Origin of the sequence: Kosakonia sp. N21, from assembly GCF_050587465.1 — a bacterium.
Lineage (GTDB): Bacteria > Pseudomonadota > Gammaproteobacteria > Enterobacterales > Enterobacteriaceae.
On the sequence record NZ_JBOBHR010000001.1, the window covers coordinates 573,473 to 804,158 of the forward strand.

207 protein-coding genes, 5 tRNA genes, 2 pseudogenes, 1 riboswitch and 1 other annotated feature (1 of these 216 only partly in view) are annotated in these 230,686 nt (G+C 52.7%); of the genes and pseudogenes, 122 read left to right on the forward strand and 92 right to left on the reverse strand.

Annotation, left to right across the window (positions count from 1 at the left end):
• From wcaA to ACQ3G7_RS02720, 34 genes are all read left to right on the forward strand, one after another.
• Nucleotides 1-23, forward strand: the 3' portion of a protein-coding gene (gene wcaA / locus ACQ3G7_RS02555) for a colanic acid biosynthesis glycosyltransferase WcaA (RefSeq protein ID WP_263100183.1). Its footprint begins 823 nt before the window's first position; 23 of the gene's 846 nt are visible here — the last part of the coding sequence; the start codon falls outside the window, past its left edge; its stop codon occupies nt 21-23.
• The gene (gene wcaB / locus ACQ3G7_RS02560) at nt 23-514 is read left to right on the forward strand and encodes a colanic acid biosynthesis acetyltransferase WcaB (protein ID WP_263100184.1); all 492 of its coding nucleotides are present in this window, start codon (nt 23-25) and stop codon (nt 512-514) included. Before wcaA ends, wcaB begins: the two co-directional genes overlap by 1 nt.
• On the forward strand, nt 511-1,728 hold the full coding sequence (gene wcaC, locus ACQ3G7_RS02565) for a colanic acid biosynthesis glycosyltransferase WcaC (RefSeq protein ID WP_430888717.1): 1,218 nt from the start codon (nt 511-513) through the stop codon (nt 1,726-1,728). Before wcaB ends, wcaC begins: the two co-directional genes overlap by 4 nt.
• Nucleotides 1,703-2,923 (forward strand): colanic acid polymerase WcaD, encoded by a 1,221-nt coding sequence (gene wcaD / locus ACQ3G7_RS02570; protein WP_430888718.1) that lies wholly within the window; start codon nt 1,703-1,705, stop codon nt 2,921-2,923. The genes wcaC and wcaD overlap by 26 nt, the downstream gene beginning before the upstream one ends.
• A 13-nt stretch (nt 2,924-2,936) precedes the next feature.
• Nucleotides 2,937-3,683 carry a colanic acid biosynthesis glycosyltransferase WcaE gene (wcaE, locus tag ACQ3G7_RS02575; RefSeq protein WP_263100868.1) on the forward strand — a complete coding sequence of 249 codons (747 nt, stop codon included), beginning with the start codon at nt 2,937-2,939 and terminating at the stop codon, nt 3,681-3,683.
• Nucleotides 3,684-3,705: 22 nt separating this feature from the next.
• Entirely contained in the window at nt 3,706-4,260 is a 555-nt protein-coding gene (wcaF, locus tag ACQ3G7_RS02580) for a colanic acid biosynthesis acetyltransferase WcaF (protein ID WP_263100186.1), read from the forward strand.
• Between the two features lie 25 nt (nt 4,261-4,285).
• Entirely contained in the window at nt 4,286-5,407 is a 1,122-nt protein-coding gene (gene gmd / locus ACQ3G7_RS02585; protein ID WP_263100187.1) for a GDP-mannose 4,6-dehydratase, read from the forward strand.
• Nucleotides 5,408-5,409: 2 nt separating this feature from the next.
• A complete protein-coding gene (gene fcl / locus ACQ3G7_RS02590; protein WP_263100188.1) occupies nt 5,410-6,375 on the forward strand; it encodes a GDP-L-fucose synthase in 966 nt (321 codons plus the stop codon).
• A gap of 2 nt (nt 6,376-6,377) precedes the next feature.
• Entirely contained in the window at nt 6,378-6,851 is a 474-nt protein-coding gene (locus ACQ3G7_RS02595; protein ID WP_263100189.1) for a GDP-mannose mannosyl hydrolase, read from the forward strand.
• Nucleotides 6,848-8,146 (forward strand): colanic acid biosynthesis fucosyltransferase WcaI, encoded by a 1,299-nt coding sequence (gene wcaI, locus ACQ3G7_RS02600; protein ID WP_430888719.1) that lies wholly within the window; start codon nt 6,848-6,850, stop codon nt 8,144-8,146. The genes ACQ3G7_RS02595 and wcaI overlap by 4 nt, the downstream gene beginning before the upstream one ends.
• Entirely contained in the window at nt 8,143-9,579 is a 1,437-nt protein-coding gene (gene cpsB / locus ACQ3G7_RS02605) for a mannose-1-phosphate guanyltransferase (RefSeq protein WP_430888720.1), read from the forward strand. The genes wcaI and cpsB overlap by 4 nt, the downstream gene beginning before the upstream one ends.
• A 110-nt stretch (nt 9,580-9,689) precedes the next feature.
• Nucleotides 9,690-11,060, forward strand: coding sequence for a colanic acid biosynthesis phosphomannomutase CpsG (cpsG, locus tag ACQ3G7_RS02610; protein ID WP_430888895.1), 1,371 nt, complete (start codon nt 9,690-9,692; stop codon nt 11,058-11,060).
• A gap of 58 nt (nt 11,061-11,118) precedes the next feature.
• A complete protein-coding gene (wcaJ, locus tag ACQ3G7_RS02615) occupies nt 11,119-12,513 on the forward strand; it encodes an undecaprenyl-phosphate glucose phosphotransferase (RefSeq protein ID WP_430888721.1) in 1,395 nt (464 codons plus the stop codon).
• Between the two features lie 9 nt (nt 12,514-12,522).
• Nucleotides 12,523-14,001: a colanic acid undecaprenyl disphosphate flippase WzxC gene (gene wzxC / locus ACQ3G7_RS02620; RefSeq protein ID WP_263100193.1), complete on the forward strand. Its 1,479-nt coding sequence runs from the start codon at nt 12,523-12,525 to the stop codon at nt 13,999-14,001.
• A 32-nt stretch (nt 14,002-14,033) separates the two neighbouring features.
• Nucleotides 14,034-15,314, forward strand: coding sequence for a colanic acid biosynthesis pyruvyl transferase WcaK (wcaK, locus tag ACQ3G7_RS02625; RefSeq protein ID WP_263100194.1), 1,281 nt, complete (start codon nt 14,034-14,036; stop codon nt 15,312-15,314).
• The gene (gene wcaL / locus ACQ3G7_RS02630; protein WP_430888722.1) at nt 15,311-16,531 is read left to right on the forward strand and encodes a colanic acid biosynthesis glycosyltransferase WcaL; all 1,221 of its coding nucleotides are present in this window, start codon (nt 15,311-15,313) and stop codon (nt 16,529-16,531) included. Before wcaK ends, wcaL begins: the two co-directional genes overlap by 4 nt.
• Before the next feature lie 11 nt (nt 16,532-16,542).
• Nucleotides 16,543-17,958, forward strand: a complete 1,416-nt coding sequence (wcaM, locus tag ACQ3G7_RS02635) for a colanic acid biosynthesis protein WcaM (protein ID WP_263100196.1) — start codon at nt 16,543-16,545, stop codon at nt 17,956-17,958.
• 180 nt (nt 17,959-18,138) lie between these two features.
• Nucleotides 18,139-19,032, forward strand: coding sequence for a GalU regulator GalF (gene galF / locus ACQ3G7_RS02640; protein WP_263100197.1), 894 nt, complete (start codon nt 18,139-18,141; stop codon nt 19,030-19,032).
• 410 nt (nt 19,033-19,442) lie between these two features.
• On the forward strand, nt 19,443-20,531 hold the full coding sequence (rfbB, locus tag ACQ3G7_RS02645) for a dTDP-glucose 4,6-dehydratase (RefSeq protein WP_430888723.1): 1,089 nt from the start codon (nt 19,443-19,445) through the stop codon (nt 20,529-20,531).
• A 14-nt stretch (nt 20,532-20,545) separates the two neighbouring features.
• A complete protein-coding gene (gene rfbA, locus ACQ3G7_RS02650; protein ID WP_263100870.1) occupies nt 20,546-21,415 on the forward strand; it encodes a glucose-1-phosphate thymidylyltransferase RfbA in 870 nt (289 codons plus the stop codon).
• 11 nt (nt 21,416-21,426) lie between these two features.
• Nucleotides 21,427-22,299 (forward strand): dTDP-4-dehydrorhamnose reductase, encoded by an 873-nt coding sequence (rfbD, locus tag ACQ3G7_RS02655; protein ID WP_263100200.1) that lies wholly within the window; start codon nt 21,427-21,429, stop codon nt 22,297-22,299.
• A gap of 3 nt (nt 22,300-22,302) precedes the next feature.
• Nucleotides 22,303-22,851 carry a dTDP-4-dehydrorhamnose 3,5-epimerase gene (gene rfbC, locus ACQ3G7_RS02660; RefSeq protein WP_263100201.1) on the forward strand — a complete coding sequence of 183 codons (549 nt, stop codon included), beginning with the start codon at nt 22,303-22,305 and terminating at the stop codon, nt 22,849-22,851.
• 65 nt (nt 22,852-22,916) lie between these two features.
• The gene (locus ACQ3G7_RS02665) at nt 22,917-23,666 is read left to right on the forward strand and encodes an ABC transporter permease (protein ID WP_263100202.1); all 750 of its coding nucleotides are present in this window, start codon (nt 22,917-22,919) and stop codon (nt 23,664-23,666) included.
• Entirely contained in the window at nt 23,656-24,870 is a 1,215-nt protein-coding gene (locus ACQ3G7_RS02670; RefSeq protein ID WP_430888724.1) for an ABC transporter ATP-binding protein, read from the forward strand. The genes ACQ3G7_RS02665 and ACQ3G7_RS02670 overlap by 11 nt, the downstream gene beginning before the upstream one ends.
• Before the next feature lie 11 nt (nt 24,871-24,881).
• On the forward strand, nt 24,882-27,965 hold the full coding sequence (locus ACQ3G7_RS02675; protein WP_430888725.1) for a glycosyltransferase: 3,084 nt from the start codon (nt 24,882-24,884) through the stop codon (nt 27,963-27,965).
• Nucleotides 27,962-29,230: a rhamnosyltransferase WsaF family glycosyltransferase gene (locus ACQ3G7_RS02680; RefSeq protein WP_430888726.1), complete on the forward strand. Its 1,269-nt coding sequence runs from the start codon at nt 27,962-27,964 to the stop codon at nt 29,228-29,230. The genes ACQ3G7_RS02675 and ACQ3G7_RS02680 overlap by 4 nt, the downstream gene beginning before the upstream one ends.
• The gene (locus ACQ3G7_RS02685; RefSeq protein ID WP_430888727.1) at nt 29,231-30,049 is read left to right on the forward strand and encodes a glycosyltransferase family 2 protein; all 819 of its coding nucleotides are present in this window, start codon (nt 29,231-29,233) and stop codon (nt 30,047-30,049) included.
• Nucleotides 30,042-30,776 (forward strand): NTP transferase domain-containing protein, encoded by a 735-nt coding sequence (locus ACQ3G7_RS02690; protein WP_430888728.1) that lies wholly within the window; start codon nt 30,042-30,044, stop codon nt 30,774-30,776. Before ACQ3G7_RS02685 ends, ACQ3G7_RS02690 begins: the two co-directional genes overlap by 8 nt.
• A gap of 14 nt (nt 30,777-30,790) precedes the next feature.
• Nucleotides 30,791-32,692 carry a lysylphosphatidylglycerol synthase transmembrane domain-containing protein gene (locus ACQ3G7_RS02695; RefSeq protein WP_430888729.1) on the forward strand — a complete coding sequence of 634 codons (1,902 nt, stop codon included), beginning with the start codon at nt 30,791-30,793 and terminating at the stop codon, nt 32,690-32,692.
• Nucleotides 32,689-33,249, forward strand: coding sequence for an HAD family hydrolase (locus tag ACQ3G7_RS02700; RefSeq protein WP_430888730.1), 561 nt, complete (start codon nt 32,689-32,691; stop codon nt 33,247-33,249). The genes ACQ3G7_RS02695 and ACQ3G7_RS02700 overlap by 4 nt, the downstream gene beginning before the upstream one ends.
• Nucleotides 33,239-33,643, forward strand: coding sequence for a GtrA family protein (locus tag ACQ3G7_RS02705; RefSeq protein ID WP_430888731.1), 405 nt, complete (start codon nt 33,239-33,241; stop codon nt 33,641-33,643). Before ACQ3G7_RS02700 ends, ACQ3G7_RS02705 begins: the two co-directional genes overlap by 11 nt.
• Complete coding sequence (locus ACQ3G7_RS02710; RefSeq protein ID WP_430888732.1) at nt 33,643-35,472, forward strand: hypothetical protein; 1,830 nt, start codon at nt 33,643-33,645, stop codon at nt 35,470-35,472. Before ACQ3G7_RS02705 ends, ACQ3G7_RS02710 begins: the two co-directional genes overlap by 1 nt.
• Before the next feature lie 11 nt (nt 35,473-35,483).
• Complete coding sequence (locus ACQ3G7_RS02715) at nt 35,484-36,371, forward strand: glycosyltransferase family 2 protein (protein ID WP_430888733.1); 888 nt, start codon at nt 35,484-35,486, stop codon at nt 36,369-36,371.
• The gene (locus ACQ3G7_RS02720; protein WP_430888734.1) at nt 36,334-37,512 is read left to right on the forward strand and encodes a glycosyltransferase family 4 protein; all 1,179 of its coding nucleotides are present in this window, start codon (nt 36,334-36,336) and stop codon (nt 37,510-37,512) included. Before ACQ3G7_RS02715 ends, ACQ3G7_RS02720 begins: the two co-directional genes overlap by 38 nt.
• A gap of 40 nt (nt 37,513-37,552) precedes the next feature.
• Here ACQ3G7_RS02720 and ACQ3G7_RS02725 read toward each other — a convergent pair whose 3' ends face one another.
• Nucleotides 37,553-39,529, reverse strand: a complete 1,977-nt coding sequence (locus tag ACQ3G7_RS02725) for an acyltransferase family protein (RefSeq protein ID WP_430888735.1) — start codon at nt 39,527-39,529, stop codon at nt 37,553-37,555.
• A gap of 186 nt (nt 39,530-39,715) precedes the next feature.
• Between ACQ3G7_RS02725 and gnd the strand changes: the two genes are divergently transcribed.
• The gene (gnd, locus tag ACQ3G7_RS02730) at nt 39,716-41,122 is read left to right on the forward strand and encodes an NADP-dependent phosphogluconate dehydrogenase (protein WP_430888736.1); all 1,407 of its coding nucleotides are present in this window, start codon (nt 39,716-39,718) and stop codon (nt 41,120-41,122) included.
• Between the two features lie 265 nt (nt 41,123-41,387).
• Nucleotides 41,388-42,554 carry a UDP-glucose 6-dehydrogenase gene (gene ugd, locus ACQ3G7_RS02735; protein ID WP_430888737.1) on the forward strand — a complete coding sequence of 389 codons (1,167 nt, stop codon included), beginning with the start codon at nt 41,388-41,390 and terminating at the stop codon, nt 42,552-42,554.
• 30 nt (nt 42,555-42,584) lie between these two features.
• On the opposite strand, the gene ACQ3G7_RS02740 is transcribed toward ugd, so the two are convergent.
• The 10 genes from ACQ3G7_RS02740 to hisL form a co-directional block, all read right to left on the reverse strand.
• The gene (locus ACQ3G7_RS02740) at nt 42,585-43,589 is read right to left on the reverse strand and encodes an NAD-dependent epimerase (RefSeq protein ID WP_430888738.1); all 1,005 of its coding nucleotides are present in this window, start codon (nt 43,587-43,589) and stop codon (nt 42,585-42,587) included.
• A gap of 134 nt (nt 43,590-43,723) precedes the next feature.
• Nucleotides 43,724-44,335, reverse strand: a complete 612-nt coding sequence (hisIE, locus tag ACQ3G7_RS02745) for a bifunctional phosphoribosyl-AMP cyclohydrolase/phosphoribosyl-ATP diphosphatase HisIE (protein ID WP_430888739.1) — start codon at nt 44,333-44,335, stop codon at nt 43,724-43,726.
• Nucleotides 44,329-45,105, reverse strand: a complete 777-nt coding sequence (gene hisF / locus ACQ3G7_RS02750; protein WP_134317933.1) for an imidazole glycerol phosphate synthase subunit HisF — start codon at nt 45,103-45,105, stop codon at nt 44,329-44,331. Before hisF ends, hisIE begins: the two co-directional genes overlap by 7 nt.
• A complete protein-coding gene (gene hisA / locus ACQ3G7_RS02755) occupies nt 45,087-45,824 on the reverse strand; it encodes a 1-(5-phosphoribosyl)-5-[(5-phosphoribosylamino)methylideneamino]imidazole-4-carboxamide isomerase (RefSeq protein WP_430888740.1) in 738 nt (245 codons plus the stop codon). Before hisA ends, hisF begins: the two co-directional genes overlap by 19 nt.
• Nucleotides 45,824-46,414 (reverse strand): imidazole glycerol phosphate synthase subunit HisH, encoded by a 591-nt coding sequence (gene hisH / locus ACQ3G7_RS02760; protein WP_430888741.1) that lies wholly within the window; start codon nt 46,412-46,414, stop codon nt 45,824-45,826. The genes hisA and hisH overlap by 1 nt, the downstream gene beginning before the upstream one ends.
• A complete protein-coding gene (gene hisB / locus ACQ3G7_RS02765) occupies nt 46,414-47,481 on the reverse strand; it encodes a bifunctional histidinol-phosphatase/imidazoleglycerol-phosphate dehydratase HisB (protein WP_430888742.1) in 1,068 nt (355 codons plus the stop codon). Before hisB ends, hisH begins: the two co-directional genes overlap by 1 nt.
• Entirely contained in the window at nt 47,478-48,539 is a 1,062-nt protein-coding gene (gene hisC / locus ACQ3G7_RS02770) for a histidinol-phosphate transaminase (protein ID WP_430888743.1), read from the reverse strand. The genes hisB and hisC overlap by 4 nt, the downstream gene beginning before the upstream one ends.
• Nucleotides 48,536-49,840, reverse strand: coding sequence for a histidinol dehydrogenase (gene hisD, locus ACQ3G7_RS02775; RefSeq protein ID WP_430888744.1), 1,305 nt, complete (start codon nt 49,838-49,840; stop codon nt 48,536-48,538). Before hisD ends, hisC begins: the two co-directional genes overlap by 4 nt.
• Nucleotides 49,841-49,844: 4 nt before the next feature.
• Nucleotides 49,845-50,744 (reverse strand): ATP phosphoribosyltransferase, encoded by a 900-nt coding sequence (gene hisG / locus ACQ3G7_RS02780; RefSeq protein ID WP_263100227.1) that lies wholly within the window; start codon nt 50,742-50,744, stop codon nt 49,845-49,847.
• A 34-nt stretch (nt 50,745-50,778) separates the two neighbouring features.
• Nucleotides 50,779-50,901 (reverse strand) — a sequence feature (His leader region).
• Nucleotides 50,877-50,927, reverse strand: coding sequence for a his operon leader peptide (hisL, locus tag ACQ3G7_RS02785; protein WP_001364200.1), 51 nt, complete (start codon nt 50,925-50,927; stop codon nt 50,877-50,879). Its footprint overlaps the feature before it by 25 nt.
• A 174-nt stretch (nt 50,928-51,101) precedes the next feature.
• Here hisL and ACQ3G7_RS02790 point away from each other — a divergent pair, with 174 nt between their 5' ends.
• Together ACQ3G7_RS02790 and ACQ3G7_RS02795 are read left to right on the forward strand one after the other, a co-directional pair.
• Nucleotides 51,102-51,935, forward strand: coding sequence for an SDR family oxidoreductase (locus ACQ3G7_RS02790; protein WP_430888745.1), 834 nt, complete (start codon nt 51,102-51,104; stop codon nt 51,933-51,935).
• Nucleotides 51,936-52,263: 328 nt separating this feature from the next.
• Nucleotides 52,264-53,625: an APC family permease gene (locus ACQ3G7_RS02795; RefSeq protein WP_263100229.1), complete on the forward strand. Its 1,362-nt coding sequence runs from the start codon at nt 52,264-52,266 to the stop codon at nt 53,623-53,625.
• Between the two features lie 75 nt (nt 53,626-53,700).
• Here the strand turns inward: ACQ3G7_RS02795 and sbcB are convergent, their stop codons facing one another.
• Nucleotides 53,701-55,125: an exodeoxyribonuclease I gene (gene sbcB / locus ACQ3G7_RS02800; RefSeq protein WP_430888746.1), complete on the reverse strand. Its 1,425-nt coding sequence runs from the start codon at nt 55,123-55,125 to the stop codon at nt 53,701-53,703.
• A 210-nt stretch (nt 55,126-55,335) separates the two neighbouring features.
• Here sbcB and dacD point away from each other — a divergent pair, with 210 nt between their 5' ends.
• The 4 genes from dacD to ACQ3G7_RS02820 all read left to right on the forward strand — a co-directional run bounded on the left by dacD (nt 55,336) and on the right by ACQ3G7_RS02820 (nt 58,778).
• The gene (gene dacD / locus ACQ3G7_RS02805; protein WP_430888747.1) at nt 55,336-56,496 is read left to right on the forward strand and encodes a serine-type D-Ala-D-Ala carboxypeptidase DacD; all 1,161 of its coding nucleotides are present in this window, start codon (nt 55,336-55,338) and stop codon (nt 56,494-56,496) included.
• 120 nt (nt 56,497-56,616) lie between these two features.
• Complete coding sequence (sbmC, locus tag ACQ3G7_RS02810) at nt 56,617-57,090, forward strand: DNA gyrase inhibitor SbmC (RefSeq protein WP_430888748.1); 474 nt, start codon at nt 56,617-56,619, stop codon at nt 57,088-57,090.
• Between the two features lie 127 nt (nt 57,091-57,217).
• Nucleotides 57,218-58,276, forward strand: coding sequence for an FUSC family protein (locus ACQ3G7_RS02815; RefSeq protein WP_263100234.1), 1,059 nt, complete (start codon nt 57,218-57,220; stop codon nt 58,274-58,276).
• A 166-nt stretch (nt 58,277-58,442) separates the two neighbouring features.
• Nucleotides 58,443-58,778, forward strand: a complete 336-nt coding sequence (locus ACQ3G7_RS02820) for a DUF496 family protein (RefSeq protein WP_263100235.1) — start codon at nt 58,443-58,445, stop codon at nt 58,776-58,778.
• 5 nt (nt 58,779-58,783) lie between these two features.
• Here ACQ3G7_RS02820 and ACQ3G7_RS02825 read toward each other — a convergent pair whose 3' ends face one another.
• From ACQ3G7_RS02825 to pduA, 22 genes are read right to left on the reverse strand one after another with little or no spacing between them, the layout of a single operon-like run.
• On the reverse strand, nt 58,784-59,674 hold the full coding sequence (locus ACQ3G7_RS02825; RefSeq protein ID WP_430888749.1) for an L-threonine kinase: 891 nt from the start codon (nt 59,672-59,674) through the stop codon (nt 58,784-58,786).
• A 35-nt stretch (nt 59,675-59,709) separates the two neighbouring features.
• Nucleotides 59,710-60,453 carry a uroporphyrinogen-III C-methyltransferase gene (cobA, locus tag ACQ3G7_RS02830; protein ID WP_263100237.1) on the reverse strand — a complete coding sequence of 248 codons (744 nt, stop codon included), beginning with the start codon at nt 60,451-60,453 and terminating at the stop codon, nt 59,710-59,712.
• Nucleotides 60,450-61,658, reverse strand: coding sequence for an acetate/propionate family kinase (locus ACQ3G7_RS02835; RefSeq protein ID WP_430888750.1), 1,209 nt, complete (start codon nt 61,656-61,658; stop codon nt 60,450-60,452). Before ACQ3G7_RS02835 ends, cobA begins: the two co-directional genes overlap by 4 nt.
• Nucleotides 61,643-62,095, reverse strand: coding sequence for a propanediol utilization protein PduV (pduV, locus tag ACQ3G7_RS02840; RefSeq protein WP_430888751.1), 453 nt, complete (start codon nt 62,093-62,095; stop codon nt 61,643-61,645). The genes ACQ3G7_RS02835 and pduV overlap by 16 nt, the downstream gene beginning before the upstream one ends.
• Nucleotides 62,096-62,099: 4 nt before the next feature.
• A complete protein-coding gene (gene pduU, locus ACQ3G7_RS02845) occupies nt 62,100-62,450 on the reverse strand; it encodes a propanediol utilization microcompartment protein PduU (RefSeq protein ID WP_430888752.1) in 351 nt (116 codons plus the stop codon).
• Nucleotides 62,450-63,004 carry a propanediol utilization microcompartment protein PduT gene (gene pduT / locus ACQ3G7_RS02850; RefSeq protein WP_430888753.1) on the reverse strand — a complete coding sequence of 185 codons (555 nt, stop codon included), beginning with the start codon at nt 63,002-63,004 and terminating at the stop codon, nt 62,450-62,452. Before pduT ends, pduU begins: the two co-directional genes overlap by 1 nt.
• Nucleotides 63,005-63,006: 2 nt before the next feature.
• On the reverse strand, nt 63,007-64,338 hold the full coding sequence (locus ACQ3G7_RS02855) for a 4Fe-4S dicluster domain-containing protein (RefSeq protein WP_430888896.1): 1,332 nt from the start codon (nt 64,336-64,338) through the stop codon (nt 63,007-63,009).
• Nucleotides 64,339-64,373: 35 nt separating this feature from the next.
• Nucleotides 64,374-65,486, reverse strand: a complete 1,113-nt coding sequence (locus tag ACQ3G7_RS02860) for a 1-propanol dehydrogenase PduQ (RefSeq protein ID WP_430888897.1) — start codon at nt 65,484-65,486, stop codon at nt 64,374-64,376.
• 11 nt (nt 65,487-65,497) lie between these two features.
• Nucleotides 65,498-66,886: a CoA-acylating propionaldehyde dehydrogenase PduP gene (gene pduP, locus ACQ3G7_RS02865; protein ID WP_430888754.1), complete on the reverse strand. Its 1,389-nt coding sequence runs from the start codon at nt 66,884-66,886 to the stop codon at nt 65,498-65,500.
• The gene (gene pduO / locus ACQ3G7_RS02870) at nt 66,883-67,887 is read right to left on the reverse strand and encodes a two-domain cob(I)yrinic acid a,c-diamide adenosyltransferase PduO (protein ID WP_430888755.1); all 1,005 of its coding nucleotides are present in this window, start codon (nt 67,885-67,887) and stop codon (nt 66,883-66,885) included. The genes pduP and pduO overlap by 4 nt, the downstream gene beginning before the upstream one ends.
• A gap of 9 nt (nt 67,888-67,896) precedes the next feature.
• On the reverse strand, nt 67,897-68,172 hold the full coding sequence (locus ACQ3G7_RS02875) for a EutN/CcmL family microcompartment protein (RefSeq protein WP_263100244.1): 276 nt from the start codon (nt 68,170-68,172) through the stop codon (nt 67,897-67,899).
• 3 nt (nt 68,173-68,175) lie between these two features.
• Nucleotides 68,176-68,667, reverse strand: coding sequence for a microcompartment protein PduM (pduM, locus tag ACQ3G7_RS02880; RefSeq protein WP_430888756.1), 492 nt, complete (start codon nt 68,665-68,667; stop codon nt 68,176-68,178).
• A complete protein-coding gene (locus tag ACQ3G7_RS02885) occupies nt 68,664-69,296 on the reverse strand; it encodes a phosphate propanoyltransferase (protein WP_430888757.1) in 633 nt (210 codons plus the stop codon). Before ACQ3G7_RS02885 ends, pduM begins: the two co-directional genes overlap by 4 nt.
• A gap of 2 nt (nt 69,297-69,298) precedes the next feature.
• Entirely contained in the window at nt 69,299-69,754 is a 456-nt protein-coding gene (locus ACQ3G7_RS02890; protein ID WP_430888758.1) for a BMC domain-containing protein, read from the reverse strand.
• 19 nt (nt 69,755-69,773) lie between these two features.
• Nucleotides 69,774-70,049, reverse strand: coding sequence for a propanediol utilization microcompartment protein PduJ (gene pduJ, locus ACQ3G7_RS02895; RefSeq protein WP_041851911.1), 276 nt, complete (start codon nt 70,047-70,049; stop codon nt 69,774-69,776).
• A gap of 31 nt (nt 70,050-70,080) precedes the next feature.
• Nucleotides 70,081-70,419 (reverse strand): glycerol dehydratase reactivase beta/small subunit family protein, encoded by a 339-nt coding sequence (locus tag ACQ3G7_RS02900; RefSeq protein WP_430888759.1) that lies wholly within the window; start codon nt 70,417-70,419, stop codon nt 70,081-70,083.
• Complete coding sequence (locus tag ACQ3G7_RS02905; RefSeq protein WP_263100250.1) at nt 70,409-72,241, reverse strand: diol dehydratase reactivase subunit alpha; 1,833 nt, start codon at nt 72,239-72,241, stop codon at nt 70,409-70,411. The genes ACQ3G7_RS02900 and ACQ3G7_RS02905 overlap by 11 nt, the downstream gene beginning before the upstream one ends.
• Nucleotides 72,242-72,256: 15 nt before the next feature.
• The gene (gene pduE / locus ACQ3G7_RS02910) at nt 72,257-72,781 is read right to left on the reverse strand and encodes a propanediol dehydratase small subunit PduE (protein ID WP_430888760.1); all 525 of its coding nucleotides are present in this window, start codon (nt 72,779-72,781) and stop codon (nt 72,257-72,259) included.
• Between the two features lie 12 nt (nt 72,782-72,793).
• Nucleotides 72,794-73,465 carry a propanediol/glycerol family dehydratase medium subunit gene (locus ACQ3G7_RS02915; RefSeq protein ID WP_430888761.1) on the reverse strand — a complete coding sequence of 224 codons (672 nt, stop codon included), beginning with the start codon at nt 73,463-73,465 and terminating at the stop codon, nt 72,794-72,796.
• A gap of 10 nt (nt 73,466-73,475) precedes the next feature.
• Complete coding sequence (gene pduC, locus ACQ3G7_RS02920; protein ID WP_263100253.1) at nt 73,476-75,140, reverse strand: propanediol dehydratase large subunit PduC; 1,665 nt, start codon at nt 75,138-75,140, stop codon at nt 73,476-73,478.
• 18 nt (nt 75,141-75,158) lie between these two features.
• Nucleotides 75,159-75,965 carry a propanediol utilization microcompartment protein PduB gene (pduB, locus tag ACQ3G7_RS02925; RefSeq protein ID WP_263100254.1) on the reverse strand — a complete coding sequence of 269 codons (807 nt, stop codon included), beginning with the start codon at nt 75,963-75,965 and terminating at the stop codon, nt 75,159-75,161.
• Complete coding sequence (pduA, locus tag ACQ3G7_RS02930; RefSeq protein ID WP_430888762.1) at nt 75,962-76,246, reverse strand: propanediol utilization microcompartment protein PduA; 285 nt, start codon at nt 76,244-76,246, stop codon at nt 75,962-75,964. The genes pduB and pduA overlap by 4 nt, the downstream gene beginning before the upstream one ends.
• Before the next feature lie 526 nt (nt 76,247-76,772).
• Between pduA and pduF the strand changes: the two genes are divergently transcribed.
• The 22 genes from pduF (at nt 76,773) to cobT (ending at nt 95,628) form a co-directional block, all read left to right on the forward strand.
• The gene (gene pduF, locus ACQ3G7_RS02935) at nt 76,773-77,573 is read left to right on the forward strand and encodes a propanediol diffusion facilitator PduF (protein WP_430888763.1); all 801 of its coding nucleotides are present in this window, start codon (nt 76,773-76,775) and stop codon (nt 77,571-77,573) included.
• A gap of 182 nt (nt 77,574-77,755) precedes the next feature.
• Nucleotides 77,756-78,664, forward strand: a complete 909-nt coding sequence (gene pocR, locus ACQ3G7_RS02940; protein ID WP_263100258.1) for a transcriptional regulator PocR — start codon at nt 77,756-77,758, stop codon at nt 78,662-78,664.
• 206 nt (nt 78,665-78,870) lie between these two features.
• Nucleotides 78,871-79,050, forward strand: a riboswitch (cobalamin riboswitch).
• Nucleotides 79,051-79,151: 101 nt separating this feature from the next.
• Nucleotides 79,152-80,531 carry a cobyrinic acid a,c-diamide synthase CobB gene (locus ACQ3G7_RS02945; protein WP_430888764.1) on the forward strand — a complete coding sequence of 460 codons (1,380 nt, stop codon included), beginning with the start codon at nt 79,152-79,154 and terminating at the stop codon, nt 80,529-80,531.
• Entirely contained in the window at nt 80,528-81,484 is a 957-nt protein-coding gene (gene cbiB, locus ACQ3G7_RS02950; protein WP_430888765.1) for an adenosylcobinamide-phosphate synthase CbiB, read from the forward strand. Before ACQ3G7_RS02945 ends, cbiB begins: the two co-directional genes overlap by 4 nt.
• A gap of 11 nt (nt 81,485-81,495) precedes the next feature.
• Nucleotides 81,496-82,128 carry a cobalt-precorrin-8 methylmutase gene (locus ACQ3G7_RS02955; protein WP_430888898.1) on the forward strand — a complete coding sequence of 211 codons (633 nt, stop codon included), beginning with the start codon at nt 81,496-81,498 and terminating at the stop codon, nt 82,126-82,128.
• The gene (gene cbiD / locus ACQ3G7_RS02960) at nt 82,125-83,264 is read left to right on the forward strand and encodes a cobalt-precorrin-5B (C(1))-methyltransferase CbiD (protein WP_430888766.1); all 1,140 of its coding nucleotides are present in this window, start codon (nt 82,125-82,127) and stop codon (nt 83,262-83,264) included. The genes ACQ3G7_RS02955 and cbiD overlap by 4 nt, the downstream gene beginning before the upstream one ends.
• Entirely contained in the window at nt 83,258-83,863 is a 606-nt protein-coding gene (gene cbiE, locus ACQ3G7_RS02965; RefSeq protein WP_430888767.1) for a precorrin-6y C5,15-methyltransferase (decarboxylating) subunit CbiE, read from the forward strand. Before cbiD ends, cbiE begins: the two co-directional genes overlap by 7 nt.
• Nucleotides 83,853-84,422 carry a decarboxylating cobalt-precorrin-6B (C(15))-methyltransferase gene (locus ACQ3G7_RS02970; RefSeq protein WP_430888768.1) on the forward strand — a complete coding sequence of 190 codons (570 nt, stop codon included), beginning with the start codon at nt 83,853-83,855 and terminating at the stop codon, nt 84,420-84,422. Before cbiE ends, ACQ3G7_RS02970 begins: the two co-directional genes overlap by 11 nt.
• Complete coding sequence (locus ACQ3G7_RS02975; protein WP_430888769.1) at nt 84,415-85,188, forward strand: cobalt-precorrin-4 methyltransferase; 774 nt, start codon at nt 84,415-84,417, stop codon at nt 85,186-85,188. Before ACQ3G7_RS02970 ends, ACQ3G7_RS02975 begins: the two co-directional genes overlap by 8 nt.
• A complete protein-coding gene (gene cbiG, locus ACQ3G7_RS02980; protein WP_430888770.1) occupies nt 85,169-86,224 on the forward strand; it encodes a cobalt-precorrin 5A hydrolase in 1,056 nt (351 codons plus the stop codon). Before ACQ3G7_RS02975 ends, cbiG begins: the two co-directional genes overlap by 20 nt.
• Nucleotides 86,224-86,949, forward strand: coding sequence for a precorrin-3B C(17)-methyltransferase (locus tag ACQ3G7_RS02985; RefSeq protein WP_263100267.1), 726 nt, complete (start codon nt 86,224-86,226; stop codon nt 86,947-86,949). Before cbiG ends, ACQ3G7_RS02985 begins: the two co-directional genes overlap by 1 nt.
• Entirely contained in the window at nt 86,946-87,731 is a 786-nt protein-coding gene (locus ACQ3G7_RS02990; RefSeq protein ID WP_430888771.1) for a cobalt-precorrin-6A reductase, read from the forward strand. Before ACQ3G7_RS02985 ends, ACQ3G7_RS02990 begins: the two co-directional genes overlap by 4 nt.
• Before the next feature lie 10 nt (nt 87,732-87,741).
• Nucleotides 87,742-88,536 carry a sirohydrochlorin cobaltochelatase gene (gene cbiK, locus ACQ3G7_RS02995; protein ID WP_430888772.1) on the forward strand — a complete coding sequence of 265 codons (795 nt, stop codon included), beginning with the start codon at nt 87,742-87,744 and terminating at the stop codon, nt 88,534-88,536.
• On the forward strand, nt 88,533-89,243 hold the full coding sequence (locus tag ACQ3G7_RS03000; RefSeq protein ID WP_430888773.1) for a cobalt-factor II C(20)-methyltransferase: 711 nt from the start codon (nt 88,533-88,535) through the stop codon (nt 89,241-89,243). The genes cbiK and ACQ3G7_RS03000 overlap by 4 nt, the downstream gene beginning before the upstream one ends.
• Nucleotides 89,240-89,974 (forward strand): cobalt ECF transporter S component CbiM, encoded by a 735-nt coding sequence (gene cbiM, locus ACQ3G7_RS03005; protein ID WP_430888774.1) that lies wholly within the window; start codon nt 89,240-89,242, stop codon nt 89,972-89,974. Before ACQ3G7_RS03000 ends, cbiM begins: the two co-directional genes overlap by 4 nt.
• A 1-nt stretch (nt 89,975) precedes the next feature.
• Nucleotides 89,976-90,257, forward strand: coding sequence for an energy-coupling factor ABC transporter substrate-binding protein (locus tag ACQ3G7_RS03010; protein WP_263100272.1), 282 nt, complete (start codon nt 89,976-89,978; stop codon nt 90,255-90,257).
• Nucleotides 90,241-90,921, forward strand: a complete 681-nt coding sequence (locus ACQ3G7_RS03015) for an energy-coupling factor ABC transporter transmembrane protein (protein ID WP_430888899.1) — start codon at nt 90,241-90,243, stop codon at nt 90,919-90,921. The genes ACQ3G7_RS03010 and ACQ3G7_RS03015 overlap by 17 nt, the downstream gene beginning before the upstream one ends.
• A 9-nt stretch (nt 90,922-90,930) precedes the next feature.
• On the forward strand, nt 90,931-91,746 hold the full coding sequence (locus ACQ3G7_RS03020; RefSeq protein WP_430888775.1) for an energy-coupling factor ABC transporter ATP-binding protein: 816 nt from the start codon (nt 90,931-90,933) through the stop codon (nt 91,744-91,746).
• A complete protein-coding gene (locus ACQ3G7_RS03025; RefSeq protein ID WP_430888776.1) occupies nt 91,743-93,266 on the forward strand; it encodes a cobyric acid synthase in 1,524 nt (507 codons plus the stop codon). Before ACQ3G7_RS03020 ends, ACQ3G7_RS03025 begins: the two co-directional genes overlap by 4 nt.
• The gene (gene cobU / locus ACQ3G7_RS03030) at nt 93,260-93,805 is read left to right on the forward strand and encodes a bifunctional adenosylcobinamide kinase/adenosylcobinamide-phosphate guanylyltransferase (RefSeq protein WP_430888777.1); all 546 of its coding nucleotides are present in this window, start codon (nt 93,260-93,262) and stop codon (nt 93,803-93,805) included. Before ACQ3G7_RS03025 ends, cobU begins: the two co-directional genes overlap by 7 nt.
• The gene (gene cobS, locus ACQ3G7_RS03035) at nt 93,802-94,542 is read left to right on the forward strand and encodes an adenosylcobinamide-GDP ribazoletransferase (protein WP_430888778.1); all 741 of its coding nucleotides are present in this window, start codon (nt 93,802-93,804) and stop codon (nt 94,540-94,542) included. The genes cobU and cobS overlap by 4 nt, the downstream gene beginning before the upstream one ends.
• Before the next feature lie 27 nt (nt 94,543-94,569).
• Nucleotides 94,570-95,628 carry a nicotinate-nucleotide--dimethylbenzimidazole phosphoribosyltransferase gene (gene cobT / locus ACQ3G7_RS03040; RefSeq protein WP_430888779.1) on the forward strand — a complete coding sequence of 353 codons (1,059 nt, stop codon included), beginning with the start codon at nt 94,570-94,572 and terminating at the stop codon, nt 95,626-95,628.
• 3 nt (nt 95,629-95,631) lie between these two features.
• Here the strand turns inward: cobT and ACQ3G7_RS03045 are convergent, their stop codons facing one another.
• The gene (locus ACQ3G7_RS03045) at nt 95,632-95,943 is read right to left on the reverse strand and encodes an ArsR/SmtB family transcription factor (RefSeq protein WP_263100278.1); all 312 of its coding nucleotides are present in this window, start codon (nt 95,941-95,943) and stop codon (nt 95,632-95,634) included.
• A gap of 238 nt (nt 95,944-96,181) precedes the next feature.
• On the opposite strand from ACQ3G7_RS03045, the gene fusA reads away from it, so the two are divergent.
• The 4 genes from fusA (at nt 96,182) to ldtA (ending at nt 100,202) form a co-directional block, all read left to right on the forward strand.
• Nucleotides 96,182-98,284, forward strand: coding sequence for an elongation factor G (fusA, locus tag ACQ3G7_RS03050; RefSeq protein ID WP_430888780.1), 2,103 nt, complete (start codon nt 96,182-96,184; stop codon nt 98,282-98,284).
• A gap of 219 nt (nt 98,285-98,503) precedes the next feature.
• The gene (locus ACQ3G7_RS03055; RefSeq protein ID WP_430888781.1) at nt 98,504-98,857 is read left to right on the forward strand and encodes a type II toxin-antitoxin system RelE/ParE family toxin; all 354 of its coding nucleotides are present in this window, start codon (nt 98,504-98,506) and stop codon (nt 98,855-98,857) included.
• 4 nt (nt 98,858-98,861) lie between these two features.
• Nucleotides 98,862-99,164, forward strand: a complete 303-nt coding sequence (gene proR, locus ACQ3G7_RS03060) for a transcriptional regulator ProR (RefSeq protein ID WP_430888782.1) — start codon at nt 98,862-98,864, stop codon at nt 99,162-99,164.
• A gap of 84 nt (nt 99,165-99,248) precedes the next feature.
• The gene (ldtA, locus tag ACQ3G7_RS03065) at nt 99,249-100,202 is read left to right on the forward strand and encodes a L,D-transpeptidase (RefSeq protein WP_430888783.1); all 954 of its coding nucleotides are present in this window, start codon (nt 99,249-99,251) and stop codon (nt 100,200-100,202) included.
• A gap of 58 nt (nt 100,203-100,260) precedes the next feature.
• On the opposite strand, the gene ACQ3G7_RS03070 is transcribed toward ldtA, so the two are convergent.
• Both ACQ3G7_RS03070 and ACQ3G7_RS03075 read right to left on the reverse strand, forming a co-directional pair.
• Complete coding sequence (locus ACQ3G7_RS03070; protein ID WP_430888784.1) at nt 100,261-100,572, reverse strand: hypothetical protein; 312 nt, start codon at nt 100,570-100,572, stop codon at nt 100,261-100,263.
• Nucleotides 100,573-100,611: 39 nt separating this feature from the next.
• Nucleotides 100,612-101,067, reverse strand: a complete 456-nt coding sequence (locus ACQ3G7_RS03075; protein ID WP_430888785.1) for a hypothetical protein — start codon at nt 101,065-101,067, stop codon at nt 100,612-100,614.
• Nucleotides 101,068-101,517: 450 nt separating this feature from the next.
• Here ACQ3G7_RS03075 and ACQ3G7_RS03080 point away from each other — a divergent pair, with 450 nt between their 5' ends.
• Nucleotides 101,518-102,948: an efflux transporter outer membrane subunit gene (locus ACQ3G7_RS03080; RefSeq protein WP_430888786.1), complete on the forward strand. Its 1,431-nt coding sequence runs from the start codon at nt 101,518-101,520 to the stop codon at nt 102,946-102,948.
• Nucleotides 102,949-103,346: 398 nt separating this feature from the next.
• The gene (locus ACQ3G7_RS03085; RefSeq protein WP_430888787.1) at nt 103,347-103,844 is read left to right on the forward strand and encodes a DUF1003 domain-containing protein; all 498 of its coding nucleotides are present in this window, start codon (nt 103,347-103,349) and stop codon (nt 103,842-103,844) included.
• 420 nt (nt 103,845-104,264) lie between these two features.
• Here the strand turns inward: ACQ3G7_RS03085 and eruA are convergent, their stop codons facing one another.
• Complete coding sequence (gene eruA / locus ACQ3G7_RS03090) at nt 104,265-108,293, reverse strand: NACHT domain-containing antiphage protein EruA (protein ID WP_430888788.1); 4,029 nt, start codon at nt 108,291-108,293, stop codon at nt 104,265-104,267.
• A gap of 326 nt (nt 108,294-108,619) precedes the next feature.
• Nucleotides 108,620-109,102 carry a glutathione peroxidase gene (locus ACQ3G7_RS03095; RefSeq protein WP_430888789.1) on the reverse strand — a complete coding sequence of 161 codons (483 nt, stop codon included), beginning with the start codon at nt 109,100-109,102 and terminating at the stop codon, nt 108,620-108,622.
• A gap of 251 nt (nt 109,103-109,353) precedes the next feature.
• On the opposite strand from ACQ3G7_RS03095, the gene ACQ3G7_RS03100 reads away from it, so the two are divergent.
• Both ACQ3G7_RS03100 and ACQ3G7_RS03105 read left to right on the forward strand, forming a co-directional pair.
• A complete protein-coding gene (locus ACQ3G7_RS03100; protein WP_430888790.1) occupies nt 109,354-110,379 on the forward strand; it encodes an LLM class flavin-dependent oxidoreductase in 1,026 nt (341 codons plus the stop codon).
• A 422-nt stretch (nt 110,380-110,801) separates the two neighbouring features.
• Nucleotides 110,802-112,442, forward strand: a complete 1,641-nt coding sequence (locus ACQ3G7_RS03105; protein ID WP_430888791.1) for a carbohydrate porin — start codon at nt 110,802-110,804, stop codon at nt 112,440-112,442.
• 82 nt (nt 112,443-112,524) lie between these two features.
• Here ACQ3G7_RS03105 and ACQ3G7_RS03110 read toward each other — a convergent pair whose 3' ends face one another.
• A complete protein-coding gene (locus tag ACQ3G7_RS03110; protein WP_430888792.1) occupies nt 112,525-113,436 on the reverse strand; it encodes a LysR family transcriptional regulator in 912 nt (303 codons plus the stop codon).
• 101 nt (nt 113,437-113,537) lie between these two features.
• Between ACQ3G7_RS03110 and ACQ3G7_RS03115 the strand changes: the two genes are divergently transcribed.
• Together ACQ3G7_RS03115 and ACQ3G7_RS03120 are read left to right on the forward strand one after the other, a co-directional pair.
• Nucleotides 113,538-114,659 carry an alkene reductase gene (locus ACQ3G7_RS03115; protein WP_430888793.1) on the forward strand — a complete coding sequence of 374 codons (1,122 nt, stop codon included), beginning with the start codon at nt 113,538-113,540 and terminating at the stop codon, nt 114,657-114,659.
• Between the two features lie 42 nt (nt 114,660-114,701).
• On the forward strand, nt 114,702-115,202 hold the full coding sequence (locus tag ACQ3G7_RS03120) for an ester cyclase (RefSeq protein ID WP_430888900.1): 501 nt from the start codon (nt 114,702-114,704) through the stop codon (nt 115,200-115,202).
• A 160-nt stretch (nt 115,203-115,362) separates the two neighbouring features.
• On the opposite strand, the gene cfa is transcribed toward ACQ3G7_RS03120, so the two are convergent.
• On the reverse strand, nt 115,363-116,511 hold the full coding sequence (cfa, locus tag ACQ3G7_RS03125) for a cyclopropane fatty acyl phospholipid synthase (RefSeq protein ID WP_430888794.1): 1,149 nt from the start codon (nt 116,509-116,511) through the stop codon (nt 115,363-115,365).
• A gap of 291 nt (nt 116,512-116,802) precedes the next feature.
• Between cfa and ACQ3G7_RS03130 the strand changes: the two genes are divergently transcribed.
• Complete coding sequence (locus ACQ3G7_RS03130; protein WP_263100297.1) at nt 116,803-117,537, forward strand: helix-turn-helix domain-containing protein; 735 nt, start codon at nt 116,803-116,805, stop codon at nt 117,535-117,537.
• Here the strand turns inward: ACQ3G7_RS03130 and ACQ3G7_RS03135 are convergent.
• Nucleotides 117,531-118,076: a GNAT family N-acetyltransferase gene (locus tag ACQ3G7_RS03135; protein ID WP_430888795.1), complete on the reverse strand. Its 546-nt coding sequence runs from the start codon at nt 118,074-118,076 to the stop codon at nt 117,531-117,533. The two genes, ACQ3G7_RS03130 and ACQ3G7_RS03135, sit on opposite strands and share 7 nt — an antisense overlap.
• An 18-nt stretch (nt 118,077-118,094) precedes the next feature.
• A complete protein-coding gene (locus ACQ3G7_RS03140; protein WP_430888796.1) occupies nt 118,095-118,736 on the reverse strand; it encodes a DsbA family protein in 642 nt (213 codons plus the stop codon).
• Nucleotides 118,737-119,105: 369 nt separating this feature from the next.
• On the opposite strand from ACQ3G7_RS03140, the gene ACQ3G7_RS03145 reads away from it, so the two are divergent.
• Both ACQ3G7_RS03145 and ACQ3G7_RS03150 read left to right on the forward strand, forming a co-directional pair.
• Nucleotides 119,106-119,588 (forward strand): cold-shock protein, encoded by a 483-nt coding sequence (locus tag ACQ3G7_RS03145; protein ID WP_263100299.1) that lies wholly within the window; start codon nt 119,106-119,108, stop codon nt 119,586-119,588.
• 34 nt (nt 119,589-119,622) lie between these two features.
• The gene (locus ACQ3G7_RS03150; RefSeq protein WP_430888797.1) at nt 119,623-120,162 is read left to right on the forward strand and encodes a DUF2058 domain-containing protein; all 540 of its coding nucleotides are present in this window, start codon (nt 119,623-119,625) and stop codon (nt 120,160-120,162) included.
• 23 nt (nt 120,163-120,185) lie between these two features.
• Here ACQ3G7_RS03150 and ACQ3G7_RS03155 read toward each other — a convergent pair whose 3' ends face one another.
• The gene (locus ACQ3G7_RS03155) at nt 120,186-120,884 is read right to left on the reverse strand and encodes an RluA family pseudouridine synthase (RefSeq protein ID WP_430888798.1); all 699 of its coding nucleotides are present in this window, start codon (nt 120,882-120,884) and stop codon (nt 120,186-120,188) included.
• A gap of 180 nt (nt 120,885-121,064) precedes the next feature.
• Between ACQ3G7_RS03155 and ACQ3G7_RS03160 the strand changes: the two genes are divergently transcribed.
• The 3 genes from ACQ3G7_RS03160 (at nt 121,065) to ACQ3G7_RS03170 (ending at nt 123,848) form a co-directional block, all read left to right on the forward strand.
• Complete coding sequence (locus ACQ3G7_RS03160) at nt 121,065-121,310, forward strand: YmjA family protein (protein ID WP_430888799.1); 246 nt, start codon at nt 121,065-121,067, stop codon at nt 121,308-121,310.
• Nucleotides 121,311-121,730: 420 nt separating this feature from the next.
• Nucleotides 121,731-122,006, forward strand: a complete 276-nt coding sequence (locus ACQ3G7_RS03165; protein WP_430888800.1) for a flagellar transcriptional regulator FlhD — start codon at nt 121,731-121,733, stop codon at nt 122,004-122,006.
• Nucleotides 122,007-122,309: 303 nt separating this feature from the next.
• Nucleotides 122,310-123,848, forward strand: a complete 1,539-nt coding sequence (locus ACQ3G7_RS03170; protein WP_430888801.1) for a methyl-accepting chemotaxis protein — start codon at nt 122,310-122,312, stop codon at nt 123,846-123,848.
• A gap of 250 nt (nt 123,849-124,098) precedes the next feature.
• On the opposite strand, the gene ACQ3G7_RS03175 is transcribed toward ACQ3G7_RS03170, so the two are convergent.
• Nucleotides 124,099-124,776, reverse strand: a complete 678-nt coding sequence (locus ACQ3G7_RS03175) for a hypothetical protein (protein ID WP_430888802.1) — start codon at nt 124,774-124,776, stop codon at nt 124,099-124,101.
• A gap of 65 nt (nt 124,777-124,841) precedes the next feature.
• The gene (locus tag ACQ3G7_RS03180; protein WP_430888803.1) at nt 124,842-125,732 is read right to left on the reverse strand and encodes a DMT family transporter; all 891 of its coding nucleotides are present in this window, start codon (nt 125,730-125,732) and stop codon (nt 124,842-124,844) included.
• A gap of 151 nt (nt 125,733-125,883) precedes the next feature.
• Here ACQ3G7_RS03180 and ACQ3G7_RS03185 point away from each other — a divergent pair, with 151 nt between their 5' ends.
• Entirely contained in the window at nt 125,884-126,594 is a 711-nt protein-coding gene (locus ACQ3G7_RS03185) for an AraC family transcriptional regulator (protein WP_430888804.1), read from the forward strand.
• Nucleotides 126,595-126,738: 144 nt separating this feature from the next.
• On the opposite strand, the gene ACQ3G7_RS03190 is transcribed toward ACQ3G7_RS03185, so the two are convergent.
• A complete protein-coding gene (locus tag ACQ3G7_RS03190; RefSeq protein ID WP_430888805.1) occupies nt 126,739-127,263 on the reverse strand; it encodes a lipocalin family protein in 525 nt (174 codons plus the stop codon).
• Between the two features lie 117 nt (nt 127,264-127,380).
• On the opposite strand from ACQ3G7_RS03190, the gene ACQ3G7_RS03195 reads away from it, so the two are divergent.
• Nucleotides 127,381-128,109: a MerR family transcriptional regulator gene (locus ACQ3G7_RS03195; RefSeq protein WP_430888806.1), complete on the forward strand. Its 729-nt coding sequence runs from the start codon at nt 127,381-127,383 to the stop codon at nt 128,107-128,109.
• Between the two features lie 271 nt (nt 128,110-128,380).
• Nucleotides 128,381-129,340 carry a YbgA family protein gene (locus ACQ3G7_RS03200; protein WP_430888807.1) on the forward strand — a complete coding sequence of 320 codons (960 nt, stop codon included), beginning with the start codon at nt 128,381-128,383 and terminating at the stop codon, nt 129,338-129,340.
• 110 nt (nt 129,341-129,450) lie between these two features.
• On the opposite strand, the gene ACQ3G7_RS03205 is transcribed toward ACQ3G7_RS03200, so the two are convergent.
• The 3 genes from ACQ3G7_RS03205 to ACQ3G7_RS03215 form a co-directional block, all read right to left on the reverse strand.
• Nucleotides 129,451-129,975: a DUF6622 family protein gene (locus ACQ3G7_RS03205; protein WP_430888808.1), complete on the reverse strand. Its 525-nt coding sequence runs from the start codon at nt 129,973-129,975 to the stop codon at nt 129,451-129,453.
• A 98-nt stretch (nt 129,976-130,073) separates the two neighbouring features.
• Nucleotides 130,074-130,568, reverse strand: a complete 495-nt coding sequence (locus ACQ3G7_RS03210) for a helix-turn-helix domain-containing protein (protein ID WP_430888809.1) — start codon at nt 130,566-130,568, stop codon at nt 130,074-130,076.
• A 422-nt stretch (nt 130,569-130,990) separates the two neighbouring features.
• Nucleotides 130,991-132,397 (reverse strand): YncE family protein, encoded by a 1,407-nt coding sequence (locus tag ACQ3G7_RS03215; RefSeq protein ID WP_430888810.1) that lies wholly within the window; start codon nt 132,395-132,397, stop codon nt 130,991-130,993.
• A 386-nt stretch (nt 132,398-132,783) separates the two neighbouring features.
• Between ACQ3G7_RS03215 and ACQ3G7_RS03220 the strand changes: the two genes are divergently transcribed.
• The 3 genes from ACQ3G7_RS03220 to ACQ3G7_RS03230 all read left to right on the forward strand — a co-directional run bounded on the left by ACQ3G7_RS03220 (nt 132,784) and on the right by ACQ3G7_RS03230 (nt 136,669).
• A complete protein-coding gene (locus tag ACQ3G7_RS03220; protein WP_430888811.1) occupies nt 132,784-133,326 on the forward strand; it encodes a hypothetical protein in 543 nt (180 codons plus the stop codon).
• 12 nt (nt 133,327-133,338) lie between these two features.
• Nucleotides 133,339-133,590, forward strand: coding sequence for a hypothetical protein (locus ACQ3G7_RS03225; protein WP_430888812.1), 252 nt, complete (start codon nt 133,339-133,341; stop codon nt 133,588-133,590).
• A gap of 928 nt (nt 133,591-134,518) precedes the next feature.
• The gene (locus ACQ3G7_RS03230; RefSeq protein ID WP_430888813.1) at nt 134,519-136,669 is read left to right on the forward strand and encodes a hypothetical protein; all 2,151 of its coding nucleotides are present in this window, start codon (nt 134,519-134,521) and stop codon (nt 136,667-136,669) included.
• A gap of 219 nt (nt 136,670-136,888) precedes the next feature.
• On the opposite strand, the gene ACQ3G7_RS03235 is transcribed toward ACQ3G7_RS03230, so the two are convergent.
• The 3 genes from ACQ3G7_RS03235 to ACQ3G7_RS03245 all read right to left on the reverse strand — a co-directional run bounded on the left by ACQ3G7_RS03235 (nt 136,889) and on the right by ACQ3G7_RS03245 (nt 139,831).
• Complete coding sequence (locus tag ACQ3G7_RS03235; protein WP_430888814.1) at nt 136,889-137,851, reverse strand: hypothetical protein; 963 nt, start codon at nt 137,849-137,851, stop codon at nt 136,889-136,891.
• Nucleotides 137,852-138,030: 179 nt separating this feature from the next.
• On the reverse strand, nt 138,031-138,849 hold the full coding sequence (locus tag ACQ3G7_RS03240) for an HAD family hydrolase (protein ID WP_430888815.1): 819 nt from the start codon (nt 138,847-138,849) through the stop codon (nt 138,031-138,033).
• 412 nt (nt 138,850-139,261) lie between these two features.
• Nucleotides 139,262-139,831: a hypothetical protein gene (locus tag ACQ3G7_RS03245; RefSeq protein WP_263100315.1), complete on the reverse strand. Its 570-nt coding sequence runs from the start codon at nt 139,829-139,831 to the stop codon at nt 139,262-139,264.
• A gap of 665 nt (nt 139,832-140,496) precedes the next feature.
• Between ACQ3G7_RS03245 and ACQ3G7_RS03250 the strand changes: the two genes are divergently transcribed.
• Nucleotides 140,497-141,000, forward strand: a complete 504-nt coding sequence (locus tag ACQ3G7_RS03250; protein ID WP_430888816.1) for a hypothetical protein — start codon at nt 140,497-140,499, stop codon at nt 140,998-141,000.
• A 244-nt stretch (nt 141,001-141,244) separates the two neighbouring features.
• Here the strand turns inward: ACQ3G7_RS03250 and ACQ3G7_RS03255 are convergent, their stop codons facing one another.
• Both ACQ3G7_RS03255 and ACQ3G7_RS03260 read right to left on the reverse strand, forming a co-directional pair.
• Nucleotides 141,245-141,574: a gamma-glutamylcyclotransferase family protein gene (locus ACQ3G7_RS03255; RefSeq protein WP_430888817.1), complete on the reverse strand. Its 330-nt coding sequence runs from the start codon at nt 141,572-141,574 to the stop codon at nt 141,245-141,247.
• Nucleotides 141,575-141,721: 147 nt separating this feature from the next.
• Nucleotides 141,722-141,797 (reverse strand) — tRNA-Asn (locus ACQ3G7_RS03260).
• Nucleotides 141,798-141,803: 6 nt separating this feature from the next.
• On the opposite strand from ACQ3G7_RS03260, the gene ACQ3G7_RS03265 reads away from it, so the two are divergent.
• The 3 genes from ACQ3G7_RS03265 (at nt 141,804) to ACQ3G7_RS03275 (ending at nt 143,605) form a co-directional block, all read left to right on the forward strand.
• Nucleotides 141,804-141,962, forward strand: coding sequence for a DUF5951 family protein (locus ACQ3G7_RS03265; RefSeq protein WP_411554187.1), 159 nt, complete (start codon nt 141,804-141,806; stop codon nt 141,960-141,962).
• 11 nt (nt 141,963-141,973) lie between these two features.
• Nucleotides 141,974-143,449 (forward strand): EmmdR/YeeO family multidrug/toxin efflux MATE transporter, encoded by a 1,476-nt coding sequence (locus tag ACQ3G7_RS03270; RefSeq protein WP_430888818.1) that lies wholly within the window; start codon nt 141,974-141,976, stop codon nt 143,447-143,449.
• An 80-nt stretch (nt 143,450-143,529) separates the two neighbouring features.
• Nucleotides 143,530-143,605: transfer RNA gene (locus ACQ3G7_RS03275), tRNA-Asn, on the forward strand.
• A 61-nt stretch (nt 143,606-143,666) separates the two neighbouring features.
• Here the strand turns inward: ACQ3G7_RS03275 and ACQ3G7_RS03280 are convergent.
• From ACQ3G7_RS03280 to ACQ3G7_RS03305, 6 genes are all read right to left on the reverse strand, one after another.
• Nucleotides 143,667-145,010: a purine-cytosine permease family protein gene (locus ACQ3G7_RS03280; RefSeq protein WP_430888819.1), complete on the reverse strand. Its 1,344-nt coding sequence runs from the start codon at nt 145,008-145,010 to the stop codon at nt 143,667-143,669.
• 63 nt (nt 145,011-145,073) lie between these two features.
• Complete coding sequence (locus ACQ3G7_RS03285; protein WP_430888820.1) at nt 145,074-146,054, reverse strand: 5-oxoprolinase subunit C family protein; 981 nt, start codon at nt 146,052-146,054, stop codon at nt 145,074-145,076.
• The gene (locus ACQ3G7_RS03290) at nt 146,035-146,925 is read right to left on the reverse strand and encodes a 5-oxoprolinase subunit B family protein (protein WP_430888821.1); all 891 of its coding nucleotides are present in this window, start codon (nt 146,923-146,925) and stop codon (nt 146,035-146,037) included. Before ACQ3G7_RS03290 ends, ACQ3G7_RS03285 begins: the two co-directional genes overlap by 20 nt.
• On the reverse strand, nt 146,915-148,309 hold the full coding sequence (locus tag ACQ3G7_RS03295) for an acetyl-CoA carboxylase biotin carboxylase subunit (protein ID WP_430888822.1): 1,395 nt from the start codon (nt 148,307-148,309) through the stop codon (nt 146,915-146,917). Before ACQ3G7_RS03295 ends, ACQ3G7_RS03290 begins: the two co-directional genes overlap by 11 nt.
• A gap of 16 nt (nt 148,310-148,325) precedes the next feature.
• A complete protein-coding gene (locus ACQ3G7_RS03300) occupies nt 148,326-148,577 on the reverse strand; it encodes an acetyl-CoA carboxylase (protein ID WP_430888823.1) in 252 nt (83 codons plus the stop codon).
• 26 nt (nt 148,578-148,603) lie between these two features.
• The gene (locus tag ACQ3G7_RS03305; protein WP_430888824.1) at nt 148,604-149,374 is read right to left on the reverse strand and encodes a 5-oxoprolinase subunit PxpA; all 771 of its coding nucleotides are present in this window, start codon (nt 149,372-149,374) and stop codon (nt 148,604-148,606) included.
• Between the two features lie 149 nt (nt 149,375-149,523).
• Between ACQ3G7_RS03305 and ACQ3G7_RS03310 the strand changes: the two genes are divergently transcribed.
• Both ACQ3G7_RS03310 and shiA read left to right on the forward strand, forming a co-directional pair.
• Entirely contained in the window at nt 149,524-150,441 is a 918-nt protein-coding gene (locus ACQ3G7_RS03310; RefSeq protein WP_430888825.1) for a LysR family transcriptional regulator, read from the forward strand.
• A gap of 229 nt (nt 150,442-150,670) precedes the next feature.
• Nucleotides 150,671-151,990 carry a shikimate transporter gene (gene shiA / locus ACQ3G7_RS03315; protein WP_430888826.1) on the forward strand — a complete coding sequence of 440 codons (1,320 nt, stop codon included), beginning with the start codon at nt 150,671-150,673 and terminating at the stop codon, nt 151,988-151,990.
• 67 nt (nt 151,991-152,057) lie between these two features.
• Here shiA and fadK read toward each other — a convergent pair whose 3' ends face one another.
• The 5 genes from fadK to ACQ3G7_RS03340 form a co-directional block, all read right to left on the reverse strand.
• Nucleotides 152,058-153,725, reverse strand: a complete 1,668-nt coding sequence (gene fadK, locus ACQ3G7_RS03320; RefSeq protein ID WP_430888827.1) for a medium-chain fatty-acid--CoA ligase — start codon at nt 153,723-153,725, stop codon at nt 152,058-152,060.
• A gap of 93 nt (nt 153,726-153,818) precedes the next feature.
• Nucleotides 153,819-154,112, reverse strand: coding sequence for a ferredoxin family protein (locus ACQ3G7_RS03325; RefSeq protein ID WP_430888828.1), 294 nt, complete (start codon nt 154,110-154,112; stop codon nt 153,819-153,821).
• Nucleotides 154,109-155,398, reverse strand: a complete 1,290-nt coding sequence (locus ACQ3G7_RS03330) for an FAD-dependent oxidoreductase (protein ID WP_430888829.1) — start codon at nt 155,396-155,398, stop codon at nt 154,109-154,111. Before ACQ3G7_RS03330 ends, ACQ3G7_RS03325 begins: the two co-directional genes overlap by 4 nt.
• 56 nt (nt 155,399-155,454) lie before the next feature.
• Nucleotides 155,455-156,402, reverse strand: a complete 948-nt coding sequence (locus ACQ3G7_RS03335) for an electron transfer flavoprotein subunit alpha (protein WP_263100332.1) — start codon at nt 156,400-156,402, stop codon at nt 155,455-155,457.
• A 20-nt stretch (nt 156,403-156,422) separates the two neighbouring features.
• Entirely contained in the window at nt 156,423-157,187 is a 765-nt protein-coding gene (locus ACQ3G7_RS03340; protein WP_430888830.1) for an electron transfer flavoprotein, read from the reverse strand.
• Nucleotides 157,188-157,514: 327 nt separating this feature from the next.
• Between ACQ3G7_RS03340 and ACQ3G7_RS03345 the strand changes: the two genes are divergently transcribed.
• Nucleotides 157,515-158,426, forward strand: a complete 912-nt coding sequence (locus tag ACQ3G7_RS03345; RefSeq protein ID WP_430888901.1) for an AraC family transcriptional regulator — start codon at nt 157,515-157,517, stop codon at nt 158,424-158,426.
• A 47-nt stretch (nt 158,427-158,473) separates the two neighbouring features.
• Here the strand turns inward: ACQ3G7_RS03345 and ACQ3G7_RS03350 are convergent, their stop codons facing one another.
• The 7 genes from ACQ3G7_RS03350 to ACQ3G7_RS03380 form a co-directional block, all read right to left on the reverse strand.
• Nucleotides 158,474-159,622 carry an acyl-CoA dehydrogenase gene (locus ACQ3G7_RS03350; protein WP_263100334.1) on the reverse strand — a complete coding sequence of 383 codons (1,149 nt, stop codon included), beginning with the start codon at nt 159,620-159,622 and terminating at the stop codon, nt 158,474-158,476.
• A gap of 13 nt (nt 159,623-159,635) precedes the next feature.
• Nucleotides 159,636-161,231, reverse strand: coding sequence for an acyl CoA:acetate/3-ketoacid CoA transferase (locus ACQ3G7_RS03355; RefSeq protein ID WP_430888831.1), 1,596 nt, complete (start codon nt 161,229-161,231; stop codon nt 159,636-159,638).
• A 158-nt stretch (nt 161,232-161,389) separates the two neighbouring features.
• Complete coding sequence (gene aroD, locus ACQ3G7_RS03360; RefSeq protein WP_430888832.1) at nt 161,390-162,148, reverse strand: type I 3-dehydroquinate dehydratase; 759 nt, start codon at nt 162,146-162,148, stop codon at nt 161,390-161,392.
• A gap of 26 nt (nt 162,149-162,174) precedes the next feature.
• On the reverse strand, nt 162,175-163,041 hold the full coding sequence (gene ydiB, locus ACQ3G7_RS03365) for a quinate/shikimate dehydrogenase (protein WP_430888902.1): 867 nt from the start codon (nt 163,039-163,041) through the stop codon (nt 162,175-162,177).
• A 38-nt stretch (nt 163,042-163,079) separates the two neighbouring features.
• Nucleotides 163,080-164,315 carry an MFS transporter gene (locus tag ACQ3G7_RS03370; protein WP_263100337.1) on the reverse strand — a complete coding sequence of 412 codons (1,236 nt, stop codon included), beginning with the start codon at nt 164,313-164,315 and terminating at the stop codon, nt 163,080-163,082.
• Nucleotides 164,316-164,580: 265 nt separating this feature from the next.
• Nucleotides 164,581-165,801 carry an MFS transporter gene (locus tag ACQ3G7_RS03375; protein ID WP_430888833.1) on the reverse strand — a complete coding sequence of 407 codons (1,221 nt, stop codon included), beginning with the start codon at nt 165,799-165,801 and terminating at the stop codon, nt 164,581-164,583.
• A 60-nt stretch (nt 165,802-165,861) separates the two neighbouring features.
• Entirely contained in the window at nt 165,862-166,218 is a 357-nt protein-coding gene (locus ACQ3G7_RS03380) for a YdiL family protein (protein WP_263100880.1), read from the reverse strand.
• 266 nt (nt 166,219-166,484) lie between these two features.
• On the opposite strand from ACQ3G7_RS03380, the gene ACQ3G7_RS03385 reads away from it, so the two are divergent.
• Nucleotides 166,485-167,102, forward strand: a complete 618-nt coding sequence (locus tag ACQ3G7_RS03385; protein WP_430888834.1) for a hypothetical protein — start codon at nt 166,485-166,487, stop codon at nt 167,100-167,102.
• 44 nt (nt 167,103-167,146) lie between these two features.
• On the opposite strand, the gene ACQ3G7_RS03390 is transcribed toward ACQ3G7_RS03385, so the two are convergent.
• The 5 genes and pseudogenes from ACQ3G7_RS03390 to ACQ3G7_RS03410 all read right to left on the reverse strand — a co-directional run bounded on the left by ACQ3G7_RS03390 (nt 167,147) and on the right by ACQ3G7_RS03410 (nt 172,560).
• On the reverse strand, nt 167,147-168,925 hold the full coding sequence (locus ACQ3G7_RS03390) for an aminopeptidase P family protein (protein WP_430888835.1): 1,779 nt from the start codon (nt 168,923-168,925) through the stop codon (nt 167,147-167,149).
• A gap of 17 nt (nt 168,926-168,942) precedes the next feature.
• Entirely contained in the window at nt 168,943-170,397 is a 1,455-nt protein-coding gene (locus ACQ3G7_RS03395) for an AMP nucleosidase (protein WP_263100343.1), read from the reverse strand.
• A gap of 137 nt (nt 170,398-170,534) precedes the next feature.
• A complete protein-coding gene (acuI, locus tag ACQ3G7_RS03400) occupies nt 170,535-171,512 on the reverse strand; it encodes an acrylyl-CoA reductase (NADPH) (protein ID WP_430888836.1) in 978 nt (325 codons plus the stop codon).
• A pseudogene (gene acuR / locus ACQ3G7_RS03405) lies at nt 171,509-172,220 on the reverse strand (acrylate utilization transcriptional regulator AcuR). The gene acuI and the pseudogene acuR overlap by 4 nt, the downstream one beginning before the upstream one ends.
• 151 nt (nt 172,221-172,371) lie before the next feature.
• On the reverse strand, nt 172,372-172,560 hold the full coding sequence (locus ACQ3G7_RS03410) for a YjfB family protein (RefSeq protein ID WP_263100346.1): 189 nt from the start codon (nt 172,558-172,560) through the stop codon (nt 172,372-172,374).
• Between the two features lie 515 nt (nt 172,561-173,075).
• On the opposite strand from ACQ3G7_RS03410, the gene ACQ3G7_RS03415 reads away from it, so the two are divergent.
• From ACQ3G7_RS03415 to ACQ3G7_RS03445, 7 genes are all read left to right on the forward strand, one after another.
• Nucleotides 173,076-174,629 (forward strand): L-lactate permease, encoded by a 1,554-nt coding sequence (locus tag ACQ3G7_RS03415; protein ID WP_430888837.1) that lies wholly within the window; start codon nt 173,076-173,078, stop codon nt 174,627-174,629.
• A 55-nt stretch (nt 174,630-174,684) separates the two neighbouring features.
• Nucleotides 174,685-175,404, forward strand: coding sequence for a (Fe-S)-binding protein (locus tag ACQ3G7_RS03420; protein WP_263100348.1), 720 nt, complete (start codon nt 174,685-174,687; stop codon nt 175,402-175,404).
• Between the two features lie 10 nt (nt 175,405-175,414).
• The gene (locus ACQ3G7_RS03425; protein ID WP_430888838.1) at nt 175,415-176,836 is read left to right on the forward strand and encodes a LutB/LldF family L-lactate oxidation iron-sulfur protein; all 1,422 of its coding nucleotides are present in this window, start codon (nt 175,415-175,417) and stop codon (nt 176,834-176,836) included.
• Nucleotides 176,836-177,531, forward strand: coding sequence for a LutC/YkgG family protein (locus ACQ3G7_RS03430; protein WP_430888839.1), 696 nt, complete (start codon nt 176,836-176,838; stop codon nt 177,529-177,531). The genes ACQ3G7_RS03425 and ACQ3G7_RS03430 overlap by 1 nt, the downstream gene beginning before the upstream one ends.
• A gap of 140 nt (nt 177,532-177,671) precedes the next feature.
• Entirely contained in the window at nt 177,672-178,217 is a 546-nt protein-coding gene (locus ACQ3G7_RS03435; RefSeq protein WP_430888840.1) for a chorismate mutase, read from the forward strand.
• 136 nt (nt 178,218-178,353) lie between these two features.
• Complete coding sequence (locus ACQ3G7_RS03440; protein WP_430888841.1) at nt 178,354-179,367, forward strand: AraC family transcriptional regulator; 1,014 nt, start codon at nt 178,354-178,356, stop codon at nt 179,365-179,367.
• A 151-nt stretch (nt 179,368-179,518) separates the two neighbouring features.
• Entirely contained in the window at nt 179,519-180,358 is an 840-nt protein-coding gene (locus tag ACQ3G7_RS03445; protein ID WP_430888842.1) for an oxidoreductase, read from the forward strand.
• Between the two features lie 752 nt (nt 180,359-181,110).
• Here ACQ3G7_RS03445 and ACQ3G7_RS03450 read toward each other — a convergent pair.
• Nucleotides 181,111-181,737: a TetR/AcrR family transcriptional regulator gene (locus tag ACQ3G7_RS03450; protein ID WP_430888843.1), complete on the reverse strand. Its 627-nt coding sequence runs from the start codon at nt 181,735-181,737 to the stop codon at nt 181,111-181,113.
• A gap of 55 nt (nt 181,738-181,792) precedes the next feature.
• Here ACQ3G7_RS03450 and ACQ3G7_RS03455 point away from each other — a divergent pair, with 55 nt between their 5' ends.
• The 6 genes from ACQ3G7_RS03455 (at nt 181,793) to ACQ3G7_RS03480 (ending at nt 189,917) form a co-directional block, all read left to right on the forward strand.
• Nucleotides 181,793-182,950, forward strand: a complete 1,158-nt coding sequence (locus ACQ3G7_RS03455; protein ID WP_430888844.1) for an efflux RND transporter periplasmic adaptor subunit — start codon at nt 181,793-181,795, stop codon at nt 182,948-182,950.
• Between the two features lie 9 nt (nt 182,951-182,959).
• Complete coding sequence (locus ACQ3G7_RS03460) at nt 182,960-186,094, forward strand: efflux RND transporter permease subunit (protein ID WP_430888845.1); 3,135 nt, start codon at nt 182,960-182,962, stop codon at nt 186,092-186,094.
• A gap of 105 nt (nt 186,095-186,199) precedes the next feature.
• A complete protein-coding gene (locus tag ACQ3G7_RS03465; RefSeq protein WP_430888846.1) occupies nt 186,200-186,829 on the forward strand; it encodes a TetR family transcriptional regulator in 630 nt (209 codons plus the stop codon).
• Nucleotides 186,822-187,721: a helix-turn-helix domain-containing protein gene (locus tag ACQ3G7_RS03470; protein ID WP_430888847.1), complete on the forward strand. Its 900-nt coding sequence runs from the start codon at nt 186,822-186,824 to the stop codon at nt 187,719-187,721. The genes ACQ3G7_RS03465 and ACQ3G7_RS03470 overlap by 8 nt, the downstream gene beginning before the upstream one ends.
• Nucleotides 187,722-187,828: 107 nt before the next feature.
• Nucleotides 187,829-189,223 (forward strand): efflux transporter outer membrane subunit, encoded by a 1,395-nt coding sequence (locus ACQ3G7_RS03475; protein WP_430888848.1) that lies wholly within the window; start codon nt 187,829-187,831, stop codon nt 189,221-189,223.
• A 73-nt stretch (nt 189,224-189,296) separates the two neighbouring features.
• The gene (locus ACQ3G7_RS03480) at nt 189,297-189,917 is read left to right on the forward strand and encodes a TetR/AcrR family transcriptional regulator (RefSeq protein WP_430888849.1); all 621 of its coding nucleotides are present in this window, start codon (nt 189,297-189,299) and stop codon (nt 189,915-189,917) included.
• A 398-nt stretch (nt 189,918-190,315) separates the two neighbouring features.
• Here the strand turns inward: ACQ3G7_RS03480 and ACQ3G7_RS03485 are convergent, their stop codons facing one another.
• The 5 genes from ACQ3G7_RS03485 to iolD form a co-directional block, all read right to left on the reverse strand.
• The gene (locus tag ACQ3G7_RS03485; RefSeq protein WP_430888850.1) at nt 190,316-191,821 is read right to left on the reverse strand and encodes a sugar porter family MFS transporter; all 1,506 of its coding nucleotides are present in this window, start codon (nt 191,819-191,821) and stop codon (nt 190,316-190,318) included.
• Nucleotides 191,822-192,269: 448 nt separating this feature from the next.
• A complete protein-coding gene (gene iolE, locus ACQ3G7_RS03490) occupies nt 192,270-193,169 on the reverse strand; it encodes a myo-inosose-2 dehydratase (RefSeq protein WP_430888851.1) in 900 nt (299 codons plus the stop codon).
• 32 nt (nt 193,170-193,201) lie between these two features.
• Nucleotides 193,202-194,086, reverse strand: coding sequence for a sugar phosphate isomerase/epimerase family protein (locus ACQ3G7_RS03495; protein ID WP_430888852.1), 885 nt, complete (start codon nt 194,084-194,086; stop codon nt 193,202-193,204).
• 38 nt (nt 194,087-194,124) lie between these two features.
• The gene (gene iolG, locus ACQ3G7_RS03500) at nt 194,125-195,138 is read right to left on the reverse strand and encodes a bifunctional inositol 2-dehydrogenase/D-chiro-inositol 1-dehydrogenase (RefSeq protein WP_430888853.1); all 1,014 of its coding nucleotides are present in this window, start codon (nt 195,136-195,138) and stop codon (nt 194,125-194,127) included.
• A gap of 57 nt (nt 195,139-195,195) precedes the next feature.
• The gene (gene iolD / locus ACQ3G7_RS03505) at nt 195,196-197,136 is read right to left on the reverse strand and encodes a 3D-(3,5/4)-trihydroxycyclohexane-1,2-dione acylhydrolase (decyclizing) (protein ID WP_430888854.1); all 1,941 of its coding nucleotides are present in this window, start codon (nt 197,134-197,136) and stop codon (nt 195,196-195,198) included.
• Nucleotides 197,137-197,627: 491 nt separating this feature from the next.
• Between iolD and ACQ3G7_RS03510 the strand changes: the two genes are divergently transcribed.
• Both ACQ3G7_RS03510 and ACQ3G7_RS03515 read left to right on the forward strand, forming a co-directional pair.
• The gene (locus ACQ3G7_RS03510) at nt 197,628-199,541 is read left to right on the forward strand and encodes a bifunctional 5-dehydro-2-deoxygluconokinase/5-dehydro-2-deoxyphosphogluconate aldolase (protein ID WP_430888903.1); all 1,914 of its coding nucleotides are present in this window, start codon (nt 197,628-197,630) and stop codon (nt 199,539-199,541) included.
• A 145-nt stretch (nt 199,542-199,686) separates the two neighbouring features.
• The gene (locus ACQ3G7_RS03515; protein WP_430888855.1) at nt 199,687-200,529 is read left to right on the forward strand and encodes a MurR/RpiR family transcriptional regulator; all 843 of its coding nucleotides are present in this window, start codon (nt 199,687-199,689) and stop codon (nt 200,527-200,529) included.
• A 53-nt stretch (nt 200,530-200,582) separates the two neighbouring features.
• Here ACQ3G7_RS03515 and iolB read toward each other — a convergent pair whose 3' ends face one another.
• Entirely contained in the window at nt 200,583-201,392 is an 810-nt protein-coding gene (gene iolB / locus ACQ3G7_RS03520; RefSeq protein ID WP_430888856.1) for a 5-deoxy-glucuronate isomerase, read from the reverse strand.
• A 20-nt stretch (nt 201,393-201,412) separates the two neighbouring features.
• Entirely contained in the window at nt 201,413-202,918 is a 1,506-nt protein-coding gene (locus ACQ3G7_RS03525) for a CoA-acylating methylmalonate-semialdehyde dehydrogenase (protein ID WP_430888857.1), read from the reverse strand.
• A 359-nt stretch (nt 202,919-203,277) separates the two neighbouring features.
• On the opposite strand from ACQ3G7_RS03525, the gene ACQ3G7_RS03530 reads away from it, so the two are divergent.
• Nucleotides 203,278-204,099 (forward strand): TIM barrel protein, encoded by an 822-nt coding sequence (locus ACQ3G7_RS03530; protein ID WP_430888858.1) that lies wholly within the window; start codon nt 203,278-203,280, stop codon nt 204,097-204,099.
• Between the two features lie 76 nt (nt 204,100-204,175).
• Here ACQ3G7_RS03530 and ACQ3G7_RS03535 read toward each other — a convergent pair.
• Both ACQ3G7_RS03535 and ACQ3G7_RS03540 read right to left on the reverse strand, forming a co-directional pair.
• A pseudogene (locus ACQ3G7_RS03535) lies at nt 204,176-204,475 on the reverse strand (Arm DNA-binding domain-containing protein); the annotation flags it as partial.
• A 196-nt stretch (nt 204,476-204,671) separates the two neighbouring features.
• Nucleotides 204,672-204,747: transfer RNA gene (locus tag ACQ3G7_RS03540), tRNA-Asn, on the reverse strand.
• 331 nt (nt 204,748-205,078) lie between these two features.
• Here ACQ3G7_RS03540 and nac point away from each other — a divergent pair.
• On the forward strand, nt 205,079-205,996 hold the full coding sequence (gene nac / locus ACQ3G7_RS03545; protein ID WP_263100355.1) for a nitrogen assimilation transcriptional regulator NAC: 918 nt from the start codon (nt 205,079-205,081) through the stop codon (nt 205,994-205,996).
• 101 nt (nt 205,997-206,097) lie between these two features.
• A complete protein-coding gene (gene cbl / locus ACQ3G7_RS03550; protein ID WP_263100356.1) occupies nt 206,098-207,048 on the forward strand; it encodes an HTH-type transcriptional regulator Cbl in 951 nt (316 codons plus the stop codon).
• A gap of 44 nt (nt 207,049-207,092) precedes the next feature.
• Here cbl and ACQ3G7_RS03555 read toward each other — a convergent pair.
• Together ACQ3G7_RS03555 and mtfA are read right to left on the reverse strand one after the other, a co-directional pair.
• A tRNA-Asn gene (locus tag ACQ3G7_RS03555) sits at nt 207,093-207,168 on the reverse strand.
• A 100-nt stretch (nt 207,169-207,268) separates the two neighbouring features.
• Nucleotides 207,269-208,063, reverse strand: coding sequence for a DgsA anti-repressor MtfA (gene mtfA, locus ACQ3G7_RS03560; protein WP_430888859.1), 795 nt, complete (start codon nt 208,061-208,063; stop codon nt 207,269-207,271).
• 93 nt (nt 208,064-208,156) lie between these two features.
• Between mtfA and ACQ3G7_RS03565 the strand changes: the two genes are divergently transcribed.
• The 7 genes from ACQ3G7_RS03565 (at nt 208,157) to ACQ3G7_RS03595 (ending at nt 225,665) form a co-directional block, all read left to right on the forward strand.
• Nucleotides 208,157-208,246 (forward strand) — tRNA-Ser (locus ACQ3G7_RS03565).
• 774 nt (nt 208,247-209,020) lie between these two features.
• A complete protein-coding gene (locus ACQ3G7_RS03570; RefSeq protein WP_430888860.1) occupies nt 209,021-211,111 on the forward strand; it encodes an ATP-binding protein in 2,091 nt (696 codons plus the stop codon).
• Between the two features lie 27 nt (nt 211,112-211,138).
• Nucleotides 211,139-211,789: a Pvc16 family protein gene (locus ACQ3G7_RS03575; RefSeq protein WP_430888861.1), complete on the forward strand. Its 651-nt coding sequence runs from the start codon at nt 211,139-211,141 to the stop codon at nt 211,787-211,789.
• A gap of 800 nt (nt 211,790-212,589) precedes the next feature.
• Nucleotides 212,590-217,683 (forward strand): hypothetical protein, encoded by a 5,094-nt coding sequence (locus ACQ3G7_RS03580; protein ID WP_430888862.1) that lies wholly within the window; start codon nt 212,590-212,592, stop codon nt 217,681-217,683.
• A 99-nt stretch (nt 217,684-217,782) separates the two neighbouring features.
• The gene (locus ACQ3G7_RS03585; protein ID WP_430888863.1) at nt 217,783-224,085 is read left to right on the forward strand and encodes a hypothetical protein; all 6,303 of its coding nucleotides are present in this window, start codon (nt 217,783-217,785) and stop codon (nt 224,083-224,085) included.
• A 386-nt stretch (nt 224,086-224,471) separates the two neighbouring features.
• Nucleotides 224,472-225,170: a phosphohydrolase gene (locus tag ACQ3G7_RS03590; RefSeq protein WP_430888864.1), complete on the forward strand. Its 699-nt coding sequence runs from the start codon at nt 224,472-224,474 to the stop codon at nt 225,168-225,170.
• A 12-nt stretch (nt 225,171-225,182) separates the two neighbouring features.
• A complete protein-coding gene (locus tag ACQ3G7_RS03595; RefSeq protein ID WP_430888865.1) occupies nt 225,183-225,665 on the forward strand; it encodes a very short patch repair endonuclease in 483 nt (160 codons plus the stop codon).
• A 31-nt stretch (nt 225,666-225,696) separates the two neighbouring features.
• Here the strand turns inward: ACQ3G7_RS03595 and yedA are convergent, their stop codons facing one another.
• Entirely contained in the window at nt 225,697-226,608 is a 912-nt protein-coding gene (yedA, locus tag ACQ3G7_RS03600; protein WP_263100363.1) for a drug/metabolite exporter YedA, read from the reverse strand.
• A 198-nt stretch (nt 226,609-226,806) separates the two neighbouring features.
• On the opposite strand from yedA, the gene ACQ3G7_RS03605 reads away from it, so the two are divergent.
• The 3 genes from ACQ3G7_RS03605 (at nt 226,807) to dgcQ (ending at nt 229,799) form a co-directional block, all read left to right on the forward strand.
• Nucleotides 226,807-227,718 (forward strand): DUF808 family protein, encoded by a 912-nt coding sequence (locus ACQ3G7_RS03605; RefSeq protein ID WP_430888866.1) that lies wholly within the window; start codon nt 226,807-226,809, stop codon nt 227,716-227,718.
• 79 nt (nt 227,719-227,797) lie between these two features.
• Nucleotides 227,798-227,980, forward strand: coding sequence for a YodC family protein (locus tag ACQ3G7_RS03610; RefSeq protein ID WP_061494276.1), 183 nt, complete (start codon nt 227,798-227,800; stop codon nt 227,978-227,980).
• Between the two features lie 109 nt (nt 227,981-228,089).
• Nucleotides 228,090-229,799 (forward strand): cellulose biosynthesis regulator diguanylate cyclase DgcQ, encoded by a 1,710-nt coding sequence (gene dgcQ, locus ACQ3G7_RS03615; RefSeq protein ID WP_430888867.1) that lies wholly within the window; start codon nt 228,090-228,092, stop codon nt 229,797-229,799.
• Here the strand turns inward: dgcQ and ACQ3G7_RS03620 are convergent.
• A complete protein-coding gene (locus tag ACQ3G7_RS03620) occupies nt 229,757-230,593 on the reverse strand; it encodes a mannosyl-3-phosphoglycerate phosphatase-related protein (RefSeq protein WP_430888868.1) in 837 nt (278 codons plus the stop codon). The genes dgcQ and ACQ3G7_RS03620 overlap by 43 nt on opposite strands.
• Nucleotides 230,594-230,686: the final 93 nt, after the last annotated feature.

Consider the following 230,686-nt stretch of genomic DNA (forward strand, 5'->3'; position numbering starts at 1 on the left):
CTGACGGGCTGCGGGGGAAATAATGCGACTGGAAGACTTTCGCGCTAATCACTGGAGCTTACGTCCATGCTGCATGGTTGCGGCTTATCGCATCGCCCACTTTTGCTCCGTCTGGCGCAAAAAGCATGTCATTAACAACCTGTGGGCCGCCCCGGTGTTGCTGCTGTACCGCTTTGTCACCGAATGCCTGTTCGGCTACGAGATACAGGCCGCAGCCACCATCGGCCGCCGTTTCACCATTCATCATGGCTACGCGGTGGTGATCAATAAAAACACCATCGCCGGTGACGATTTCACGATTCGCCACGGTGTCACCATCGGTAATCGCGGCGCAGAGAGTCTGGCCTGCCCGGTGATTGGCAACGGCGTTGAACTGGGCGCAAACGTGGTGATCATCGGCGACATTACCATTGGCAACCATGTCACCATCGGCGCGGGTAGCGTGGTGCTCGACAGCGTACCGGACAATGCGTTGGTGGTGGGTGAGAAGGCGCGTGTGAAGGTAATTAAATGAATATTTTACAGTTTAACGTGCGCCTCGCTGAAGGCGGCGCTGCCGGTGTGGCGCTGGATCTGCACCAGCGCGCACTGCGTAAAGGCATGCAGTCTCGCTTTATTTATGGCTATGGCAAAGGCGGCAAAAAAAGCGTCAGCCACGACGACTATCAGCAGGTGTATAAACAGACGCCGCGTCTGACATCGATCGCTAACCTGGCGTTATTCCGTCTGTTTAATCGTGATGTTTTCGGCAATCTGAATAATCTCTACCGCACGGTGACCCGCAGTGAAGGGCCGGTGGTGCTCCATTTTCATGTGATGCACAGCTACTGGCTGAATCTGGAAGAGGTCGTGACCTTTTGTCAGAAGGTGAAAGCCCACAAACCGGACGTCACCTTTGTCTGGACGTTGCACGATCACTGGAGCGTCACCGGGCGCTGCGCCTTTACCGATGGCTGCGAAGGCTGGAAAGATCAGTGCAAAAAATGCCCAAGCCTGGCCAATTATCCGCCAGTCAAAGTGGACCGTGCGCATCAGCTGGTGTCGGGTAAGCGTCAGCTTTTCAACGACATGCTGGCGCTGGGCTGCCAGTTTATTTCCCCCAGCCAGCATGTGGCGGATGCCTTTAATAGCCTCTACGGCGCGGGACGTTGCCGCATTATCAATAACGGGATTGATGTCGCGACCGAGGCGATTTTGTCGGAGCTGTCGCCGGTGACTGTCACGCAGGGGAAACCGAAAATCGCCGTTGTGGCCCATGATTTGCGGTATGACGGCAAAACCAACCAGCAACTGGTGCGCGACATCATGGCGCTGGACGCCCGCGTGGAGCTGCACACGTTCGGCAAGTTTTCGCCGTTTGAGGCGTCAAATGTGGTTAACCACGGTTTTTTGACGGATAAACGCAAACTGATGAGTGAACTCAATCAGATGGATGCGTTGCTGTTCACATCACGGGTGGATAACTATCCGCTGATTCTGTGTGAAGCGCTCTCTATCGGCGTACCGGTGATTGCCACCCACAGCGATGCTGCTCGCGAAGTGTTGCAGAAATCGGGCGGTCAGACGTTCAGCGAAGACGCGGTGCTGCCGCTGGTGCAGTGCCATAAAGCAGAGATTGCGCAGGCCGTGTTTGGCGAAAGCCTGGAGACGTTCCGCGCACGTAGCCGTCAGGCATACAGTGGACAACAGATGCTGGAGGAGTATGTCTCATTCTATCAAGGTCTGTAGTTACCTCCTGCTACCGCTGATTTACCTGCTGGTCAACGTCAAGATCGTCTCCCTGGGGGAGAGCTTTCCGGTGACCATCGTGACGTTTCTGCCGGTACTGCTGTTGCTCTACGTTGAGCGCATCAACCTGAAAAAGTTGATGATTGCGTTAAGCATCGGTGCGGCATTAACGCTCTTTAACTACGTCTTCGGCAAGTCGCTGGATGCCAGCAAATACGTGACTTCAACGATGCTGTTTGTCTACATCGTGATCATTATCGGTATGGTGTGGAGCATCCGCTTCAAAACCGTTTCACCGCATAACTACCGCAAGATTTTGCGCTTTTTCTATGCGGTGGTGGCGCTGGTGGTGATGCTGGCGGCGCTGGAAATGGCGCAGATTATCCTGACCGGCGGCAGCAGTCTGATGGAGGTGATTTCGAAATACCTCATCTACAGCAACAGTTACGTGCTGAATTTTATCAAATTTGGCGGTAAGCGAACCACGGCGCTATATTTCGAGCCTGCGTTCTTCGCTCTGGCATTAATCTCAATTTGGCTCAGCATCAAACAGTTCGGTATCAAAACTCCGAAGACCGATGCTATGATTTTGGCAGGGATAGTACTTTCGGGATCGTTCTCAGGGGTAATGACATTTATCATGTTTTACCTGCTGGAATGGGCTTTCCAGTATTTGAACAAAGAAGCGATCCGAAAAAAGTTACCGTTGGCAATTATTTCATTGGCAGTCTTTATCGTCGGGATTGTGTTTGCTTTTCCATATATCGCGACGCGTGTCGGTGATTTAGGAACGGAAGGCTCTTCATCTTATTACCGCATTATCGGTCCGCTTGTGATGGTAGGATATTCGCTGACCAATATCGACGGGGTAGTAAGATTCGGCTCACTTTATGAATATGTCGCATCATTCGGAATCTTTAACGGTGCAGACGTCGGGAAAACAATAGACAATGGGTTGTATCTGCTGATCATTTATTTTTCATGGTTCGCAGTAATACTAACCGGGTGGTACCTGTTTAAAGTTGGGAAAATGATGATCAGCGCCTTCGGCAATAATCAGAATTTTCGTGTACAGCTTTACCTGTTTACACCGATATCGTTGTTTTTTACGGGGTCAATTTTTAGCCCGGAATATGCGTTTTTAATTGTTTGTCCGTTTATTCTGCGTAAAGCGCTGAATATAGTGAAAACATAAAGAGGTGGGTCAAATGCTGCTAACTGTTATTACTGTTGCATTTCGCAATCATGAAGGTGTGGTGAAGACCTGGCAGTCTCTGGCCCATCTGGCGAAAGCGCAGGATATCGAGTTCGAATGGATTGTCGTTGATGGCGGCTCGCAGGATGGCACTGCGGAATTTCTGAAAAATCTCAACGGTCAGTACAACTTACGTTACATTAGCGAGCGTGACAAAGGCATTTACGATGCGATGAACAAAGGCATCGATATGGCCACGGGCCGCTTTGCGTTATTCCTTAATTCCGGCGATATCTTCCATGAAGAAATTGTGGATGTTGTTCGCCAGCTGGATGAGGAAACAGACCATGCGATGTATATTGGCGATGCGATGCTGGATTTCGGCGATGGCACCAAAATACGTCGTAGCGCAAAACATGGCTGGTATATTTACCACAGTTTGCCAGCCAGCCATCAGGCGATATTTTTCCCGGTAAATGGTCTGAAAACATACCCCTACGATCTGCAATTTAAAGTCTCTTCCGATTACGCATTAGCAGCCAGAATGTTTAAAGCGGGTTTTCCGTTTAAGCGTTTGAAAGGTCTGGTGTCTGAATTTTCAATGGGCGGCGTATCCACATCGAATAACCTTGAATTATGTCAGGATGCTCGCAAGGTTCAGCGCACAATATTGCGAGTGCCGGGTTTTTGGGCGCAATTGTCATATATGTTGCGCTTGCGAACAACCGGCAAAGCAAAGGCCTTATATAACAAAGCATAGCGCTCAAATATAAGGAAAACAGATGCAGGATTTACAAGGATTCTCCGTGCCAAAAGGCTTTCGGGGCGGCAATGCTATTAAGGTTCAACTGTGGTGGGCTGTTCAGGCGACATTATTCGCGTGGTCCCCGCAGGTGCTGTATCGCTGGCGTGCCTTCTTATTGCGTCTGTTTGGCGCAAAGGTAGGAAAAGGGGTAGTTATTCGCCCTTCGGTCAGGATCACCTACCCATGGAAATTAACGTTAGGCGATTACAGCTGGGTAGGAGATGACGCAGTGTTATACACGCTGGGTGATATTTCTATCGGCGCAAATTCCGTTGTTTCACAGAAATGTTATTTGTGCACCGGCAGTCACGATTATACGAGCGCGCATTTTGACATTAACGCGACGCCTATCGTGATTGGTGAAAAGTGCTGGCTGGCGACGGATGTGTTTGTCGCGCCTGGCGTCACCATCGGCGACGGAACGGTGGTCGGTGCGCGCAGCAGTGTTTTTAAATCGCTACCGGCAAATGTGATTTGCCGTGGCAATCCCGCAGTGGTGACGCGCGAACGCGTTGAAAAGGTAACTCCCTAACAGGGAACATTGAGGAAAATAAATTATGTCTAAAGTCGCTCTCATCACCGGCGTAACCGGGCAAGATGGTTCTTATCTGGCGGAACTGCTTCTGGAAAAGGGCTATGAAGTCCACGGCATTAAGCGTCGCGCCTCCTCATTCAATACCGAACGTGTGGATCACATCTACCAGGATCCGCATACCTGCAATCCGAAGTTCCACCTGCATTACGGTGATCTGACCGATACGTCAAACCTGACCCGTATCCTGCAAGAGGTTCAGCCGGATGAAGTGTACAACCTGGGGGCGATGAGCCACGTGGCGGTATCCTTTGAATCTCCGGAATACACCGCCGATGTGGATGCAATGGGTACGCTGCGTCTGCTGGAAGCCATTCGCTTCCTGGGCCTTGAGAAGAAAACCCGTTTCTACCAGGCCTCCACCTCTGAGCTGTATGGTCTGGTGCAGGAAATCCCGCAGAAAGAAACCACGCCGTTCTACCCGCGTTCTCCGTATGCGGTGGCCAAACTGTACGCCTACTGGATCACCGTTAACTACCGTGAATCTTATGGCATGTACGCCTGTAACGGCATTCTGTTTAACCACGAGTCTCCGCGCCGTGGTGAAACCTTCGTGACCCGCAAAATCACCCGCGCTATCGCTAACATCGCACAGGGCCTCGAATCCTGCCTGTATCTCGGCAACATGGACTCGCTGCGTGACTGGGGCCATGCGAAAGACTACGTGAAAATGCAGTGGATGATGCTGCAACAGGACAAACCGGAAGATTTCGTGATTGCTACCGGCGTGCAGTACTCCGTACGTCAGTTCGTGGAAATGGCGGCTGCGCAACTGGGTATCAAACTGCGTTTTGAAGGCACCGGCGTGGAAGAGAAAGGCATTGTGGTGTCGGTGACGGGTCATGATGCACCGGGCGTGAAACCGGGTGATGTGATCATTGCCGTTGACCCACGCTACTTCCGTCCTGCTGAAGTGGAAACCCTGCTGGGTGATCCGACCAAAGCGCATGAACGTCTGGGCTGGAAACCGGAAACAACTCTGCAAGAAATGGTCTCCGAGATGGTCGCAAAAGATCTGGAAGCAGCGAAAAAACACTCACTGCTTAAGGCCCACGGTTACGAGGTTGCCATCGCGCTGGAGTCCTGAGCATGACGAAACAACGTATTTTTGTGGCTGGCCATCGCGGGATGGTGGGGTCAGCCATCGTTCGGCAGCTTGAACAGCGTGCGGATGTTGAACTGGTCCTGCGTTCCCGCGAGGAGCTGAACCTGTTGGATTCCGCCGCCGTGCATGCGTTTTTCGCAAATGAACGCATTGATCAGGTGTACCTGGCGGCAGCGAAGGTGGGCGGTATTGTGGCGAACAATACCTACCCGGCGGACTTCATCTACGAAAATATGATGATTGAGAGCAACATCATTCATGCGGCACACCTGCATGACGTGAACAAACTGTTGTTCCTCGGTTCGTCCTGTATCTACCCGAAACTGGCGCATCAACCGATGGCGGAGAGCGAGCTGCTGCAAGGCACGCTGGAGCCGACCAATGAACCGTATGCGATTGCCAAGATTGCCGGCATCAAGCTGTGCGAATCCTACAACCGTCAATATGGCCGTGACTATCGCTCAGTGATGCCGACCAACCTGTACGGGCCGCACGATAACTTCCACCCGAGCAACTCGCACGTGATCCCTGCGCTGCTGCGACGCTTCCATGAAGCAACGCAAGAGAACGCGCCGGATGTGGTGGTGTGGGGCAGCGGTACGCCAATGCGCGAATTCCTGCATGTGGACGACATGGCCGCGGCCAGCATTCACGTTCAGGAACTGGCGAGAGAAGTGTGGCTGGAAAATACCGAACCGATGCTGTCGCACATTAACGTCGGCACCGGGGTGGATTGCACGATCCGCGAACTGGCGCAAACCATGGCCAACGTGGTGGGCTACAAAGGTCGCGTGGTGTTTGACGCCACGAAACCGGATGGTACGCCGCGTAAGTTGCTGGATGTGACACGCCTGCACCAGCTTGGCTGGTATCACGAGATCTCACTGGAAGCCGGCCTTGCCAGCACCTACCAGTGGTTCCTTGAAAACCAGCACCGGTTCCGGGGGTAGGCATGTTTTTGAGTCATGAAGATTTTGCCACGGTGGTGCGTTCCACCCCGCTGATTTCCATCGATTTGATCGTGGAGAATTCACGCGGCGAGTTTTTACTCGGTAAACGCACTAACCGTCCGGCCCAGGGATACTGGTTTGTGCCGGGCGGACGCGTGCAAAAGGATGAACCGCTGGCGGTGGCTTTCGAGCGCCTGACCCAGGCGGAACTGGGGCTGCGCCTGCCGATGTCGGCAGGTGAGTTCTACGGCGTCTGGCAGCACTTCTATGACGATAACTTCTCCGGTAGTGCGTTTTCCACCCACTACATTGTGCTCGGTTTCCGTTTACGTGTGGACGAGGAGACGCTCGCGCTGCCGACGGACCAGCACAATGATTATCGCTGGGGGACGCCGGAGTCGCTGATTGCCGATCCGCTGGTGCACGACAACAGCCGCGCTTATTTCCTCGATGCGCAGGGAGTTCCGGGCTTATGAAAATCCTGGTCTATGGCATCAACTATTCGCCGGAGCTGACCGGGATCGGTAAGTACACCGGCGAAATGGTGGAATGGATGGCCCGTCAGGGCCATGACGTGCGCGTGATCACCGCACCTCCGTACTATCCGGAGTGGAAAGTCGGCGAGCACTACAGCGCATGGCGCTGGCGAAAAGAGCAGGGGGCCGCCACGGTGTGGCGTTGCCCGCTGTATGTCCCCCGCCAGCCCTCGACCTTAAAGCGGTTGCTGCACCTGGGCAGCTTTGCCCTGAGCAGTTTCTTCCCGCTGATGGCGCAACGTAGCTGGAAACCGGATCGCATTATTGGCGTGGTGCCCACGCTGTTTTGCACACCGGGCATGCGCCTGCTGGCGAAGCTGTCGGGCGCACGCACGCTGTTGCATATTCAGGATTATGAAGTTGACGCGATGCTCGGCTTAGGCATGGCGGGCAAAGGCAAGAGCGGTCGCGTCGCGCGTCTGGCAACGGCTTTTGAACGTAGCGGCCTGCATAACGTCGATAACGTCTCCACCATCTCCCGCTCAATGATGAACAAAGCACGGGAGAAAGGAGTGGCAGCGGACAAGATCATTTTCTTCCCGAACTGGTCCGAAGTGGCGCGTTTTCGCGATGTCGACGCAGAAAGCATCGCGCAGTTACGCCGCCACCTCGGTCTGCCGGATGACAAAAAAATCATTCTTTATTCCGGCAACATCGGTGAGAAGCAGGGGCTGGAAAACGTAATTGAAGCCGCTGCGCGCCTGCAAAGTCATCCGTGGTTGTTTGTCATTGTCGGGCAGGGCGGCGGTAAAGCACGACTGGAAAAAATGGTCAGCGAACGCGGTCTGGACAACGTGAAATTTTTCCCGTTACAGCCGTACGACGCGCTGCCCGCGCTGTTAAGCCTGGGCGATTGCCATCTGGTTATCCAGAAACGCGGCGCGGCGGATGCGGTACTGCCGTCGAAGTTAACCAACATTCTGGCCGTGGGCGGCAATGCGGTGATCACCGCAGAAGAGAGTACCGAACTTGGCCAGTTATGCCTGGCGCGGCCTGGTATTGCGGTCTGCGTGGAGCCGGAATCGGTGGATGCGCTGGCCTGGGGCATTGAACGCGCGTTAGCGCTGCCCAAAAACAACACGGTGGCACGTGAATATGCCGAACGCACGCTCGAGAAAGAGAACGTGTTACGCCAATTTATTGCTGATATCAGCCCGGAAAATTCCGCTCAGCCTGAGCATGCGCACACGCAGCACGGCAGCCTGAATTTCGACGGCAATGGGGATAAATCATGAGTCAAACGCAACTGTATCCGGTAGTGATGGCCGGAGGCTCCGGTAGCCGTCTGTGGCCATTGTCCCGCGTGCTTTACCCTAAACAATTCCTGTGCCTGAAGGGCGATCTTACGATGCTGCAAACCACCGTCAGTCGTCTGAACGGGGTGGATTGCGAAAGCCCGGTGGTGATTTGTAATGAACAGCACCGTTTTATCGTTGCCGAGCAACTGCGCCAGCTGCATAAGCTGACCGAAAACATCATCCTGGAACCGGCGGGGCGCAACACGGCGCCGGCTATCGCTCTCGCGGCGCTGGCGGTTAAGCGTCATAACCCGGATGCCGACCCGTTAATGCTGGTGCTGGCTGCTGACCACGTTATTCAGAACGAAGACGCTTTCCGGACATCCGTTCGCAACGCGATTCCCTATGCAGAAAGCGGCAAACTGGTGACCTTCGGGATTGTGCCTGATATGCCGGAAACCGGTTATGGCTATATCCGCCGTGGCGAGGTCTGCGAAGGCAAAGTGGATGCGGTTGCCTTCAACGTGGCGCAGTTCGTGGAAAAACCGAACCTGGAAACCGCGCAGGGCTATGTGGCCACTGGTGAATATTACTGGAATAGCGGCATGTTCCTGTTCCGCGCCGGTCGGTTCCTGGAAGAGTTGAAAAAATACCGTCCGGACATTCTTTCCGCATGCGAAAAGGCGATGGAAGCCGCCGACCCGGATATGGACTTTATCCGTGTCGATGAAGAGGCGTTTCTTGCCTGCCCGGAAGAGTCGATTGACTACGCGGTGATGGAGAGAACCGCCGATGCGGTTGTGGTGCCGATGGACGCAGGCTGGAGTGACGTGGGCTCCTGGTCTTCGCTGTGGGAAATCAGCCAGCATACGCCGGAGGGAAACGTCCACCACGGCGACGTTATCAGCCATGACACCGAGAATAGCTATGTCTATGCGGAGTCCGGACTGGTGACGACCGTCGGCGTAAAAGATTTGGTGGTGGTGCAGACCAAAGACGCGGTGCTGATTGCTGACCGCAATCATGTGCAGGATGTGAAAAAAGTGGTGGAAAAAATCAAAGCAGATGGACGCCACGAACACCATATCCACCGCGAAGTCTATCGCCCGTGGGGGAAATACGACTCTATCGATTCCGGCGATCGCTACCAGGTTAAACGAATTACCGTCAAACCTGGCGAGGGCCTGTCCGTACAGATGCACCATCACCGCGCAGAACACTGGGTGGTTGTGGCAGGTACGGCGAAAGTCACCATTGATGATGATGTCAAATTATTAGGCGAGAACGAGTCGATTTACATCCCGCTCGGCGCGCGCCATTGCCTGGAAAACCCGGGAAAAATTCCGCTCGATCTGATTGAGGTGCGCTCCGGTTCGTACCTTGAAGAGGATGACATTGTGCGATTCAAGGATCGCTACGGGCGTATTTAATGTCCGTTGCCGGATAACGAAGCCGTTATCCGGACTGAAGCTTTTTATTAATCAATTATATATGGCCATTTTGCGGTCAAGGCTGACTGTTGCCTGAAGAAGAGGTAATGATGGAAAAATTAACCTGTTTTAAAGCTTACGATATCCGTGGAAAGCTGGGCGAAGAACTGAATGAAGAGATTGCATGGCGTATTGGCCGCGCCTACGGTGAATACCTGAAGCCGCAGACCATTGTGCTGGGCGGTGATGTGCGCCAGACCAGCGAGGCGTTGAAAATGGCGCTGGCGAAAGGTCTGCAGGACGCCGGAGTAAACGTACTGGATATCGGACTTTCCGGTACCGAAGAGATCTATTTCGCGACCTTCCATCTTGGCGTGGATGGCGGCATTGAAGTGACGGCCAGCCATAATCCGATGGATTACAACGGTATGAAGCTGGTGCGTAAGGGTGCGCGTCCGATCAGCGGCGACACCGGCCTGCGCGATGTGCAGCGCCTGGCGGAAGCCAATGATTTCCCTCCGGTCAACCCGGACAAACGCGGCAGCTATAAACACATCAACCTGCGTAATGCCTACATCGACCATCTGCTGGGGTATATCGATACCAACAACCTGAAACCGCTGAAACTGGTGATTAACTCCGGTAATGGCGCGGCAGGCCCGGTGATCGACGCCATTGAGGCACGCTTTAAGGCGCTCAACGTGCCGGTAACCTTTGTCAAAGTGCATAACGAACCGGATGGCACCTTCCCGCACGGTATTCCTAACCCGCTGCTGCCGGAGTGCCGCGCCGATACCCGCAATGCGGTGATTGAGCACAACGCGGATATGGGTATCGCGTTTGATGGCGATTTCGACCGCTGCTTCCTGTTCGACGGTGAAGGGCAGTTTATTGAGGGCTACTACATTGTTGGCCTGCTGGCGGAAGCGTTCCTCGAAAAACACCCGGGGGCGAAGATCATTCATGACCCGCGTCTCTCCTGGAATACCGTCGACGTTGTCAGCCGCGCGGGCGGCACGCCGGTGATGTCGAAAACCGGCCACGCGTTTATTAAAGAGCGCATGCGCGAAGAAGACGCCATTTACGGCGGCGAGATGAGCGCGCACCACTATTTCCGCGACTTTGCCTATTGCGACAGCGGCATGATCCCATGGCTGCTGGTGACGGAACTGCTGTGTCTGAAAGGCAAAACGCTGGCGGAACTGGTCAGTGACCGCATGGTGGCGTTCCCGGCAAGCGGCGAAATCAACAGCAAACTGGCCGATCCGGCAACGGCGATCGCCCGTGTCGAGCAACACTTCACGGCCGGGGCGCAGGAGATCGATCGCACGGACGGCATCAGCATCGCGTTCCCGGACTGGCGCTTTAACCTGCGCTCATCCAATACGGAACCGGTTGTGCGCCTCAACGTGGAGTCCCGCCAGGATGTGCCGCTGATGGAAGCGCGAACGCAGGAAATTCTGGCGCTGTTGAATCAGTAAATATCAGGCGTTCCTCTCCCCTTGGTCGGGGAGAGTGAACATACAGGCAGGTACAACGATGACGAATCTAAAAAAGCGCGACCGGGCCAAAACGAATGCATCGTTAATCTCTATCGTGCAGCGCTTCTCCGACATTACCATTATGTTCGGCGGACTTTGGGTAGTGTGCAAAGTGAATGCGCTGCCGTTTTTCTATATGCATCTCATGATGGCTCTGATTACCCTGGTCGTCTTCCAGATGATTGGCGGAATGACGGATTTTTATCGCTCCTGGCGGGGCGTCAAAATCATGACCGAACTGACGTTGTTACTGCAGAACTGGACGCTGAGCCTGATTTTCAGCGCGGGGCTGCTGGCGTTCAGCAATGATTTTGATAATACCTTCAAAATTTACCTCTCCTGGTACCTGTTAACCAGCATGGGGTTAATGATGAGCCGTGCGGTGATCCGCTTTGGCGCGGGCTGGCTGCGTAACCTGGGTTATAACACCCGCCGCGTCGCGGTGGCGGGGGATATGCCGATGGGGCAGGAGCTGCTGGAGGGGTTTCGTAACGAGCCGTGGCTGGGTTTTGATGTGGTCGGTGTTTACCACGATCCGCAACCGGGCTGCATTACCACCGGCTGGGCAGGTAACCTCGATCAACTGGTTGATGATGCCAAGTCCGGCAAAATCCATAACGTCTACATTGCGATGTCGATGAACGATGCCGCCTGTATTAAGAATCTGGTGCGCCAGCTGGCGGATACAACCTGTTCCGTCATCCTGATCCCGGATGTCTTTACCTTCAATATCCTGCATTCCCGGGTTGAAGAGGTCAACGGTGTTCCGGTGGTGCCGCTGTATGACACACCGCTGTCCGGCGTTAACCGCATCCTGAAACGCATTGAAGATATTGTGCTCTCCTCTTTGATTCTGCTGCTGATTTCCCCGGTGCTGTTGGGCATTTCTGTTGCTGTCAAACTCAGCTCTCCGGGACCGATTATCTTTCGCCAGACGCGCTACGGCATGGATGGTAAACCCATCAAGGTGTGGAAATTCCGCTCCATGAAGGTGATGGAGAACGACAAAGTCGTGACCCAGGCAACGCAGAATGATCCGCGTGTGACCCGCGTCGGCAGTTTCCTGCGCCGGACTTCGCTGGATGAATTGCCGCAGTTTATCAATGTGCTGACGGGCGGTATGTCCATTGTCGGGCCTCGCCCGCACGCGGTTGCGCATAACGAGCAATACCGTTCGTTAATTGAAGGCTACATGCTGCGTCATAAAGTGAAACCGGGGATCACCGGCTGGGCGCAGATTAATGGCTGGCGCGGTGAGACGGACACGCTGGAAAAAATGGAAAAACGTATTGAATTCGACCTGGAGTACATTCGCGAATGGAGCTTGTGGTTCGATATCAAAATCGTTTTTCTGACCATCTTTAAAGGCTTTGTGAACAAAGCGGCGTATTAAGGAAAGGTCATGAGCCTGAGAGAAAAAACCATCAGCGGCGCAAAGTGGTCCGCCATGGCCACGCTGACCATCATTGGTCTGGGGCTGGTGCAGATGACGGTGCTGGCGCGCATCATCGATAACCACCAGTTTGGTCTGCTGACGATCTCGCTGGTGATTATCGCGCTGGCGGATACGCTGTCCGATTTTGGCATTGCGAACTCCATTATTCAGCGTAAAGAGATAAGTCATCTTGAGCTGACCACGCTTTACTGGCTGAACGTTGGGCTAGGGATTGTGGTGTGTGTGGCGGTCTTCTCCCTGAGCGGCGTGATTGCGGATGTGCTGAATAACCCGGACCTGGCGCCGCTTATCCGGACGCTGTCGCTGGCTTTTGTGGTGATCCCGCATGGCCAGCAGTTCCGTGCATTGATGCAAAAGGAGCTGGAGTTCAACAAAATTGGCGCGATCGAAACGCTGTCCGTGCTGGCGGGTTTTAGCTTTACGGTGATCAGCGCCTTTTTCTGGCCGCTCGCCATGACGGCGATCCTCGGGTATCTGGTCAACAGCGCCGTGCGTACGCTGCTGTTTGGCTATTTTGGCCGTAAGATCTACCGCCCGGGGCTGCATTTTTCACTGGCGTCGGTGAGTTCCAACCTGCGCTTTGGTGCCTGGTTGACCGCCGACAGCATCATCAATTACGTCAACACCAACCTCTCAACGCTGGTTCTGGCGCGTATCCTTGGCGCCAGCGTCGCCGGGGGATACAACCTGGCGTACAACGTGGCCGTGGTCCCGCCGATGAAGCTCAACCCGATCATTACCCGCGTGTTGTTCCCGGCATTTGCCAAAATTCAGGACGATACCGAAAAGCTGCGCCTGAACTTCTACAAGCTGCTGTCGGTGGTGGGGATCATCAACTTTCCCGTCCTGCTCGGACTGATGGTGGTGTCAAATAACTTCGTGCCGCTGGTCTTCGGTGACAAATGGAGCAGCATTATTCCCATTCTGCAACTGTTGTGCATCGTCGGTTTGCTACGCGCGGTAGGAAACCCGATCGGTTCGCTGTTAATGGCGAAAGCGCGGGTGGATATCAGCTTTAAATTCAACGTCTTCAAAACGTTTCTTTTTATTCCCGCCATTATTATCGGCGGGCACACGGGCGGCGCGCTGGGCGTCACCCTCGGCTTCCTGCTGGTACAAATCATTAATACCGTGCTGAGCTATTTCGTGATGATCAAACCGGTGCTCGGCTCCAGCTACCGCCAGTACATTTTGAGCCTGTGGCTGCCGTTCTACCTCTCATTGCCGACGCTGGTGGTGAGCTACGGTCTGGGGCTGGCGCTGAACGGTCATCTGCCGCTTGCCGCCATGCTGGCCATTCAGGTGGCGGCGGGCGTGGTGGCGTTCATGCTGATGCTGGTGGTGTCGCGCAATGCGCTGGTGGTGGAGATGAAGCGCCAGTTTTGCCGTAACGAGAAATTAAAAACGCTGCTCCGCGCAGGCTAAGAAACGTTATTGAACCCCTTTAAGAGGTCGCTATGAAATTATTGATCCTTGGCAATCATACCTGCGGTAACCGTGGTGACAGCGCAATATTACGCGGATTGCTGGATGCTATTGCCCTGATTGAGCCTGATGCAGACGTGGATGTGATGAGCCGCTATCCGGTGAGCTCGTCCTGGTTGTTAAATCGCCCGGTGATGGGCGACCCGCTGTACAGCCAAATGAAAGAACACAACAATGCCGCCGGATTGATGGGGCGGGTCAAGAAAGTCCTGCGTCGCCGTTATCAGCACCAGGTGCTGCTTTCCCGGGTGACCGATACCGGCAAACTGCGCAATATTGCCATTGCGCAGGGGTTTACCGATTTTGTGCGCCTGCTTTCCGGTTATGACGCCATTATTCAGGTCGGCGGTTCCTTCTTTGTTGATCTGTATGGCGTACCGCAGTTTGAACATGCGCTCTGCACGTTTATGGCGAAAAAGCCGCTATATATGATCGGCCACAGTGTTGGGCCGTTCCAGAACGAGCCGTTCAACCAACTGGCCAATTATGTCTTCGGCCATTGCCAGGCGCTGATCCTGCGCGAAACCGTTAGCCTTAATTTGATGAAGCAAAGCAACATCACCACCGACAAAGTGGAGCAGGGCGTGGATACCGCCTGGCTGGTGGAGCATCACCAGGCCGATTTTGTGGCCAGTTATGCGGTGCAGCACTGGCTGGATCTGGCGGCGAAAGAGAAGACGGTGGCGATCACGCTGCGTGAACTGGCACCATTCGACAAGCGTCTGAACACCACTCAACAGGCCTATGAGCAGGCTTTTGCCGGCGTCGTCAACCGCATTATTGATGCGGGCTATCAGGTGATTGCGCTGTCGACCTGCACCGGTATTGATAGTTACAACAAAGATGACCGCATGGTGGCGCTCAATTTACGTCAGTATGTCAGCGACCCGTCGCGCTACCACGTGGTGATGGACGAACTGAACGATCTGGAAATGGGCAAAATCCTCGGCGCCTGCGATTTAACCGTCGGGACGCGTCTGCACTCCGCCATTATTTCGATGAACTTCGGCACACCGGCGATCGCCATCAACTACGAACACAAATCCGCCGGGATTATGCAGCAGTTGGGAATGCCGGAGATGGCGGTGGATATCCGTCATCTGCTTGATGGTTCTCTGGCGGCGATGGCGGCGGATACCCTCGGGCAACTGCCTGCCATTAACGCGCGACTGTCGGTCGCCGTAGCCGCGGAACGGGAGCAGGGAATGAACATGGTGAAATCGGTGCTGGATCGCGTGCAGGGGGAGAAATGAAAGTCAGCTTCTTTTTGCTGAAGTTTCCTTTAGCGTCTGAAACGTTTGTTCTTAACCAGATTGTCGCCTTTATTAACATGGGTTTTGAGGTGGAGATTGTCGCCCTGCATAAGGGCGATATGAATAACACCCACGCAGCGTATACGGAGTATAAGCTGGCCGAAAAAACGCACTGGTTGCTGGCGGAGCCGGAAGGGAAACTGGCGAAACTGAGTTACCGCATGCAGGCAATCACACGGGGTTGCTTGAAGCCGTCGACGTGGAAAGCGCTGAATATGTCGCGCTATGGCGATGAAGCGCGCAACCTGATCCTCTCGGCTATCTGTGCGCTTGCGCCTCGCGCCTTTACTGCCGATGTGTTTATCGCCCATTTTGGCCCGGCTGGCGTGACGGCGGCGAAACTGCGTGAGCTTGGGGTGCTGAAGGGCAAAATTGCCACAGTTTTCCATGGTATTGATGTCTCACACCGCGACGTGCTGAACCACTATACGCCAGAGTATCAGCGGTTATTCCAGCGCGGCGACCTGATGTTGCCGATCAGTGATTTATGGGCGGGCCGGTTGAAAAATATGGGCTGCCCGGAGCAGAAAATCGCCGTCTCGCGTATGGGCGTCGACATGACGCGCTTTAGCCTGCGACCGGTCAAAACGCCGGGAAGCCCGTTGCAAATTATCTCTGTCGCCCGCCTGACCGAGAAGAAAGGGCTGCATGTGGCGATTGAAGCCTGCCGTCTGCTGAAAGCGCGCGGCGTGGCGTTCAAGTATCGCATTCTCGGTATCGGTCCATGGGAACGGCGCTTGCGCACCCTGATTGAACAGTTCCAGTTAGAAGACGTGATCGAGATGCCGGGCTTTAAACCGAGCCATGAAGTCAAAGCGTTACTGGATGAAGCAGATGTGTTTCTGCTGCCGTCCATTACCGGCGCGGATGGTGATATGGAAGGGATCCCTGTCGCGCTAATGGAGGCGATGGCGGTGGGGATCCCGGTGGTCTCGACGGTGCACAGCGGTATTCCGGAGCTGATTGACGCTGGCGCGTCCGGCTGGCTGGTGCCGGAAAAGGATGCTGAAGCGCTGGCGCAGCGTTTAGCCGCTTTCGGTACCATGCAGGATAGCGATCTCACCCCGGTGGTGACCCGGGCACGCGCAAAAGTCGAAGCTGACTTCAACCAAAAAATCATCAACCAGCAACTGGCAAGTCTGTTGCAAACGCTTTAAACAGAGGTTTTATGACCGCCTGCAAATCATCTACATCCTTCACCCGACGCTCCTTTCTCGCCGCCAGTTCAGCACTGGCGGCATTACCCCTCCTGCATACCCGAGCCGCGCGTGCCATTGGCGGCAATGGCACTGTCGATATTCGTCAATATAACCATAATGATTGGCCTGCGGCGCTTAACGATGCCTTTGCCGCCGGGCAAACGGTTGAAATCCCAGCAGGGCTGGTGTGTGACAATATCAATACCGGGATTTTCATTCCGCCGGGCAAAACGTTGCTGGTGCGTGGTGCGCTGAAAGGCAATGGTCGTGGGCGTTTGGTGCTGCAGGATGGCAGCCGTGTTATCGGCGAGGACGGCGGAAGTTTTTACAATATCACGCTGGATGTGCGCGGTTCCGATTGCGAGATCAAAGGGCTGGCGATGAGCGGCTATGGGCCGGTGATGCAGATCTATATTGGCGGCAAAGAGAAGCGGGTGATGCGTAATTTGCTGATTGATCACATCACGGTGACAAAAGCCAATTACGGCATTCTGCGCCAGGGCTACCATAACCAGTTTGACGGGGTGCGCATCACCAATGGTCGCTTCAGTGAGTTGCAGGGTGACGCCATCGAGTGGAATGTCGCCATCAACGATCGCAACATCCTGATTTCCGACCATGTGATTGAGAATATCGACTGTACCAACGGCAAGATCAACTGGGGCATTGGCATTGGTCTGGCGGGCAGTACTTACGACAACGCCTATCCGGAGGATCAGGCGGTGAAAAACTTTGTCGTCGCCAATATCACCGGCAGCAACTGCCGCCAACTGGTGCATGTGGAGAACGGCAAGCACTTCATTATTCGTAACGTGAAAGCGCGTAACATCACGCCGGATTTCAGTAAAAAGGCGGGGCTTGATAACGCCACGGTGGCGATTTATGGCTGCGACAACTTTGTGATTGATAACGTCAGTATGGACAATAGCGCCGGTATGTTGATTGGCTATGGCGTGATCAAGGGGAACTACCTCTCCATTCCGCAGAATTTTAAGCTAAACGATATTCGCCAGGATAACACCAGCAGTAAATACAAGCTGCGCGGTATCCAGATTTCCTCCGGCAATGCCACCTCGTTTGTGGCGATTACTAACGTGAAAATGCAGCAAGCCACGCTGGAACTGCATAACCAGCCGCAGCATCTTTTCTTACGCAATATCAACGTTATGCAGCAGGCATCGGTGGGCCCGGCGTTGAAACTAAACTTTGATTTACGCAAAGATGTGCGGGGGCGTTTTATGGCAAAACAGGATACGTTGCTGTCCCTGGCGAACGTGCATGCGGTTAATGAGAACGGGCAAAGTTCAGTGGACATCGACCGCGTCGATCAGCACGTGGTGAATACCGATAATCTGAATTTCCGCTTGCCTGCGAAAAAGTCGTAATGGCCGCAAGCAAGGCTTTTACGATAAATCCTGGTGCTTTGCTTCAGGGTTAGGATTACATCTACTGCTTGCTCGTGATATTCGGCGTAACATCTTTCACTGTCGCACGCTGCGAACCCACTGGCTAAAGCAGGGTAAAAGTTTATAATTCATCCCATTATTTATAGGTGGAAGAAATCAATGGTTAATTTGAAAGCAGTTATTCCGGTAGCAGGTCTGGGAATGCATATGCTCCCCGCGACAAAAGCGATTCCTAAAGAGATGCTGCCGATCGTCGACAAGCCGATGATTCAATACATCGTCGACGAAGTTGTTGCTGCAGGGATCAAAGAAATCGTTCTGGTGACTCACTCGTCAAAAAACGCCGTTGAGAACCACTTCGACACCTCTTATGAGCTTGAAGCGCTGCTCGAACAGCGTGTTAAGCGTCAATTGCTGGCAGAAGTTCAGTCCATCTGCCCGCCAGGCGTGACCATTATGAACGTGCGTCAGGCGCAGCCGCTGGGCCTGGGACACTCTATTCTGTGCGCGCGTCCGATCGTGGGTGATAATCCGTTCATTGTTGTGCTGCCGGATATTGTGCTGGATACCGCGACTGCCGACCCGCTGCGCTATAACCTTGCCGCTATGGTGGCGCGTTTTGCTGAGACCGGCCGTAGCCAGGTGCTGGCGAAGCGTATGAAAGGCGATCTTTCTGAGTATTCCGTTATTCAGACCAAAGAGCCGCTGGACAGCGAAGGTAAAGTGAGCCGCATCGTGCAGTTTATTGAAAAACCGGATCAGCCGCAGACGCTGGATTCTGACCTGATGGCGGTGGGTCGCTATGTGCTTTCTGCGGACATCTGGCATGAGCTGGAAAAAACCGAGCCGGGCGCCTGGGGACGTATTCAGCTGACGGATGCTATCGCTGAACTGGCGAACAAACAGTCGGTTGATGCGATGCTGATGACTGGTGACAGCTATGATTGCGGTAAAAAAATGGGTTACATGCAGGCGTTTGTAAACTACGGGTTGCGTAACCTGAAAGAAGGGCAGAAATTCCGCGACAGCATTAAGAAATTGCTGGTGCAGTAATCAATCGTAAAACGCGTATTTAGAATAGCGAACGCAAGGGCAGTGAAGAGTGGCGATAAGACGATTACGTCTTCAGCATATTCTTACTGCCCTTTTATTTTCGTTATTAAAATCAATCACTAAAAAAGGTAGTGATTGATATACAACGCTAAGATGTCGATGAGATTTTTCCTTGTTTCCAGCGCTGTTTAAGCGGAGAATACGCGTTTAGCATTTTGTGCCGGGCGGTGAGCAAAATTAAGTCGCCGATGGGCGTTGGTGCAACTTTAAATTGTCGAGTCGTACACACAGTATACTGGTAGCTGTAGAGCCAGGGGCGGTAGCGTATCTGAAATTTGGTTGCGAGTGACAGGCCTGGGTTCCTGGTTTTTTTAAGTCAAAACATTGAAAAGCAAGAGCGGATAATTCTCGTGAAAATACTGGTCACTGGTGGTGCAGGTTTTATTGGTTCAGCGGTAGTTCGTCACATTATTAATAACACTCAGGATGCAGTGGTTAATGTTGATAAATTAACCTATGCCGGCAACCTTGAGTCACTGACGGAAATTGAAAATAATGCGCGCTACGTTTTCGAACGCGCTGATATTTGTGATGGCGAGGCGATGGCGCGCATTTTTGCTGAGCATCAGCCGGATGCGGTGATGCACCTTGCCGCTGAAAGTCATGTTGATCGCTCTATCACAGGCCCTGCCGCTTTTATCGAAACAAACATCATTGGCACCTATGTGTTGCTGGAAACGGCGCGCAAGTACTGGTCGCAACTGGATGAACCACGTAAATCCCTGTTCCGCTTTCACCATATCTCTACCGATGAAGTGTATGGCGATTTGCCACATCCTGACGAGGTTCCGGCTGGCGCTGAGTTGCCACTGTTTACAGAGAAAACGCCTTACTCGCCGAGCAGCCCTTATTCGTCCTCTAAAGCATCCAGCGATCACCTGGTGCGTGCATGGCGTCGCACCTATGGGTTGCCTACGTTGGTAACCAACTGCTCGAATAACTACGGTCCTTATCATTTCCCTGAGAAATTGATCCCGCTGATCATCCTCAGTGCACTGGCTGGCAAGCCACTGCCGGTGTACGGCAACGGTGAACAGATCCGCGACTGGCTGTTCGTAGAGGATCACGCACGTGCGCTGTATAAAGTTGTCACCGAAGGCGTGGTCGGCGAGACCTACAACATTGGCGGTCATAATGAGCGCAAAAACATCGATGTGGTCAAAACGATTTGCGCCATCCTTGATGAGGTGATCACTGATAAACCTGAGGGGATTAGTCACTTTGCTGATTTGATCACCTATGTTGCCGATCGTCCGGGGCATGACCTGCGCTATGCTATTGACGCCAGCAAAATCAAAGATGAGTTGGGTTGGGTTCCGCAGGAAACTTTCGAATCCGGCATCCGCAAAACCGTTCACTGGTACTTGCATAACCAGGGCTGGTGGCAGCGTGTTATGGATGGCTCCTACGCAGGCGAACGTCTGGGACTGGCGGATTAATTAAGGAATAGATGATGAAAGGTATTGTTCTTGCTGGTGGTTCCGGAACCCGTCTTTATCCGATCACATTGGGTGTCTCGAAGCAATTGTTACCCATTTATGATAAGCCGATGATTTATTACCCGTTGTCGACTTTGATGCTTGCAGGTATCCGCGATATTTTGGTGATCACTACCCCTGAAGACAACGCTTCATTTGTACGTATGCTCGGTGATGGTAGTCATTTGGGCATTCATATTGAATATGCTATTCAGCCCAGCCCTGATGGGCTTGCGCAGGCATTTATCATCGGTGAGAAATTCATCGGTGATGATTCATGCTGTTTGGTGCTTGGCGACAATATTTTCTATGGGCAGTCATTCAGTAATACATTGAAAAAAATCGTTTCCCGCCAGAGTGGCGCAACGGTTTTCGGCTACCAGGTGAAAGATCCAGAACGTTTTGGTGTTGTTGAATTTGATAGCAACCACAAAGTGGTATCGATTGAAGAAAAACCCACTCATCCCAAATCCAATTATGCGGTGACAGGTTTGTACTTCTATGATCAGCGCGTCGTTGAATTTGCCCGGAAAGTGAAACCTTCGCACCGTGGAGAGCTGGAGATCACCTCCATTAACCAGATGTACCTTGATGAAGGTTTGCTCAATGTTGAACTCTTGGGCCGTGGTTTTGCCTGGCTGGATACCGGTACTCACGCAAGCCTGCATCAGGCATCGTCTTTTGTTCAGACCATTGAAGATGTACAAGGGCTGAAAGTTGCCTGTCTGGAAGAGATTGCCTGGCGCAATGATTGGCTCACCCGCGAGGATGTCATCAGACTGGCTAAGCCAATGATGAAAAATGATTACGGGCAATATCTGATGACACTTGTTGGTGAAAAGTAAGAGGCAAAAAAATGCGCGTATTGGTTATTGGTTGTAATGGACAGGTAGGTAGCTGCCTCGTCGCGCAACTAACAGGTAAAGCAGAGATTTTAGCCGTGGATCGTAATCAACTTGATATTACCGATGCCGCGCAGGTGGATGCTCAGGTTACCGCATTTAAACCTGACTATATACTGAATGCTGCAGCGCATACTGCGGTTGATAAGGCCGAAGATGACGTTGAGGCATCCTATCAGATCAATGCCGATGGGCCGAAATATCTGGCTATTGCGGCAGATAAAATAGGTGCTGTGCTGGTCCATATCTCAACTGACTATGTCTTTGATGGTGAAAGCGAAGGCGAATACACGGAAGATATGAAGACAGGGCCGCAAGGCGTGTACGGGCAAAGTAAGCTTGCCGGGGAAAACGCCGTTGCGCAGAATGCCAGCAAATATCTCATCTTGCGCACCGCGTGGGTGTTTGGCGAACATGGCAGCAATTTTGTAAAAACGATGCTTCGTCTTGCCGGAATGCGCAATGAATTGAATGTGGTTGCCGATCAATGGGGAGGGCCGACGTATGCCGGTGATATCGCCAGTGCCATCATTTCAATGATTGAGCAAATTGATCGTGGCTTGTCACCAGAATGGGGAATTTATCATTATTCTGGCGCACCGCATACGAATTGGGCTGATTTTGCCCGCGCGATATTTACCAGTGCCGTAGAACACGGCTGTCTGGATCGTGCGCCGTTGGTGCATAGTATTGCCGGTAGTGAATATCCGACTCGCGCGAAACGTCCTTCTAATTCCCGCCTTAATTGCCAAAAGATTGAACGCCAATTTGGCATCAAACCTTCAGACTGGCGCGTGGCGCTTAATAATATCAAAGAGTACAAGTGAGTTATGAAAGTCATCGATACAGCCATTCCTGACGTAAAAATCATCGAACCAGCCGTGTTTGGCGATGAACGCGGCTTTTTCATGGAAACATGGAATCAGCAAAAATTTGAAGAGTCAGTAGCTCAACGCAAGTGTAACTTCGTGCAGGATAACCATTCAAAATCCAAAAAAGGGATTTTGCGAGGTTTGCATTACCAGACCGAAAATACACAAGGTAAGCTGGTTCGCGTCGTCAGCGGTGAAGTTTTTGATGTTGCCGTCGATATCCGTAAGGGTTCTTCGACGTTTGGCAAGTGGGTTGGGGTGTTACTTTCCGCGGAAAACAAGCGCCAGCTATGGGTACCGGAAGGTTTTGCTCATGGCTTTTACGTGACCAGCGAAGAAGCTGAGTTTGTATATAAATGTACTGATTATTACAATCCACAAGCTGAGCACTCTATCTTGTGGGAAGATACAGACCTGAATATTACCTGGCCTATTAAAGATGACCTGGTTATTTTGTCGGCAAAAGATCAGGTTGGCAAAAAACTTAAAGATAGCATCTTACTGTAAGCCAAAATAACTGCATGAAAAATTATCTATTAGAGTTAGTTAACAACAGAACATTAATATACCAGATGACAAAGCGTGACATTCTGAGCCGATATAAAGGCTCAGTAATGGGGATGGGGTGGTCGTTCTTCACCCCGCTTTTGATGCTGGCAATTTATACTTTTGTGTTCTCTGTTGTTTTTAAGGCAAAATGGGGCGTCGGTGGCGATGGAAACAAAGCTTCGTTCGCCGTAATCCTCTTTGCCGGAATGGTCGTATTTAATATTTTTGCGGAATGTTTTAACCGTTCAGTGACACTGATTACGAGCAATGCTAACTATGTGAATAAAATAGTTTTTCCGCTTTCAATATTGCCCGTGACAGTATTACTGAGCAGTTTATTTCATGCGTTAGTCAGCCTGGTTATTCTGATCATCGCCAGTATTGTGCTTATGAATCAGGTACATTTGACCTTGCTGCTATTACCGGTCGTCTGGCTTCCGTATTTCATGGCATTGGTCGGAATGATGCTCATTCTCTCATCGGTGGGGGTTTATTTACGCGATCTGGCACAGATAACGGGCGTGTTGACAACGATTCTGATGTTTACGTCACCACTCTTTTTTCCTCGAAGCGCACTTCCCGAGTCCTTGCAACCCATATTGATGCTGAATCCGCTTGCTTATTTTATTGAAGTTACCCGTGATGTTGTTATCTGGGGTAAAACGCCTGGTTTGTTAGCTGTTGCGATATCCTATGGCAGCTCGTTGCTTGCTCTTGCCTTGGGTTATTATTGCTTCGAAAAGCTAAAAAAAGGGTTTGCTGATGTCATCTAATGTAACCGTTGAAGTCAATAACGTTAGTAAATGCTATTTTATTTATGACAATCCTAAATATCGCTTGATAGGGCCTTTAGTCAATAAATTACGTAGAGCAACAGGCTTACAGGAAAAGAAATATTATAAAGAACATTGGGCATTAAAAGACCTGAATTTCGTTATTGAACGAGGTGACTCCGTTGGGGTCGTTGGCAAAAACGGGGCCGGCAAATCAACGCTGCTGCAAATGCTCACAGGTACACTGTCGCCAACATCTGGAAGCATCAACGTTAATGGGCGCATTGCGGCGCTGTTGGAACTGGGGGCTGGTTTTAATCCTGAGTTTACCGGTCAAGAAAACATCTATATGAATGCCAGTATTCTTGGTTTAAGTAAAGATGAGATCGACTCCCGTTATGATGACATTGTTAAATTTGCAGATATCGGCGATTTTATTAGTCAGCCAGTGAAAACGTATTCCTCAGGTATGTACGTTAGGCTGGCTTTCGCTGTTGCCGCGAATATTCAGCCGGATATTCTCATCGTTGATGAAGCCCTGGCCGTAGGGGATATCAGGTTCCAGTTGAAATGTCTGAAGCATATGAATGCGTTGAAGGAAAATGGTACGACAATTCTTTTTGTCTCGCATTCTCCAGAGCAGGTTAAACGGTTCTGTAATAAAGCCCTATGGATTGATGGCGGCAGAATTCGTGCCTCAGGCTCAGCAAACGACGTCTGTGATCAATACAATGATTTTATGTATCAGATCCAGCATGTTGACAATAGTAACAATGAAAACCGTCAGCCGAATCAAGGTACGCCTGCAAGAATTATCTCAACCAAACTTAACACAAATTATCTCAAAACCGGTGAGAGCTTGTCACTCACCATTGAGTATCAGGTTAATGATGAAGAAGTTGAAGGATTGATGGTTGGCGCAGCTTTATATTCTTCAGAAAGAAAATATCTTTATGGGATTAATACAGGGCTGGATAACTTCGTAATTTCTAATAAGAAGGGTATATATACCGTAGAATATAAAATCCCGGTATTACCTTTACTCCCTGGGTCATTCAGTTTTGATATTGGAGTCATGGGAGACCGAAGTTTAATTGGATTTGATTATATTACCGACGCGGAAAAATTCACGGTTTATAATGACTATGAAGGCGAAGGTGTATTTTGCATAGAGCATGAATGGTTCCAATCCCCAACCGATTAAATGAGATTGAAATGACTGATAATCACAAATATAGCCGGGAACAGCTAGGGAATAGCGAAGATTCGTTATTTGTCGTATCCTCATTTATCAATGATGGTTCTGAAGTGCTGGATATTGGATGTTATGAAGGTGCCCTCGGGAAATATTTAATTTCTGAGAAAGGGTGTGTCGTCGATGGTATTGAATATGAAGACGCAGCAGCAGCTGTTGCGCGTCAAGTTTACCGTGATGTCAAAGTTGCCGATCTTAATTCCAATAATATTTTTTCAACGCTCAATACTAAATATGATTGTATTATTTTCGCAGATGTTCTGGAGCATTTATATGATCCAGCGATGGTGCTTAAAAATGCAATAGCTTGTTTGAAAGAGTCCGGTAAAGTCATCATCTCGGTACCAAATATCGGGTATCAAGGTGTGATTACTGAGTTAGCTAATGGTGAGTTTTATTATCGACAGACCGGGATTTTGGATAAAACTCATCTGCGCTTTTTTACGCGTAAGAGCCTAAAGAGATTAATAACAAATGCAGGCCTGCACGCTGACATAATCAAAGATATTCGACTCATTAATAATGATTCTGAGTTTTCAGCTAATGTGAACATCAGTAATGCTGGTCGCCTTAATCAACTTATTGACATTTTCCCGGATGTTAATGCCTATCAATTTGTTGCGCAGTGCTCATTTGCAGAGAGTAAAGCTAAAACTGTTGAAAAAAAAGCACAACCGCAGAGCGGAAAGCAGTTTAAATACAGGGCTAAGCTTTACTGGCGCGATCACGATGGGATGTATAGCGATGCCGATAGCATCGAAAAACTGATTCCATATAGTGAGCAAAATGCTACTATTAGTCTGGACTTACCGAAAGATCGCACTTTTGAAGAAATAAGAATTGATTTGTGTGAAGAGCCGATGTGTTGCTACCTCTTCAATATTACTATCAAATCTCATGCAGATGAAATCCTGCAAGTTATTCCGTTGACGGACATCCAGGCCCAGGATGAGAATACGAAAGTTTGTCAACTAGATATGGATAAAGCCGTTATCTACTGCTTCCATAACGATCCGGCTTTTATATTTCGTGTAGACAGCTCAAAATTAAAGGGCGCCAATGCCAAAGTTGATATTAGTATTGGTGTGTTGAGCAACACGAGTGATATTTCAACCGTCATTGATGATTTAGTCCAGTCGCGTCAGCAGTTACTGGCGTCAACGTCGTGGAAGATAACCAAACCATTACGCTTTGGCGTGCGAGTGGTAAAGAAAGTTAAACGACTGGCGATAAATCTGCTGCGCCAGATAAAAGCGCTAAATCTGCGGGCTGCGCCTTTGCTCGTTGTCCGGACGATCAGGAAAGAAGGGCTTTCTGCGACGCTGCGTAAAATTTCCTTCCGCTTAAAAAGACTGGGCAAAGGAAACATCGAAGTTTCATACGCGGATTTTATCGCGCATGATAAAAAACGAAATCAGTATGAAATAGAAAAAATAGCAAGATCCCTTACTAAGGAAAACAGTCCTCTCATTTCCGTTCTGTTACCCGTCTATAAGAGCGACCTTAAGTATCTGCAGGAGTGCATTGATTCCGTATTTTCGCAAAGTTACTCCCACTGGGAATTATGCATTTGCGATGATGCATCAAATTCCCCTGAACTGACTCAGATGCTTAACAAATACGCAACTGACAGCAGGGTAAAGATAATCTGTAACGATAAAAATAGCCATATTTCGCATACTACCAATCAGGCGCTTGGGTTGGCTTCCGGACAATATATTGTCTTGCTCGATCATGATGATCTGTTGCATGCTAATGCGTTGCATTATCTTGCACAGGCGATTAATGATAACCAGTGTCCGGATATTATTTATACGGATGAAGACCATGTCACTACTACAGGTGAACGAAAAGCACCGTTCCTCAAGCCAGACTGGTCACCAGCATTACTTTATAGCCAGAACTATATTGGTCACATTACCTGTATTTCCCGAAATGTGATAAATCAGATTGGCGGATTTACCGTGGGGCTTGAAGGTGCTCAGGATTATGATCTTGTATTGCGCGCTAGCGCTATTGCAGAGAATATTATCCACATTCCGCGCATTCTTTATCATTGGCGCGAGCATCCGCAATCCACGGCCATGAATGCGGACTCCAAGCCTTATGCCCATGATGCGGGTAAAATGGCGCTGACGAACTATTTTAAAACGGCCTATCCGAATAATTTTATAGAGGTCGCGGATGGAGAGCATTTATTTACCTATGAGCCAAAGTTCCGTGTCAACCCAGAGATAAAAATATCATTGATCATACCGATCAGAGATAAAATTAGCCTGCTTGCCGATCTCGTTGATAGCATTAACGCAAAAACAACCTGGACAAATTATGAAATCATCATAATTGATAACGGTTCAGTCGAAGAGCAAACTCACAACTATCTTGCTGAATTAACATCGAAAGGGAACTGTAAAGTTCTGCGGGATGATTCGCCATTTAACTGGTCAAAACTGAATAACAATGGCGCATCCCTCGCTGAGGGCGATGTTTTTATTTTCCTCAACAACGATACGTTGGTTATCACCCCTGAATGGCTTGAAAATCTTGCCTCATGGGCGCTGTTGCCGGACGTCGGTGTTGTTGGACCGCAACTCTTATATGAAGATGGCACTATCCAGCATGCCGGGGTTGTTGTTGGTATGTTCGGATGGGCAGAACACGTCTTTAAAGGCCAGAGCAATGCGCATCATGTCGGCCCGTTTGTTTCACCCGCGCTGAACCGAAATGTTCTGGCTCTGACGGGAGCATGTCATGCGATATCTCGTGAAGTATTTACCCGCCTTGGAGGATATGACGAAGAGTTCGAGATCTGTGGCAGCGATATCGAGCTCTGTATCAGGGCATACAATGCGGGTTATCAAAACGTCTATCTGGCTCAGACGAAACTGTTCCATCTTGAATCTAAAAGTCGCAGCAGCTTTGTTCCAGAATGCGATTTCCTACGTTCCAGAATAAAGTACGAACCATACCGAACAGAAGCTTACGATCCTTTTTATAATATTAATCTCGATAAATTTAATAATAAACCAACGATCAAATTATGATTAACTTTATAGTAAAAAAGTTGTTGTCTAACCGGGTTGTTTACAGGATTGCAAAAAATGCGTATGAATCAAATAAGGCAGCCACATGTAACCCTGCAAATTATGACATACCAGAGATAACGCCATTCAATTTTGTCAAAAGCAATGTTGATGCCAGACGTATTAACTTATTTGTTCCCGCATTATCGGAAAAACATGTTTTCGGTGGTATTGCGACAGCGCTACGCTTTTTTGAAGCTATCCGTCATGATTTTCCTCTGGCGCGTATTATTGTTACTGATGAAGTGAGCGTTGAACTCAAAGCAGGGCAATTCTACTCAGACTGGCAACTCACCGATCTTTCTGGTGCGGATTGTGCGGAAAATTGCATCGTCGTTGCCGGAAATCGCAGTGGTGCTTCACTCAATGTTGCTGAGAATGATTATTTTGTTTCGACTGCATGGTGGACCGCTTATAACACATTCAAAGCGCTTGCATGGCAGAGCTCAATCTTCGGTACACAAGGACGTAAATCAATCTACTTTATTCAGGATTATGAACCGGGATTCTATGCCTGGTCCTCGCGGTTTGCCCTGGCTGATTCAACTTACGCTCATGCGGAACAAACTATTCCTGTCTTTAATACAGCGCTATTGAAAGATTTTTTCATTAATAGCGGCTACGTTTTCAATGAACATTATTTCTTTGAACCACGCATTAACCCTGTGTTATCGGCAGCCAGCGAACAAGCAGCCTCTGTTGATAAAGAAAGGAAAATCCTGGTTTATGGTCGCCCGGGCGTAGAGCGCAACCTCTTTAATATTGTTGTGCTGGCGTTGCGTGCCTGGGCTCAAGCCTATGATAAGGCAGAGCAATGGACCATTGTTTCCGCGGGTGAAAGCCATGCGGATATTGAACTGGGAAGAGGGGTAAAGCTGGAGTCATTAGGTAAATTGACTCTCGATCAATATATTCACCAACTTTCGACCTCGTCAGTTGGATTGTCATTGATGCTTTCACCGCATCCAAGCTATCCTCCGCTCGAAATGGCCAGCTTTGGTATTCGTGTCGTAAGTAATGGTTATGCGAATAAAAAACTGTCAGCCAGAAGCAAAAATATTATAGAACCGGCAAATTTCACGCCTGAATCCATTGCTGAAAGTTTGATAAAACTTTGTGAAGAACATGAGAATGCTTCGACAGTCATTTACGAAGATAATCTGTTTTCAAAAGAAACCGAGTTCAGCTTTGTGAAAAACATCGTTCAAAATATTCTGGGGGAATAAATGGAATCGGGAAATAAAATCGTACTTTTTATCCCATGTTATAACTGTCAGGATCAAATTCCTCGAGTATTAAACAGTCTCAAAGAAAATGACAATTATAAGAAATTTCATGAGATTCTGGTTATTGACAACAGAAGTACAGATGGCACAGTCGAAAGGTCTATTGCGACTGTTCAATCGTTAGGTTTGCCTAATGTAGGAATCTATACTAACAGTCAGAATGTTGGACTTGGCGGAACACATAAAGTAGCGTTTCGACATGCACAACGCACCAACGCAACGCATATTGCGGTACTTCATGGTGACGATCAAGGCAATATTAACGACTTGATCGATATTATTGATAGCAGTCAGATAAATAATTACGACTGCTGTCTGGGAAGCCGTTTCAGTCGAGCTTCCCGTCTGAAAGGATATGCAAAGTTCAGAATATTTGGTAATTATATATTTAATTTTATCTACTCCGTCTGTTCATTCCACGTAGTAAAAGACCTGGGTGCAGGCTTAAATATCTATAAAGTCTCCGCTATTGCGGATTCAAGAGTTGTCAAATTTTCAAACGATCTGACGTTCAACTGCTTCCTTCTTTTATTCTCCATCAGTCAAAAACAGAAAATTAAATATTTTCCTGTTGAATGGCGCGAGGATGACCAGATATCAAATGTGAAGTTGTTTTCGCAAGCAACACGCACATTAAAAATAGCGGTCAATTATCTTTTTAGAGGAGTTAATGGATTATTGGCGCTTGGTAATAATACCATTGATTTTGATGATGTAACCCTGCAAGAAAAATTCACATGGAATAAGAAAAATGATTAATCTGGTGATACCAATGGCAGGGAGAGGTAGTCGGTTTTCTAAACAAGGATATACGTTGCCGAAACCTTTAGTTGAACTTGATGGTAAGCCTTTTTTTTGGTGGGCTATTGAGTCTGTACGACGTAGCATTGAAATCAGCGAGTTAATCTGTGTTGTTTTAAAAGAGCATGTTGTTGAACATGATATCATTCAGCAGGTTCATCATTTTTATCCGCAAGCTAAGTTTGTTGTTCTGGATAAGGTGACCGATGGGGCTCTGGATACTGCCATGTGTGGCTTGACGTTGATTGATAACGACTTCCCGGTTATTTTTAACGATTGCGATCAGGCTTTCGAAATAAAGGACCTACCGTCGTTTATCAGTCAGATGGCACCTGGTGGTGATGTTATGGCATACCTTTGTAATTTTGAGTCAGACTCGCCGGCGTATTCATACGCGTTGTACGAAAATGAACGATTAGTGAAAACTGCTGAGAAAATCGTTATCAGCAGATTTGCTATTTCTGGCGCTTATATCTTTGCTAATAAGCGTGTGGTCACTGAAAACTATGCTTTATATAAACAAAATTGTAGCTATAATGAAATTTTCATTAGCGGTATCTACAATACATTGTGTGACCAGGGATATACGGTAAAAGGTATTTTGCTGGATAACCATTTGTCTTTCGGTACTCCAGAAGAATTAAAAGAAGCGGAACATAAAAAATTATTCCATAAATGGCTATAAGCAAGGATTAAATAATGATAGCGGTTCTTTATTTCCTAGTTGCAGTATTTTTTCTGATTCTCGGGCATTCTATTCGTGTCAAGCGCTGGAACAATCTTTTACCGGGACGAGATGACACTGCACGCAGCATTCAATTTACATCACTTTCTTTGGGCTATGTTGTCAACTTTTTTGTACCATTGCGCCTTGGTGAGATAGTACGTGCGGGCGTTTTTTCATATCTGGGGCGGCAGAGCTTTGCATTGTCTTTCGCGTCGGTCTTCTTTGAGCGTGTTTTTGATTTGCTGGTCTGGGGTGCCATCCTGATTTGGTTCAATTCGGCCTCAAACCTCAAATTCAATCTGACCGAATCATTGGTGGTGCTGGTCAGTGTATTTCTGTTTTTTGCACTGTGCTCACTTATTGGTTCAAATAAAAATGTAAAAAAAGCACTTAACAGTCTTACTGGCATATTTAACGATGAGATTTCTTATTCGTTGAGACATTTTTTCTGGTGTCTCAATGAAGTCTATATCTGTTTTAGAAAGAACCTTCTTTCTTACATCGTCAATAGCGCATTGATGTGGGCTGCGTACCTGGCCAGTTATCACCTGATTGCCAGATGCACCGGGGCTTCGGCTTCGATGCTCATTTATTCTTTATTTGATACACCGCTCAGTTCAACATTTAATGCACTGCAGGATGTCTATTCCGCGCAAGTCTTTACTGTTCTGACTTTATTCTTTCTTAGTCCGGTTTTGTTTATTTTTGCCTATTATTTGATTAAGAATAAATACAGCTTTGAACCAGGAAAAGTATTGCGTTGGTTTGAGTTTAATAATGATACAGTGCCTAACAAACGTGACCTTTTTTATACTGAAGAACAGTATAAAATGTTCCTTGTAAGGAATTTCAGAAACGATGTTGATCTCATCTCTGAGTTTTATAAAAAAGGTATGGGCAATGATGTTATTCTGTATCGCATCTTCCATGGCGGTTCAGACGCGTTAACTGCGCTGATTTCTTTTAATAACTCAATGTATGTCAGAAAATTTGCTTCTGAGTTGGGCTCTGGTAAATTGCAGGCGCAAAAAAAATGGCTTTGTGAGTACGCCAATGAACTTGTACTGGCAAGCGTAGCAAGCGATAAGAAGCTTGATAATGGCTATATTTATGATATGCCTTACAGCCATACCTCTATTGATTTTTATGAATTCATCCACTCATCATCACTCGATACCTCGTGGGGGTATCTTGCTGAAGTGTTGAATTCCATCAAAGATTTTCATGCCAGAAAAAATACTGGGCTGGCTGATGACTCGATGATTGAGAGTTACATTTCTGCCAAGATGGCTGGTAACTTTAATAATATTAAAGGCTTGTCATCGATCTTTTTTGATAAGTCGCAAGTTGTTATCAACGGACGTAACATAGATCTTGATGCTATTTCAGATTGGATTAATGATTCGGCACGCAATCATGATTTCAAATTTAGAGAGACGTCCGTTATTCACGGTGACCTGACTATCGAAAATATTATCATCGATAAGAAACACGAGAATGGTTGGTTTATTATCGACCCTAATATTGGGAACTTTTTCGAGTCACCCTTGCTGGATTACGCTAAACTGATGCAGTCATTGCATCTCGGTTATGAATCACTAAACCGTTCGATTAACTGTCATGTTGAAAATGACGAGATAACCGTTAGTATTTTCAGATCCTCACAATATGCAGCTATTTATGAAAAATACAAACAATGGATTGTTGAAAACTTTGGTCAGGACTTCCTGAAAGAAGTTATGCTGCATGAAATTATTCATTATACACGACTCGTTCCGTATAAATTCCGTAAGGATAAGGCAACGGGAAATGCATTTACCGCTTGCATGCTGCTGCTCATCGATGAATATCTGGAGCTTGAGAATACGCTATGATTGAAGCGATATTGAGTGATATGGATGGCACGCTGATCGATACCGAGAAGGCTAACGCGTCCGCATATTGCTATGCCATTGCACAATATGGTGGTGAGATTACCCCCGAAGACTTTCAACATAACTATGCGGGTATGTCGTGGAAGCGATTCTTGCCGCAAATACTACCTGACGCTGACAGTGAGACGCATAAAGCAGTGGCTGAGCTCAAAAAGAGTAAGTATGCGGATTTTTTCTCACTTACGTCGGTTTACCAGGACGTGCTCGATTTTCTCACACATTCAAAACAGTTTGCGCCTGTTGGCCTTGTGACCACGGCCTCACGGCAGGCGGTAGAGGAACTGCTGCGCTATCACCAACTGGAAGTTTTTTTCGATGTGATTATCAGTGGTGATGATGTGGTTAATGCCAAGCCACATGCCGAACCCTATCTTGCTGCCGCAAATATGCTAGGCGTTAATATTGTTAATTGTATTGCTTTAGAAGATTCTCAAGTCGGGATTGATTCAGCGACTTCCGCTCGGGCCAATGTCTTTATCGTTAAGCATGAAAAGTAAACCTATCCGCTTTATTGTGATATCAGGAACAGGATGGTCGATTGACTTAGTGACCATGACCATCCTTGTTTATCTGGGACTGGAACCTGTCATCGCCAATCTCTGTAGCGCGACGCTTGCAGTAACCTTCGTTTATTGGGTTTCGCGACTTGCCGTGTTCGATAAGAAGGTTGAGCAAAAAGCTTTCGCCGGATATATAGCTTATTGCGCTTATAGTGTTGTCGTTATTGCAGCTTTCTCTGTGTTGATTCAGTATTTAAGCTATTTTTTACACGGAATGTTTGAAAGTGTTATATCACTGACTGCATCTGCATTCATAGCAAAGGTTATCGTTACTCCCTTTAATTTATATATCAATTTCGTGGCTTCAAAATATATCGTTGGAAAAACTTAATGGCGACAGCAAAAATACAGAATAGTGCATATAAAAAAGCGTTGCTTCTTGTAGGATCGCTACTTGTATTGTTCCTCTTGTTCTCACTGAGAAACCTTGACCCGATTCTGTATCCAACAGTCTATGCGGAGGATGCAGTCTGGACAGGGAAAGTTATTGATCACGGTTTTTGGAATACTGCATTCCACACGCGTGTGTTCCCCATCCTTGGTTTTGCTGTTTTTTATAAAATTGCATTAGTCCTGCTTGATTTATTTTGCAATGGTAATCTTTTCTATCTGCCACTAATATATTTCATTTTATCGAATATCTTTTTTTCGCTGTGTGTGCTGGCTGGATATTTTGCACTCAGGAATTTATTATCCCGAAGTAGCCTTGTATGTCTGTTGCTCGCAATAGTGCTGATGCCAGTGGGATTAGACGGCAACGAAATCTATGGGCGCTTGCTTAATCTTGGTTTTATTTTCCCGGTATTGCAGGTGTTACTGCTTAGCGCATTATTGCTGAATAAGCAATCTATACCCCTGGCCATTGTGGTTATGGTTACGGCGTTGCTATCCTGCCTGACCTTGCCTGTAGGGGTAGGTGTGCAGGTTATTTTTGGTATAGTTTGTGTTTATAACGGCTTTAAAAATAAGTCTCGCTATTTCTACTCGCTGGCGGCATTTAGCGTCGCGATCGTATTGGCGTCCATGATCGCGATATCGGGTAATGCAATCCATGATAGTGGGGGGGCCGATTTTCCTGTCAAAGCATCTGCATTGATTGAGTTTGCGCTGGCGCGAGTATTGTTATACCCCGTACTTTTTAGCATCTATCACCATCTGAACGACATTGTTGTTATTGCTGTTGTTCTTTGCCTGCTGGGTGTTATGTTTTATGCGGCGAAACGTTTCTTTAATAACGGTAAAATTATTATCGATAAAAGGCTGTTAGCAATTCTGTTCGTCTGGGCTTCGTTCGGCATCTATTATCTTTCTATCGTCGTTATGCGTAGAGGGTTAAGTTCATTATTTTTTGATTATACTGTAACCTTTCCGGATAGATATTTTCTCGGGCTCAATATTCTGTTTGTCGTTGCGTTGTTAATGCTTCTGGATAAAACGGTCTTTGCCAAAATTGTATGTGTAATTTTGGTGGTGCCGATGCTGCTTTCAGTTGGCAAAACGTTTGAATTAGGTAAACCTGCTACTAAATTCTCTTCTTCGCCATTGTGGACTGCCGAATATTGCAATTATCTTTTTGCGGAAAAGGACAGTGGAGATGGTTTGCTCGTCTCTATTCCACCGGAGAACTGGGTTTTTCATTCAGAATCGTACAGCCTGACAATGGAACAACGGCAGACGTTTCAGCAACGATGCAAATTATCTAACCTGTATTCAATGCCACTGCTGGGAAAACTTGTTCCGCCGGTCCTTGTGCAGCGCAATGCTACCGCTGATATGGGGCAGTTACCTGTACTGGGCGTTGTCTCTGTTCACAATGTTGCGATCACAGCGCTGGAAAATGGTTTTAGCGCCCGGGTGAGTGGTGATGATCCATACATCGTGTTTGGTGCTCATAAAACACAAAGTATGCAAGCACATGCTGCATTCCACTTTTCCGTAGCATCGCCTGTGCCAACCCAGTTTCAGGCTTACTATTTGATGAAAAACGAGCCGGACTACGCTGAACAAAACAGCATTCATTTCCCGGTATTGAAAGGCGAAAATCCACTCTATTTGAACGCCAACGACACGGTTTCTCCCGATTTAATCAGGATCGATTTACCTGACGGCAGCCGTGACGAATTCATTTTCACCGGCGTAAAAACGAGTTTAGTTGAGTAAACGTACTGGCTATGATTTCGGCAATTATTATCACTTATCTCCCCGAACGGGAACGTGTGTTATCCCTGGCTGCATGCCTTGCCAGTCAGGTCGATCATGTTTTAATCATTGATAACAGTCCGGCTGATTCACAATTTTCTTTAACTTCATCGCTATCTGAGGTGGTCATTCACTATATTGGTAGAAATGTTGGTATTGCTCAGGCACAAAATATCGGCATTGCCAAAGCTAAGGAATGGGGATCCCGTGATGTCGTTCTTTTCGATCAAGACTCTGTTCCATCGCCAACGCTTGTACAAGACTTGCTGGATGCCAGAGACATCGCGACCCGGGATGGCTTAAACGTTGCTGCGGTGGGACCGGTTCATTTTGATCTTGACTCCGGATCGCCTTCACGCTTTGTTTGTACGAAAGCATTGACATTGAAGCTCGTCACTCCAGATTTTAAATCTGCGTATTTTACCGCCGATTTTATTATCGCCTCCGGTTCTTTGATTAGCATTGAAGCGCTGGATACCATTGGGCTTATGGAAAACGAACTTTTTATCGACTGTGTTGACATTGAGTGGGGTTATCGAGCGCGGGCGAAGGGAAGGGTGTGTGTGGTCGCGCAAGCGGCCAGGATGGACCATAAAATTGGTGACAAACCACTCATTTTGTTTGGCCGGCAGATCACGACCCATTCTCCTATAAGGCACTACTATTTTTTCCGCAATGTTGTCTTGTTACTGAAACGCAAATACATGCCTGTCGGCTGGAAAATGAATGTAAGTGTTAAGTCGCTTGTGCAGGCAATCATTTTTACGTTTTTTTTGTCGCCACGCTATACGCATTTCAAATATATAACCAAGGGATTCTTACATGGAATCCTGGGACGTACAGGCCCTTATGAAAGATAACGTATTACTCTATGTTGTAAATGCTGATTGGTATTTTAAATTGCATTGGTTTAACCGCGCTATGGCGAATATCGCGAATGGATATAAAGTCGTTGTTATTTCTTGCTTTGATACACCCGGCCTGAGCAGTGAGTTAGAAAAAAATGGCATTGAATGTCACCATATTAAAATGTCACGTAGTGGTATTAATCCTTTTTTTGAGCTTATGACCCTTTACGCCATCTTGAAGCTGGCGCGTAAAATTCAGCCTGATATTATCCATTCGATTACTGTCAAACCTAATATTTATTCGGGGATTATTGGCCGGATTATTCATCGTCCGGTAGTGAAAAGTGTCACCGGATTGGGTGTTATATTTTCTAATGAGTCACTGTTCTTCAGAACGATCCGTCCTATCGTTACGAACCTGTACAGGATAGCAGGATCTTCGAGACACGGTGCGTTTGTATTTGAAAACAATCATGATCTGATTTTCTTCAAGCGCAACAATATTACTGATTCACAGAGTCTGTATTTCGTGGAAGGTGCTGGCGTAGACCCTAAACGCTTTTTTCCCGTACGGAATGCATTTCAGCAAGATAAGAAACATATTCTCTTTGCTGCAAGGTTACTCAAAGATAAAGGACTTGATACGCTCCTTACCGCTCTGGATAAGCTGTACATTGGTCGTCAGGACTTTGTGCTCAATATTGCCGGTATCTATGACTCACAGGCGAGGAATGCTTATACGCCGGAGGAGATCGAACAGATAAGCAAACGTGAGTATGTGCACTGGCTCGGACATCGCACCGACATGGAAAATGTCATCGGTGAGTCTGATCTGGTTGTTTTACCCACCCGGTATGGTGAGGGCATTCCGCGGATATTAATCGAAGCGGCATTCTGCGGCGTACCTGTACTGACCACAAATGTTCAGGGCTGTAATGAATTTGTTGAAAATAATATTAACGGATACCTGGTTACACCTGGTGACGCTAATGAATTGAAGGGCACACTTGCGCATATTTTCGAAAATACCGATGAGGCATTGTTATTTGCCGAGCGACTTTATGAAAAAGTGCGGTATGATTATTCGGACGAGGCCATTATCAATAAATTTTCAGCTATTTATCGCACCCTGCATCAAGAAATAGAGCATTGATAATAAGACGGGCTAAAATAATTTTAGCCCGTCTGCATCTCTACTGAAAGGCTTGTGGATTGTCTGCAACAATCTTTTCCCCAATGTATCGTGAACCATTAATATTCAAATGGTGTGTGTCGCGATACATTAGTTTCCCATCTTTTATCATACTGCAGCTCGTCGTATCGCACAGATACTCCCTTTCCGCGAGCAACTCAACGTTTACGTTTTTGCTGGCAATCTCCTGGAGTTCAGGCAGATATCTCTCCTTCTGTTTATCCGACTCCGCACGCGTAATTACACAGGTGCTATCGCTAAATGATAACCAGCGGCGCCCTTTGCACTTATCCGGTGTGAAGGGAAAGTCTGCCACATCATCAGTTAAAATGACTTTCTTCCCGGCATCGGTGAAGCGTTTTGCTGTTGCGCCAATCTCTTTTTCAAGCGAACTTCCCGGGGGCGTTTCACCATAACGACCGTGCCAGTACATGGTCAACACCACGGTTTTAATATGTGGGTTACGCAATATTTCTTCGTAAAGTCTCGCAAACTTAGCATTACTCAGGAAGGGTGAACCATCTTCGATATAAAAGGCCACATTTTTATTCTTAAGCGCCTCGGCCATACCAATAAAGAGATGTTCGGCATGGCTGTCGCCCAGCAACACAATATCAATATTGTTGCCTTCTTTTGATTGCATACAACGCGTGTAATTGTTCCATTTCAGCGCTGTCGTAGCGATGCTTTCTGGCGTACAGAGTACAAAATGCGTCGCAATATATTTATGAAATTCATCATGGCCAATATCGCCAGGGTATCCCTGGAGCGTAGCATTCTGACGCTGCGGTAGCCCCTGTCTGAAATAGAGGGTGCAACCGGCAATACTGGTGACGATAAGTACTGCGACAAGACTGAAAATAGCGCGCTGCGAATAACTGGATTTTCTGAATGGCTTTTCAACGATACGGAATGTCAGCCATGCCAGAAGAAATGCAACAAAGATCAGCGCTATTTTCATGTTTGTTGCCGGATCGCTACCGTTAATAATCCAGGCAAATGAGATTAACGGCCAGTGCCATAGATACAACGGATAACTGATCAGACCTACAAAGACCATTACACGGGAAGATAAAAATGCCTTACTGATAATGTTTTCAGACTGCGCAAAGATAAGCATGCAGGTTGCTACAACCGGTATTAGCGCATACAGACCGGGGAAATTTTTTGTCTTATCAATAAAATAAAGACCAAAAACGAGCATGCATAACCCGCTGGCAGCCAATAGCGTATCCAGTCTGGTTACTTTTCTGATGCTCCGGCTACCGCTATGAAACCATGCCAGCGCCGCACCGGCCAGCAATTCCCATGCACGCGAGTCCGGCGAGTAATAAGCAGCCGATGTGAAACTCTTATGCAAATACCACAACCCGATGAAAAATGAAGCAAACCCGGCAAGGGCTATTGCAGCTATTATATTTTTCTTGTGGCGGGTACAAACATAAATAACGATTGGCCAAATCAGATAAAACTGCTCTTCAATGCCAAGACTCCATAAATGAAGCAGTGGCTTGGTTATGCTGGCGTTATCAAAATAATTGGCTTCCGAGAGCAGCATGAGGTTCTGTGCAAAGAGCGTACTGGCGGCTACATGTTTTCCGAGCTGCCTGTATTCATCGGTCAGCAGGGCAAACCAGCCAAAGACGATACAGGTAATAAGTACCACGGAGAGAGCAGGGAAGATCCTTTTTATACGTCTGGCATAGAAATCAAGGATACTGAAGGTGTTGTTTTTACTTTTATTAAGAATAATGGATGAGATGAGGTAACCGGATATCACAAAAAATATATCGACACCGATGAACCCGCCGGGCACCAGGTGGGGGAAAAAATGATACAACACAACCGAAACAACGGCGATGGCTCGTATTCCATCAATCTCTGGGCGATATCGTATAGAATTATCAGTTTTGCGCGACGACGACATGTATTTGGCTTTAAAGTTATAACGTTGCGTGGATGCTACTATAGCAAGCAATTATTCTCAATTATATGGAACACGAAGGTGATGCCCCTTTCATCAGGCAGGGTTGCTGCGTGTTTGCTTTGTGCTTTTCCTGCCAGACACTCTCGTTCATTACGCATTTTTAGGCTAACATACCATTCACTTACGACCCGCCGGATCCGTTGACGGCAGGGTAACCACACCTGACAGGAGTATGTAATGTCCAAGCAACAAATCGGCGTTGTTGGTATGGCCGTGATGGGGCGCAACCTGGCGCTTAACATCGAAAGCCGTGGCTATACCGTTTCCGTTTTCAACCGCTCCCGCGAAAAAACCGAAGAAGTAGTTGCCGAAAACCCAGGCAAAAAGCTGGTTCCTTACTACACCGTTAAAGAATTTGTTGAATCTCTGGAAACCCCGCGTCGCATCCTGCTGATGGTGAAAGCGGGCGAGGGTACCGACAAAGCTATCGAGTCCCTGAAACCTTATCTGGCAAAAGGCGACATCATTATCGATGGCGGCAACACGTTCTTCCAGGACACTATTCGTCGTAACCGCGAACTCTCTGCGGAAGGCTTCAACTTTATCGGCACCGGGGTATCTGGTGGTGAAGAAGGCGCGCTGAAAGGCCCGTCCATCATGCCTGGCGGCCAGAAAGATGCCTACGAACTGGTTGCCCCAATTCTGACTAAAATCGCAGCCGTTGCTGAAGATGGTGAGCCGTGCGTGACCTATATCGGTCCGGACGGTGCAGGCCACTATGTAAAAATGGTGCACAACGGCATTGAATACGGTGACATGCAGCTGATTGCCGAAGCGTATGCACTGCTGAAAGGCGGCCTGAATCTCTCCAATGAAGAGCTGGCGAAAACCTTCAGCGAGTGGAACGCTGGCGAGCTGAGCAGCTACCTGATCGACATCACCAAAGATATCTTCACCAAGAAAGATGACGAAGGTAAATACCTGGTTGATGTGATTCTGGATGAAGCAGCAAACAAAGGTACCGGCAAATGGACCAGCCAGAGCTCGCTGGATCTGGGCGAACCGCTGTCGCTGATCACCGAGTCCGTATTCGCACGCTACATCTCCTCGCTGAAAGAGCAGCGTGTTGCGGCATCTAAAGTGCTGTCTGGTCCGCAGGCGAAAGCGGCTGGCGACAAAGCTGAATTTATCGAGAAAGTTCGCCGTGCACTGTACCTCGGTAAAATCGTCTCTTATGCGCAGGGTTTCTCCCAACTGCGAGCTGCTTCCGACGAGCATAACTGGGATCTGAACTACGGTGAGATCGCGAAGATTTTCCGTGCTGGCTGCATTATCCGTGCGCAGTTCCTGCAGAAAATCACCGACGCCTATGCGGAGACCCCGGCCATTGCTAACTTGTTGTTGGCGCCGTACTTCAAGCAAATCGCTGATGACTACCAGCAAGCGCTGCGTGACGTTGTTGCCTATGCGGTACAGAACGGTATCCCGGTTCCGACTTTCTCTGCAGCCGTCGCTTACTACGACAGCTACCGCTCTGCGGTCCTGCCTGCCAACCTGATTCAGGCGCAGCGTGATTACTTTGGTGCGCATACCTACAAACGCACTGACAAAGATGGCGTGTTCCATACCGAATGGCTGGATTAATCTGATAATCAGTCGCCTGTAAAAGTAAGCCCGGTTACTGCAACCGGGCTTTTTTTTTGCGCTGAATCGCCGCTGTTACGGGAAGTCCTCTTCATTTTGCTATCTGTGGCCTGCTAAACCGCGCATAAACGCCGATGTTGCCCGCCGTTTGACGCCTTGACAGTCCCTCAACAGAAGAGGTAAAAACCCCAACAGTTATTGATATTAAGCGGTGGCGGCGGTATCGCCACCTCCGGTTCATACACTCACAAAAGTTGCTTATCGAATGAAAATAACAATCTCCGGAACAGGTTATGTTGGTCTATCGAACGGGATCCTGATCGCGCAGCACCATGAGGTCGTGGCGCTGGATATCGTGAAGGACAAAGTCGATATGCTTAACAAGAAGATTTCTCCCATCGTTGATAAGGAAATCCAGGAGTATTTGCAGAATAAGCCGCTGAACTTCCGTGCAACAACGGACAAGCACGATGCCTATCGCGGCGCGGATTTCGTGATTATCGCTACACCGACGGATTACGATCCGAAAACCAACTACTTCAACACCAGTTCAGTGGAAGCGGTGATCCGCGATGTGCATGAAATCAACCCGCAAGCGGTGATGATCATCAAGTCCACCATTCCGGTCGGCTTTACCGAATCCATCAAAGAAAAGTTGGGTATTGATAACGTTATCTTCTCGCCAGAGTTCCTGCGTGAAGGCAAAGCGCTTTACGACAACCTTTACCCGTCGCGTATCGTGATTGGCGAACGTTCTGAGCGTGCGGAGCGTTTTGCTTCCCTGCTGCAGGAAGGTGCCATCAAGAAAGATATTCAGGTGTTGTTTACCGACTCCACCGAAGCAGAAGCCATTAAATTATTTGCTAACACCTATCTGGCGATGCGTGTGGCCTACTTTAATGAGCTGGACAGCTATGCAGAAAGCCTGGGACTGAACAGCCGCCAGATTATCGAAGGCGTTTGCCTCGACCCGCGTATTGGCAACCACTACAACAACCCGTCCTTTGGTTACGGTGGCTACTGCCTGCCGAAAGACACCAAACAGCTGCTGGCGAACTATCAGTCGGTGCCGAACAACATTATCTCGGCCATTGTGGATGCAAACCGTACGCGCAAAGACTTTGTTGCTGACTCAATTCTTGCCCGCAAACCGAAAGTGGTGGGCGTGTATCGTCTGATTATGAAGAGCGGTTCTGATAACTTCCGCGCCTCTTCTATTCAGGGGATCATGAAGCGCATCAAAGCAAAAGGTGTGCAGGTCATCATTTATGAACCGGTGATGAAAGAGGATGAGTTCTTCCACTCTCGCGTGATACGCGACCTGGAGGCATTCAAGCAAGAATCCGACGTGATTATCTCAAACCGCATGGCAAAAGAGCTGGCGGATGTTGAAGAGAAAGTCTACACCCGCGATTTGTTTGGTAATGACTGATACGAAAACGGCCCGTCAGGGCCGTTTCTCTTAAGCGTTGTAGTACGCTTTATACCACTCGACGAATTTCTTCACGCCTTCTTTGACGGATGTCTGCGGTTTAAAGCCAATCGTTTCATACAGCGGCTGTGTATCGGCGCTGGTTTCCAGCACATCGCCAGGCTGAATCGGCATCATATTTTTCTGTGCTTCAATACCCAACGCGTCTTCCAGCGCAGTAATGTAATCCATTAATTCCACTGGCGAGCTGTTGCCGATGTTATAGATATGATAAGGCGCAGAGCTGGTTGCCGGGGAACCGCTTTCTACGGTCCACTCCGGGTTTGCCTGCGGAATCACATCCTGCATACGGACAATGGCCTCGACAATGTCATCCACGTAGGTGAAGTCACGCTTCATCTTCCCGTAGTTGTAAACGTCAATGCTTTTGCCTTCCAGCATCGCTTTGGTGAACTTGAATAACGCCATATCCGGGCGGCCCCATGGACCATACACAGTAAAGAAGCGCAGTCCCGTCGTTGGCAGGCCATAAAGGTGGGAATAGGTGTGCGACATCAGTTCATTGGCTTTTTTGGTGGCGGCATATAGCGACACCGGATGATCCACGGAGTCATCAGTGGAGAACGGCATCTTGCGGTTCAACCCGTAAACAGAGCTGGAAGAGGCATACAGCAGATGCTGCACCTTATTGTGGCGGCAACCCTCCAGCACGTTGAGGTGACCAATCAGATTGGAATCGGCGTAAACATGCGGGTTTTGCAGGGAATAACGTACGCCCGCTTGCGCGGCTAAATGGATAACGCGATCGAATTTCTCACTGGCGAACAGGTGGCTCATGGCTTCGCGATCGGCAAGATCGATTTTGTGAAAGCTGAACGCAGGAGAACGGAGCAAATCCAGGCGCGCCTGCTTCAGGCTGACCTCATAGTAATCATTAAGGTTATCAATCCCTACGACCTGATGACCCGCTTGCAGAAGACGCCCGCAGACGTGAAAGCCGATAAAGCCGGCTGCGCCGGTGACCAGAAATTTCATCTTCAACCTCAATGTTTGGAATGCATAACGTGTAATGCGTAAAACTGTGGGGGGATCATACCTGCTGCGGGAGAGAATGGTAACTGCTTTATCTCTGATAAATAAGGGAGCGCGTGGTGGCTCCCCCGGATACCTTATTTATGACGCCTGCGTAAATTCTCAATCACCGTTGTCAAATCAAGCTGCTGGTCTTGCAGCAATACCAACAGGTGATACATCAGATCCGAAGCCTCGTTAACCAGCTCTTCGCGGTCATTCACCGTGGCGGCCAGCGCGGTTTCCACGCCTTCTTCCCCCACTTTCTGCGCGATACGCTTGGTGCCGCTGGCATACAGTTTTGCTGTATAAGAGCTTGCCGGATCGGCGGTTTTCCGCGCGGCTAACAGCTCTTCCAGTTGATACAGGAACAACCACTGATGGCTGTTATCGCCAAAACAGCTCGACGTACCGGTATGGCAGGTTGGGCCGATGGGGTTAACCAGCACCAGCAGGGTATCGTTGTCGCAGTCCGGCGCGATACTGATCACATTGAGGAAGTGCCCGGAGGTTTCGCCCTTGGTCCACAGTCGGCCTTTGGTGCGGGAGAAAAAGGTGACTTTGCCGCTCTCCAGCGTTTTTGCCAGCGCGTCCTGATTCATGTATCCCAGCATCAGGACTTCACCAGAAACCGCATGCTGCACCACGGCGGGCAGCAGTCCGTCGGTTTTTTCCCAGTCCAGTTGGGCCAGTTGTTGCTCTGTTAACATACCCTTATCTCCACGCCCTGGTCCGCCAGGTACGTTTTCAATTCGCCAATATTGATAATTTGTTTGTGGAATACCGACGCGGCCAGCGCGCCGTCGACATCCGCATCCCGGAAGGCTTGCAGAAAGTGCTCCATCGTACCGGCGCCACCGGAAGCAATCAGCGGAACATGGCACACCGCACGCACTTTCTTCAGTTGCTCAAGATCGTAACCGTTACGCACGCCGTCCTGATTCATCATGTTTAACACGATTTCCCCGGCGCCGCGTTTTTGCACTTCCTGCACCCAGTCCAGCGTTTCCCACTGCGTTACCCGGGTACGGCTCTCATCGCCGGTATACTGGTTAACGTGGTATTTACCGGTTGCGGCGTCAAACCAGGTGTCGATACCCACCACAATACACTGCACGCCAAAGCGATCCGCCAGCCGGGTAATCAACGTCGGATCCGCCAGCGCCGGAGAGTTAATCGAGATCTTATCTGCGCCAAAGGAGAGAATTTTCGCGGCATCATCCGCAGATTTAATGCCTCCGGCCACGCAGAAGGGGATATCAATCACTTCAGCGACCCGCGACACCCAGCTTTTATCCACTACGCGACCGTCGCTGGAGGCGGTAATATCGTAAAACACCAGTTCATCCGCGCCTTCTTCAGCGTAACGCTTCGCCAGTGGGACGATATCGCCAATGATTTCGTGATTGCGGAACTGCACGCCTTTCACCACCTGGCCATCGCGCACGTCAAGACAAGGGATTATCCGTTTTGCCAGCATTGAATGGCCTCCTTCACAGTGAATTTACCTTCCAGCAGCGCCCGCCCGACAATCACGCCGCGCACGCCCGTACCACGCAGAGCGGCAATATCATCAATACCGCCGATACCACCGGAAGACTGAAACGCCACCTGCGGCCAGCGTGCGCAAATTTCCTCATACAGCGAGACATTGGAGCCAGCTAACGTACCGTCGCGGGAGATATCGGTGCACAACACATGTTTCAGACCGACCGCAAGATAGGTTTCCACCAGCGCTTCGAGCGTGACGCCGGAGTTCTCCTGCCAGCCGCTGACAGCCACCTGTTTGGTTCCCTGTTCGTCAATGCGTACATCCAGCGCCAGCACCAGCTTGTCCGCGCCAAAGCGGGCAAACCAGCCTTTGACCATCTCCGGTGATTTTACTGCCGTTGAACCGATCACCACGCGGGCAACACCGGCATCCAGCAGGGCCGCTACGTCTTCTTCGGTGCGCACGCCGCCGCCAACCTGCACCGGAACATTCACGCCCGCCACCAGCGTTTTCAGCAAAGGGATCTGTCGGCGCGCCGGATCTTTCGCTCCGGTCAAATCGACCAGGTGCAGGACTTCTGCGCCCTGGGCCGCATAATCCTGCAAGCGTGGCAGCGGATCATTACCATAATCCCGTTGCTGCGCATAATCCCCTTGATGGAGACGCACCACGGTGCCATCAATTAAATCTAATGCGGGAATAATCATCACATCTCCAGGAAATTTTTCAGCAGTTGCGCGCCTGCACGGCCCGAGCGTTCCGGGTGGAATTGCACGCCGTAGAAATTGTCTTTCTGTATTGCTGCGGTAAAGGGTTCACCATAATCACAACGGGCAATGGTGCTCTCGTTTACCGGCATGGCGTAGCTGTGCACAAAATAGAAATACGCGCCATCCTCAATGCCCTGAAACAGGCGGTTACCCGCCTTCGGGTAGACCTGATTCCAGCCCATATGGGGAAGCGGCAAGCCGACATCCTTCATTTTGGGCACATCCTGATCGATGATGCCCAACAGCGGGACGCCGTTGTTCTCTTCGCTAAAACGCCCGAGTAACTGCATGCCAAGACAGATGCCGAGCACCGGCTGGGTGCAGGCCTTAACCAGTTCAATCAGCTCACGTTCGCGCAACTGATCCATCGCCGCCTGCGCAGTACCCACGCCTGGCAGAAAGAGTTTGTCGGCACGCAAAACCACGTCCGGATCGCGGCTCACCAGCGGATCGTAGCCGTGACGGGCAATGGCTGACTTTACCGAATTCAGGTTGGCGCAACCGGTATCAAGGATCACCACATTCATCACAGCACTCCTTTTGAGGAGGGAAGGGTGTCGCCTTCCACACGAATGGCCTGACGCAGCGTGCGACCGAATGCTTTGAACAGACTTTCCACCCGGTGGTGGTCGTTTTTGCCTTTGGTTTTCAGGTGCAGCGTCACGGCCATGGTGTAAGAAAGCGAGCGGAAAAAGTGTTCAACCATTTCGGTGCTCAGATCGCCTACGCGTTGATAGGTAAACTCGGCTTTGTACTCCAGGTGTGGACGGCCAGAGATATCCAGCGCGCAACGGGCCAGACACTCATCCATCGGCAGCACGAAGCCGAAGCGGTTAATGCCGCGCTTATCGCCGAGCGCCAGTTTCAGCGCTTCACCCAGCGCCAGACCGGTATCTTCCACGGTGTGGTGATCGTCAATATAGAGATCGCCTTTGACAGTAATCTCCATACGGAAGCCACCATGCGTGGCGATCTGGTCCAGCATATGATCGAAGAAGCCGACGCCAGTGTGAATTTTGCTGCCGCCTTCGCGATCCAGCCACACTTTGACATCGATTTGCGTCTCTTTGGTGTGACGTTCCACGTGCGCATAGCGGTCGCGACGGGTGAGTTGTTCGCCAATCATCGCCCAGTTCAGTGTCTCGCGGTGATAACGCAGGCCAGCAATGGCCATATTGTTCGCCAGCTCGATATCCGTTGCACGATCGCCAATCACGTAACTGTTGGCTGCATCGAGCACGCCTTCCGCCAGCCAGCGTTCTACCAGCTTCACTTTCGGTTTCCGACAATCGCACGCGTCGCCGGGAAAGTGCGGGCAAATCAGTACCTCTTCAAATTCGACGCCCTGAGAGGTGAAGACCTGCATCATCAGATTGTGCGGGCCATCGAAGTCTGCCTGCGGGAAACTGCTGGTCCCCAGACCGTCCTGGTTGGTGATCATCACCAGTTTGTAACCCGCTTTTTGCAGCTTCAGCAGCACCGGGATCACCCCGGGCTCAAACGCCAGCTTGTCGAATTTATCCACCTGGTAATCGGTTGGCGGCTCGGAAATCAGTGTTCCGTCACGGTCAATAAACAGGTACTTCTGGCTCATACTTGCTCCGCACGTAAAGCGTCAATGACGCGCTGGCTCTCTGCACGGGTGCCGATGGTGATGCGCAGGCAGCCGCTTAAAGAAGGTTGCTTGTTCTGGTCTCTCAGGATAATGCCTTGATCCCACAGAGATTTAAATACCGCGCTCGATGCAGTAAAGCGCACGAGAATATAGTTGGTTTCGGAGTCGAAGACCTGTTCAACACACGGGATCTCGTTTAACGCCGTGACCAGGTACTGACGCTCGGCGAGGATCTGCGCCACGCGTTCACGCATCGCCACAATACCCTGCGGGCTGAGCGCTTGCGCCGCGATGTCCGCGACCGGTGTTGACAGCGGATACGGTGCGATCACTTTCAGCAGCAGGTTGATCACTTCTTCGTTAGCCAGCGTAAAACCGCAGCGCAGACCCGCCAGCGCAAAGGCTTTCGACAGCGTACGCAAAACTACAAGGTGCGGATATTCGCTCAGCCAGCCTGCCAGCGTCGCCTGCGGGCAGAACTCAATATAGGCTTCGTCCGCCACCACAATCGCTTTACCGCGGGTCATTTCCAGCAGTACGCGCAGGTCTTGCGGGTTGATAATCTGCCCGGTGGGGTTGTTCGGGCTGCAAACATAGACCACTTTCACGTTGTCCAGCTTGTCGGCAATGCCCTGTAGATCCAGTTGCCAGTTCTCCAGCGCCTGCACGGTGCGATACTCAACGCCAAAGGTTTCGGCGCTGACGCTGTACATACCGTAGGTCGGCGGGCAAAACAGCACCGCATCTTTCCCCGGCTCGCAGAACGCACGGATCAGCAGTTCAATACCCTCATCCGCGCCACGGCTGACCAGCACTTGCTCCGGCTTCACGCCCGCGTACTGCGCATAGTTTTCAATCACCGCTTTCGGCTGGCACTCCGGGTAACGGTTCAGGGATTGCTGCGTGAGATCGAACGCGACAGCCGTCGGGAATTCGTTCGCATTCAGCCAGACGTCGCCTTTACCGCCAAGGCGGCGGGCCGACTGGTACGGCGTCAGTTCACGCACATTTTTGCGCGCCAGTTCTTCGATGCTCATGCTTGCTCCTTCAGCGCATTGACGCGCAGGGTGACGGCGTTTTTGTGAGCGGTCAGGCGTTCGGCCGCCGCCAGCGTTTCAATGGTGCTTGCCAGTGCGGCAAAACCCTCGCGGGAAAGCTCCTGAACCGTCATGCGTTTCTGGAAATCCGCCAGACCCAGGCTGGAGCAGGTGGCGGTATAACCGTAGGTCGGCAACACATGGTTGGTGCCGGATGCGTAATCCCCGGCGGATTCCGGTGACCAGTCCCCCAGGAAAACGGAACCGGCGCTGGTGATGCTTTCCACCAGTGAACGGGCGTCGCGGGTTTGAATAATCAGGTGTTCCGGACCGTACTGATTCGAGATAGCGACGCACTGGGCTAAATCCCGCGCGACAATCAGACGGCTGGCGGACAGCGCCTGGCGCGCCGTCTCTGCGCGCGGCAGATCGGCCAGTTGACGATCAACGGCTTGCGCCACGCGGGTCGCCATTGTGCTGTCCGGCGTCAACAGGATCACCTGTGAGTCCGGGCCGTGTTCGGCTTGCGACAGTAAATCGGAGGCGACAAAATCCGGCGTTGCACCGCTATCGGCGATCACCAGGACTTCCGAAGGACCGGCAGGCATATCAATGGCCGCGCCATCCAGACGCTGGCTGACCTGGCGCTTTGCCTCGGTAACATAGGCGTTGCCCGGCCCGAAGATTTTATCGACTTTGGGTACGGAATCGGTGCCAAAGGCCAGCGCCGCAATCGCCTGTGCGCCGCCCACTTTAAAGATCTCCTGCACGCCACAGAGCTGCGCAGCATAGAGAATTTCGTCGGCAATCGGCGGCGGTGAGCAGAGCACCACGTTCTGGCAACCGGCAATACGCGCCGGGGTCGCCAGCATCAATACCGTCGAAAACAGTGGGGCGGAACCGCCAGGAATATAAAGACCAACCGACGCAATCGGGCGGGTGACCTGCTGGCAGCGCACGCCGGGCAGGGTTTCCACATCCACCGTTTGCAGTTTCTGCGCGTTGTGGAAGGTGTCGATATTTTTCACCGCCACGGCCATGGCCTGTTTGATATCGTCGCCCAGACGGGCGCTGGCAGCGCGGATCTCGTCATCGGTGACTTTCAGCGCGTCAACCTGCGTTTTGTCGAATTTCGCGCTGTATTCACGCAGCGCATCATCGCCACGGGCTTTCACGGTGTCGAGGATCTCCACCACCGTGCGGGTAATGCTGTCAGACGCGGAGATCGCCGGGCGCATTAATAAGGCGCGCTGCTGCTCTTCGCTACTGCTGTTCCAGTCGATTACGGTATTGAAGCTCATGGCCTTACTCCATCATCTTCTCAATCGGCAGCACCAGAATGGAGCTTGCGCCCAGCGCTTTCAGTTTTTCCATGGTTTCCCAGAACAGGGTTTCGCTGCTCACCATATGCATCGCCACACGCTGCTGATCGCCCGCCAGCGGCAGAATCGTCGGGCGTTCAGCGCCTGGCAGCAGGGCGATCACCTCTTCCAGACGTTCACTCGGCGCATGCATCATGATGTATTTGGATTCGCGCGCCTGAATCACGCCCTGGATGCGGGTCAGCAGTTTGTCGATCAGCTGTTGTTTGGCATCCATCATTTCACCATCACGCTGGATCAGACAGGCTTTGGAGCGGTAAATCACTTCCACTTCACGCAGGCCGTTAGCCTCAAGTGTCGCGCCGGTGGAGACCAGGTCGCAAATCGCGTCGGCCAGACCCGCGCGCGGGGCCACTTCAACGGAGCCATTCAGCAGACAGGATTTAAAGGAGACGCCTTTCTGGTCCAGATAGCGTTTCAGCAGGTGCGGGTAAGAGGTGGCGATGCGTTTGCCGTCCAGCGCCGCCGGGCCGTTCCAGCTTTCATCGGCGGGGGTCGCCAGCGACAGGCGGCAGCCGCCGAAATCCAGGCGACGCAGCGTGAAGTAGCGCGGGTCTTCGCCTTGCGCACGGCGGTTCAGCAGTTCCTCTTCCAGTACGTTTTCGCCAATGATCCCCAGATCAACAACGCCGTCCATCACCAGGCCCGGGATGTCGTCATCGCGTACGCGCAGAATATCAATTGGCATGTTTTCGGCCAGGGCGATCAGTCGCTGTGTATGCAGGTTGATCTTGATGCCGCAGCGTGCCAGCAATTCGCGTGAGTCTTCGCTCAGGCGACCGGATTTCTGAATAGCTATGCGTAAACGCGAGTTATCTAACATTCTGTTGTCCTCTTTATCCTGCTGAATTTGGTTCAAAAAAAAGCCCCCGGAAGAAGATCTTCCGGGGGCTTTCTCTGCGTTCATGCACCACTGGAAGATCTGAATGTCTTCCAGCACACATCGCCTGAAAGACTAGTCAGGATGATGGTGATGATGGTGGTGTTTAAATTGAACGCGTGTCATAAAATTCTCGATGAATGCTTATTCATATGTTGTCGTTTAACCTAAACCACTTTGGTCGCCAAAGGCAAGGGCTTTTTTTTATCTTTAAATCATTTCATATACGCTCTATGAATTGTCAGTTATCCCTGGCTGGCGTAGCCTTGAAAGGTCGGAAGCAAGAGAACAGGGGATCGCATGAAAAAGGTCGCAATTATTGGTCTGGGGTGGCTGGGTATGCCGTTAGCGTTGTCATTAACGGCGCGCGGCTGGCAAGTCACCGGCAGTAAAACCCGCCAGGACGGCGTGGAAGCGGCGCGCATGTGCGGGATCGAAAGCTATGTGCTGAATCTCAATCCCGAGCTGGTTTGCGAACCAGATGACCTCGATGCGCTGATGAATGTGGATGCGCTGGTTATTACGCTGCCCGCGCGTCGTAGCGGACCCGGCGAGGATTTCTACCTGCAGGCGATGCAGGAGATTGTCGACAGCGCGCTGGCGTACCGCATTCCGCGTATTATTTTTACCAGTTCCACCTCGGTGTATGGCGATGTGTCCGGCGTAGTGAAAGAGAACTCGCCGCGCAATCCGGTCACCGCCAGCGGACGCACATTGAAAGAGCTGGAAGACTGGTTGCACAATCTGCCGGGCACGTCGGTGGACATTCTGCGGCTGGCGGGCCTGGTTGGCCCGGCCCGGCATCCTGGCCGCTTTTTTGCCGGCAAAACCGCGCCGGACGGCGACCACGGTGTTAACCTGGTGCATCTGGAAGATGTGATTGCAGCGATTACGCTCCTGCTGCAATCGCCAAAAGGCGGCCATATTTATAATCTCTGCGCCCCGGAACACCCGACGCGCGCAACGTTCTACCCGGCGATGGCGCGCCAGCTTGGGGTGGAGCCGCCGAAATTCACCGTCTCCCACAGTCAGGACAAAGGTAAACAGGTGGATGGCAGCCGTATCTGTAATGAACTGGGGTTTGAATATCTCTATCCGGACCCGTTGCAGATGCCGCTGGAATCCATTTTTTAACAAATAATGCTATTGCTGCGGTGAATAATTCAGCGATAGCCTAAAAATCATGCGCTTAGCGATGATAAATAAGTGAGTTACGTCTCATCGTATTGTCATCGCGCTCCAATCTGGTGCAAAATATGTCGCTGCAAAAAATGAAGAGATTAACCGACGCCAAACACGTCGGTTATTTTTTTGCAGGCAAAACGTCATTCAATAAAAGAGGCCGGGCTTCGTACCGGATAGATACACATTTAAAAACCGACAGTCGTTGTCGCTGAGGAAAGAACTAAAATGGGGCAATTATTTGCTTTTGCGCCGGCTCTCGCCATACAGGGGGAAAGCCATGACGCATAACGTTACTCCAAAAACCTCTCGCGTGGAATTACGTAAGACCCTTACGCTGATTCCGGTTGTAATGATGGGCCTGGCCTATATGCAGCCGATGACGCTGTTCGATACGTTCGGTATCGTCTCTGGCCTGACCGATGGCCACGTGGCGACCGCGTATGCGTTTGCACTTATCGCTATCCTCTTTACTGCGCTGAGCTACGGTAAGCTGGTGCGCCGCTTCCCGTCAGCGGGCTCCGCTTATACCTATGCGCAGAAATCCATCTCCCCGGCCGTGGGCTTTATGGTCGGCTGGTCATCGCTGCTGGACTATCTGTTCATGCCGATGATCAACATCCTGCTGGCAAAAATTTATTTCGAAGCGCTGGTGCCTTCCGTTCCGTCGTGGATCTTTGTGGTCGCGCTGGTGGCCTTTATGACCATCTCCAACCTGCGCAGCATCAAGACCGTGGCAAACTTCAACACCCTGATCGTGATTTTGCAGATGGGGATTGTTGCGGTGATCGTTGGCCTGATTATCTACGGTGTGTCACACGGTGAAGGCGCAGGTACGCTGGTAAGCTCGCGTCCGTTCTGGTCTGAAGGCGCACATGTCGTGCCGATGATCACCGGGGCGACAATTCTGTGCTTCTCGTTCCTCGGCTTTGATGGCATCTCTTCCCTTTCTGAAGAGACGAAAGATGCAGAACGCGTGATCCCGCGCGCCATCTTCCTGACTGCGCTGCTCGGCGGAGTGGTGTTTATCGCCGCGTCTTACTTCCTGCAACTCTACTTCCCGGACATTTCACGCTTTAAAGATCCGGACGCATCCCAGCCGGAAATCATGCTGTACGTGGCCGGTAAAACCTTCCAGTGGGGCGTGCTGATTTTCTCCAGCGTGACCGTACTGGCATCCGGTATGGCGGCGCATGCGGGCGTTTCCCGTCTGATGTATGTGATGGGCCGCGACGGCGTTTTCCCGACCCGTTTCTTCGGCTATGTGCATCCGAAATGGCGCACACCGGCGTGGAACGTGCTGCTGGTTGGCGCGATTGCGCTGCTGGCGATCCGTTTCGACCTGGTCACCGCAACGGCGCTGATTAACTTCGGTGCGCTGGTGGCGTTCACCTTCGTGAACCTGTCGGTGATTTCCCAGTTCTGGATCCGCGAAAAACGTAACAAAACGCTGAAAGATCACTTCAACTACCTGGTGTTGCCGGTATGCGGTGCGCTGACCGTGGGTGCGTTGTGGGTGAACCTGGAGCAGAGTTCGATGATCCTCGGCCTTATCTGGGGCGCGATTGGTCTGGTTTACCTGGCTTGCGTAACCCGCAGCTTCCGTAACCCGGTGCCGCAGTACGAAGATATCGCGCAGTAAGTTTCACTCTGTTGCACATAAAAACCGGAGGTCATGCCTCCGGTTTTTTTATGCCTGTCTGTCAGGAGAATAGCCTCACACGATCTCTTCGGCGTATTGCCACAGCGCTTTCAGCAGCGCCTGTTTTTCGCTGTCGCCATCGTGCTGCTGGAACAGCGCCTGTAGCTGGTCGGCGTACTGTTGCAGGTACTCAGGGGTAAAGACATTGCGCCGGTGCTGAAGCCAGCGCTGCTGCTCGTTTTCATCCAGCGTGCCAGGGAAATTACGCGCACGGTAGTTAAACAGCAGCTTCTCAATGCGGTTATCGGCGAAGGTGATATCCAGCGCGGGCAGATTGCGCGGATCGGTTTCCAGCAGAATTTTCATTGCCGCGCGATCGGCGTCGCTGAAAAAGCCGTTGTAGATCTGCGCATCAACGTTTTCTGAAGGCGTAAAAGGTTCGGCCTCGGCGAAAATCGCCACCACTTTTTCCCGCACCTGCGGGTTATCACGCAAGAGTTGTAGATTATCGAGACACTGCTGGCGATTGATGCCCAGCCGTTCCGCATCCTGTGGACGCAACGTATTGGCCTGCGCCAGAACAGGGCACTTGTTCAGATGCACCAGTTTCACCGGCACGGCGGCGTTATCGCCCAGCCCGGCTTTCGGCGTGTAGAGCCGTTCGCGCAGCGCGTCGGCATCCAGCTCCAGCAGTGGCGACATATCGCCCGCCAGGTCGACCATGATCACCGCATTACGGTTTTCCGGGTGCCAGGCCAGCGGCGCAACCCAACTGGTATTGCCGCGCCACGCGCCAAACATGCCAGAGACATGCACCAGCGGCTTCATTTGCGGCACATCAACCAGCGCCGCCAGCTTCTGCTTGTTGCGGTGGCTGAACAGATAATCGAATAACTTAGGCTGTTTCGCTTTGACCAGCTGCGCCATGGCAATGGTGGCATAGACGTCGGCCATCGCATCATGCGCATTGCTGTGTTCAATGCCGTTGGCTTTGGTCAGATGTTCAAGGCGGAAGCTCGGCAGGCCATCCTCATTTTCCGGCCAGACAATGCCGTCCGGGCGCAGCGCATAGCAGGCGCGCATCACATCCAGCAAGTCCCAGCGCGAGTTGTTGTTCTGCCAGCTCCACGCATAGGGATCGTAGAAGTTGCGATAGAAAATGTTGCGCGTGACCTCATCGTCAAAGCGCACATTGTTGTAACCGAGCACGCAGGTTTTCGGCACGGTAAACAGGTCATGAATACGTTTGGCAAAAGCGGCTTCATTGTCGCCTCTGGCGCGGGCTGTCTGCGGAGTGATACCGGTTATCAATACCGCTTCCGGCTGCGGCAGATAGTCGTCGGCGGGTTTACAGTAGAACACCTCCGGCTCGCCGATAATGTTGAAATCCGCATCGGTGCGGATGGCGGCGAACTGCGCCGGACGATCCAGCGCCGGGCTGGTGCCGAACGTTTCGTAATCGTGAAAGAGAAAAGTGGGTGTTGCGGTGGAATCAGACACCAGAAGCTCATCCTGTCAGTAAATATGCCGTCTATGGTAAACCATCCCGCGCAGTGTGCCGAAGAAAAACCCGCGCAGATCCCGTGCAGCTTCGCAAAAACAGGGGCTTAAATCTGATGTGTGTCACATTTTATTGCAATTTAAGCAGGTAACGACACACGAAGTTCCGTAAAAAGAACGGCGATTTTAGATGCTTATGAGGATATTTCATTGAAACGCCGTTTGTTTGCTGCTTCTTTGCTGGCGGTCTGTGTTAACAGCGCCCTGGCCGACGACTTACCTTTTGCCCCGCAGCCTCCGGCGATTCAGGCCGGTTCCTGGGTATTGATGGACTACACCACCGGGCAAATCTTAACGGCGGGCAATGAACATCAGCAGCGTAACCCGGCGAGTCTGACCAAACTGATGACCGGCTACGTGGTGGACCGGGCGATTGATAGCCACCGCATCAGCGCTGACGATGTTGTCACCGTGGGCCATGATGCCTGGGCGAAAGGCAACCCGGTGTTTGACGGATCTTCTTTGATGTTCCTGAAACCCGGTGACCGCCTGACGGTGCGCGACCTGAGCCGTGGTCTGATTGTGGATTCCGGCAACGATGCCTGTGTGGCGCTGGCGGATCATGTTGCGGGTGGGCAGCCGCAGTTTGTCACCATGATGAATGACTACGTGCAGAAACTGAATCTGCGCGACACCCACTTTGAAACCGTACACGGGCTGGACGCCCCAGGCCAGCACAGTTCGGCCTACGATCTGGCGGTGCTTTCTCGCGCCATCATTCACGGTGAGCCGGATTTTTATCATATGTACAGTGAAAAAAGCCTGACCTGGAACGGCATCACGCAGCAAAACCGTAATGGTCTGCTGTGGGATAAGACGCTGAATGTTGACGGTCTGAAGACCGGGCATACCTCCGGCGCGGGGTTTAACCTGATTGCCTCCAGCACCGACGGCGAGCGCCGTTTGATTGCGGTGATCATGGGCGCCGATAGCCCGAAAGGCCGCGAAGATCAGGCGCGCAAGCTGTTGCACTGGGGCCAGCAAAATTTCGACACTGTCGAAGTGCTGCGTAATGGCAAAAAAGTGGGCAGCGAACGGGTCTGGTACGGCGATAAAGAGCAGGTGGATGTCGGTACCGATCAGGATTTCTGGATGGTGCTACCGAAAGCGGAACTGGCGAACATCAAAGCCAAATACGTACTGGACAAGAAAGAGCTGGACGCTCCGCTGGCGGCGCATCAGCGGGTGGGGGAGATCCAGCTTTACGACCGTGATCAGGTGGTGGCTCACTGGCCGCTGGTGACGCTGGATAGCGTCGGCAAAGGCGGCTGGTTCTCCCGTTTAAGCGATTACCTGCACCATAAATCCTGACGACGCGCGGGCAGAGTGGCGAGGGTGCGAGTCTGCTCGCATAATTGAACTGGCCTGCGTGGCACTCCTCTACGGAGTAGCTATACTGTATGTCTAAACAGTAATCGTAGGGGGGGCAGCATGGGCTACAACGTTAATCAGCTTGAAAAACGCCGTATCGCCGGTTTCCATCTGGTGGGGCCGTGGGATGAAAAGGTTAAGCAGGGTTTTCAACAGTTGTTGATGTGGGTGGAAAATAATCAGATCCAGCCGCTGGAGTGGGTGTGCGTCTATTACGATAACCCGGACGAAGTGCCGCCGGAAAAACTGCGCTGCGACGTGGCCATTACTGTCGACAGTGCGTTCCAGGTTCCGGCTAACAGCGAAGGGGTGATCACCACTGAAATACCTGGTGGGCAGTATGCAGTCGCCCATGCCCGCGTTTACAACGAAGAGTTTGAACAGTGCTGGGATCTGTTTTTCGATGAGTTGCTGAGCGACCAGTCGTTGCAGATTGCCGCCGGTCCCTGTTTTGAAGTCTACCAGAACGACGGGCAAAGCGACGGTTACTGGGACATCGACATGCATATCCCGGTGGAACCGAAAGTACTTTAAGCGGTCATGCGGTGAAAAAGAGGCGGTCGCGCGCGTTTGCCCGCCTCTTTTTTGTTTTAAAAAGTGACTTCCGCCACAGAAATATCGCTACAATTGCGCCTTCGTCGTTTGAATGTGGAGAGCGGCTGTGCGTCGCGACAAATCACTTAGCCCGTTTGAAATTCGTCTCTACCGCCACTATCGCATCGTACACGGTGCGCGCGTGACGCTGGCGTTTATCCTGACGTTTCTGATAATCCGGCTATTGAGCGTACCGGAAGGGACCTGGCCGCTCATTACGCTGGTGGTGCTGATGGGGCCGATCTCCTTTTGGGGCAACGTGGTTCCGCGTGCCTTTGAGCGCATCGGCGGGACTATCTTTGGCGCGGCATTGGGGCTGATTGCGCTCAAGCTGGAACTGATTTCTTTGCCGCTGATGCTGCTATGGTGCGCGGCGGCGATGTTTCTCTGCGGCTGGCTGGCGCTGGGTAAAAAACCGTATCAGGCCTTGTTGATTGGCATTACGCTGTCGGTGGTGGTGGGTGCACCAGCCGGGGATATGCACACGGCACTCTGGCGCAGCGGCGATGTGATCATCGGTTCACTGCTGGCCATGCTGTTTACCGGTATCTGGCCGCAGCGCGCGTTTTTGCACTGGCGCATCCAGATGGCGGGGTTTGTCACCGCGTTTAACCGCGTCTACCAGGCCGGGTTTTCCCGCAACCTGGTGGAGCGCCCGCGGCTGGAAAAACATCTGCAAAAAATTCTCAGCGACGTCGTAAAAATGCGCGGCCTGATAACCCCGGCCTGCAAAGAGACGCACATTCAGAAAGCGATTTTCGAAGCTATCCAGACCGTCAGCCGCAATATGGTGTGCATGCTGGAGCTGCAAATTAATGCGCACTGGAGCTCCCGCGCCAGCCATTTCGTGATGATTAACGCCAACACATTACGGGAAACGCAACAGATGACCCAGCAGACGCTGCTGACCATCGCCCATGCGTTGTATGAAGGCAACCCGCAACCGGTGCTGGCGAATACGGAAAAACTGAATGAGATCGTCGCCGAGCTGCGGCAATTAAGTGGTGAGCACCAGGGGGACGCTGTCGCGGAAACGTCTATCCACGGCTATGTCTGGTTGAGCATGGAGCTGGCGCGCCAACTGGAATTATTGTCGCATTTGATCTGTCGGGCGTTGCGTAAATAAGCGGCAGATAACCGCTTGCCGCTGTCAGGTTGTTTCGATTCAGCTACATTTGAGGTTATGATAGGGAAAAGGAAAAATCATTGTCAGATGCAACGGCTTTGGGTTAGGTTTGCCTCCATGCCGTTGCTTTAACGAATCCGAATCTCACATAATCAGGGGTGTAAAAATGGAAACGAGTAAGCCTTCATTCCAGGATGTTCTGGAGTTTGTGCGTCTGTTCCGCCGCAAGAATAAACTGCAACGCGAAATTCAGGACGTTGAGAAGAAGATCCGTGATAACCAGAAGCGCGTACTGCTGCTGGACAACCTCAGCGACTACATCAAGCCGGGCATGAGCGTTGAAGCCATCCAGGGCATCATTGCCAGCATGAAGACCGACTACGAAGATCGCGTTGATGACTACATCATCAAAAACGCCGAGCTGTCGAAAGAACGTCGCGACATCTCCAAAAAGCTCAAATCCATGGGCGAACTGAAGCCGGTTGACGCCAAAGTGGAATAATCCCTTCAGCGGTGAGAGGTTCGCCTCTCACCGTCCTGCCTGATCCCCCCGGCAACCATTTTCAGCAGATGATTTTGCGGCCAGTGCGCCAGCAATTTCAGGGTTTTTAACCCCTCCCGAACCGCATCCACATCGTGCCTTGCACTGTCGAGCAACAGTCCGACCACGCTGCCGCTGTGGGCGACATTCAGACCGTACAACCCGTAGCGCTCGACCACCTCCAGCAGCGTGTTGAACGCCGGTTTCGGCAATAATGCCTGGCTGGCAATGGCGCTGAGCGTGGTGGCCTCGCCGAGCAGCGAAGGGTCGTTGCGATCGCACGCCTGCTGTAATTTTTGCCACGCCAGATCCAGCGCCCTGGCGTTATCCTGCAAAATCTGCTGGCGCGGGAGACGATGATAATCCGCCGTGGTCAGCGTCAACGGGCTTTCCAGCACCAACACTTCCGTCTGCGGCAGGCCATTGCAGGCAATGTGCGTTTCTGCGTCATTATGGTCGAATAACGTTAGCGCGGAAAAGAGGGTGCTGTCGGTAGGCTCCAGCGCCACGCACAGTTTCGCCAGCGTCGGCTCATTCAGCGGTTGCTCAAGGTGGCGGGCGGCAGCAACGGCGGTGGCGGCAATGTCGGCGGTACTGCTGGCCATGCCTTTGGCGACAGGAATGGTGGAGCGGCAGTCAATGCGCAACGCGTGTGTCAGGCTTGCCGGTAACTGCCAGTGATCAAGCAGCAGCCGAATCATGGCACGGGTCAGCGGGCGCTCATCCGCCAGCGGTGCGCCGGAGGTGACCTCCACGCTGCTGTACCAGTCCACCGGGCAGGACACCAGTTTTTCGCTGCCCAGGATCCAGCCCTGGATAAGTTCACCGCAGGATGCGGGACATTGTGCCTGCGCCACGGCGCTGCTCCTTTAAATCGAAAGCCCGGATAGTGTCACTTTGGCCCGGCGAACGCCAGAATTTCCCGCAGCGACACCACTTCCCCCACCACAATCAACGCCGGTGCGTGGCATCCGGCCGCTTCACTGGCATCCGCCAGTTGCCCCAGCGGCGCACTGACCACCTGTTGTAACGGCGTGCTGGCATGCATTACTACGGCGGCAGGCGTGTCGGCCGGTTTTCCGCCGGCGATCAACGCGCTGGCAATCTCCCGCAATTGCGCCATGCCCATCAGCACCACCAGTGTTCCCGGTACCTGCGCCAGTGTATGCCACTGTTGCGGCGCTTTACCGTCGCGCAGATGCCCGGTCACCACGTGAAAACTGGAAGCATAATCGCGGTGCGTCACCGGAATGCCCGCGGCGGCAAGCCCGCCGATAGCCGAGGTCACGCCAGGAACCACTTCGCAATCGAAACCGGCTTCCCGCAGCGCCTGCGCTTCTTCGCTGCCGCGACCGAAAACAAAAGGATCGCCGCCTTTCAGACGCACCACCTTCAGACCCCGGCGTGCGCAATCAATCAGGATCTGGTTAATTTGTGGCTGTGGAATCGGGTGGCAGTTGGCCTCTTTTCCCACATCGTGGAACTCGCAGTGCGGTGGCGCTTCTTCCAGCAACACCGGGTTGACCAGCCGGTCATAAACCACGGCTTGTGCCTCGCGCAGGCAGGCAAGCCCCTTCACCGTCATCAGTCCCGGATCGCCAGGCCCGGCGCCCACCAGCCAGACTTTGCCGCTCATACCGATACCTCCGCCGCCTGAGAAAGCCCAATTCGCATCACATCGCGGGCAATCATCAGCTCTTCATTGGTGTTGATCACCGCCACTTTGACCAGCGCATTATCCGCCTGAATAAAGGTCGCGTTACGCTGGTTTTTCCCGTCATCCAGCTCCAGACCAAGGAAGTGCAGGTCACGGCAAATTGCCTCTCTGGCGCGGGCGGAGTTTTCACCGATACCGCCGGTAAACAGCAGCGCGTCAATCCCGCCAAGTTGCATGATGTAGCTGCCGATGGTGGCGCGAATGCGCCCGGCAAACAGGGTTAATGCCAGTTCTGCACGCGGGTTGCCTTCTTTTGCTGCCTGCTCCACATCGCGATAATCATGCGATACGCCGGAGACGCCAAGCAGGCCGGATTCGTTATTCAGCAGCGTGTTGAGTTGCTGCGGCGTTTTGCCTTCCCGCTGCGCGACCCACGGTAAAATTGACGGATCGATATCACCGCTGCGGGTGCCCATCATCACCCCGGATTGCGGCGTAAAACCCATCGACGTATTGACCGAGCGCCCGCCTTTAATGGCGCACAGACTGCTGCCGTTGCCCAGATGGCAGGAGACCACCCGCAGCGCGCTGAGCGGTACGCCGAGCTTCTCCGCCAGCAACTGGCTGACATATTTATGGCTGGTGCCATGAAAACCGTAACGGCGGATCCCCAACTCCTGGTAGTAGCGCCACGGCAACGGGTAGATAAATGCGCCTTGATCCAGCGTCTGATGAAACGCGGTATCGAACACGGCGACCGCCGGGGTGTGAGGCAGCACCGCGCGGAAAATACGGATACCGGCGGCATTGACCGGGTTGTGCAGCGGGGCAAGTTCGGCCAGTCGTTCGATTTCAGCCAGCGCCGCATCGGTGATCAGCACCGAGTCTTTAAAGGTTTCGCCCCCGTGCGCCACGCGGTGGCCCACGCCGTCGATGGCCTCCAGCGACGGGATAATACGGTGCGCGAGTAGCGCCTCCAGCAACAGGGTCGCTGCCTGCTGGTGATCGGCAATGGCGCGGGTTTCCTGCAACTTCTGTTCACCTTGTTTGAGGGTAAACACCGCGTCGTTCAGGCCAATACGTTCAATTAACCCCTGGCACAGCACGGTACCAGCAGGCAGGGTAAGAAGCTGAAACTTAAGCGAAGAGCTACCGGCGTTAATCGCCATTATGGTGCGTGACATGAGGACTCCTGGTGTTGAAGAAAAGCGACCACCTCGTCAATACCGCTTCCGGTTAGTGCGCTGGTGATAAAAAGCTGCTGAGCGCCGGATTGCCGCAACCACTCACGGGCGCGAGCGATTTGCGCGTCGCTCGCCACGTCGGCTTTGGTGACAATACCGACCGTTGGCCGGTTCATCGGCAGCGTGAAACCTGGTGAGAAGGGGCACCAGGGGGCGTTGGCATTCAGCACCAGCGCAATCACCTCCGCCTCGCAGGCGCTGGTCAGCAGCGCGCTGTACAAGCAGCGGTTTTCAAGATATTCGCCGGGGGTATCAATGGCCTCCGGCAACCAGACGATCGCCTGGGTTTTCTGATAATCCATCGCTTCACCGCGCAGGCGCTGGGTCAGCGAGGTTTTCCCGCACTGGCTGGGGCCAATCAGCATCATCCGTTTCATGGCGTCAGGTCCGGGTCACCGGGCAGGCGGTAAAATGGAGCATTTCGCCGAGGGTGCGGGTGACCTGGCGTAGCGCATATTCCACGGCGGAGACATCGCCGGTCAGCACCACGGCTCCGGTAAAGCGATCGATAAAACCGATCTCGACCGCCCCGGATTTGGTGGCGATATCGCAGGCAATGATCGACGCTTCGCTGGGGGTAATGGTCAGAATGCCAATGGCGGAAGCGGCTTCGCTCAGCCCCAGTTTCTGATACAGCGCCTTTCCAGGATTGGCGATAAGATGCGCCAGCGTTACCTGCTTGCCGGGCACATACTCCTGGATCATGCGTTCAGTGGTGTGTTGTGTCTCCATTAGCCCTCCACAATCTGTCGCCACATCGCTTCATGCGGACGCGGGATCACGGCACGGTAGACCAGTAATCCTTTCTCACCGGCGCTGTCGCTGGCCACGGTGACCGCATTCTCCACATCAGAAATATCCCCGCTGACCACCATGTAACATTTACCGCCAATACCGAACGCCATATGCACGCGCACCAGCGTCACGTTCGCAGCCTTCACCGCGCGATCGGCTGCACTGATGCAGGCGGCAACGCTCCATGTCTCGACAACGCCCACCGCCTGGCGCTGTTCCACCGGGTTAAGGCCGCTGATAGCGGGCAGGATGCTGGCGTGAATATTGGGCAGTACGATGCTGTCCACCAACATCTCACCGGCTTTGCTGTCGCCCGCGGCAATAGCCTGCTGAACAGCGCCAACATCACCGCCAATCATCAGCAGAAACTTGCCCGGGCATAACGTCTTGCTGACCAGTAAGCTCACATTGGCGCTTTTGAGCATCACATCCCCCAGTTCCATCCCTTTTGCGATGCTGGTCAGTTCTAAAATTCCAATTGCCTGCGACATGCTTATCCCCGAACTAAGGTTATGGCCTGTTCCGTCACAGACGCGACAGTGCCGTCGATACTGGCGTGGATAGGGGCGCCGAGTGCGTCCTCTGGGAGGCTGGCAATACACTGTCCACGGGTTACGGTTTCGCCTTTTCGTACGCAGGGGGTTGCGGGTGCGCCGATGTGCTGGCGCAGCGGCAGAACCACCCGGGCTGGTTGGGCGTCGTAAGTTTTTAACGGTGCGTCCTGATACCACGCGTTCAACGCCAGCTTGCCGATCAGCCGTTTCACCGGGATCAGGCGATAACGCGCCATCTCATCGGCTTCGCGCAGCGGGCCTTCATAACGCGCGCCATGCTGGCGCAACTCTGCTTTCAGCAGACGGTTAACGCGCATGGGCGAAATGCCCACCGGGCAGGCAACGCTTTCACAGACGTTGCACTCCGAACAGGTGAGGGCGCTGAGTACGGTTTGCGGGGTGGCGACGCTCTGGTAATTCACCGCGCGTACCAGCAAGTGGGGCGACAGTTCATGACCAATCAGATGCCGCGGGCACAAATCCGTGCACAATCGGCACTGCTCGCACACCGTGCGGGCCAGGGCGAGCACCGTGCGGTCATCCTGCATGCGCCGCTGAATTAACGGGTGCGATCGCGGCAGCACCAGCAGGCCGCCGGTGGTTTTGCTCACCGGTTGGTCCAGGTCCGGCAACAGCGCGCCCATCATCGGCCCACCATTGATAAAGCCCGGCTCGTCGACGGTTGTACCGCCCGCCAGCGCCAGCACTTCGCGCAGCGACATGCCGAGCGGCACGGTAACGGTAAGCGGATAACGCACCGCACCATTCACGGTGAGTGTCCGGCGGGTCACCGGGTATCGCTGTTCTACCGCACGGGCGATGTTCAGTACCGTCTGCACATTGTTCACCACCACGCCAACGCTGACCGGTAGCGCAGTGGGTGGGACCCGACGCCCGGTCGCCAGCCAGATAGTGATCACCTCGTCACCCGCCGGGTAGACATCCGGCAGGATATGCAGCCGTACCTGCGGCGGCAGCAACGGCGTCAGGGTGTGAACGGCGGCCTGGTACTTCTCTTTCAGCGCGATAATGCCTTCGCGCGCGCCCGTCGCCTGCATCGCGTAGAGCATGCCGCGCACCAGACGGGCAGCCTGTTGCGGCATCAGTTGCTGGTCGACTTTTAACATCGGTTCGCATTCCGCAGCATTGACCAGAAAGATCTCCACCTGCGCCTGCAGTTTTACCCAGGTAGGGAACCCCGCGCCGCCCGCGCCTACGACGCCCGCATCGCGCACGCGCTGGCGGATCATCTCAGGTGTCGCGGGTGTCATTTCTCCCCACGGGTGGGCAAGGATCGCGGCGTCGCTCACAGTAATTCCTCCAGTAACTCCCGCACATCGTCAGCGGTTGCCGGGCGTGGCGTGGTCTTCATGGTGGCATCCGCCAGCGCGGCCTGCACCATCGCCGGGATCCGCGCACGCCAGTTGGCTGCGTTAGCGCCCAGCGCGCTGCTCAAAGTTGGTAGCCCGCACTGTTGTTTAAGCTGTTCTGTCTGGCGGATCAGGGCGTTCACCGCGACCATTTCATTGGCGCCGGGTGGGCAGAAGTGACAGGCTTTGGCGAGACGGGCATAGCGTTTAGCGGCGCGGGCGTCCGCGGCGTTGAAGCGGATCACCGCGCTCAGCAACAGGGCGTTTGCCAGCCCGTGCGGCAGATGAAACTGACCGCCAAGCTGGTGGGCAATCGCGTGGTTAATCCCCAGCCCTGCCTGGCTGAATGCCATACCGGCAAGGGTGGCGGCATTGTGCATTTTGCCGCGTGTGGCCAGGCAGTCGCCTTTTCGCACCGCAACCGGCAGATACTGAAACACCAGCTGCGCAGCCTTTTCCGCCAGCGCGTCGGTGAAATCACTGGCCTGTGGCGATACGCAGGCTTCCAGCGCGTGGGTTAATACATCCATCCCGGTATTGGCGGTAATCGCGGGCGGCACGCTGACCACCAGCGCCGGGTCGAGAATGGCGATGTCCGGGTAGAGCGCGTTATCGAAGAGCGGATACTTGATGCCCTTGCCCGGATCGCTGATCACGCAGGCGCTGGTGACTTCCGAACCGGTGCCGCTGGTGGTGGGGATCGCCACGCAGGTTTCAATGTTGATATCCGACTTTTTGCTGAACCAGACAATCGCTTTGGCGGCATCCAGCGCGGAGCCGCCGCCAAAGCCAATCACCACCTGAGGCTTTAAGTCCTGCATATGCGCGATACCGGCCACCACGGTGGCAATGGTCGGATCCGGGGTGATATCGCTGAATACGCTAATCTGATTATCCTGCGGAATGGCGTCGCGCAGCATCGCGAGCAGCGGCGAGTGCGCGAGAAAACCATCGCAAATCACCCAGATGTGCTTGTGGCGAAAGCGCTGTAACACCTGCAAGCTTCCCGCGCCGCTGTAGAGGCGTGTCTGTAGCGAAAATCTGTTCATCATGACTCCGCTTAGCGAATCGAAAAGCCGTTGGTCAGCACGCAACGGCGCGAGCGGGCAAAACTCTTCGCTGAGGTCGTGCCTTCCCCGGTTGGGGTGGCGATGGTAAAGGTGGTAAAGCCTTCACCGCCTACGCCTATTCCGGCGTAAGACGGGCCATTTTTCACAAAAATGGAGGTTTGCAGGCGGCGGGCGGCAAGATTAAGCCGCGACACGTTTTGTGAATGCATCACCGCCGTATGGTGCAGGCCTTCCTCCACCTCCAGCGCCAGTGCCAGCGCGGCGTCGAAATCCGCGACCCGCACTACCGGCAGAAGCGGCATCAGTTGTTCGGCGGTGACCAGCGGATCGTTTCCGTTCACTTCGGCTATCAGCAGCCGTGGCGCTTTAGGCGGCACGCTCAACCCGGCCGCCTGTAAGAGGGCGGACGGGCTTTTGCCGACCAGCTTTTTGTTCGCTGCACCGTCAATCACGCACACCGCGCGCAGCGTGTCGATATCGCTGCCGGTGATGCGCAGCGCGCCAAACGCCTGCATTTGTTGCAGCAGTTTGTCGGCCACGCTGTCAACCACGATCAGGCTTTTTTCGGCAATACAGGGCAGGTTGTAGTCAAACGCAGCGCCGTTGATGATGTCTTCCGCGGCTTTAACCAGATCGGCGGTTTCATCAACGATGCAGGGTGGGTTCCCGGCCCCCGCGCCAATCACTTTTTTGCCGCTTTTCAGCCCCATCATCACAATGCCCGGCCCGCCGGTAATCGCCAGCAGGGCAATTTTCGGGTGCGCCATCATTTGCTGCGTGGCTTCAAACGTCGGTTCGGCGACCGTCACCACCAGGTTACGAATGCCGGTGCTGCGAAAGGCAATCTCTTCAATCATGCGGATAAGCTTCAGTGAGACATTCTTCGCGCCAGGGTGTGGGCTAAAGTAGACGGTGTTGCCCGCGGCCAGCATGCTGATGCTGTTATTGATAATGGTCTCCGTGGGGTTGGTGCTCGGCGCAACCGAGCCAATAACGCCAAACGGGGAGTATTCGAACAGCACCATGCCGCCGTCGCCGGTCAGGGCGGTGGTGGTGAGATCCTCAATGCCTGGGGTGTTTTCCAGTGCGGCTCTGTTTTTCAGAAACTTGTCTTCTTTATTGCCCATGCCGGTTTCGCTCGCGCTCTCTTCAGCAAGCTGCGCCAGATGAGGGGCCAGCTCCTCACGAAGGCTGCTGATAATGGCGCTGCGGGTTTTTAACGGGCACTGCTGATACCGCAGGTAGGCCTGGTGCGCCGCCTCAATGGCCTGGTCCGGTGTGGCGAAAATGCCCTTATCACCGCTGTTTTTGGCCTGGGTGGGTTCAAGCTGTTCGCTCAGAATGGTGCGAATAAGGGTTTCCAGTTCTGACGTATTCATTGATCGTTTCCCATGTGAATCGCCGCCAGTGCGGCCTGAGCAATATCCATGTCCTGTTCAACGGAACCGCCGCTGATACCAAGACCACCAATAATGTTGCCGTCGCGCCACAGCGGGAACCCGCCGCCAAAGGTCACGACGTTGCCTGCCATCTGGGCTTCGAGGCCATACAGCGCGCTGCCCGGTTGCACCGCGTCTGAAAGCTGATGGGTGGCGGTTTTCATGGCCACTGCGGTCCACGCTTTTTTCGGCGCCAGAGTGCTGCTCACCAGCAGCGTTTCCGGCATGCGCCAGGTCAGCATGCCGATGCCGTGGGCATCAACAACGCTTATCACCACCGGCACGCCAAGGGCACTGGCACGCGTCATCGCCGCCCGGACAAGCTGGTGCAGTTCATGAAAAGAGAGAGACATGCGCGTCGGCTCCGTCGTCGTGCGGGTGGCGGCGCGGTAACGGGTTGCCACCTCGGTAATAATCTGTTGCTGGTGGGCGAGGTGATCCTCCAGCCGCGCCAGCGCGTATAAACAGTCGGAAAGACGGTTGATGTAACGCAACAGCACCTGACGGACGTTGACCTGTCCGGCCAGTTCCACCAGTCGGCGCTCGGCACGGCGGGCAAGCGTACGGGCCAGATGCAGCCGCGCGGCGGGTTCGCAGCGACCGGGAAGAACAAAACCGTGCACCGCATCCACCTGTGCCATCGCCTGGTCGATGGCCTGTTCCAGCGCGTCGATCTCCGCCGTGCTGATGTAACGCTGCGACGGCGTGGGTGTTTCGTTTTCGCTCGCCAGTTCCGCACTGAACCAGAACAGTTGCTGTTGCACGCCTTCGAGAAAGGGCTTCAGTGCGTCGGACTGCACGGCGCAGACGCACAGACTGAGCGCCGCGTTCAGTTCATCCAGCGTGCCGTAAGCTTCCACGCGTGGGTGGGTCTTGCTGACCCGTTGCCCACTGAACAGCGAGGTTGTTCCGGCATCGCCTGTTCGGGTGTAAATCGCCATCTCCGCTCCTTAACGCGCCAGCGTGTCGACAATGCCCACCACCGCTAAATCGATGGCTTCGTTCGGGCCGCTGAAAACGTGCCGTGCGCTGGAGCCGCTGCTCAGCAACACCAGTTCACCCACGCCCGCGCCAACGGAATCCACCGCCACCTCATCACCTTGCAGTGGGTTGACCGGCAATTCGCCATCAAGCGTGACCCGGCGCACCAGCAGCAGCTTTTTCCCCACCAGCGACGGGGATTTTTGTGTTGACACCACCGAACCTGTTACGCGTGCGAGATGCATGATTTACTCCTGTTTAACCAGTTGTAGGTGTTGCGACAGCGCCGCCTCGCGGGCCAGCGCCGTGATCACGGTCTTACGCGCGGTGACCAGCCATCCGTTGCGCAGCCCCCGGATATCCCGGTAACTGAGTACGTTGTTCAGATGCAACATCACGGCGTTTCCCTGCTCATCGCGCCACTGGCAGGGCAGGCGCGCCAGCGCCCGCAGTGGTAAATACGCCAGCGAACGGCACGGCAGAGAGACGCAAACCGGCATGCCGAGCGACAGGGCTTCAAACAGGTTCGCCACGGCGGTGTTGTCCCGGTCGCCTTCCGCTAACTGGCGGAGAAAGGGCAAATCCGTGCATTCGACCTGTAGCCTGTCATGGTGCAAAAACAGCCGGAGTGCGGATGCGTGGCGCAACTGCTCCTGACTGAGCACGGCGGTATGACCGCAGCGCTCCTGCAATCGCGCCACAATCAGCTCGACTATCTGTTGCATCTGCGCGTCGGTCATGGGCGTGGCGCCAGGTGTGCAACAGCGTGCGGATCGTCTGCGCCTGCGGCATTGGCTTCATCGGTGTCGATATGCATTTCGAGGCGCATATCCGGCGCAACACGCACCGCCACGTCGTCAAAAAGGGTGCGCCGCCCGCTACCCTCAATCACCACGCTGACCGTATCGCCGTGGGCAACGCGCAATACCAGCGCATCCAGCGGCGACATATGAATATGGCGCAGGGCGACAATCAGCCCGCTGTCCAGATCGATTTCCGCCCACGGGCTAATCAGTTTCACGCCAGGCGTTCCGCTGAGATTGCCGGACATGCGCAGCGGCGCGGTGATGCCGAGCGTGCGCGCATCGGTACGTGAGATTTCCACCTGGCTGACGCTGCGCAGCGGCCCGAGCAACCGGACGTTGTGTAACTGGCCTTTCGGGCCTGCCAGCGTCACCGTCTGTTCTGCGGCAAACTGCCCCGGCTGCAACAGGGCTTTTTTCTCTGTTACCGGCATACCGGGAAACAGGCGGTCATAGTCCTGCTGCGAGAGATGGATGTGCCGGTTCGAGATACCCAACGGAATGGGGCGCATACGCATCTCATCCAGCACCCGGGTAACCACCTGTTTGACTAACTGCTTATCCATCGTTATTCACCTCGCTGACCGCTGTGAATGCAGAGTGTGCGCGGCTCCCCTTTTTGTCGTGGACAGGCCGGGTCAAGGCAGAGATTGCAGGTCACCCGTGCTTGCGTAGCCTCAGCCGCAGCAAGAGGCTCTGCGGTAACGGGGGCCTCCTGCACCGTCTGCGCGGATGCCGTGTTGGTCACTTCTGACCGGGGCCGGGTCGGGAAAATGCCGTTTGCCGGGCGCGCAATCACTTTTTGCGCCACCAGGCCGCCCTGCGTTTCGGCCAGGCTGGCACCGGTGGCAATGGCCGATTGAACCGAGGCCACGTCACCGGCAATGTTGATAACCGTCCAGCCTGAGCCGTTGGTTTTTTCCAGGCCCAACAGCGTGATGGATGCGGCTTTCGCCATGGCATCCGCGCAATTGATGGCCAGCGCCAGGCCGCTAACTTCAAGTAAACCCAGTGATTGCTTCACGCTGTACTCCTTCCGTCCGTCAGGCGGATTTCGGCAAAATGGCTTCGACGTCGCTGTGCGGGCGCGGGATCACATGACAGGACTTCACTTCCCCCACGGCGCTGGCGGCGGCTGCGCCCGCGTCAACGGCGGCTTTCACCGCACCGACATCCCCGCGCACCATCACGGTAACCAGCCCGGAGCCGATTTTTTCGTAACCCACGAGCTGCACGTTCGCCGACTTCACCATGGCATCGGCGGCTTCGATTGCGCCCACCAGGCCTTTTGTTTCAACCAGTCCCAATGCGTTGTTCATACTGCGATTCTCCTGTAGATGGATAAGGTGGTTACCGGAACGGTATCCCTTTCACCAGCCGGGCGGCATTGCTGCCTGCACGCCGCTGCGCCGGGTTTTCTTCGTGTTGCATCAGCGTAAAAAGCGCGCTGGATGCGGGTAAATTGCGGTAATGGATCACCAACGTTTGGCTGTCGCAGGCAATGCCCACCAGCAGTGCCGACTGGTTTGCCGCCTGCCATGCGCTGTTCACCACGTCGCCATCCGTTGCGGGTTGCCAGCGCCACGGGATCCCCTCTTCTTCAATGCCCCACAGCACTTCCTGCCACAGCGTCTGGCAGTCGCCATGGGCGTGAATCACAATGGCCGGGCTGTTTTGTTCAGCGTGCATTGCGGGACTCCTTATGCCAGGAGAGGATCAGGCCTGTGGCGACCGCATTGCGTGGGCCTTCCACGCCGCGAATGTTTCCCCGTCCCGCTACCAGTCGGTAGTGGGCGAGCGCATCGGTCACCAGTTGCGGGACTTCAAAATCCAGCGCGGAGCCACCCACCAGCACCACAAACGGGATGTCACGGATATTGCCGGTCGGGCTGACCTGACGCAGGGCGCGCAGGGCGTTGGTGACGAACACGCGCTCCTTGGCGCTGCGGCGGGTCAGTCTGACTTTTTCCAGCGACAGATCGCCGGGCAGCGGTACCAGCTCGTCGGGTTTCACGACGCAAACCCGGGCAAACACCTCCGGCGGCAGTGGGGTGGGGAAGAACTGCACGTTGCCGTCTTCATGGCGCAGGTGGAACAAGCTTTCGACCTTGGCGAGGGGATACTTTTTGATCTCTTCCGCCAGATAGCGATCCTCCAGTCCCAGCTCACGGGCAATGATCATGGTGACCATATCCCCGGCGCCTGCCAGATGCGTGGCGACAATGTCGCCCTGTGCGTTAATGATTGAGGCATCGGTGGAACCTGCGCCGAGGTCAAGGATCGCCAGCGGTTTGGTGGTGCCCGGCGTGGTCAGCGCGCCCAGAATGGCGGCTTCTGCTTCAGCACCGCCCACCTGCACGTCGATATGCAGTTTTTGCTCGATATCCTGCGCAATCATCGCCATCTGTAAGCGATCTGATTTCACCATCGAGGCAATACCCACCGCCTGCTCCAGCGAGAATTCACCTGCCAGCCCGCCCGTGACGCTCACCGGCACGGCGGTGTCCACGGCCAGCAGATCCTGGATGTAGACATCGCTGCTCGGTTTGTTGGTCAGTTCCGCCATGGTCTGGCGCACATGCTCCAGCATGCCGCCGATATTGGTGCCGGCTTCCCCGGTGACGTTGTCCAGCCGGGGGCAGGCATCGACCGCTTTCATGATCGCGTCGGCCCCGGCGGCGACATCCACCCGCACGGTGCGGCCGTGGGTCACCAGTTCGATGTTCCCGGCAGGAATCGAACGCGCCTTCACGTCCCCGGAGGGGGTTTTCACCACCACGGCGGAGCGGTTGCCAATCAATGCGCGGGCCACCGGCACAATGTTTTTGGTCTCTTCCGCGCTGAGCGAAAATACGGTGGCAATACCGTAAGGGTTGGAGAGACTTTCAATCACTTTGCCCGGCATCGCCACTTCGATGGCCGCCAGCATGCCGAGCGGAATGCGGTCGATATAGCGGACTTCGTCGACAATCGGTACCGGCTTGTCGAGACGGTTATTCACCAGTACGCCATCGTCACGCTGCAATATCACGCCGTTGATGCGGTATCCCGCATGGGAAGCCGCATTGACCATGCGCGCCACGTCGGCAAAATCGAAGGCGGCGGAAACCACCAGGATGTAGGGCTGCTCCGCCGGTCGGGAGAGCAGCTCTTCCGGTGTGATGGTCAGCCCGACGCCGAGACCGATGCCGCCCGGCGTTTTAGGGTTATGACCAATCATCGTGGATTCGGTGATGATGGTTTCGGTAATGGTCTCCATCGCCACATCACCGATGACCGGCGTGGCTTCATTGATGCGAATAAGCGAAATATCGCTGACCGTGAGACCGGCCGCCGCCACTGCGCGTTGCACCGCTTCCTGAATGCCGAATACGTTGCGCAGCGTACCTTTGATGCCGGTGGTTTCCGCCAGTGCGCTACTCACCACGGTCAGCGCGCCGTGGTCGTCCAGCCGGGCGAGTGCGACTTCGGTGGAGGCGTTGCCAATATCAATGCCAGCTATATAACGCATACATCACCCTTGCGGTTAGTCATCGCCTTTGAGTTTTTTACGCTCGACATATAACGCGGCGGCTTCACGGACAAACGCTGCGCAGATCGTCGCGTTGTAGTGGCTTTCCAGGTCTTCTGCGATGTCCAGCAGTTCCTGTTTGCTTGAGCGGTAAGGGCGCAACGCGTTGTAAATCTCAAGAATGCGATCGTCCGGTACGGCGGTCAGTTCAGCGGCGCGTTCAAAGTTCATCGCCAGCCTGTCGCGCCCGGCATCGCGGGCGATAGCCGCCTGGATACGCAGGGTTTCCGGGGTGATGCGCATATCCTGGGCGGTGATTTTGCCGCTCAGTACGTTTTCCAGCGTCAGTTCATCCAGCGTTTTGCGGGTGGCGGTTTTCACCCATTCCGGGTGCTTATTCGCCAGCGGATAATCGGTCACTTTTGCCTGATGCTGGCTCCCTCCGGAGACGGGGGCTGCCACGTTCGGCGCTGCGCCTTGCAGGCTGTTCATCCGGCTAAGCACATCACGAACCATCGATTCAATGGCCTCTGTATTCATGGTGTTGTCCTTTTAAAGCGCAACGCGCAGCTCTTGCGGGTTTTTGCCCGTTACGACGTATTTGGTTTCTTTGATGTGCAAAATGGCCGACTTCGCCTGATACTTCGGGCGCGCCATCTGGTCATTGAGCGTCGGTACCGGCTGCGGCGATTCGCGCTTGGCGTAACGCGCGGCGTTTTTGCCTATCTGCCGGTAAGTTTCCAGCGTCAGCAGCGGGGCCTGCGGGAACAGCTCCAGGTTTGAGAGGGGCGGTAATCCTTGCTGGTGGATAACCGTTGTGCCTTTCGACTGGATGCCGACTGAAATTCCGGAACCGCTCAGACGGTTGCCTTCAACGGCGACAAACGCCACGTCCGACGATTTAAAGCAGCGGATCACCCTGGCTTTCACGCCTTCCTCTTCGATGCCGGCAATCACTTCGCGCAGAATGCTTTTGTGCGGTAAGCCGACGATGTTTACCGTCTGCGACAGGCCAAAAGCCGGACCGACGGCGATGATCACTTCATCCTGCTGCGTACCGGGTTTGGCCTCGCCGATTTCGGTCAGAAAGCCGCCGTCCGCAGAGGCAGTCGCCGCCGATGCGCCTGGAGTAGGGGCGCTGAACGACACGGTTTTGTCGCCGATTTTCATCTCTGCCAGCACGTCTTCAATAATCTGACGCAGCAGCTTTTCATTGATTTCCATGCTTCACCCCTTAACCCAGTTCATTCGGATCGATGGCGGCCGGGATGTTTTTAATCTCTTCCCAGCGTTCGCCCTGCAGGCGATAGCCTGTTGCCGGACCGGCATAATCATTGACGTCATTGACGGCCGACAGCACCTGGCCGTCGCCAACGATGATGGCGGAGGTGTGCAGGTAATCCCCGGTCAGCTTGGCTTTCTGAATGTTGAGCATGTCCTGCGCCACATCGTTAAAGCCGCCCTGCGCCAGCGCTTTCACCACTTCCAGCCCGTTACGGTTTTTGTTGATGATCTCCTGCGCAAACTTGATGTCTTCGACGATGTTGCGTTCCGGCATATCTTTTGAACCGTGGGCATAGGTCGCGGCTTCCACCTCTTCATCGGTGATAGGAGGCAAGCCCATTCCGGCAAAGACGGCTTGTAACGCGCGGGCAGCTTTATTACGGATGGCGATCACGTCCTCTTCGCGCACCGGGCGCAGGCCACCGTCAACTTTCAAATCGCGTTGTAAGACGTTGTAATCATCAAAGTCTTCCGCATCTTCGTTGGAGCCGGCGAACATGTTGTCGTAGTTCGGCACGGCGGAATAACCGGACGAAATAAAGTCGGTACCGGGCAGGAATTGCATCAGCAAACGTGCGGTACGCCGCATATCGGAGTGGGTGAAGGTCTGGTCGTTACTGGAGGCGCATTCGAGATCCAGCGAGGAGCAGATCAGGTTTTCCGCCAGTACGGCACGGATACCGGACGGCACCGCTGACGGCACGCCGATACAGCTGACCGAGCCATTTTGCAGCCCCTGAACGCCTGCCGCTTTGGTGATGTAAATACAGCGTGCTTCGAGGTAGAGCATCGATTTGCCTTCGGCGTAGCCCATCTGCACTTCGGAGCCGGAACCGGAGGTAAAGCGCATTTTCAACCCGCGCGAGGCGTATGAGGAAGCGAGGAAACCTTTGGACCACGGGGTATCGTCACCGTCGGTGAAGACCGGTTCGGTGCCGTACACCGAGATGGTCTCTGCGTAACAGGTGTGACCCAGCATGCCAAGCTTCAGCTCGGTGGCTTCCTCCAGCGAACACTGGGTTAACACACCGGGGCGACCCACCTGGGAACCCACCAGTAAAGCGATGGCGTTAAACGGTGCATAACGCGCAACGGCAACGGTGGTCTCCTGCTCGTCAAACCCGCGCCACGCCCCTTCGGCGGCATCGGCGGCAATCTGCACCGGGTTGTCTTTCACGTTGGTGACGTGTGCCTGCTGCGACGGTGTGCGACGGGCGCGCATTTTCTGCATCGCCATCATCATTTCCACCACGTTCATGTGCGACATCACCTCGACAATTTTCGCCGGGGTCATTGCCGTGGTCAGCGGCACAATCGCGCTGCGCTTGATGTTGGGATCGCACAGCATATTGGCGAGTTTGACTGAATCCATCGCCATCACTTCTTCGGCGCGATCCAGATTGATGCCATAGCGGGCGATGAAGTGATCAATCAGGTCGAACTGGCTGGCGGACTTGCCATCAAGCTCGGTGACCACACCGTTGACGATGCGGATGGAAGGTTTGGGATCGTTCGGGCTTTCCATAGCGATAAAGCCTTCTTCAATCCACTCCTTCACAAAGCCGTCCTGGTTAACAGGGCGTTTCGCCAGCGCTTCAAATCGTTTCGATCTCATGAAACAGCCTCTCTGTTATCAGATGTAGGACGGGCGGTCGTTTTTCGGCTCTGCGCCGAGCGTGCCGAGCACGGTTTTGCCGATTTCGCGGGCGGAAATCACCGCCTGGCGCACTGCGCCGGAGTCGCCGGAGATGATCAGGATCGCCTCGTTACTGAAGCTGGTGCCTTTTGCCGGCGAGCTGTACGCCACCACTTCCACATTGGCGGACTTCAAGGCGGTATCCGCCATCAGTACGCCAACCGATGCGGGCGCGCCGACAATCACCCCGCAGGAGCGGCCCACCGGGGCGCCGAAGGCTTTTTCCAGCGCGTAGCTGGCGCGGGCGGTATATTGCAACTCGATATGCCCGGCCTCGTTGGCGTAGACGTCGCCAAAGGTGCGGTCCAGCTCTTTCAGCGCCACTTCAATCGCGCGTTTTACGTCGGAGACATCGTTGCCGCCGAACAGGATCAGCGAACCGTGACCCGCGCCGCCTTTGGTATCGCGCGGGAGTTCAATGCTGACCACTTCGGTATTGGTGGCTTTGACTGCTTCATCCGCCGCCATAATGTGCGGGCCTGCGCCGGTACGTGCCCCTAAAATGCCGATGGAGCGAAAGCGTTTTTCCAGCTTCATTGCGTCGAGCAGGGCGCTGTCTACGTTGGCGATCACCAGGCCAACGGTGTCGCCAATCGCCGTGCCGACAAACTCCGTTAAACTGCAGCTTTTTTCTGCCATAGCCGTCTCTCGTTTGGTGTGGGTTGCAGTGGGGGAAGCCTGGGGAGCCGATACGCGCGCTACCACCTGAGCCATGATCTGTTCCACCAGTTCATTGCTGCTCATTGGCTCATTCCTTTCGGTAAGATTTTTTCAACGTCAGTGTGCGGGCGCGGGATAACGTGTACGGCTTTCACTTCACCCACCTGTGCGGCGGCTGCGGCACCTGCATCGGTTGCGGCTTTTACGGCGCCAACATCGCCGCGAACAATAACGGTCACCAGGCCGGAGCCTATTTTTTCGTAGCCTATTAACACGACATTGGCCGATTTCACCATGGCGTCCGCCGCTTCAATTGCTGCGGTTAAGCCTTTGGTTTCCACCATTCCTAATGCTTCTTGTTGCATAAAAACCTCGGTAAGGTTGCCCTGATGGTCGGACTATACAAATAAGCGAGGAAAAAGAATGGCTCTCTTGAAAATACGTTAAAAACTTCCTGGCGATATCAGGTGAATAAATTGTCTGGATAAAATTCATACCATTGAAATTGTTGATTATTTTATATTTTATTGAATAGTAAAATATTGCTATTGCTCCGTCAGGTTTACACTTTTCAGCGTGACAAAAATAAATAGGGTGTGTTATTTGCGCGTGCGGAAAGATTCTGTGAGCAAGGCTGTAAATCAGCGCAGGGAAAATAACAATAATTTGTTATTTGTTTTCCATAAATAGCGGTATTGGCATGCGCGGGAATAGTGATAATAAAGAAATGGCGAGAGCAAAATAGTGTTATCGCGACACGACTTTTTTGGGGTTTTACGCCTGAGGTTGCCAACACTTTTCATGCGCGGATTTCTATAGTGAGCGGCGTTGTACTCTGCCGCCAGCTTCAGGGGTGCTGGTGAGGTCTGACTCTACCTGGAAGGTGACATAATGAATGATTCGCTAAAGGCGCAATGCATCGCCGAGTTTTTAGGCACCGGGCTGTTTTTGTTTTTCGGGATCGGCTGCCTCTGCGCCATGAAGGTCGCCGGCGCGACGCTGGGATTGTGGGAGATCTGCATTATCTGGGGCCTGGGCATTTCGCTGGCGGTATACCTGACCGCCGGGATTTCGGGGGCGCATCTCAACCCGGCGATCACCATCGCGCTGTGGTTGTTTGCCTGTTTTCCGGGGCGCAAAGTGCTGCCTTACTGCGTGGCGCAAATCGCCGGGGCGTTTGGCGGCGCGGCAGTGGCTTATCTGTTGTACCGCAATCTGTTTCTCGAGTATGAGGCTGCGCACCAGCTGGTGCGGGGCAGCATTGAAAGCCTGCAACTGGCGGCGTTGTTTACCACCTATCCCGCCGCGGCGCTGAACGTCTGGCAGGCGGGGCTGGTGGAAGTCATCATCACCTCGATTCTGATGTGCGTGATCATGGCGTTGACCGATGACGGCAACGGCGTACCGCGTGGGCCGTTAGCGCCGTTGCTCATTGGCGTGCTGGTGGCGGTGATCGGTGCGTCCATGGGGCCGCTCACCGGGTTTGCGATGAACCCGGCGCGTGACTTCGGGCCAAAACTGTTTGTCTTTTTCGCCGGTTGGGGAGAAGTGGCATTCACCGGCGGGCGTGAGATCCCGTACTTTATCGTTCCGATTGTTGCGCCAATTATTGGCGCCTGCGGCGGTGCGGCTTGCTACCGATATCTGATTGGCAAAAATCTGCCCTGTAATAGCTGCAAGCTGGAAGGTTAAAACGTATTTCGTGATCTGCTTTCCCGAAAGCAATAAATGGCCTCCCAGGGATGGGAGACTTTTGTTATGTTGATTTCAGTTTAGCGACATATCTTATGAAATATATGTTATTAACGTTATCAGTCGCGTAAACAAATAGCCTGTTTATAACAATAAATTAAAATTCACTGAGAGGTTTTATCATGATTTCTGCGAGTGCGCTCAACTCGGAACTCATTAATAAAATCGCCCAGGATTTTGCTCAAGCCACCGGGTTGGCCGTTGTTGTGGTGAATATCCACGGCGAAGAGATCTCCGGGCTGTTTAATTTCACCCCGTTTTGCCAGCGTATGCGCCAGCATCCGCAGCACAGCGATCGCTGCCGCATGAGCGATCGCTGTGGCGGGTTCGAAGCGTCGAAATCCAACCAGCCCTGCATCTATCGCTGCCATGCCGGATTAACCGACTTCTCTATTCCGTTGGTGATTGCCGGGCATCTGGTGGGATTTGTGCTCTGTGGACAGGTGCGTTTGCGCGAGAACAGCGGCGTGGAACTGGTGGATATTCTCAATATTGATGACCGCTGGCAGGCTGATCCGGTACTGATGGACGCGTTCCACAGTGTGCCGGAAATGGATTACTCGCGGGTTATTGCTTCGGCGGATCTGTTGCAGCTTATTGTTGATAACTGCCTGAAAAAGCAGATTAATTTTGTGGTTATCAAAGATCAACAATCCTCTGACGCGAGCCATACGCCGCGCAACCAGGGGCCGCATGACAGCAAAATGAAAAAAGCGCTGCGCTACATTGACGCGCATCTTTCCGATGAGCTGCGGCTGGAGGACGTGGCGGCGCACGTTTATCTCAGCCCTTACTACTTCAGTAAGTTATTCAAAAAATATCAGGGCATTGGCTTTAACGCGTGGGTGAACCGCCAGCGTATGGCCAGCGCCCGCGAAATGCTGTGCCACAGCGACTGGAGCATTGCCAGTATTGCGCGCAATTTAGGATTTTCGCAAACCAGCTATTTTTGCAAAGTATTTCGCCAGACTTACCAGGTGACGCCACAAGCCTTCCGTTTGCAAAATAATGCAAACTATGACGGGGATTAAATTTCCGATAGCAATATTTTGTTATTCGAATATGGCGTAATAATCATCTGAATCAAGACTGCATAAGGCTTTAATCAACGGGGTGAGCAATAAATTGTTATAGCGCAACAAATTATTGTTTACGTCCCGATAAACTGAACCAGTTTTTATTTCCCTGCTGCGATATAGTGCATTCAGGGACTACATTACGGTGATAATTACACACCGTGATGAATAATCCATCCGGTTACGCCGCACGCTGTTGCGGCAGGGAAGGGGGTGAAAATCCCCCGCAGCCCCCGCTGCTGTGATGCTGACAACCCCGTAATCACCACTGATCGCAGGATCGGGAAGGACGGGCGAGGATGACGCTAAGCCAGAAGACCGACCTGATGGGCAGTTATCAACAACTTCGGTGGGAAGTGGGTTGCTCAGAAGCGTACAGTCGACAGACTGGGCAGACGCGCGTCCTGACTTCACCTTTTCCACCCGCTACGGGGCTTCAGGAATGTCAGACAGGCGCAGCGCCTTTATCCTTGCCGGCACGGGCAGTGGCTGTGGGAAAACCACCGTCACGCTCGGGTTGCTCACCGTTTTGCAGCGCCTCGGCCTGCACGTGCAGCCTTTTAAAGTCGGTCCGGACTATATCGACACCGCCTGGCACAGCGCCGTTACCGGCGTTCCTTCCCGCAATCTCGACAGTTTTATGCTGCCGGAACCCACGCTTAATGCCCTGTTTACACAGCATCTGCTCGCCGCTGACGTTGCCGTTATCGAAGGCGTGATGGGGCTGTACGACGGTTACGGCACCGATCCCCACTATTGCAGCAGCGCCGGGCTGGCAAAACAGCTTGGCGTGCCGGTGATCCTGCTGGTGGACGGCAAAGCGGTCTCCACGTCGATTGCCGCCACGGTGATGGGCTTTTGCCATTTCGACCCGCAGTTGCCGATTGCCGGGGTGATTGTTAACCGCGTCAACAGCGACAGTCACTATCAACTGCTGAAACAGGCCATCGAACAGTACTGTGCGGTGCCGGTGCTGGGGTATGTGCCGACCGTGCCGGGCGTGGCGCTGCCCGAACGCCACCTTGGGCTGGTCACTGCCCGCGAATCCATCGTGGATGCGCAGCCGTGGCGTGACTTTGCCGACCGACTGGCGCAGACCGTGGATATCCACCGCTTGCTCGCCCTGAGCGCCATTACCCGTCTGCCGGAAGGCGATATCCCTTCCTGTGAGCAAGAACAGGAAGGGGCCGGGCTGACGCTCGCGCTGGCGGACGACGAAGCCTTCAACTTTTACTACCCGGATAACCTGCTGCTGCTGGAACGTGCTGGCGTCCATATTGTGCGTTTCAGTCCATTGCATGACCGCACATTGCCAGCGTGCCAGATGGTGTGGCTGGGTGGGGGATACCCGGAACTGCATGCGCGTGCACTGTCGGCCAATCAGCCGATGCGTGACGCCATCCGCGCCGCCCACCAGCGCGGTGTGGTGATCTATGCCGAATGCGGTGGTCTGATGTACCTCGGCACCACGCTGTGTGATGCCGATGGCCACCGCTGGCCGATGGCGGATGTTATCCCCGGTCACAGTGTGATGGGCAAACGGCTGACCCGCTTTGGTTACTGTGAAGCCCGCGCCACGCAACAGACGCTGCTCGCGGCACCGGGCGAGACCCTGCGGGGGCACGAATTCCATTACTCCGACTTTACCCCGCAGCATGCTGCCGTGCTGGATTGCTACAAAACCCGCGATGGCGAGGTGTTGAAACGCTGGCAGGGCGGCTGGCAGGTGGGGAATACCTTCGCCAGCTATCTGCATCTGCATTTCGGGCAACGCCCGCAGATGCTCAACCACTGGTTTCGTGCCGCAAGGAGCGCCTTATGACGTTACTGGCATGGTGTGCGGCGTTTCTGCTCGATCATCTGCTTGGCGACCCGCCGCACTGGCCGCACCCGGTGCGCTGGATTGGCGCATTGATTACGCACATCCAGCGCGTGGTGCGCCAGTGTTGTCACAGTGATGTGACGCTGCGCATTGGCGGCGGTGTGATGTGGTTGCTGGTGGTGGGCATTACCTGGACGGTGAGCTGGGGCGTGCTGACGTTGGCAACGACGGTCCATCCGTGGTTGGGCTGGTGTGTGCAGGTGTGGATCATCTACACCACTCTGGCGACGCGCTGCCTGGCGGATATGGCGCGGGACGTGGAAAACGCGCTGCGCCGTGGCTCGCTCAGCGACAGCCGCGAAAAATTGTCGTGGATTGTCGGGCGCGACACGGCGCAACTGCAACCACCGCAGATCACCCGTGCGGTGGTGGAAACCGTGGCGGAAAACACCGTCGACGGTGTGATTGCGCCGCTGTTCTTTTTACTGATCGGCGGCGCGCCGCTGGCCATGGCCTATAAAGCGGTCAACACGCTGGACTCGATGGTTGGCTACAAGCATGAAAAATACCGCGCCATTGGCATGGTCAGCGCCCGGCTGGACGATGTGGCGAACTTCATTCCGGCGCGGCTGAGCTGGTTACTGCTGAGCGCCGCGACCCTGTTGTGCGGCTACAACGCCCGCAACGCATTGCGTATCGGTTTTCGCGATCGACGTCATCACAGCAGTCCCAACTGCGCCTGGCCGGAAGGCACCGTTGCCGGGGCGCTGGGCGTCCGTCTTGGCGGCCCGAATGACTACTTCGGCGAACGCGTCGAAAAACCCTGGATTGGCGATGAACGCCGCACCATTGAGGTGGATGACATCCCACGAACCATTGGCCTGATGTGGGTAGCTTCCACGCTGGCGCTGGCGTTGTTTGCACTGACGCATTACCTACTGGCGGGAGCCTGAGGATGGAAAAAATGGATTACTTGCAGCAACCGCAGGCTATTGAGGCCAAAAGTTTTGTCATTATCGGCGAGATCGTTCATGAGACCCGTCCCGATTACCGTTTTGCCAGCCCGCTGCATGAAGCGGTGATCAAACGGGTCATTCACACCACCGCCGATTTCGACTGGCTGGATATCCTGCACTTCTCCCCGGATGCGCTGGAAAGCTTGTGTAGGGCGATTACACGCGGTTGCTCCCTCTATACCGACACCACCATGGCGCTCTCCGGCATTAATAAAACGCTGCTGGCGCAGTTTGGCGGCGAGGTGCGTTGTTATATCTCCGACCCACGCGTGGTGCGCAGAGCCAAAGCGGACGGCATCACCCGCTCTATGGCGGCGGTGGATCTGGCGCTGGGTGAAGAGGGTGAAAAAATCTTTGTCTTTGGCAATGCCCCCACCGCACTGTTCCGCTTGCTCGAACATAAGGCGCAGGTCAGCGGCGTGGTGGGCGTGCCGGTCGGTTTTGTGGGCGCGGAAGAGTCGAAAGAAGCGCTGGTGGAAAGCGGTTTACCGGCGATTGCCGCCCGTGGTCGCAAAGGGGGCAGCAACGTCGCCGCCGCCATTATCAATGCCTTGCTCTACAGCCTGCGGGAGGCGCAATGAGCGAGCCCGCCTTCGACGACCCGGTGTGGCACAACGGCAAAGCGCTACGCAAAGGCTACACCACCGGCTCCTGCGCTACAGCGGCGGCAAAAGTCGCCGCGCTGATGGTGCTGCGCCAGCACATCATTCACCAGGTGTCGATTGTCACGCCCTCCGGCGTCACGCTGCGTCTCAACGTGGAATCTCCGCATATTGAAGGCCAGCAGGCGATGGCGGCTATCCGCAAAGACGGGGGCGACGATGTGGACGCGACGCATGGCATGCTGATTTTTGCCCGCGTGACGGTAAACGACAGCGGTGATATTACGCTGCGCGGTGGCGAAGGGGTGGGGCGGGTAACCCGTAAAGGCATTGGCCTCGCGGTGGGCGAAGCGGCGATCAATCGCACGCCACGCCAGACCATTGAAGCCGCGGTGCGAGAGGTGATTGGCCCGACGCGTGGCGCGGAGGTGGAAATCTTCGCCCCGGAAGGGGAAGAGCGGGCGAAGAAAACCTACAACGGGCGGCTTGGCATCCTTGGCGGTATTTCAATTATTGGCACCACCGGCATCGTGACGCCGATGTCGGAAGAGAGCTGGAAACGTTCGCTGTCGCTGGAGCTGGAGCAAAAACGCGCGGGTGGGATGGAGCGGGTGATCCTCGTTCCAGGCAACCACGGCGAGCGTTTCGTTCGCGAACAACTGGGCGTCTCCGGCGAGCTCGTGGTGACGATGAGTAACTTCGTGGGTTACATGATCGAAGAAGCGGTGCGCATGGGCTTCCGGCAGATTGTGCTGGTGGGGCACCCTGGCAAGCTGGTGAAAATCGCCGCCGGTATCTTTCATACCCACAGCCACATTGCCGATGCGCGTATGGAAACCCTGGTCGCGCACCTTGCGCTACTCGGTGCGCCGCACGCGTTGTTGCTGGCGGTCAGCGACTGCGATACCACCGAAGCAGCGATGGAGCACATCGACGCCGCCGGGTTTAACCATCTCTATGACCATCTGGCGCGGCGGATTTGCCAGCGCATTGAGCAGATGCTGCGCTTCACGCAAACCCCGCCGCAGTGCGACGCCATTATGTTCTCTTTCGATAACAAAGTGCTGGGCGCTAACCGCTCGCCAGAGGCGATTGCCCGGGAGCTGCAATGCTGACGATAGCGGGTATGGGACCGGGTCATCTTGCCCTGATGACGCCGCAGGCGTTAGAGGCCGTCGCGCAGGCGGATGTGCTGGTCGGCGGTAAGCGCCATCTGGCGCAATTCCCGGCATTTCGCGGTGAAGTGCGTGCGCTGGATAGCGACATCTCCGCGCTGCTTGCTTGGCTGGAGCAACAGACGGCGCGACGGGTGGTGGTGCTGGCCTCCGGCGATCCGCTGTTTTACGGCATCGGCACCCGGCTGGTCGCGCACTTTGGCATTGAACAGTTGCAGATTATCCCCGGCATCAGCGCCGTGCAGTATCTGTGCTCGCGCACCGGGATCGACATGAACGACATCTGGCTGACCAGCAGCCACGGGCGTGAGGTGGATTTTGACCGGCTTGCCCGCGAGCCCAAAGTGGCGATGGTTACCGATGCGCGCTGTGGTCCAAAAGCCATTGCCGATGCGCTGATAGCCCGCGGCGCCGCCGATCGCTGGCTGGTGATTGGTGAGAATCTTGGCATGGACAACGAGCGTATCCAGCGGTTGCGACCCGCGGATGTTCAGGCGCAATACGAGATGAATGTGGTGGTGATCCTCAATGAAAGATGAGCTGTTTATTCGTGGCGAAAAGGTACCGATGACCAAAGAAGCGGTGCGTGCGCTGGCGCTGTCAAAGCTGGCGCTGCATCAGGCGCGCCACCTGATCGATATTGGCGCCGGAACCGGCAGCGTCAGCATTGAAGCGGCGCTCGCCCACCCACAACTGCGGGTGACTGCCATTGAGCGTAACCCGGCAGCGCTCGGGCTGCTGGAAGAGAACTGCCTGCATTTTGACTGCCGCAACATTGCCATTGTTGCCGGGGTCGCACCGCTGTTTGTGGAACAACCGGCGGACGCGGTGTTTATGGGCGGCAGCGGCGGCAACCTGACGCAACTGATTGACTGGTCACTGGCGCAACTGCACCCCGGTGGCCGACTGGTGATGACCTTTATCCTGCAGGAAAACCTCAATGCTGCGCTGGCGCACCTTGCCGCCCGCCATGTCGCCGCGCTGGATTGTCAGCAAATCCAGGTCTCCCTGCTCACCGGGCTTGGCAGTGGTCACTACTTCAAACCGAATAATCCCGTTTTTTTGATTTCCTGCGAAAAGGAGAAACACCATGGCTGACACCGTGGAGGCGCACACCGTCTGGTTTGTTGGCGCGGGGCCAGGCGATAAGGAGCTGATCACGCTCAAAGGCTACCGGCTATTGCAACAGGCGCAGGTAGTGATTTACGCCGGATCGTTGATCAACACCGAACTGCTGGAGTATTGCCCGGCGGATGCCGAGTGCCACGACAGCGCTGAACTGCACCTTGAGCAGATTATCGATCTGATGGAAGCCGGGGTAAACGCCGGGAAAGTGGTGGTGCGGCTGCAAACCGGTGATGTCTCGCTGTATGGCTCGGTGCGCGAGCAGGGTGAAGTGCTAACCCGTCGCGGCATCCGTTGGCAGGTGATCCCCGGTGTCAGTGCGTTCCTGGGGGCGGCGGCGGAACTGGGGGTGGAGTACACCGTGCCGGAGGTATCGCAGAGCCTGATCATCACCCGCCTGGAAGGGCGTACGCCGGTGCCGCCGCGCGAGCAACTGGAGTCGTTCGCCAGTCATCAGACCTCCATGGCGATTTACCTCTCCGTACAACGTATTCACCGCGTGGCGGAGCGTTTGATTGAAGGCGGCTATCCGCACACCACGCCTGTCGCCGTTATTTACAAAGCGACATGGCCGGAGAGCCAGACCGTGCGCGGCACGCTGGCTGATATCGGCGACAAGGTGCGCGAGGCCGGGATCCGCAAAACTGCGCTGATCCTCGTGGGCGCGTTTCTGGGGGAGGAGTACCACTACTCCCGACTCTATGCGGCGGACTTTAGCCATGAATACCGTAAAGCCTGAATCCATTGCGCTGTTTTGCCTGACACCCGGCGGCATGGCGCTGGCTGAACGCCTGAAACCGGCGCTGCCGATGACCTGCTTTACCAGCGAAAAGCTGCAAAGGGACGGGTTTGCGCCCTTTGAAGGTGGTTTTGCACAGACCCTGCGTGAGGCGTTCAGCCACTATTCGGCGGTGATTTTTATTGGCGCGACGGGCATCGCCGTGCGCGTTATCGCACCGTTGGTCAATGACAAGTTTATTGATCCGGCGGTGATCGTGATCGATGAGCGCGGGCAGCATGTGATCAGCCTGCTCTCCGGGCACTACGGCGGTGCCAATGCGCTGGCGCGCTACCTGGCCGGGGTGCTGGACGCCGATCCGGTGATCACCACCGCGACCGATGTTAACGAACTGGCAGCGCTGGATACGCTGGCAAGCCAGCTTGACGCGCGGATGGACGGGTTCCGCCCGGCGGTAAAGACCATCAACCACATGCTGGTGAGCGGTAAACGCATCGGCCTGTGGTGCGACGCGGCAATGCGCGAAGAAGTCGCGGGCTGCGACACGCGCGGGTTTATTGCGGTGACGGATCTGGAGGTGCTGCCGGCGCTGGATGCACTGGTCTGCGTGACGACCCAGGCTGAGTTGCCTGCGCTTTCACTGCCGGTCTTCAAGCTGGTGCCCAGGCGTGTGGTGGCGGGCATTGGCTGTCGGCGGGATACGCCGTTTGCGCTGTTGTCGATGCTGTTGCAGCGGCAACTGCATGCACACGCTTTTGACCCGCTGGCGCTGCGGGCCGTGGGGAGCATTACGCTCAAACAAGACGAGCGAGGGCTGGTGCAGCTTGCGCAAAGCCTGCGCGTGCCGTTTGAAGTGTTCAGCGCTGACGTGCTGCGCCAGCACGAACACCATTTTCCCGCCTCCGAATTTGTGCGGCAAACCGCCGGCGTCGGGAGCGTTTCCGGCCCGGCGGCCTGGCTGATGAGCCAGGGGCAACTGGTGGGCGAGACCCTGCGCGAGCAGGGCGTGACTATTACTTTGGGAGTTTCACACTGATGTTAACGGTAATCGGGATTGGCCCAGGCTCACAAGCCATGATGACCATGGAAGCCATCGACGCGCTGCAAGCGGCGGACATTGTCGTTGGTTATAAAACCTACACCCATCTGGTGAAAGCCTTTACCGGCGATAAACAGGTGATCAAAACCGGCATGTGCAAAGAGATCGAACGCTGCCAGGCGGCGATTGAACTGGCGCAGGCCGGGCATAACGTGGCGCTGATCAGCAGCGGCGATGCCGGGATTTACGGCATGGCCGGGCTGGTGTTGGAACTGGTCGGCAAGCAGCAACTGGATGTGGAGGTCCGTCTGGTGCCCGGCATGACCGCCAGTATCGCCGCCGCTGCATTGCTTGGCGCACCGTTAATGCATGACTTCTGCCACATCAGCCTCAGCGATTTGATGACGCCGTGGCCGGTGATTGAAAAACGCATTGTTGCTGCCGGTGAAGCGGACTTTGTTATCTGCTTCTACAACCCGCGCAGCCGGGGTCGTGAAGGCCACCTGGCAAGAGCGTTTGAACTGCTGGCGGCCAGTAAACACGCGGATACCCCGGTTGGCGTGGTGAAATCCGCCGGGCGGAAAAAAGAGGAGAAGTGGCTGACCACGCTGGGCGCGATGGACTTTGAACCTGTCGATATGACCAGCCTGGTGATTGTCGGGAACCGCGCCACCTATGTGCAAAACGGACTGATGATCACCCCGCGAGGCTACAGCCTGTGACGGCGGGCGACGTGCTGGTGATTGGCGGAACCAGCGATGCGCGGCAGATTTGCCAGCAACTGGACGCGGCGGGCGTGGGTTACACGCTGTCCGTGGCGACACCGACCGGGCAACAACTGGCGGGAAATATTCGCGGTCAGGTGCGTTGCGGCCGTCTGGAGTTGGGCGAGATGGTGGCCTGGTTGCAGCAAAATCGTACCCGCTGGGTGATTGATGCCTCTCATCCTTACGCCGATGTGGTAAGTCGCAATATCGCCCATGCCTGTGAGCAGGCGCAGGTGTTGTTAAGCCGCTACCAGCGTCCGGAACAGGTGCCGGATTTAACGCATCCGTTGCTGTTTTATGTCGCCTCGCTGGAAGCAGCCTGTGAGCAAGCCCGTGAACTGGGCGAGCGCATTTTGCTCACCACCGGCAGTAAAGATCTGGCGCGCTGGCGCGCAGGGCTACCGGGTAAAACGCTGTTGGCGCGGGTGTTGCCGGTGCCGGACGTGGTGGCGCAGTGCGCGGCGCTGGGTTTTGGCGTTGGCGACATTTTTGCGCTCTGCGGCCCGTTCAGCGCGGAATTTAACGCAGCCTTTTACCGCCAGTACCGGGTCGAGGTGATGATCACCAAAGCCTCCGGTGCGGAAGGGGGCTACCTGGAAAAAATAGAGCCTGCACTTGCGGCCGGCATTCCGTGCATTGTTATTACCCGTCCGCAGACAGTGGTGGTGGGCGAAGAGAGACTGGACAGTCAGGACGCATTTTCACGGCGGTTGCGACGCTGGCTGGCGACACAGTGAGGAGAACAGAATGAAAAAAGCACTTTTAGTGGTGAGCTTCGGCACCAGTTATCACGACACCTGTGAGAAAAATATTGTTGCCTGCGAGCGCGAGCTGGCGGCCAGTTGCCCGGACCGCACGCTGTTTCGCGCCTTCACCTCCGGCATGATCATCCGCAAACTGAAACAGCGCGACAACCTGCATATCGATACCCCATTGCAGGCGCTGCAAAAACTCGCCGACGCGGGCTACCAGGATGTGGCGATCCAGTCATTGCACATCATTAACGGCGATGAGTACGAAAAAATCGTCCGCGAAGTGCAGACCCTGCGTCCGCTGTTTCAACGGCTGGTGATTGGCGCGCCGCTGCTCAGCAGTCATGACGATTATCTGCATCTGATGCAGGCGCTTTCCCGTCAGATGCCGCAGGTCGGCCCGCATGAACGGGTGGTGTTTATGGGCCACGGCGCCAGTCATCATGCGTTTTCTGCTTATGCCTGTCTCGACCATATGATGGCCGCTCATCGTTTTCCTGCGCGGGTTGGCGCGGTGGAGAGTTACCCGGAAATCGATTTGCTGATCGATGGGTTGCGCCATGAAGGGGTCAACGCCGTCCACCTGATGCCGCTGATGCTGGTGGCGGGCGATCACGCGATTAACGATATGGCGTCTGACGATGACGATTCCTGGAAAACGCAGTTTGAACGGGTCGGTATTGCTGCCACACCGTGGCTACAAGGCCTGGGGGAAAACGCTGATGTGCGGGCGATGTTTGTCCGCCATCTGCAACAGGCGCTGACGCAGACGCTGGAGGCCGCAGCATGAGTGGCAAACTTTACGCTCTGAGCACCGGCCCTGGCGCGGCGGACCTGATCACCGTGCGCGGCGCGCGTATCCTCGGCAGACTGGATGTGCTCTATGCCCCGGCCGGGCGCAAAGGGGGAGACAGCCTGGCGCTCTCCATCGTGCGGGAATACCTTGGCGAACAGACCGACGTGCGCTGTTGCCATTTCCCGATGAGCGCCGACAGCGCGGAAAAAGAAGCCGTGTGGGATGAAGTTGCCGCCGCGCTGGACGCGGAAGTACAGGCCGGTAAGCAGGTTGGTTTTATCACCCTTGGCGATGCGATGTTATTCAGCACCTGGGTGTTTTTGTTGCAACGTCTGCAACACCCGGAACACGTAGAGATCGTCCCGGGCGTGACGTCGTTTGCCGCCATCGCCGCACGCACGCAGACACCGCTGGCCATGGAGCAGCAGTCGCTGGCCGTGATCTCCTGCACCGCGCCGGAGAGTGACATCCGCCTGGCGTTGCAGCAGCACGACAGCCTGGTGCTGATGAAAGTGTATGGCCGTTTTGCCCGTATCAAAGCGTTGTTACATGAAGCGGGCCTGCTCGATTGCGCCCTGATGATGGCGGAAGCCACATTACCGGGAGAGCAGTGCTGGCGGCAACTGGGTGATGTCAGCGACGATCAGCCGCTGCCCTATTTTTCGACCATCCTGGTCAATAAACAGTGGGAGAGGGTATGAAAGTGCAACAACTGAAACAGCTGTCTTTCAGCGGACTCGCCGCCGCCATGTTGCTGATGGTGGTGCCGCAGGAGGCGTTCGCCATGCACATCATGGAAGGTTTCCTGCCGCCGATGTGGGCGCTGGCCTGGTGGCTGCTATTCCTGCCGTGCCTGTGGTACGGACTGGTGCGTTTGCGCCGCATCGTGGCGGACGACACCAACCAGAAAGTGCTGCTGGCGCTGTGCGGCGCGTTTATTTTTGTCTTGTCGGCGCTGAAGATTCCCTCGGTGACCGGCAGTTGTTCCCATCCGACCGGCGTGGGGCTGGCGGTGATTCTGTTTGGTCCGGGCGTGGTGGCGGTTCTCGGCGCGATTGTGCTGCTGTTCCAGGCGCTATTGCTGGCGCACGGCGGATTGACCACGCTTGGCGCGAATGGCATGTCGATGGCGGTGATTGGCCCGGTGGTCGGCTACCTGGTGTGGAAACTGGCCTGCCGTGCGGGGTTCCGCCGTGATGTCGCGGTGTTTCTCTGCGCCATGCTCGCCGACCTGGTGACCTATTTCGTGACGTCGGTGCAACTGGGCGTCGCCTTTCCGGACCCGCAGCACGGGGCGACCGGGTCGGTGGTGAAATTTATGGGCATCTTCTGCCTGACGCAAATCCCGATTGCCATCGCTGAAGGGTTGCTGACCGTGATGATCTACGACCAGCTTACCCGGCGCCAGCTTATTACCGCACAGGAGCATTAAGATGAAAAAGACCCTGATTCTGCTGGCGATGGTGATTGCCCTGGTGATCATGCCTTTCTTTATCAACCATGGCGGCGAATATGGCGGTTCCGATGGGGAAGCGGAAAGCCAGATCCAGGCCGTTGCGCCGCATTACCAGCCGTGGTTCCAGCCGCTGTATGAACCGGCAAGCGGCGAGATCGAAAGCCTGCTGTTTACACTGCAAGGCTCGATAGGTGCGGCGGTGATTTTCTACATTCTCGGTTATATGAAAGGCAGACAGCGTGATAGCGAACGGTCTTGATCGGCTCAGCTACCAGAGCCGTTGGGCTACGGTCGCGCCGGAGCGCAAGTTCTTCTGCTGGCTGCTGATGATGGCGCTGGCCTTTTCCCTGCCGCCCATCGGGCAGGGGATCTTGCTGGTTTTTGTCGCGGCGTTCACCTGTTGGCTGCTGCGCATGTCGCTGTGGCGCTGGCTGCGCTGGATGGCAATCCCGCTGGGATTTTTACTGGTGGGCGTCGTGACGATCCTGTTCAGCGTTACCCGTGAACCTGCGCATTTGCTGTTCGGCGTGCCACTGGGTCACGTCTGGCTCGGCGTGCTGCCGGAAGGATTGACGGCGGCAAACGCCACGCTGTGGCGTAGCCTGGCGGCGCTGTCGGCGACCTTCTGGCTGGTGCTGAACTTGCCGTTTCCGCAGTTGATTTTGTTGCTGAAGCGTGCGCGTGCGCCGCGCCTGTTAACGGAACAGATCCTGCTCATCTGGCGCTTTATCTTTATCCTGCTGGAGGAAGCGGCGGCGATTCATCGGGCGCAGACGCTGCGTTTTGGTTACCGCACCGTGCCGCAGGGCTACCGCTCGCTGGCGATGCTGGTCAGCCTGTTATTTACCCGCGTGCTGCTGCGCTACAAAGCGCTGGCGACCACGCTGGATATCAAACTTTATCAGGGTGATTTTCACCTGTGAGGATGTGGCATGCTGGTCACCGATAACCTGTGGTTCCGTTACCAGGATGAACCGATACTGAAAGGGCTTAGCCTCGACTTTTCCCGCCAGCCGGTGACCGGGCTGGTGGGGGCGAACGGCTGCGGCAAATCCACGCTGTTTATGAACCTGAGCGGCATTTTACGCCCGCAAAAGGGGACGGTGCAGTGGCAGGGGAAACCGCTGGATTACAGTAAACGCGCACTGCTGGCGCTGCGCCAGCAGGTCACTACCGTGTTTCAGGATCCCGATCAGCAAATTTTCTATACCGATATTGATAGCGATATCGCCTTCAGTTTGCGCAATATCGGCGTGCCGGAAGCGGAGATTGCCCGCCGTGTGGAGGAGGCGTTGACGCTGGTGGATGCGCAGTCGTTTCGTCATCAGCCGATTCAGTGCCTGAGCCATGGGCAGAAAAAACGCGTGGCCATCGCAGGTGCGTTGGTGTTGCAGGCAAAATACCTGCTGCTGGATGAACCCACTGCCGGGCTCGATCCTGCCGGGCGTGCGCAGATGCTGACCCTTATCCGGCGCATTGTTGCGCAGGGAAATCATGTAGTGATTTCCAGCCATGACATTGATTTAATCTATGAAATCTGCGACGCCGTGTACGTGCTGCGGCGCGGCGAGTTGTTAACGCACGGTGCGCCAGGCGAGGTGTTTGCCCGCCGGGCACTGATTGAAGAAGCCGGGCTGACGCAGCCCTGGCTGGTTAAATTGCACAGCGAGTTGGGGTTCCCGCTGTGCAAAAGCGAAGATGAATTTTATGCCCGTATGCGGGCGATGCCGGTGAAGGAGGCGTCATGACGCAGGCCATTATGCTGCAAGGAACCGCTTCGGATGTGGGCAAAAGCGTGCTGGTCGCCGGGCTGTGCCGTATTTTTCACCAGGATGGGCTCAAGACCGCGCCGTTTAAGTCGCAAAATATGGCGCTCAACTCGGGTATTACGCCGGACGGTCAGGAGATGGGGCGCGCGCAGATATTTCAGGCCGAGGCCGCAGGTATCCTCCCCGATGTGCGGATGAACCCGGTGCTGCTTAAACCCACCAGCGACCGCAAGGCGCAGGTGGTGCTGATGGGCAAAGTCGCGACCGATATGGACGCGGTGAGCTACCACGACTATAAACCGCGTCTGCGCCAGCAGATTATCGACGTGTATCAAAGCCTGGCGCAGGAGTATGACGCGCTGGTGCTGGAAGGGGCGGGTAGTCCGGCGGAGATCAACCTACGCGACCGGGATATCGTCAATATGGGGATGGCGGAGATGGCCGGTTGCCCGGTTATCCTGGTGGCAGATATCGACCGGGGTGGCGTGTTTGCCGCGATTTACGGCACGCTGGCGCTGTTGCAGGCGCATGAGCGCTGGCGGGTTAAAGGGGTGATTATCAATAAATTTCGCGGCGATGTGGCGCTGCTCACCCCCGGCATTAAACAGATTGAAGAACTGACCGGTGTGCCGGTGATCGGCGTGATGCCGTGGCTGGACGTTGACCTGGAAGATGAGGACGGCGTGGCGTTGCAGCGCGGTAAATACCTGCGCACCGGTGAGCGGGCGGTAGATATTGCGGTGGTGCAGTTGCCGCACATTTCTAACTTTACCGATTTTAACGCGCTGGCGGCCCAGCCGGATGTGCGCGTGCATTATGTGCGCACCCCGGAAGCGCTGCGCAGCGCCGATGCGGTGATCCTGCCGGGCAGTAAAAATACCCTTGGCGATTTGACCTGGCTGCGTGAGAGCGGGCTGGCGAAAGCGGTGCTGGATGCCCATCGTGCGGGTGTCCCGGTGATCGGCGTTTGCGGCGGTTACCAGATGCTTGGCGAGACGATCATTGACGAGGTGGAGTCCGGGCTGGGGACATTGCCGGGACTGGGGCTGCTGGAGACCGTCACCCGTTTTGCCCGTGACAAAACCACAACGCTTGTGGAGGCGAGTTTGCAGGAGACGTTACCCGGCTGGCTGGCGGGCTGCGCCGGGCTTGGCTTGCGCGGTTACGAAATCCATATGGGAGAAACCACACTGCACAGCGGGTGCCGCCCGGCATTGTGGCTGCATAAAGCCGGGCAGCGCGTGGCGGATGGCGCGGTCAGCGACGATGGGCGGGTGTTCGGCACGTATCTGCACGGTTTGTTTGACAGCGATGCCTTTACCCGCGCGTTCATCAACGGCCTGCGTCAGCGTAAAGGCTTGCCGCCGCTGGATACCGCCGTCAGTTATGCGCATTATAAAGCGCAGCAGTTCGATCTGCTGGCCTGCGCCATGCGTGAGCATGTGGATATCAAACGTATTTATCAGATTATGCAGCAACATCAGGAGCCAGCATGTTAACCCTTGTTACCGGCGGCGCGCGCAGCGGCAAAAGCCGTCATGCCGAGTCGCTGGTCGCCAGCGCCGACGGGGTGTTGTACATCGCCACCTCGCAGATTTTCGATGAGGAGATGGCGGCGCGTATTCAGCATCACCGGGACAGTCGCCCGGCGCACTGGCGCACCGAAGAGCGCTGGCAACAGCTCGCTGAAATTATTACCCCTGACAATGACCCCAATGAAGCGGTGTTACTGGAGTGCATCACGACGCTGGTGACCAATTTACTGTTTGCTTATGGCGAAGGCGACGATGCCGATAGCTGGGATTACACGGCGCTGGAAGCGCAGGTGCAGCAAGAGATCGAGACGCTGATTGCCGCCTGTGCGGCTTGCCCGTCGCCGGTGGTGCTGGTGACCAATGAAGTGGGGATGGGCATTGTGCCGGAAAACCGTCTGGCACGGCACTTTCGCGATATCGCCGGGCGCGTGAATCAGCGGCTGGCGCAGGCGGCGGATCATGTCTGGCTGGTGGTGTCCGGTATTGGAGTCAAAATCAAATGATTAAGCTGTTTTTCGCCACGCTGTCGTTTATCAGTCGTTTGCCTGTGCCGGGCCGCTGCGTACAGGGGCTGGATGTAGCGGATTATGTGCGTGGCATTGTGACTTTTCCGCTGGTCGGGCTGTTGTTGGGCGCGCTCAGCGGCATCGTGCTGGTGGTGCTGCAACCCTGGTGCGGTGCACCGCTGGCGGCACTGTTTAGTGTGCTGGCGCTGGCGCTGTTAACCGGCGGTTTTCACCTCGATGGTCTGGCGGATACCTGCGATGGCGTGTTTTCCGCCCGTCGACGTGAGCGGATGCTGGAGATCATGCGCGACAGCCGCCTTGGTACCCACGGTGGTCTGGCGCTGGTGTTTGTTCTGGTGGCGAAGATCCTGGCTCTCAGCGAGTTGCAACTGCGCGACACCAGCATGATTGCCGCGCTGGCCGCCGCCTGTGCAGTGGGGCGCGGTTTTGCGGTATTGCTGATGTTCGGCCATCGCTACGCCCGCGAAGAGGGGCTGGGGAATCTGTTTATTGGCAAGGTTTCCGGCCGGGATACGCTGGTCACGCTGGTGATAACAGGGCTGGCGGTCGTCGGCCTGTTGGGGACGAAAGGGGTTATCGCGCTGGCGGTGACCCTGGTGGCTATCTTTGTGCTCGGCCAGATGCTGAAACGCACGCTGGGTGGGCAGACCGGTGACACGCTGGGCGCGGCTATTGAGCTTGGCGAACTGGTATTTCTTCTGGCGCTGTTATAAACAGCCCGCAACATAATGAGAAACACTATGCAGACATTGACGGCATTACTGGCAGCTATCCCCACGCCCGATGACGTGGCGATGGAACGGGCGCAGCAGCATCTTGATGGCTTACTGAAACCCGTTGGCAGCCTGGGGCGGCTGGAAGCGCTGGCGGTTCAACTGGCGGGCATGCCAGGACTGAACGGCACGCCGCAGATCGGGGAAAAAGCGATTGTGGTGATGTGCGCGGATCATGGCGTATGGCACGAAGGCGTGGCGGTCTCCCCGCGCGTGGTCACGGCTATCCAGGCGGCGAATATGACCCGGGCAACCACCGGCGTGTGTGTGCTGGCGGCGCAGGCCGGGGCAAAAGTGCATGTGCTGGATGTCGGTATCGACGCCGATCCCATCCCCGGTGTGGTGAATATGAAGGTGGCGCGCGGCAGCGGCAATATCGCCTCTGGCCCGGCGATGAGCGCGCAGCAGGCGGAAGAACTGCTGCTGGAAACCGTCCGTTATACCCGTGAACTGGCGCAGCAGGGGGTAAAACTGTTCGGCGTGGGCGAACTGGGGATGGCGAACACCACGCCCGCGGCGGCAATTGTTAGCGTGCTGACCGGCGAAGCGCCGGAAGCGGTGGTGGGCATCGGCGCAAATCTGCCGGAATCACAGCTCGGTCATAAAGCGGCGGTCGTGCGTAAAGCGATTGCCGTTAACCAACCGGATCCTGCCGATGGTCTTGCGGTGTTGGCTAAAGTTGGCGGTTACGATCTTTTGGGTATGAGTGGGGTGATCCTTGGCGCGGCGTCCTGCGGGCTGCCGGTGGTGCTGGACGGTTTTCTCTCTTATGCTTCGGCGCTGGCAGCCTGCCGCATTGCGCCGCAGATCAAGCCTTATCTTATCCCGTCGCATCTTTCTGCTGAGAAAGGAGCGCGCATTGCGCTTGAGCACTTAGGACTGGAACCGTATCTCAATATGGGAATGCGTTTAGGTGAGGGCAGCGGCGCGGCGCTGGCGATGCAACTGGTGGACGCCGCCTGCGCCATTTACAACAACATGGGCACGCTGGCAGGCAGCAATATTGTGCTGCCGGAGACGAAATAACGCTTACCCTTCGCGTTGCATCACCTGCAACAGCGTATCCAGCAAGCCGGGAAAACAGATATCCAGGTCTTCCCGGCGCAGCGAAATCATATTTTCCCGACCTTGCGGACGTTGCCAGACCACGCCGCTATCGCGCAGTACACGCCAGTGATGGGTCATGGTGGACTTCGCCACGTCCTGCGGGCGCAGCGCATTGCAACTGAGTTCGCTACCGTCGGCAAGCCGCCTGATAATGGCCAGCCGCAGAGGGTTGCCAAGGGCAAAGAGCACATTTTCGAGGCGAAATTGCTCACGTTCGGGGTGGTTAGCGATCATAATCTTCCTGTGTCGGCGGTTGCGCTGCGGGTTTTTGCAGCAGCCCGTATCGGCGGCTGGCCGGTACTATACGCAAACTGTATTGTTTAAGCCACGTCGTCAATTGCAGCTCAACCAATCGTTAGAATAGCAAAAATAGTTCGAATATACTCGTACAGTTGTACTATGATAAGTGCCGTGAATGAATAGCGGCCAATTCCGGCCGCGAACGAACAGTCAAAAAGACTAAGGACGCATCATGCCCCGACCCATCCCTCTCGAACGTTATCGCAACATCGGTATCTCCGCGCATATCGATGCCGGTAAAACAACCACCACTGAGCGCATCCTGTTTTACACCGGGATGAGCCACAAGCTGGGTGAAGTACACGATGGCGCGGCAACAACCGACTGGATGGCGCAGGAGCAAGAGCGCGGGATAACCATTACCTCCGCGGCGGTAAGCTGCTTCTGGCCGGGTATGGATCGCGGCTTTGAGCCGCATCGCATCAATATTATCGACACCCCAGGGCACGTGGATTTCACCATTGAAGTGGAACGCTCCATGCGTGTGCTCGACGGTGCGGTGATGGTGTATGACTCCGTTGGCGGTGTGCAGCCGCAGTCGGAAACTGTCTGGCGTCAGGCCAACAAATACCACGTACCGCGACTGGCATTCGTCAACAAGATGGACCGCCCCGGCGCAGATTTCTTCCGCGTGGTGCAGATGATGATCGATCGCCTGAAAGCCAACCCGGTGCCGATTGTGATCCCGATTGGCGCAGAAGAGCATTTCACCGGTGTGGTGGATTTGATCAAAATGCGCGAAATCATCTGGGATGACGCCACCCAGGGCATGACCTTTAGCTATGGTCCGGTGCCGGAGGCATTACTGGCAACCGCGCAGGAGTGGCGGGAAAAAATGGTCTCCGCGGCAGCGGAAGCCAATGAAGCGTTGATGGATAAATACCTGGAAACCGGTTCGCTGGACGAAGCAGACATTATTGCCGGGCTGCGTGCACGCACCGTTGCCGGGGAGATCCAGCCGATGCTGTGCGGCAGCGCCTTTAAAAACAAAGGGGTGCAGCGCATGCTCGATGCGGTGGTGGAACTGATGCCGTCGCCGCTGGATATTCCGGCCATTCAGGGCGTGGATGAAAAAGGCCAGCCTGCTGAGCGTCATCCCAGCGATGAAGAGCCATTCTCGGCGCTGGCGTTCAAACTGATGACCGACCCGTATGTTGGCCAGTTGACCTTTATTCGCGTCTATTCCGGCGTGCTGAAAAAAGGCGACGCGGTTTACAACCCGGTCAAAGGCAAAAAAGAGCGCATCGGGCGTATCGTGCAGATGCACGCGAACGATCGCCACGAAGTGGATGAACTGCGCGCGGGAGACATTGCCGCCTGCGTAGGGCTCAAAGATGTCACCACTGGCGACACGTTGAGCGATCCGGATGCGGTGATCACCCTGGAGCGCATGGAGTTTCCGGAGCCGGTGATTTCGCTGGCGATTGAGCCGAAAACCAAAGCGGATCAGGAAAAAATGGGGATCGCGCTGCAACGACTGGCGTCTGAAGATCCTTCATTCCGCCTGCACACGGATGAGGAGTCCGGGCAGACGATCATTTCCGGGATGGGCGAGCTGCATCTGGAAATCATTGTCGATCGCATGAAACGCGAGTTCGGCGTGGAAGCGAACATCGGTCGTCCGCAGGTCACTTACCGTGAAACCCTGCGTAAAACGGTGAAAGACATTGAAGGTAAGTTTGTGCGCCAGTCCGGCGGTAAAGGGCAGTACGGCCATGTCGTGTTGACCCTCGAACCGCTGGAGCCGGGTAGCGGCTTTGTGTTTGAAGACGCCACCAAAGGCGGCGTGGTGCCGCGCGAGTATATTCCTTCAGTGGAAAAAGGCTTGCGCGAAGCCATGGGCACCGGCGTGCTGGCGGGATATCCGGTGGTGGATGTGAAAGCGACCCTGACGTTTGGTTCGTATCACGATGTTGACTCCTCGGAAATGGCTTTCCGTATGGCGGCGATCTTTGGTTTCAAAGAGGGCGCGCGCAAAGCGGACCCGGCGATCCTCGAACCGGTGATGCATGTTGAGGTGGAAACGCCGGAAGAGTACGCCGGTAACATTATGGGCGACCTCTCTTCCCGCCGCGGTATGGTGCAGGGGATGGAAGAGCGCTTCGGTAGCCAGATTATCCGCGCCGATGTGCCGCTGGCCGAAATGTTTGGCTACTCCACCACGCTGCGGTCCATGTCGCAAGGGCGTGCAACCTACAGCATGGAGTTCCACCACTACGCGGAAGCGCCGCGCAACGTGGCGGACGACATCATCGCCAGCCGCGCCAAAGCCTGACGCTAAGTTGTAAAACGTAAACCCCGTTCCGGCGGGGTTTTTTGTTGTCTTTCGATCCCTCCCCGCAAATATTTGCAACGTTGCTTTATCTGCGCAAAAAGGCTGCGGTCACCTTTCCGCGACGATTTATCTCTGCATGCATCGGTCTCCAACGCTGTACATAATGCGAATATAGATTTGAGTCTATATAGTTTGTGAGCTATATTTGCGAGGTGCTTTGTGTGGCAGATAACCATGACAAAAACGTTTGATAACTGGTTTAGCACGTTGGGGGAGCGTGATCGGGCCAGCGTGCTGGCGGCACTGATGGTGCTGCGGGAGAAAGGTCCCGGATTGCCCAGACCCTGGGCCGATACGGTCAAAGGTTCACGTTACAGCAATATGAAAGAGCTGCGTATACAGAGCCGGGGCGACCCGCTGCGGGTATTCTTCGCTTTCGACCCGCAGCGGGTTGGTATTCTGCTCTGTGCCGGGAGTAAAGCCGGTCATGAAAAACGTTTTTACGATGTCATGATCCCCACTGCAGATCGGGAGTTCCGTCACCATCTGCACACTATCAACAACAGGGAGTAAGGCGATGAGCAAAACGCTGGAACAGCTGATTACAGAACAAAAGCCCGAGGTTGTAGCCGCAGCACAGGTGCTTGCGCAGGAGATGCTGCTCAATATTCACCTCGCCGAATTGCGTGAACGGGTACAGAAAACGCAAATTGAAATGGCGCAAGCGCTGGGACTTAAGCAACCTACCGTTGCAGTAATGGAAAAGCAGGGCCGGGATATTAAACTCTCCACGCTGAAACGCTACATCGAGGCGACAGGAAGCAAACTGCGTATTGATATTGAGCTACCGGACGGCTCCCATTACGGTTTTGCACTTTGATTGCGTTAACGCACTGTAAAAAGGGAGAAAAAGCATAAAGCGGGCTATGATATAAAAAATATCTGCTGGCCCTGAGGGAAGGAAATGATGCCCCGATTCACATTGCTGTGCAGCCTGATTGCGCTGTTCTCTGCGCCGACCGCGCTGGCGGTGAGCTACCCATTGCCGCCGGAAGGCAGCCGGCTGGTGGGCAGCCCGCAAATTATCACCGTCCCCCATGACAACACACTGCCGCTCGAAGCTTTCGCGGCGAAATACGGTCAGGGGTTGAGTAATATGCTTGAAGCCAACCCCGATGCCGATCCCTTTCTGCCGAAAGCGGGATCGCAACTGACCATTCCGCAGCAGATTATTTTGCCCGCCACGGTGCGCGAAGGCATTGTGGTGAACGTCGCGGAAATGCGCCTCTACTATTATCCGAAAGAGACGAACACGGTGGAGATTTTACCGATTGGCATCGGCCAGGCCGGGCGCGAAACGCCGCGCAACTGGGTCACTGCGGTGGAGCGCAAACAGGACGGGCCGACCTGGAGCCCGACGCCCAATACCCGACGTGAATACGCCAAACAGGGTAAAACCCTGCCAGCGTTTGTTCCGGCCGGGCCGGATAACCCGATGGGGCTGTACGCCATTTATATTGGCAAGCTGTACGCCATTCACGGCACTAACTCTAATTTTGGTATCGGGTTGCGTGTCAGCCAGGGCTGCATTCGGTTACGCAATGCCGACATCAAATACCTGTTCGACAATGTACCCGTTGGCACCCGCGTGCAGATTATCGATCAACCGGTGAAAGCGACCACCGAGCCGGACGGCAGCCGCTGGATTGAGGTTCACGAGCCATTGTCACGCAATCGCACTGAATTTGAATCGACAAACAAAGTGCCGCTCTCCATTACACCAGCGCTGCGTGCAGTGATGCAGGGGAGCGATGTGAATGTGAACCGCGCAACGGACGAACTGGAACGGCGATCGGGAATGCCGGTGAATATTAACTCACCGCTGAATGACAGTGTGGCAGCAAAAGAGCGCTTGTAACATAAATGAAAGCCTGCCGCAGTGACCCGGCAGGCTATAAGTGTGGTGTGGCTGTGTATTATAAAAATAACTTTGGTGCATTCTTTAATATAACATCAATGGCATCATTAATTGCCTTGATGACAATAGTCTCGGCAATAATCATTTCCGCCAGTATAACGTTTTTTACGGCTTCGGCTTGATTATCAAGAAGCTGTTTTCTGGCCTTGTCATCCATTTCATCTTTATTCGCATCGATATCCTGCGCAATAGCTACCAGTTCACTGATTTGCTCTTTGGCATTATCACTTAATGTATTCCAGCCAGAAGCTAACGCTTTTTTGAAAATATCAAGAACGGCATTTCTGGTCGTCACCCAATCTGAGCTCATTGCTATCCTCCTGCACGGTTATATAGTGAAATGAGTGGCTCAGGACTTAAACTGCTGCTGCGTTGCCAGTAATGATTTCATTTGCACATTAAATAGCTTGCGTTGGTTTTCTATCTGTGGCCTGAAGAGATAACCTCTTTGCTTATGGTCGTTCTGGAAGGTGGTTAACTGCTTACTCAGTGACTGGCTGAATGTAATGAGTTGCTGCCTGATTTGTGGATTCTTGTTTAACGAAAGTCTTATTTCCAGACTCCGTAAATCAGCCTGAACTTTATTATAGAAATCAATATTGTTGGCGTATTGTATTTCTTTTATTTCAGACAGTGGCTTCTGCTCCCGATCGATGACTTCGGTCCAGGAGCTTAACTTAAGATCGATCTCATTTTGGATTGACGAGATCTGTTGTTCACTAACAGCATCATAATTGGGGGCGACGCACCCTACCAGCAAGAAGAATAAAAACAGAAGAGGGGCATTAATTTTTATCAGCGACATGAACATAACTCCAGGAAGAGAGATGTTATTTAACTTAAGCAGGGGTTCAGCAGAGGATCAAGCATCGACTGAAAACATGCTGTTTTTTACTGATAAGTTTACATTAGGTAGTTGGTCATCACATTACCCTGTATTTTTCTTGCTTTTTGTAAGGTTCTATTGATTACTTATAGTGTTTAACAGTGGTGCAAGTAGAGCTGGTTTAAATAACAGTGAATATATAAAACAGGATATAGGATTAACGGTGGAAATACTCTGAAAAACAAACTCCACAAAATGTGCAGAATGAGGTTTCTTTGTGTTTTATTCTTCCGGGCTAGTTGTTTTTAATATTATTTTTATCTTTTAAGCACTAAAAGATAATCCCTGTGGGTGTAAGCAAACGGTAGGATATTAATAACGATTATCGATAAAATACATGACGTTTGCAGAGCGCAGGGCAATGGCATAATGAAAATCCATCACCACGGAAAAACAGTAACCCTTTCTATTCTTGCTACGCTGATATTAAGCAGTTGTGCAACATCCGAAGGCTTAACTACAAGCAATAAAATACTGAACGCGGATACGCTTCAGGCCAAAGAGACGTTGTCGACGGCGCAACTGAGCCCGGCCCGATGGCCCCAGCGCAACTGGTGGGAGAGTTTTAACGATCCGCAATTAAATACGCTGATTCGCGATGGACTGGCTGCCAGCCCGAGCCTGCAGGAAGCCAACGCCAGAGCCAATAAAGCCAATGCCGCCGTGGTGAGCGCCAGAGCGGCGCAACTGCCGGATATCAATATGGATGCCAGCGTTACCCGTTCCCGCGTGGCAAAAGTCGATGACCCGCTGCTCGAAGGTAAAAATTACAGTACGCTGCGGACAACTTCGTTGGGCACCAGCTATGCGCTCGATTTATGGGGTGGGAAAAAAGCCGCCTGGGAAGCGGCATTAGGCAATGCGAAAGCCAGCGAACTGGATAAACAAGCCGCAGGGCTGAGTTTATCGGCAAATATCGCCCGAGCCTGGAATAACCTGAATACCGCGTGGAAATTAGAAAAAATAGCTGCCGCCAACGCCGATCGCCTGAAAAAAATCAGCGATATTCAGCGCCAGTTTTATCAGGGCGGTATTTCGCCGGAGTATCAATATAAACAGGCGCTGGCAAACGACAACGATGCTCAAACGGCGTTATTACAGGCGCAGGAAAATGTCACCACGGCGGGTATAAAACTGTCGACGCTGGTGGGTAAAGGCCCGGATTATTGGCGCCATCTGAAACCTGGCGAAAATACGCTTGTCCAGCAGGATACGCTGCCTTCGACGATCCCGGCGGAATTAGTCGGACGCCGGCCGGATGTGGTTGCCGCCCGCTGGCGCGTTGAGGCGGCGGAAAAGCAAATCAAAGTCGCGAAAACGGCGTTCTATCCGAACATCAACCTGGTGGCCGAAGCCGGTACGCGTAACTTACTGGGTGATGCATTTGTTGGCGCGCCCAGTCAGTTCTTCAATATTGGCCCTACGCTGTCATTGCCGATTTTTGACGGCGGGAAACGGCGGGCGGATCTGGCAAGCAGCAACGCGGACTGGGATCTGGCGGTGGCCCATTACAACAGCCTGCTGATCTCTTCCATTGGCGATATCAGCACGTCTATTGTCAGGATGACGTCCCTTGAGCAGCAAATCACGCAGACGGAAGAGGCTGATAAACTGGCGCATAGCGCATGGGATGATGTGTCGGCGCAGTTTAAAGCGGGCATCCGCCCGTGGCTGGATGTGTTGTCATTACAGGAGCAGTTACTGGCATCCGATCGCAGTGTGGTGCAAATGAAAGCCGACAGACTGGATCAACATATCTTGCTGATCGAGCAACTGGGCGGCGGGCTGATAACCCAATAACACAGTCCTGAGCGGCAAACTGAATGAGGATTTCCCGGCAACGTCCCCCTTGATTAAGGATAGCGTTGCATCGACCCGTTGAACTCACAGCGAGGAGCGGACGTTTAGTTTGCTGATGATGCAGAAAGGCCTCTTAAAAAGAATGGTCCGGTTTACCGGGATGCTTACACAGAATCTACGCCAACATAAGAAAAACATCAGACGAGATGACCTGAAAGGGCAAACGTGATACTGGTGATGAGATAATGTGGGCGGCGTTAATGGGCAGGTATGCTTAATGCAGTCGCTTTAGCTAACGTATAACATACCTGGCGTATATTTTCGTACGCTTGGGCACCAGAACCCACGGCAAACACTTTCGGCGGTCCTGGCAACGTCTCCCACAGGAATTTTTTGATATGCATACAGATAAAAAATTTCGGTTATATCGTCCCCTTAAGGGTATTACACATACGTTTGGCGACGAGTGGTTTGCGTTAAAAGCAGAGGCCTTCGCGCGTTTTTTTGGCACGCCGATATTTCTGATAGGACAGACAATCGCAGTGATCGTGTGGATTGTTCTGAACGTTGCAGGTGCCGTGAAGTTTGATCCCTATCCCTTTATTTTGCTCAACCTGGCGTTCAGTATTCAGGCTGCTTATGCAGCTCCGCTGATCCTGCTGGCGCAAACCCGGCAGGCGGAGCGAGATCAGGCGCATGCGCTGGCAGATGCTCAACATCGCGAAGATCTGGACGACGCAATGACGAAACGCCAGATACTCGCCGAGGAACAGTCGGCGCAACTGCTGGAATTGCTAAGACAAAATACCCAGTTGACCGAGCTGACCCGGGAAATGGCCGAGCGTATCGAAACACTCGCTTTGCAGCTTGCGCAGCGTGATCTTCACAAACAGTAGTTGTGATTACCTCGTGGTGGTGGGTTTCCACCATCAGATCTGCGGGTGGGTGTTGGCTGCTATCGCCGCTATCTGTTCACGTTTTCCAGCATAATGAAAATGACCCGCCAGGTCTCATCTTAAGCAGGCATAACAGGCCGCTTGAGCAAAGAGCGGACGTTCATCCTTCCTGAATATATGCAATCTTTCAGTGGCATGGACACAATTAAATATACCCTCTGTAAGCCGCTTCTAAACCCATATTTGCGTGCGGTGGTATATGATCATCGCACATTCAGTTGAGAGGAAACAGCTATTAAAGGAGAGGGAAAGAGGTCAGTTTTTATTGCAGCGGGCATTTTTAACACTGCGCAATTAGATCATTGGACGGCCAGAAGCCGTCCTCTTGCAGAAACTGCATTTCATTACGTCCTTACCGAATCAAACAGATCCCTTTGAGAGGTCCAGTACGAACACATCTATCTGCTTATGCAACTCAACCGGGAGTTTTTCAATAATGGCCTGCTTAAGATCCTCTGCGCTCTTTAACGCATGTGTCTGTGCATTTGCGACCTTCTCATGTGGCCCAAACCACAATGCAATGTAGATACCCTGCATGCCCGCATCAGGTGTTAAAGAATACAACTCATAAAGTTGCTCATAGGCTGCAGTGTAAATATCCCTATGCCATTGGCCCTTTACTTCAACCATCAAAAGAAGACGCTTGTTGCGGTACATTTTTGTGGCAGAGATGTCTGCGCGTTTTTCATCATTTCCCTCATGCTCCTTAACGACAGAAATTCCTTGAGGCAGAAGTGCGCTACGAAGCCACTCTGCAATGACGTCCCTTGACGATTCTTCGTCAAGCCGCTTCCCATTGGGATAAAACAGCCTGATTGTGTTGAACTCTCCCTTACTAATGTGCTGCTGATACACCCCCAGTTGGTACAGAACGGTTTCTCTCAGTCCTTCAATGGTTACAACAACATCGTGGTTCAGTATTTCTGTGACATCGTGGGCGCATGGCGGTGTATAGTCCCTGAACAACCTTTCCCGTTGCAGTGTTGCCAACGAGCTTCTGAGACCTGACTCAAGAGGACGCATAGAAGGCATATCCAACAGCCGGCTGACAACTGGTATCCCCTCGGAGGGCTCGGCTGCCCCCAGACTCTCAGCAATCTCATACATGATATGCCACGCATCTCCATTATCGTTGCGTTGGTTCTGCTGCTGGGAGGTGGCCAGCAGTAGAGGCCACTGTTCGATGAATCCCTCCAGAATCGCACCTAATTTCTCCGCGCTTAGTGAAGGCCAGTGGTGTATGTTTTCACGATTTATACGTCTGGTAAGCGAACTAAATCTGAGCAGATTGCATTTGTCGGCAATAATCCTTTGCCAATAATCCGCAGAGATCTCCGGCAAAAAATAAAAGGCCCGAATTAACCAGAATAGACGCAGTCCCTCTCTATCGTTGTCACCCGTGCTGTCGTCCCATGAGGACTGAATCTCCTCGCAACGTCGGGTAATCACAGAACGAAGTTCAGCTGTAGTAACTTCTGTGCAAGCAATCTTAAAAAGACTGATGGCGGTATTTAGAGTCAGTGCCTGATACTGGCTCAGCCATTCGACAGCAAACTGCCCGCGGACTGAATCAAACACTGACGGCTGCATGATTAGTTCCAACGGGGGATGAGGATGTTCGATCTGAGGTTCAAGGTAGTCTCGCAGAAAAATGTCTGTACCCTGACCTGTGGGGAATAAAATTCTGTCCACATCTGTCATCATCGCGTCATGTCTTAATCGGGAACCTTCCCCCCGACCATAGTCAGCTTCAGTCCTGAGGATGCGAAGCAATGAGTTATCGAGGGATGCAAGAGTGTTATTTTGCTCAAACAGGAGCATACACGCCGCATAAAATATGTACCTCACACCGTATGTTTTCCCTTCAGTGTTGAGGTGGGCTAGCTCACGCAGTTCGGGTATATGCGAAGAAATGTGCGGTAAGCAATTGATTAGAGCCTGCTCAACCAGATGTCTGTCACCAAAATGTGAGGTGACAGTTTCAGGCTGTGACAGTAGTCTTTTTGCAAAGGAGTCTAAAAGTCCCCATTGCATTCCCTGCAAAACCTTGTCGCGATTTGATTCAATCCATTGAAGATTTTTTACCCGCCAGGCTTCCCGGCGGTGTTTCATTCTGCGAGACATACGAGTGTGTTTCGGATCGGGTAGCCCCAGTGACTTCATACCCCGTTCCACGCTTGCCCATACCTGCATAAAACGCGGTTTACTCAAAGCGTGGCGGCGACATGTCTGCCTCAGTGTACTAATTTGCATCCGAGCTATCTGACGGTTTCGTATATGATGCGGGAAAAGTAGACGCCAGAGCTCCACGTTTTCTTCTGCATAGGCCATGTTAAGCAGATATTCCCGATCGCCGTCATTGAAACAAAGACCGGCGTGGGCGTGGTAGGAATTTTGGAAATGGTTATTCAGAGCATCTCTAAGGGCATTAGCATCAAATTGCCCGGACAATACGTGCCGGTAAATTCCTCGACGCAGAGTAGCATCCTGCTGAAGGGTCTTAACTGTTTCACTTCTGTCCGCCGAAACGGCGTCATGAAAATTCAGGTTTTCGACCCATCTCCATATGCTAACTGGATCCAATGGCCGGGCGACATTAACGACGTAGTTATCCAGCAATTCACCAATGATTTTGCTGATGCCGTTGCGGCAATTGCATTCATAGTCCTTTTTATGACATTTACAGGTCAGCCCATCAGAAAGTGTGTTCAGCAGAGGTTCAAGGCAAGTGATGGGAAGCTGGGAGATGAAGATGCCGACAAAGTAATGGTCGGTTGAGATGTAGTCATCTTCTCTATTCGGATTTGAATACAGTCCGCAACAGGCACGCAGGAATGTGGCCAGCTCAGCGGTTGTAAACGTCTCAGGGCCTGCGACGGTGTAAATCTCGGACGCGACCTGCAAAGAATCAGATGTGGCTTCCCCAAGCAGTAGCGTCAGTTCCGGCCTGAAATCATAATGTTTAAGCCCAAGCAAACATCCAGCGGCCAGCCACCGTGAGTGCTGGGGGAGCGAACTATCGCATACCAGAGAAGATAGCGTGGTTGATAATGCATGAACTTCATCAACACCTTGGAGAAGCTCCAAAAGCAGGCCGCTAAGATGGCCTTCACCCTGGGGCGTTAATAGCGGTCTGATGGCGTCAATGACCTCCGGCGTGAAAAATCCAGTAACGTTAAAGCGACGCCAGGCGTCATTGCGACGGAAAAAGGGATCGTCTTTTTCAAGTTTCTGAAGTTGCCCGATCAGAAAAAGTCTTGAGCTGACCGTAAGCCGCGACGGATCACCATTGGCCAGCACGGCGTAGGGATCGAGTTGAATAATGTTCTGCTGCATGGCGCTGTCGCCACTGGCTGCCATCCAACCCAGTAAACCTCTGAGTTCGTCCCTCACGTAGTGCCCTGGCGCAATTACGCTCAGGCACTTGCGAAGCGTCAATGGATCGGCAGTGTCCGCAATCCGTTTTGTGAGATAAACCGCGGCTGAGTACTCAGCAATGATTTTATGCACGGGGCGATGCTGATCTGCCTGATAACCAGGCCTGAAAAGCCTGGTGGCTAGTATTCCCTTCGGTGAGGGAACGGATGCAGCCAACGAATAGATGAAGGGGTAAACACGGGTTTCGGCTGGTTCGCTTGTAGCAACCCCTTCCGACCCCGACAACAGCAGTTTTGTGAATATTTCAGCACTGATGTTTATCTTCTGATCAACTGACAGGGGAACTTCATCAACTGTAATGTCGAGATTCTCTTCACGGGCCAGGTACCTGACGGACTGAGAAAACAACGCTTCCCGGCTCGAAAAATGTCCATTACTCTCTGTATAGGCTGCTGCTAGTAGATGAAGAAACTGAGGGTTTGACAGCAGAACATCGACTCCGAAACGTTTAGCTTCTCTCACAAAGCCATCAAAGTCCTCGTCTGGATGCAGATGACGGAAGAGCATTCGCAGCTCATCTTGGCTGAATTCACACAGGTACACCACGAGCGGAGCGACGTTGAAGATCTTACGAAACTGAGATGTCGAGGAATGGCTCCATTCACTTGAGCGACTAGATACAATAAGGTGGGTTGGTTTTGCTCTCAAAGCCTGCGCCAGCAGTTGATGGATTCCGGCTTTATCTATCTTGGCCAGTTCATCAAATCCGTCGATCACCAGTGGACGGCCACATTCATTATCTGTTCTATATCGAAAAGCGTTAGCCTCAATCGGCTGAGTCGAAAGCCTTCGTGCAAGGCTATGCATTAGCTCGGTTTTACCGGCACCGGGCTCCGCAAGTATGATGACATGCGGTGATGCCTGCAGAAGCTCATCTTCAGTGTACGTTTTACCGCTGACAGGATTAGCGGTAAGAATGCGGGGCAAGTAAAAATGCGCTTCTTCAGACACGGGCTGAACATTCCCTTAAAGGATTTGCATCAATAGTCAGATATTACAACGGCCAATAAAATTTATGAATGCTCAAAATCCCCCTGAATTTCAGATAGCCCAGTGCAGTGCTCTTTCTTTTATTTCAACAGGTTGCATCAAGATATCATATTTCTTTCAGTTCCTCACTAACTAACACAGCTCGATTACCGCAACATCCGCTCCTGGCACAAACCTGACACCGGGAAAACCAGTATTGCTTTCAGCGAAGCGCGGAAGGTGTCTTCCCGCGAATAATCAATTTTCGGCAGTGCGCTGAAACTGAATCGTTCAAATTACTGAATCACTCAGCGTTCCAGTGCAGCAAGGATTGCGGCTTCCATTTTCTCCGGCGTGGTGAACGGTGCAAAACGCTTGAGCGGTTTACCGTCGCGTCCGATCAGAAATTTCGTGAAGTTCCACATGATCCGCCCACCCAGTACGCCGGGCAATTCGTTTTTCAGATAACGAAACACCGGATGTGCTGCGGTTCCGTTGACGTCTACTTTCCCGAACATCGGGAAACTCACACCGTAGTTAATGTGACAGGTCTGCGCGATGTCGTCGGCACCGCCGGGCTCCTGTTTACCGAACTGGTTGCAGGGGAAACCCAGCACCACCAAACCCCGGGCGGCGTATTTCTTGTAGAGTGCTTCAAGGCCGCCGTATTGTGGCGTAAAGCCACAATGGCTGGCGGTATTCACGACCAGAACCACTTTACCCGCGTAGTCGACCATAGAAACAGGCTGACCGCCCAGACTGGTGGCGGTAAGTTGATGAAAGGGGGTCATATCGTCATCCTCAAAGCAGAACCCGTTCGACATTTCACAGGTTTCGGGGCGTTGCGCCTGTTCCTGCTTCCGTTTACTTTCTGCTCTGCTCACACTGTTAGTCAATTAATTTGAACCATTATGTTAAACAAACGATATTTATTCGTATCGCGCAATGCGTAGAGTAGGGGAGACATAAAGCAGAAGCGCGCAGGCACAGTCGCCTGTGCTCTTCTGCTGATTATTTCCCTGAAGAGAAGGACAACTACGTCATGAAGAAGATCGGATTTTTGTCATTTGGTCACTGGACGCCGTCGCCGCAATCCGGAACGCGTTCGGCCGCTGACGCGTTGCTGCAATCCATCGATCTGGCCGTTGCCGCCGAAGAGTTAGGTGCGGACGGCGCCTATTTCAGGGTGCATCATTTTGCCCGTCAGCTCAGTTCGCCGTTTCCTTTATTAGCCGCCATTGGTGCGAAAACCCGTCATATCGAAATTGGTACGGGCGTTATCGATATGCGCTATGAAAACCCGATGTATATGGCGGAAGACGCTGGCGCGGCGGATCTTATTTCCGGCGGTCGCTTGCAACTCGGCATCAGCCGGGGTTCCCCGGAGCAGGTGATCGATGGCTGGCGCTACTTCGGTTACCAGCCTGCGGAAGGGGAAACGGAGTCTGATATGGCGCGCCGCCACACCGAGGTGCTGCTGGATGTGCTGCGAGGCGAAGGCTTTGCCAAACCGAACCCGCAACCGATGTTCCCCAACCCGCCTGGGTTGCTGCGCCCGGAACCGTATTCTGAAGGCCTGCGCGATCGCATCTGGTGGGGGGCAGGCTCAAACGCGACAGCAGTATGGGCGGCAAAACTGGGGATGAACCTGCAAAGCTCGACGCTGAAAGATGACGAAACCGGCGAACCTTTCCATATTCAACAGGCAAAACAGATCCGTGCTTACCGTGATGCCTGGGCCGAAGCCGGGCATACCCGTACGCCGCGCGTCTCTGTCAGCCGGAGTATTTTTGCGCTGATGGACAGCCGCGACCGCGCCTATTTTGGCGGCAGCCGTGATGATAGCGATAAAGTCGGTTTTCTGGATGAGAAAACCCGCGCCATTTTTGGTCGCAGCTATGCGGCAGAGCCGGACAAATTGATTGCGCAGTTGAGACAGGATGAAGCGATTGCCGAAGCGGATACGCTGCTGCTGACGGTGCCGAATCAACTGGGCGTTGATTATAATGCACATGTTATTGAGTCGATTCTTAAACACGTTGCTCCGGCAATGGGCTGGCGGGAATAGCGTGGAAATTCTGCGCGAGTTCACAAAATAACGAGGCGGGGAGATGCAGAGCTTGTCAGTAAAATAAAAGACAGTATTCTGTCGCAAGACAAACTGGATTGTAACCGTATTTGACAGTATCCGATGCGGGCAAAACCTGAATGATTTTTCTGTGTGCAGTAGCGCCGGAAAAATGATTCAGGTTTTTTTTTGCTTCCGCCACAGCCAGCAAAAGGCAGGTTATTACCAGGGGTAAAACGTCACTCACTAGCGGATATCTTATGCAAAAAATATAACCGATCTCATTATTACAAAAATAACCAGTGCGGGCGTCGTACTGGTCAGGCAATTAATGGGTAACCGGATGCGAATTTAACGCATCAGGCGGCCAGCTATTGCCGAATTAATACTACTCAGTCACGCTACTCTACAGGGTTATTGTTATGAATAAAAAGACGATAAATAAAAAGCACCAGTTAAAATGGATTGTAGTATTAATCTCCTCAGCGCTTGTATCGAATAGTGCTATCGCCGCGAAGTTGACCGTTGAACAGCGACTGGAATTACTGGAAAAAGAGCTGGCGGCAAATAAACAGGAATTACAGGAGACGAAACAAGAGCTGCGGCAATATAAACGCTATTTCGCCCAGCCAGCGGAAAATACCGACAGCGGAGCCGTTGCGGCCACCGGTACTCGTCATCACTCTGCGGATAAGACCCCGGCCGTTGCGACCGACAGCACAGCACCCACCAGCACCGCGAAAGTCAGCGGCGCAACGCCTGCGCAGGATGTGACGCTGGCGGATATCAGCAAGTACGTGAAAAACGACATTGGCTTTGAATATTCCGGCTATTTCCGTTCCGGCTGGTCCACGGGAACGCGTGGCGCGCCGAAGTCTTATGCGATCGGTTCGCTGGGGCGTTTCGGCCAGGAAAACAGCGCCTGGTTTGATTTGCAACTGTCGCAAAAAGTCTACGATTCCGGCGGCAAGGTGGCGAAAGCGGTGGTGATGTTGGACGGTAACGTTGGCCAGCAATACAACGCGGGCTGGTTCGACAGTACCTCGGAAAACGTGTTGCAGTTCTCGGATATCTACCTGACCACCAAAGGGTTCCTGCCGTTTGCGCCCGAAGCGGATTTTTGGGTCGGCAAACACAATATGCCGGTGTATGAAATCCAGATGCTGGACTGGAAAAGCCACCGCACCAATGCCGGTTCCGGCCTTGGGCTGGAGAACTGGCAGCTTGGTCCTGGCAAGCTGAACGTGGCGTTAACCCGCGAAGACGTGAAAGCGCACGCCGTGGATTACGCGACTTCCGGCAACACCCAGCAGGTGAATGCCAACAGCGCCGAAGTGCGTTACAAGGACATTCCGCTGTGGGATAAGGCGACGCTGGAGATCTTTGGCCGCTACGCGATGCCGAATGAAACCGATGACAATCGCAAAAACGAGAACAACGGCAGCTACTACAGCGTAAAAGATGCGTGGCATGCCGGGCTGATCCTGCGCCACAACTTTACCGGCGGCGGGTTTAATGAGCTGACCGTACAAGGGGCGGATAACTCCATCGCCAGCGGTTTCGCGCTGATTTCCGACGCCAACCCGACCTTCGGTTATAACGACCAGTATTACGGCGAGCATGCTTACGGCAAAGCCTTCCGCGTGATTTCCCAGGGTGAGAACTATTTACGCCCGGATGTGGTGATGGCGCACGCGCTGGTGTATGCCCACGGGAACGACATTTACGACTACAACACAGGCGCGCACACGGATTTCGATTCTGTTCGTGCAGTGGTGCGCCCGGCGTATATCTGGGATAGCAATAACCAGACCGGCGTGGAGCTTGCCTGGTTCGATCAGAAAAATAAAACCGCCGGTGAGACGTATCACGAGTCGGGGTATAAAACCACGCTCTACCATGCGCTTAAAGTGGACACCAGCATCCTGACCTCGCGCCCGGAAATTCGCTTCTACGGCACCTGGCTGAAGGTACAGGATAACGGCATCAGCCAGTTTGAATTCGCCGACGCGAAAAGCGACCAGTTCACCGTGGGCGTGCAGGCGGAAGTGTGGTGGAAGTAAGCCCGTGCATGACTGACAAGCCCGCAGAAACGCGGGCTTGATACCACTGTGGAAGGCAGGCCAGTGAGAAAGTGAACGCCGGTTAGGCTTTTTCAAGCCAGTCGATGAAAAACTCAGTGAAAGCAGTTATCTGCAATGGTTGCAGTCGCCGTTGCGGGTAAACAAACTGCAAGCCGACATCTTTTTTATCCAGTCGATTAAAACCGATAAAGCTATCGGCAAAAAGGACGTTAAGCCGCCCTTGTTCCACATCATGTTTTACATCCCACCACGATTTAGCGGCAATGCCCGCACCGGCAAGTACCCACTGGCGGAGCAGCGCACCATCATCACAGACCAGGGCGGGCGTGATACGAACGGTGCTGGCTTTTCCGTGTTGTTCAAACCGCCATTCATTCATCAGCATGCCGCGTAATTCCATCGCAATGCATTGATGCTGATGAAAATCTTCAATTTTTTGGGGTGTGCCAGCCTGTTGCAGGTAGTCTACAGACGCAACCAGCACCCTGTGGTTTGGCCGAATATGCCGGGTGACTAAACTGCTGTCCGGGAGATTGCCAAAGCGCACGCTCATATCGAGACGGTTTGATACCAGATCGACGACATTTTCGCTGAGATAGAGCGTACTTTTCACCTCCGGGTGCAGCCTGGTGAAATCAAGCAGGGCAGGGCCCAGGTACTGCCGGCCAAAATCCGACGGTGCGGAAATACGGATGTTCCCGCTGAGGACCCCCTCTTTCTGCGTGAGAATGGACTCTGCATAAGACATCTCATCCAGCACCCGCAACGCGGCATGAAAAAACGCTTCTCCGGCGCGCGTTAAGCCGATTGCTCGCGTGGAACGATTAAACAGACGGGTTTGGTAACGCTCTTCAATCGCTTTCAGCCTGGCGGTCATTGTCGCGGGTGAGAGCGCCAGCCGCCGGCCCGCAGCAGAAAGCCCTCCGGCTTTCACCACTTCTACCAGCAGCGTCAGATCTTCGAGTTTGCCCATTATTCGGATTTCCTGAAAAGAGAATCAGCTTTCACTGCAATTATCAAAATTAAATTCGGTAAGTAAAGTGACTTCATTGATGGCAGACAGGAGAGTTTACGGTGGACAAGCATTCACTTTTTGACCGTTATCAGATGAAGCATATCAGTCTGAAAAACCGGATCGTTATGGCGCCTATGACCCGTGCACGTTCGTCGCAACCGGGCAATATTCCGACTGCACTGATGGCCGATTACTATCAGCAGCGCGCCAGTGCAGGGTTAATGATCACGGAAGCAACGCAAATCTCCCCGCAAGGACAGGGATACTCCTGGACGCCGGGCATACACTCCGCAGAGCAAATTGCCGGGTGGCGGCGGGTGACGCAAGCCGTTCATCACGCCGGAGGGATCATTTTTTCCCAACTGTGGCATGTTGGCCGCATGTCGCATGCGCGTTTCCACGCTGACGGTAAACCTGTTGCCCCTTCTGCGTTGCCCTCTGAGGCCAAAGTGTGGGTGGTCAATGAGAAAGGTGAAGGGCAGATGGTTGACTGTACTGAGCCCAGAGAATTGCGCCATGCAGACATTCAGCAGGTGATAGAGGATTACCGTCTGGCCGCAATCAATGCAGTTGAGGCTGGCTTTGATGGCATTGAGGTGCATGGCGGGAACGGCTATCTGATCGATCAGTTTTTGCGCCGTACCTCCAATCATCGTACGGACGAATACGGCGGTAGCCTGGTAAACAGGATCCGTTTTGCACAAGACGTGCTGGCGTCGATAAGCGATGCGATTGGCAGCGAGCGTACAGGCATTCGCCTTTCTCCTTTCATTACTCAGCGTGGCATGAATGATCCGCAGGTGATTGACGCGATTCTGGCGCTGGCGGCATGGTGCGATAAAAAAGGCATTGCGTATATCCATCTGGCAGAGGCGGACTGGGACGATGCGCCACAAATACCGTTAGCGTTCCGTAAAGCGTTACGCGCAACCTTTAACGGCACCCTTATCGTCGCGGGCAATTATACCAAGGACAAAGCCGATCAGATTTTAAATGAAGAGCTGGCCGATCTGGTGGCTTTTGGTCGCCCGTTTATTGCTAACCCGGATTTAACGTATCGGCTAAAGAACCATTTGCCGTTAGACGAAATAAACGATCCCGCCACGCTGTTTGGCGGTAATGACAAAGGCTATACAGATTACCCCATCTATAAATCAAATGATCTCAGGAGCAGGGAATAAACCATGCAACGACCACAATATTATTTAACGCGTGCCGCAGTCATGGTGTGTCTGCCGCTTTCTTATGCTGCTCACGCCGCCGATGAGGCACTTATTCAACCCGCACAGTTAATTATTGATCAGGGTATGGCGCAACCCCATCTGGCGGATGTTGAGACGGCGGCACGGCGTTACGCAACATTCTGGAACACCGGTGATGATACGTTGGCACGCAAGGCGCTGGCGGCGGATTTTATCGATAAAACACCGCCGGAAGGGCGAAAACAAGGGCCTGAAGGTGCCATCCTGGCTTCGCGAGGTTTTCGTACAGCGGTGCCGGATCTGCGTTGCGAGGTTGAACAGATGATCATCGCCGGCGATCGCGTTGTATCACACCTTCACTTTCGCGGGCATTTCACCGGCACCTTCGGGAAATTGAAAGGAAAAGGCCAGATCGTCGATTTTATTGCGACTGATATTTATCAGGTGGAAAAAGGCAAAATCACGGCAAACTGGCACATCGAAGATAATCTGACGTTAATGAAGCAACTTGGTGCGCTATAACCCTCCGGCGATAAGGATAATTCTGCGTACCCTGGCGGAAGTGGCGTAATGCGCTGCCGTAAGAAACAGCTTATGCGGGCGACAACTTCTGCCAGGGGCGTTGCGCGATATTGTCCGGCAATTGACGAATAGCGTTGAACGATCAAACCGGTGATCCACGTTAGCGCGCTACGCGCAGTCCACCGGTTACGCCCCGGCTAAAGACAATTTGCCAGAGCTGGATATTTCTGGCGCGAAACGCGCCCGCGCAGGCCGTCAGGTAATAGTTGAACATGCGGCGAAATTCAGCGGAGTAATTCTCGGCTAACTGCGGCCACGCCTCATTAAAACGGCTATGCCAGGCCATCAATGTTTTATCGTAATCCGGACCAAAGTTGTGCCAGTCTTCCATCACAAACCAGGGTTCGCTGGCCGTGGCAATGTGTTTTACCGAAGGCAGGCAACCGTTAGGAAAAATGTATTTATTGATCCAGGCATCGACGTTATGCCCGGTCTGATTTGACCCGATGGAGTGCAGCAGGAAAAGACCATCCGGTTTCAGGCAACGGTCCACGGTTGCAAAATAGGTGGCATAGTTTTTAGGCCCCACATGTTCGAACATGCCGACGGAGACGATGCGGTCATATTGCTTGTTCAGGTCGCGGTAATCCTGGAGCAGGATGTTGATATCCAGCCCGAGGCCACGCATTTCCACATAGGCTTTTTGCTCCGCCGAAATGGTAATACCGTCGACTTTGACGCCATAATGCCGGGCGGCGTACAGCGCTAATCCGCCCCAGCCGCAGCCAATATCCAGCAGTGTCATTCCCGGCTTAAGCTGGAGTTTTTCACAGATCAGCGCCAGTTTGTGCTCCTGCGCCTCGCATAATTCTTCCGCCTCTTTCCAGTAACCGCAAGAGTACTGCATGTTGGGATCGAGCATGCGGCTGAACAGGTCATTGCCGAGATCGTAATGCACCTCGCCAACCTGCCAGGCACGCTTGCGGGACTGCGGGTTGGTCAGCCGCGCAAAGGCAATGCGGGCAAGATCATAAAGGCGGGCAGGGCGCTGCTCATCCACGCCTGCGTTCAGTAGCCGCTCAAAAAAGATATCGAGACGCTTGCAATCCCACCACCCCTCCATGTAACTCTCGCCGAGCCCCAGAGAGCCCTGCTGTAACACGCGTTTGAAAAAGCGTTTGTCATGCACCCGGATATCCCACGGGTTAAACCCATTAATAACAATACCGGCCTGTGATAACAGCTCCTGCACGATCCGCAGCCATTGGTCTGGTTTACTTATATCAACGGCGGTACATTCGTTAGCCATCATTTTTCCTTCAACGGTTTCGTCGGTCAGCCGGAAAATCTACCCGCCATCGGTGGCCTGGCGCGAAGAGCGAACCTGCTGCGAAAAGAGGTTATCGCCCTGATTGCCGGGTGGTAAATTATTCATAACTGAGTGAAATATGCTTAATGCCCGCTCATTATTCCGTAAACCCGCCCGGCCTGCGCTGTGGTATCAAGACAAACTTCATCGAATAGAGGTCAGCTTTTAATGTGCCCTAAGCTTGTGTCTCCACCCTGTCAGCCTGTTTTCGGGCAGCCAGCGCCGGTGTTGATGTCTCTGCCTCGTCCGGTCTACTTTCGCAGCTATCCGCTGCCGGACGATACGGGCGTGGAGCAACATCAGCACCCGTTTGCGGAGTTTCTCTATGCGCGCGAGGGGAGTATGCGCGTGGAAATTGAAGGCAAAACCCTCGTCGTGCCTGTTCTTTACGGCGTGTGGATCCCGGCTCATGTGCCGCACAGCATTTTGTCCAGTCATCATGTGCTGCTGGAAAGCCTGTATGTGGACGCGGACTTCGCCGCAATCGAACACAGCGGCAGCAAAGTGGTGATCGTCAGCGATTTCGTGCGCGAGTTTATTCACTATGCGACGGCGCATGTGCCGGAAATGTACGACGAAGAGGGGGACGATGCGCAACTGGTGCGCGTGTTAGTCACGCTGCTCAGGCAGTTGCCTGATGCCGGGTTTTCGGTGCCGTGGCCCGGTTCACCGTTGCTGATGAACGTGTGCCGTCAGATTCAGGAGACGCCCGGTGAAGCGCACAGCATTGAGCAGTGGGCATCCTGTAGCGGCATGTCGGTGCGCACGTTCTCGCGCCATTTTAAAAAGGAGACCGGCGTGGCGTTCAGCGAGTGGAAAAAACGCGTGCGGCTGCTTGAGTCGGTGGTGATGCTCAAAAATAACCGGAGCGTCACCCAGGTTGCGCTGGATCTTGGCTACTCCAGTCCGGCCTCTTTCACGTTTGCTTTTCGCCAGATGTTCGGCGTTCCGCCAACACGTTATTGATTGCTTGCCTGCCACTCTTTTTTAAGTACGGCGTAGACGAAGGTGTTGTCATATCTCTCCTCGCCGTCTTCGGTGACAAACGAGACGAACTCCCTGAAGCAGCCTTCCTGGCGCATGTGGAGACGATCGCACAGTTTCTGCGAAGCAAGATTGGTGTCTTCAACATAGGCATACAGGCGTCTGGCGTCTTTTTCGCTAAACAGATAATCAAACAACGCTGAGGTGGATTCCGTGGCAAAACCCTGGCCTTCATAGCGCGCATTAAAGTGCCAGCCTACACACCAGGTATTCGGATCCGGCTCCTCACTGTTTTCGGCAAACAGGTGACCAATCAGCGTGTCACTCTCTTTCAGAGACACGGCGAACTGGCTGGCATCTCGCGATCGTTTATTAACCTCTTCTGTTGCGTCGGCGAGAGTGCTGAGTTTCTCATCATAAAAACAGGGTGCGCGAGGCGAAGAGAGATAGTCGAAGAGCTCGGCGGCGTCTTTGTCGGTAAAGGCGCGAACGATGAGCCGCGGTGTTGTGGTGACGATCATAAAAGCCTCGCATTTGCGTTAGCCCATCAGGGCGTCCAGTGTCTGATTCAGAACATCCAGAGGCGTGCCGGTTGCCGGGAGTGGGTGCAACACGCCGTCATTAATATAGAGAAGCGTTGGGTAGGACGTGACACCGAGCTGACGGGCAATAGCGAAATCCTGTCTGGCCTGTGCCATCGCGGAACCGTCCTGCAATGCAGAAAGTACGGCGGCGTCATCAAAACCATGGGCTTTCGCGATACCGGTAATGGTTGCGGGATCGGAAAGACTCAGACCCTGGCCGTAGAATGCTGCCTGTAATTCATGCGCCCAGTGTACAGCACGCTCCGGCGATAACGAACGGAGTACTGCGAGCCCTTCTGCGGCCGCGAGTGAATCCATCACGGCTTCACCTTTATCCAGCAGTGTTTTATAGCCGGTACCAAACTCGGCTCCGGTCAGGCTTGCGATTCTTTCATTCGCCTGAGGAATATACGGATAAGAGGACAGGGGGACGGCACGATCATCCAGGAACAAACCGCCGCTGATGACCGTGAAGGCTATCCGGTGTCGGTTTGCCGCTTCAAACTCTGCCATCCGTTTTGAGAATCCCCAGCACCAACCACAGTATGCATCCATCACGTAAATCACTGCTTGTTCAGGAAAAGTGAAATTATTCATTGTTGCTCCTGTCATGTGTTTACCCCTTCATCGTAGACGTTACTGTGAGCACTTTATTGGATCGCAAAGCGAGGATAAACTGCTAAACAGACAATTCATTATCTACCAAATCGGGCAAATATATGGACCGGTTTACCTCTTGCGAAGACATCAGCCACGCTCGCTGCGTCTGCTGTTAGAATTTCTTGTACAGCGCTTCGGCGGTGATCCTGCACCGTGGGATCGCTGCATGCCGGACATGTAGCGTGAAATAAACATATCAGGGAAATTTATCGTCCGGACTGACAGTAAAGGCGTGGTCTGCGCAGGCATTGTGCATTACACTGCGCGCTGCAAAAATTGAGTAGATAAACGATTAACCAGGCGGTAATGGCGATGAACGGTACAATCACAACGTGGTTTAAAGATAAAGGCTTTGGATTTATCAAAGATGAAAACGGCGATAATCGCTATTTTCATGTGATTAAGGTCGCCAACCCTGATCTGATTAAAAAAGATGCGGCGGTGACCTTTGAACCCACCACCAACAACAAGGGACTCTCCGCCTATGCGGTGAAAGTCATCCCGGAAAGTAAACACATCTATATCGCGGGCGAGCGTATTAAGCTCACGTCGATCAAATCTTACCTCGTTTACAGCGAAGACGTGCCTGCCGATGCCCGCATCGACAAAGAAAATGCGGTGCTCTCCGTCGGTTTGTTGATGGGGAACATCAGGCCGAAATCAGCCGCTCAGCCGGGCGAAATGCGCACGCTGAAAAAACTGGCGATCACCACGTTTCAGGGAACGACGTTAATCTTCTCGGAAGATGAGATAGACATCGATGCCACGGTAAAAATGCTCAAGGTCTGACATCATCCACATTCTTTAACGGGTAACGACAACGATGACAAAACTCACCTTACAAGAGCAGATGCTCAAAGCGGGCCTGGTCACCAGTAAAAAAATGGCCAAAGTCCAGCGAACCGCTAAAAAATCACGCGTTCAGGCACGTGAGGCAAGAGAAGCGGTGGAAGAAAATAAAAAAGCGCAGCTTGAGCGTGATAAGCAGCTAAGCGAGCAACAAAAACAGGCTGCGTTATCGAAAGAGTATAAAGCGCAGGTGAAGCAGCTCATTGAAATGAACCGCATCACCCTTGCAAAAGGCGATATTGGTTTTAACTTCACCGATAATAATGTCATCAAAAAAATCATGGTGGATAAGCAGACGCAGACCCAGCTGATTAATGGCCGTCTCGCCATTGCGCGTTTGGCGACGGATAACAACGGTGAGAGTGAATACGCGATTATCCCGGCAAGCGTGGCGGATAAAATTGCCCAGCGGGATGCCAGCAGTATCGTATTAAACAGTGCACTGAGTCCGGAAGCGCAGGATGAAGACGATCCGTATGCCGATTTTAAAGTGCCTGATGATTTGATGTGGTAATACCCGGATACGACGCCCGGGTTTCAGAACGGGCTGGCATGACGGGCGTGGATCCGCGCTTTACTGACTGGATGAATAAACTGCAACTCACTGGCATGTAGCATCAAGCGTGGTGTCTGCTCCGTGCCCGGTAGCAGGCGACCACCATACAGATCGCAACCCAAAATAGGGTGGCCCAATCGCTGGCAGTGAATGCGCAGTTGATGGGTTCGCCCGGTCTCCGGGGTTAGGTGTACCCGCGTCAACGGCAGTAACGTTCCGTTTTCTGACTCACGATAAATCCGTTCAATGACCCGATAGCGGGAACGCGCGGGTTTGCCGTGGATGGCGCAAATTGTCATCAGCGGGAAGCAGGCCGGATCTTTGGCAATCGCCGCGTCTATCACCCCTTCGTCCTCCTCCAGATGCCCGCAAAGCAGAGCGGTATACACCTTGCTTACGCTGCGCTGGCTGAACTGCTGGCACAGGGCGGCGTTGATGGTTTTATTGCGGGCAATCACCATCAGCCCGGATGTCCCGAAATCAAGGCGGTGAACCAGCGTGCAGCCAGGGAATATCTGTACCAGGCGATGATGCACTGAATCGAGATTTTGCGGGTTTTTCCCCGACAGGCTGAGTAGCCCGGTGGGTTTATTGATAAGCACCAGGTGATCGTCCTGATAGAGCGTTTCTATCTCGTCCGGGCACGGTGGGGCAATAAAGGTATCGAAAAGGGTAGACATCAGGCTGCCCGCAAAGAGAGTGGGAGCGGATGATACCCAATTTTCAGCCGACTGGCGAATCCACCGGTGTTTAAGCATTTATCCCCGAAATGGATGGCAGAAAAATAAAATAACAGTGCTATTATCCAGGCCAGACGATGCAAGCTGCAACGGACACCACTATAACCCCGGGGACGACTTATGAACAACGACACACCGCTTAAGTTTTATGACATCGTGGATGAGTACTCGACAGAGTCAGCCACGCCGGTGAACGAGTCCGAACGTGACGCGCTGGCGCGCTATTTCCAACTGCTGATTACCCGTTTGATGAATAACGAAGAGATCAGCGAGAATGCGCAGCAGGAGATGGCCACGGAAGCCGGTATCGACGAGCGTCGTATCGATGATGTGGCGAACTTCCTCAATCAATGGGGCAATGAGTAACGTTTGCGGGCACATCGTGTGTCCGCTTTCGCTTTAAAGCACGTCGTGCTGGTTTTCCTGCCAAACAGGAACGTGGGGAGCATAAATATATGTTAACCCACAGGTCAGGTATTTCTTAATTATTCTTAAGGTTTGCATTCGCTTATTTTGGAAATATAATATATTTTCATTTTTTCATTGATATATCTTCACTATTACAAGCGGTTATACCTGGCGAAGAGAAGAATTCGCAATGGTAAATGTAACGCGATAACGGTCATCATTGTATTAACGAAATGATAATTAATTATTCTTTAACGTTCTGAAATAACTTTACATTATTTTTATGGCTAATTTGCACTATATATATATTATTGCGGCCGACGGATGATCCAGCCAGGAGGGGCGTGAATTGTTTTGATATAATCTCTGGTGCAAAAAATGATTAAAGACGACAACCTTCTGCATGATATTCATCAGTTAAATTTAGCATACCTCTTACTCGTTCAACGCCTGGCAAGCGAACCCGGTGACGTCAGCCAGCTAAGCAACGGCCTTAGCAATGACATGATCGAGAAAGTCGCGGGATTAACGCTACCTCAGCTCGTTTCTTTAGCAGAAACAAATCAGATTATTGTCAAACCCTCTTTTCAGTGTTCACCATCAGAAAACAGTGGCGCTTACGAACTCTTAAAATCGAACCATCGTTTTATATAAATAGCGCCGCGCATTAACGTTTTTTCATTCTGAGTAATGCGTATCATTTGCCGGGTGGACACAGCCAGTTTCATCAGAAATATATGCTGATATCTGAAGTGCATGTATTAAAAAAGAGTTTTGAATTAACCAGAACGTCATTATTTTATTGTCTGATGATAATATATTCTATCTAACTATTTGATTTAAGGAAATAAATAAAATTGAGTTAAATCTCAATGCTAAATGGTCGATAACATTATTGTTGTGTGCTGCACGCAAGGTGCAGTCATTTTTTAAACAAATTTATCCAAGGGATTAAACATGTCTGTAAGGCGTTTTTCGTTTCTCGTTTTCGGCCTTTTACTCTGTATTTTTCTTGTCAGTTCTGCGTCCAACCTCTGGTCACTGACCCGCAGCAACGAGTCGCTGGACAATGTGAATAAAGAAATTCGTGTGGTGTTGTCGGTTATTGATCCGATAAACCACAGTCGCACCCTGCGCGTGCGGCTTATGGAAGCCATGATTAATGCTTCTTTGGGCGATAAACAGAAAACGCAGGCGTCGCTTGAGAGTGCAAAAGCGGTGATGCAAAAAGCCACGGACGCATTCAATAACTATCAGGCTGCGCCCCCGGTTGCCGGTGAAGAGGCGCTTTCCGCTCCCTATCGTCGTGCCTGGCAAACGTATGTTGATGAAGGGCTGCGTCCGTTGATGGATGCGGCGAGCGCCAACGATACCGTGCGGTTCAACCAACTGGTTAGTACGACCATCCCACAACTTGATCGCCAGTTTGAAATCACACTCGATAACCTGCTCGCTTTCCGCGAAAAATACGCCCAGCGTCTTAACAACGACGCGCAGAGTCGCTTTGTGAACAGCATGGTGACGATCGGCGTTTTTGTATTGCTGTTTACCCTGATTATTGCCGCCATCTTTATTCTGCTCAGACGTCGGGTGCTTTCACCGCTGGATACCGCTCGTCGCCATTGCCAGCAGATGGCGGCGGGTGAGTTGCATATTCCCGTTGTCAACGGCTCGAAAGATGAGATTGGCGAGATGCTTGGCTCGCTGGAGCAGATGCGACTTTCTCTTGTCGAGATCATTACCCAGGTACGTGCTTCCAGTCAGAGCGTGGCGCACGCCGCAGAAGAGATTTCTGCCGGTAATACCGATCTCTCCGCCCGTACGGAAGAGCAGGCGGCTTCGCTTGGGCAGACCGCAGCCAGCATGGAACAACTGACTTCCACCGTGAAGCACACCTCTGAAAACACCCAGCAGGCGAACACGCTTGCTGCAACGATGCGCGATTCCGCGCAGGAAGGGAATACGATTGTTGCAAATGCAGTGATGTCGATGCAGGAGATTGAATCCAGCTCCGGCAAAATAGACACCATTATCTCCTTAATCGAGGACATTGCTTTCCAGACCAATATCCTGGCGCTGAACGCAGCAGTTGAAGCCGCAAGGGCCGGAGAACAAGGGCGTGGGTTTGCTGTGGTGGCAAGCGAAGTGCGTAATCTGGCGCAACGCTCGTCTTTGGCGGCGAAGGAGATCAAGGATCTTATTGAGGCTTCCAGCAGACAAGTGCTTTTGGGGAGCGAAAGGGTGTCGCAGGCGGGCGAAAGCATGCAACGAATTATCACCACTGTTCAGCATGTTTCCGGCTTAATGGCGGAAATAGCACTCTCGACTGGTGAACAGAGCCGGGGCATTGAGCAGATAAACCAGGCTGTTGCACAAATGGATACCGTAACGCAACAAAACGCCGCACTGGTTGAAGAAGCCTCTGCAGCGGCACATTCGCTGAAAGAGCAGTCGCAGGTACTGGAAGAGACGGTAGCCGTTTTTAAACTGAGCTAACGTTACCGCGAAGAATGTACAAGGCAGGCTTTAGCCTGCCTTGTCGTTTGTTGTTGTGAAATTCCTGTCTGTAATAGTGACCTGCTATTATTCTCGTCGGACCAATATTCTACTCTGTGGCGGTTATTGCGGGCAGCTTTGTGCCAAAAGCAGACGTCCTGGATACTCAATCTAAAAGCGATAAGAGTGCCGATCTATTGATGGGTAGGACCGGCTTCGAGTTTTATGATGAAATACTACTTATGAAACGCTAGCGACCAGTAATCGGGTCTTGTGCCTGTGTTTGTCTACGGATAACAAGGTCCCGGAAATAGGCCACTGTCCCTGATTCCAGCCATACACCCACACCGCCACGTTGAGCTTCTCCCAGTTTAAGATCACTGACAATAAAGGCCGGTTTATCAGCATGATCAAGATAGAGAATTGCCTGTTTTCCATTGACAACAATTCTCATGTGAATCCATCGCGCTAATTCCAGCTCAGCATAGGTTTCATATTTCTCGGGTGACTCACGTCTCAGGCGATCAAATCTGAAATCAGGAAATGCGACGTATTGCACACTGTGGTTACGTCTGACCTGGTCGTCCGCCTGGCTGTTTATTGGCCTAAGATAGATGCTTTCGAATTGACCTTTCGTATCAATACGAAAAGTTAAACCAATAAATCCTCTGGCGTATGCAGGAGCTTCAGATACCAGTTCACTGGCAAGCCAGGCTTCAATTTCTCCATCACCAAAATCTAGCGGTAGCCAGGCCATGAAATCCCTGTCAGCCAGAATATCTCTTTCTGGATCCTGAATTTTATCGGAAGGCATTGTCATTCTGATCGCGGGGTAATGCTGATATGAACATCTTTCCAGGCTGACTCCTGACAGAATGAAATCGTCCGGCTGAAGTTGCCATGGCATATTAGGAGTAACTGCAGACATTGTGGCCTCTCTTGTTGTCCGTTCTTTGCTGAGTATGATCGTTTTGCTTCATCCGGCGACATTTATTACATTACGGAAGATCTTTTCCTGGCCTTTCTTTTCTGGCTCAGAATGATTCCTGCAATAGTCAAACCGCCGCCAAATATCAGATATGCATGTAAATGCTCACCGAGGAACACTGTAGCAATCGCGGCTGTGATTACAGGGATAAGATTCATGAAGATACTTATTCTGGCAGCGCCAAGATGACTGACCGCTTGCATCCATACAAAGGGGGCAATAATTGATCCGGGGATCGCTGCATAGAGAATCATTGAAATATTTGAAAGTGTAAACGGTGCATTGCTTTCCAGAAGATACCCCGGAAGTAGAAAAACAACAGCCCAACCAATCTGCAAATATAAGGAAACGAATGGCGGTACTGATCCGGACCACTTTTTTAGCAAGATGCCATAAAATGCCAGAGCCAGAACCACAAGCAACATCAGGCCGTCGCCTTTACTCACGCCTCCTGAAAACAGCGCGGCAGGAGATCCCTTACCAAGAACAATAACGATCCCAGCCAGAGAGACCAGAACTCCGGCAACCGTTGAGAATGAAGGTAGCTCACGTAAATACACGGTACTGATCAGTAATGTAAACAACGGAACGAGCGCCAGAAGAATAGCCATGTTCGTCGCTGAAGTGTATCCGGCTGCATAATAGCCAACCCCCTGACATATGGCCATACCAAGCAATCCCAGAATGGCCAGCTTCCAGATTTGGCTGCGTATGGCATCCCGATGGCGTACAACATCCTTCAACACAAAAGGTGAGAGAATTAAAAAGGCTATGACCCAACGCTCAAAGGCAATAATACCCGGAGGTATAGCACCTGCAGCAAGTTTGTTAACTATGGTGTTCCCGCCCCAGATAAAAACGGCCAGAAGTGAGTAAAAAAGGTATTTGGCAGACATGAGTTGCTCCGGAAATAAAGTCCGGTTAGATTACCAATTGCACCATTATCATTATATAGTGAATTTAAGACACTCAATGACAGATAACAGACATCCCTTGCATCCATTTGAAGATGGAAATCTTCCTTCTCCTCTCACCTTCAGGACCTCGATGTATGAAGGCCGTACAGTTTATCTGCCTCGCAGGCAGCCCTGGGGGAAACTTGGTTTTGCAGAAAATAGTGTGATGGAGTTTACAGTTGAAGGAAAAAGCTTCCTCTCCCCCCCGGGATACGCTACCTGGATACCTGCCGGGGCACTTCATTGCTGCAATAACCACCGCCAAGTAAAATTTTACTCAGTCTATCTGGATCCTGAATATTGCATCGGACTGCCGGAGTCGTCCTGCACGCTGAAACTGAGCCCACTTATAAGAGCTATATTTACTGACTTTTCATCCAGGAGCGTAGCAGTGCCAGAAACTGATGAAGATAAAAGGCTGGCTCTGGTACTTATTGATCAACTGAATAAGTCCCCAAGATGCGATAGCTTTTTACCCGTTTCTGACGATGATTTTATCATTCAGTTGACGTTAGGGATCAGGAGTAATCCGGGTGACAGAAAATCACTTTCAGACTGGGCGGCTCTAATGAATACAACAGAAAAGACACTGTCCCGCCGTTTTCAGTCCCAAATTGGCATGACATACAATGAATGGCGCCAGCGAATGAAACTGGTTGCGTCACTGTCCATGCTTGAGCAGGGGATGCCAGTGCATCAAATCTCAACAGAGCTGAATTACAGCAGCCCATCTGCTTTCATAGCTATGTTCAGAAGGCTGACGGGCGACAGTCCTTCGAAGGTGGCACGTAACAAGCTATGAAAATGAGTATTTCGGAAAAAACTCCTGAGTGTCTGCTGTTCGCTCAAAGCGGACATGACTTTCCTCCTGATGTGTCGTTTCAGACCTGAAGCGCGTGCGTCAAAAAGCACAGCCTCTCTGCCAATAATACCTTTGCACGCCGCGTTATTGATTTACCCACACCAGTTGATCGACCCTGAAACCCAGATTTCGCGCGGTGTTCAGGTAATCACGTTTTACCGCTTCCGGAAGGGTTGGCGTGCGCGACAGGATCCACAGATAGTCGCGGTTCGGGCCGCTGACCAGCGCGTACTGGTAATCATCATCCAGTTTGATCACGTTATAACCGCCGTAAAACGGGCCAAAGAACGAGACCTTCAGCGCGGCCGTGGTGGGCGTGCCGGTGAAGTAGGCTTTTCCTTCGCTCTCACGCCATTGGTTCTTCAGCGGATCGTACCCGCGATTGAGCACGCTAATGCCGCCGTCGCTACGCTTGCCATACGTGGCGGTCACGTGTTCAAGGCCGCGTTCGAAGCGGTTTTCCAGACGGGCGATTTCGTACCATTTACCCAGATAGCGACGGGCATCAAACCCGGTGATGGGCTGAACGCCTTGCGGCGGCGTTGGGGATTTACAGGCAACCAGCGTCAGGGCGATAGCAACGCAGGTCACAACGGGCCATAGCTTCATGAGAACTCCTTTCATTTACACGCCTGGGCGTAAAGTGTAGCGCAAGCATGGCGCACTTCATTCAGGCCGGAAATATTCGTAGTATATTGAGACCATTCTTTGTTATCAGGCGTACCCATGTCTTACTCCATCGGCGAATTCGCCCGGCTTTGCGGGATCAACGCAACCACGCTACGTGCCTGGCAGCGTCGTTACGGCCTGCTCAAACCGCTGCGCACAGAGGGTGGCCATCGGCTGTACAGCGATGATGATGTTCAGCAGGCGCTCAACATCCTCGACTGGGTGAAAAAAGGGGTGCCTGTCAGCCAGGTGAAACCCCTGCTGGTACGGCCCGGTGCGCGCAGAACAAACAACTGGCTGACTCTGCAAGAGAGCATGTTACAGCGGCTGAAAGAGGGCAAAATCGAGTCCCTGCGCCAGCTGATTTATGACTCAGGCCGCGAATATCCTCGCCCGGAACTGGTCACGGAAGTCTTGCGCCCGTTGCGCAGTAACGTCTCGGCCAACATTCCGGCCATGATGACCCTGCGTGAAGTGCTCGACGGTATCATCATCTCCTACACCTCGTTTTGCCTCGAAGGGGATAAAAAAGCGCCGGGGGATAATTACCTTATCACGGGTTGGCACCTTACCGACCCGTGTGAAATCTGGCTTGAAGCGCTCAAGCGTACCGGGCAGGGCCACCGCATTGACGTGCTTCCTGTTCCGCCCGCCATGCTTGCGCCTGAAATCTTCCCGGAACGAAAATGGCTGCTGGTCACCACCGGCAAACTCACCGCGGCGCGCAAAAAGCAGATTGAACTCTGGCAGCAGCAGGTTGTATCCCTCGACGTCATTCCTCTCTGATTCCGTTTCCCCACGTCCCAATAAGACATTGCCAGAGATATCGGCTCTGGCTCACGTTAAAGCCCCCTAAACACACAAAATAAATTTCTATAACCAATTGAAATTAATAAATTATATAAAATATTATATTTAAAACTTGGACAAATAAAAATGATTGTGTAAGTTTTAATTATGCGACGTGCAACATGTTGTTTAAAGACCCGGTGAGACTCATGAACACACTGCCATCATGCGTTTCTTCACCCGACAAGCGCAGTAAGAGGGGATCGCCATGAATACTCAACCTGTTATTGGGATCAGCGGCTGTTTAACCGGCTCTGCTGTCCGGTTTGACGGTGGTCATAAGCGCATGGGCTTTGTGATGGACGGGCTGGGGCAGTGGGTGGCTTTCCAGCCTGTCTGCCCGGAAATGGCCATCGGTCTGCCTGTGCCTCGCCCGGCGTTGCGCCTGGTTCAGACCAGCGACGGCGATTTCCGGATGCGCTTCAGCCATGCGCCACACGATGATGTGACGGAAAAAATGGCCGCATTTAGCGACGCGTATCTTCCCCGGCTGGGGGCGTTGTCGGGCTTTATCGTCTGCGCCAAATCGCCGAGCTGCGGCATGGAACGTGTGCGGCTGTATGATGAAAAGGGCAATCGCGGGCGTAAAGAGGGGGTAGGGTTGTTTACCCGCGCGTTACTCGAAGCGTACCCGTGGTTACCGGTCGAAGAAGATGGCCGCCTGCACGATCCGGTGCTGCGGGAAAACTTTGTGGAGCGCGTTTTTGCGCTCCATGAGCTTAACACTCTGCGGGCTAACGGCCTGACCCGCCGCGCGCTGCTGGACTTCCACAGCCGCTACAAACTTCAACTGCTGGCTCACCATCAGGCGGACTACCGCAAGATTGGGCCGTTTGTCGCGTCGCTGCACGAGTGGGAAGACCTGGACGCCTTCTTTGTGGCGTACCGTGAAAAGCTGATGGCGATCCTGAAAAAAACCGCCTCGCGGGAAAACCACACCAATGTGCTGATGCACATTCAGGGGTACTTCCGTGAACATCTGAACAGCCGCCAGCGGGGCGAACTGCGCGATGTCATCCTTCATTATCGCAATGGGTTGCTGCCGATCCTGGCGCCGTTAACGCTCCTGAAGCACTACCTGGGCGAGTACCCGGATCGCTATCTGTTGCAACAGAACTACTTTGCCCCGTATCCGGAGGATTTAGGCTTGCGGCTGGCGGTGAACTGAATTCGCATCATAAGAAGGCCCGTATGACCCTGACAGGGGCTCACGACGTTCCACTTTTAGACGACACCTCACTGTCGTCTTTTTTTGCGTGATGCCCCAGATCCTGAGGGTTAAATTGTCCCTTGTTTACGCTGGCGTTCTTTTTTATACCACGGCACAAACACCCTCAGCGTTCCTCCCCAGAAAATACCGTCGACAAGCCCCGTCAGTAATCCGAAGAGAAGACTAAACGACTGCGCTTCACGTAATTCAGGATGAAGATAAACGGTTGCCGTCAATATATATTTGAGGCCAAAGGCAATGATGATTAACCCGAGGGTTAACGGTGTTCCGGCGCGAATAATAAATCCCGGTGTATCAGAATGTCTGAGCGGCGGTTGTGAGCGCCATAATAAATACCCGAAAGCAATGCCTGCCAGTACGCCAATTAGCATCGTAAACAAACTGATATCGGGATGAAATGTTTCACGCGTGATACCGTATATTCCCCAGAGCAGGAAAAATATCGGAAGAAAGAACAGTCTGCCCGGTCGCATTTCTCTGTCGAAAAGGGCATTAATACCGCGATGAAGCAAGTAAATAAACAGGACCCACACCCAGACAGGCGTATTTTGGATATACGGTAAAAAAGACATGTTTTCACCTTGTTGATGAGGCGTTACGGTTGCCGGGCTACAAAAACTACCCGGCTATGCAAATAAAAATGAGTTAATCAGCCATTGTTCACTGATGACTATTTTTCCCGGCCTGAAAGGTCATTTTTCTCTCGCAGCAGGCGCTGCACTCTTTTTTGCTGCCACGTGGCGATGCGCTCTTTTAATACAAAGATCCGCAGGGCGCGAAAGGCAATAAGCGAACCCCATATGAATGTCACCACCACAGACCAGTAGCTTCCCGGCGAGGAGAGATAATTGACCACCATCAGCACGCTACAGACAAACAGGGCAATAATGAGCGCGCGATAAAAACGCGTTTCCTGTTCCACGCGAAGCCTGGCTTCGCTGATACGCGTATCCAGCGTTTCTTCCGCCGGCGTCATATTTCCGGACAGTTCAGCAACGTTTACGTTAAATACTGAGGCCAGCGCACTGAGCGTTTCCAGCCCGGGTTTATGCCCATTTTCTATACGCTGCACCGTGCGTACAGAAAGAGAAGCCAGTTCTGCCAGTTGCTCCTGTGACCAGGCATTCCTGAGCCGGTACTCTTTCACCTTTTCACCCATGTCCATTGATGCTTCCCGCTGATTGTTGACAGGGACATATTCGCACATCCGTACCTCAACGAACACGACAGACAGGCGACACGATCCTGACAAGGGGGCGACAGCACGGGAGAAGTACACATTATCCGAATAACGCCAGGAAGAATCAGAATGTTCGACAGGTTGGAGGGCATAAATCATGCAATGTCTGCTTCTCGCAGCCTCTTAGAGACTTGCGGTCCGGCAGCTTCGTGCGGCAGACATTGCAACGCGGAATATGTATTGCAAATTTGAGTTTATGGGTCGAGATGGACGTCAGCCTGCCTCGGGTAAGAGGATGTGAATACCGGTCAGTTATGCCGGGAACACACCCCCAATCCATAAGCGGCTGGGGGCTAGTAATAATGCCTGGCTGATCTGCCCGCGAATAACGTAGCAGATCAAACCCGTTATTTTTGGGGGGTGATTTTCGTCACTGAGCCTGTTTGAGCTTTATCCCCGGTCGTACCATACATAGACACCAGATAAACGGCGCCATCAGGCCCGGCAGTCAGGTGGTTTGGCGTATCATCCATTGGGATATTAGCGACCAGTTTACCGTCCTTGTCCAGAACAGCAACGGTTCCGCCTGCACGCGTGGCGGCGAAAACCTGCGACGTCACGGGATCCCAGACGACAGATACGCCCCCGGCACCAATGTAGGTATCCGCGAGAACCTTGCCGTCCGCATCAAGCACCACGACATTGTTCGTCTCCTGGGAAGCGACGTAAAGACGGCCGGTCTTCGGATCGCGAGCGATGTCGGTTGCGCCTTGCGCCTGAGGTATTTTCACCGTCGTACTCTTGCCCGTTTTGAGATCAATCCAACCCACCCAAGGGGTATCGCGGCTGACGCCATAGAGTTTTCCTCCGACCCTGTCTAGGGCAAGATCGGTACTGTTAAACAGCTCGCGCCCACGCTCTGCAACGAACTCCATCTGACCAATATGTTCCAGCGTTTTGGTGTCATAGACCTCGATAAAACCGGTCAACGCTGCGCTGACATAGGCCCGATTGTGGGTTTCATCAATAACCACATCGCGTGGATGGGGGACTGACCCTTCCGGAAAGACTTTCACAGCGGAAAGCGTTTTGGCGTCATAGACGGTCACCGTCTCGGCAAGGGTATTTGTCGTCCAGATGCGATGATGGACATTATCAACACCGACGCCGAAGACACCAATTTGCTCACCCTTTTTGTCTTTAGGCAGCGTAGCCTCCGCTTCGACAGCCAGGGTTCCGGCGTTTAGTCTAATCAGGCGGCTACCGTCCTTCGGGCCACGAGCAGACGTGACGAACAGCTTCCCGTCGGCCGAAATTGCCGACTGGTAAGCCCGCTCACCCACCGGAACTGTTTGCAGCCTGAAAGCCTCCGTGTTTTTCGGCGGCACAACCTGAGACAGTTTCAACATGACCTGCGAAACGCTCGCGGGATTTTGCGTAATAACCGTGAGTGGATGAAGGCCTATAGCCGCATCGGCCGGAACGGTCAGCGGAATGGTGAGGTTTCCCTTCTCGTCGGCGGTCAGTGGTTTAGGTGTCAGGACTTCCGCACCATTCAGTATGGTGACGGTCGTGCCCGCATGTAGGCTCTTAATCGTTATAACCGTTTTATCTCCGGGCTGAACAGGAACGTCCCGTGACCCGGCACGTATGCTGCCAGGAAAGGTAGTGGTGGCCGCTGCCCATTGGCTATCGGCGTATGCCGTTGTGGCGGTTGACATCGCAATAGTGGAGGCCAACAGCACTGAACGGACTGAAATTCTTCTCATCTTATCTCCATAAATTGTATTGATGCTGCATCTCAACGCAGCCACAGGTTATTCCCCACGCGATGAGTCTTACCTTCCGCCATGAGAAGCAGGTCTGGTTATTTGCACATTCAACATATCACATTAATGCAAATAATTATCATTACTGTTTTGAGTGGTATCTTAAATACGGGGGGGGGTTGATGTGCAGCAGGTGAACGAGCTGAAGATTTTCCGATAAGGGGGTGCTTTGGGCCAGGAACGGACGTTGGAGTGCCAGAGACTCCCTAAAAGTTGATGGTTCGTTTTGCAGGGATACTTACACCGCTGCTTGTGTCCATGAATGATTCTCTAGATGTGATAAATTGTATGAACGTCAAGCTCAGACGTAAATTATAATGGCTATCTTTTCATCGGTCTCAACTACAGCACTCTGTTAAAAAGGAATAAATATGGATCCGGATAAAATTCAAAACGATATTGATGCTTTATTGACTTTTATGAATGACGATATGGAACGAATTGGGGGAACTATAACGGATACGTATTGGAGTTTTGCTCAGGAGCAAGAGGATCGTAAAGCAATAGAAAAGTTGCATGGTTGGTCAGAAGAGAATTTATTTGGAATTATAAAAAGATGCCATTCACGCGGTTTGTTGAAAAACATGTCAACCAGATACGATCGTGTCGCACTAACAGAAGAAGGACAGAGCCGCGCACTGTCGGTTAAGCACGGTAAGAACCGCTCTTATGAACTTGCGAGGAGCAGTTATACCATTGGCGCTATCCATGTTGCCGGGTCAGCTCAGGTAGGCGATGGTAATACGCAAAATATTTACAATGTCTTTCAGGAAGTGATAGACAAAATTGACCGTGCTGAAGCGACATCAGAAGAAAAGGCAGAAGCTAAGTCGCTTCTAACAAAGTTCCTGGAGCATCCACTAACTTCTTCTGTGGTAGGCGGTGTTACTGGTTCTCTTACCGGACTTTTATAAAAGGTAAGCCACATGGAAGAACTGAAGAAACCCATCGGCCTGAGATGCACTTTCTGCCACTCCGAGCTATTTGCATTACCACACGAAAACTACGCCCCTCTTCACGGCTCGCTGATTGTGTGCGCAAACTGCGGACGCGAAAATGATGTGACTTCTCTCATCTTTGTTGTGAAGGCTAAAGCGATGGATATCGCAGAAGACTATGCAGACAAGCTCATGGATAAATTTCAAAAGGATTTAAAGAAAGCATTTAAAGGAAGTTAGCTCATAAGATTTAGATAAATTCTGTTAAAATGCTGCCAACTTTTTGTTAACCATGTATTTTAAAAGGTATTTATCTTTATACCCCAAATTTTCTTTCATTTAGCATGATGGTGAATAATTCTTGACACAAAGCCATCTACTCAGGATTTTTTGTGAACCATATTGATTGACATAGCCATGAGCTATAAAGTGGTTTTACATCGATAATTTGACTTAAAAACAGGCGTAGCCCCTTAGGGCTAGCTACGTTTTGCTCTAGGCTAAATGCTGGGTTTTTCTGACCTCAGCAATAACTTTACGGTGATTGTTTGCAATTCGCTCAAGTCGGACCGTCCGCTCAGTGCCATAAGCGGTAGTTATAGTATCTCGTGCTTTCAGGAACTGAAATGTCAAAAAACTTAGAAAAATAAAACATTGATGCGGTAAAAAGTAGTAATGCTATATGATGAAAGATGTTCTAAGATGTTTAATAATAAGATTTTATATACGGCCATTACTCAGTAACAGAGCAAGAATATTCCTATTTGAAATATGTCAAATCTTGATGTGTCAGCAAAGCCTCTGATTGATATAGTGTTGGAAGTCTACAAGATCCACCAACTGGAGGAATGTCACGCGGCGCAGTTTATCGACGGATGCGTTGCTCGCAGTTATAGCGATTTTGATGGGCCATCAAAATCGCTATGATTAATCTAGAAGTGAAGCTATGAATGTTGTCACCACAATATTTTGATTAACTTAACACAAATGGCGAGTCCTAATGAGTTACATACCCCCGGATCAGCCGATACGTGCAACAAACTGACATCTTGCACACAACTAACCTTAGAATAGTGCTATATTATCCCTGTATAGTAACAATATACTTTCAGACACAGAAGCTGAATATTTGAATGAGATTTAATTAACGCTATTGAAGAGGGTACACATGGATCACGATACTTTAGTTAACCATATTCGCGGATTGAGTAAAAATTTCTTTGATGTAGCTTGTAAAATAGTCCTTAAAGACTATTTTGAAATTAATGCTATAAATGTTGATGGTTCTAATGACGGTGGTGCTGACTTTATAAGTGTAACTGATGATGGGATTAGAAATGATTCTATATACCAACTTACCACACAAAAAGAAAAAATCCCTCAAAAACTCGGTCGTGATATTTTAAAGGCAATTGAAAAGCTTTCGGCTAAAAGATTTTACTTTTTTACCACAAACAACGTTAGTGAAATTGAGTGCAGAAAATTTGAAAAAAAATATAATGAAGAGTTAGACATTCAAGTTTCTTTTTTTAGCGCCAGGCACATTGCAGAGTTTTTACTCGATGGTAATCTTCTTAATAAATTCTTGGATCAAACGAATTATCCACTACCAAGATCATTTCAAAGCAATCCAGACTACAAAGAAATGGCGCTTCATAGTTACACTGTGATGTCAAATGAAGCCAAAGGCATGCGGGATGGGGTATATGATGATACAATACTTTTTATTTTATCTGACTCTGAAAGCCTACATGAAGATGAATTGGTTGAGAAGGTTATCACATTCCTTAATATAGAATCAGATAAAGCCCCATATTTAAGAAAACGTATCGGTGCTTTATTTTCAAAATCCCTTTTACAGCGTACTGAAGGAGGATTAATCGCACTCTCTCAAGGGTCTAGCCAAGACATTAAAGCTAGAAAAAGAATTTACGAACAAGAGTTAAGCGATCTAGCTGCGGTCCAAATAGATATTATGCGTGAAGACTTCCAAGTTAACTGGACGTTAAAAGAGTCAAAAGAAATAAGTATTTACATTGCTGATTCATATATTTCAAACCAGCTTGATCTTTTGTCTGATGTTAAGGCCAAGATTAGCATAGAGTCCTTCTTCAATCACAGAAACAGGGACAAAAACAGCATTAGAGATTATATTAAAAACAAATCCGGCCTGACAAATAAAAAAGCTAATGAAGCTGCCCTAGCTATACTTGAAAGCGCATCGAATCATCCTCTAATAATTAAATTAGCCAGAGCATCTATTTATGTAGCCTTGGAAGGTAAAAATACAATATCCTCTGCAAAAGCTCTCGGAGCAAGCAGATGGAGTGATTTTAAAATCTTAGTCGAACCTACAGTAGCTATCCATTGGATATGCTCTTGCCTATACAATGGAGATGTCGATGGCTTTTATAATATAAGTAAAAAAGCCATAAAACGCGCATTAAAACTGGATGCAATGCCTTTTATACCATTTTATTACATTAACGAATGCGCCTCTCATTTATTAAATGCTCGAAAATACTCCTTCCTTCAAGGTTATGAAAACCCCGAAGAACTACAATACTCAAAAAATGCTTTTATTGCCAATTACTACGCACTTAAAATACAAGGAATTAAGGTTCCTGATAATATTCTTGATTATTTGAAAACCTTTAGCTCCGCTGTTCTTATCGAGCGTAATAGCTGGAAGGAATGGGTTAGAGTAGTGATGACTGACATCCAATCTATTTTAAATAAATCAGGCGTTCAATTCGTAGATACCCCATACTATCAGAATGGAGATTGCGCCCAATTTGAGCGAGAGTATAATAACTACCTTGAGTCACGCAACCAGACCAAATCACCTTATCTTATGGACCACGATTTATGGGCTTTGCAATTCACTCATAATGAAATAACTGATTTGAATGCTCACTGGATAATTTTGACTTTTGACAATACTATGATAAACGTTAGCAAAGAAGCGTTACATGCCGGATGGGTGGTATCTCCTTATAAATTTCTCGACATTACAGCATCATCCCAATCATTATCAGACACACAATATTTTTCACTTGTGCATTCTTTAGCTGTATCAAGTACAAAAACATTATCAATCGGAGCAAGAATTATCGATAGAGTTATAAGTTATGCCTCGGAACAATTCCAGAACTGGGAGTTTAAGCGCGACTTTGAAACATTTAAAAGCAATCTGATTTCTGAATTAGATGATAATGACGTGAGCTATGAAGATGAAGATAGCGAGTTAAACAAAAAGGTTGATGAGTTCTTAAGAACTAGAGGGATCGTTATTCAAAATGAAGAAGACAGTGAATAGTATTCCGCATAAGTAGCAAATGTTGGTAATAACCTTATATAGTTAAAACACCTTCAAATGAAGGTGTTTTTTACAGTGTTAACCCACTAACCAGCTACGTCTGCTTCTCGCTCACAGCAGACCTTTAGCAGCACATAGATGTTTGCTATGTGCCATATACAGACGTTCAATCTCTAAACAATTAATTGCATAGCTAGTTATATTTAAATTGCCATGTTGTTATTTTATGCTTTGATTCTTTTTGCATATTGCACAAACACCAATTTTAGGGAATTCTTTTGTAGCTTGAACAGTGTATCTTCCTATGAAAAAATCATCATCATTTTTTGCATGAACGCGCTGAGATCTATCAAGTTTTTCTGAACATGAAACACATTCATAACTTCTTTTTTTGTTAGGGTTTTTGATGAAGTTAAAGTGTTCCCTTGTTAGTTCAGGACTTAATAAATTTATAACTGTGTTAAACTCAACATGTACATTGAACATTTCCACATATTCTGCTGCAGGCTTGTATTCCCAGCCCTTTAAATACTCTTTAGAGAGATCAATTCCATTTGATGAGTGTGTTACCATATAATTATATCTGTATACAAACCAATCAGGGTCTTTTGGGTTAAGATTTTTGTGCATATAACAAATTAAATCAATTATACTCTCAAAAGTTACACCGCCATTATAATTTACTGAGTGCATAAATGAATTCCTCAATGCTCTCATCATATTAAATTTTGTTGCAAACCCATCATCAAGTTTAACATTTGTGAATGTATCAATAACTTTTAGAAGATCTTTAGCATCAAGTGTATAAAAGTCACCAAAGTTTATTCTACCATTTACTTTTTTTGGTGGCGATGTAACGGAATTAGATATAAGAAGATACGGTGAAATGTCACAAATTATACCTTTCAATCTAAACTCAACGGATTGCTGAACTAAAGAAAATGCTGATATTAATTTCGGGCTTGCATAAGCCCAATAGGAATTTAAATCAATAAGCTCAAGATTATGTTTTTTTCTTAAGGAGTTTTCCATTAAGAATTTATTATATGGGAAGCCTAATTCACAAACGCTTTCCCATGCCTCATTAACCATATGTGAAGCTGTAGAATAAAAATCATCTTTTGTTGGCATCCCAGTAATCATATTTATCCTTATTGGAGTAGAGTTTTTTTTCAAAACCATAGAAATATATTCTTATTTTTTTAAAATAGAAATGACTTTTTCTTATTCCTTGAATTTTTGTGGTTTTGTGGTTTTTGTACACTTTGATCAATACGATTAATGTCTGCTCCTCGCTCACAGCGGACTTCGCGCCGCTTCAGGCGGTCCGCTGCGTGCCAGAAGCGGGCATAATTGCCTGGCTATCCCTTTCTCTTAAATAATTGTAACAGTCCTTTTACTGTAACATCTAATTGACTTCCCTCATCATACAAAGCAGGGACAACATAATTCGCCCTCTCTTCAGCTATTAACTTCTCAACTTTTTCTTGTGTGGTCTTATTATTCCATTTCTTATTATCAAATACAGCCAAAGAAACACCACCTTGATATCGAACCATTTTCATTGCTGGAATGTCTGTGTCTCCATCTCCAAAGTATATCATTTTTTGGAAAGGGATCTCGCGATCTTCAAGCTCTATGAATTTATTGATGGCTGCATTATCCCATGAGTTAGGAATGCCTTTATTTATTCTAAATAAAAATTGAGTCTTTGTAGTGTAATTGATTGCTTGTGCTGGCCATGTAACGGTTTTACCGTCAGGAGAATAATGATATTTACATGCATAGATATCACGGAATTTACAGCCTATGGATGTCCCTCTAATCATCGCATCTAAGCCACTGGAAATTATGTAATGATACAATTCCAAACCGTGTTGTTGAGCATAATCATTTATTCGCTCAAACCAGCCGTCAACACCAGGGAATAACGGGATTGATTTTCCATGTTTTTTCAAGTTGGCTTCAGTTAACTCTTGGGAACCAAGCTCACTTGCTTTCTCAGCAAGAAGCCCAAGATAAGACAATATTTCATCGCCATCATCATTCTTTGCCCGTTGTTTAACGGACTGCCAAAAAGAAGCAACATCATCAATTCCTAAAGCGGGCATAAGTCCGTGTTGGGCACAATCACCTTCTGCTAGAGTTCCATCAAAATCATAAATTAACGCACATTTCATTGGAAATACCTACTTAACGTAACGCAAAACCGTGAAACATAGTGTGCAGTTGGAGGCAATGCAGTGATGTCAAAGATCAAAACCACATTGATACTGCTTCAGCGAATATATGGAAAAAATATTAATACAGATTTAAGAATGGTCAATAGATATATGAGCAATATGTCAAAACTCTGCTCTACCAACTGGCTATTTCCTTTTGATTAATACAACCAGATGCTAGTGATGACCTAACCAATTGGAAAAATAACAGTGAACTTCCGCCCCTCACCCGCAGCGGACATTATGAATCCCTGATGGTCCAGGTCAAAAGAGAGATGCGGGTGTTTTGATAAAACCACTATGACGTCACCGGTTTTATCATCAACGCCTTTGTTCGCCTCTTGGTAAGTTTCTGAGCCCGTTGTTTCCCTTATACACAGGGGCCAGTGGCGCATCCGTACATCATGAACAGCGGAAACAAGGGCACTAAAGGGATCAGGGCGATGGTTCCAAGCGTGCTCAGGGTTTCGGTCTTGTCATTGATTGATACCACTACAGGGCGTTCCAACTGGTAAGGTGCTGCCAGTTCCGGAGCGTGCGAGGAGGACCAGAATCCCGCGGCCTTAAACAGAACGCCGAGGCGATCGTTATCGATCTGAGCCGCCTTATACTCATTGACCAGCACTGTAAGCTGCCCGGCATCCAGCTTGCGCTTATCAATCACCACCAGGTATTCTGCCGTCACTTCATGTTCTTTTACTATAAAGTTAACCCGCACCCCGGAGGCCTGTTGATGAAAGCGTTCATAAAATGTCTTATAACGTTGATACTCCTGCGGCATGCCCTCACGGAAAAAACGGTAACTGTATTTAGCTGAGCTGGCGATAATGCCTGACTCAATAGGTTTAACCGCCACAATGGTATCGGTAGGCGGCAAATTTGGTGCACTTGTACACGCTACTAGCATGATCGCTGCCAGCAGCGATAAATATTTCTTCATTTCAACCATTCCTGTTCGCTATTTCCTCTGTGACATCCGGACATTTTCGTTAATACGTGACTTACAAATGTCCCACAGCACGGCGAGTGATCGTACGTACAGCATTCTGGAACAAAAGCGGTATGTTGGTCAAAAGCAATGACTTCTGATACCTCTATCCGGCGAACCGTGCCAGACCTGAGCGGGAAGAAAGCCTGTGACATTCGGCCTGCTTCAGCATGTCTTTGAAATACCAAAGGACATTTTCCTGATACTTCCGGAGCAGACATCGTTACTCCTGTTTGTGATTGAAATCGCAAAAGATTGCTGTGCTTGCAGTGTTGTGCATAAAGCAATGTGATTTTTGTTGCATTAGAGCAGAAAACTTCACCACAAAGCGAAGGGGGTCAGGCATATATCCTGAATCTGATATAAACCTGATTTTATAAAAGACATGTCAGAGGAGATATTGGGCTGAAATTTATTCCCACGGAAGACTACACACACCATCTACCACGAAAGCATCGGTATATGATTATCTGCTTGCCAGGATTCCTGTGCGACTCTGCAATATGACTCGTGCTGAAAATACGTGTACCGAAATCGCGCTTTGCAAATTCGTCTGCTTTTAAATATCGTGAATATATTCATTTGTTATCCTTAATCTGTTGAGATATGAGGGGCGTATGAAAACGAAAAATCTATTTACATTATTAGCGGTTGTTATAGCACTTAGCAGTTGTAGTTCATCGCAAACAGGAGAAAAAACAAGTAGTGCAAAGATAAACGCACAAAATACGCAAACAACCAGTGAGGTGAAATCCGTACCACCTACTGACATGCAAGTGAAGTCGACCTTTAATAGCATAACCACCTGGAATAAAGGACAACAATTTTTAAATGTCATTGGGTCAACCGATGATCCCAAAATTGATAATAAGTCCTGGATAGCGATATACAGAGAAAAATGTGGTTTCGATCCTGGCAAAAATAGTGCTACGGGTGCCGTCTGCCCTCAAAATGCGCTTGGCGGACATGTGGTGAAGAATGGACAATCGCAATATCCGGCCAAAAACTCGCTGGTTTATATTGTTCCGATTTGCACCAGTGAAAACAACCAGCCTAATTTGCAAATGACAATTGCTGCAAACGGGACGTGCGCAGTGGTGCTGAATTATTGGATGAAATAAAGAAGATGGTTATCCGCAAGGATATCTCAGGCCCGCAAGAGTAATTAATGCCTGTCCTGCGACGAGGCCTTGGTAAAGGCCTCGTGATCAAAACTACCCGATGTACCATTGATTAAAATTGAGGGCTGCACTTTCAGGCGGCGACAACTCCGCGGTGGCCATTGCGACCGGAGAAATCAGCAAAAGTGAAATAATCAAACTTTTCATATCAATCATGCCTGTAAATCACATAAGTCGGATATCGCTACACGGCTGGCTGTAACTGATAAATCCATGCGGTGACGTGTCGGTTATCCACTGTGGTTACGCTCACTTCGACCCGATCATAGCCATCTTCAAATTCATCCAGCATTGACCAGTGTGCCTCCAGGTTGTCGGATAAAAACAGATAACCCTGCACCTGCGCGCCATCGTTATTCAGCACAATTCCCGGGAAATCCGCCGCAGCGCCCCAGCCACGTTCGTAAAACGTACCCGTCACATAACCTGGCAACCACTCGCCACCGATATTTTCCAGAATGTGAGCATTAGAATGACCCGGGCGAAGCGTACCGTAGACAAATAAAGCGTCCATTTTTCCTCATATACAAAGCATGACCACCCAACGGGCAGGGGACTTTCACCATACGGTTTCGTGGCGGGGTTCGCAACGGCCAGCGGATACGGAAAAGTGATGACGCAGAAAAGCAAAAAGCCTGCTCGAAAGCAGGCTTCTTAAATGTGGCTCCTCTGACTGGACTCGAACCAGTGACATACGGATTAACAGTCCGCCGTTCTACCGACTGAACTACAGAGGAATCGTTGTGGAGGCTTATCTTAGCGGCGAAAAAACATTTGTCAAACCTCATTTTAGCTCAGCGCGTTCGTCTGCTGCTTCCCTCGACAGTTTGCCGCAATTAGCAACGATTTCTCAGGAAATGCTTTGCAGGATCAGGGTTTCTCCCCCATTATTTGAAATGTAGTTTCACCCTTCGTGCTAAGGAAAATTTTGAACGTCGTCACCACCCTGCGCCAGGCTGTCATGCGCACCCCCTGGTACAAAAAACGTAAGAGTTACCGTGTCCTGCTCTGGCGAGAAATCACCCCCCTTGCCGTACCTATCTTTCTGGAAAACACCTGCGTTCTGATGATGGGCGTGCTCAGCACCTTCCTCGTGAGCTGGCTGGGTAAAGAAGCGATGGCGGGTGTTGGCCTGGCAGACAGCTTCAACATGGTGGTGATGTCCTTTTTTGCTGCTATCGATCTCGGCACCACGGTGGTAGTGGCCTTTAGCCTTGGCAAACTCGACGCGGAACGGGCGAGGGCGGCCACGCGGCAATCGCTGGTGATCATGACCTTATTTGCCATTGTACTGGCGGCGGTAATCCACGCTTTCGGCACGCAAATTGTCGATTTTATTGCCGGGGCGGCCACGCCGGAGGTGAAAGCGCTGGCGCTGACCTACCTGGAGCTTACCGTCATTAGCTACCCGGCGGCGGCCATTGCGCTTATTGGCAGCGGTGCGCTGCGTGGCGCGGGCAATACCAAAATCCCGCTGTTGATTAATGGCGGTATGAACATTCTCAATATCCTGATCAGCAGCGTGTTGATTTACGGTCTGTTCGGCTGGAAAGGCATGGGCTTCGCCGGGGCGGGGCTGGGGCTGACTGTCTCCCGCTACATTGGCGCGGTAGCGATTATCTGGGTGCTGATGATTGGGTTTAATCCGGCGCTGCGCATCTCGTTGAAGAGTTATTTCGAGAAACTGAACTTCGCCATTATCTGGGAAGTGATGGGCATCGGTATTCCCGCCAGCATCGAGTCGGTACTGTTTAACGGCGGCAAATTGCTGACGCAAATGTTCGTCGCCGGGATGGGCACCAACGTCATTGCCGGTAACTTTATCGCCTTCTCGGTGGCGGCGCTGATCAACCTGCCGGGCAACGCCCTCGGTTCTGCCTCGACCATTATCACTGGCAAGCGGCTGGGCAAAGGGCAGATCGCGCAGGCGGAACGGCAATTGCGGCATGTGTTCTGGCTTTCAACGCTTGTTCTGACGGCGATTGCCTGGGGGACCGCGCCGTTTGCAGGGGTGTTCGCCGCGTTTTACACCCGGGAAGAGGATGTAAAAGAGGTGGTTAAAGTGCTTCTGTGGCTTAACGCTGCGTTTATGCCAATCTGGGCGGCCTCCTGGGTGCTGCCCGCCGGGCTGAAAGGCGCACGCGACGCCCGTTTCGCTATGTGGGTGTCGATGCTTGGCATGTGGGGTTGCCGCGTGGTGGCGGGTTACGTGCTGGGGATCATGCTCGGCATGGGCGTCATCGGTGTCTGGCTGGGGATGTTCCTCGACTGGGCGGTGCGCGGCGTGTTGTTTTACTGGCGTATGGTCAGCGGACGCTGGCTGTGGAAGTACCCGAAGCCGCAGAAAACGCCAGCGCAACGCCCTCTTTCTGCACAGAGTGGAGAATAATTCGGCAAACGCGCTGAAATGTGAATTCAGGCTTTGACAAGGGCAGGGGGCGCCGCTAATATTCGCCCCGTTCACACGATTCCTCTGTAGTTCAGTCGGTAGAACGGCGGACTGTTAATCCGTATGTCACTGGTTCGAGTCCAGTCAGAGGAGCCAAATTTAGAAAAGCCCGCTTTTTAGCGGGCTTTTTGCTTTCTGCTGTACCGCCATGTATCGATCAGCGGCGAACACTTGCCGGGCGTCGGGGTTTGGGCAGTTTATTGACACTCACCCGCGCCCACTGGCTAAAGAGCGTGTACAAACCGCAGGCGGAGACAAACGTGGCCACTGCCGAAAACGCGGCGAATGAGGCGGGTCCCTGCATCAATACAATCCCCAGCGCCACGCTGATAAACCATGCGCCCACCCCCACCGGGTTAATGGCAACTTGCTCGTGATCGGACGGCACGTTTTGGGCAATCCCGGCCAACGCCACGCCCACCCAGGCCACCACGAAAACGCCCTGATAGGCCAGCGCCTGCAACAACCAGGCGAACACATCCGCCAGCATCAGGATATACACCACCACGCCCACCACGCACGCCCAGACCAGTTTGGGCAACTTCAGGTTAAACAAACTGTGGAAAAAGACCTGCATATTGACGGTGGCGAGATAATAGTTGGCGGTATTAATCCGCGTCTGCGTCACCCACACAAACCCCAACCCGGCAATCCCCAGCAGATTTAAAATCGCCACCACTACCGCGGTTTCACTGAGTGCTCCGGCATCATGAAGGCTACTGGCGAGGTAAATCCCCGCCACGCCATTGAGGAAAAACGTGACCAGATAAAACGGCATGCCGAAGTTAAAACGCGCGTGGTACTTACTGTCTTCTTCTCGGCCAAACCGGGCGTAATCGAAGGTGTACATCATTAATACCCAGACGCCCATGTAATAGGTGAAGCAGTTCCACCAGCCCCACGGAGAAGGATTGGCCGGGCCATACTGAAGCCAGTTTGCCTGGTAGCCGTAGTGCATCACCGAAACGACGATCGTCGCCAGTAACCCCAGCAGATAGAACGGCAGCAGTACGCCGTTAAATTTATCCAGCCAGTGCTGAACGCTGCCGAAAATCAGTGGCACGCTGTAAAGCACCACCAGTGCCGCCGCCGCCCAGTAGACCACGCCCGGAAAGAGGTGGTTGATGGCAAAGGCGATAACGGAGCCTTCAAACACGGCGTAATAAATGGCGGTGGAGAAGAAGATCAGCGTCGCCAGCGATGCGCCCATCCGCCCGAACAGGCGGCGTGAGAACTGGGCGACAGACAAGCCGCTACGAATGGCGAAGCGGCTGATAACACCGTTAATCAAACCGTAAGAAACCACGGATAATGCCATCCCAATAATGGCGTTAACCGCGCCGTAGGTCAGCGCCAGAGACGCGCCAACCACAATGTAAAACACGGCGCTGCACACCGCCCACCAGGCCATCGTGAGGGAGAGTTTTCCCATGCGCGCCGGTTCCGGCAGCGCTGACCGATCAACATTATCCGCAGCGCGGGATTGTGGAGCTGAAGCCATAGCAACCTCCTGAAACACGCAATAACCAAAGAGTGACGCCACGGGGCGATGCCCCAGGCAGGGTTAACGCAACACGTTCGCTAACTGCGCCAGTCGCTGCTGAGACTGACGGCGGGCAACCAGCGCCTCATCCAGCGTGACGGGCATAAAACGAACGTGTTGATTCGGCTGTAACTGACCAAGAATGGCAAGATCGGGGCTGATGACCGTCCCCAACGTCATATAACCGCCGCCCGACACCGCATCGCGCAGCAGAACAATCGGTTCCAGTCCTCCCGGCACCTGAACGGAGCCAATCGGGTAACAGGCATCGACAATATTGGACGGATCGGAGCCCGCGCCAAACGGCGGCGTCCGTGGCGTGAACGCCAGTGGCTGTCCGCCCTTCAGGCGGTAGCCTGTCCGGTCGGCTTCGGTGCTCACATGCCAGCTGTCAGCAAAGAAGGTGTCTACCGCCGCTGGGGTCAGGCGATGAATATAGAGACCCGGCACCAGTCGCAGGGTGACGGATTTTTCCAGCACCGGCAGTAACGCGTCGGGAACGGTGTTCCCTTCCCGGTGGGAACGCACGTCGTTGACCGGGTGAACATTGAGCACGTCGCCCGCCGCCAGCCGACGCCCCTGAAAACCTCCCAGCGCACCCAGCGTATAGGTTGAGCGGCTACCCAGTACGCGCGGCACATCAATCCCGCCTGAAATTGCCAGATATGCGCGGCATCCCTGGCGTGCAGGCGCAAAGCGCAGATGTTGCCCGGCACGGATATACAGCGCGGTGTGCGCAGCGGCAGGCTGATTGTCGATAATCGGCGTCATCGATGCGCCGCACACGGCCACCAGCGCGTCGGCGGAAAAATGGAGCTCCGGCCCCAGCAGCGTCATCTCCAGTACGGCATCATCCACCGCATTTCCCACCAGCAGATTCGCCATCTGCATCGAGTAAGGATCCAGCGCACCGGAGGGCGGTATCCCGAGGTGGTAATACCCTTCACGCCCGGTATCCTGCACCGTGGTGGCAAGGCCGGGCTTAATCACATTGATGGTCATACAGCCCCCTTTTCAACTGCTGCGGATAGCCCTGTGGATCGGCAAGAAAGTCGGCAAGCACAAACGTCACATCGCGAATGCGCGGAGAAAAGACACCGTTTTTCACCTGCTCGCGGATGTCGTCATAGGTCTGGCGGTCGATCGCGCGAAACTGAACAATGTCTCCCGCTTTGAAAAACACCATTTCGCTTTGCAGATACGGCAGACGCTGCGCCGGGTCGTAAATGGGCATCGGCGTGATGCCAAACAACTGGTACCCCCCCGCGCCACGCACGGAGTAGATACAGCCGAAACAGCCGCCATGGCCGAGAGACAAACCCGGCGTATCGGTACGCGGGCGCAGGTATTTCGGCACCTGTAACTGTTTTTCCCGCCCGACCATCTGGTACATAAACGGTAACCCGGCAACAAACCCCACCATCGACACGAACCATGGCGTCCCGCTGTGGGCGGCAATAAACGCGTCTTTATCCGTATAACCGTTGATGTGTGCGGCATAATCGAGGTCGCTTCCTTCCGGCGCCTGGTGACGATCGCGAAAACGCATTAACGTCTCGTGTGTCCACGGGTCGTTGTACAGCACCGGGACTTCAATGATGCGCGTCGCCAGCGTACTGTCGCCATCACGGTCTGCCTCCAGCGCCTGTAGTCTGGCGAGCAGGGTGTGCGGCGGGAGTTCGTCCGGGTTGAAACGTACTTGGAAAGAGGCGTTAGCAAGGCAGATATCCAGCACGCCGGGAAGCTGACACGCCTCCAGCGCCCGTGTCAGCGTCAGGCCGCGGAAAAAGGCGCTTAACGACATGGACTCTTCAATTTCGGCAAAGAGGTGTTCATCCCCGCCAAACGAGTAGCGAATCGGGTTACTGACCATAGCGACGGATCTCCTGTATCTGAGCCGATGAGTCGCGCTCCGCCAGCCACTGCTCAAGGGTGGTTGTCGTGAATTCACCCGCCTGCAATTTCGGATGTTGCAGCAGCCACTGGTGAAGCGGCGCGGTGGTTTTGATGCCACGGAGTTCGAGGCTATCGAGCGCCTGGCGTGCGCGAGCCAGTGCCTGGGGACGATCCGCGCCCCAGGCGATCACTTTGGCCAGTAAGGAGTCATACCAGGGGGGAACGCGGTAGCCACTGAAAACATGGCTGTCGATGCGGATCCCTTCACCTCCCGGCCACACCACGCCGTCTATTAGCCCCGGGCAGGGAAAGAAATTCTTCTCGGGATCTTCAGCGTTAATGCGCATTTCGCAGGCACTACCGCTCAGGCGTACATCCGACTGCGCCAGCGTCAGCGGCTCACCGTTGGCAATACGCAACATCCATTGCACCAGATCGACGCCTGTCACCATTTCGGTCACCGGATGCTCCACCTGGATACGGGTATTCATCTCAATGAACCAGAACTCGCCGCGCGTTTCATCAAACAGATACTCCAGCGTGCCCGCACCGCGGTAGCGTAAGTGCCGCGCCAGTTGTACCGCGCTGTCGCAGAGCGTGGCCCGCTGGACCGGACTCAGGGCGGGCGAGGGCGCTTCCTCAAAGATTTTCTGCCGACGGCGCTGCAACGAACACTCGCGATCAAACAGGTGGATCACCTGCTCACCATCACCCAGGATCTGCACTTCAATATGCCGCGCGCGGGCGATAAACCGTTCGAGGTAGACGGCACTGGAGCCAAAGGCGGCTTTTGATTCACTCTGGGCGACAGGGAATTCACGCGCCAGCGCCTCATCATCCTCCACCACGCGGATCCCGCGACCGCCGCCGCCAGCGGCCGCTTTAATCAGACAGGGATAACCGATTTCCCCGGCGCGAATTTGCGCCGCCTGCACCGTTTCCAGCACCCGTGAACCCGGCACAACAGGTACGCCTGCATCTGCTGCAGTACGGCGCGCGGCGGCTTTATCGCCCATCACCCGGATGGTTTGCGCATCCGGTCCGACGAAAATATACCCGGCCTGTTCCACCCGTTCGGCAAACTGGGCGTTTTCCGACAAGAAACCATAACCAGGATGAATAGCATTCGCGCCGCTTTGCGCAGCGGCTTCCAGTAGCGCGTTGATATTGAGATAACTGCGCGCGGCTGGTGCCGGGCCAATGATGCACACCTCATCGGCCAGATTGGCAGCGAGGCTTTCACTGTCAGCCTCGCTGCAAGCCGCTACCGTCGGGATCCCCAGTGTTTGCGCAGCACGAATAATGCGCACCGCTATTTCCCCACGGTTAGCAACCAGTAGTTTTTTTATTTTCCCCGCCATATCTCCTCCGCTGCGCTTATTCGTTATCGGTTTTTATTATGGCCAGGACCTGTCCGGGTTCGACAGCATCACCATTTTGTATGGTGATAGCGGTGATTGTTCCACTGGTCTCGGCGAATATTTCGCTGAACTGTTTCATGACTTCAATTAAACCAATTACCGTATCCGCTGCGACTTTATCTCCGGCCTCAACAAAGGGCGGCGCTTCCGGTGATGGCTGCCGATAAAAAACACCCGGCAACGGTGAAATAACTTCAATATCAGACATTCTATTTTTCTCCAGATAAGCGGGGTTTATTTTTCAGAGCCTGGTGAACAGACGATAATGCCATTATTCACCAGCGCCATTTTTACCGAGCTGATAATTTCCAGCGCGCCAGGTGTATCACTGTGGATACAAATTGAATCGAAATGCACAGGGATTATATTGCCTGTCACGGTTTTCACTTTCCCCTCAAGGCAGGCCATTAACACTTTCTCCGTGATCGCCTGCACGCTGAGGCGACCCGTGCTACGGGTGAAGACGATAAACCCTTGATCGTCATACTCCCGGTCGGCATAAAACTCGGTAATCACCGGGTGTTCCAGCCGCTGCGCTGCCCGCCAGACCGCCGAGTTCGCCATACAGTAGAGATAAAGACCGGCGTCGAGTTGATGCAGGGTAGAGACAAAATGTAGTGCTGCCGCGTCATCCCGCGCCAGGTGCATATATAATGCGCCGTGGGGTTTTATATGCTGCAATGGCAACGCATATAAGCGCGCGAATTCCCGTAACGCCCCCAACTGGTAAATAATATCGTTAACCAGTTCTTCTGTTGGGATGGATAAATGGCGGCGACCAAAACCCTGTAAATCATGAAAGCCGGGATGAGCACCAATCGCTACATTATTTTTTCTCGCTGCCTCAACGGTTCTGTGCATAATATTGGGGTCACCAGCGTGAAACCCGGTGGCAATATTGGCGGAACTTATTATCGTCATTAGCGCATTGTCAACGCCGTCGCCGATTACCCATGATCCAAAACTTTCTCCTATATCGGAGTTGATATCTACGGTTCGCATCATAATAATTACTTATTTCCGGTGGGGAGCATTAATTCACTATATGAATATTTATTTGTATCCGGAAAGTAGTATTTTTAGATAGGCTGATATCAGAAAAACAGAACGCTTATTTGCGAACATTTACGATGAAATGATCAGAGGGCAAATCGATGCTGACGCTACGCCAAATCCGTTATTTTGTCGCCACGGCTGAAATGGGGCAGATCTCGCTGGCCGCCGTCCATCTCAATATTTCGCAGTCGGCGGTCACCGGCGCTATTCAGGAGCTGGAGCAACTCTTAGGTAAGAAACTGTTTACCCGCTCGGTGCATGGCATGATGTTGACAGACTACGGAAATCACTTTCTCAATCATGCCTATACCGTTTTGCAAACGGTGGATAACGCCGTGCGCAGTATGCCGGTCAGCGATACCGGCGTGCGCGGCACGCTGCGTCTGGCGGCAAGTTACACGGTGATTGGCTATTTTTTGCCGTTTCACCTTCAGCGGCTGATGCAGGACTATCCGCACATTGATATCCAGTTGTTTGAGTATGAGCGTCAGGATATCGAGCAGGGTCTGATAGACCAGACACTGGATATGGCACTGGTGTTGACCGGGAATTTGCGCCATCAGTCGATTTATGCCGAAACCCTGTTTAACTCAACGCGCCGGTTGTGGCTGCCATCGCGCCACCCGTTATGTGAAAAATCGCAGGTGACGCTGGAAGATGTGGCCGACGAGCCCTTTATTATGCTCACCGTGGATGAAGCTGCAGATAGCGCCATGCGCTACTGGGAAGAGGCCGGGGCGAGTCCGGACGTCATCCTGCGCACCAGTTCCGTTGAGGCGGTGCGCAGTATGGTCGCCAATGGTTCGGGCGTCACCATCTTATCAGACCTGGTCTACCGGCCGTGGTCGCTGGAGGGAAGGCGCATTGAGACCCGTTCGCTGGTCAATAATGTACATCCGATGAGCGTCGGTCTGGCGTGGCGCTATGATGCCCGTTTTACCCCGGCGATGGCGGCGCTGCGCGAATATTTCCGCAGTGCGTTCGTCACGCAGCAGATCACTATGGTGCGGCGTTAACACCTCTCTGCGCCTGTTCTTAGGCTTCACCGGATAATCGTCTGTGCATCCGCTTTCCCTGAGTTAAATTCCCCTTTCGTGCACGCGACCCCGTAAAAGGGTTTTCTCCTGCGGGTTGTCGCTGTAGTCTCAGGTGCGGCTTTTATTTTGCTGCGCACGATGTGAGTAATCTTTTCCCGCAACACATAACTATAAAAATTCGGATACTTTAGGAACGGACAGGACAACTATGGACTCCACGCTCATTACAACCCGCCCCAACGAGGAGACACCTTCACTTCACCGCGCCCGCCGTGCTGCCTGGGGCAGCTTTGCCGGAGCGGTAGTCGACTGGTACGATTTTCTGCTCTATGGCATTACCGCGGCGCTGGTGTTTAACCGCGAGTTTTTCCCACAGATCGATCCGGCGATGGGCACGCTTGCCGCCTTCGCCACCTTTGGCGTCGGTTTCTTGTTCCGCCCGCTGGGCGGCATTATCTTCGGCCATTTTGGCGACCGTCTGGGACGCAAACGGATGTTGATGATGACCGTCTGGATGATGGGCATCGCTACCGCCTGTATTGGTATTTTGCCGTCGTTCACCACCATCGGCTGGTGGGCGCCCACGCTGCTGGTGATTCTGCGCGCCCTTCAGGGCTTTGCCGTTGGGGGTGAATGGGGCGGTGCGGCGCTGCTGGCGGTGGAAAGTGCGCCCAAAGGCAAAAAAGCCTTCTACAGTAGCGGTGTGCAGGTGGGGTATGGCGTTGGCCTGCTGCTTTCCACCGGGCTGGTGTCGTTAATCAGCAGCCTGACCACCGACGAGCAGTTCCTGAGCTGGGGCTGGCGTCTGCCGTTCCTGTTCAGCATTGTGCTGGTGCTGGGGGCGCTGTGGGTGCGCAACGGCATGGAAGAGTCCGCCGAGTTTGAGCATACGCAGGCACAGCAATCAACGGGTGAGAAAAAACGTCTGCCGGTGTTCGAAGCGCTGGTGCGTCACCCGGCTGCCTTTTTAAAAATTATCGCTCTGCGCCTGTGCGAACTGCTGACGATGTATATCGTCACGGCGTTTGCGCTTAACTACTCGACGCAGAACCTCGGGTTGCCGCGCGAGCTGTTCCTCAATATTGGTCTGCTGGTTGGCGGCATCAGCTGCCTGACTATTCCGCTGTTCGCATGGATGGCGGACCGCTACGGGCGGCAACGCGTCTATATTACCGGTGCGTTGCTGGGCGCGTTGAGCGCGTTTCCGTTCTTTATGGCGCTGGAAGCGCGATCGATCCTCGGCGTGGTGATTTTCTCGTTGATGCTGGCCAATATCGCCCACGATATGGTGGTTTGCGTGCAACAGCCGATGTTCACGGAAATGTTCGGCGCGGGTTATCGCTACAGCGGCGCGGGCGTGGGGTATCAGGTTGCCAGCGTGGTGGGCGGCGGGTTTACGCCGTTTATTGCCGCCGCGTTGTTGACCTTCTCCGGCGGCGAGTGGCATTCGGTGGCGATTTATCTGATGGCGGGGTGTCTGCTTTCTGCCCTGACGGCGATGTTAATGAAAACACAGCAGCCCCAATAATGCCGGGTGGTTTGCCGATCTGACGGGGGTTGCACCAGCAGATCGGCCGATCCAACAGCAGGGGCGATCACGAATGCGAGTAGCGCCGCGCCGGGCTGTTGCATTCGTTCTCGTTGCTCAGTCTCTGGATAATGTCCTGGCGCAGCAGGAATTTTTTGATCTTGCCGGAGGATGTTCTGGGCAGCTTATCCACGATGACGATGCGTTCCGGGTATTTATACTTCGCCATCCGCTTACGGCTGAAAAACGCCACCACATCCTCCAGCGGCAGCGGTTGCCCCCGTGTTTTCAGCACCACATAAGCGCATGAGCGCTCACCCAGTCGCTCATCCGGCATGGCGACCACGCAGGCATCCTCAATGGCAGGATGCTGCAACAGCACGTCTTCCACTTCACGGCTGCTGATGTTCTCGCCGCCGCGCACGATGATGTCTTTTTTACGCCCGGTAATGTTGATATACCCCGCGTCGTCCATGCGGCAGAGATCGCCGCTGTAATACCAGCCTTCCTTATCCAGCGCACGGGCGGTCAGCTCCTGCTCACCGAGATACCCCATAAACACATTCGGCCCGCGGGATGCTTCTTCTCCTTCCATGCCGCGCGGCAGCGTTTTACGCGACTCATCCACCACTTTGATTTCCACCCCGGCGGCGGCATAGCCATCGGTGTTCATCATTCGCGAGGGGGCATCGTCAAGATTGACCAGCGCATGGGGCGAGCTTTCCGTCGAACCATAAATACTTAACAGCTTTATCCCTAACTGCTGGCAACCCTGCGCCACTTTTTTCGGGATGGTGGTACCGCCGCAGAGAAAGAAACGCAGCGACGAGAGATCGGCTGGCTGCTTCTCTACCGCGCACAGAATGTCATAAACGAACGGTGTCGCGCCGAGCATGCAGGTGCAACGCTGTTGCTCCAGCATCGTAATGCAGGCAGCCGGGGTAAAAATGTCCAGCAACACGCTGCGTGCGCCAATCAGAAACGGCGCGGTCACGCCGTGCAGAAACCCCGTGGCGTGCCCCAGCGGCGCTGGCATCATAAACACATCCTGCCAGGTCAGGTTCAGCCGCGCGCAGTACGCCCGCTCGCTGGCCAGAATATTGTTGTGGGTCAGCATCACGCCTTTCGGCATTCCCTCGGTGCCGGAGGTAAACAGCACGGCGGCAAGTTCATCGCCGTGTACCTGGCGCGGCGCGGTGAGCGGGGCGTTATCTTGCAGTAGCTGGTGGAAGCTGAGCGAGGTTGTCGCCGGAGCCAGTTTATCCACGCCGACAATGCGCTGTAAGCCGGGTAACTGGTTTTGCAGCGGCAGGATCAGATCCACCGGGCGGGTCTGTTTAAACAGCGTGGGGGCAAAGAAAATTTTTGCCTGGCATTTGTTTAACACCCACACCAGCTCCGCTTCCCGCCATGCAGGCAGCAGCGGCACGGAAACCGCGCCGGTTTTCAGGCAGGCCAGATAAATCACGGTAAATTCACACCAGCCCGGAAGCTGAAACGCAACGCGATCGCCAGGCTGAATGCCGTTGTTCAGCAACCATGTTGCCAGGCAACTTGCGGCGTGATCAAGGGCCGCGTAAGTGTAAGACGCGCCGTGGTTATCCACCACCGCGACTTTGTCTGGCATGGCGCGCAGGGTCTGGTGCCAGTAATCTCCCAGCGATGCATCCCCCCAAAAACCTTGCCGTCGGTACGCTTCCCGACGTTCAGCATTAAACGTTATCGTGACGCTCATGAACTCTTCTCAGTCAATAAACCGTTAAACGTGCGAACAGGAAGGACATCGTGAGCGGATGTCCTTTCGCGAATTTCAGGCGGTATTGCGGGATCAGCCGTAGCGGAAGTCGACGCCGAACGTGCCTGCCGGGTAGGTCCATTTGTCGAGGATGGTCTCCCCGCACAGCACGCGGCAGGTGCCGCATTCAAGGCAACCGGCGCAGTCGAAATGGATATTGCCGTCGGCATCCTGCTTGTAGAGATTGGCCGGGCAGGCGTTAAGCAATTTGCGAAACTCAGCAATATTGGGGTTATCCGCCAGAATAATGTGCGGATGGCCCTCATCGACATGGAATTTATTGACGCCCAGTTTGACGTCAACGTTAACGCTGTTTTCCTGACTCATAGTGCGGTCGCCCCTTTGATGCCATCTTTCAGTAAATTCATCAGCCCGATTTTCTTCATATGGGACATCATCATTTTGCGCACCGGCTGGTTCTGGCGGCCATCAACGGTAAACATATCGTTCATGATGCCTGCCACCATTTGCGGATACTGGGTAAACAGACGCGGGTTTTCCATCAGCGCCGGGAGCTTACGGAAGTGCTGCATATCACGCATCAAAAAACTCTGCTCCAGCGCGCGTTTATAGTCCGACAGCGCGTGCGCAGAGAAATCCTGCTGACGTTTTGCTGCGATTGCGGTGTTGGCCGCCGCCTCGGCTGACGCGATGGCTAAGTCCATGCCGCGCACGGTAAAGCCCAGATTAAGGCAGAAACCGGCGGCGTCGCCGACGATCATCACGCCGTCGCTCACCAGTTGCGGTACCATCGCCAGACCGCCTTCCGGCACCATATGCGCGGAGTACTCCAGCAATTTACCGCCCTGAATCAGCGGGCGAATGGACGGATGCTGTTTAAAATCTTCCAGCATCTGCGGCACGCTTTTCCCGGCCTGACCGATATCGCCGAGCCCGCACACCAGACCAATAGAGACCGAATCGCGGTTGGTATACAGGAACCCGCCGCCCATCAGGCCGTTCGAGGGCGAACCGGCAAACAGCCACGCTGCGCCCTCATTCCCCTCGAGGTTAAACCGATCGTTAATTTGCGCGGCGGGCAAGCCAATCAACTCCTTCACGCCCACGGCATAGTGGTGCGGCGAAGGGGCGGGCACCATGCCCAGCGAGCGACCCAACAGGGAATTCACGCCGTCCGCAAGGATCACCACATTGGCCTCAAGAATGTCATCGCCCGCCTGCACGCCAGTGACCCGGTTGCCCTCGCGGATCAACGCGTCGACCCGCACGCCCGGAATAAACTGCGCGCCTGCCTGTTCCGCCTGCTCCATCAGCCACGGATCGAGCCGGTTACGCAGCACGGTGTATGAGGCCTGCGCGGGGAGGGCGGGTTTTTCCCGTTGAAAGTCGAGGGTGACGGCGTTTTCTTCGGTCAAAAAGGAGATCTTCTCGTGGGTCACTGTGCGCTCAATCGGCGCGTTCTGCGCGAAGCCTGGCATGATGCGCTCAATACTGTGCGCGTAAAGCCTGCCTCCGGTCATATTCTTACTGCCTGCGCTGTTGCCGCGTTCGATGACCAGCACATCCAGCCCGGCTTTAGCCATCACATAGGCGGCCACCGTTCCCGCCACGCCCGCGCCAACCACGATGGCGTCAAATCTTTCATCCGACATGCGTTATGCTCCCTTCCCGCTGCCCGCGCAGCGGGATATCTGCGTAAGAACGAGGGTCAGTGGCTCAGCTCGTCGATCAGGGCCGGGACGACTTTGTAGATATCGCCCACCAGGCCGTAATCGGCGTAATTGAAGATCGGCGCATTTTTGTCTTTATTGATGGCGACGATCACCTTCGCGCCATTGCCGCCGACCATATGCTGAATCTGACCGGAAATGCCCAGCGTCAGGTAGAGATCGGACTTCAGCAACACGCCGGAGACACCGACATAGCGCTCACGCTCCATCCAGTTTTCGCCTTCGGCAATCGGCCGGGAACATCCCACTTCTGCGCCCAGCACGCTGGCCAGTTCACGCACCATGGCGAGATCGTCTTGCGCCGCCAGACCTCGGCCCACGCCGACCACACGTTTCGCTTTGCTCAAATCCACACTGCTCAGTGTCTTCGCCCGGCGCTGCTGGCAACGGATCTCATGGCGCGGCGCAATATACTCCGCCGTGGCGACGGGGCAGGTATGAGAGGGATCGGCGGCGGCGGGCTCCATCACCCCTGGCGCAAGGGTAATAATGGCCAGCGCACTGTTCAGTTTTTCTTTACCAAAGGCCAGGCCGCCATACATGCGGTGCTGCGCACAGACGCCGCTGGCGTCAACGCTGACTGCCGTTGCATCGTTAACCATGGTGGCATTGAGCAGCACGCTGAGCCGTGCGCCTAAGGCTTTGCAGCGTTTGGTCGTGGTCATCAGTAGCAACGCGGGTTGACCGGCGCTCTGTTGCTCAATCAGCGCGGCAAGCGTTTCGGCGAAGTTTTCAATGCGTTGCAGGTCAGAATGCGGCTCAAGCACCGTCACGCTATCAGCGCCCAGCGCCTGCAGGCGGTTTACCTGTTCAGCGCCGTACACAATGGCATGCACCTGCTGGCCCCATTGACGTGCGCCGGTCATTAATTCTGCGTAGCGTTCAGCATTGTCGCTCAGTACCCAGACGCGGGTTAATTGACTCATGATCTTCTTCTCCGTTGGGCTCAATTCAGGGCTTTTTTCACGTGTTCGGCCAGGGCAGCGATCGCTTCCGGCGAATCATTGTCGAGGATGATGTGTTTGCGCGTGGTGGCCGGCGGTACGATGATCTCCATCAGTTCCGCCTGCGGCGAGGTCGGGTTCCAGCCAATATCGCTGGGTTGCCACTGATTGACCGGTTTTTTGCCTGCGCCAAGAATGGCTTTCATCGAAGGAATGCGAGGGGTGTTAATGTCCGACGTCACGCAGAGCACGGCAGGCGGCGTCAGTTCGATCACTTCCACATCCTCTTCGAGCGTGCGCTCAACGGTGAGTGTTGCGCCATCGCGCTGGATGCGACTGACTGCGTTAATCACCGGCAGTTGCAGGAGCTCGCCAACCAGTAAGCCCACTTGCTGGGCGTAGAGGTCACCGGAACCTTCGCCAAACAGCATCACATCGAAGCCCATTTTCTCTGCCGCAGCGGCCAGTGCCTGTGCGGTTTCTTTCGGCAGTGCGTGTTCCAGTTGCGCATCCTGCACCATAAACAGGCTGTTTGGGCCACGGGAAAGGACGTCTTTACGCACTTTCGAGTTTTGCAGCAGTGAGCCGCCGACGGTCAGTGCGGCAACGTCATCGCCTTCACTGGCGAGTTGTGTGGCCGCTTCGATGGCATTGAGATCGAACTGGCTGATCTTCGCCTCTGCATTGTCAAAGCTGAGCGTATGGTCGGGCATGACCATAATGTCCTGTTCCTCAGGCACCAGTTTAAAGCAGGTTATTATTTTCATGGCATCTCCTGTAAGTCGCGGGCGAATATTGGCGGTGACGCCAACATCGACGGAAGGTCAAATTTGACTGGAAATAGTGTGCGATAGCGGGATCGGGTTTTCGACGGGGCAAGCTGTTTTCGTTGCTAACAATCTTGCAAAAAAAGTGAGATCGGCTGAGCAAAATAAAAGTCAGTGAAAATAAATTGTGCGCGTAAACATATTATCTTGCATGCCCGGTAAATAATCTTGTTCTGCACCTGTAAAGTACAGTTGAATAACCGCGGCGCTCGCTCTATTTTATCCTTATTATTTTGTTTAGGCTTATTCTCAAAATGTGAGGTTGTCATGTATCAGCGATGCTTTGATAATGCCATGGAACCCCTTTTCGCACAGGGGGAAACACCCCGATTTTCACGCTTTGTCATCAGCGATGATCCGGCCTGGGAATCCGGGCATCATGTTCACGATAATGAAACCGAGCTTATTTACGTCAAAAAAGGCGTGGCGCGATTAATCATTGACTCCTCGCTGTATGTCGCGCATGCGGATGATATTGTGGTGATTGAACGGGGGCGGTTGCATGCGGTGGCATCGGATGCCAACGCGCCCGCCACCACCTACACCTGCGCTCTGCATGGCTTCCGCTTTCGCGACCGGGAAGAGCACCAGTTGTTGCAACCGCACTCGTGTCCGGTCATTTCCGCCGGGCAGGGGAAAGAGGTGATTAAAAGCATATTTAATGAATTGAGCGTAATGTTGCCGCAAAGTAAAAATACCTTAACGTCCTCCGTCTATGATGCCTTTGCCTATGCATTGACGGTGTTGTACTACGAGAATTTTAAAAATGCCTACCGTTCGGAGCAGGGCTATATTAAAAAAGATGCATTAATTAAAGATATTCTGGTCTATTTAAATAACAACTACCGCAAAAAAATAACGCTCGAACAGTTGTCAAAACAATTTCGCGCCAGTGTCAGTTATATCTGTCACGAATTTACCAAAGAGTACCGTATTTCTCCCATCAACTATGTGATCCAGCGGCGGATGACCGAAGCCAAATTTGCGCTGACCAATACCGACAATTCGCTGGCGGAAATCTCCTGGCGAGTGGGGTATGAAAATGTGGACCACTTCGCCAAGCTTTTTCTGCGTCATGGCGGCTGCTCGCCAAGCGATTACCGTCGACAATTTAAAAACAATGTCAGTGAGCAAGAGCATCGGTCCGGTTTTTATCCGCAGGAAAAGGTGTTGTTTTAGGTTGTCACCTCAGTTCCCGGCAAACCGGGAACTGAGGGCTTACCCGCTTAGTCCTGGTAGTCTTTCAGGATCTGTCGACCCGCCACATAAATCATGATCTCATCCGTACCACCGCCGATACGTTCACAACGCACATCGCGCCAGAATCGGGAAACGCGCGCTTCGTCGGTGTAACCCAGCCCGCCCATGATCTGAATGGCATCATCGATCACTTCCATCGCCGTACGCGCACAGTAGAGTTTCGCCAGTGCGGCGCTGGTGCGCAGGGACTGTTGCTGATCCGCCTGCCAGGCCACTTTCAGCACCATATTGCGCATGTTGTCGACTTTGATGGCCATCAGCGCCAGTTTCTCCTGGATCATCTGGTTATGACCAATCGGTTTGCCAAAGGCAATGCGCTGATTGGCATAGCGAGCGGCATCTTCAAACGCGCATTCGGCAAAGCCGGTGCTGCGCGCGGCGTTGATCAGACGTTCCATCTCAAAGTTATACATCACATTGAGAAAGCCCATCCCCTCTTCGCCAACCATGTCGCTCTCCTCAACTTCCACATTGTCGAGGTAGACTTCGCAGGTACTCAGCATATGCCAGCCGATTTTATGCAGCGGGTTGACTTTGATGCCCGGTTTTTTGGCATCCACCCACCACAGCGTAAAGGCTCTTTTCGGATCTTTCGGTTGCGGATCGCGCGCCAGCACCAGCATGTAAGGGTACTCTTTCGCACCGGTGATAAAGGTTTTTTGCCCGTTCAGGTACACCTTGCCGTTTTTGCGCGTGTAGCTGGTGGTGGCGCTGTTGTTATCGGAACCCGCACCTGGCTCCGTTAAGGCCAGCGCATACGCCGGGTCGCCGGTTTCCATGGTGCTTTCGGCGGTTTTACGCAGTTGCTCGGCAGAGCCGAAACGGCGCATGCTGTGAATACACTGCCCGTTGGTGATAAGAAACGCGGGCGCACCACATTTCGACACTTCCATCAGCGCCAGCATCTGCGTGACATAATCCGCCGGGATGCCGCCGAACTCTTCCGGGACACCGAGCATCGAAATGCCGTTATCGGCCAGCGCGCGCATAAATTCACGCGGGTAGGTTGCTGTCTGATCGCAGGTGCGGAAATACTCTTCCGGGAAGTTACTGGTGATCAGTTCGCGGATGCTGGCAAGCAGCAGCTCCTGCTCTTCGGTTAAAGAAAAATCCATTATCGTACTCCTGTTAATTAGCCGCTTCGGGTAAGACGAACCCCATGGTGGCGTCGATAAATAAGCGTTCGTCCATCTGTTTCAGATGAGGGGAAATAACCGGGGCGAATTCCATGTTGTCCAGAATGTCTTTTTGCAGGTCGACACCTGGCGCAATCTCGATTAAATGGAGACCGTCTTCTTTCAGCGTAAATACCGCGCGTTCGGTGATATAGCGGACATCCAGCCCGCGTTCGAGGGCAATTTTTCCGCTAAAGGTAATTTCCGGCAGCGTAGAAATGAATTTTTTCACCCGGCCTTCCTGCACAATGCGCAATTGGCCGTCGGTAATATCCGTTTTCAGACCGGCGGCGGTCAGCGTGCCGCAGAACACAATTTTCCTTGAGGTGGCGCTAATATCAATAAAGCCGCCGGTGCCCATAATCTTGCCATTGAATTTATGCACGCCGACGTTACCGTGCTGATCCACTTCGGCAAAACTGAGGTAACAGACATCCAGACCACCGCCGTGGTAGAAATCAAATTGCGAGGTCATATCCAGAATGGCGCGGGTGTTCACGTTGGCGCCAAATGCCACCCCTTGCGAGGTGATGCCGCCAACCGGCCCGGTTTCCACCGTCAGGACAAAGTCGTCTGCGCAGCCTTCTTCCCGCGCCACCAGCCCGATGCCGTCGGCAATGCCGACACCGACGTTACCCACGGCGCCTTTGCGCATCTCAAACAGCGCACGGCGCGCTACAAGCTTGCGCTGATTGAGGGGCAGGGTGAGTTGCGTGCTGTCATCGAGAGTAAAATCGCCAGAGATAAAGCGGTTCACCGGCGCACCGCCGTACAACTGTGTCTGGTTTGGGTCAACGACCACGATATCCACCAGGTAGCCGGGGATACGTACTGATTTAGGATGCAGGGTGGCTTTTTTCACCATTTTCTGCACCTGCATCATCACGATGCCGCCGTTGTTATGCACCGCCTGAGCCAGCACCAGCGCATCCAGATACATCACTTCATCTTCAAACGAGGCGTAACCTTCGCTGTCGCAGGTGGTGGCGCGGATAAAGGCGATATCCGGCGCAATCGCTTTGTAGTAGAGGTACTCTTTGTTATCGATCTCCACCAGCTTGATCAGTTCCTCTTTGGTGACCTCATTCAGCTTGCCGCCCTGCTGGCGGGGGTCAACGAACGTCCCGATACCGATATCACTGAGAATGCCGGGCTGATGGGCGGCGGCGGCACGCAGCGTCTGCGTCAATACGCCCTGTGGGTAGTTATAGGCGGCGATTTTTCCTTGCTCAGCCAGATCGGAGATGCGCGGTGATTGCCCCCAGTGCCCGCATAATGCCCATTTCACCAGACCTTCCTGCGCCAGCGGGCTGATACCACGATCGGCGCGGTCGCCCAGTCCGGTCGGACTGATGAGGGAAAGATTACGCGGTGTTTGCGTCTGTTTATATTTCTCCGCTAAAGCGGTAATTAATGTGGTGGCTTCAAGAATGCCGCCGCCAGCGCCTAAAACACAAAGCGTGGCTTCGTCCGGAATATAATTCACCGCTTCCTGCGCAGACAGCACAGTGACACGCCCATTAATGCGTGTGGGTCTTTCAGGTTTCATCATTGCTCCTCGAAATAACCGGGCGGGTCGCCGCATTATTCGCCGTGCAGCGAAATAAAGGCGTACGAATCCGCGGAATATTTATTGAAAATATTCACGTCCGGTCATTTTCTTTTAATCAAAGGCGGGAGTGTGTTTTCCCGCCTGAATGTCGTTTATTAAGCCTGATGCAGTACCGCTAATACCGTCCGCAGATCGCTAACGGATATTTGACCCGGCGCGGAGGCTTTTTTTACCGCGCCAAATGTGGCCGCGGAACCGAACACCTCACCCGCCAGACGTGAAATCACCCCTGTTTTAGACATCGACATGGTGATGATAGGGCGGTCAGCATAGTGCTCGTGCATCTCCAGCGTCGCGGTAAGCAGCGTCAGGACATCGGTTTTGTTTTGCGGCATCAGTGCGATTTTGGGAATATCCGCGCCAAGCTGCTGCATTTTCCGCAGGCGCTGAACGATCTCCTCCACCGGCGGTGTTTTATGGAAGTCATGATTGGACATAATGACTTTCACGTTTTTCGCATGCGCATGCTCCACGGTGGCTTTGACCAGTTCGTCACCGGTAAACAGCTCCAGATCGATCATATCCACCAGCCCGCTGTCCACGGCGGCGCGGTTTAACGCAATATACTGCTCTGTCGACAGCGCCTGTTCACCGCCTTCTTTGGCGCTGCGGAAGGTAAACAGCAGGGGTTTATCGGCCATGATGTTGCGGATCACGGATGCGGCTTCCAGCACGGCCTCAACCGAGGCCACATTGGCGAAATGGTCGACGCGCCACTCGAGGATATCGAAATCCGCGTCGCGATAGGCCTGCGCTTCAGATTTCACACTGGCGATATCTTTTCCCATTAACGACACGATAATCCTGGGAGCCCCTTCGCCAATCACGAGTTTTTTTACGGTTACGGTTTTCATTGAGTACCTTTTTTTTCACCAGCCTGTCAGGCTTCGAAGCCCATGGCCTGTTTCACGTATTCCAGAGGGAACTCTTTACCGGTCCACAGTTTGAACTGTTCAGCCCCTTGCCATAACAACATGCCGTAACCATCAATTGTTTTGCAACCGGCTTGTTGTGCTTGCTGCAATAACTTCGTGATATGCGGGTTATAAACGCATTCGGTGACCAGCAATCCCGGGCGCAGCAGGCTGATATCGCTGATGAGTGATTCATTTTCCATCGGTTTCATGCCGACTTTGGTGCCGTTGGTGAGAATATCTGCCGTGGCGAGGGCGGCCGCAAAGGCTTTCTGGTCTTCAAGATCCGTGACGGTGACCACGCAATCGGTGTTTTCGTTAACCCGTTTGGCGAAGGCGACGGCTTTTTCGAAGAAGTCGTCCCGGCGGTTAAACAGTTTGATCTCTTTAATGCCTTCAATCGCCGCCTGCGCGCCAATGGCGGTGGATGCGCCCCCGGCGCCCAGCAGCACCATGGTTTTGCCTTTGATGTCGAAACCGCTCTCTTTGATGGCGCGAATATGCCCTGTGCCGTCGGTATTGTAGCCGCGCAGGTAGCCATCATCGTTAACAATGGTATTAATGGCGCCGACCAGTTTTGCCGCCGGGGTTAATTCATCCACATAGTCGCATGCCAGTTGTTTATTCGGCATGGAAACGCCGGTACCGCGCATTTTTAAGGCTTTCAACCCGGCAATAGCGTTTGCAAAGGTAGAGTTGTCGACTTCAAATGCCATATAGGTAAAAGGCAACCCGGCTTTTTCCAGCGCCTTGTTTTGCATTTCCGGAGACAGGCTGTGCCGGATAGGGTAGGCCATCAGGCCAATCAGTTCATATTTAGCAGTAACATCCATCATAAACTCCTTGAACTTTTATCGTGAATCGAAGCTGTTTATTGAAAATACCGTTCGCCGAACCGCACATCGTTTTTTGGAATATTGAACACGCGGTAGTAACGGACGAAGACAATGAGCGCGGTGATGAAGGCCAGCAGCGCAAAAACGAAATCCAGCGCGATGATGTATTGCAGGCCAATCGTTGAGAGGTAACCGGTGATCAGCGGAATAACAAAGTTTGCCAGTCCGCCCATCATCATATAAACGCTGGTGACTTTGGCTTTGCTTTTCGGGAAGAACTCCGACATCACAGACACACCGAGTTGCAGGATGCCGCCCGCGGCAGAAAAGCCGATAACAAAAGCGCCGGCATTACACACCAATGGTGACGGGTACAAATAGATGACCGCCGCAGTCAGCGTCGCCAGCCCGGCGTTAAAGACGTTGGCCCAGATAGGGCGCACGGTTTTTTTCAGCAGCGCGGCGAAGATAAACACGCACAGCAGCGACCCCATGCTGTAGTAAGAGATGGTTTTCAGGGCGTCGGATTCCGCCATACCAGCAAATGCCATGGCGTATTTCGGCATCCACACCACGATGACGTAGAACGTCGAGAAGGCGGCAACGCCAAACAATACCGACGCCACGCCTTCCAGCCACGGCAGCGGTTTGCTGTTCATTTGCGGTAAGGCTTTGGCGACGCTGGCATCCACCTGCTGACCGGGGAAGCGGCTTTTCAACAGCAGCAGGGTGATAAGCACAAACAGTGCGCCCGGAATGATCACGCCATAGCCGTACCAGATGTTATTGAGCAGCATATAGCTGACGATCATCGGGTAGAGCATCTGCCCGAAGGAGACCATCGCTTTCACCAGGATCACCGCCGAGCCGGACGCCGTCGGGAAACACTCCATCAGCGCCGGGTAGCCGCCGGTATCCAGTGCCGAGTTGGCGACGCCGACGCACACGGCCAGAATAAAGGCCACCATCAGGTTCGGGCTGGCAGGAATACCAAAGAAAAAGCACATATATAAGACAACGCCTAACAGAATCACCGCCCGGCGACCGAACTTGTCGGAAATCACGCCAAAGAAGAGAATACTGACCAGCCGGCCAAGACCGATACCGGAAATTAAATAGGCAATGCCCGCATTGTCGGTGGAAAATTTTGCCGCCAGCGACGTCATATTTTGCGCCAGCGTGATAACGCTTATCCCGTGTAAGAAATAACTGAGATAGATACAGATAACTGCGAGGATAAAAGGGGTGCTGAAAGCCTTATTCTGAGACATTTTTTCACAGCTCCATGCTAATTTTAAATTTGTTCTCCCGCGCCTGTTACTGTGATATCCGGCAGCGAGTTTAGTGATTACTGTACGTGGTTGCTGTGGCCGGACATACATAGCATGGCGTTTAATTTGCCAGGTTTATTGCAGGGTAAAATGTGACGTGAAATGTCTTTGACGCTGTTTCTGGCGTGAATGATTAAGGCGGTAAATAACGTCCGTATTATGTTGCAGAAGCGCGTCAACAATATTGCATGGGCCGCCCGGCAGGTTATTCCGCGAGCGGCGATATATTGACTAAACGCCGGGATTCCATCCGGCTGCGCAGACCAATAAACAGCGCCAGCAGAAAACCAACAGCGGCAATGGCGGTATCAAACCACATAATATCGGCAATGCTGTGTTCTGAGAGGCGTGCGGTGATCAACGGGATGGTAAAGGTGGCGATACTTCCTGCGCTGTAATAAATGCCGGTGGCTTTGCCTTTCGCATGCGGAAAGCGGGCGGCCATCAGCGTCAGGCCAATCTGCACTACGCCACCCGCCGAGGAGAAACCAATGACAAACGAAAAAACCACCACCACAGACACGCTGGGATGCAGGCACACCGTCAATAACGCCACAAACGAAATAAAGGTGTACAACATCAACAGGGTCATGGTTCTGGCGGTTTTCCGCACCAGCGGGGCGGTAATAAATACGCAGAGCAGCGAGCCACAGGTGTAGACGCTGAGCAGTTTGATGGAAGCGGTATAAGACATGCCCACCACAAACTGACCGTATTGCGCAAGCCACTGACTGATAAGATAAAACGTGGTCATTGCAATATAGCCATACAGCGTATAGCTGGCGAGATCGATAACCGAACAGCGGTGTTTAACCGGCGTTGCCGCGCTGTCTGGCGCAGGTTTGGCGGCAAGGGCCTGACGCCCGCGGTGCGGTGGAAACGTGCAGCGCAGCAAAAACACGCCGTTGAGGATCATAATGGCGGCGGCAATCAAAAACGACCAGCCAAACCACAGTTCCGCCCACACCAGCAGGCTGATGATCATCGGTAACAGAAACTGCCCTGCGGAAATAAACGCTTTGATCAGCACATTCGCGGTGCCGGGCGCGCGTGGAAATGCCTCCATCAGGCTGGGGTAGGTTCCGGCATCGAGAAAACTGTTGGCAATCCCGGCGATAAAGCCAAAGGCGTAGGCCACGAGAATGTTGTGCGTATTAATAATGCCGAAAAAAAACGCGAGATAGCAGATCATGCCGAAGATAATAAAGGGGCGTCGACCGAACTTATCGGATAAGACGCCGGAGAAAAAGAGGACGCTTAACCGGCCAATACCGAGCGACGAGATCACCACCGAGACACCGGCCGCGTTGGTCTGCCACTGGAGTTCGAGCGCGGACATATTGAGGCTCATCAGGATGACCCCCATGCCATGTACCAGGTAATTCAGATAGAGACCCAGTGCCGTAGAGAGATATGCATTTTTCATCTTTATGTGTACTGCGTGACGGTAAAATGAATCATCAGTGGCGTGAGCCGCTCAACCGCGTTAACACAGATGTTCCAGATCGTGTGCATAGAGTTCGGCGGCCACCGACTGATAAACTTTCCAGTCCAGATAATCGCCATCACGATATACCGCCTTAAAAGCGGCTAAATCTGCGAAAAAACGCATCGTATTATTGCCGATACGATTATTTATTCGGTTGATGAGGGCGTTGATGTGAGTTTGTCTTTTTTTTCTCAGTTCGAGTAATTTTGCAACAATATCCGCCGGGATCGCTTTCTCGCCATTTTCCCATGACTGCCACTCCGCTGCGGTGTTTTCCGGTGCAATCCAGATAGCGCACTCTTCAACGGTCATGGCGAAAATATGGCGTAATGCCTGCAATTCATATGCGTTCATCATTTAATTGCTTCATGTAAAAACGATTACGCATAAATAACACGAATACACAGAACGCATATTGAACAGAGTCACAGGATTTTGTGCAATATTATTTGTTATCAGTCTGTAAAGTGAGATGGCGAGTTCTGGAAGCGAGGCCGAAGAAATTGTTTTTATTACGCTGTGCAATGCAAAGATATTTGCCTCAGCACGGTGAAATCAATAGGGTTATTTTTGTATCTCCAATATTTTTTTTATCTGATGACCAAAGGAAGGTAATCACCATGAAGAATAGTGAATTTGTGACGGAAAAAATGCGCGAGTTTATGCAACGGGGTGACATGGGGGCAGAAAGTTTCCGTGAACTGTTGGCTGAAATGAAGCGCCACCCGTGGTATCAGTCTCAGCTTCAGCGCTTTGAACAACTGCGGCAACCGGAAAGTCGTGCAAACCCTTTTGTCGGTTATTTATGCGCCGACAGTAACGCGGAGGCGATTGTGGAATCGCTCCGACGCTATCTGGCGGTGGATGAGGAGCCGAAGCCGGTGGAGAGCGAAGCCTATTATGAGCGACTGGTGCAGCACATCACGGCGCTTGACATTCGCGTGGTTAAACCGGGTCCGGAGGGAATACCTCCGCGTCCGGGTGAAGATCCTCAAGGGGTGGTGATAGCGTTCGCCACTGCGCCCTGTATTATTGTTCATCCTGCTGCAACACCGGAGGTGCGCGCATTGCGCGTGTTGCACATGCTGTGTCTGATAGGGTTGGGGCTTTCCGGCATTTACTACGATGACGATACCGGGATCGGGCAGGAAGCGGCGTTGTGTCATGCTGTCGCCACCGGGTTTCTCGCGCAGGAAAAAGCGGGATGGGGCACCACTGAAGAGCAGGAACGGACGTGATAAAAAGGGGCGCATCTGCGCCCCTTTATCTGTTGATGGTGGCGTCACCCGGCCTGAACGCGCAGTGGCGCGGTGGCGGCAAACAGCCACGGGCGGGCCTTGCTGTCGACCAGCGGCGACAGGGTGTCGCGTACCTGCTGATGATAATCATCCAGCCACTGCTGCTCTTGTTCACTGAGCAAACTCCACTCGACCAGGCTTAAATCGATAGGGATCAGCGTCAGCGACGCAAAGCGGCAGAAACCCGGCTGGCTTTCCACCACTTCGACCTGGTTTTCGATGCGAATACCGTAGCGATCGGCCAGGTAATAACCCGGTTCGATGGTCATGATATTGCCCGCAGACAGCGGCCATGGGTTGACCTTTTTGGCAATACGCTGTGGCTGCTCGTGGATCAGCAACTGGTGGCCCACGCCATGGCCGGTGCCGTGATCGAAATCCAGCCCTAAATCCCAGAGTGCGCGGCGGGCAAAGGCATCCAGTTGATGCCCGTGCGTACCGCTGGGGAATTGCAGGGTGAACATCGACAAAAAGCCTTTCAGCACGGCGGTATAGTGCAGGCGTTGCGGCGCATCCACCGGGCCAAATGACAATGTACGCGTCGCGTCGGTCGTGCCGTTCTGGTACTGACCACCGGAGTCATTGAGATAGAGATGGGCGCGGGTAATCGGCAGGTTGGTTTTTTCGCTGCTGTGATAGTGGCACATGGCGGCATTGCTGGCGGAGGCGGAAATGGTGCTGAAGCTTTGCTCGATAAAACCGGGCTGTTGCTGGCGGAATTCGAGCTGTTTTTGCTGAGCTTCCAGTTCCGTGAGCGGGTTGCCGGCCGCTTCGCGGGCCGGGACTTCATGCGTCAGCCAGGCCAGGAAGTTGACCCATGCTGCGCCGTCCTGTCGATGGCTTTCGCGATAACCCGCCAGTTCGACCGCGTTTTTATGCGCTTTGATAAAGGTAATCGGATCGGCACCCCACAGTACCTCGCCACCGTGCTGTTCAATGGCAAAACGCAGTGCGACAGGTGCGAAATCGCCGTCGAGCAGGATCTTTTTACCCGCCGCCACCTGCTGGCAACGGGGCAGGAAGGCATCAACATCGCTGAGCGTCAGTGTGGAGGTGAGCGCTGCGGACAGCGAGGCTGTCTTGGGTGGCGCGACAAACCACTCCACCTCGCCGTTGCGGCTCAGCAGGGCAAAAGAGTGCGCCACCGGGTTCATTGCGATGTCCGAACCGCGAATGTTCAACAGCCAGGCAATATTGTCCGGCAGGGTGATAGCGAGAAAATCCGCCCCTTTTTCCGCCAGCACACGGGCAACTCGCGCACGTTTGTCGGCGCTGCTTTCACCGCTGATCGCAACCGGCATTTCGCGGATAGCCCCACACGGCGCCGCCGGGCGATCGCGCCAGATAGCATCAAACGGATCGGTGGTGAGCGCACTTAACCGGCAGTGCGTCGCGCTCAGCGCCTGATACTGGCTGTTAACCATCAGCAACGGCTCAAAACCGATGCGGCTCCCGGCGGGCAGTGAAGCATTGAGCCACTGATCCAGCGGCTCGTTGTGCAAATGATGGATTTCAAACGCACTGAGATCCACCTCGTTGCGCACCTGCACCTGGTAGCGGCCATCGACGAACAGCAGCGCTTTATCGCGCAATACCAGCGCCATGCCCGCCGATCCGGTGAAACCGGTCAGCCACTGCAATTTATTGTCATGCGGTGCGCAGTCTTCACTCTGATGAGCGTCAGCGCGTGGAACGATAATGCCGTCCAGCTCCAGCGCAACTAACTGGTCACGTAATGCCTGTAGTGGTGAGGGGGATTGCATGTGGGATCCTTTTGTCATTAGCGGAACGGCGGTTCGTTAAAGGTGCGGAGTTTGCGGGAATGCAGACGGTCGCCTTCCGCGCGCAGCAAATCAATAGCCCGAATGCCGATTTGCAAATGCTCGGAAATCGCCCCTTCATAAAACCGGTTAGCCTGGCCGGGGAGTTTGATCTCCCCGTGTAGGGGTTTATCAGACACGCACAATAAGGTGCCATAAGGGACGCGGAAGCGGTAACCCTGCGCGGCGATGGTGGCGCTCTCCATATCGATTGCCACGGCGCGACTCAGGTTAAAGCGCAGCGCAGAAGCGGAGTAGCGCAGTTCCCAGTTACGGTCGTCGGTGGTCACCACGGTGCCGGTACGCAGGCGTTGCTTCACTTCCTCGCCTGGCATATCGCTCACCTCTTTGGTGGCGTCATACAGGGCGCGTTGCACTTCGGCGATGCTCGGAATAGGAATATCCGGCGGCAGCACCGCATCCAGCACATGGTCGTCGCGCAGGTAGGCGTGCGCCAGCACATAATCGCCAATCGCCTGGCTTTCACGCAGCCCGCCGCAGTGACCAATCATCAGCCAGACATCCGGGCGCAGCACCGCAAGATGATCGCAGATGGTTTTCGCATTCGAAGGCCCAACACCAATGTTAATCAGCGTAATACCCTGACCATCGGCGGTGATCAAGTGCCACGCTGGCATCTGGTGTTTTTTCCAGGCGAGGTCGGAGACGGCGGTTTCCGGGGCTTCGGTATCGGCCGTGATCCAGTTGCCCCCGGCGCAGGAGAGCGCAACGTAAGGGCTTTCCGGATCGAGGATCTGGCTACAGCCCCAGCGCACAAACTCATCGACATAACGCGTGTAGTTGGTGAACAGTACGAAGGGCTGAAAATGTTCGACCGGCGTGCCGGTGTAGTGGCGCAGTCGCGCCAGCGAAAAGTCGACGCGGCGCGCATCGAAATGCGACAACGGGTAGAGTTCCGTGGGGTGGAACAGCCCATCGGCGGTCTCATCGCCAATCTGCGCCAGTTCAGTGGTCGGGAAGAAACGCGTCAGTCCGGCGCTCATTGAGCGGTCCAGCGTCAGGGCGGAGCCATCAATCACGTACGGATAGGGGATCTCATGTGCTGACAGGCCCACTTCGATCTGTGCGCCATAGTCCTGGCACAACAGGGTGAGTTGTTCGCGTAAATAGGGACGAAACAGCGACGGGCGGGTCACAGTAGTGGTGTAGCAACCCGAATGGGTAAAACGGGCATAGGCGCGGGTTTTGGGCGGATTCGTCGCGCTGCCGTTCCAGCTTACCGACAGCGATGGATAGACGAACAACCCATTCGCACGGGCTTCGGCGTCGGGAAGCTGACCGGTTTCTATATACAAAGCGATGGCGTCGCGCAGGGCGGCGACCGAGCGGTCATACAGCGCTTCAAGCTGATCCAGCGCCTCTTCCGGGGTCAGGTGTGCACCCATATTGTTCATCTTTATCTCCTTATCTGCTCTACGGCTGTACCCGATAGTATGTCACAGGGTCGGGAAACGAAAGCCGGGCACGAAGGGATTCAGAAGAAACGGGTACGCGGGATAATCCGGCGCGACGGCGGGCGCCGGGACAGGGTTCAACCGTGGATGTTAACCAGCGTACGTCCCTGGATTTTGTTTTGCAGGAAATCGGCGGCGGTGGCAGGCGCTTGCGCCAGCGTAATCTCTGTGGCTGCCTGCTGGTAATAGCTGGCGGGCAGCGTATCCGCCAGACGTTGCCACACCGCATCGCGCTGTGCCGTCGGCACCATGACAGAGTCCACGCCCTGCAAACGGACATTGCGCAGAATAAACGGCATCACCGTGGTCGGCAGCGCAAAGCTACCCGCCAGACCGCAGGCCGCGACACAGCCGCCATAGTTGGTTTGCGCCAGTACTTTCGCCAGCACCGCGCCGCCGACGGTATCCACCGCGCCTGCCCACAGCTGTTTTTCCAACGGACGGGTCTCGGCGAAGTCACTGCGCGGCAGGATCTCATCTGCCCCTAACTGACGCAGGAAATCATGGGTGGATTCACGCCCGGTAACCGCCGCCACGCGGTAGCCCAGCGCTTTTAGCAACACTACCGCCGTACTGCCGACACCGCCGCTTGCGCCAGTCACCAGCATCGTGCCGTCCTGCGGTTTCAGCCCTGCATCTTGCAGCGCCATGACGCATAGCATCGCCGTAAAGCCTGCCGTGCCTATGATCATCGCCTGGCGCGCGCTCAAGCGTTCCGGCAGTGCAACCAGCCAGTCGCCTTTCACACAGGCCTGCGCCGCCAGACCACCCCAGTGGTTTTCACCCACGCCCCAGCCGGTGAGGATCACGGCCTGGCCCGGTGCAAAACGCGGATCGCGGCTTTCGTTCACGCGGCCAGAAAAGTCGATGCCCGGCACCATCGGGAACTGGCGAATAATTTTGCCCTTGCCGGTGATGGCCAGCGCGTCTTTGTAGTTAAGGCTGGACCAGTCAATATCGACCCGGACATCGCCCTCGGCCAGTGCGGGGAGGGCGATATCTTTGACTTCCGCCAGGGTTTGATTCTCTTTCTGTTCCAGAACTAATGCTTTCATGACTGCGTTTTCCTCGTCGGATGAGGTTGATTTTCGGCGGATTATGCCGTCCTGTGCAGGTGTTTATCTTGTTGTAATGCTGTGCCGGAAGAAGGCCCAGTACTGATTTAGTGGTTCCACGGAGCGGAACAGCTTGGCGCGCATCACCGCTCCTTCCCAGCCAGACCAGAAAAGCCGCGCCAGTTCGCCCGTATCGGCATCCGGGGGGAACTCTCCGCACTGTTGTGCGGCCATCAGACAGTGGCTGACGCGGGTTTCCCACGCTTCAAGGATTGTTTTCAACTGGTCGGGAAAGGTTTCCGGTAAAAGCGGCGTTTCCTGTAGCAGGTTGCCCACCAGGCAACCGCGGCGGAACGCATATTTCGCCATGCCCTGGCCCGCATGGTGCACAAAGGCTTCCATGCGCTGTAAGGGGGCGAGCTGGTCGTTTAGCAAAAAGGTGTCCAGTTTATGGGCGAAAAATTCGCCATAGGCGGTCAGCACCGCGGTGCCGAATTCCTGTTTGCTCTTAAAACAGTGGTAGAAAGACCCTTTGGGGACCGCGATATTTTTGATCACCGCATCAATACCGGCAGACAGATAGCCGGTTTCGGTGATCACTTCGAGACCCGAGCGAATCAGCGCTTTGCGGATATCGGTGAATTCGCGTTCGACTTTCGGCGGCCGCCCGCGGCGGGGCTTTTGCTGCGCCACTGTTTCGCCATTCATAATTTAGACCGAGTGGTTTTAATTGCCGAAAGGCTACGCCGATTTAACATGCTAAGCAAGCGAAGAGAAACAAAAAAGCCCGCACAAGGCGGGCCTGGATTCATTTTTGCCCACCGGCGCGGTAAGACTGAGCGCCGATGGGCAAACCGGATCAGGCGGTCGTGTTGATGTTACGACCGATTGCCGGGTTGGATGGCAATTGCGGGATCTGTTTAATGAGATCCGTTGCAATCGACTGCTGGCTGTCCAGCGCCTTTTTCAGCACCAGCGTGTTGACCTGGTTACTGAGCTGATAGGAATCAAGACTGCTGGCTAATGATGGGATTTGTATTGGATCCATGCATTCATCCTTAGTTATGGAACAAAACAACCTGATAGCAGCTTAAATTATAGCTGCACATTATTATCGGCAGAAATCGCTCAAACTTTAAGCGTGGCGCAGGGTGCAGGCATCCAGCGCTGGTTTTTGTTGCCGATGGTGAATAAGACTTTTCGCATAAAGACTTTCTTTAAAGATTTTGGGAAAACAGGAAAGGTTGTTTTTAAAGTGGGTAATTCTTTGTGTGAAAATAGTGCACCCCCAATAGAGTATTGACAATGCTGGTGGAAAGTATCGGAAGAAATAATGAAAATATTGCAAGATACTCCCTTTTTTCATTTTCAAAATTGCAGGTGGTATTTATTTGCAAAACAAAAATAACATCAGGTAAACGTTCTTTTATCTTTTTCATGCTGTTCAAAAATATTGTTTACACTGAAGCGATCCAGCCACTCTTTTTCTAATTGACGGTAAGTTATAAAACATTTCCCATTTGTCATATAAATACGATTGCGATATTTAATCAGGGACACAAAATGCACGAGTACTTATTGTTTATAGTAGGGGTTACCCCCCTGTTATTGATGGTTTTTTTAATTCTAAAAATTAAAATGCCCGTCCACTATTCTGTTCTGATTACCCTGGCGTTGACGTACTTACTGGCGTTACTTTTCTGGCATACGCCGATGCCGACGCTTGAATCGGCCATCATCTATGGCGCGTTAAAAGGTTTATGGCCTATCGTCATCGTTATTCTGGGCGCAATTTACAGCTATAACCTGATGCAGGCGACCCGGGCGATGGATATTTTGCGCGAAGTGCTGGCCAGTATTAGTGATGATAAGCGCATTCAGGTTCTGCTTATCTCCTGGTGTTTCGGCGGTTTTCTGGAGGCTGCGGCGGGTTACGGCACGGCGGTGGCGATCCCCATCGGCATTCTGGTGGCGCTTGGATTCCCGCCGCTGAAATCCGCCATTGCTTCACTTGTCGCAAATACCGTGCCTACCGCATTCGGCGCGGTGGGGATCCCCGTCTCTATTCTCGCGCAGCAGGTGAATCTGCCGGTGAATACCCTCAGTGGTACGATCATTTTGCAACTGGCGCTGTTTAACATTCTTTTGCCGTTCGTCATTATTTGTATTATCGGCGGCGGCCTGAAAGCCATTCGCGGTGTTTTTGGCATTACGCTTCTCTGCGGTGTATCGACCTTGATCCCGCAATATTTTGTGGCAGTACATTTAGGGGCCGAGTTACCCGCTTTTGCCGGTAGCCTTGTGAGCCTGATTGCGGTGGCGATTGCCGGACGCATCCGCAACGGAAAGACAGATCCTGCCTGGCTTATCGAAACCCGCCCTGAGAGTGAAAGACCTGTGCGTTCAGCGGCGGTGCTACTGAAAACATGTTCCATCTATATTCTGATTTTTATGTTTATCCTGCTTTGTTCGCCGCTGTTTCCGGGAATTAAATCGGCTGTTTCTGCGATTGCGTCGGTGCTGCATTTCCCGCTGGAAAACGGCACCACGCTTACACTCAAAATTGAGTGGATAGCGACGCCTGGCGTACTCATCATTCTGGCCACGGTTATCGGGGGATTTATTCAGGGCGCTCCGGTGAGCAGCATGCTGCACGTATTTGTAAAAACCGTGCTGCAACTGAGAAATTCCATTATTGCCATTATGGCCATCGTTGCGCTGGCCACGGTAATGGATGTTAGCGGGCTTATCTCCACGCTTGCGCACGTGCTGGTGAATATAACGGGCAGCAGCTACGTCTTTATTTCACCGATTATTGGCGCACTGGGAACATTTGTGACCGGTAGTGATACCAATTCAAACGTTCTGTTCGGTAAGTTGCAAACCATGGCGGCGGCAAAACTGAATATCGATCCCACCTGGCTGGCGGCCGCCAATACTGCCGGTGCCACGGGCGGGAAAATGATTTCGCCGCAAAGTATCGCCATTGCAGTGTCCGCCGCGCGAATGGGAGGGCAGGACAGCCATATTATGGCGGGCACCATGAAATATTGCGCCGCCTATATTGTTATTCTGGGCCTGGGAATCGGACTTTATTATTACTGGGTCATGGCATGAATCGTGCGCAATACAGCGCGAAACCAACAACAAATAGAGCAATGGAGTTCTTACCGTGAATGTTAACTTTTTTGTCACCTGCATTGGTGACGCCATTAAATCACGCATGGCGCGTGATACGGTTTTGCTGTTAGAGCAGTTGGGATGCCGGGTGAGTTTCCCTGAAAAACAAGGGTGCTGCGGTCAGCCTGCCATTAACAGCGGTTATATCAACGAAGCCATTCCCGGCATGAAAAACCTCATTAGCGCGCTGGAGGAGAATGATTACCCCATCGTTTCCCCCGCCGGTTCCTGTACGTATGCGATTAAAAGCTATCCCGGTTATCTGGTGGACGAACCCGAATGGGCCGCCCGCGCCGAAAAGGTTGCCGCACGAATGTTCGATCTGACGTCGTTCATTGTGAATACGCTCGGTGTGGTGGATGTGGGGGCGCGTCTGCAAGGGAAGGCGGTTTACCACCCGTCGTGCAGCTTGTTTCGCAAGATGGGCGTGAAGGAGGAGCCGTTAGCGCTTTTACATCACGTTCAGGGGCTGGAGCTGCTTCCGTTCAGCCACCCGGAAACCTGCTGCGGATTCGGCGGGACGTTTTCCGTCAAAATGGCGGAAATTTCCGGCGAAATGGTGAAAGAAAAGAGTACGCATCTGATGGAGAAGCAACCGGATTACCTGATTGGCGCGGATGTCAGTTGCCTGCTGAATATTGGCGGGCGTCTGCAACGTGAAGGCCGACCAGTAAAAGTGATGCACATTGCTGAAGTCCTGATGAGTCGCTGAGGGAAATGTCATGTTTTTAAAAACCAGTCAGGTCGAGTTTAAAACGCGTATCCGCCAGCAGATTGATGATCCCATCATGCGCAACGCGGTGGCGAATGCGCAGGAGCGAATTGGCGGCAACCGTCAGAAGATGGTGGACGAGCTGGGGAACTGGGAAGCCTGGCGCGATCATGCCAGCCAGATCCGCGACCATGTGCTGCAAAATCTGGATGCTTACCTGTATCAATTGTCGGAGAAAGTGACCGAAAACGGCGGGCATGTTTATTTCGCCAAAACCAAAGAAGAGGCCACCGACTACATCCTGAAGGTTGTGCAGGCAAAAAATGCCAAAAAAGTGGTCAAGTCCAAATCCATGGTAACGGAAGAGATTGGCATGAACCCGGTTTTACAGCAGGCCGGGATTGAGGTCATCGAAACCGATTTGGGTGAATATATCCTGCAACTGGATCAGGACCCGCCTTCGCATGTTGTGGTTCCGGCCATTCATAAAGATCGCCACCAGATCCGCCGGGTGCTTGCTGAGCATCTGGGCTATGGCGGTCCGGAAACACCCGAAGCGATGACGCGCTTTATCCGGCAGAAAATCCGCCAGGATTTCCTCAGCGCGGAAGTGGGCGTGACCGGCTGCAACTTCGCCGTGGCCGAAACCGGTTCTGTCTGCCTGGTGACCAATGAAGGGAATGCGCGAATGTGCACCACGCTGCCCAAAACGCATATCGCCGTGATGGGGATGGAGCGTATCGCGCCGACGTTTGAAGAGGTCGATGTGCTGATCACCATGCTGGCGCGAAGCGCCGTTGGCGCACGTCTGACCGGCTACAACACCTGGCTGACGGGGCCCCGGGAGGTGGACAATGTTGACGGTCCGGAGGAGTTCCACCTGGTGATAGTCGATAACGGTCGTTCAGCGGTGCTCGGCTCGCCATTTCGTGACGTGCTGCGCTGCATCCGTTGCGGTGCCTGTATTAACACCTGCCCGGCGTATCGGCACATTGGCGGGCACGGTTACGGCTCTATTTATCCCGGTCCTATCGGCGCGGTGATTTCGCCGCTGCTGGGAGGCTATAAGGATTTTAAAGATCTGCCTTACGCCTGCTCGCTCTGTTCGGCCTGCGACACGGTCTGCCCGGTGAAAATCCCGCTGTCCAAACTGATTTTGCGCCACCGCAGAGTGATGGCAGAAGAGGGGATCACGCCAAAAGCAGAGCAACGGGTGATTAAAATGTTTGCCTACGCCAACAGCCATCCGGGGCTATGGAAAGTTGGCATGATCGCCGGTGCCCGTGCGGCCGGTTGGTTGATTAAAGAGGGCAAAGCGCCGGTGAATATCGGCGCCATCAGCAACTGGACGCAGGCGCGGGATCTCCCGGATGCCGACGGCGAAAGCTTCCGTAGCTGGTTTAAAAAACATCAGGCGCAGGGGAATAAATAATGGATAACCGAACCGCGTTTCTGGCAACAATTGCGCAGGCTCTGGGGCGCGAACCCCGTAACATTCCCGATGCCCGGCCCACGCCAGCCCATAATTATGCGCAGAGCCGACTGACTGAACTCAGCCAGCAGCAGCGTTGCGATGCGTTTATCGACGTGGCGTCGACGGTCATGTTGGTGCAGTGCGAGCTGACCCGCGAAGAAGACGCGCCAGCTGCCGTACTGCGGTTATGTGAACAATATGGTCACCAGCCGGTGGTGGTGAGCGGCGATGTCCGTTTGGCCGCGGCGGGCATCACCGCCCGTCTGCAGGAGGCTTGCCAGGCGACCGTGTGGGATCCGCAGGCGGGCGAGCAAAATATCCGCCTGGCGGAGCAGGCAAAAGTGGGCGTGGTGTTTGCTGATTACGGGTTGACGGAATCGGGCGGGGTGGTGCTCTTTTCAGCGGCGGAGCGGGGGCGCGCCATCAGCCTGCTTCCGGAATCCTCCATTTTTGTGTTGCGTAAAAGCACGATCCTGCCGCGTGTTGCACAACTGGCGACGCAGTTACATGCCCTGTCGCAACAGGGTACGCGGATGCCTTCCTGCATTAACATTATTGGCGGCCCCAGCTCCACTGCCGATATTGAGCTGATAAAAGTGGTGGGCGTTCACGGCCCGGTCAACGCGGCCTATGTGATCATTGAAGATTGTTGATGTCATAAGCAGAGAGGCCAGCCGTCAGGCTGGTCTTTTTGTTAACATTAGAAATATCCTGAAAACATAATAGTAACATTAGGTTAATTATAACAAAGTAAGGTAATCATGATGCTTTCCAACTGAGGTGAGGGTTAGTCATGATTCATTATGTGGCCGTTTTCTTGTCGTCACTCTTTATGTGCAGCGCCGTTTACGCCGGTTCAGTGACCACTGTTTCACTCAGCACGCTTTCCTCTACGCTGAATCAGCGCATGGTGCTCATGCGGGATGTGGCCGAATTTAAAGCCGTTCATCATCTGCCGGTTGAGGATCTGGCGCGGGAAGAAAATGTGATTTCCGCTGCTAAAAACGAGGCCGCAGAGGCCGGGCTCGATCCGCAAACCGTTGAGCCTTTTGTCCACGCGTTGATGAATGCGAGCAAAGCCATCCAGTATCGGTATCTTGCGGACTGGCTGGCGACCCCGCAACAGGAGGCATCTGCGCAGACGCTGGCCTCCTCACGAGAGCAAATCCAGCAACTGGATCAGCAATTAATGACGACATTAAGCCAGTATTTACTTACCGGTTCATTCAGCAGCGATGATCTCGCTTGGCTGGGGAGTCAGCTCAACGCTCCCAATCTCGGCAAGGCGGATATCGACAATCTGCTTCATGCGCTAACGCAGATCCGGCGCGCTGTCTGATGTACGCTTACCGACAGGCTGGCGTAAACAGCAATGAAGATGGCATGCCTGGCGAGTGAATCGCGCCGGCGTCTCCTTATAATGATGCGTTACTGTGGCAGGGAGGTCTTGCCTGTGAAACGTGTATGGGGATTTTATGACGCGTAATCAGACCTTTTTTCTGAATATCGGATGGCGAACGCTGCTAAAAGACATGGGGATCCGGCCGGAACATGTACTGCGCCGCGCCGGGCTACCCGAGGACACGCTGTCGCGCGTGGGCGACGGGTTGTCTACTGAGGCCTATTTTCGCTTCTGGCGAAGCCTCGAAGCCGAAGCCGGGCACCCGTTGTTCCCGTTAAAAATCGTAGAGTCGGTCTCAACCGAGTTGTTTGACCCGCCGCTTTTTGCTGCGTTATGCAGCGCCAATTTGTTGCAGGCCGTGCAACGGCTGGCGAAGTACAAGCAGTTAATGGCGCCGATGAGCCTTGAGGTGGCTGTTGGTTCTCATGGCGAAATGACCATTTCTCCGCGCTGGCTTTTTGCCCAACACGATGTCCCTCACTCTTTGCTGGTGGCTGAGCTCGCTTTTTTTATCCGCCTGGCCCGGTTAGCCACACGGGAGCCCGTCAATGCGCTTGCTCTTACGTTGCCTGAACTGCCGCCGACGCCTCATTTGCGCCATGTTGAAGCGTTTTTCGGCGGGACGATAACACAAGGACATCCGGGGATTACGTTTTCCTCAACGGATGCTATGAGACCTTTTTTGACGGTTAACGAAGGGATGTGGCGCGTCTTCGAACCCGAACTTCGCCGTCGTCTCAGTGAGCTGGATGCCACAGCAACCACCGGTGAGCGGGTACAGGCGGTGTTGCTTGAGTTGATACCCGGTAATGCCGCCAGCATTGACGCGGTTGCGGTTCGTTTGGGCATGAGCCGCCGGACACTGCAACGACGGCTCGAGGAGGAAGGCGAGAGTTTTCGGGCGCTAATCAATAGCATTCGGGAGAAGCTGGCGCGTCACTATTTGCAGAATTCAGCCTTATCCGGCAGTGAAATCGCTTTTTTACTCGGTTTTGAAGATCCGAACTCCTTCTATCGTGCGTTTCATGAATGGACAGGGCAGACGCCGGACAGCGCACGCCAGGCGCATCTGTTCCCCGCTAGCTGAACCGCAACGGAGCGTGTGGCGCATTTCGCTGGCGGATTGGCGCGTGTCGCCATAGTGGCGGCGTGGATCCCTGTATAGAGTGGCGGTTATGCAGTGCTGACTGTGCAGGTCAGCCGTCACGAACCTCATTCACGCTATAAGGATCCGTTGTATGAATTCCAAAGTTGCCCTGGTGACCGGTGCCTCGTCCGGTATTGGTGAAGCCACCGCCATCAAGTTACAGTCGCTCGGCTATACCGTCTATGCGGCTGCCCGTCGGGTTGAACGCATGCAGCCTCTGGCGGCGGCCGGTATGCATATATTGCCGCTGGACGTGACCGATGATGCCTCATTACAACAGGCGGTGACGACAGTCATGACACAGTCCGGGCGCATTGACGTGCTGGTCAACAACGCCGGTTATGGCTCGTATGGCGCGGTAGAGGATGTCCCTGCTGATGAAGCGCGGGCACAGTTTGAGGTGAACGTCTTTGGGGCTGTGCGCTTAACGCAGTTATTGCTCCCGCACATGCGTGCACAGCGTTCCGGGACCATCATCAATATCACCTCCATGGGGGGCAAAATGCACACCCCGCTGGGCGCCTGGTATCACGGCACCAAGTTTGCGCTGGAAGCGATTAGCGACTGTTTGCGGATGGAGGTGCAGCCCTTTGGCATTGATGTGGTGGTCATTGAACCTGGCGGCATTAAAACCGAGTGGCCCGACATCGCCGCAGAGAAACTCCTTGCTGTTTCCGGTCATGGGGCATATGCCCGTCAGGCGCATGCCATGGCGAACTCAATGATCGGTGATGCCAGCAAGAAACGGCAGTCGCCGCCAGAGGTCATTGCGGACACCATCGCCAGGGCGCTTAGCGTACGTCGGCCAAAAACACGCTATGTGGTTGGTTTCGCGGCAAAACCAATGCTGTTTTTGCGCCGACTGTTGTCCGATCGCGCCTTTGATGGCTTTATGCGGATGGCGACAGGGATAGCGCGACAGAAGACGTAAGGTGAGCCAACACTCACGTGGCAGGAAAACCAGCCGTCTACGCATTAAATGCATGAGGTATTTTCCCTAATTAATTCACTATGCCTGGTTTCTTCTTACTTCCCTGTGAATTAATTTGGACTATGTTTTCTTTGTGAATCTATATAACTGATGTCGTGCTCAAGTAATTTCCTACACGGGAAGTGCGGGCGCGATATTATTTTCACTGACGCGTAACTAATTTCAGAATGAAATTACATAATCATGTGATAGGGAAAAAATTATTTCAGTTTATGGACTATATTCTCATTGGGAGAAAACCTGATAATGTCCGTTAATGCGCTAATTCATCTGAAATGACGTTTTCAGACTCAGAACTCTTTATCAGTGACATGAAGTCAGATATCGTGGTTGACTTTTAATGATATTAAAAGTAATTCATTGAGTTTGTTCACTAAAATACCATGCGATGGCAATCTCAGTTTAGATGGGAATGTGAGGATGGCGAAATGATTTGAATGTTAATAATTATCCACCCACATATGCATTGCGAGAGCACAAAATATTCATCACCATCGTTCACAATTGCGTTATGCTGATTACGAGCGAATTCTTCATTGTGTCACTGACTCATCCCGCCATTGCTATTTTTTAATGGCGGTTTTTTTATGACTTAATTGATATGTCTATTCTTGAATAGCATAAATGCGTTACATTTTGCCCTCTAAAGTGAGGGCAGGGTGTTTTATTCAATATTGCTGAATGACTAAGGTCTAATACTCTTTAAAAAAGAGGTCGATAACGTTATTTATCATATCAATAAGCATTTCTTTATCTCCTTTCTCATCATGAGATTGTAATGCAGTACGCTGCGATAATCCTGCAAAGATGGATGCAATGATATCCATACGCGTGCGTAGCTGCTTAATTTCATACTCATCATTTTTTTTGGTTTTTTTAAGTAATTGCTCATTGAACCTGTTGCCAATGGTGTTATGGGACACCTGCAGTACTCGTGAAACGTTAGGGTTTCGCGCCGCTTCAGCAGCAATTTCGAGCCATAAGCTAATAAACTCTGGAGAGGTATGAAGCTCAACCATGCGTGCCGTTAGCTTTTTAAGCGTCACGGCGAGTTTTTCATCGGCTGGAGACAAGGCAATATCATTAATCAGTTCAAACATGGTGCTTTCCTGTTGTGCTACCAGGGCTTCCACGATGGCTTCTTTGTTAGCAAAATGATAATAAATGTGTCCGGGGCTCATACCGGCCTCTTTCGAAATTTTTGCAATACTGCATCCATGAAACCCCAGGTCACGGAAACATTTGGCCGCCGCATCAAGTACTTGCTTTCTCCTGTCTTTGCTTTTCACGCCAATTTCTTCGTCCTGTATGTTGCTCATTTGTTAACCCCTTTAATATCTCTTGCAAGTCTTATTTTAGTATGAATATACTAGAATGAACATTCAAACTACAGAGAGAACACTCACAATGTTTGTGCTTTTTCGTCCTGCATACCCGGCGCTGTCAGTACTTTTGTCGCTTGCACTCCTCGGATGTGATAAGCCACAGCGGCCAGTACAAAATTCGGTTCCTGAAGTGGGCGTTGTGACGGTAACCGCAGCAAACGTCACGTTGACGACTGAACTCCCAGGCCGTACCTCGTCTTTCAGGACGGCTGAAGTGCGTCCCCAGGTTGGCGGCATCCTTCAGAAAAGGCTGTTCGATGAAGGAACAATTGTTGAAGCCGGTCAGGCATTGTATCAGATTGATCCGGCTCCTTACCGGGCAACGCTTGCCAAAGCAGAAGCTAACCTTGAGTCATCAAAACTTTTAGCTCAACGATATGATCGCCTGGTGAAAACGGGAGCAATAAGCCATCAGGATCGGGATGATGCACGGTCGACCTGGCTACAGGCGCAAGCTGATGTTGACACCGCACGCATTGATTTAGGTTACACAACGATCACCGCGCCAATATCTGGCCGCATCGGGCGATCTTCCGTTACTCAGGGAGCGTTGCTGACCGCCAATCAGACCACTGCTCTTGCAACCATCCAGCAGCTTGATCCTATTTATGTCGATATTCCGCAATCTTCAACGGCTCTTCTTAAACTGCAGGATGAATTTGCCGCAGGCCGCTTGAAACGAAATGGCGACCAGCAGGCTGAAGTCAAACTCACCCTCGACAATGGCACTGAATATTCGCATCCGGGCCGTATAAAACTGTCAGAAGTAACAGTAGATGAAAGTACGGACTCTGTAATTATACGTGCCGAGTTTCCTAATCCGGACGGGCGGCTGCTGCCAGGTATGTTCGTCCGCGCCAAATTACAGGAAGGGGTGAGCGAGAATGCCCTGCTTGTTCCACAAAGAGCAATCGCCCGCGATCCGACTGGACAGGCTTCGGCTCTTGTCGTTGGCAAAGATAGCAAGGTGATCCGCAAAACGGTTGTAACCGATCGCGTTGTCGGTAATCAGTGGTTAATACGAGACGGGTTGCAAAGTGGGGATCGGGTCATTGTGGATGGGACACAAAAAGCCCAGCCAGGTAGTGAAGTCAGGATTGCTCAGACTACTCCTCCTTCGCCTGAAGTCGCTAATCAGCCTAAGTAAGGAGCCGTAATGTCACGTTTTTTTATTGACCGTCCCGTACTTGCATGGGTTGTAGCCATCATTATTATGCTGGCTGGCGCGCTTTCTATCATCAAGCTACCTATTAACCAGTACCCTAATATTGCTGCTCCTGCGATTGCTGTGACCGGATCTTATCCAGGCGCATCGGCAGATACCGTTCAGGATACTGTGGTGCAGGTTATCGAACAGCAACTGAATGGCCTTGATAATTTGCGCTATCTAAAATCTGAGAGTAATTCGGATGGCTCATTCACAATTACTGTCACCTTTAATCAGGGAACAGATCCGGATATTGCCCAGGTACAGGTACAAAATAAGCTATCGCTGGCAACCCCTTTAATACCGGATGAAGTTCAGAACCAGGGGATCCGCGTTGCTAAATACCAGATTAACTTTTTAATTCTTGCCGGACTTGTTTCAACCGATGGTCGTATGAGCAGCTTTGACCTCGGTGATTATCTGGTTTCTAACATCCAGGATCCTTTAACCCGTATTACCGGTGTGGGGGATTTCACTATGCTGGGGTCCCAGTATGCGATGCGTATCTGGATGGATCCGAATAAGCTGAATGGATATAAACTTACCCCGTTGGATGTCAGCTCTGCTATTCAGGCGCAAAACGTACAGGTATCCGCGGGCCAGCTAGGCGGTTTACCAACCAATGAAAATATTGAACTGAGTGCTACTGTCATTGGCAAGACCAGATTCACCACGCCTGAACAATTTGAAAATATACTCCTGAAGGTTCAGCCCGATGGATCCCGCGTGTTACTTAAGGATGTGGCCAAAGTAAAACTGGGATCCGAGAATTTCTCAATACAGTCAAAATACGGGAAAGATCTTCCCAGTACAGCTATCGCATTACGCCTGGCAACTGGTGCCAATGCGCTGGACACCATTAAAGCTGTCAAGGCAAAGCTGGACGAGCTTAAGCCGGGTTTACCGGAAGGCGTGGAGATTATTTATCCTTACGATACGTCTCCTGTTATAAGTGCCTCAATAGAGGGAGTGGTACATACCCTTATTGAAGCCATCGTCCTCGTTTTTGTCGTGATGCTGCTTTTTTTGCAAAACTGGAGAGCAACACTTATCCCTACACTCGCCATTCCGGTTGTTTTACTGGGCACGTTTGGTGTCATGGCGGCGTTCGGATTTACAATTAACATATTAACCATGTTTGGCCTGGTATTGGCTATCGGGCTTCTTGTCGACGATGCCATAGTGGTTGTGGAGAACGTCGAGCGACTGATGGAAGAAGAAAAGCTTCCGCCGCTTGAAGCGACCCGAAAATCGATGGAGCAGATTTCGGGTGCTCTGGTTGGTATCGGTCTGGTTCTTTCTGCCGTATTTCTGCCGATGGCGTTTTTCGGCGGTTCAACGGGTGTGATTTATCGCCAGTTCTCTATCACCATTGTTTCTGCGATGGCGTTGTCGGTGCTCGTTGCGCTCATTTTTACTCCGGCATTATGCGCAACGATCCTGAAACAAACGCATCATGGTGCGCAGGCTAAAAAGGGATTTTTCGGCTGGTTTAACCGTAAATTTGAACGCGGCACCTCGCTTTATCGCAATGGCGTCGAACGTACATTGAGGGCCAGAAAACGAGCGATGCTTTTCTTTCTGGCAATCATCGCTTTACTTGTGGCGTTATTCCCGCAGATACCGACATCATTCCTGCCTGATGAAGATCAGGGAAATCTCTTTGTTCAGGTGCAGATGCCGCCAAACAGCAGTGCGGAGCAGACCCAGAAAGTATTAACCAAAATATCGGAATATTTTCTGACCCAGGAAAAAGACATGGTTGCCACGACAATGCTGGTCAATGGATTTAACTTTGCAGGGCGTGGTCAGGGTTCCGCTATGGTATTTGTGGGACTTAAGCCATGGAATGAAAGGAAAGGTTCGGTATTTGAACTGGCTGGCAGGTCAATGGGGTATTTCAGCACAATAAAAGAGGGAACGGTTATTTCTTTCGCCCCCCCGGCGGTGATGGAATTGGGTAATGCCACTGGTTTTAACCTGTTTATTCAGGATACAACCGGCGGCGGCCATGAAAAATTAATGCAGGCACGGAATATGTTTCTCGGGATGGCGGCCCAAAATCCCGCACTGCAAATGGTTCGGCCCAACGGCATGAATGATGAGCCACAATATCAAATTCTGATTGATGACGAGAAAGTCCAGGCTCTGAAACTCAGTCTCTCTGATGTAAATAACACGATGTCCGCCGCCTGGGGGTCAACGTATGTTAATGACTTCAATGATCGCGGACGTGTTAAAAAAGTTTATATCCAGGGGGAAGCCAGTTCACGTATTTCTCCGGAGGATTTCGATAAATGGTACGTACGTAACAGTGACGGGGAGATGGTCTCATTCTCGTCGTTCGCCAGCGGGAAATGGACCTATGGTTCCCCGAAACTGGAGCGTTATAACGGTTTACCGGCAGTTGAACTGCTTGGCGAACCCGCACCGGGTTATAGCTCCGGGGATGCGATGAAGGCGGTGGAAGAGATCGCGGCAAAATTGCCACCCGGCTTAAATGTTGCCTGGACAGGTCTTTCATTTGAAGAGCGTCTTTCAGGTTCGCAAGCACCGGCGCTTTATGCACTGTCTCTGATAATCGTATTCCTTTGTCTGGCTGGCCTTTATGAAAGCTGGAGTATTCCTTTCTCGGTAATGTTAGTCATACCGCTGGGGGTTATTGGCGCTGTCAGTGCGACCCTTTTACGTGGACTGGGGAACGATGTTTTCTTCCAGGTAGGGTTATTAACGACGATTGGTCTGTCCGCAAAGAATGCAATATTAATTGTTGAATTTGCGCGCGATCTTCATGAGAAAAAAGGAATGTCATTTTCGCAGGCAGCCATTGAGGCAGCCAGAGTTCGTTTACGACCGATTATTATGACATCACTGGCATTTATTGTTGGTGTTATTCCTCTCGCGGTTGCTTCGGGAGCAAGTTCCGGAAGCAAGCATGCTATTGGTACAGGCGTGGTGGGAGGGATGCTGACAGCGACTGTATTAGCTATTTTTTATATCCCGCTGTTTTATGTTCTTGTTGCTGGTTTTTTTACCAGGAACAAAAGCAAAAAAGAAGCATTAACTATTGCTGAAGAAAAATAGCTGTACGTAAGGTATTGGTATCCGTCAGGGATACCAATACTAAAATCCTCAATCTGCACAGTAATATTTATACGATACCTTTTAATTTATTCTGGAGGCTTGCAAATGGCCAGACGAACCAAGCAAGATGCTGAAGAAACCCGCGAGCATATTCTGGATGCGGCTGAGCAATGCTTTCGGGATTCGGGTATTTATCGCACAACGCTACAGATGATAGCAATGAAAGCTGGCTGTACACGAGGGGCTATTTACTGGCATTTCAGGGAAAAGAATGATCTTTTTAAACAGGTTATTGAGCGCACGCCGCTCTTACTTTTTACGGAAGTTGAAGATCTTGTAATGCGTGCTGAATCTGTTATGGCGTTACGCCACTGTTTGTTAAGGGAAATTGAATGTGTTAAGAGAAATAAACATCTTCGAAATGTTATCGAGATGACTGTCTTCCGCTGTGAATATCCTGATGAAGTAAATGATCATGATATTCTGGTGGGGGATAAGATGGATAAGTTATTCGTCATGATAGATTCTGTTTTATCAGAAGCCCAAAAAAAGGGAAGGATTCATGCTGATATTTCGACAACAATACTCAGCTCGATGATTTTCTATGTTTTTATGGGGGCGCTCAGGTCGATAGTGATGATGCCAAACGATACTTTGCTTTATCGTTACTCTCAATCAGCGCTGGATTTCGCTTTTGATATGGCTATCGGGAATAAGGCGGTGTGTAATGAATAATGATTTTATTTATGATCTTACCGAATGGATAGAATCTCAGCTCGCGTCAAAATTATCCCTGGACATGGTGGCGGCTAAGTCAGGATATTCGAAATGGTATTTACAGCGAGTTTATCATGAGCTGACGGGGGTCACTCTTAGTCGCTATATCAGGCAAAGGAAGTTATCCTCTTCAGCTGTTGAGTTGCAGTTGACCGGAGCACAAATCTTCGATATTGCTTTGAAATATGGCTTCACTACGCAGCAGGCTTTCACCCGTTCATTCAAAAGTTACTTTCATCAGACACCTGCAAAATACAGAAATAATAATGAATGGGATTGCTCACAACTCTACCCGCCATACCAGAGGATAATACATCCGGTACCCGAGCCAGACATAATTTCATTGCCGGAACAAATTTTTCTCGGCACTGGGCACTCTTTTCCTTGTGCTTTTGAAGATCTCGGTAAGTTCAATATCGATGTGCGAGTGAATTTTTTTAACAGGTATCTCAGGGATTGCCAGGTACTACCTTCTTATGTCTACGGCATCAGTCGTTTAGAACCAGATATTGCAGTAAATTCAGGCATCGTTATAAAGTACTTTACTGCAATAGACTCTCATGATTTATGTTCTGTAAATAATAGAGTACAAAAAATAATAATTCCTGAAGGTAATTATGCTCAATTTAATTACTCAGGTACAAAAGCCGGGTTTCAGCAATTTATCATGGACGTGAACCGTTATCATTTGCCCAGATTAGATATTACAAGGAGAAAGGGTAATGATATAGAGCGTTATTTCCTTTCTGAGCCGAAGAAATATGCATTACATTCAAGTTTTATAACTTGTAGCTATTTAGTGCCATGTTTGGATGTATTACATAAATCTGATTCAGGCAGATTTATGTAATACGATTTTTAAATCGACAGCTTCAAATAGCCAGGCGGGCTTTCTGTGATAGTCACCCGGCCTGGAATGCAGACATTGTAATATGATTATCCTCAGAAGGACAGGTTATGAAGAAACATCTATTTATTGTTATACCGGTACTCTTCAGTCTGACGGCCTGCAACCTGCAGCCTAAGTATGAACGCCCACCTGTACCTGTTTCCGGGAAATGGGAGAGTAATACGTACAGGAATAAAACTTCAGATCTCGCATGGCAAAATTTTTTCGATGATGATACGTTAAAACGACTGGTAGAATTATCCCTCAAGAATAATCGAGATCTCAGAGTGGCTGCTTTAAATATTGAATCAGCCAGGGCACAGTACAGGATTGAAAGAGCCGCCTTATTTCCAACATTAGAGGCTAATGGTAGTCAGACTTCTGCTCATCTGCCGGGTAATCTGTATTCAACCCAGACTTCCGGGCCTGTGTCATACCAACAGTATGAAGCGAATCTTGGTGTAACATCCTGGGAAATTGACTTCTTTGGCAGGCTCAGGAGTTTGAAAGCACAGGCGCTTGAAAATTATCTTTCGACTGAGGCTACTTCTCACGCCACACAAATTAGTCTTGTATCAGAGGTCGTATCGGGCTATTTGACCCTGTGTGCTGATAAAGATTTACTTAAACTCGCAAGTGATACAGCGAATAGTCAACGTAAAACGTATGACCTGACTAAACAACGGTATGCGACGAACATCGCAAATGAACAGGATCTTGCTCAGGCGGAAACGTCATTAAGAAGCGCTGAGGCTGAAGTTTATCAATACACGCGGCAGGTTAAACAGGATACAAATGCTTTGCAGCTATTACTGGGTACTAATGTACCGGTCAATATTGTAGAAAATGCGACTTTACTTAAAACATGGAATTTCCCGGCGTTGCCTGACGGAATATCATCAGAAGTTCTGACAAACAGGCCGGATATCATCGCTGCCGAACATACCCTTAAGGCAGCTAATGCGAATATTGGCGCTGCCAGAGCCGCTTTCTTTCCTACCATCAGCCTTACTGCTTCCGGAGGTTCTGCTTCAGATAGCCTTGGACATTTGCTTGAAGGGGGCACGGCTGCCTGGTCATTCGTTCCCAGCATAAGTGTGCCAATATTTGATGGCGGAAAAAACAAGGCCAATCTTGACGTTGCAGAAATTTCCAAAAGAATTGAAATAGCAAATTATGAAAAAGCGATACAGCAGGCATTTAAGGAGGTTTCAGATGCCTTAGCGGGTCAGGCGACCTATAAGCATGAACTGGCCGCCCGGATGCAAGACACTGCGGCAAATCAACGTTATTACACTCTGGCAAATAGTCGATACCAGGAAGGTGTTGATGGGTATCTCAATGTCCTTGTCGCTGAGCGTTCTTTATTTCAGGCAAGGAAAACTGAAATTTCGACTCGTTTAAGCGAGATTACACAGCAGGTGACCCTTTATAAAGTGCTCGGTGGTGGCTGGAAAGCATAGCTCCTGAATAAAGAAATGACGGCAAGTTGCCGTCATTTAATTTTTCATTATATCTTTAGCTTGAGACGGCCGAATGAAATCAGCTAATAATGTTAGTTCATCATCTGAAATGAAAAGGCTTTATTTAACTGAGGTGGTTACTCACTGCATCCGGGAAAAGGGAATCAGTGGCACTTCTATGTCAGATATCTGTCATCGCTCTAATATGAGCCCGGGGAATATATATCGTTATTTTAATGGAAAAATGGACATGGTGCATGCCTCACTTAAGCTTAATTTCTCCCGACAAATTATGTTGCTGCCAGACATATACGCTCAGAACAATCCACTGGATTATATATTGAAAGCTAATTTCATTGGTTCAAATCATCCACTCCATTTGATCTATGACGTGAAGACCGTTTTTTGTATAGAAAAAATGTACTATAAAGATCTGGCGCGAGTTTTTAACCGTGAAACTCATCAACTCCTGGAAAGTCATCTAACCAATATAGTAAATCATAATAACTCAATAAATTTAAAAGAGGCCAGGGGAATGGCGGAAATTGTTGAGTTTTTTATCACCGATACTACTATGAAAAGGAATTCACAAAAAATGAAAGATAAAGAGATGCTGGTTTTTTATGAAAGTTTAATCGATGCTTTCACTTGTTCCAGCATAATGACTTGTTGGTTAAAAATAAAAAGGGGTTAGTATGATCATGCTAAATCCTGTGTCTTTGTCAACCGCCTTGCAGGAAGGTGTTGATCAGTGTTGTAAAATTGATAGTGGGTTTACTTATTGATTTTGAATAATTGTTCAGAGTTTTGCTCGTTATAATGAAAATATTACTCGCGGTGGTTTTATTCAAACAAGCTGGTGTTATACGGACGGTATAATTCACGGTCAGAAATGATGCAGGATGCGTTATCGTCAACCCCGCCGCGCTGAGCAATAGACAACACCGACAGGCCAGTTGTGTGAGGATTTACTGAATATTCTTCAGATTGCCCTCGAGCTCGCCCGCGTTTCCTGTTGTTGACCCACCTTAAGAAGGGCGCGCAGTAAAAAGCCGTCGGGTGACGGCTTAGATCGGTAGAGCGGTTAGCCTGTTACAGCCGCGCTTTGTTCATCTCTGTGCCATAAGCTTTGCGTTTTTGCGCACGACGCTGCCCCTCCGGGCTGTTATCCAGCCAGTCATGCAAATAGTGCTCAATCTGTTCAAGACTGCGATTGCGGGTTTCCGGTACGCATTTGATGACAAAAGTCGCACCCACCAGCCCGACCGCAGCGAAGATAAAGAACGTGCCGGAGAGTCCCACCCAGGCGAGCAGGATCGGGAAGAAAAGCGAGATCAGGAAGTTGGCTATCCACATGGCGAACACCGCGCCCCCCATAAAAATACCGCGCAGGCGGGTGGGGAAAATCTCTGAGAGCAGTAACCAGGTGACCGGCGATAGCGCGCCCTGCTGGAAGCAGAGGAACATCAACATGCCTGCCAGCACCATATAACCGCGCAACGCATCCGGCTGACCATTGACCGTCTCCGGCAACAGAAAACTGATGGCACCGATAAATACCAGGCAGGCCGTACAGCCAAACTGACCAATCATTGTCATCGTGCGGCGGCCAATTTTGCCCAGCATCCAGATGCCGACAAACGTCATGACGACGGAAACTACCCCGTTGGCGACAGTAGCGATCAGCGCGCCGTTGTCCGACATACCGACGGCAGTCAGCACCGTGGGCGCGTAATACATAATGGTGTTAACGCCGGTCATCTGCTGGATAACCGCAATACCGATGCCAATCAGGAAGAGTTTAAACAACCACGGTGTCAGGAGTTCACGCAGGCGCGGTGTCCCCTGGGTGCGTTGCTCCTCCAGCGTCTCTTCAATCTCCATTAATTCCCAGTCAACATCCTCAGGGCGGCGTGTGCGCTCCAGTACCCGACGGGCTTCAGCAAGACGGCCTTTCATGGCGTACCAGCGCGGGCTGTCAGGCATAAACATCATACCGAACCACAACAGCACCGCCGGCACCGTTGCCACTGCCAGCATCCAGCGCCAGGTCGATTCCCCGCCCCACAGTTCATGAAATGCGGCGTTAGAGATATAGGCCAGTAATTGCCCGGAGACAATCATCAGTTCCTGCAGTGTCACTAACTGCCCGCGTTTGTGTGCTGGCGCGATTTCGGCGATATAGACCGGAACCGTCGCTGCAGCACCACCCACCGCTACGCCAAGCACCAGGCGAAAGAAAATCATCCACGACACGTCCGGTGCCATCGCGGTGCCAATGGCGCCGATTGCGAAGATGACCGCCAGGTAAATGATGATTTTCTTTCGTCCCGCAGCGTTCGCCATATGCCCGGACAGCAGCGCGCCAAAGGCAGCGCCAAACAGCAGCGAGCTGGTCACAAGGCCGGTGGTGAGCGGGGTGAGATGCAATTCGTGGCCCATAAACAGCAGCGCGCCGGAGATGACGCCGGTGTCGTAACCAAACAGCAGACCGCCAAGCGTGGCGATCAGTGCAATCACTTTGACAAACGGCGACGTCGGCGCGTTGCTGTTAGGCCCTGATGCTCTGTTAAGGGTGAGATATTGTTCTTTAGTCATAGAAGACTCCAGTAACCTGCCGTTCAGGGAAAAAAGAGGGCGCTCTTCAAGAGTGCCGGACTCTGTTGGTGATATATTCACTTTGACTTTGATTAATTTAGATCAAATGTTTCATTTGCATAAACAATGAAATTTAAGTTTTGAGCGATGTGTCATGTTTTGTTATCAATTTGTGATAACCGACACGCTGTGTCGCGTCCGAAGGTGAAGTTTTGAACATGAACGAAAAGGAATTTATTTATAATAAATTGATTTTATTGAAAATAAATGAAAGGGTCAGAATGCATACGTAAAGCGGGCAGGACAGCCATGCCCGTAGTGCGGACTGCACCAAAGGCATACAAAATGAAACGTTGTTTTCATTTAAGCTCTGTGTGAAAGAGCGGAGCCGTGACATAATCCCCTGTGCAGACGGCACAATCGTACCGCCTGCATGCGCGGTTAATGGTCAGATACCGGCGGTTTCGCGCAGGTAATGACGAGCTTTAACAGCGTATTCGAAGGGGTTAGCCAGCGCGGGATCCTGCTCTGCTTCTACCACCATCCAGCCTCGGTAACCTGCCTTATCCAGCATCTCGAAAACCGGCTGGAAATCGATCGTGCCATCGCCGGGCACGGTAAAGGTGCCTTTTCTGACGCCCGCCAGGAAAGAGAGTCCTTCACGTTTGACCTCGGCGATCACGTCCGGTCGGACATCCTTCAGGTGGACGTGATTTACGCGTGGCAGGTGTTTTTCCAGAATAGCCAGCATCGCCGCTTCGTTCCCCTCGGAATACCAGGCATGTCCGGTATCGAACAACAGGAATACCGAATCATCGACCAGTGACATAAATTTATCGATCTCTGCTGCAGTCTGGATACCGGTGCCCATATGGTGATGCAAACAGACCTGCATCCCTTTTTCAGCCGCGAGACGCCCGAGCGTATTGTAGCCCTCTGCTACGCGCGCCCATTCCTCCCCGGTAAAGCAGGGCTTATCCGGCCCCATGACCGGCAGCGTGGTGCACTGGATGCTGCCGCTCTGTTCTGAACAGCCGATCACTTTCGCACCCATCGCATGCAGGAAGTTCATATGATTGACAAAGCTGTCGAGCGTTTTTTCCCGCTCTCCCGCCGCAAAAAAGGTGCTGAACCAGGCATTGCAAATTTCAATGCCGCGGACCGCCAGCATCGGTTTAAGGATTTCAGGATCGCGCGGGTATTTGCTGCCAACCTCGCTGCCGGTGAAGCCCGCTAACGCCATTTCGCTGACCGTTTGCTGAAAGGTGTTTTCGCTGCCGAGTTCCGGCATATCATCGTTTGTCCAGCCAATCGGTGCGATGGCCAGCCTGACATGTTGCTTATTCATAGTGCGCCTCTGTGGTCGCAAGCGGCTGCGGCTTAATGGCCGAGCAGTTCACGTTCAATCAGTTCACGGGTTTCTACTGCCTGATATTTCATCTTTTCCGGGTAGCCAAACAGCGATGCCGCCACAATGGGTTCGCCGCCAACCTTAAAGGTCTGGCGGGCGAAGCCCATCTCGCGCAGGGTGCTGAACAGCGCCGGGAAGTCCACTTCACCTTCGCCCACGCCAACGTGCTGGTGGATGGCAGCATCCACGCCGGGGGGATTCATAATGTAGCGGCAGTGTTTGGTGTGATTCATCGTGTCGGCAATGAGGACATGGGATAAATCGTCCCCGGCATAGCGCAGCATTTTTTCCACTTCGCCTTTGCCTTTGTCATAGAAGAAAGTGTGCGGCACGCTGTAAACGTATTTCACGTTATCGCTGCGAAACGACTTCACGATATCCACGGTTTCGTTGTTCTCCTCGCAGAAATCCCACGGATGGGCCTGGATCTCCACGCGGATCCCTTCGCGCTCAAATATCGGTAACAGCTCTTCCATGGAGCGGTAAAACATCTCTTCGCAAATTTCGGGCTGATTCGGGTCGCCGGAAAGCTCGGTATTGATCACCTGCACATCCATTTCCAGCATGATTTCGATTAACCGCTTCCAGTTTTTCACCGCCGCCTGGCGGCGCAGCTCATCCGGGCCAGACCAGCGGTAAACGCAAATAAACGACGAGATCTCAACGCCTGTTTCACGCAGCGCATTTTTATACTCCGCCATCACTTCGCGGCTTGCTTTTGGATGTTTATAGAACGGATTGATTTGTGGGTGCGGCGACTGTTCGATGTACTTATATCCCCAATCGGCGACCTGGTGGACCATGCGGCTGATACCGAGATCCTTGATAACATCGACGTCAAAAGCGATTTTCATGGTAAAACTCCGTCGGATTCGTGGGTACAGCGCCGCGCTTAGCGCAGGTAAAAGGCCGGGCGTTCCGGCAGGCTGATCGGCTCCAGCGTGCCGCTTTCCTGCGCTTTCAGGCAGGCATCTGCCGCCACTGATGCGGCATAGCCGTCCCAGGCTGACGGGCCGCGCAGTTCACCTGCTTGTACATCGCGGATAAAAGCCTGCAGCTCAACGTCGTAGGCTTTAATAAAACGATCTTTCCAGTCCGTCAGGATGGTGGTGGAGAGTTTTGCGGTATGGCGCATCTGCACAGATGACGGCTCAGGCAGGCGGGCAACGCCATTTTCGCCCACCACTTCACATTGAATGTCATAGCCATAACGGCAGTTCACGAAGATCTCGACATCAATGAGTGTGCCTTTACGGGTTTCCAGCATTACGATTTGCGGGTCTTTAAGCTGGGCATGCGTATGCGATGTGGCGCGCGGGAAGCGAACCTGCACGGAACGGTAATCATCGTTAAGCAGCCAGCGCAGTACGTCCAGTTCGTGGATAAGCGTGCTGGTGATCGCCATGTCGGTGGTGTAATTCTCGCCGACTTCCGGGTTGCGGTGCGCGCAATGCAGCATTAACGGAGCACCGATTTCACCACTGTCGATAACCCCTTTCAGCGCCTGATAACCTTCATCGTAAGGGCGCATAAAGCCTACCTGTACCAGGCGGCGACCCGCTTTCATCTCCGCGTCGACCACGCGGCGGCAGCCTTCAGCGGTCATAGCCAGCGGTTTTTCACAAAATACCGGTTTACCAGCCTCAATGGCCGCCAGTGTGAAGGCTTCATGGGTCGGATCCCAGGAGGTGACAATCAGCGCTTCGACGTCCGGCGCGTTAATCACATCCTGCCCGTCGGCGTAGACTTCGGCTTGCAGTCCTAACGCACGGACCACGGCGTGAGCGTTATCCAGATTAATATCAGACACGGCGACCACGCGTGCTCCCTGCAAAACCTGGGTGCAGCGGCGGATATGTTCTTTGCCAATGGCGCCTGCGCCAATAACGCCTAATTTAAGCGACATAGTAATAATCTCCGGAATATCAGGGTTGAGGTAAAAGTGTGTTGGCATTGCCCGGCTTCAGTAATTGCGCGCCTGGGCGCGTTTTTCGTTAATGTGCTGCGCAACCCGCTGGATACGTGCGGACAGCGCCTGTTGTGCGACACCCACGTTCCACCAACTGCCATATTTGTGCACCATGGTTTTGGGCAGGACTTTAATGTCGATAAGGGTGCTCACCGTTGCGTGTTGCGAGGCTTCCAGCGCCTGTTTGAGTTCATCGAGGGTGGTCACGCGCCAGGTTTTGCAGCCGTAACCGGCCGCGATGGCGGCAAAATCCACCGGCACCAGCCCACCTTGTAGTTGCCCGTTTTCAGGCGAGCGGAAGCGGAATTCGGTGCCGAAACTGTTCATGCCGTGCTCCATTTGCAGGTTGTTAATACAGCCGTTAGCCATATTGTCGAGTAGCACTACGTTGATTTTTGCCCCCTCTTGCAGGGAGGTCACCAGTTCGGAATGGAGCATCATGAAAGCGCCATCACCCACCAGCGCGTAGACATCACGTTGCGGTTCGGCAAGCTTGACCCCCAGCGCGGCGTTCACCTCGTAGCCCATGCAGGAGTATCCGTATTCAACGTGGTAGGCGTTGGCGGCACGGGTACGCCAGACACGTTGCAGGTCACCTGGCAGACTACCTGCCGCCGCAACGATCACCGCATTCTCTGGCAGCCGCTCGTTGAGCACGCCCAGCACGCTGCTCTGGGTCAGGGTCGAGTCCGTCAGCTGGCGAAACTCGCGATAGACCGATTCCCGGTCGAGGTGATCATCGATTTCAGGAATAAAGGCTTTTTCCTGCCACGTGGCCTGATATACCCGCTGCGTCTCTTTCATCTGGCTATCCTGTACGCAGGCAATTTGTCCTCCCCAGCCTGCCAGCCAACCTTTATGACTGAGCGCAGCATCCAGCGCCGTCAGCGCTTCGCGCGCATCGGACAGCAGCGGAATACCGTCCAGTTTCCACGCATCAAAGTTGCTGACATTAATGTTGAGGAAGCGCACCGACGGGTGCTGAAAAATCCATTTCGATGCGGTGGTGAAATCCGTGAAACGGGTGCCGACGCCAATCACCAAATCGGCCTCTTTTGCCAGCAGATTCGCTGCCAGGCAGCCGGTTTCACCCACGCCGCCCACATTAAACGGGTGCGAGGAAAGCAGGGTGCCTTTGCCGGCCTGGGTTTCAGCGAACGGGATTTGGTAGTGTTCGGCAAACCGGGCGAGCGCTTCACCCGCGGCGGCATATTTCACGCCCCCGCCGCAGATAATCAGCGGCTTGCGGCTTGCCAGAATGGCAGCAACGGCATCATCCAACTGCGAAGCGGAAGGTGGGCGGCGATCAAGACGATGCACGCGTCTGGCAAAGAAGGCGTCCGGATAGTCCCACGCTTCGCCCTGGACATCCTGCGGTAACGCCAGAGTGACCGCGCCTGTTTCGGCCGGATCGGTTAGTACGCGCATCGCGTTAATACAGGCGCTCATAAGTTGCTCCGGCCGGGTGATGCGATCCCAGTATTTACTGACGGCGCGAAATGCGTCGTTCGTGCTGATACTTAAATCGTGACTCTGTTCAATTTGTTGCAACACCGGATCGGGCTGACGGGTGGCGAACACATCGCCGGGCAGCAGCAACAGGGGAATACGGTTTGCCGTGGCGGTGGCAGCTGCGGTGATCATATTGGCCGCACCAGGGCCGACAGAAGAGGTACAGGCGAGGATCTGTCTGCGCAGCGATTGCCGGGCAAAACCGGTAGCGGCATGCGCCATACCTTGTTCATTGCGCCCCTGGAAGAGGCGCAATTCGCCACTATTCTCTTCCAGTGCCTGGCCGATCCCCAGTACGTTGCCATGCCCGAAAATGGCGAAAATGCCTTTGACGAATTTAACGGTTTCGCCATCCACTTCCAGATACTGGTTATCAAGAAACTTCACCAGCGCCTGCGCCATTGTCAGTCTCTGCTTGCCCATCTTTCTCTTCCTTTATCAGCCAATGTCATGCAGGCGTGCACTGAACGGTCTGTCTTCAGGCCTCTCGCCTACCGGAATCTGTCTGGATTATAGGCAAACATATTTTCCATAAAAGAAGAATTCAGATGAAATATTTCATTTTGTGAGGGCAGTCATACTCTGTTTTATCCTGTCGGGTTTTCTGTGGTGGGGATTGCGAAACGGTGAAAACCGGCAACACGGTACCGTCAGATAACCCTTTAACTACTATGCTTTTCTTCTACAGGAGGCTGCAGTACAGGTATGGTAAAGTACGGGTAAGAGCGCGGTGTTTTGACGAACACAGAGTGGAATAGCCTTCACATTTTTGGTTTTTAAATTTCATATAAATTTGTAAATGAAATATTTATTTCTCATACTACGTTCAACCGTTCACCCTCAGGCTGCTTGCGGGCGTGCTGCCGGCGTACCGGCCCTCTCGTGAAGCAGGCATGCAAAAGGAAACCGTAGCGATGAATGCAGCAGTTAAGCGGCTCGATGTAATTTGTATTGGCCGGGTTGCCGTGGATCTCTATGCCAGGCAGATCGGCGCCCGACTCGAAGATGTCTCCAGTTTCGCCAAATATCTCGGTGGCTCCTCGGGCAACGTAGCTTTTGGCACCGCCATCCAGGGGCTGAAGTCGGCGATGCTGGCCCGCGTGGGCGACGAACATAACGGGCGTTTTCTGCGTGAAACGCTCCAGCGGGCCGGGGTGGATACCGAGTATTTGATCACCGATAAGCATCGTCTGACGGCGCTGGTGATGCTCGGCATTAAAGATCAGGAGACGTTCCCGTTGATTTTCTACCGCGATAACTGCGCTGACATGGCACTCACGCCTGATGACATCAACGAGGACTATATTGCCTCCTCGCGTGCGGTGGCAGTCACCGGGACGCATCTTTCCCATCCGGACACGCGCGCCGCCGTACTAAAAGCGCTGGAGTATGCGCGCCGTCATGGGTTGCGCACCGCGCTGGATATTGACTATCGTCCGGTGCTGTGGGGACTGACCTCCCCCGGCGATGGCGAAACGCGTTACGTCGAGTCGGAGCAGGTGACGCGCCAGTTGCAGGAGGTGTTGCACCTTTTCGATCTGGTGGTGGGCACAGAGGAAGAGTTTCACATCGCCGGTGGGAGCACCGATACCCTGACGGCGCTAAAAAATGTTCGCAATGCTACCAGCGCCACGCTGGTGTGCAAACGGGGGCCGATTGGCTGTGTGGTGGTTGAAGGCGCAGTGCCGGATCGCTGGGAAGCGATGCCGCTTTATCAGGGCGTACGTGTTGACGTGCTGAATGTGCTGGGGGCAGGCGACGCGTTTATGTCCGGTCTGTTACGCGGCTGGCTGCACGATGAAGGCTGGGAACAGGCCTGCCGTTACGCCAACGCCTGCGGCGCGCTGGTGGTGTCGCGGCACGGTTGCGCCCCGGCCATGCCGACTCGCGCAGAACTGGATGATTACCTGAAGCGCGCTGCGTCGTTGCCGCGCCCGGATCTCGACGAGCGCTTAAATCATCTGCATCGCGTCACGTCACGACGTCAGGCATGGTCTGAACTGTGCATCTTCGCCTTCGATCACCGCAAACAACTGGCCGATCTGGCGCAGGAAACGGGCTGCGATGAAACATGCATTCCGCTACTGAAACAGTTGCTGTTGCAGGCGGCGAAAGAGGCGGCGCAAGAAGCAGGGCTGGAAGGGCGTAGCGGCATACTGGCGGACAGCACCTATGGTCAGCGCGCGCTCAACGCGATTACCGGCCAGGGGTGGTGGATCGGCCGTCCGATTGAACTCCCCGGTTCGCTGCCGTTACGGCTTGAACATGGTGATATTGGTTCGCAACTGGCGAGCTGGCCGCTGGAGCATGTCGTTAAATGCCTGGTCTTTTATCATCCGCACGATCCGGTACCGCTGCGGGAAGAGCAGGATGCACTGCTGCTGGAAGTGTGGCGTGCCTGTAACCAGTCGGGTCATGAACTGCTGCTGGAGGTGATCCAGCCGGAGAATGGATTGCTGAAAGATCCGCAGCATTATCATGACATGCTGGCCCATTTTTACCGGCTCGGCATCAAACCGGACTGGTGGAAGCTGCCGCCGCTGGCCAGCGAGCACTGGCAGAGCATCGGCGCGCTGATTGCGCGTGAAGATCCCTGGTGTCGCGGCATTCTGCTGCTTGGCCTTGACGCGCCGCAGGCGCAGCTGCGTGAGGGCTTTGCTGAAGCGGCGATGCACCCGATCATCAAAGGCTTTGCGGTGGGGCGTACCATTTTTGGGCAACCTTCGCGGCGCTGGATGCTGGGGGAACTCAATGATGACGCGCTCATCTGTGAGGTGAAAAATAATTACCTCGCGCTTATCGGTTTCTGGCGTGAGGCTCGCCGTTGATCGCCGCGTAGGATGGCCCGGCCATCCTGCGTCTTTCTGCTTCGTGAAATGAATCGCGTATTTCATCCGGGAAAATGAAAAATTCGATTCATTTGATACACTGTCACCAGTTTCTTTTTTTCTCTCCTATTTTCAGGCTCGATACATGGCAAATAACCCAACCCAGCTCTCCATTCTGCAGGATGATATTCGTCGCCGTTATGATGAACTTAGCAAACGCCTGAAACAGGTGGCGCGCTACATTCTTGATAACAGCAACAGTGTGGCGTTCGATACCGTTGCCTCGATCGCCAAACAGGCGGATGTGCCGCCTTCTACGCTGATCCGTTTTGCTAACGCGTTCGGATTCAGTGGTTTTAACGAAATGAAACAGATGTTCAGGCAGCATCTGATGGAGGAAACCGCGAACTATACCGAACGCGCACGCTTGTTCCGCCAGACCGCCAGCGAAGAGGCCACTGCGCCGGAAACGCCGGGCGAAATCCTCAGCATGTTTACCATGGTCAATACCCAGGCGCTGCAGCAACTGGCGGTGCAGATTGCGCCAGACGACCTGGACAGGGCGGTCGCCTTGCTGGCAGAGGCGGAAAATATCTATGTTATCGGGCTTCGTCGTTCATTCAGTGTCGCCTCATACCTGACCTATGCGCTGCGCCATCTCGATCGCAAAGCGTTTCTGATTGACGGGCTGGGCGGCATGTTTACTGAGCAACTCAGCCTGGTGGGGCCGAAGGATTTGGTGGTGGCCGTCAGTTTCTCGCCTTATTCGCGCGAAGTGGTCGAGCTGGTGGAGCTGGGCGCGCAGCGCAAAGCGCGACAGATTGCGATCACCGACAGTCAGGTCAGCCCGCTTGCTGCCTTCAGCGATGTCTGCTTTGTGGTGCGCGAAGCACAGGTGGATGGTTTCCGTTCTCAGGTGGCGTCGCTCTGCCTGGCCCAGACGCTGGCTGTCTCACTGGCGCTCGGCAACACCGAAATCCCACAGTAGTCATTCAGCGCAATAAAAAACGGCCTGTCAGGGCCGTTTTTTATTGCAGAAGATTAACGTTGGGGATAGTCGTCGCTGTTGATCCAGGCGTGATCCTCTTCCCAGCTAAACAGCCATTTGCGCTCCGGCCCGGCCATCACATTGAGGTAATAGCTGTCGTAACCGGCTATTGCTGCCACCGGGTGGTAACCACGTGGAACCATCACCACATCCTGATTGTAGGGTGCCATAGAGACGTCCAGACTGCGGTCGTCGGTATAGACACGCTGGAATGCGAAGCCCTGCGGCGGATCGAAACGGTGATAGTAGGTTTCCTCAAGCTGCGTCTCTTTACCCGGTACGGGCGTATCATGCTTGTGGGCGGGCCACGAACTGGTGGCCCCCTCGTCGGTGTAAACCTCGACGACCAGCAGCGATTCCGCCTGCTGGGTGTCCGGCAGAATGTTGTGTACCTGGCGCTGGTTACGCCCTTTACCTCGATGCTCAACGCCAACATCCTCAGGAGCAATCACCCGGGCGGGCAGCGCACCGCTGCCCGGCGCACTGCATAACGCCAGTTCCAGATCGGAATCTGCTGTTACGCGAACTGTCTCACCCGGCGGAATGTAGACTGACCACGGCGGCGTACGTTCAAACGGTGACATTCGCCCGCCCAACCCTGGGAAATCCGCAGCACGGGTTTTTACCGAGGCAAAACCCGCCACCAGCACCAGGCAGAACTCGCGCTCGCCGCTGTCAAAGTCTACCGTTTCGCCTTTTTTCAACATCCAGACATCAAAGCCGATATAGCGCCATCCGGCGCTTTCCGGCGTGATGTGTTGTATCTGGCGCGTATTGCGCTGCGCCTTTGCCAGTAACGACATGGCTCCTCCTGGAATAAAGATTAACCTAACGTCGGCATGCTGAATTCAGAGACGGTTTGTTGCCCCTGCGGCCAGCGTACCGTGGCGGTTTTCATGCGGGTGTAGAAGCGCACGCCATCTGGCCCGTGAACATTCAGCGCCCCGAACACGGAACGCTTCCAGCCGCCGAAACTGTGGAACGCCATCGGTACCGGTACTGGCACGTTTACCCCTACCATGCCGGCCTGCACATCATGCACGAATTCGCGTGCCGCATGGCCATTGCTGGTGAAAATGGCGCTGCCATTGCCAAACTCATGGCTGTTGATGAGTTCCAGCGCACTGGCATAATCCGGCGCGCGAACAATGCCCAGCACTGGCCCGAAGATCTCCTCCCGCCAGATGACCATCTCCGGGGTGACGTTATCGAACAGCGTACCGCCGACATAGTAGCCTGCTTCATAGTTGGGGAGGGTGAAGCGGCGACCATCAACCACCAGTTTCGCGCCCTCATTGATCCCTTTTTCAATATAGCCCAGCACTTTTTGCTGATGGGCGTCGGACACCACCGGACCCATTTCATTTTCTTCCGAGCGGCGCATACAGCCCGGCCCGATACGCAACGCTTCAATGCGAGGAGTCAGCTGTGCGATGAGCTTATCGGCTGTTTCATCGCCCACTGCGACCACAATCGGCAACGCCATGCAGCGCTCGCCCGCCGAACCAAAGGCTCCGCCCATAATGGCATTCACTGTTGCGTCGAGGTCGGCATCAGGCATGACGATGGCGTGGTTTTTCGCCGCACCAAATGCCTGCACGCGTTTGCCGTAGGCGCTGGCAGTTTTGTAAATGTGCTCAGCCACACCGGAAGAGCCAACAAAGCTAACCGCCGCAATACGTGGATCGGTGTACAGCTGTTCCGCATCTTCGTTGCTACAATGCACCACGTTGAAAACACCGTCTGGCAATCCGGCCTCTTTGAGAAGTTCAGCAAGACGTACCGCCGCAGTCGGTGCCAGCGCCGGAGGCTTCAGCACAAAGCTGTTGCCGCAGGCGAGCGCAATCGGGAACATCCACATCGGCACCATCGCCGGGAAGTTAAACGGCGTGATCCCCGCGACCACGCCGAGCGGCTGCATGAGCGAAAAACTATCGACGCCGGAACCGACATCGGAGGAGTATTCCCCTTTGATCAGGTGCGGAATGCCGCAGGCGAATTCCACGACTTCTGTGCCACGGGTCAGTTCACCCAGCGCGTCCGACCAGACCTTACCATGCTCGCTGACGATAATCGCCGCCAGTTCTTCCGCATGTTTCTCGAGCAACATTTTGAAATTAAACAGCACGCGTGCACGGCGCAGTGGCGTCGTGTTCGCCCAGCCGGTAAACGCCTCGTGTGCGACCTGAATCGCATCCGAGACTTCCGCGGACGTGGATTGCGTGAGTTCGCGCACCGCTTTCCCTGTCGCCGGGTCATAGATGGCCTGGGTCTGGTTGCTGTTACTGAGACAGATTTTCCCGCCGATAAAGTTTCCTGTGATATTCATGCTTAGCCTCGTCGTCTGGAGGGGGTCAATGCCGGAGCCGTGTCGGCTCACGAAGAAAGTGCATGTCATTATCCTGGATAAATGAAATGAATATTTCAATAAATCATTTAATGAAATTTTGTTTTAGTGAGCAGCGTCGCATTTACGCTCACCTCTCGGGCAGAATATCCCGACGTGTGCTTTCTTTTGCCTTGTTTTCGCAGGGGATTGCGATGATTTTTGCGCGTGGGACCTTAAGCGCTTAGTTTTTTTGCGAGGTTGATCAAAGAAGCATATTTTCGAATATTGCTAATTATGAAATAAATGTTTTGATTAAAAGCAGGCTGGCTATTTCATTTCGTTGCTATCAGGAGAGTAAGATGACCATTGCACTGCACCGCTTCTGCGTTAACCGTAAAATCGCCCCCGGGCTGGATATTCCCGCATTTTTTAAACTGGTGAACCGCTTAGGGCTTACTAAAGTTGAACTGCGCAATGATATGCCCGGCGGCAAAGTAACCGATGAGTTGAGTCACCAGCAGGTCCGCGATCTTGCGGAGCGTTATGGCTTAGAGATCGTCACCATTAACGCGGTGTATCCCTTTAACCGGCCCACGTCAGCGGTCTGTTCCTTAACGGAATCCCTGTTAAAAGAGGCGCAAGCGGTGGGGGCGGGGTCGCTGGTGCTCTGCCCGTTGAATGACGGAACGGTTATTGATAACGAAAAAACGATGACCGCACTTCAAACGCTTTCCCCGCTGTTTGATCGCTACGGTATTCAGGGGCTGGTCGAGCCGCTCGGTTTCCCGCAAAGCTCGCTGCGATCCGCCGCGCTGGCGCAGACCTTGATCCGTGATGCCGGTGTACCGTTTAAGCTGCTTATCGACACGTTCCACCATGCGCTGTATCCCGCCGCAGCAAGCGAGTTTGCCGGGGTAGACATCAGCATGGTCGGGCTGGTGCATCTTTCCGGGGTTGAAGCCACAGGGCCAATCGAGGCGCTCACCGATGACGATCGCATCATGCTTACGCCCGGCGATCGATTAGATAGCCTCGGGCAGATCAAGACGCTTGAATCGCGTGGCTATCAGGGAATTTATGCCTTCGAACCGTTCTCATCTGTGCTGGCGTCGTGGCGAGAAGAGGATATTGAACGTGCGATCCACAGCAGTATTGAACGAGTTCAACAGCACTGCGCCTGATCGTGTGGGGACGAGCCAGAAAATAGCTGCTGATAATTGACTGGCGCGGGTTTTGGTTTTCCGGCAGCTCCGTGTTCAGCAGGTCGATGAAATGACGGGGTTTAGGTTCGGTAACGTGCAGATGCCCGATAACCGGGTTGATGTTCAATGCCAGCATCTTGCGGATACTTTCGCGCTGTTGCCGGGCGTCGGCCAGAGAAACATCAGGATAAGCATCTAAACCGAGGCGGGATTCTTTACCGTTAATACGGTACTTGAGATACCAGTGACGGGAACCGCCCGGTTTGACCAGAAGTTACAGACTGTGGGAATCGGAGGCTTTAAAGGGTTTATCAGAAGGCTTGAGACTGCGGATTTTCGTACCGGTTAGGGACATATGGAGGTCACTCCATTATCGAACTAACCTGACACCAGATTTGACCATCAATTTTTCCCGATGCGGAAGGTAAAATCAAAATGCATCGGGAAGAGTTTTCACGCTAACCTGTTGAATCGACATTATATAAGGATTCGTAAGGATGCATGAATGCAAAAAGCCCGCTTAAGTTTCCTTAAGCGGGCTTTTCTAAAATTGGCTCCTCTGACTGGACTCGAACCAGTGACATACGGATTAACAGTCCGCCGTTCTACCGACTGAACTACAGAGGAATCGTGTGAACGGGGCGCATATTAACGGCGACCATCGGGCTTGTCAAAGGCTGGATTGCCTTAAGCCGATCGTTTGCTGACAATTTCGGCAATCTGGTGGTGGGATAAGCACTTACCGCTGTATGTGCACTGATTTGGTGCAAAATACCCCTTATGGGGCAGATATCAAACCACTGTTTTAGTAATAATTCCCCATGGTGTAATTAGAAACACTTATTATCCAGCCTGTTAGGCTGCAATTTTCTCTCTGAATAAAACTGGCAAGCATATTGCAACTCCTCCGACGACATAACATCCGGTGTTGGCCCGGTAATCCGTAACAGGAGGCAAAATGAACTTAAGACGACTGAAATACTTCGTAAAAATCGTCGATATTGGAAGCCTGACTCAGGCCGCCGAAGTATTGCATATTGCACAGCCGGCGCTGAGCCAGCAGGTTGCCACTCTGGAAGGTGAGCTGGATCAGCAGTTATTGATCCGCACCAAACGGGGAGTGACACCGACGGAAGCAGGGAAAATTCTCTATACCCATGCGCGAACGATTCTGCGCCAGTGCGAACAGGCGCAACTGGCAGTGAACAGTGTGGGGCAAAGCTTGCGCGGTCAGGTTTCTATCGGTCTTGCGCCGGGGACGGCGGCATCGTCCATCACCATGCCGTTATTGCAGGCGGTGCGCACAGAGCTGCCGGAAGTCACTGTTTATTTGCATGAAAACAGTGGTGCGGTGCTGAACGATAAATTGCTGAGCGGGCAACTGGATATGGCGGTGCTGTATGAGCGCGCGCCGGGCGCAGGCATTAACAGTCTGCCGTTGTTGAAAGAAGATCTTTATCTGGTCGGTACACGTGATTGCCCGGGGCAAAGCGTGGATTTGACCGCCGTGGCTGAGATGAACCTGTTCCTGCCGCGTGACTATAGCGCGGTGCGTCTGCGCGTGGATGAAGCTTTTTCGTTGCGCCGCCTGACGGCAAAAATTATCGGCGAAATCGAATCCATTGCCACGTTGACAGCGGCGATTGCCAGCGGGATGGGCGTGACGGTGTTGCCTGAGTCGGCGGCGCGTTCGCTGTGCAGTGCGACAAACGGCTGGATGGCGCGCATCACCACGCCGTCCATGAATTTACCGCTGTCGCTGAATGTGTCGGCACGGGGTTCATTGTCGCCGCAGGCACAAGCGGTAAAAGATATTTTGATGTCGTTGGTTAGCCGCCCGGCAATGGAAAGCCATGAGCTTCAGTTGGTGAGCTAATTATTATTCCTTAATGGAATAAGATGCTGGTTTTTATTATTTGTTCTGCCAGGCCACAGACTTTAACAATAGCGTCATGTCTGATGGGCCTGGAGGAAAGGGTGAATTTCCAGCAATTAAAAATTATCCGCGAGGCGGCGCGGCGGGATTACAACCTGACTGAAGTCGCCAACATGCTTTACACCTCGCAATCCGGTGTGAGTCGTCATATCCGTGAGCTTGAGGAAGAGCTGGGGATAGAAATTTTCATCCGTCGTGGCAAGCGACTGCTCGGCATGACTGAGCCAGGTAAAGCCCTGCTGGTCATCGCCGAGCGTATCCTTAATGAAGCAAGCAACGTACGCAGGCTTGCCGATCTCTTTACCAACGATACCTCCGGTGTATTAACCATTGCGACCACCCATACGCAGGCGCGATACAGCTTGCCTTCGGTGATCAAAGCTTTCCGCGCGCTGTTTCCGGAAGTGCGTCTCGAATTGATCCAGGGCACGCCACAGGAGATCGAATCGCTGTTGCATAATGGCGGGGCGGATATCGGTATCGCCAGTGAACGCCTGAGCAATGACAACACGCTGGCGGCGTTTCCGTGGTTCCGCTGGCATCACAGCTTACTGGTACCCAGCGATCACCCACTGGCGCAGAGTTCTCCGCTGACGCTGGAGGAGATCAGCCGTTGGCCGCTGATCACGTATCGTCAGGGGATCACCGGGCGCTCGCGCATTGATGAAGCGTTTGGTCGTAAAGGATTAATTCCCGACGTGGTACTGAGCGCGCAGGATTCCGATGTGATTAAAACCTATGTTGAGCTGGGGCTGGGCGTCGGGTTGGTGGCGGAGCAGTCAAGCGGCGAGAATGAAGAAGGGAAGCTGGTACGCCTGGATACGCAACATCTGTTCGATGCCAATACCGTCTGGCTGGGGCTAAAACGCGGTCAGTTACAGCGCAATTATGTCTGGCGCTTTATTGAGTTGTGTAATGCCGGGCTGTCGGTGGAAGATATCAAGCGGCAGGTGATGGAACCGGACGAAGCGGTGATTGATTACCAGATCTGAAAAGCAAAAAGCCTGCTTAGTTTCCTGAGCAGGCTTCTTAAATTTGGCTCCTCTGACTGGACTCGAACCAGTGACATACGGATTAACAGTCCGCCGTTCTACCGACTGAACTACAGAGGAATCGTGTGAACGGGGCGCATACTACTGGCCCCTATCTGCTGTGTCAATACTAAATTTAAGCTACTGATTCAACTGGCTAATTAAAGCACAGGCTGCCGTTTTAATGCACTCTGTTCACGCTCTCGCCGTAGCCAGACTGGCCGCGCAGGCGACCAAGCGGGTCCTGGCCGTAAAACTGACAAAAACGCTGCCACAGCGCCGGGAAACGCGGGGCGAACAGCTCTGGCGCGCTGAAGAAATACTCGGACAGTACCGCAAAACACTCCGCCGGATCGGTTGCTGCATAGGCATCAATGCTGGCTGCGCTTTCCCCCACCAGATCGATCTCATCCTGGATATTGTCCATTGCGGCGTGCAGATCATGTTCCCAGCCTGCCACTTCACGCAGCGGAATCAGCGGAATACCGCTGGCGCGATCGCCATTGCGCGTATCGAGCTTATGCGCGACCTCGTGAATGATCAGGTTAAAACCGGAAGCGTCAAACGAGTCCTGAATATCCAGCCAGTTGAGAATGATTGGGCCTTGCTGCCAGCTCTGCCCGGACTGCACCACGCGCTGGTTATGCACCAGCCCGATATCGTCTTCCCACTCGTCGTCTACCACAAACGGCGCAGGGTAGATCAGCACTTCATGGAAACCGTCCAGCCATTCCAGGCCTAATTCGAGGACCGGAAGACAAAACAGCAGGCTGATGCGCGCACTTTTCAGCCCATCCAGTTCAAATCCCTGCAAGGGAACCAGCCTTTTTTGTTGCAAAAAACGGTCCGCCAGTTGAACCAGTTTGATCTGTTCATCCGGTAATAAATTCGCCAGCACAGGGGCGTTTAACGCTTCTTCCCACGGGAACTCCACCTCATCGGTGGATCCTTTCGTTTTCCAGGGCCACTTTATCATCGCTTTGCTCGCAAACTCGCCACTTGAACCAATTTAACGGGACAGGGTCTGTTAAAATGCCAAATTACCTGGCATCATGGCAACTGTCTGTACGGAGAGATGCCAGAGCGGCTGAATGGACCGGTCTCGAAAACCGGAGTAGGGGCAACTCTACCGGGGGTTCAAATCCCCCTCTCTCCGCCACTTCCTTTACCCCTTTTACCCATCGCGTTATTACCCTTTTTCTTCCGCACCTGAACGTGTGAGCTGACCGTAACCACCTGACTTTTTTGTGGTGTTTCAGGCTCAGACAGCGCAACGCGGATACGTTATCACCCCGTCCGCCTTTCCGGGTAGCGCTTTGCAACGATGTCATTCATTTTGTGAACCAGGTCGTAACCCTGGATGCATCGTGGCTGGCTTCGTTTCATACGCGTACGGGTTGTGCTGCACCGTCGCATTGAAGGCCTGGCTTTCTTACTGCTGTTGGATTAGCGCGCTTTGCTTATTCATAACAACGCAACGAAATAATGCAAGGCATTTCTGAATAAGAATTTTCACATGGCTTTTTGCAGGCGTTTGAATCGATTGTAATATCCGATTGTGCACGCCGATGTTATTTTCCCATAGCGCTCTCTGATATTTTTGAAATTAGCGTTTAATGATTATGGTTGTGTGTTAATTGATAATAAAAACAGCGAGATACTCATTTATTACTCAATCCAGGTTAACACGCTTTAGCGCAGGGCGGGAACCGCTACAGGTTATCGGGATAATTTGCATTTCGCAGGTTGACTGCCTAGCTTTTTATTGTCAATAGAGCGATATACCGATACTCACCACATTCTCTGTTAATAGCGTTGAATCAGGGAAGGGCGGTAGCCTGTGTTGCGTAATAACAAACTTATAATTAATTGATTTAATTAAAGGCGGGAAGCGTTGGCATAATAAATACATAACTCAGGAGCGGCAAACAATATGACGCAAGAAATATCCTGTGAGGGTGTAGATGAGAATGTGACCCAGGCGTGGAATTACGCCGTACTGCGCGAACAGTTTGAGCGTATCGAAAATGCGCTCCAGCGTTATCTACGCGCTGTGCACCAGCGTGTGGAGGAGTATTCACATAAAACGCAAGAGACGATGCCCTCTACGCTGCAAATGGATATGTTTGTGCGGTTTCAGACCAAGGTGCCTGCTTGTGATATCCCGGTTTGCCAGCAAAATTTTCGCGAAGCGGAACGCGCGCTGATCCCCCCTGAGAGCCGGCTGGCATTATTGATGACGCGTTTTGGACTCAACTCATTTGAACGGGATGCGTTGTTACTGGCGCTGATGCCGCTGGCGAATGGCAATGCAGGTTTTCTCTTTGCCTGTTTACAGAACGACACGCACGAAAGCTGGCCTGGTCCGGAACTGATCCTGAATCTTCTCTGTCGGGACGCCACAGAGCGTCTGGATATGCAAGTCTGTTTATCCCCGCTTTCCCCCCTGGTTCGGCATGCGTTGGTCTTCAGCGGTGATACGGAACGTAATAACGATCTGGCGCCATTCCTGCAGGGAAGCATGCATATTTACCGCTATTTGTCCGGCAGAGACTCGCTGCTTGGGCAGGCGTGTTGCCGGTGGCTGGAACCGCCGACGGACATAGATTTGTTCCCCGGCGTGACGAAACAATTGCTCCATTATGTCTATCATCCGGTTCCCGCATTGCTTATTTCTCTGGCAAAAGGAAGCGTCGGTTCGCGGCTGATGGCGTTGTCGCGTGCAGCACATATCGCAGGGCGTAAACTGCTGCTGTTCGATATGGACCAGGCTCCGGCCGACGAGACGCAATTTTGCCGCTGTTTTGTGGATGTGCTGCGGGAGTCCACGCTGTACGCCGCAGGCCTTCTCCTTCATGGATTGCACCAGGCCTGGCAAAACCATACCGATTTACGCAACTGGATGAGTGACCGCATTCGTGAACATCGTTTCCCGCTGTTTGGTTTGAGTGAAACAGGTGTTCCGTTGGTGCCATTGACGGATATAGCCCAAGTGCTCATTGAAATGCCACAAAGCTCAACCCAGGATGAAGCACGGCTGTTAGACCGTGTCCTGCAACGTTATCGGGTGGAGGCGGATGTGGACCCGCAGATGCTGGTTCGCCGATTCAGGCCCCCTCCGGATACGCTGCTCCAGTCGCTCAGCGATGCGGACGCCTATCGGGAATTGCGGGGGGCGCATGCGCTTTCCGTCGATGATCTCTGCCGCGCTTTTCGACAGCGTTCTCAGCAGGCTTTCGGTGGGCTTGCCACACGAGTTGAGCCCCGGCGGACCTTCGATGATCTGATCGTCGCCGATGGCCTCAACAAGCAGCTGGAGGAGGTGCTGGCTGCCGTTCGGTTTCGTGAGGAGATGCTCGCCCGTGGATTTGCCCGCAAGATTGCTTACGGAACCGGGGTTAGCGCGTTGTTTCATGGCGATTCCGGAACGGGGAAAACGTTAGTGGCGGAAGTGTTAGCCGGGGCGCTGGGTGTGGATATGATCAAGATCGACCTCGCCACCGTCGTCAATAAATACATTGGTGAAACCGAGAAACATCTGGCGCGCATCTTTGATATTGCGGAAGCGGATTCCGGATTACTGTTCTTTGATGAAGCCGATGCGTTGTTCGGCAAACGGAGTGAAACCCGGGATTCTCACGACCGCTACGCGAATATTGAAATCTCCTATTTATTGCAGCGTCTTGAAAGTTATACCGGACTGGTCATTCTTGCCACCAACAATCGCTCACATCTGGATGAAGCATTCACCCGTCGGTTGAGTTTTATTATTCGTTTTCCGTTTCCCGATCTCACGCTGCGTGAACGAATGTGGCGTGGCATCTGGCCTGCCGAAATCCGCGTGGCGGAGGATGTGGACTTTGCCGCGCTGGCGCGCCGGGCTGAAATCACCGGCGCTAACATTCGTAACATTGCATTGCTGGCAAGCTGGCTGGCTGCCGACAATCAATCGACATGTGTGGAACTCAAGCATATCGAACGTGCGCTGCAACGTGAACTTGCCAAGATGGGGCGTGTCGTCTGACCCCGCACTCTCTACCGGAGAACTTCTATGTCAGATACTACAGCTACTGATGCAACTGCGCCTGCAATTGCTTCTGATACCACGCTGATTGAACTCAATGTCGCTATTGATGCGGCATTACGTGAGTATTTGCCAACGGATGTCGCCATCCGTTTCGATCTGCCACCCAAAGATTCAACACCCGATGTTCCTACCGTGTGCGTCTTTCTCTACGACATTCAGGAAGATTTACAATTGCGGGTCGGCGAGCGCAGGCAGTACGTCTCTGCAACCGGGCAGTTTGTGCCGGGGTATGTCAACATCCGTTGTTGTTATCTGGTGACGTACTTTGAGGTGGCGCAAAGCAGCAGCAGTGATTCACCGTCAAGTCAGGCCAATAGCCAGTCGTTGATCATCATTAATAATGTCTTGAACGCGTTGGTTAACCACCGTTCGTTCTCCTCCTTACCTGGCGCATATTTGCGCGTCATTCCGCCGTCTGAACAACTCAATAGTCTGGGGAACTTCTGGCAGGCGGTCGGCAATACGCCGCGGCTGTGCCTCAGTTACATGGTGACCGTGCCGTTGAAACTGACCGATCTGCAAACCACTTACGTTGCCGTGAGCACGACGGAAGTCCAGTCTGCGCTACTGCCTGACGATGATGCGCAAGAAGAGACTGAGACCACGGGGAGCTGAGTCGCGCACTTTATTCTGTAAGGGAGAGTGCCACGATGCCCGACTATGAAAAAAAATCAGACGAAGGCCAGCGTGTGACGGGGGCGCGTAAGAAACGTCGTACGGGACGGGGTGGGAGAAGAACAGGAGCGGTATTCCAGCCCGTGGAGCCGGATCCTGTTGCTGATGAGGCGTGGCAGCGTGGAGGGGCCGATCTTCGTGCTGCCTGGGAGGCATGGCAGGCACAACAGGAGGTGGCGCCACAGATTGAACCCTTTCAGCCTGGTAATCTTCGCCAGCGATTGACCGCGCTACTCTATCTGCTTGATGTGACAGGGGCTGGCCCCAGGATGCCGCAGCGTGTTCTTCCACCGACACCCGACCCCTTTGCAAATGAGGCGCGTGACGTGGACCCGCATGTGTCCGAGGATGCCTCCCCGTTGTCTGAGCCCGCGGCTACGTCCGCCGGTGAACGCCCGCAGTATGATTATATTGCTCTGACCATGCTGGGTGGGGGGGCGGCTGCCGCACAGGCAGGGGCACCGGGCATAACCGACCGTCTTGCCAGTATCGCCCGTATGAGCGGCATTCTGATGGCGGGAACCTCCGCCATGATGACGCGAAAAGGCGCAGGGATTGCGGCGGGCGCTTCGGCATTGCTGGGAAGCCTTGCGTATGCCGGGTACTTACTCTTTGGCGAAAAAAATGCTGAGCAGGGCGGTAGCTCGTTGAGTTTTGAGGAACTGGCTGAGCTGACCGGTGCGCTGACTGAAAAAGAGCGTGCGATGATTGACGAGCTATCCCGCCTGCATAAAGCGCCAGTGAGCGAACCTGAAGAGGCTATCTATCCCTTTGATGCCAGCGAGATAGCTGAACTGGAGCAAATAGCGGCGGAACTGGACGCTGCATTTACAGGCGCTATTGATACCTTTGTACCCCACAGCCGGTTGAAACGCTGGGCCATTGGCGAGCGCAGTGTGTATAACCCGGCGAAAAAAACGACCACCACCACAAAAGCGCCAGTCAGAGCAAAGCCTGCGACGACAACCACAACCACGACAACAACCGCACAGCCACCCGTAACGCCCCCCCCAGCGCCTACGACGGTCGGGCCGGAAATCCGGCAGGCATACTGGCGTCGCCGGTATGAAGAAATGGCGGAGAGCTCTCCGGAAAAATTCTATCTCGATTTACTCCGCAAGGGCCCGGGTAATGACAGCTGGAATTATTTGGTGGCGCCGAGAGAGAGTTTTCCGTTGAATGACACGTGGGTCACACGGATGAATGCGTTGAAATTAGAGAGCCTGCCGCATGAATTCAGTGACAAAATTGAGGTGGCATCTCGCGATGCAGCCAAAGCGCCGGGGGTCAAAGCGGGCATCGCTCAACTACCCGATAACTCATGGCTGCATTTGGGGAAATACTACCTGCTGTTTTATCAGAAAGTGATGTCTCTGTGGGCTAACTTCATTCTTAACCTGGAGGTGGCTGACGCCAGCAGATGCAACGTCCAGGTGGGGCGACTGCAGAATCTGACAAGAGATCTTAATCGTGATTTTGATGGCGCGGCAATGGATGCGGCTGCTTTGAAAAAACTGTCCAACCAGAGTAAGCAACTGAAAAAAAGAAATGAGCAATTACGCACATTCAGTACTCACAAGTCCATGTCTGGTTCGTTGAAAAATGAAACGCTTATATTCAGCCCGCTAATCCCCAAGGCAGAAGTATTTTGGAAAGAATACAGTCTGGCCTATATCGACAAGATCGATCCGTCAAAATTTACGGCCAGTTTTCGTCCTACGCTGTTCACCTTTGTGAGTGACCTTGCTGACCAAATAAAGTCGAGTAGAGGCGATCAGATTGTATTAGGTGATTTTTACTCCAATCTGAGCCTCCTGACCCTCGAGCGTCTGAAAAATGCCCTCAAGGAAAAGCGTGGGGAGGATGCCTACAACTATGCCGTGCTTGATGAGCAAGTGGTGCGCAATATCCGCGAAAATATTGTCAAATTTTGGCATACCAATGAGATGAAGTTCTGGCTGGGCAGATATAACGCCCTCAGAAAAGAGATTACGCCGTTACTGGATGCCTGGCTTGGAAAACGGGCGCCGGACAAGCCCGGTACGCCGTCGAAAACTAAAGTAGCCGCAGGCGCCACGCTTCCTGTACAGGTGGACAAAGGCTCATCCGCGGTGGCGTCTACGACGGTCGCGCCTGAGAATGCAACCGCACAATCCAGCCAGGAACCAAACGACAGTATTGACTGGACGGAAATCGGCAGAAAAATGGAAGCCATGCCGCCGTTACCGGAGCATTTTAGCTTCAGCCAGCAAAAGCTGGACGAGCTCAAAGGGAAACTGGATGCATTTTTGGGGGACATGACCGGCTTTCTTGGCGAGGATATTTTAACGCCCGATCGTTATATTGATGCGTTTATCCGTGAATCACTCCGTATTCATCAGCAGGACCAGCAGTGGTCGCCGGAGAGTAATATCACCGTCAAGGAAATTATCTATCATCTGTCCGGCGGGCGCGCTGCAGAAATACACGAGACGGTTCTTCATACTTATTCCCTTCGCGATATCGTTCGGGGTGTGCCACGTCAGGAACTTGGGACGGCGTATTCCGACAGCAATATTCTCTGGCCTGACGCTTTCAGCCAGCAGTTGCGTGACAGGCTGCTGAAAATAGACCTCTCTGTCGACCTGAAACTGAATGCGGTGTTTGGCGCGGGCAAATCGCGGGTCGAAAACGTCTACAAGGTGATGGTCACACGGGCCGCGCTGGCCTATCTCGACAAGAAAAAAACAACACCCGGAGGAACAGGGGGAGAATATCATCAGCACTATATTGATGCGGTAAAACAGTTTCTGGAGGGGAAAACGCAGGCCGAAACCGTGGAGTGGCATGGCAGCACACTCGCCAACCTGATGTTTATTCCTGTTCCTTCCTCCGGCGTGTTGGGGAATAAGAAAATCGGGGTGCTGCTCTCGCTCTGGGATAACGACTACTATGAAGTGCCGTGGCCGGGACTGGCCGAACTGATTAAAAAAGAAGGAGAGGACAGAAAAGTTCCGCCGTCACTCACCGTTGAAACCGATTCCGGGTTCAGGGCATTCATCGAAAAATACCGGACTGTCGGCACCGGGAAGGCGCTGAAAGATATTCCTGACAGCTTCGGTTTCCTGCCTCATCACCATGATGCGCCGGAACAGCATCAGGATTATACCTTTCAGACCAGTTATACCGTCTATAACCCGCCGTTTACCACCACCTCCGGAAGCCGTGAAGTGCTGATCGATACGCTGATTGAACGGCAGGAGAGTGACCTTGCCGATCTGTATGATGAGCTGATTAAGACATCCGCTGAGCATCAACGGGCAGTTGTCCATGAGCTGGTGAACACGTTAGCGGTGATGTCCGGGTTGCTGCTGATGGTAGGGGGGATCGTGGTTGGCGGGCCTGCCTTACCGTGGATTGCGGCCTCAATGGCGACCACACTGCTGCTGGAGGTGGTGCCGACCATCGTGCTCTATTCGCAGGCGGATGATGACGAAGAGCGCAAAGTGTATATGCGCTCTCTTTTAATGGCCGTGGCGTTTGAGATGGGGGGCAGTCTGGCGGGCGTGGTGATGGAACAGATGCTCAGGGGGATTTCGCGGCTCACGCGCCTTGCTGTTACCGCGCTGCCGGATACGCTGCCCGAAATGTATAAGCTGCTGAAAAACAAAATGCTGCGCGTGATTGCTAAAACAGGCGTGCGACGTTTACGGTTACACAAAGGCGTCGCCACGGCGATAAGCCAGCAAGGGCTTGACGATCTGGACGCGATAGTGAGGACGCTTAAAAAGCCCGCGCCGCCCCCCGTACCAAAAGAGATCCCTGTTGAATCCGCCCCGGACGTTCCTGGATTTAATTATCCTCCCGGTACGAAGGTGAAACCGCCCAAACCCGAACCTGAACCTGTTGCAGGGCCCTCAGGCCGGATCACCCCCCCTGTTAGCGTGAAAGCCGATCTGTCCCTCGAAGGAAGAGTTCAGGCGTTATCCGATGTGATTAGCGAAATGGATAAAATGCGTTTCGAATCCAATGTGCGCATCGTGACCGCCTGGAAAAAAGGCAGTACAACGCACGAAATTACGAACAGCTATTATATCCGTGGGCTACGCAGGCAGGACCGGGTAGTGGTTCAGCTATTTTCTGACAAAGGTGAGTTTTCATATATCTACTTTGATGAGGATGAGTGGTTACAAATCATGGCGAATAAGGCACAGCAGTCAGATGACTGGCTACTGGCGTATTACGATCTGGCCAGTGAAGCTGAACTCTCCGGGATTAAAGGTGGGTTAAGACCGCTGACGCAAATGAGCGGTACGTTACCCCTCGAGGATTACCCACAGGAGGGCGTTCTGATCTACGCGTCGCAGGCTTATAAAGATAGTGTGGCCAAACAGGGTGTGAGTTTTGAGGCGATACAGAAATTTCTCGATCAATTACATATTCGTACTCAGGACCCGGCCGGAGAAAACAGCCTGTCGACAATTATCAAAAACGCAATCGAAGAAAGTGATGATTTACAAGCTGCATTACGACAGGTCCAGTTGTTAGACGACATACCGAAAGCATGGAAAACGTCCAACGCCGAAGATGCGCAATTAATGAAACGGATCCAGGAAATAAAAGATCTTGGTCCTGATATCACCCATTTCCGGCCGTTAGTTAAGGATCTGCCTTTCCGACAAAACAATCCGCGACTGAGCGAGGCGCTTCAGTCGTTTTATACAAAATCACTCCATTCCGATCCGGGCTTTAAGGTTGTTTCGACGGATTTTTCGCGAATCAAGGCGGCCAACGGTGGGGGCCTTGTCTCCATGTCGCAGTTAAACATCATCGAGCAGGCATTTAACCGGGTGCATGATATTGCAGAGAAGGTACAGGCACTCCTTCTTGAGGCCAAAAATAACTATGCGTTGCATGAAAGAATTCTGGTGATACTGGCGAAATTCCTCAATACCACCGACAGTAAAATTCTCGGCGAGGCCTATGAGCGGCTGAGTATTTTGGGGGAACGGCTCCGGACGTTTGCCCGCTATCATGTGCAGGAGACAAAACTTGGGCGTGTTGTGCTCATGCAGAAGGTCGATGCTTCAGAGCCGGTTGTTTTTGCCTATGTTTATCAAAAAGATCCCACTGCCCGTATCATGGTTGTGTTACCCGATATCTTCGAGGATAAAGCCGTTCATGACACTATTATCCACGAGATATCTCACCAGGCGATCGGTACGGAAGATTACGTTTACATAACGGATATTCCTAAGAAATACACGCCCTTCAGTGCGCATCACCTCTCTTTTGGCACTTACCCCTTTGAACCGGACAGCGCACATGTGCCGCTGGGGCGGGCCGGGCAGTCTTATGGCACCACCGGGGTTGAACGTCTTAACCCGGTCTCAGAGTACGATCGTGCCCTGGCGCAGGCACGGGTGAGATTTCTGCCGATGGAGAGGGCGAATGCGAAAATGGGTAACGCCGATTCGCAGGTGATCCTGTTTCTCGCGCTGTTTAATAATTTTGAGTTTGAGAAAGTCACCTTCGCGGGAACAGAGGCCTACACCTGGCGTATTAAACCCATTGAGGATGCGCTCGCGCGGGCAAAACGCGATGTGTCGGAGCAAAGCGATCTCCCGGGACGGGTGACGACTGCCGAGCCAGAAACCCCAACCTTATCGCCGCAGGAAGAGTTGGTTGTGCGGGAGTACAGTGAGCATCTCCTTAACGTGGCACTTTTCCAGGCCAGTGAGTTTACGGTCGACGATATTCTTACTGACGAAGAGATTAAGGCACTTGTTCTCGCCATCAGTGAACTGGCCAGTACCACGCAGGCGACCCCTTCCGGCGACGTCACTAACCCGTAATACAGACCCTGCTGCAGAAAACATTCTGCAGCAGGGTCTGCCCATCATCCTGAGTACAGACCGCTATCTCCGTATGTCACTGTCTGAAGGAACAATACGATGCCGACACATGAACCCTCTGTAGACGAACAGCCAGCATCGACTGGTGCGCGCAAAAAGAGCCGCAGCAGGCGGCGTGGTAAAGGTGTGCGCGGCGATCCGGACGCCGCATGGCAACAGAGCGGCGCGAAACTGCGCGCAGCCTGGGAAGAACTGGAAGCGGGAACATCGGGCGAACCGCAGTCTCCGCTACTGCGCGGGCGTAACCTGCAGGAGCGCCTCACCGCAATGCTGTATGTGCTGGATGCCAGCGGAGCCGGGCCGGCTTCTGTGGCGCGCCATCTCCCGCCGGAGCCTGTTATTCCCGACGCGGGGCCGGCTGTGCCGGTGTCGCAGACGGAGGCAGAAGAACCGCCCGCCGCGCGCTCAGCGGGGAACCGCAACGGCGAGTCGATTGAACTGCCATTATGGGGCGCGGCGGCAACGACTGCATACACCGCGTCGCAGGCGGCAGGGGGCCCGGGTCTGACGGAGCGTCTGGCAGAGGCGGGCCGGAGGATGGCGGCACAGGGCAGTAGTATGATGCAGACCACCAGCGTGCTGATGGCGGCGGCAGCGGCGCAGGTGAACCCGCGAGCCGTGTCGCAGACGGTGGGCGCCACGGCGCTACTGACCGGGCTGGCCTATGCCTGGTATTCGATATTCGGGCAGCGGGAAGATGAACGCGCGGCGGCGTATGAACAACTGGCAGAACTGACCGGCATGCTGACAGAGGATGAACGGGCGGTTCTGGACACTCTCCTCCATTCGATTCCGGCGCGTGCACCCGAGCCCGTTAATAGCCTGCCGGAAGAGGTTCTTCAACCTTACAGTAAAGCGGAAATGGATGAACTGATTGCGCTGGTCGCGGAACTTAAGGCTGACGATACCGGCGCCAGGCCGACGGAGATGGCTAAAATCCCTGGCACAGCGAATCTTCATGGTGCCAGGGCAAAACGATCGCTGCCAATTGTTCCTTCTGCTACCGTCGATACGACGGCGACCACGATAGCGGCAAATTCAACGGCAACCCAGTCTGCGTCCAGACAGGCGTATTGGGCCAAACGCTATGAGGAGGCGAAAGAGGGGAACAGGGAGAAAACACTGTTTGGCATCCTGAAAGCCGGGCCGCAACCTTCTCATCATTATAGTCTGGCGGCGCCTCGGGAGAGTTTTCCACTGAGAGATGCCTGGTATACCCAAATGGATCAGTTGGGTATTGACTCCCTCGACGATGTCTATAAAGGCAAAATGCTTCAGCTGGCGGCTGAAACGGCCAGCGATATGGCTATCTTGCCTCCCTATGATGATCTGCCGGCAACACGTTGGCTGCATGTCGGACATTATTACGAACGATTTTATCGGAGTGTATTGCTGGAATGGGGGACGGCCCTGGTACGCATGGATATGTCGGTTGCCAAAGAGTTTAAAGACATTGCGATGCGGATGCATACACTGATAATTGCATTGAAAGATGAATGGGGTAAAACGGCAATTCACGAATCTGTGCTGGCCAGACTCGACGGTAAGATGTCACGCCTAAAATTTATGCATTTTATGCTGGATGCATTTAGCCCTCTTCGAAACCGACCAATCGCCGAAAATTTAAAAGCGCCAGACTGGAAATACAATGTAGAAATTCCAGCTGGGGATATTTTCTGGAAAAAATACAGTTTGTCCTATCTGCAGCATATAGATCTTTCCAGATTTACAGATGATTTTACAGATACTCTGAAGCAGTTTGTTAAATCCAGCGTCGACTACCTGAAAACCACCGATAATAAGATTGATTTGGTGAAGCTTTATACTGGAATGAGCATTCTCGCCGTGAAGCGTCAGTTGGAAGCCGTAGAGGCTGACGATGTGAAGAAAGCCTACAACTATGCGGTGCTGGATGAGGAGTTGCGATTAATTATACAGGAGAATATTTCCCGTTTATGGGGAGGGACTCAACCTACGACATATATCACGGAACACGATCGGGGAATTGACGAGATATTACAGCAATTACCAATAATGAGACAGAGGTTGAAACAGAAGGAGGGCCGTGGGGAACAAGCAGCAACGACACCGGTATCGGCACCGAGCGTGACGGAGGAAACCGTTGATGAAAAAGCAACCACTACAAAGGCAACCACAACAGCGCAGGCAGTAACGGAAGAAAATAAGAAGGAAATGAGCGTCATACCGACCCGGACACCGCTTGCTGAGATTGACTGGGATAAACTTCAGCAGGTTCTTGAACGAGCAGAATTATTGCCAGAAGAGCGATTTAGCGCCCGGCAATATATCTTAGGGAAGATGCAAGAAAAAATGGAGGAAACGTTCGAAAATCTGACCGGTTTTCTCAACGAAAAGATCCTGAATCCGGGGGGGTATATTGATTCATTTATCAATGAATCACTCGGAAAATATGGTCTGGATAAAACATGGTCGCCGGATTCTGTTGCTTTTGTCGAACCTTACCAGCGGCCTTTTAGTGAGGGGAAGCCCTCTACTTATCCCCTTCCTAAAACCTATACCTTGCGCGATCTTGTGTTAGGAAAATTGCGCAGAGATACAATAAGTATGCACCGGGAGTATGCTATTCAGTGGCCGCGCTCTTTTCCGGCGGAATTACAGAATCTTCTTGAAAATGGAATTGAAAAGGATATTAAAACGAAGCTTGAAGCGCTTTTTGTTTCAGACTCTCCTGGAGGGAAACAGAGAACTGAACAGATCTATAAGGTCATGGCCCGACAAGCAGCGCTGAATTATCTTGAGCGGAAAAAGACAGAGCCAGCACTCCTTAGTGCTTATAAGGTCTATATCGATGCGGTTGAGAGTTATCTGAAAGGGCAGACCAAAGCGGAAATCGTCAGATGGCATGGCAGTGAACTCTCTGGCATGTTTTTTATTCCACTCAGTCCGCAAGCTGCAGGCAAGAATAAAATGGGAGTACTACTGTCTCTGTGGGGAAATGACTATTATGAAATACCGTGGCCTGGTTTTTCAGTTTTGCAACGTGAGAATTACCCGAAGAATCTCTACGAAACGCCACCCGCATTTCCTGAATCCCACCCCAATCTACAGAAATTTATTGAGAAGCACAGGACCATTCGTACGGGCAGAGATCTGGCGAACATCGCAAAACCATTTGAATACAAGGGTGTCATGATTGATGCAACCAGCCAATTTACCCCGGAAGCCGGAGACATGTACACCGTGTTTAAACCGCCATTTACGACCTTTTCACCAGGTGCAATTGATGACTTAGTCGGTTACCTTACCCGTTTACAACATAAAGACATGACTAAATTATATGATGAGCTGATTGTCACGTCCGGGGAGTTCGCACGGGTCAAAACATCTGAATTGGTTAATACGCTTTCTATTGCCGTTGGGATAATGATGATATTCGGCGGCATCGTAATTGGCGGGCCTGCGTGGGCATGGTTGTTGGCTTCGCTGGTATCGACGTTGCTGGTGGATATAGTGCCGAATGCTGTGCTCTATTCACAGGCAGATGATGAGGAAGAACGGGCGCAGTATCTGCACTCGATGGTTATGGCTGTGGCATTTGAGTTGGGAGGGAATGTGGTATCTGGGGCGGCAGGGCCGCTGCTTAAAGCTGCTGCCAACCAGGTTGCACGTTTGGGGGTGACGGCGGTACGCACAACGTTGCCGAAAATGTATGGATATATCATCAACAAATTAAAGCTCAGCGGAAAATCCCTAAAAGTTGAACTGCTGAGACAAGTGGGCAAAAAAAATGGTTTTGTGAGCCAAAAAAATAATGACGATCTTCGTCGGATCCTTTCGAAGCCAGATGTGCGCGACAATAAGGAGGCTGCGCCGAATCCTCTCGATACCGTGCAGAGTCGTCCCCGTGTAGAAAAATGGAATAAAGAGTTGGTGGAAACCGCTAATGAGTTACGTGAAAATGGATTTGACACCTGGTTTCGTGTTGTCTCTCGCTGGAAAAAGGTCACAGAGAACAAGGTTGAAAACACCTATGTGATTGTAGCCAAAAGAGGGGAGGATACGGCCATCGTTTCTTTGATGCGAGAGAAAGGAAAATCGGCCTTTCTCTATTCAACAGAAGAGCAATGGCTGCGTCAGCTAAGTGATAGCGCGGTTGCCCAAAAAGAAGTCGTTAAGTACCTTGATTATACTGATTTCAATATTCTGAAACATCAACACAATGAGCTGGCTGACTATTCTGGTGAATTATCATCATATGGTTATATTGATGATGCGCTAATTGTTTCTCCACCCGAGGAATACAAAGAAATCATCAAGAAGCAAACAGGTATAAGTTATGATGTTATTCAGGACACATTCTGGAAAATAAAAGGAAACGAAGCAGGAACTTCCCGCATGCCAGTCGCGAATTCTGCCAATCGTGTAAAACCGCCATCTGGAAGTGACAGTGGGACGAAAAAAAATGCCCCAATTATACCGACTGAGTTTATCAGGGATATAAAATCTTCAGCAGAGATTGCATCTGATATGACGACGGATTTTAATTCGCAACAATTACTGGCTAAATTGAAAAATAATAAAGATATTGAAGCCGCAATCAATAGCCCGGGGGGAAAATGCGACACCATATTGTACCCGATTGAGAAAATCATTAGTGCAGAAGGATTTTCAGATATTCGTTTCCGTGGGATGTATATGTGGATAAATGCAATGTCATCACCTGGTAACCATTTTGTAGTCATCGCCAAAAAAAATGGCATTGATTATGCTATTGATTTAACGGCCAGACAGTTTGGTGAGAACATGAGCGGATTTACCGGGCCGATTATCTCACGCGAAGCAGATTGGGCAGTTAAATATAGTCTGGGCTCTGAACGTAGACTAATAAAGTACAAGGATTTTAATAATCCATCCAGTGCCGTAAATAACTTCCAGTTATTGCCTGTTCCCCCAGATGATTTTATTGAAGATGGTATTATTTTGAAAGTTCCGCGATGGTATATCACATTAAAGAATGCCAGAATTGAGGAGCTGAAAAAGCCACCAGTACCGGAAAAAGCGTTATCCGGACGTATTTTGTCTGAAGCAGATTTAGGGGAAGGTTCATTAACATGGCAAAATTTCGATTTGTTACCTCCGCCGCAAATTGCACGCGGTGAGGGAGGTGATAAGGCCTTCAAAATTACCAGTAAAGCGGCGGAGCTTAAGGTGCTTGGGCCGGATATTGAAGCGTTTTATCCTCTGTCTAAAAATCCAGGGATGAAAAATCTGGAGGAAACGACAAAAACGGAATTGATTGAGCGATTTACAAAACTCCCTGGTAAAAATTCAGTCTATGAGCAGGCGGGCGAGGATGTATGGCAGGTGGCCTTCCGTGCGCAAATTCCCGCTGAACAAGCCGCGGCGGTCCGCGTCAAAGAGAGCTTTGCCAGGGCTTTTGAAGAGACGGAAAAAGTGCTGGCCATCATGAGGGAGGCAAAAACGAATCCGGAAATTCGTCAACAGTTTATTAGCGTAATGGCCCGTTTTCTAAATGAAAAGGATCCGCGTATTTTGACTGAAGCTTATAACCGTTTCGCGGTTATTGCCGAGGAGACCTATGAGGCGGCACGCTTTCATGTAGCCGAGAAGCAGTTTTCCCGGGTGATCCCTGTGCGGATTAAAGAAGGTAAACACGCGGCGGCGATGGATCAGGCTTTTGTTTATCCCTATGACCCGACCGGAAGGATATTCGTTGTTCTGGAGAATTATTCGCAATCATACAGCAGCCAGACGGCCATACATGAGCTGACTCACTTGTCCGTAGGGAGTCTTGATTTTCAGTATCTGGCGGACAGCAACAGGCTGGGAGCATTAGCAGACATGAAACAGGCGCATTCTATGTTTGGATCCGGGCTGTACAGTGAGGAGGGGTTGCAGTTTGGTATTGGCAAACGGCAGTTCGCTGTCAGTGAAATTCAGGCCGCAAAAATGCGTGCACTTACCGATCAGGAGAGGATACTGGCGCAGGCGCGTCTAACCAGGCTCCCAATGTTGCGGGCGAATGCAAAGCTGAATAATGCGGATCATCTTACTATTTTTTATAACGCACTCCTGGAGGCGTTTTCAGTTACGCCAGAAGCATTCAGCGGGAAGGAAAGCATCTTATGGTCAGTGAAAGTCAAGCCATCCGTGACTAAACGTTCTGTCCCTGTAGTGGATGAAAACACTGCAGCAGCAGATATTGACAGAGCGATTAAAAGAGAAAGAGATGAAAGCGCGTTGTCGGTATTTATCCTTCAGGGGGGGATGCTTGCAAAAGAGGATCGACTGACGGATCTCGAACTTGACGAATATGATATCGACTGGGATATGCCCTAAAAATATTACACGGATAAATTAATGTCGGAACAATTATGCTAAAAAGAGATATAAACAGAGTAGAAGTGAGTGAATCTATTAATTAATGCTATGGATAAAAAGAAAATATCCTGGCGGGTAATGCCAGGATACGAGTTGTCAAATATTGACAAAAAAACAAAAGCTAGAGAGGTCACTAATAATGCGCGGGCATCATCGCATAAGTATTACAGTAAATAAACAGTTATTAAATCAGATGCCACATTATTTATTTTATTAATTTGGTGTCGGGTATATTTCTCGTGGAAATATAAATCTATATTATGTCTGCCTGCCATTTGTCTGTGATAATGACGACCTGTAACACATGAGATGCTATTGTTATGGTTTTTCGCGCAGGAGCAACAATGACTATCAATGACTGGCAGCACCGTTTTGACGTATGGATTCGCCACCATTTTAACCATGCAGATGCCGCGCACGACGTCTCGCATTTTCGCCGGGTGTGGAAGACGGCGCAGACCCTGATGCAGGAGCAACAGGTGGATGCGCTGGTGATCCTGACTGCTTGCTATTTCCACGACATTGTCAGCCTGCCGAAGAACCACCCGCAGCGGCACTTATCTTCAGTGATGGCAGCGCAGAAAACCGCCGATGTGCTGGGCAAGGATTTTCCCGATTACCCGCAAAAGGCAGTGCCAGCGGTATGCCACGCCATTGAAGCACACAGTTTCAGCGCTGGCATTGCAGCGCAGACACTGGAGGCGAAAATCGTGCAAGACGCGGACAGATTGGAGTCATTAGGCGCTATTGGGCTGGCGCGGGTATTTGCCGTTTCCGGCTCGCTGGGCGTTGCCCTGTTCGATGGCGACGATCCTTTCGCGGCGCAGCGGGAACTGGATGACCGGGCGTATGCCCTCGATCACTTTCGTTGCAAACTGCTAAAGCTTCCTGCCACCATGCAAACGGAAAAGGGGCGTGAACTGGCGCGCAGTAATGCCGATTTTCTGGTGCACTATATGGCCAAGCTGAGCGCCGAATTACAGGGCGATTTTCAGCACATCGACGACGATGTGTTGCGCCGCTTCGGTTCCCACGCCCTGTAGCGGAGTAAGAGAATGGCGGATGTGCACGACAAAGCAACCCGTAGCAAGAACATGCGCGCGATCGCCACGCGGGATACGGCCATCGAGAAGCGGCTGGCAAGCTGCCTGCAATCACTCGGGCTGGATTTTCGTGTACAGGACGCCGCTTTACCGGGGCGTCCTGATTTTGTGCTGGATAACTACCGTTGCGTGATATTTACCCACGGCTGCTTCTGGCATCGCCACCGGTGTCATCTGTTTAAAGTCCCGGCGACGCGCACCGATTTCTGGCTGGAGAAGATAGGCAAAAACGTAGCGCGGGATAAGCGCGACTGCGGTTTGCTGCGCGAGCAGGGATGGCGGGTGTTAATTGTCTGGGAATGCGCGTTGCGAGGAAAACTGAAGTTGAGCGACCAGGCGCTGAGCGAGCGCCTGGAAGAGTGGGTTTGCGAAGGCGGTGCTCTCGCGCAGATTGATACGCAAGGGATCCATGCCGTAATGGATATTGCTGAATAGCCGCTCTCTGTAGGCGGCTATTCAGCCTGTATTACTTTTCCGCTTCACACGGGGTGACGACGGGGCGCTGCGGCAGCAGGTACTTGCCCAGCGTGACCAGTACCACCGCCATAATAATAATCCCCAGCGCCAGCCACTCGACGGGCGAAAGGTGTTCGCCGGCAAACCCTGTGCCCAGCAGCACGGCGACCACCGGATTGACGTAAGCGTAGCTGGTCGCCACGGCAGGAGAGACATTGCGGATCAGGTACATATAGGCGTTAATCGCGATGATAGAGCCGAACAGCGCCAGGTACCCCACCGCCATAAAGCCCTGCAGCGAAGGTAGCCGGGTCAGTCGCTCACCGGTTAACGCCGAGGCCGCCAGCAGCACGATGCCTGCCGCCAGCATTTCGATAGCGCCTGCCATCATCCCGACGGGCAGCGCAATACGCGAGCCATACACCGAGCCAAAGGCCCAGCTCATCGACCCCACCAGAATCATCAATGCCCCCCACGGATTACCGCTTAAGTTTCCGCCGCTGTTGAGCAAAATAATCCCCGCCAGACCAATGGCGATACCAAACCACTCAAGTTTTCGCGTAGCAATGCCGAAAAAGTGACTGAAGCACAAGGTAAATAGTGGCACGGTGGCGACCACGACCGCCGCGATACCGGATGGCACATTTTGATGTTCGGCGACAGTGACGAACCCGTTACCGACCGCCAGCAGCAGTACGCCAAGTAATGCGGCGTTCAGCATTGGGCGCAGAGGCGGCAGTTTATGCCCACTCAATAACAAACAGGTTGTCAGGACGACACCCGCAGAGAGGAAACGGACGCCAGCCATCATCAATGGTGGCCAGCTTTCAACGCCAACGCGGATAACAAAGTACGTGGAACCCCAAATAATGTAGAGCGCAAAAAGCGCGCCAATAAGCGGTAAAACATGCCTGAAACGCATAACCCACCCAGGAAAAGATAAGAGGCTTATAGTTAACGTCAAAACTACCGGGCTGGCGAGTGGTTAATTGCGAAGAAAGTGTTAAATTTTTGTTGACACCAGCAGGGCGTTTCCGCGTATCGTTTTTTACCGCATACTGAGGGAACGCAGGCAGTACCTGCGCGCTTTTGTGCAACATAATCAATAAGGAAGGATATTTTGGCAGGAAGTAGTTTATTGACCTTACTGGACGACATTGCCACATTGCTGGATGACATTTCGGTGATGGGCAAACTGGCGGCGAAAAAGACCGCTGGCGTGCTGGGCGACGATCTGTCGCTCAATGCACAACAAGTCGCCGGGGTGCGTGCGAACCGCGAGTTGCCGGTGGTGTGGAGCGTGGCGAGAGGGTCGCTGCTGAACAAGGTTATCCTCGTGCCGCTGGCGCTGTTGATCAGCGCAGTGATCCCGTGGGCCATCACGCCGCTGCTGATGCTGGGCGGGGCGTTTCTCTGTTTTGAAGGTGTGGAGAAAGTGCTGCATACCTTTGAAGCGCGAAAACATAAAGAGAGCCCTGAAGCGCGCCAACAGCGCCTGGAAGCCCTGGCGGCGCAGGATCCGCAGCAGTTCGAGAAAGACAAAATCAAAGGTGCTGTGCGCACGGACTTTATTCTGTCGGCGGAAATTGTTGCGATTACGTTGGGCATTGTTGCAGACGCGCCATTGCTCAACCAGGTGCTGATCCTGTCGGGCATTGCCGTGCTGGTGACCATTGGTGTTTACGGGCTGGTGGGCATTATCGTTAAGCTCGATGACATGGGCTACTGGCTGGTGGAGAAAAACGGCGTACTGGCGCAGGGCGTAGGGAAAGGATTGCTGTTCGCTGCCCCCTTGTTGATGAAAATATTGTCGGTGGTTGGCACGCTGGCCATGTTCCTGGTCGGCGGCGGCATCGTGGTGCACGGTATTGCGCCGTTGCACCACGCAGTAGAGCAATTTGCCGCCGGGCAGAATGCCGTATTGCAGACACTTACGCCGGTGCTGGCAAACCTGGTGCTGGGCTTTGTGATTGGTGCGGTGGTCGTTGCGGTAATGAAAGGGATAACGCGTTTGCGGGGTGCGGCTGAATAAAATCTTACGGCCGGCATTATGCAAAATAAACAAACTTCGTCTAAGGTGAAAAAGTTTCGCCCTGATACAGGAGGCAGTGATGGTCTTTTTGGTCAGTGATGAAGTGATACCCAAAAATGGTGGTCCGCGCATGATCGTCACCGGCTATGCCAGCGGTATGGTGGAGTGTCGGTGGTATGACGGCTACGGCGTCAAACGGGAAGCTTTTCGTGAAGATGAACTGATGCCTGGCGACAGGCAAAGGATCCACGAGGAGGTTTAATCCCTTAAAACGCCCGGCAATGCCGGGCGTTTTTATTGCCCGCAGGCCGGGTGAGGCCGTGAATTGCGGGACTAAAGCACAGCGAAACAGCGCATATCAGGGCTCCTGTATGCGGCAGGAAAATGTCGTGAAAGAAAAAAGGCGGCTTGGAAACCTAAAGAAGTATTTCTCCCCGGCGCGGGTGGTTAACCTGTGCTTTGTCATCGTGGTGGTGTGTTCCACCATTCTCACCTGGCGTGAAGTTATTGTCCTGGAAGGCGCGTATGTCGCCAGCCAGCGAAGTATGCTGGAAAACGTCAGCAATGCGCTGGACAGGCATATGCAGGTCGGTGTGGATCGCTTACTCTTTTTTCGCAACGGCATGCAGTCCGCGTTACAGACACCGCTGACATTTGACGTCATGCGCAATGTGCAAAATGGGTTTGAGCAGCAACGACACTTGCCACAGTGGAATATCGAACTGGATAACCGCCGGACATTGCCGCTGTATGGCGTCTCCGATTATTTTGTCGATCAGAGCGAACTGCTCAACCGTGACCATCCACTGCTGCATAATGAACTGACGGCGGCCATGGAGCTCGGTTATCTGTTTCGTCTCTCCGCCAATGCAGGGTTGCTGCCGCGCCGTGCTTATTACGTCTCCCGCGCCGGCTTTTTTGTCGCCACCCATCCGCTGGAAAATAGCCAGCAGATTATCCCGACCTATTATCATTTACTGATGCGGCCGTGGTTTACCGATCAGCGTGAGCGTGAAAATCGCGCCCGTGCAGTGCGCTGGTTCACCGATCAGACCGATGGAGGGCAGAGCGATAAGGGATTTGTTATCGCCAGCGCTCCCCTGGACTACAGAGATTACTGGTTCGGTGTGCTGGCGATGAGTTTTCCTGTGGAGGCGATTGCGCAACTGTTGAACGATGCGCGGGAAGGGCAGAATAAGGGCGAATATCAGCTCTATAACAGCCAGTTTCAGCTATTAACCCACGCGCCGGACGTCAGCCGTACAGAACCGACGTTCACGGCGGACCAACAGGCCCGGTTGATGGACGGGATGGCGCGCGATACCCGTGGCGGGCTGCGTTTCGGGACGCGTTATGTGAGCTGGCAGAAACTGCGGCACTTTGACGGCTTCATACTGCGTATTCAAACATTGCGCGAGGGTCTGCAAGGGGATTTTGGCAGCATTAGCATTGCACTGGCGCTGTTGTGGGTGCTGTTTACCGCTATGCTGCTGTTTGCCTGGGCGGTGATCCGCCGGATGGTCAACAACATGTACAGCATGCAAAATACCCTGCAATGGCAGGCGTGGTATGACCCGCTTACCCGCTTGTGCAATCGCGGCGCGCTGTTTGAACGGGCGAAAATCTTAACGGAAGAGGGGCGGGAGCAGCAGCAACCTTTTGCCATTATCCAGATCGATCTCGACCATTTCAAAAACGTTAACGACCGCTATGGCCATCAGGCGGGCGATTTGGTGCTGTCACATGCAGCGGGCCTGATCAGCAGCACGATTGGCAGCGAAGATGTGGCCGGGCGCGTAGGGGGAGAAGAGTTCTGCGTTTTACTGCCGGGCAGTACGCTTGAACAAGCTGCTCGTGTTGCCGAGCGGATTCGTGCGCGCATTCGCGGTAAGGAGATACTGATCCATAAGCATACGACCATTCGCATTAGCGCTTCGCTCGGCGTCAGCGGCGCACTGGAGAGCAGCAGCTACGATTTTGAAACGCTGCAATCCATTGCCGACAGCCGGTTATACCGGGCGAAAAACAGTGGGCGTAATCAGGTCTGCTCGGAAGATGCTGCACCAAAGCCAAAGAAGTGATCCAGGCCTTCACGCCAGCCAGCGGCGCCTTCGCATTGCGAATGGTACACCCGCTCTGGCGTATCTTTACGCAGTCGTACGCCCTGGCGATTCAGGCCTTTCACGACGATCGCGTGATCGACGCTGTCCAGCAGCGGGGCATCGTTAGGGCCATCGCCTAGCCCAATGGTGAAGGCGCGTTTTCCAGTGTAATGGCGGTACTGGCGGGTTAACCAGTTTACCGCCTGATCTTTACCACCGCGTTCGTCGAGCACATGCCAGAAACGCGCGCCCTGAACAAAACATAGTCCCAGCCCTGCGAGAGCAGTGTCGAAAGCCGCCATGCGTTCATCACTGTCCCGCCAGATTAACGTTTCCGATGCCTCTTGCAGGCGCGCCAGGCTGGCTTGCGCCGGGGGCAATCCGGTAATCTCCGCCAGTATGCGCTCGTCGAGCTCGTCAAAGGTGGTAAACTTCCAGCCCTGTTTTTGCCGTAGCTGGTTCAACACTCTGGCGATTTCGTCATGGGGTGAGCCGGTGATAATCCGCGGGTAGCTGTCATGTTCCTGCCAGCGTTCGTCAAGCTGGATCACCGCGCCATTTTCGGCGATAAACGGTAACCCCTGAAGTCCGAGTGTTTTTTGCAGGTCAATCATTTCGGCGGCGGTTTTACTGCTGCATAAAATGACCGGGACATGGTGCTGGCGAAGCCGTTCAAGCCAGCCGGCAGCAGCGTGCCAGTCACCGGTATGGCTGTCGCACAGGGTGCCGTCGACATCGGTAAAAACCAGCAGTGGTGAGTCCAGACCGGGCATATTCCGCTCCTTTCGTTTTTCTCAAGACGGGGGAGTTAAGCATCATCTTGCCTGCGCATGCCATTCGCACGTACAGGCGATTTTTTTCGTTAT

Coding starts and splice junctions, on each gene's coding strand:
- wcaB (WP_263100184.1), top strand. CDS start 23: ATGCGACTGGAAGACTTTCGCGCTAATCACTGGAGCTTACGTCCATGC.
- wcaC (WP_430888717.1), top strand. CDS start 511: ATGAATATTTTACAGTTTAACGTGCGCCTCGCTGAAGGCGGCGCTGCC.
- wcaD (WP_430888718.1), top strand. CDS start 1,703: ATGTCTCATTCTATCAAGGTCTGTAGTTACCTCCTGCTACCGCTGATT.
- wcaE (WP_263100868.1), top strand. CDS start 2,937: ATGCTGCTAACTGTTATTACTGTTGCATTTCGCAATCATGAAGGTGTG.
- wcaF (WP_263100186.1), top strand. CDS start 3,706: ATGCAGGATTTACAAGGATTCTCCGTGCCAAAAGGCTTTCGGGGCGGC.
- gmd (WP_263100187.1), top strand. CDS start 4,286: ATGTCTAAAGTCGCTCTCATCACCGGCGTAACCGGGCAAGATGGTTCT.
- fcl (WP_263100188.1), top strand. CDS start 5,410: ATGACGAAACAACGTATTTTTGTGGCTGGCCATCGCGGGATGGTGGGG.
- ACQ3G7_RS02595 (WP_263100189.1), top strand. CDS start 6,378: ATGTTTTTGAGTCATGAAGATTTTGCCACGGTGGTGCGTTCCACCCCG.
- wcaI (WP_430888719.1), top strand. CDS start 6,848: ATGAAAATCCTGGTCTATGGCATCAACTATTCGCCGGAGCTGACCGGG.
- cpsB (WP_430888720.1), top strand. CDS start 8,143: ATGAGTCAAACGCAACTGTATCCGGTAGTGATGGCCGGAGGCTCCGGT.
- cpsG (WP_430888895.1), top strand. CDS start 9,690: ATGGAAAAATTAACCTGTTTTAAAGCTTACGATATCCGTGGAAAGCTG.
- wcaJ (WP_430888721.1), top strand. CDS start 11,119: ATGACGAATCTAAAAAAGCGCGACCGGGCCAAAACGAATGCATCGTTA.
- wzxC (WP_263100193.1), top strand. CDS start 12,523: ATGAGCCTGAGAGAAAAAACCATCAGCGGCGCAAAGTGGTCCGCCATG.
- wcaK (WP_263100194.1), top strand. CDS start 14,034: ATGAAATTATTGATCCTTGGCAATCATACCTGCGGTAACCGTGGTGAC.
- wcaL (WP_430888722.1), top strand. CDS start 15,311: ATGAAAGTCAGCTTCTTTTTGCTGAAGTTTCCTTTAGCGTCTGAAACG.
- wcaM (WP_263100196.1), top strand. CDS start 16,543: ATGACCGCCTGCAAATCATCTACATCCTTCACCCGACGCTCCTTTCTC.
- galF (WP_263100197.1), top strand. CDS start 18,139: ATGGTTAATTTGAAAGCAGTTATTCCGGTAGCAGGTCTGGGAATGCAT.
- rfbA (WP_263100870.1), top strand. CDS start 20,546: ATGAAAGGTATTGTTCTTGCTGGTGGTTCCGGAACCCGTCTTTATCCG.
- rfbD (WP_263100200.1), top strand. CDS start 21,427: ATGCGCGTATTGGTTATTGGTTGTAATGGACAGGTAGGTAGCTGCCTC.
- rfbC (WP_263100201.1), top strand. CDS start 22,303: ATGAAAGTCATCGATACAGCCATTCCTGACGTAAAAATCATCGAACCA.
- ACQ3G7_RS02665 (WP_263100202.1), top strand. CDS start 22,917: ATGACAAAGCGTGACATTCTGAGCCGATATAAAGGCTCAGTAATGGGG.
- ACQ3G7_RS02670 (WP_430888724.1), top strand. CDS start 23,656: ATGTCATCTAATGTAACCGTTGAAGTCAATAACGTTAGTAAATGCTAT.
- ACQ3G7_RS02675 (WP_430888725.1), top strand. CDS start 24,882: ATGACTGATAATCACAAATATAGCCGGGAACAGCTAGGGAATAGCGAA.
- ACQ3G7_RS02680 (WP_430888726.1), top strand. CDS start 27,962: ATGATTAACTTTATAGTAAAAAAGTTGTTGTCTAACCGGGTTGTTTAC.
- ACQ3G7_RS02685 (WP_430888727.1), top strand. CDS start 29,231: ATGGAATCGGGAAATAAAATCGTACTTTTTATCCCATGTTATAACTGT.
- ACQ3G7_RS02690 (WP_430888728.1), top strand. CDS start 30,042: ATGATTAATCTGGTGATACCAATGGCAGGGAGAGGTAGTCGGTTTTCT.
- ACQ3G7_RS02695 (WP_430888729.1), top strand. CDS start 30,791: ATGATAGCGGTTCTTTATTTCCTAGTTGCAGTATTTTTTCTGATTCTC.
- ACQ3G7_RS02700 (WP_430888730.1), top strand. CDS start 32,689: ATGATTGAAGCGATATTGAGTGATATGGATGGCACGCTGATCGATACC.
- ACQ3G7_RS02705 (WP_430888731.1), top strand. CDS start 33,239: ATGAAAAGTAAACCTATCCGCTTTATTGTGATATCAGGAACAGGATGG.
- ACQ3G7_RS02710 (WP_430888732.1), top strand. CDS start 33,643: ATGGCGACAGCAAAAATACAGAATAGTGCATATAAAAAAGCGTTGCTT.
- ACQ3G7_RS02715 (WP_430888733.1), top strand. CDS start 35,484: ATGATTTCGGCAATTATTATCACTTATCTCCCCGAACGGGAACGTGTG.
- ACQ3G7_RS02720 (WP_430888734.1), top strand. CDS start 36,334: ATGGAATCCTGGGACGTACAGGCCCTTATGAAAGATAACGTATTACTC.
- gnd (WP_430888736.1), top strand. CDS start 39,716: ATGTCCAAGCAACAAATCGGCGTTGTTGGTATGGCCGTGATGGGGCGC.
- ugd (WP_430888737.1), top strand. CDS start 41,388: ATGAAAATAACAATCTCCGGAACAGGTTATGTTGGTCTATCGAACGGG.
- ACQ3G7_RS02740 (WP_430888738.1), bottom strand. CDS start 43,589: ATGAAATTTCTGGTCACCGGCGCAGCCGGCTTTATCGGCTTTCACGTC.
- hisIE (WP_430888739.1), bottom strand. CDS start 44,335: ATGTTAACAGAGCAACAACTGGCCCAACTGGACTGGGAAAAAACCGAC.
- hisF (WP_134317933.1), bottom strand. CDS start 45,105: ATGCTGGCAAAACGGATAATCCCTTGTCTTGACGTGCGCGATGGCCAG.
- hisA (WP_430888740.1), bottom strand. CDS start 45,824: ATGATTATTCCCGCATTAGATTTAATTGATGGCACCGTGGTGCGTCTC.
- hisH (WP_430888741.1), bottom strand. CDS start 46,414: ATGAATGTGGTGATCCTTGATACCGGTTGCGCCAACCTGAATTCGGTA.
- hisB (WP_430888742.1), bottom strand. CDS start 47,481: ATGAGCCAGAAGTACCTGTTTATTGACCGTGACGGAACACTGATTTCC.
- hisC (WP_430888743.1), bottom strand. CDS start 48,539: ATGAGCATCGAAGAACTGGCGCGCAAAAATGTGCGTGAACTGACGCCG.
- hisD (WP_430888744.1), bottom strand. CDS start 49,840: ATGAGCTTCAATACCGTAATCGACTGGAACAGCAGTAGCGAAGAGCAG.
- hisG (WP_263100227.1), bottom strand. CDS start 50,744: ATGTTAGATAACTCGCGTTTACGCATAGCTATTCAGAAATCCGGTCGC.
- ACQ3G7_RS02790 (WP_430888745.1), top strand. CDS start 51,102: ATGAAAAAGGTCGCAATTATTGGTCTGGGGTGGCTGGGTATGCCGTTA.
- ACQ3G7_RS02795 (WP_263100229.1), top strand. CDS start 52,264: ATGACGCATAACGTTACTCCAAAAACCTCTCGCGTGGAATTACGTAAG.
- sbmC (WP_430888748.1), top strand. CDS start 56,617: ATGGGCTACAACGTTAATCAGCTTGAAAAACGCCGTATCGCCGGTTTC.
- ACQ3G7_RS02820 (WP_263100235.1), top strand. CDS start 58,443: ATGGAAACGAGTAAGCCTTCATTCCAGGATGTTCTGGAGTTTGTGCGT.
- cobA (WP_263100237.1), bottom strand. CDS start 60,453: ATGAGCGGCAAAGTCTGGCTGGTGGGCGCCGGGCCTGGCGATCCGGGA.
- ACQ3G7_RS02835 (WP_430888750.1), bottom strand. CDS start 61,658: ATGTCACGCACCATAATGGCGATTAACGCCGGTAGCTCTTCGCTTAAG.
- pduV (WP_430888751.1), bottom strand. CDS start 62,095: ATGAAACGGATGATGCTGATTGGCCCCAGCCAGTGCGGGAAAACCTCG.
- pduU (WP_430888752.1), bottom strand. CDS start 62,450: ATGGAGACACAACACACCACTGAACGCATGATCCAGGAGTATGTGCCC.
- pduT (WP_430888753.1), bottom strand. CDS start 63,004: ATGTCGCAGGCAATTGGAATTTTAGAACTGACCAGCATCGCAAAAGGG.
- ACQ3G7_RS02855 (WP_430888896.1), bottom strand. CDS start 64,338: ATGACACCCGCGACACCTGAGATGATCCGCCAGCGCGTGCGCGATGCG.
- ACQ3G7_RS02860 (WP_430888897.1), bottom strand. CDS start 65,486: ATGAACAGATTTTCGCTACAGACACGCCTCTACAGCGGCGCGGGAAGC.
- pduP (WP_430888754.1), bottom strand. CDS start 66,886: ATGAATACGTCAGAACTGGAAACCCTTATTCGCACCATTCTGAGCGAA.
- pduO (WP_430888755.1), bottom strand. CDS start 67,887: ATGGCGATTTACACCCGAACAGGCGATGCCGGAACAACCTCGCTGTTC.
- ACQ3G7_RS02875 (WP_263100244.1), bottom strand. CDS start 68,172: ATGCATCTCGCACGCGTAACAGGTTCGGTGGTGTCAACACAAAAATCC.
- pduM (WP_430888756.1), bottom strand. CDS start 68,667: ATGACCGACGCGCAGATGCAACAGATAGTCGAGCTGATTGTGGCGCGA.
- ACQ3G7_RS02885 (WP_430888757.1), bottom strand. CDS start 69,296: ATGGATAAGCAGTTAGTCAAACAGGTGGTTACCCGGGTGCTGGATGAG.
- pduJ (WP_041851911.1), bottom strand. CDS start 70,049: ATGAACAACGCATTGGGACTGGTTGAAACAAAAGGCCTGGTGGGCGCA.
- ACQ3G7_RS02900 (WP_430888759.1), bottom strand. CDS start 70,419: ATGCACGCTGAACAAAACAGCCCGGCCATTGTGATTCACGCCCATGGC.
- ACQ3G7_RS02905 (WP_263100250.1), bottom strand. CDS start 72,241: ATGCGTTATATAGCTGGCATTGATATTGGCAACGCCTCCACCGAAGTC.
- pduE (WP_430888760.1), bottom strand. CDS start 72,781: ATGAATACAGAGGCCATTGAATCGATGGTTCGTGATGTGCTTAGCCGG.
- ACQ3G7_RS02915 (WP_430888761.1), bottom strand. CDS start 73,465: ATGGAAATCAATGAAAAGCTGCTGCGTCAGATTATTGAAGACGTGCTG.
- pduC (WP_263100253.1), bottom strand. CDS start 75,140: ATGAGATCGAAACGATTTGAAGCGCTGGCGAAACGCCCTGTTAACCAG.
- pduB (WP_263100254.1), bottom strand. CDS start 75,965: ATGAGCAGCAATGAACTGGTGGAACAGATCATGGCTCAGGTGGTAGCG.
- pduA (WP_430888762.1), bottom strand. CDS start 76,246: ATGCAACAAGAAGCATTAGGAATGGTGGAAACCAAAGGCTTAACCGCA.
- pduF (WP_430888763.1), top strand. CDS start 76,773: ATGAATGATTCGCTAAAGGCGCAATGCATCGCCGAGTTTTTAGGCACC.
- pocR (WP_263100258.1), top strand. CDS start 77,756: ATGATTTCTGCGAGTGCGCTCAACTCGGAACTCATTAATAAAATCGCC.
- ACQ3G7_RS02945 (WP_430888764.1), top strand. CDS start 79,152: ATGTCAGACAGGCGCAGCGCCTTTATCCTTGCCGGCACGGGCAGTGGC.
- cbiB (WP_430888765.1), top strand. CDS start 80,528: ATGACGTTACTGGCATGGTGTGCGGCGTTTCTGCTCGATCATCTGCTT.
- ACQ3G7_RS02955 (WP_430888898.1), top strand. CDS start 81,496: ATGGATTACTTGCAGCAACCGCAGGCTATTGAGGCCAAAAGTTTTGTC.
- cbiD (WP_430888766.1), top strand. CDS start 82,125: ATGAGCGAGCCCGCCTTCGACGACCCGGTGTGGCACAACGGCAAAGCG.
- cbiE (WP_430888767.1), top strand. CDS start 83,258: ATGCTGACGATAGCGGGTATGGGACCGGGTCATCTTGCCCTGATGACG.
- ACQ3G7_RS02970 (WP_430888768.1), top strand. CDS start 83,853: ATGAAAGATGAGCTGTTTATTCGTGGCGAAAAGGTACCGATGACCAAA.
- ACQ3G7_RS02975 (WP_430888769.1), top strand. CDS start 84,415: ATGGCTGACACCGTGGAGGCGCACACCGTCTGGTTTGTTGGCGCGGGG.
- cbiG (WP_430888770.1), top strand. CDS start 85,169: ATGAATACCGTAAAGCCTGAATCCATTGCGCTGTTTTGCCTGACACCC.
- ACQ3G7_RS02985 (WP_263100267.1), top strand. CDS start 86,224: ATGTTAACGGTAATCGGGATTGGCCCAGGCTCACAAGCCATGATGACC.
- cbiK (WP_430888772.1), top strand. CDS start 87,742: ATGAAAAAAGCACTTTTAGTGGTGAGCTTCGGCACCAGTTATCACGAC.
- ACQ3G7_RS03000 (WP_430888773.1), top strand. CDS start 88,533: ATGAGTGGCAAACTTTACGCTCTGAGCACCGGCCCTGGCGCGGCGGAC.
- cbiM (WP_430888774.1), top strand. CDS start 89,240: ATGAAAGTGCAACAACTGAAACAGCTGTCTTTCAGCGGACTCGCCGCC.
- ACQ3G7_RS03010 (WP_263100272.1), top strand. CDS start 89,976: ATGAAAAAGACCCTGATTCTGCTGGCGATGGTGATTGCCCTGGTGATC.
- ACQ3G7_RS03020 (WP_430888775.1), top strand. CDS start 90,931: ATGCTGGTCACCGATAACCTGTGGTTCCGTTACCAGGATGAACCGATA.
- ACQ3G7_RS03025 (WP_430888776.1), top strand. CDS start 91,743: ATGACGCAGGCCATTATGCTGCAAGGAACCGCTTCGGATGTGGGCAAA.
- cobU (WP_430888777.1), top strand. CDS start 93,260: ATGTTAACCCTTGTTACCGGCGGCGCGCGCAGCGGCAAAAGCCGTCAT.
- cobS (WP_430888778.1), top strand. CDS start 93,802: ATGATTAAGCTGTTTTTCGCCACGCTGTCGTTTATCAGTCGTTTGCCT.
- cobT (WP_430888779.1), top strand. CDS start 94,570: ATGCAGACATTGACGGCATTACTGGCAGCTATCCCCACGCCCGATGAC.
- ACQ3G7_RS03045 (WP_263100278.1), bottom strand. CDS start 95,943: ATGATCGCTAACCACCCCGAACGTGAGCAATTTCGCCTCGAAAATGTG.
- fusA (WP_430888780.1), top strand. CDS start 96,182: ATGCCCCGACCCATCCCTCTCGAACGTTATCGCAACATCGGTATCTCC.
- proR (WP_430888782.1), top strand. CDS start 98,862: ATGAGCAAAACGCTGGAACAGCTGATTACAGAACAAAAGCCCGAGGTT.
- ldtA (WP_430888783.1), top strand. CDS start 99,249: ATGATGCCCCGATTCACATTGCTGTGCAGCCTGATTGCGCTGTTCTCT.
- ACQ3G7_RS03070 (WP_430888784.1), bottom strand. CDS start 100,572: ATGAGCTCAGATTGGGTGACGACCAGAAATGCCGTTCTTGATATTTTC.
- ACQ3G7_RS03075 (WP_430888785.1), bottom strand. CDS start 101,067: ATGTCGCTGATAAAAATTAATGCCCCTCTTCTGTTTTTATTCTTCTTG.
- ACQ3G7_RS03080 (WP_430888786.1), top strand. CDS start 101,518: ATGAAAATCCATCACCACGGAAAAACAGTAACCCTTTCTATTCTTGCT.
- ACQ3G7_RS03085 (WP_430888787.1), top strand. CDS start 103,347: ATGCATACAGATAAAAAATTTCGGTTATATCGTCCCCTTAAGGGTATT.
- ACQ3G7_RS03095 (WP_430888789.1), bottom strand. CDS start 109,102: ATGACCCCCTTTCATCAACTTACCGCCACCAGTCTGGGCGGTCAGCCT.
- ACQ3G7_RS03100 (WP_430888790.1), top strand. CDS start 109,354: ATGAAGAAGATCGGATTTTTGTCATTTGGTCACTGGACGCCGTCGCCG.
- ACQ3G7_RS03105 (WP_430888791.1), top strand. CDS start 110,802: ATGAATAAAAAGACGATAAATAAAAAGCACCAGTTAAAATGGATTGTA.
- ACQ3G7_RS03110 (WP_430888792.1), bottom strand. CDS start 113,436: ATGGGCAAACTCGAAGATCTGACGCTGCTGGTAGAAGTGGTGAAAGCC.
- ACQ3G7_RS03120 (WP_430888900.1), top strand. CDS start 114,702: ATGGTGTGTCTGCCGCTTTCTTATGCTGCTCACGCCGCCGATGAGGCA.
- cfa (WP_430888794.1), bottom strand. CDS start 116,511: ATGGCTAACGAATGTACCGCCGTTGATATAAGTAAACCAGACCAATGG.
- ACQ3G7_RS03130 (WP_263100297.1), top strand. CDS start 116,803: ATGTCTCTGCCTCGTCCGGTCTACTTTCGCAGCTATCCGCTGCCGGAC.
- ACQ3G7_RS03135 (WP_430888795.1), bottom strand. CDS start 118,076: ATGATCGTCACCACAACACCGCGGCTCATCGTTCGCGCCTTTACCGAC.
- ACQ3G7_RS03140 (WP_430888796.1), bottom strand. CDS start 118,736: ATGAATAATTTCACTTTTCCTGAACAAGCAGTGATTTACGTGATGGAT.
- ACQ3G7_RS03145 (WP_263100299.1), top strand. CDS start 119,106: ATGGCGATGAACGGTACAATCACAACGTGGTTTAAAGATAAAGGCTTT.
- ACQ3G7_RS03150 (WP_430888797.1), top strand. CDS start 119,623: ATGACAAAACTCACCTTACAAGAGCAGATGCTCAAAGCGGGCCTGGTC.
- ACQ3G7_RS03155 (WP_430888798.1), bottom strand. CDS start 120,884: ATGTCTACCCTTTTCGATACCTTTATTGCCCCACCGTGCCCGGACGAG.
- ACQ3G7_RS03160 (WP_430888799.1), top strand. CDS start 121,065: ATGAACAACGACACACCGCTTAAGTTTTATGACATCGTGGATGAGTAC.
- ACQ3G7_RS03165 (WP_430888800.1), top strand. CDS start 121,731: ATGATTAAAGACGACAACCTTCTGCATGATATTCATCAGTTAAATTTA.
- ACQ3G7_RS03170 (WP_430888801.1), top strand. CDS start 122,310: ATGTCTGTAAGGCGTTTTTCGTTTCTCGTTTTCGGCCTTTTACTCTGT.
- ACQ3G7_RS03175 (WP_430888802.1), bottom strand. CDS start 124,776: ATGTCTGCAGTTACTCCTAATATGCCATGGCAACTTCAGCCGGACGAT.
- ACQ3G7_RS03180 (WP_430888803.1), bottom strand. CDS start 125,732: ATGTCTGCCAAATACCTTTTTTACTCACTTCTGGCCGTTTTTATCTGG.
- ACQ3G7_RS03185 (WP_430888804.1), top strand. CDS start 125,884: ATGTATGAAGGCCGTACAGTTTATCTGCCTCGCAGGCAGCCCTGGGGG.
- ACQ3G7_RS03190 (WP_430888805.1), bottom strand. CDS start 127,263: ATGAAGCTATGGCCCGTTGTGACCTGCGTTGCTATCGCCCTGACGCTG.
- ACQ3G7_RS03195 (WP_430888806.1), top strand. CDS start 127,381: ATGTCTTACTCCATCGGCGAATTCGCCCGGCTTTGCGGGATCAACGCA.
- ACQ3G7_RS03200 (WP_430888807.1), top strand. CDS start 128,381: ATGAATACTCAACCTGTTATTGGGATCAGCGGCTGTTTAACCGGCTCT.
- ACQ3G7_RS03205 (WP_430888808.1), bottom strand. CDS start 129,975: ATGTCTTTTTTACCGTATATCCAAAATACGCCTGTCTGGGTGTGGGTC.
- ACQ3G7_RS03210 (WP_430888809.1), bottom strand. CDS start 130,568: ATGGACATGGGTGAAAAGGTGAAAGAGTACCGGCTCAGGAATGCCTGG.
- ACQ3G7_RS03220 (WP_430888811.1), top strand. CDS start 132,784: ATGGATCCGGATAAAATTCAAAACGATATTGATGCTTTATTGACTTTT.
- ACQ3G7_RS03225 (WP_430888812.1), top strand. CDS start 133,339: ATGGAAGAACTGAAGAAACCCATCGGCCTGAGATGCACTTTCTGCCAC.
- ACQ3G7_RS03230 (WP_430888813.1), top strand. CDS start 134,519: ATGGATCACGATACTTTAGTTAACCATATTCGCGGATTGAGTAAAAAT.
- ACQ3G7_RS03235 (WP_430888814.1), bottom strand. CDS start 137,851: ATGGTTTTGAAAAAAAACTCTACTCCAATAAGGATAAATATGATTACT.
- ACQ3G7_RS03240 (WP_430888815.1), bottom strand. CDS start 138,849: ATGAAATGTGCGTTAATTTATGATTTTGATGGAACTCTAGCAGAAGGT.
- ACQ3G7_RS03245 (WP_263100315.1), bottom strand. CDS start 139,831: ATGAAGAAATATTTATCGCTGCTGGCAGCGATCATGCTAGTAGCGTGT.
- ACQ3G7_RS03250 (WP_430888816.1), top strand. CDS start 140,497: ATGAAAACGAAAAATCTATTTACATTATTAGCGGTTGTTATAGCACTT.
- ACQ3G7_RS03255 (WP_430888817.1), bottom strand. CDS start 141,574: ATGGACGCTTTATTTGTCTACGGTACGCTTCGCCCGGGTCATTCTAAT.
- ACQ3G7_RS03280 (WP_430888819.1), bottom strand. CDS start 145,010: ATGGCTTCAGCTCCACAATCCCGCGCTGCGGATAATGTTGATCGGTCA.
- ACQ3G7_RS03285 (WP_430888820.1), bottom strand. CDS start 146,054: ATGACCATCAATGTGATTAAGCCCGGCCTTGCCACCACGGTGCAGGAT.
- ACQ3G7_RS03290 (WP_430888821.1), bottom strand. CDS start 146,925: ATGGTCAGTAACCCGATTCGCTACTCGTTTGGCGGGGATGAACACCTC.
- ACQ3G7_RS03295 (WP_430888822.1), bottom strand. CDS start 148,309: ATGGCGGGGAAAATAAAAAAACTACTGGTTGCTAACCGTGGGGAAATA.
- ACQ3G7_RS03300 (WP_430888823.1), bottom strand. CDS start 148,577: ATGTCTGATATTGAAGTTATTTCACCGTTGCCGGGTGTTTTTTATCGG.
- ACQ3G7_RS03305 (WP_430888824.1), bottom strand. CDS start 149,374: ATGATGCGAACCGTAGATATCAACTCCGATATAGGAGAAAGTTTTGGA.
- ACQ3G7_RS03310 (WP_430888825.1), top strand. CDS start 149,524: ATGCTGACGCTACGCCAAATCCGTTATTTTGTCGCCACGGCTGAAATG.
- shiA (WP_430888826.1), top strand. CDS start 150,671: ATGGACTCCACGCTCATTACAACCCGCCCCAACGAGGAGACACCTTCA.
- fadK (WP_430888827.1), bottom strand. CDS start 153,725: ATGAGCGTCACGATAACGTTTAATGCTGAACGTCGGGAAGCGTACCGA.
- ACQ3G7_RS03325 (WP_430888828.1), bottom strand. CDS start 154,112: ATGAGTCAGGAAAACAGCGTTAACGTTGACGTCAAACTGGGCGTCAAT.
- ACQ3G7_RS03330 (WP_430888829.1), bottom strand. CDS start 155,398: ATGTCGGATGAAAGATTTGACGCCATCGTGGTTGGCGCGGGCGTGGCG.
- ACQ3G7_RS03335 (WP_263100332.1), bottom strand. CDS start 156,402: ATGAGTCAATTAACCCGCGTCTGGGTACTGAGCGACAATGCTGAACGC.
- ACQ3G7_RS03340 (WP_430888830.1), bottom strand. CDS start 157,187: ATGAAAATAATAACCTGCTTTAAACTGGTGCCTGAGGAACAGGACATT.
- ACQ3G7_RS03345 (WP_430888901.1), top strand. CDS start 157,515: ATGTATCAGCGATGCTTTGATAATGCCATGGAACCCCTTTTCGCACAG.
- ACQ3G7_RS03350 (WP_263100334.1), bottom strand. CDS start 159,622: ATGGATTTTTCTTTAACCGAAGAGCAGGAGCTGCTGCTTGCCAGCATC.
- ACQ3G7_RS03355 (WP_430888831.1), bottom strand. CDS start 161,231: ATGAAACCTGAAAGACCCACACGCATTAATGGGCGTGTCACTGTGCTG.
- aroD (WP_430888832.1), bottom strand. CDS start 162,148: ATGAAAACCGTAACCGTAAAAAAACTCGTGATTGGCGAAGGGGCTCCC.
- ydiB (WP_430888902.1), bottom strand. CDS start 163,041: ATGGATGTTACTGCTAAATATGAACTGATTGGCCTGATGGCCTACCCT.
- ACQ3G7_RS03370 (WP_263100337.1), bottom strand. CDS start 164,315: ATGTCTCAGAATAAGGCTTTCAGCACCCCTTTTATCCTCGCAGTTATC.
- ACQ3G7_RS03375 (WP_430888833.1), bottom strand. CDS start 165,801: ATGAAAAATGCATATCTCTCTACGGCACTGGGTCTCTATCTGAATTAC.
- ACQ3G7_RS03380 (WP_263100880.1), bottom strand. CDS start 166,218: ATGAACGCATATGAATTGCAGGCATTACGCCATATTTTCGCCATGACC.
- ACQ3G7_RS03385 (WP_430888834.1), top strand. CDS start 166,485: ATGAAGAATAGTGAATTTGTGACGGAAAAAATGCGCGAGTTTATGCAA.
- ACQ3G7_RS03390 (WP_430888835.1), bottom strand. CDS start 168,925: ATGCAATCCCCCTCACCACTACAGGCATTACGTGACCAGTTAGTTGCG.
- ACQ3G7_RS03395 (WP_263100343.1), bottom strand. CDS start 170,397: ATGAACAATATGGGTGCACACCTGACCCCGGAAGAGGCGCTGGATCAG.
- acuI (WP_430888836.1), bottom strand. CDS start 171,512: ATGAAAGCATTAGTTCTGGAACAGAAAGAGAATCAAACCCTGGCGGAA.
- ACQ3G7_RS03410 (WP_263100346.1), bottom strand. CDS start 172,560: ATGGATCCAATACAAATCCCATCATTAGCCAGCAGTCTTGATTCCTAT.
- ACQ3G7_RS03415 (WP_430888837.1), top strand. CDS start 173,076: ATGCACGAGTACTTATTGTTTATAGTAGGGGTTACCCCCCTGTTATTG.
- ACQ3G7_RS03425 (WP_430888838.1), top strand. CDS start 175,415: ATGTTTTTAAAAACCAGTCAGGTCGAGTTTAAAACGCGTATCCGCCAG.
- ACQ3G7_RS03430 (WP_430888839.1), top strand. CDS start 176,836: ATGGATAACCGAACCGCGTTTCTGGCAACAATTGCGCAGGCTCTGGGG.
- ACQ3G7_RS03435 (WP_430888840.1), top strand. CDS start 177,672: ATGATTCATTATGTGGCCGTTTTCTTGTCGTCACTCTTTATGTGCAGC.
- ACQ3G7_RS03440 (WP_430888841.1), top strand. CDS start 178,354: ATGACGCGTAATCAGACCTTTTTTCTGAATATCGGATGGCGAACGCTG.
- ACQ3G7_RS03445 (WP_430888842.1), top strand. CDS start 179,519: ATGAATTCCAAAGTTGCCCTGGTGACCGGTGCCTCGTCCGGTATTGGT.
- ACQ3G7_RS03450 (WP_430888843.1), bottom strand. CDS start 181,737: ATGAGCAACATACAGGACGAAGAAATTGGCGTGAAAAGCAAAGACAGG.
- ACQ3G7_RS03455 (WP_430888844.1), top strand. CDS start 181,793: ATGAACATTCAAACTACAGAGAGAACACTCACAATGTTTGTGCTTTTT.
- ACQ3G7_RS03460 (WP_430888845.1), top strand. CDS start 182,960: ATGTCACGTTTTTTTATTGACCGTCCCGTACTTGCATGGGTTGTAGCC.
- ACQ3G7_RS03465 (WP_430888846.1), top strand. CDS start 186,200: ATGGCCAGACGAACCAAGCAAGATGCTGAAGAAACCCGCGAGCATATT.
- ACQ3G7_RS03470 (WP_430888847.1), top strand. CDS start 186,822: ATGAATAATGATTTTATTTATGATCTTACCGAATGGATAGAATCTCAG.
- ACQ3G7_RS03475 (WP_430888848.1), top strand. CDS start 187,829: ATGAAGAAACATCTATTTATTGTTATACCGGTACTCTTCAGTCTGACG.
- ACQ3G7_RS03480 (WP_430888849.1), top strand. CDS start 189,297: ATGAAATCAGCTAATAATGTTAGTTCATCATCTGAAATGAAAAGGCTT.
- ACQ3G7_RS03485 (WP_430888850.1), bottom strand. CDS start 191,821: ATGACTAAAGAACAATATCTCACCCTTAACAGAGCATCAGGGCCTAAC.
- iolE (WP_430888851.1), bottom strand. CDS start 193,169: ATGAATAAGCAACATGTCAGGCTGGCCATCGCACCGATTGGCTGGACA.
- ACQ3G7_RS03495 (WP_430888852.1), bottom strand. CDS start 194,086: ATGAAAATCGCTTTTGACGTCGATGTTATCAAGGATCTCGGTATCAGC.
- iolG (WP_430888853.1), bottom strand. CDS start 195,138: ATGTCGCTTAAATTAGGCGTTATTGGCGCAGGCGCCATTGGCAAAGAA.
- iolD (WP_430888854.1), bottom strand. CDS start 197,136: ATGGGCAAGCAGAGACTGACAATGGCGCAGGCGCTGGTGAAGTTTCTT.
- ACQ3G7_RS03510 (WP_430888903.1), top strand. CDS start 197,628: ATGAATGCAGCAGTTAAGCGGCTCGATGTAATTTGTATTGGCCGGGTT.
- ACQ3G7_RS03515 (WP_430888855.1), top strand. CDS start 199,687: ATGGCAAATAACCCAACCCAGCTCTCCATTCTGCAGGATGATATTCGT.
- iolB (WP_430888856.1), bottom strand. CDS start 201,392: ATGTCGTTACTGGCAAAGGCGCAGCGCAATACGCGCCAGATACAACAC.
- ACQ3G7_RS03525 (WP_430888857.1), bottom strand. CDS start 202,918: ATGAATATCACAGGAAACTTTATCGGCGGGAAAATCTGTCTCAGTAAC.
- ACQ3G7_RS03530 (WP_430888858.1), top strand. CDS start 203,278: ATGACCATTGCACTGCACCGCTTCTGCGTTAACCGTAAAATCGCCCCC.
- nac (WP_263100355.1), top strand. CDS start 205,079: ATGAACTTAAGACGACTGAAATACTTCGTAAAAATCGTCGATATTGGA.
- mtfA (WP_430888859.1), bottom strand. CDS start 208,063: ATGATAAAGTGGCCCTGGAAAACGAAAGGATCCACCGATGAGGTGGAG.
- ACQ3G7_RS03570 (WP_430888860.1), top strand. CDS start 209,021: ATGACGCAAGAAATATCCTGTGAGGGTGTAGATGAGAATGTGACCCAG.
- ACQ3G7_RS03575 (WP_430888861.1), top strand. CDS start 211,139: ATGTCAGATACTACAGCTACTGATGCAACTGCGCCTGCAATTGCTTCT.
- ACQ3G7_RS03585 (WP_430888863.1), top strand. CDS start 217,783: ATGCCGACACATGAACCCTCTGTAGACGAACAGCCAGCATCGACTGGT.
- ACQ3G7_RS03590 (WP_430888864.1), top strand. CDS start 224,472: ATGACTATCAATGACTGGCAGCACCGTTTTGACGTATGGATTCGCCAC.
- ACQ3G7_RS03595 (WP_430888865.1), top strand. CDS start 225,183: ATGGCGGATGTGCACGACAAAGCAACCCGTAGCAAGAACATGCGCGCG.
- yedA (WP_263100363.1), bottom strand. CDS start 226,608: ATGCGTTTCAGGCATGTTTTACCGCTTATTGGCGCGCTTTTTGCGCTC.
- ACQ3G7_RS03610 (WP_061494276.1), top strand. CDS start 227,798: ATGGTCTTTTTGGTCAGTGATGAAGTGATACCCAAAAATGGTGGTCCG.
- dgcQ (WP_430888867.1), top strand. CDS start 228,090: ATGCGGCAGGAAAATGTCGTGAAAGAAAAAAGGCGGCTTGGAAACCTA.
- ACQ3G7_RS03620 (WP_430888868.1), bottom strand. CDS start 230,593: ATGCCCGGTCTGGACTCACCACTGCTGGTTTTTACCGATGTCGACGGC.